Origin of the sequence: Acinetobacter pittii ATCC 19004 = CIP 70.29 (assembly GCF_000369045.1) — a bacterium.
In the GTDB taxonomy this organism is placed as follows: Bacteria; Pseudomonadota; Gammaproteobacteria; order Pseudomonadales; family Moraxellaceae; genus Acinetobacter; species Acinetobacter pittii.
In genome coordinates this window covers 817,277-1,047,962 of sequence record NZ_KB849786.1, presented here as the reverse complement: position 1 = coordinate 1,047,962, position 230,686 = coordinate 817,277, and the positions used below count along the sequence as shown (strand labels likewise).

Annotated in this window: 210 protein-coding genes, 1 other RNA gene, 3 pseudogenes and 1 riboswitch (2 of these 215 cut by a window edge); of the genes and pseudogenes, 81 read left to right on the top strand and 133 right to left on the bottom strand. The window is 37.8% G+C overall.

Translation table 11 applies throughout. The features are described from left to right. Window positions 1-13: signal recognition particle sRNA small type (gene ffs / locus F928_RS21920), an RNA gene on the bottom strand; it reaches 84 nt to the left of the window's first position. A 314-nt stretch (window positions 14-327) separates the two neighbouring features. Here ffs and F928_RS09050 point away from each other — a divergent pair. Beyond that, on the top strand, window positions 328-1,203 hold the full coding sequence (locus F928_RS09050; RefSeq protein ID WP_002115714.1) for a YbgF trimerization domain-containing protein: 876 nt from the start codon (window positions 328-330) through the stop codon (window positions 1,201-1,203). 58 nt (window positions 1,204-1,261) lie between these two features. Here F928_RS09050 and lpxA read toward each other — a convergent pair whose 3' ends face one another. The 13 genes from lpxA to F928_RS22755 all read right to left on the bottom strand — a co-directional run bounded on the left by lpxA (window position 1,262) and on the right by F928_RS22755 (window position 13,867). After that, window positions 1,262-2,050, bottom strand: coding sequence for an acyl-ACP--UDP-N-acetylglucosamine O-acyltransferase (lpxA, locus tag F928_RS09045; protein ID WP_005068909.1), 789 nt, complete (start codon window positions 2,048-2,050; stop codon window positions 1,262-1,264). Next, entirely contained in the window at window positions 2,047-2,532 is a 486-nt protein-coding gene (gene fabZ, locus F928_RS09040; protein ID WP_002115603.1) for a 3-hydroxyacyl-ACP dehydratase FabZ, read from the bottom strand. The genes lpxA and fabZ overlap by 4 nt, the downstream gene beginning before the upstream one ends. A 6-nt stretch (window positions 2,533-2,538) precedes the next feature. Further along, window positions 2,539-3,609 carry a UDP-3-O-(3-hydroxymyristoyl)glucosamine N-acyltransferase gene (gene lpxD, locus F928_RS09035; RefSeq protein WP_002115634.1) on the bottom strand — a complete coding sequence of 357 codons (1,071 nt, stop codon included), beginning with the start codon at window positions 3,607-3,609 and terminating at the stop codon, window positions 2,539-2,541. Window positions 3,610-3,613: 4 nt separating this feature from the next. Then, entirely contained in the window at window positions 3,614-4,114 is a 501-nt protein-coding gene (gene ompH, locus F928_RS09030; RefSeq protein ID WP_002115728.1) for an OmpH/Skp family outer membrane protein, read from the bottom strand. Window positions 4,115-4,155: 41 nt separating this feature from the next. Continuing rightward, window positions 4,156-6,663 carry an outer membrane protein assembly factor BamA gene (bamA, locus tag F928_RS09025; RefSeq protein WP_005068904.1) on the bottom strand — a complete coding sequence of 836 codons (2,508 nt, stop codon included), beginning with the start codon at window positions 6,661-6,663 and terminating at the stop codon, window positions 4,156-4,158. A 36-nt stretch (window positions 6,664-6,699) separates the two neighbouring features. Beyond that, entirely contained in the window at window positions 6,700-8,055 is a 1,356-nt protein-coding gene (gene rseP, locus F928_RS09020) for an RIP metalloprotease RseP (RefSeq protein WP_005073904.1), read from the bottom strand. A 1-nt stretch (window position 8,056) separates the two neighbouring features. Further along, a complete protein-coding gene (gene ispC, locus F928_RS09015) occupies window positions 8,057-9,253 on the bottom strand; it encodes a 1-deoxy-D-xylulose-5-phosphate reductoisomerase (protein WP_002115723.1) in 1,197 nt (398 codons plus the stop codon). Further along, window positions 9,254-10,078 carry a phosphatidate cytidylyltransferase gene (gene cdsA / locus F928_RS09010; protein WP_002115701.1) on the bottom strand — a complete coding sequence of 275 codons (825 nt, stop codon included), beginning with the start codon at window positions 10,076-10,078 and terminating at the stop codon, window positions 9,254-9,256. It lies immediately after the preceding gene. After that, complete coding sequence (gene uppS, locus F928_RS09005; protein ID WP_002115643.1) at window positions 10,078-10,830, bottom strand: polyprenyl diphosphate synthase; 753 nt, start codon at window positions 10,828-10,830, stop codon at window positions 10,078-10,080. The genes cdsA and uppS overlap by 1 nt, the downstream gene beginning before the upstream one ends. A gap of 5 nt (window positions 10,831-10,835) precedes the next feature. Further along, window positions 10,836-11,390 (bottom strand): ribosome recycling factor, encoded by a 555-nt coding sequence (frr, locus tag F928_RS09000; RefSeq protein WP_002115638.1) that lies wholly within the window; start codon window positions 11,388-11,390, stop codon window positions 10,836-10,838. Window positions 11,391-11,474: 84 nt separating this feature from the next. Continuing rightward, window positions 11,475-12,203: a UMP kinase gene (gene pyrH / locus F928_RS08995; RefSeq protein WP_000852257.1), complete on the bottom strand. Its 729-nt coding sequence runs from the start codon at window positions 12,201-12,203 to the stop codon at window positions 11,475-11,477. A gap of 51 nt (window positions 12,204-12,254) precedes the next feature. Further along, window positions 12,255-13,598: a 30S ribosomal protein S12 methylthiotransferase RimO gene (gene rimO / locus F928_RS08990; RefSeq protein WP_002115588.1), complete on the bottom strand. Its 1,344-nt coding sequence runs from the start codon at window positions 13,596-13,598 to the stop codon at window positions 12,255-12,257. A 47-nt stretch (window positions 13,599-13,645) separates the two neighbouring features. Then, the gene (locus F928_RS22755) at window positions 13,646-13,867 is read right to left on the bottom strand and encodes a hypothetical protein (protein WP_005803464.1); all 222 of its coding nucleotides are present in this window, start codon (window positions 13,865-13,867) and stop codon (window positions 13,646-13,648) included. A gap of 73 nt (window positions 13,868-13,940) precedes the next feature. Here F928_RS22755 and glnL point away from each other — a divergent pair, with 73 nt between their 5' ends. The 5 genes from glnL (at window position 13,941) to F928_RS08965 (ending at window position 19,199) form a co-directional block, all read left to right on the top strand. Further along, window positions 13,941-15,050, top strand: coding sequence for a nitrogen regulation protein NR(II) (gene glnL / locus F928_RS08985; protein ID WP_002115631.1), 1,110 nt, complete (start codon window positions 13,941-13,943; stop codon window positions 15,048-15,050). Further along, window positions 15,037-16,530 carry a nitrogen regulation protein NR(I) gene (gene glnG / locus F928_RS08980; protein ID WP_002115702.1) on the top strand — a complete coding sequence of 498 codons (1,494 nt, stop codon included), beginning with the start codon at window positions 15,037-15,039 and terminating at the stop codon, window positions 16,528-16,530. Before glnL ends, glnG begins: the two co-directional genes overlap by 14 nt. Before the next feature lie 264 nt (window positions 16,531-16,794). After that, window positions 16,795-17,448, top strand: coding sequence for a TetR/AcrR family transcriptional regulator (gene mtrR / locus F928_RS08975; protein WP_005803466.1), 654 nt, complete (start codon window positions 16,795-16,797; stop codon window positions 17,446-17,448). A 112-nt stretch (window positions 17,449-17,560) separates the two neighbouring features. Beyond that, complete coding sequence (gene argF, locus F928_RS08970) at window positions 17,561-18,481, top strand: ornithine carbamoyltransferase (RefSeq protein ID WP_002115690.1); 921 nt, start codon at window positions 17,561-17,563, stop codon at window positions 18,479-18,481. Window positions 18,482-18,674: 193 nt separating this feature from the next. Then, on the top strand, window positions 18,675-19,199 hold the full coding sequence (locus tag F928_RS08965; protein WP_002115619.1) for a protein tyrosine phosphatase family protein: 525 nt from the start codon (window positions 18,675-18,677) through the stop codon (window positions 19,197-19,199). On the opposite strand, the gene ispF is transcribed toward F928_RS08965, so the two are convergent. Next, window positions 19,187-19,678 carry a 2-C-methyl-D-erythritol 2,4-cyclodiphosphate synthase gene (ispF, locus tag F928_RS08960; RefSeq protein ID WP_002115651.1) on the bottom strand — a complete coding sequence of 164 codons (492 nt, stop codon included), beginning with the start codon at window positions 19,676-19,678 and terminating at the stop codon, window positions 19,187-19,189. The genes F928_RS08965 and ispF overlap by 13 nt on opposite strands. Before the next feature lie 100 nt (window positions 19,679-19,778). Between ispF and F928_RS08955 the strand changes: the two genes are divergently transcribed. Further along, a complete protein-coding gene (locus F928_RS08955) occupies window positions 19,779-20,423 on the top strand; it encodes an A1S_1983 family putative colistin resistance protein (RefSeq protein ID WP_002115734.1) in 645 nt (214 codons plus the stop codon). A 45-nt stretch (window positions 20,424-20,468) separates the two neighbouring features. Here F928_RS08955 and F928_RS08950 read toward each other — a convergent pair whose 3' ends face one another. The 3 genes from F928_RS08950 to F928_RS08940 form a co-directional block, all read right to left on the bottom strand. Then, window positions 20,469-21,713: a D-amino acid dehydrogenase gene (locus F928_RS08950; protein ID WP_002115716.1), complete on the bottom strand. Its 1,245-nt coding sequence runs from the start codon at window positions 21,711-21,713 to the stop codon at window positions 20,469-20,471. A gap of 175 nt (window positions 21,714-21,888) precedes the next feature. Next, window positions 21,889-21,977: riboswitch (glycine riboswitch) on the bottom strand. 149 nt (window positions 21,978-22,126) lie between these two features. Further along, window positions 22,127-22,618 (bottom strand): hypothetical protein, encoded by a 492-nt coding sequence (locus tag F928_RS08945; protein WP_002115670.1) that lies wholly within the window; start codon window positions 22,616-22,618, stop codon window positions 22,127-22,129. A 242-nt stretch (window positions 22,619-22,860) separates the two neighbouring features. Continuing rightward, a complete protein-coding gene (locus F928_RS08940; RefSeq protein WP_005073889.1) occupies window positions 22,861-23,304 on the bottom strand; it encodes a BLUF domain-containing protein in 444 nt (147 codons plus the stop codon). Window positions 23,305-23,532: 228 nt separating this feature from the next. Between F928_RS08940 and F928_RS08935 the strand changes: the two genes are divergently transcribed. Continuing rightward, window positions 23,533-23,796: a hypothetical protein gene (locus F928_RS08935; protein WP_002115584.1), complete on the top strand. Its 264-nt coding sequence runs from the start codon at window positions 23,533-23,535 to the stop codon at window positions 23,794-23,796. Here the strand turns inward: F928_RS08935 and F928_RS08930 are convergent. Further along, the gene (locus F928_RS08930; RefSeq protein ID WP_005073886.1) at window positions 23,791-24,492 is read right to left on the bottom strand and encodes an alpha/beta fold hydrolase; all 702 of its coding nucleotides are present in this window, start codon (window positions 24,490-24,492) and stop codon (window positions 23,791-23,793) included. The two genes, F928_RS08935 and F928_RS08930, sit on opposite strands and share 6 nt — an antisense overlap. 175 nt (window positions 24,493-24,667) lie before the next feature. Here F928_RS08930 and F928_RS08925 point away from each other — a divergent pair, with 175 nt between their 5' ends. After that, complete coding sequence (locus F928_RS08925) at window positions 24,668-24,961, top strand: hypothetical protein (protein ID WP_002115649.1); 294 nt, start codon at window positions 24,668-24,670, stop codon at window positions 24,959-24,961. 165 nt (window positions 24,962-25,126) lie between these two features. On the opposite strand, the gene F928_RS08920 is transcribed toward F928_RS08925, so the two are convergent. The 3 genes from F928_RS08920 to galE all read right to left on the bottom strand — a co-directional run bounded on the left by F928_RS08920 (window position 25,127) and on the right by galE (window position 28,449). Further along, window positions 25,127-25,573 (bottom strand): DUF6097 family protein, encoded by a 447-nt coding sequence (locus tag F928_RS08920; protein ID WP_002115636.1) that lies wholly within the window; start codon window positions 25,571-25,573, stop codon window positions 25,127-25,129. A gap of 357 nt (window positions 25,574-25,930) precedes the next feature. After that, window positions 25,931-27,325 carry a class II fumarate hydratase gene (fumC, locus tag F928_RS08915; RefSeq protein WP_005073882.1) on the bottom strand — a complete coding sequence of 465 codons (1,395 nt, stop codon included), beginning with the start codon at window positions 27,323-27,325 and terminating at the stop codon, window positions 25,931-25,933. 116 nt (window positions 27,326-27,441) lie between these two features. After that, complete coding sequence (gene galE, locus F928_RS08910; RefSeq protein WP_002115594.1) at window positions 27,442-28,449, bottom strand: UDP-glucose 4-epimerase GalE; 1,008 nt, start codon at window positions 28,447-28,449, stop codon at window positions 27,442-27,444. 65 nt (window positions 28,450-28,514) lie between these two features. Here galE and tusD point away from each other — a divergent pair, with 65 nt between their 5' ends. The 4 genes from tusD to tusE are packed head-to-tail and all read left to right on the top strand — an operon-like array spanning window position 28,515 to window position 29,909. Further along, window positions 28,515-28,883, top strand: coding sequence for a sulfurtransferase complex subunit TusD (tusD, locus tag F928_RS08905; protein WP_002115623.1), 369 nt, complete (start codon window positions 28,515-28,517; stop codon window positions 28,881-28,883). 44 nt (window positions 28,884-28,927) lie between these two features. After that, window positions 28,928-29,278, top strand: coding sequence for a hypothetical protein (locus tag F928_RS08900; RefSeq protein WP_002115699.1), 351 nt, complete (start codon window positions 28,928-28,930; stop codon window positions 29,276-29,278). 17 nt (window positions 29,279-29,295) lie between these two features. Then, the gene (locus tag F928_RS08895; protein ID WP_002115665.1) at window positions 29,296-29,580 is read left to right on the top strand and encodes a hypothetical protein; all 285 of its coding nucleotides are present in this window, start codon (window positions 29,296-29,298) and stop codon (window positions 29,578-29,580) included. A 17-nt stretch (window positions 29,581-29,597) separates the two neighbouring features. Next, window positions 29,598-29,909 carry a TusE/DsrC/DsvC family sulfur relay protein gene (tusE, locus tag F928_RS08890; protein WP_002115694.1) on the top strand — a complete coding sequence of 104 codons (312 nt, stop codon included), beginning with the start codon at window positions 29,598-29,600 and terminating at the stop codon, window positions 29,907-29,909. Between the two features lie 2 nt (window positions 29,910-29,911). Here the strand turns inward: tusE and F928_RS08885 are convergent, their stop codons facing one another. Next, a complete protein-coding gene (locus F928_RS08885) occupies window positions 29,912-30,775 on the bottom strand; it encodes a DMT family transporter (RefSeq protein ID WP_002115647.1) in 864 nt (287 codons plus the stop codon). 123 nt (window positions 30,776-30,898) lie between these two features. On the opposite strand from F928_RS08885, the gene F928_RS08880 reads away from it, so the two are divergent. After that, window positions 30,899-32,287: an aminotransferase-like domain-containing protein gene (locus tag F928_RS08880; protein WP_002115639.1), complete on the top strand. Its 1,389-nt coding sequence runs from the start codon at window positions 30,899-30,901 to the stop codon at window positions 32,285-32,287. Window positions 32,288-32,303: 16 nt separating this feature from the next. Here the strand turns inward: F928_RS08880 and F928_RS08875 are convergent, their stop codons facing one another. The 12 genes from F928_RS08875 to F928_RS0103705 all read right to left on the bottom strand — a co-directional run bounded on the left by F928_RS08875 (window position 32,304) and on the right by F928_RS0103705 (window position 47,583). After that, complete coding sequence (locus tag F928_RS08875) at window positions 32,304-32,786, bottom strand: winged helix-turn-helix transcriptional regulator (RefSeq protein ID WP_002115697.1); 483 nt, start codon at window positions 32,784-32,786, stop codon at window positions 32,304-32,306. A gap of 216 nt (window positions 32,787-33,002) precedes the next feature. After that, the gene (gene moeA / locus F928_RS08870; RefSeq protein WP_005073878.1) at window positions 33,003-34,238 is read right to left on the bottom strand and encodes a molybdopterin molybdotransferase MoeA; all 1,236 of its coding nucleotides are present in this window, start codon (window positions 34,236-34,238) and stop codon (window positions 33,003-33,005) included. After that, window positions 34,238-35,161: a bifunctional molybdenum cofactor biosynthesis protein MoaC/MoaB gene (moaCB, locus tag F928_RS08865; RefSeq protein ID WP_002115707.1), complete on the bottom strand. Its 924-nt coding sequence runs from the start codon at window positions 35,159-35,161 to the stop codon at window positions 34,238-34,240. The genes moeA and moaCB overlap by 1 nt, the downstream gene beginning before the upstream one ends. Window positions 35,162-35,184: 23 nt before the next feature. Continuing rightward, window positions 35,185-35,673, bottom strand: a complete 489-nt coding sequence (gene moaE / locus F928_RS08860; protein ID WP_002115677.1) for a molybdenum cofactor biosynthesis protein MoaE — start codon at window positions 35,671-35,673, stop codon at window positions 35,185-35,187. Between the two features lie 3 nt (window positions 35,674-35,676). Then, window positions 35,677-35,931 carry a MoaD/ThiS family protein gene (locus F928_RS08855; RefSeq protein WP_002115720.1) on the bottom strand — a complete coding sequence of 85 codons (255 nt, stop codon included), beginning with the start codon at window positions 35,929-35,931 and terminating at the stop codon, window positions 35,677-35,679. Next, window positions 35,932-36,972, bottom strand: a complete 1,041-nt coding sequence (gene moaA / locus F928_RS08850) for a GTP 3',8-cyclase MoaA (RefSeq protein ID WP_005803484.1) — start codon at window positions 36,970-36,972, stop codon at window positions 35,932-35,934. A 229-nt stretch (window positions 36,973-37,201) separates the two neighbouring features. Further along, window positions 37,202-39,475: a molybdopterin-dependent oxidoreductase gene (gene fdhA, locus F928_RS08845; protein WP_005073875.1), complete on the bottom strand. Its 2,274-nt coding sequence runs from the start codon at window positions 39,473-39,475 to the stop codon at window positions 37,202-37,204. A gap of 148 nt (window positions 39,476-39,623) precedes the next feature. Further along, the gene (gene mobA, locus F928_RS08840) at window positions 39,624-40,253 is read right to left on the bottom strand and encodes a molybdenum cofactor guanylyltransferase (RefSeq protein WP_002115739.1); all 630 of its coding nucleotides are present in this window, start codon (window positions 40,251-40,253) and stop codon (window positions 39,624-39,626) included. Then, entirely contained in the window at window positions 40,250-43,030 is a 2,781-nt protein-coding gene (nasA, locus tag F928_RS08835) for a nitrate reductase (RefSeq protein WP_005073872.1), read from the bottom strand. The genes mobA and nasA overlap by 4 nt, the downstream gene beginning before the upstream one ends. Window positions 43,031-43,048: 18 nt before the next feature. Next, window positions 43,049-44,671, bottom strand: a complete 1,623-nt coding sequence (nirD, locus tag F928_RS08830) for a nitrite reductase small subunit NirD (protein ID WP_005073870.1) — start codon at window positions 44,669-44,671, stop codon at window positions 43,049-43,051. Window positions 44,672-44,683: 12 nt separating this feature from the next. Then, window positions 44,684-47,230, bottom strand: a complete 2,547-nt coding sequence (nirB, locus tag F928_RS08825; protein ID WP_005073869.1) for a nitrite reductase large subunit NirB — start codon at window positions 47,228-47,230, stop codon at window positions 44,684-44,686. An 11-nt stretch (window positions 47,231-47,241) separates the two neighbouring features. After that, window positions 47,242-47,583 (bottom strand): hypothetical protein, encoded by a 342-nt coding sequence (locus tag F928_RS0103705; protein WP_017480941.1) that lies wholly within the window; start codon window positions 47,581-47,583, stop codon window positions 47,242-47,244. Between the two features lie 384 nt (window positions 47,584-47,967). On the opposite strand from F928_RS0103705, the gene nasT reads away from it, so the two are divergent. Then, window positions 47,968-48,558, top strand: coding sequence for an ANTAR domain-containing response regulator (gene nasT / locus F928_RS08820; RefSeq protein ID WP_002115726.1), 591 nt, complete (start codon window positions 47,968-47,970; stop codon window positions 48,556-48,558). Continuing rightward, window positions 48,559-49,581 (top strand): ABC transporter substrate-binding protein, encoded by a 1,023-nt coding sequence (gene nasF / locus F928_RS08815; protein WP_005073863.1) that lies wholly within the window; start codon window positions 48,559-48,561, stop codon window positions 49,579-49,581. A gap of 5 nt (window positions 49,582-49,586) precedes the next feature. Here nasF and F928_RS21910 read toward each other — a convergent pair whose 3' ends face one another. Further along, window positions 49,587-49,703, bottom strand: coding sequence for a hypothetical protein (locus F928_RS21910; protein ID WP_080591647.1), 117 nt, complete (start codon window positions 49,701-49,703; stop codon window positions 49,587-49,589). 507 nt (window positions 49,704-50,210) lie between these two features. Between F928_RS21910 and sbnA the strand changes: the two genes are divergently transcribed. From sbnA to accC, 11 genes are all read left to right on the top strand, one after another. Beyond that, window positions 50,211-51,215, top strand: coding sequence for a 2,3-diaminopropionate biosynthesis protein SbnA (gene sbnA / locus F928_RS08810; protein ID WP_005073860.1), 1,005 nt, complete (start codon window positions 50,211-50,213; stop codon window positions 51,213-51,215). 21 nt (window positions 51,216-51,236) lie between these two features. Next, the gene (gene sbnB / locus F928_RS08805) at window positions 51,237-52,250 is read left to right on the top strand and encodes a 2,3-diaminopropionate biosynthesis protein SbnB (RefSeq protein WP_002115662.1); all 1,014 of its coding nucleotides are present in this window, start codon (window positions 51,237-51,239) and stop codon (window positions 52,248-52,250) included. A gap of 71 nt (window positions 52,251-52,321) precedes the next feature. Continuing rightward, complete coding sequence (locus F928_RS08800; protein ID WP_080632676.1) at window positions 52,322-53,962, top strand: IucA/IucC family protein; 1,641 nt, start codon at window positions 52,322-52,324, stop codon at window positions 53,960-53,962. Window positions 53,963-53,965: 3 nt separating this feature from the next. Then, window positions 53,966-55,171 (top strand): MFS transporter, encoded by a 1,206-nt coding sequence (yuxJ, locus tag F928_RS08795; RefSeq protein WP_005073856.1) that lies wholly within the window; start codon window positions 53,966-53,968, stop codon window positions 55,169-55,171. After that, entirely contained in the window at window positions 55,168-58,695 is a 3,528-nt protein-coding gene (locus tag F928_RS08790; protein ID WP_005073854.1) for an IucA/IucC family protein, read from the top strand. Before yuxJ ends, F928_RS08790 begins: the two co-directional genes overlap by 4 nt. Then, complete coding sequence (locus F928_RS08785) at window positions 58,688-59,461, top strand: HpcH/HpaI aldolase family protein (protein ID WP_005073851.1); 774 nt, start codon at window positions 58,688-58,690, stop codon at window positions 59,459-59,461. Before F928_RS08790 ends, F928_RS08785 begins: the two co-directional genes overlap by 8 nt. A gap of 153 nt (window positions 59,462-59,614) precedes the next feature. Next, the gene (locus tag F928_RS08780) at window positions 59,615-61,864 is read left to right on the top strand and encodes a TonB-dependent receptor (protein ID WP_005073850.1); all 2,250 of its coding nucleotides are present in this window, start codon (window positions 59,615-59,617) and stop codon (window positions 61,862-61,864) included. Window positions 61,865-62,130: 266 nt separating this feature from the next. Further along, the gene (gene impB, locus F928_RS08775; RefSeq protein ID WP_031945753.1) at window positions 62,131-63,456 is read left to right on the top strand and encodes a Y-family DNA polymerase; all 1,326 of its coding nucleotides are present in this window, start codon (window positions 62,131-62,133) and stop codon (window positions 63,454-63,456) included. Window positions 63,457-63,691: 235 nt separating this feature from the next. After that, complete coding sequence (aroQ, locus tag F928_RS08770; RefSeq protein ID WP_002115614.1) at window positions 63,692-64,147, top strand: type II 3-dehydroquinate dehydratase; 456 nt, start codon at window positions 63,692-63,694, stop codon at window positions 64,145-64,147. A 17-nt stretch (window positions 64,148-64,164) separates the two neighbouring features. Then, window positions 64,165-64,584, top strand: a complete 420-nt coding sequence (gene accB / locus F928_RS08765; protein ID WP_000354611.1) for an acetyl-CoA carboxylase biotin carboxyl carrier protein — start codon at window positions 64,165-64,167, stop codon at window positions 64,582-64,584. Window positions 64,585-64,601: 17 nt separating this feature from the next. Beyond that, window positions 64,602-65,969, top strand: a complete 1,368-nt coding sequence (gene accC, locus F928_RS08760) for an acetyl-CoA carboxylase biotin carboxylase subunit (RefSeq protein WP_002115704.1) — start codon at window positions 64,602-64,604, stop codon at window positions 65,967-65,969. A gap of 54 nt (window positions 65,970-66,023) precedes the next feature. Here accC and F928_RS08755 read toward each other — a convergent pair whose 3' ends face one another. The 6 genes and pseudogenes from F928_RS08755 to pru all read right to left on the bottom strand — a co-directional run bounded on the left by F928_RS08755 (window position 66,024) and on the right by pru (window position 73,185). Then, on the bottom strand, window positions 66,024-66,527 hold the full coding sequence (locus F928_RS08755; protein WP_002115710.1) for a hypothetical protein: 504 nt from the start codon (window positions 66,525-66,527) through the stop codon (window positions 66,024-66,026). Window positions 66,528-66,682: 155 nt separating this feature from the next. Continuing rightward, entirely contained in the window at window positions 66,683-67,849 is a 1,167-nt protein-coding gene (gene hcaT, locus F928_RS08750; RefSeq protein WP_174435330.1) for an MFS transporter, read from the bottom strand. A gap of 548 nt (window positions 67,850-68,397) precedes the next feature. Next, complete coding sequence (locus tag F928_RS08745) at window positions 68,398-69,426, bottom strand: Csu type fimbrial protein (RefSeq protein ID WP_002115712.1); 1,029 nt, start codon at window positions 69,424-69,426, stop codon at window positions 68,398-68,400. Then, window positions 69,417-71,824: pseudogene (locus F928_RS0103700) on the bottom strand (fimbria/pilus outer membrane usher protein). The gene F928_RS08745 and the pseudogene F928_RS0103700 overlap by 10 nt, the downstream one beginning before the upstream one ends. A 40-nt stretch (window positions 71,825-71,864) precedes the next feature. Continuing rightward, on the bottom strand, window positions 71,865-72,572 hold the full coding sequence (locus F928_RS08740; protein WP_002115167.1) for a fimbrial biogenesis chaperone: 708 nt from the start codon (window positions 72,570-72,572) through the stop codon (window positions 71,865-71,867). 82 nt (window positions 72,573-72,654) lie between these two features. After that, window positions 72,655-73,185, bottom strand: coding sequence for a Csu type fimbrial protein (gene pru, locus F928_RS08735; RefSeq protein WP_002115184.1), 531 nt, complete (start codon window positions 73,183-73,185; stop codon window positions 72,655-72,657). A 682-nt stretch (window positions 73,186-73,867) separates the two neighbouring features. Between pru and F928_RS08730 the strand changes: the two genes are divergently transcribed. From F928_RS08730 to F928_RS08720, 3 genes are all read left to right on the top strand, one after another. After that, complete coding sequence (locus F928_RS08730) at window positions 73,868-75,541, top strand: FMN-binding glutamate synthase family protein (RefSeq protein ID WP_002115187.1); 1,674 nt, start codon at window positions 73,868-73,870, stop codon at window positions 75,539-75,541. 209 nt (window positions 75,542-75,750) lie between these two features. After that, a complete protein-coding gene (cbh, locus tag F928_RS08725) occupies window positions 75,751-76,806 on the top strand; it encodes a linear amide C-N hydrolase (protein WP_002115231.1) in 1,056 nt (351 codons plus the stop codon). Window positions 76,807-76,868: 62 nt separating this feature from the next. Further along, window positions 76,869-77,363, top strand: coding sequence for a hypothetical protein (locus F928_RS08720; RefSeq protein WP_002115218.1), 495 nt, complete (start codon window positions 76,869-76,871; stop codon window positions 77,361-77,363). A gap of 56 nt (window positions 77,364-77,419) precedes the next feature. Here F928_RS08720 and pldB read toward each other — a convergent pair whose 3' ends face one another. From pldB to F928_RS08695, 5 genes are all read right to left on the bottom strand, one after another. After that, the gene (pldB, locus tag F928_RS08715) at window positions 77,420-78,448 is read right to left on the bottom strand and encodes an alpha/beta hydrolase (protein ID WP_002115207.1); all 1,029 of its coding nucleotides are present in this window, start codon (window positions 78,446-78,448) and stop codon (window positions 77,420-77,422) included. Then, window positions 78,448-79,572 (bottom strand): YdcF family protein, encoded by a 1,125-nt coding sequence (locus tag F928_RS08710; RefSeq protein ID WP_002115205.1) that lies wholly within the window; start codon window positions 79,570-79,572, stop codon window positions 78,448-78,450. Before F928_RS08710 ends, pldB begins: the two co-directional genes overlap by 1 nt. Before the next feature lie 4 nt (window positions 79,573-79,576). Then, a complete protein-coding gene (gene murB, locus F928_RS08705) occupies window positions 79,577-80,611 on the bottom strand; it encodes a UDP-N-acetylmuramate dehydrogenase (RefSeq protein ID WP_005073835.1) in 1,035 nt (344 codons plus the stop codon). 19 nt (window positions 80,612-80,630) lie between these two features. Next, window positions 80,631-81,134: a low molecular weight protein-tyrosine-phosphatase gene (locus F928_RS08700; protein ID WP_002115216.1), complete on the bottom strand. Its 504-nt coding sequence runs from the start codon at window positions 81,132-81,134 to the stop codon at window positions 80,631-80,633. 256 nt (window positions 81,135-81,390) lie between these two features. Continuing rightward, window positions 81,391-81,618 carry a tautomerase family protein gene (locus F928_RS08695; RefSeq protein ID WP_005073831.1) on the bottom strand — a complete coding sequence of 76 codons (228 nt, stop codon included), beginning with the start codon at window positions 81,616-81,618 and terminating at the stop codon, window positions 81,391-81,393. Between the two features lie 62 nt (window positions 81,619-81,680). Between F928_RS08695 and F928_RS08690 the strand changes: the two genes are divergently transcribed. After that, on the top strand, window positions 81,681-82,148 hold the full coding sequence (locus F928_RS08690; RefSeq protein ID WP_002115170.1) for a winged helix-turn-helix transcriptional regulator: 468 nt from the start codon (window positions 81,681-81,683) through the stop codon (window positions 82,146-82,148). 279 nt (window positions 82,149-82,427) lie between these two features. Here the strand turns inward: F928_RS08690 and F928_RS08685 are convergent, their stop codons facing one another. From F928_RS08685 to F928_RS08675, 3 genes are all read right to left on the bottom strand, one after another. Continuing rightward, on the bottom strand, window positions 82,428-82,976 hold the full coding sequence (locus F928_RS08685) for a cysteine hydrolase family protein (protein WP_002115171.1): 549 nt from the start codon (window positions 82,974-82,976) through the stop codon (window positions 82,428-82,430). A 232-nt stretch (window positions 82,977-83,208) separates the two neighbouring features. After that, entirely contained in the window at window positions 83,209-83,439 is a 231-nt protein-coding gene (locus tag F928_RS22510) for a hypothetical protein (protein WP_005068773.1), read from the bottom strand. 289 nt (window positions 83,440-83,728) lie between these two features. After that, window positions 83,729-84,058 carry a YcgJ family protein gene (locus F928_RS08675; RefSeq protein WP_029767006.1) on the bottom strand — a complete coding sequence of 110 codons (330 nt, stop codon included), beginning with the start codon at window positions 84,056-84,058 and terminating at the stop codon, window positions 83,729-83,731. A gap of 341 nt (window positions 84,059-84,399) precedes the next feature. Between F928_RS08675 and gbsB the strand changes: the two genes are divergently transcribed. Both gbsB and F928_RS08665 read left to right on the top strand, forming a co-directional pair. Further along, window positions 84,400-85,557, top strand: a complete 1,158-nt coding sequence (gene gbsB, locus F928_RS08670) for an iron-containing alcohol dehydrogenase (protein ID WP_005073824.1) — start codon at window positions 84,400-84,402, stop codon at window positions 85,555-85,557. After that, entirely contained in the window at window positions 85,557-85,991 is a 435-nt protein-coding gene (locus tag F928_RS08665) for an acyl-CoA thioesterase (RefSeq protein ID WP_005073822.1), read from the top strand. Before gbsB ends, F928_RS08665 begins: the two co-directional genes overlap by 1 nt. A gap of 47 nt (window positions 85,992-86,038) precedes the next feature. On the opposite strand, the gene F928_RS08660 is transcribed toward F928_RS08665, so the two are convergent. The 6 genes from F928_RS08660 to amvA all read right to left on the bottom strand — a co-directional run bounded on the left by F928_RS08660 (window position 86,039) and on the right by amvA (window position 94,976). Continuing rightward, complete coding sequence (locus F928_RS08660; protein ID WP_005073820.1) at window positions 86,039-88,267, bottom strand: phosphocholine-specific phospholipase C; 2,229 nt, start codon at window positions 88,265-88,267, stop codon at window positions 86,039-86,041. 26 nt (window positions 88,268-88,293) lie between these two features. Beyond that, window positions 88,294-88,446 (bottom strand): hypothetical protein, encoded by a 153-nt coding sequence (locus tag F928_RS22350; RefSeq protein WP_153301268.1) that lies wholly within the window; start codon window positions 88,444-88,446, stop codon window positions 88,294-88,296. 145 nt (window positions 88,447-88,591) lie between these two features. Beyond that, window positions 88,592-90,679 carry a DNA polymerase III subunit gamma/tau gene (gene dnaX, locus F928_RS08655; protein ID WP_005073817.1) on the bottom strand — a complete coding sequence of 696 codons (2,088 nt, stop codon included), beginning with the start codon at window positions 90,677-90,679 and terminating at the stop codon, window positions 88,592-88,594. A 123-nt stretch (window positions 90,680-90,802) separates the two neighbouring features. After that, entirely contained in the window at window positions 90,803-91,435 is a 633-nt protein-coding gene (gene cpaB / locus F928_RS08650) for a metalloprotease secretion chaperone CpaB (RefSeq protein WP_005073813.1), read from the bottom strand. A gap of 22 nt (window positions 91,436-91,457) precedes the next feature. Then, the gene (gene cpaA, locus F928_RS08645) at window positions 91,458-93,239 is read right to left on the bottom strand and encodes a metalloendopeptidase CpaA (RefSeq protein WP_005073811.1); all 1,782 of its coding nucleotides are present in this window, start codon (window positions 93,237-93,239) and stop codon (window positions 91,458-91,460) included. A 258-nt stretch (window positions 93,240-93,497) separates the two neighbouring features. Then, window positions 93,498-94,976, bottom strand: coding sequence for a multidrug efflux MFS transporter AmvA (amvA, locus tag F928_RS08640; protein WP_005073809.1), 1,479 nt, complete (start codon window positions 94,974-94,976; stop codon window positions 93,498-93,500). Window positions 94,977-95,101: 125 nt separating this feature from the next. On the opposite strand from amvA, the gene F928_RS08635 reads away from it, so the two are divergent. Then, window positions 95,102-95,680 (top strand): TetR family transcriptional regulator, encoded by a 579-nt coding sequence (locus tag F928_RS08635; RefSeq protein ID WP_002115186.1) that lies wholly within the window; start codon window positions 95,102-95,104, stop codon window positions 95,678-95,680. Window positions 95,681-95,726: 46 nt separating this feature from the next. On the opposite strand, the gene lipL is transcribed toward F928_RS08635, so the two are convergent. From lipL to F928_RS08620, 3 genes are all read right to left on the bottom strand, one after another. After that, on the bottom strand, window positions 95,727-96,986 hold the full coding sequence (gene lipL, locus F928_RS08630) for a serine hydrolase domain-containing protein (RefSeq protein WP_002115210.1): 1,260 nt from the start codon (window positions 96,984-96,986) through the stop codon (window positions 95,727-95,729). Between the two features lie 71 nt (window positions 96,987-97,057). After that, the gene (locus tag F928_RS08625) at window positions 97,058-97,912 is read right to left on the bottom strand and encodes a MaoC family dehydratase (protein ID WP_005073806.1); all 855 of its coding nucleotides are present in this window, start codon (window positions 97,910-97,912) and stop codon (window positions 97,058-97,060) included. A 74-nt stretch (window positions 97,913-97,986) separates the two neighbouring features. Then, complete coding sequence (locus F928_RS08620; RefSeq protein ID WP_002115222.1) at window positions 97,987-99,378, bottom strand: 3-oxoacyl-ACP reductase; 1,392 nt, start codon at window positions 99,376-99,378, stop codon at window positions 97,987-97,989. Between the two features lie 235 nt (window positions 99,379-99,613). On the opposite strand from F928_RS08620, the gene fadI reads away from it, so the two are divergent. Further along, on the top strand, window positions 99,614-101,182 hold the full coding sequence (gene fadI, locus F928_RS08615; protein WP_005073803.1) for an acetyl-CoA C-acetyltransferase: 1,569 nt from the start codon (window positions 99,614-99,616) through the stop codon (window positions 101,180-101,182). Window positions 101,183-101,246: 64 nt separating this feature from the next. On the opposite strand, the gene aceI is transcribed toward fadI, so the two are convergent. Then, window positions 101,247-101,681: a chlorhexidine efflux PACE transporter AceI gene (gene aceI, locus F928_RS08610; RefSeq protein WP_005073799.1), complete on the bottom strand. Its 435-nt coding sequence runs from the start codon at window positions 101,679-101,681 to the stop codon at window positions 101,247-101,249. Window positions 101,682-101,771: 90 nt separating this feature from the next. Here aceI and yahB point away from each other — a divergent pair, with 90 nt between their 5' ends. The 3 genes from yahB to leuE all read left to right on the top strand — a co-directional run bounded on the left by yahB (window position 101,772) and on the right by leuE (window position 104,509). Continuing rightward, complete coding sequence (gene yahB / locus F928_RS08605; protein ID WP_005073797.1) at window positions 101,772-102,665, top strand: HTH-type transcriptional regulator AceR; 894 nt, start codon at window positions 101,772-101,774, stop codon at window positions 102,663-102,665. Between the two features lie 130 nt (window positions 102,666-102,795). Further along, window positions 102,796-103,785, top strand: a complete 990-nt coding sequence (gene tal / locus F928_RS08600; protein ID WP_005073793.1) for a transaldolase — start codon at window positions 102,796-102,798, stop codon at window positions 103,783-103,785. Window positions 103,786-103,858: 73 nt separating this feature from the next. After that, a complete protein-coding gene (leuE, locus tag F928_RS08595) occupies window positions 103,859-104,509 on the top strand; it encodes a leucine efflux protein LeuE (RefSeq protein ID WP_005073791.1) in 651 nt (216 codons plus the stop codon). Window positions 104,510-104,562: 53 nt separating this feature from the next. Here the strand turns inward: leuE and F928_RS08590 are convergent, their stop codons facing one another. Beyond that, window positions 104,563-105,036 carry an Lrp/AsnC family transcriptional regulator gene (locus F928_RS08590; RefSeq protein WP_002115169.1) on the bottom strand — a complete coding sequence of 158 codons (474 nt, stop codon included), beginning with the start codon at window positions 105,034-105,036 and terminating at the stop codon, window positions 104,563-104,565. A gap of 186 nt (window positions 105,037-105,222) precedes the next feature. Here F928_RS08590 and F928_RS08585 point away from each other — a divergent pair, with 186 nt between their 5' ends. Next, window positions 105,223-106,398: a benzoate/H(+) symporter BenE family transporter gene (locus F928_RS08585; RefSeq protein WP_005073788.1), complete on the top strand. Its 1,176-nt coding sequence runs from the start codon at window positions 105,223-105,225 to the stop codon at window positions 106,396-106,398. 60 nt (window positions 106,399-106,458) lie between these two features. Here F928_RS08585 and F928_RS08580 read toward each other — a convergent pair whose 3' ends face one another. The 3 genes from F928_RS08580 to F928_RS08570 all read right to left on the bottom strand — a co-directional run bounded on the left by F928_RS08580 (window position 106,459) and on the right by F928_RS08570 (window position 107,746). Next, window positions 106,459-106,902: an RDD family protein gene (locus F928_RS08580; RefSeq protein WP_005073782.1), complete on the bottom strand. Its 444-nt coding sequence runs from the start codon at window positions 106,900-106,902 to the stop codon at window positions 106,459-106,461. Window positions 106,903-107,169: 267 nt separating this feature from the next. After that, on the bottom strand, window positions 107,170-107,343 hold the full coding sequence (locus F928_RS08575; RefSeq protein ID WP_005068723.1) for a hypothetical protein: 174 nt from the start codon (window positions 107,341-107,343) through the stop codon (window positions 107,170-107,172). A gap of 175 nt (window positions 107,344-107,518) precedes the next feature. Next, complete coding sequence (locus F928_RS08570) at window positions 107,519-107,746, bottom strand: hypothetical protein (RefSeq protein WP_002115208.1); 228 nt, start codon at window positions 107,744-107,746, stop codon at window positions 107,519-107,521. Between the two features lie 290 nt (window positions 107,747-108,036). Here F928_RS08570 and F928_RS08565 point away from each other — a divergent pair, with 290 nt between their 5' ends. Both F928_RS08565 and ydiF read left to right on the top strand, forming a co-directional pair. Further along, entirely contained in the window at window positions 108,037-108,480 is a 444-nt protein-coding gene (locus tag F928_RS08565; protein ID WP_005073779.1) for a universal stress protein, read from the top strand. A 262-nt stretch (window positions 108,481-108,742) separates the two neighbouring features. Next, complete coding sequence (ydiF, locus tag F928_RS08560; RefSeq protein ID WP_005073775.1) at window positions 108,743-110,326, top strand: ATP-binding cassette domain-containing protein; 1,584 nt, start codon at window positions 108,743-108,745, stop codon at window positions 110,324-110,326. Window positions 110,327-110,387: 61 nt separating this feature from the next. Here the strand turns inward: ydiF and F928_RS08555 are convergent, their stop codons facing one another. Continuing rightward, window positions 110,388-110,822: a hypothetical protein gene (locus tag F928_RS08555; RefSeq protein ID WP_005073772.1), complete on the bottom strand. Its 435-nt coding sequence runs from the start codon at window positions 110,820-110,822 to the stop codon at window positions 110,388-110,390. 37 nt (window positions 110,823-110,859) lie between these two features. Beyond that, window positions 110,860-110,976: pseudogene (locus tag F928_RS22345) on the bottom strand (hypothetical protein). A gap of 54 nt (window positions 110,977-111,030) precedes the next feature. On the opposite strand from F928_RS22345, the gene yhbS reads away from it, so the two are divergent. Next, window positions 111,031-111,537, top strand: a complete 507-nt coding sequence (yhbS, locus tag F928_RS08550; protein WP_005073769.1) for a GNAT family N-acetyltransferase — start codon at window positions 111,031-111,033, stop codon at window positions 111,535-111,537. A gap of 91 nt (window positions 111,538-111,628) precedes the next feature. Here the strand turns inward: yhbS and F928_RS08545 are convergent, their stop codons facing one another. The 4 genes from F928_RS08545 to dgdR all read right to left on the bottom strand — a co-directional run bounded on the left by F928_RS08545 (window position 111,629) and on the right by dgdR (window position 113,992). After that, complete coding sequence (locus tag F928_RS08545; protein WP_005073765.1) at window positions 111,629-111,991, bottom strand: NirD/YgiW/YdeI family stress tolerance protein; 363 nt, start codon at window positions 111,989-111,991, stop codon at window positions 111,629-111,631. Between the two features lie 248 nt (window positions 111,992-112,239). Then, window positions 112,240-112,527: a hypothetical protein gene (locus F928_RS08540; protein WP_002114606.1), complete on the bottom strand. Its 288-nt coding sequence runs from the start codon at window positions 112,525-112,527 to the stop codon at window positions 112,240-112,242. A 274-nt stretch (window positions 112,528-112,801) separates the two neighbouring features. Next, a complete protein-coding gene (locus F928_RS08535) occupies window positions 112,802-112,933 on the bottom strand; it encodes a hypothetical protein (protein ID WP_002114618.1) in 132 nt (43 codons plus the stop codon). Between the two features lie 189 nt (window positions 112,934-113,122). Beyond that, complete coding sequence (gene dgdR / locus F928_RS08530) at window positions 113,123-113,992, bottom strand: LysR family transcriptional regulator (protein WP_005073761.1); 870 nt, start codon at window positions 113,990-113,992, stop codon at window positions 113,123-113,125. A 222-nt stretch (window positions 113,993-114,214) separates the two neighbouring features. On the opposite strand from dgdR, the gene F928_RS08525 reads away from it, so the two are divergent. Next, a complete protein-coding gene (locus tag F928_RS08525) occupies window positions 114,215-115,069 on the top strand; it encodes a DMT family transporter (RefSeq protein WP_005073759.1) in 855 nt (284 codons plus the stop codon). 56 nt (window positions 115,070-115,125) lie between these two features. Here F928_RS08525 and F928_RS08520 read toward each other — a convergent pair whose 3' ends face one another. The 9 genes from F928_RS08520 to F928_RS08480 form a co-directional block, all read right to left on the bottom strand. After that, a complete protein-coding gene (locus tag F928_RS08520) occupies window positions 115,126-115,389 on the bottom strand; it encodes a hypothetical protein (protein WP_005073756.1) in 264 nt (87 codons plus the stop codon). Between the two features lie 160 nt (window positions 115,390-115,549). Then, entirely contained in the window at window positions 115,550-116,656 is a 1,107-nt protein-coding gene (locus F928_RS08515; protein WP_005073753.1) for a minor capsid protein, read from the bottom strand. A 183-nt stretch (window positions 116,657-116,839) separates the two neighbouring features. Then, window positions 116,840-117,082 carry a hypothetical protein gene (locus F928_RS08510; protein WP_005073752.1) on the bottom strand — a complete coding sequence of 81 codons (243 nt, stop codon included), beginning with the start codon at window positions 117,080-117,082 and terminating at the stop codon, window positions 116,840-116,842. A 566-nt stretch (window positions 117,083-117,648) separates the two neighbouring features. After that, window positions 117,649-118,221 carry a lysozyme gene (locus tag F928_RS08505; protein ID WP_005073750.1) on the bottom strand — a complete coding sequence of 191 codons (573 nt, stop codon included), beginning with the start codon at window positions 118,219-118,221 and terminating at the stop codon, window positions 117,649-117,651. A gap of 177 nt (window positions 118,222-118,398) precedes the next feature. Continuing rightward, complete coding sequence (locus F928_RS08500) at window positions 118,399-118,599, bottom strand: hypothetical protein (RefSeq protein ID WP_005073749.1); 201 nt, start codon at window positions 118,597-118,599, stop codon at window positions 118,399-118,401. Window positions 118,600-118,776: 177 nt separating this feature from the next. After that, window positions 118,777-119,235: a hypothetical protein gene (locus tag F928_RS08495; protein ID WP_005073746.1), complete on the bottom strand. Its 459-nt coding sequence runs from the start codon at window positions 119,233-119,235 to the stop codon at window positions 118,777-118,779. A 290-nt stretch (window positions 119,236-119,525) separates the two neighbouring features. Continuing rightward, complete coding sequence (locus tag F928_RS08490) at window positions 119,526-119,795, bottom strand: hypothetical protein (protein WP_005073744.1); 270 nt, start codon at window positions 119,793-119,795, stop codon at window positions 119,526-119,528. Window positions 119,796-120,095: 300 nt separating this feature from the next. Then, the gene (tolA, locus tag F928_RS08485) at window positions 120,096-120,470 is read right to left on the bottom strand and encodes a TonB C-terminal domain-containing protein (RefSeq protein ID WP_005073742.1); all 375 of its coding nucleotides are present in this window, start codon (window positions 120,468-120,470) and stop codon (window positions 120,096-120,098) included. A gap of 150 nt (window positions 120,471-120,620) precedes the next feature. Next, window positions 120,621-120,851: a hypothetical protein gene (locus F928_RS08480; protein WP_005073739.1), complete on the bottom strand. Its 231-nt coding sequence runs from the start codon at window positions 120,849-120,851 to the stop codon at window positions 120,621-120,623. Between the two features lie 265 nt (window positions 120,852-121,116). On the opposite strand from F928_RS08480, the gene F928_RS08475 reads away from it, so the two are divergent. The 3 genes from F928_RS08475 (at window position 121,117) to F928_RS08465 (ending at window position 123,259) form a co-directional block, all read left to right on the top strand. Next, complete coding sequence (locus tag F928_RS08475) at window positions 121,117-121,839, top strand: type 1 glutamine amidotransferase (protein ID WP_005073737.1); 723 nt, start codon at window positions 121,117-121,119, stop codon at window positions 121,837-121,839. Window positions 121,840-121,952: 113 nt separating this feature from the next. Continuing rightward, window positions 121,953-122,468, top strand: coding sequence for a hypothetical protein (locus tag F928_RS08470; protein ID WP_031945752.1), 516 nt, complete (start codon window positions 121,953-121,955; stop codon window positions 122,466-122,468). A gap of 395 nt (window positions 122,469-122,863) precedes the next feature. Then, window positions 122,864-123,259, top strand: coding sequence for a Fur family transcriptional regulator (locus tag F928_RS08465; protein ID WP_005073733.1), 396 nt, complete (start codon window positions 122,864-122,866; stop codon window positions 123,257-123,259). A 41-nt stretch (window positions 123,260-123,300) separates the two neighbouring features. Here F928_RS08465 and F928_RS08460 read toward each other — a convergent pair whose 3' ends face one another. Further along, the gene (locus F928_RS08460) at window positions 123,301-123,984 is read right to left on the bottom strand and encodes a Fe2+-dependent dioxygenase (RefSeq protein ID WP_005073730.1); all 684 of its coding nucleotides are present in this window, start codon (window positions 123,982-123,984) and stop codon (window positions 123,301-123,303) included. A 94-nt stretch (window positions 123,985-124,078) separates the two neighbouring features. Then, window positions 124,079-126,313: a TonB-dependent receptor gene (locus F928_RS08455; RefSeq protein WP_005073729.1), complete on the bottom strand. Its 2,235-nt coding sequence runs from the start codon at window positions 126,311-126,313 to the stop codon at window positions 124,079-124,081. 496 nt (window positions 126,314-126,809) lie between these two features. On the opposite strand from F928_RS08455, the gene F928_RS08450 reads away from it, so the two are divergent. Further along, window positions 126,810-128,999, top strand: a complete 2,190-nt coding sequence (locus tag F928_RS08450; protein WP_005073727.1) for a TonB-dependent receptor family protein — start codon at window positions 126,810-126,812, stop codon at window positions 128,997-128,999. 76 nt (window positions 129,000-129,075) lie between these two features. Here F928_RS08450 and F928_RS08445 read toward each other — a convergent pair whose 3' ends face one another. The 11 genes from F928_RS08445 to pepN form a co-directional block, all read right to left on the bottom strand. Continuing rightward, entirely contained in the window at window positions 129,076-129,627 is a 552-nt protein-coding gene (locus F928_RS08445) for a TetR/AcrR family transcriptional regulator (RefSeq protein WP_002163153.1), read from the bottom strand. A 607-nt stretch (window positions 129,628-130,234) separates the two neighbouring features. Continuing rightward, window positions 130,235-131,254, bottom strand: a complete 1,020-nt coding sequence (locus F928_RS08440; RefSeq protein ID WP_002163148.1) for a hypothetical protein — start codon at window positions 131,252-131,254, stop codon at window positions 130,235-130,237. A gap of 49 nt (window positions 131,255-131,303) precedes the next feature. Further along, window positions 131,304-131,861 (bottom strand): chorismate mutase, encoded by a 558-nt coding sequence (locus F928_RS08435; protein WP_005073725.1) that lies wholly within the window; start codon window positions 131,859-131,861, stop codon window positions 131,304-131,306. 77 nt (window positions 131,862-131,938) lie between these two features. Beyond that, the gene (locus tag F928_RS08430) at window positions 131,939-132,622 is read right to left on the bottom strand and encodes an SDR family NAD(P)-dependent oxidoreductase (RefSeq protein WP_005073724.1); all 684 of its coding nucleotides are present in this window, start codon (window positions 132,620-132,622) and stop codon (window positions 131,939-131,941) included. Window positions 132,623-132,631: 9 nt separating this feature from the next. Further along, entirely contained in the window at window positions 132,632-133,393 is a 762-nt protein-coding gene (locus F928_RS08425) for an SDR family NAD(P)-dependent oxidoreductase (RefSeq protein WP_002163150.1), read from the bottom strand. A 7-nt stretch (window positions 133,394-133,400) separates the two neighbouring features. Further along, entirely contained in the window at window positions 133,401-134,087 is a 687-nt protein-coding gene (locus F928_RS08420) for a glutathione S-transferase (protein ID WP_002163145.1), read from the bottom strand. Window positions 134,088-134,313: 226 nt separating this feature from the next. Beyond that, a complete protein-coding gene (locus tag F928_RS08415) occupies window positions 134,314-135,333 on the bottom strand; it encodes a Csu type fimbrial protein (RefSeq protein ID WP_005073719.1) in 1,020 nt (339 codons plus the stop codon). After that, window positions 135,324-137,783 carry a fimbria/pilus outer membrane usher protein gene (locus F928_RS08410; RefSeq protein ID WP_005073716.1) on the bottom strand — a complete coding sequence of 820 codons (2,460 nt, stop codon included), beginning with the start codon at window positions 137,781-137,783 and terminating at the stop codon, window positions 135,324-135,326. Before F928_RS08410 ends, F928_RS08415 begins: the two co-directional genes overlap by 10 nt. 9 nt (window positions 137,784-137,792) lie before the next feature. After that, window positions 137,793-138,497 (bottom strand): fimbrial biogenesis chaperone, encoded by a 705-nt coding sequence (locus F928_RS08405; RefSeq protein ID WP_002119329.1) that lies wholly within the window; start codon window positions 138,495-138,497, stop codon window positions 137,793-137,795. A 72-nt stretch (window positions 138,498-138,569) separates the two neighbouring features. Next, window positions 138,570-139,106, bottom strand: coding sequence for a Csu type fimbrial protein (locus F928_RS08400; protein ID WP_197697247.1), 537 nt, complete (start codon window positions 139,104-139,106; stop codon window positions 138,570-138,572). Window positions 139,107-139,684: 578 nt separating this feature from the next. Next, the gene (gene pepN / locus F928_RS08395) at window positions 139,685-142,291 is read right to left on the bottom strand and encodes an aminopeptidase N (protein ID WP_005073713.1); all 2,607 of its coding nucleotides are present in this window, start codon (window positions 142,289-142,291) and stop codon (window positions 139,685-139,687) included. Window positions 142,292-142,609: 318 nt separating this feature from the next. Between pepN and F928_RS08390 the strand changes: the two genes are divergently transcribed. The 3 genes from F928_RS08390 (at window position 142,610) to thiM (ending at window position 145,039) form a co-directional block, all read left to right on the top strand. Further along, window positions 142,610-142,867, top strand: coding sequence for a hypothetical protein (locus F928_RS08390; protein ID WP_005073711.1), 258 nt, complete (start codon window positions 142,610-142,612; stop codon window positions 142,865-142,867). A 151-nt stretch (window positions 142,868-143,018) separates the two neighbouring features. Continuing rightward, on the top strand, window positions 143,019-144,176 hold the full coding sequence (locus tag F928_RS08385) for a hypothetical protein (protein ID WP_005073708.1): 1,158 nt from the start codon (window positions 143,019-143,021) through the stop codon (window positions 144,174-144,176). 35 nt (window positions 144,177-144,211) lie between these two features. Next, on the top strand, window positions 144,212-145,039 hold the full coding sequence (thiM, locus tag F928_RS08380) for a hydroxyethylthiazole kinase (protein WP_005073703.1): 828 nt from the start codon (window positions 144,212-144,214) through the stop codon (window positions 145,037-145,039). Window positions 145,040-145,162: 123 nt separating this feature from the next. On the opposite strand, the gene F928_RS08375 is transcribed toward thiM, so the two are convergent. Together F928_RS08375 and F928_RS08370 are read right to left on the bottom strand one after the other, a co-directional pair. Next, window positions 145,163-145,522 carry a 5-carboxymethyl-2-hydroxymuconate Delta-isomerase gene (locus F928_RS08375; protein WP_005073700.1) on the bottom strand — a complete coding sequence of 120 codons (360 nt, stop codon included), beginning with the start codon at window positions 145,520-145,522 and terminating at the stop codon, window positions 145,163-145,165. Between the two features lie 43 nt (window positions 145,523-145,565). Next, window positions 145,566-147,278 carry an AAA family ATPase gene (locus F928_RS08370; protein WP_005073697.1) on the bottom strand — a complete coding sequence of 571 codons (1,713 nt, stop codon included), beginning with the start codon at window positions 147,276-147,278 and terminating at the stop codon, window positions 145,566-145,568. 230 nt (window positions 147,279-147,508) lie between these two features. Here F928_RS08370 and mdh point away from each other — a divergent pair, with 230 nt between their 5' ends. Together mdh and F928_RS08360 are read left to right on the top strand one after the other, a co-directional pair. Then, entirely contained in the window at window positions 147,509-148,681 is a 1,173-nt protein-coding gene (gene mdh, locus F928_RS08365) for an iron-dependent methanol dehydrogenase (RefSeq protein WP_005073694.1), read from the top strand. A gap of 195 nt (window positions 148,682-148,876) precedes the next feature. Further along, window positions 148,877-149,845, top strand: a complete 969-nt coding sequence (locus F928_RS08360) for an alpha/beta hydrolase (protein WP_005073692.1) — start codon at window positions 148,877-148,879, stop codon at window positions 149,843-149,845. Here F928_RS08360 and F928_RS08355 read toward each other — a convergent pair. After that, entirely contained in the window at window positions 149,842-151,032 is a 1,191-nt protein-coding gene (locus F928_RS08355) for a helix-turn-helix domain-containing protein (RefSeq protein ID WP_005073689.1), read from the bottom strand. The genes F928_RS08360 and F928_RS08355 overlap by 4 nt on opposite strands. Window positions 151,033-151,174: 142 nt before the next feature. Here F928_RS08355 and aldA point away from each other — a divergent pair, with 142 nt between their 5' ends. The 5 genes from aldA to F928_RS08330 all read left to right on the top strand — a co-directional run bounded on the left by aldA (window position 151,175) and on the right by F928_RS08330 (window position 157,459). Further along, complete coding sequence (gene aldA, locus F928_RS08350; RefSeq protein ID WP_002119354.1) at window positions 151,175-152,686, top strand: acetaldehyde dehydrogenase ExaC; 1,512 nt, start codon at window positions 151,175-151,177, stop codon at window positions 152,684-152,686. A gap of 221 nt (window positions 152,687-152,907) precedes the next feature. Continuing rightward, entirely contained in the window at window positions 152,908-154,344 is a 1,437-nt protein-coding gene (gene eat, locus F928_RS08345) for an ethanolamine permease (RefSeq protein WP_005073684.1), read from the top strand. A gap of 14 nt (window positions 154,345-154,358) precedes the next feature. Beyond that, window positions 154,359-155,744 carry an ethanolamine ammonia-lyase subunit EutB gene (gene eutB, locus F928_RS08340; protein WP_005073681.1) on the top strand — a complete coding sequence of 462 codons (1,386 nt, stop codon included), beginning with the start codon at window positions 154,359-154,361 and terminating at the stop codon, window positions 155,742-155,744. 10 nt (window positions 155,745-155,754) lie between these two features. Beyond that, on the top strand, window positions 155,755-156,570 hold the full coding sequence (gene eutC / locus F928_RS08335; protein ID WP_005073679.1) for an ethanolamine ammonia-lyase subunit EutC: 816 nt from the start codon (window positions 155,755-155,757) through the stop codon (window positions 156,568-156,570). A gap of 166 nt (window positions 156,571-156,736) precedes the next feature. Continuing rightward, window positions 156,737-157,459: a glutamine amidotransferase gene (locus tag F928_RS08330; RefSeq protein WP_005073676.1), complete on the top strand. Its 723-nt coding sequence runs from the start codon at window positions 156,737-156,739 to the stop codon at window positions 157,457-157,459. 484 nt (window positions 157,460-157,943) lie between these two features. On the opposite strand, the gene F928_RS08325 is transcribed toward F928_RS08330, so the two are convergent. Then, window positions 157,944-159,671, bottom strand: coding sequence for a glutamine--tRNA ligase/YqeY domain fusion protein (locus tag F928_RS08325; RefSeq protein ID WP_005073674.1), 1,728 nt, complete (start codon window positions 159,669-159,671; stop codon window positions 157,944-157,946). A 168-nt stretch (window positions 159,672-159,839) separates the two neighbouring features. On the opposite strand from F928_RS08325, the gene ppiB reads away from it, so the two are divergent. Beyond that, entirely contained in the window at window positions 159,840-160,349 is a 510-nt protein-coding gene (ppiB, locus tag F928_RS08320; protein ID WP_000009660.1) for a peptidylprolyl isomerase, read from the top strand. A 15-nt stretch (window positions 160,350-160,364) separates the two neighbouring features. Then, window positions 160,365-161,084, top strand: coding sequence for a UDP-2,3-diacylglucosamine diphosphatase (lpxH, locus tag F928_RS08315; protein ID WP_005073671.1), 720 nt, complete (start codon window positions 160,365-160,367; stop codon window positions 161,082-161,084). A 7-nt stretch (window positions 161,085-161,091) separates the two neighbouring features. Here the strand turns inward: lpxH and F928_RS22730 are convergent. Continuing rightward, window positions 161,092-161,321 (bottom strand): annotated as a pseudogene (locus F928_RS22730) (hypothetical protein). A 134-nt stretch (window positions 161,322-161,455) separates the two neighbouring features. Here F928_RS22730 and nfsB point away from each other — a divergent pair. After that, entirely contained in the window at window positions 161,456-162,109 is a 654-nt protein-coding gene (gene nfsB / locus F928_RS08310; RefSeq protein ID WP_005073668.1) for an oxygen-insensitive NAD(P)H nitroreductase, read from the top strand. A gap of 39 nt (window positions 162,110-162,148) precedes the next feature. Here nfsB and F928_RS08305 read toward each other — a convergent pair whose 3' ends face one another. The 5 genes from F928_RS08305 to tsaE form a co-directional block, all read right to left on the bottom strand. Further along, window positions 162,149-163,006, bottom strand: a complete 858-nt coding sequence (locus tag F928_RS08305; protein ID WP_005073664.1) for a DMT family transporter — start codon at window positions 163,004-163,006, stop codon at window positions 162,149-162,151. A gap of 140 nt (window positions 163,007-163,146) precedes the next feature. Continuing rightward, window positions 163,147-163,659, bottom strand: a complete 513-nt coding sequence (gene hfq, locus F928_RS08300; protein WP_002122267.1) for an RNA chaperone Hfq — start codon at window positions 163,657-163,659, stop codon at window positions 163,147-163,149. A gap of 93 nt (window positions 163,660-163,752) precedes the next feature. After that, window positions 163,753-164,697: a tRNA (adenosine(37)-N6)-dimethylallyltransferase MiaA gene (gene miaA, locus F928_RS08295; protein WP_005073661.1), complete on the bottom strand. Its 945-nt coding sequence runs from the start codon at window positions 164,695-164,697 to the stop codon at window positions 163,753-163,755. 6 nt (window positions 164,698-164,703) lie between these two features. Beyond that, window positions 164,704-166,653 (bottom strand): DNA mismatch repair endonuclease MutL, encoded by a 1,950-nt coding sequence (gene mutL, locus F928_RS08290; protein WP_005073657.1) that lies wholly within the window; start codon window positions 166,651-166,653, stop codon window positions 164,704-164,706. After that, the gene (tsaE, locus tag F928_RS08285; protein ID WP_005073654.1) at window positions 166,646-167,119 is read right to left on the bottom strand and encodes a tRNA (adenosine(37)-N6)-threonylcarbamoyltransferase complex ATPase subunit type 1 TsaE; all 474 of its coding nucleotides are present in this window, start codon (window positions 167,117-167,119) and stop codon (window positions 166,646-166,648) included. Before tsaE ends, mutL begins: the two co-directional genes overlap by 8 nt. Window positions 167,120-167,239: 120 nt before the next feature. Between tsaE and F928_RS08280 the strand changes: the two genes are divergently transcribed. The 3 genes from F928_RS08280 to F928_RS08270 all read left to right on the top strand — a co-directional run bounded on the left by F928_RS08280 (window position 167,240) and on the right by F928_RS08270 (window position 169,109). Beyond that, on the top strand, window positions 167,240-168,148 hold the full coding sequence (locus F928_RS08280) for a pseudouridine synthase (protein ID WP_005073652.1): 909 nt from the start codon (window positions 167,240-167,242) through the stop codon (window positions 168,146-168,148). A 110-nt stretch (window positions 168,149-168,258) separates the two neighbouring features. Next, window positions 168,259-168,567 (top strand): type II toxin-antitoxin system RelB/DinJ family antitoxin, encoded by a 309-nt coding sequence (locus tag F928_RS08275; protein WP_002122138.1) that lies wholly within the window; start codon window positions 168,259-168,261, stop codon window positions 168,565-168,567. Between the two features lie 98 nt (window positions 168,568-168,665). Then, a complete protein-coding gene (locus tag F928_RS08270; RefSeq protein WP_002122286.1) occupies window positions 168,666-169,109 on the top strand; it encodes a GNAT family N-acetyltransferase in 444 nt (147 codons plus the stop codon). Here the strand turns inward: F928_RS08270 and rsuA are convergent. Both rsuA and F928_RS08260 read right to left on the bottom strand, forming a co-directional pair. After that, window positions 169,102-169,806, bottom strand: a complete 705-nt coding sequence (gene rsuA, locus F928_RS08265) for a pseudouridine synthase (protein ID WP_002122183.1) — start codon at window positions 169,804-169,806, stop codon at window positions 169,102-169,104. The two genes, F928_RS08270 and rsuA, sit on opposite strands and share 8 nt — an antisense overlap. A 101-nt stretch (window positions 169,807-169,907) precedes the next feature. After that, window positions 169,908-170,126, bottom strand: coding sequence for a hypothetical protein (locus tag F928_RS08260; RefSeq protein ID WP_002122273.1), 219 nt, complete (start codon window positions 170,124-170,126; stop codon window positions 169,908-169,910). A gap of 250 nt (window positions 170,127-170,376) precedes the next feature. Between F928_RS08260 and F928_RS08255 the strand changes: the two genes are divergently transcribed. Beyond that, a complete protein-coding gene (locus F928_RS08255) occupies window positions 170,377-170,829 on the top strand; it encodes a DUF441 domain-containing protein (RefSeq protein ID WP_002122149.1) in 453 nt (150 codons plus the stop codon). A 60-nt stretch (window positions 170,830-170,889) separates the two neighbouring features. Here F928_RS08255 and metR read toward each other — a convergent pair whose 3' ends face one another. Then, window positions 170,890-171,810, bottom strand: a complete 921-nt coding sequence (metR, locus tag F928_RS08250; RefSeq protein WP_002122195.1) for a LysR family transcriptional regulator — start codon at window positions 171,808-171,810, stop codon at window positions 170,890-170,892. Between the two features lie 286 nt (window positions 171,811-172,096). Next, a complete protein-coding gene (locus tag F928_RS08245) occupies window positions 172,097-172,894 on the bottom strand; it encodes a DUF4198 domain-containing protein (RefSeq protein WP_005073646.1) in 798 nt (265 codons plus the stop codon). A 214-nt stretch (window positions 172,895-173,108) separates the two neighbouring features. On the opposite strand from F928_RS08245, the gene F928_RS08240 reads away from it, so the two are divergent. Then, a complete protein-coding gene (locus F928_RS08240) occupies window positions 173,109-174,308 on the top strand; it encodes an MFS transporter (protein ID WP_005073644.1) in 1,200 nt (399 codons plus the stop codon). 26 nt (window positions 174,309-174,334) lie between these two features. On the opposite strand, the gene F928_RS08235 is transcribed toward F928_RS08240, so the two are convergent. The 7 genes from F928_RS08235 to ytfM all read right to left on the bottom strand — a co-directional run bounded on the left by F928_RS08235 (window position 174,335) and on the right by ytfM (window position 188,264). Then, window positions 174,335-175,318, bottom strand: a complete 984-nt coding sequence (locus tag F928_RS08235) for an ion transporter (RefSeq protein ID WP_005073642.1) — start codon at window positions 175,316-175,318, stop codon at window positions 174,335-174,337. Window positions 175,319-175,434: 116 nt separating this feature from the next. Beyond that, window positions 175,435-175,869 (bottom strand): hypothetical protein, encoded by a 435-nt coding sequence (locus F928_RS08230; RefSeq protein ID WP_002119709.1) that lies wholly within the window; start codon window positions 175,867-175,869, stop codon window positions 175,435-175,437. A gap of 227 nt (window positions 175,870-176,096) precedes the next feature. Beyond that, window positions 176,097-178,736 (bottom strand): bifunctional aconitate hydratase 2/2-methylisocitrate dehydratase, encoded by a 2,640-nt coding sequence (gene acnB / locus F928_RS08225; protein WP_002119674.1) that lies wholly within the window; start codon window positions 178,734-178,736, stop codon window positions 176,097-176,099. A 253-nt stretch (window positions 178,737-178,989) separates the two neighbouring features. Beyond that, entirely contained in the window at window positions 178,990-179,352 is a 363-nt protein-coding gene (locus F928_RS08220) for a hypothetical protein (protein WP_005073636.1), read from the bottom strand. A gap of 134 nt (window positions 179,353-179,486) precedes the next feature. Then, entirely contained in the window at window positions 179,487-180,722 is a 1,236-nt protein-coding gene (gene ykgB / locus F928_RS08215; RefSeq protein ID WP_005073631.1) for a lactonase family protein, read from the bottom strand. A gap of 271 nt (window positions 180,723-180,993) precedes the next feature. Beyond that, on the bottom strand, window positions 180,994-185,502 hold the full coding sequence (locus tag F928_RS08210) for a translocation/assembly module TamB domain-containing protein (protein WP_005073626.1): 4,509 nt from the start codon (window positions 185,500-185,502) through the stop codon (window positions 180,994-180,996). A 26-nt stretch (window positions 185,503-185,528) separates the two neighbouring features. Then, window positions 185,529-188,264 (bottom strand): autotransporter assembly complex protein TamA, encoded by a 2,736-nt coding sequence (ytfM, locus tag F928_RS08205; protein ID WP_002119628.1) that lies wholly within the window; start codon window positions 188,262-188,264, stop codon window positions 185,529-185,531. A gap of 166 nt (window positions 188,265-188,430) precedes the next feature. Between ytfM and lplT the strand changes: the two genes are divergently transcribed. After that, window positions 188,431-189,753 carry an MFS transporter gene (gene lplT, locus F928_RS08200; protein ID WP_025469663.1) on the top strand — a complete coding sequence of 441 codons (1,323 nt, stop codon included), beginning with the start codon at window positions 188,431-188,433 and terminating at the stop codon, window positions 189,751-189,753. Between the two features lie 3 nt (window positions 189,754-189,756). Beyond that, entirely contained in the window at window positions 189,757-190,392 is a 636-nt protein-coding gene (gene coq7, locus F928_RS08195; RefSeq protein ID WP_005073619.1) for a 2-polyprenyl-3-methyl-6-methoxy-1,4-benzoquinone monooxygenase, read from the top strand. A gap of 44 nt (window positions 190,393-190,436) precedes the next feature. On the opposite strand, the gene F928_RS08190 is transcribed toward coq7, so the two are convergent. After that, window positions 190,437-190,985, bottom strand: coding sequence for a DUF2799 domain-containing protein (locus tag F928_RS08190; protein ID WP_005073618.1), 549 nt, complete (start codon window positions 190,983-190,985; stop codon window positions 190,437-190,439). Window positions 190,986-191,390: 405 nt separating this feature from the next. Here F928_RS08190 and puuA point away from each other — a divergent pair, with 405 nt between their 5' ends. Beyond that, window positions 191,391-192,815 carry a glutamine synthetase family protein gene (gene puuA, locus F928_RS08185; protein WP_005073617.1) on the top strand — a complete coding sequence of 475 codons (1,425 nt, stop codon included), beginning with the start codon at window positions 191,391-191,393 and terminating at the stop codon, window positions 192,813-192,815. A 77-nt stretch (window positions 192,816-192,892) separates the two neighbouring features. Here the strand turns inward: puuA and kdpE are convergent, their stop codons facing one another. From kdpE to moeB, 9 genes are all read right to left on the bottom strand, one after another. Continuing rightward, a complete protein-coding gene (gene kdpE / locus F928_RS08180) occupies window positions 192,893-193,609 on the bottom strand; it encodes a response regulator (protein WP_000625746.1) in 717 nt (238 codons plus the stop codon). Between the two features lie 11 nt (window positions 193,610-193,620). Continuing rightward, window positions 193,621-196,275: a sensor histidine kinase gene (gene kdpD / locus F928_RS08175; RefSeq protein WP_005073616.1), complete on the bottom strand. Its 2,655-nt coding sequence runs from the start codon at window positions 196,273-196,275 to the stop codon at window positions 193,621-193,623. Window positions 196,276-196,313: 38 nt separating this feature from the next. After that, a complete protein-coding gene (gene kdpC, locus F928_RS08170) occupies window positions 196,314-196,919 on the bottom strand; it encodes a potassium-transporting ATPase subunit KdpC (RefSeq protein ID WP_005073614.1) in 606 nt (201 codons plus the stop codon). Between the two features lie 13 nt (window positions 196,920-196,932). Further along, window positions 196,933-198,972 carry a potassium-transporting ATPase subunit KdpB gene (gene kdpB, locus F928_RS08165; RefSeq protein WP_078210461.1) on the bottom strand — a complete coding sequence of 680 codons (2,040 nt, stop codon included), beginning with the start codon at window positions 198,970-198,972 and terminating at the stop codon, window positions 196,933-196,935. An 8-nt stretch (window positions 198,973-198,980) separates the two neighbouring features. Beyond that, complete coding sequence (kdpA, locus tag F928_RS08160) at window positions 198,981-200,690, bottom strand: potassium-transporting ATPase subunit KdpA (protein WP_005073613.1); 1,710 nt, start codon at window positions 200,688-200,690, stop codon at window positions 198,981-198,983. A gap of 258 nt (window positions 200,691-200,948) precedes the next feature. Then, window positions 200,949-201,386: a 2-amino-4-hydroxy-6-hydroxymethyldihydropteridine diphosphokinase gene (locus F928_RS08155; RefSeq protein WP_000993399.1), complete on the bottom strand. Its 438-nt coding sequence runs from the start codon at window positions 201,384-201,386 to the stop codon at window positions 200,949-200,951. Then, window positions 201,343-201,723, bottom strand: coding sequence for a dihydroneopterin aldolase (gene folB, locus F928_RS08150; protein WP_000338783.1), 381 nt, complete (start codon window positions 201,721-201,723; stop codon window positions 201,343-201,345). The genes F928_RS08155 and folB overlap by 44 nt, the downstream gene beginning before the upstream one ends. A gap of 15 nt (window positions 201,724-201,738) precedes the next feature. Then, window positions 201,739-203,037 (bottom strand): ABC1 kinase family protein, encoded by a 1,299-nt coding sequence (locus tag F928_RS08145; RefSeq protein ID WP_002119658.1) that lies wholly within the window; start codon window positions 203,035-203,037, stop codon window positions 201,739-201,741. A gap of 58 nt (window positions 203,038-203,095) precedes the next feature. Beyond that, a complete protein-coding gene (moeB, locus tag F928_RS08140) occupies window positions 203,096-203,872 on the bottom strand; it encodes a HesA/MoeB/ThiF family protein (RefSeq protein ID WP_002119624.1) in 777 nt (258 codons plus the stop codon). Window positions 203,873-204,041: 169 nt separating this feature from the next. Here moeB and F928_RS08135 point away from each other — a divergent pair, with 169 nt between their 5' ends. Continuing rightward, complete coding sequence (locus F928_RS08135) at window positions 204,042-204,620, top strand: flavin reductase family protein (RefSeq protein ID WP_005073612.1); 579 nt, start codon at window positions 204,042-204,044, stop codon at window positions 204,618-204,620. An 89-nt stretch (window positions 204,621-204,709) separates the two neighbouring features. On the opposite strand, the gene acads is transcribed toward F928_RS08135, so the two are convergent. Beyond that, window positions 204,710-205,846 (bottom strand): acyl-CoA dehydrogenase family protein, encoded by a 1,137-nt coding sequence (acads, locus tag F928_RS08130; RefSeq protein WP_005073611.1) that lies wholly within the window; start codon window positions 205,844-205,846, stop codon window positions 204,710-204,712. A 19-nt stretch (window positions 205,847-205,865) separates the two neighbouring features. Beyond that, entirely contained in the window at window positions 205,866-206,636 is a 771-nt protein-coding gene (locus F928_RS08125) for a 3-hydroxyacyl-CoA dehydrogenase (RefSeq protein WP_002119591.1), read from the bottom strand. Between the two features lie 169 nt (window positions 206,637-206,805). On the opposite strand from F928_RS08125, the gene F928_RS08120 reads away from it, so the two are divergent. From F928_RS08120 to F928_RS08110, 3 genes are all read left to right on the top strand, one after another. Next, window positions 206,806-207,834 (top strand): AraC family transcriptional regulator, encoded by a 1,029-nt coding sequence (locus tag F928_RS08120; RefSeq protein WP_002119595.1) that lies wholly within the window; start codon window positions 206,806-206,808, stop codon window positions 207,832-207,834. 242 nt (window positions 207,835-208,076) lie between these two features. Next, the gene (locus tag F928_RS08115; RefSeq protein WP_002119732.1) at window positions 208,077-209,051 is read left to right on the top strand and encodes an aliphatic sulfonate ABC transporter substrate-binding protein; all 975 of its coding nucleotides are present in this window, start codon (window positions 208,077-208,079) and stop codon (window positions 209,049-209,051) included. A 3-nt stretch (window positions 209,052-209,054) separates the two neighbouring features. After that, window positions 209,055-209,894: an ABC transporter permease gene (locus F928_RS08110; RefSeq protein WP_002119681.1), complete on the top strand. Its 840-nt coding sequence runs from the start codon at window positions 209,055-209,057 to the stop codon at window positions 209,892-209,894. 2 nt (window positions 209,895-209,896) lie between these two features. Here F928_RS08110 and prmC read toward each other — a convergent pair whose 3' ends face one another. The 3 genes from prmC to F928_RS08095 form a co-directional block, all read right to left on the bottom strand. Beyond that, window positions 209,897-210,712, bottom strand: coding sequence for a peptide chain release factor N(5)-glutamine methyltransferase (gene prmC / locus F928_RS08105; RefSeq protein WP_005073610.1), 816 nt, complete (start codon window positions 210,710-210,712; stop codon window positions 209,897-209,899). Further along, window positions 210,712-211,800 carry a peptide chain release factor 1 gene (prfA, locus tag F928_RS08100; protein ID WP_005073609.1) on the bottom strand — a complete coding sequence of 363 codons (1,089 nt, stop codon included), beginning with the start codon at window positions 211,798-211,800 and terminating at the stop codon, window positions 210,712-210,714. The genes prmC and prfA overlap by 1 nt, the downstream gene beginning before the upstream one ends. A gap of 291 nt (window positions 211,801-212,091) precedes the next feature. Then, on the bottom strand, window positions 212,092-212,931 hold the full coding sequence (locus F928_RS08095; RefSeq protein WP_005073608.1) for a type 1 glutamine amidotransferase domain-containing protein: 840 nt from the start codon (window positions 212,929-212,931) through the stop codon (window positions 212,092-212,094). A 119-nt stretch (window positions 212,932-213,050) separates the two neighbouring features. Between F928_RS08095 and F928_RS08090 the strand changes: the two genes are divergently transcribed. The 5 genes from F928_RS08090 to F928_RS08070 all read left to right on the top strand — a co-directional run bounded on the left by F928_RS08090 (window position 213,051) and on the right by F928_RS08070 (window position 217,158). After that, the gene (locus F928_RS08090; RefSeq protein ID WP_005073606.1) at window positions 213,051-213,953 is read left to right on the top strand and encodes a LysR family transcriptional regulator; all 903 of its coding nucleotides are present in this window, start codon (window positions 213,051-213,053) and stop codon (window positions 213,951-213,953) included. 192 nt (window positions 213,954-214,145) lie between these two features. Further along, window positions 214,146-214,565 carry a glycine zipper domain-containing protein gene (locus F928_RS08085; RefSeq protein WP_005073603.1) on the top strand — a complete coding sequence of 140 codons (420 nt, stop codon included), beginning with the start codon at window positions 214,146-214,148 and terminating at the stop codon, window positions 214,563-214,565. A 236-nt stretch (window positions 214,566-214,801) separates the two neighbouring features. Continuing rightward, complete coding sequence (locus tag F928_RS08080) at window positions 214,802-215,308, top strand: hypothetical protein (protein WP_002119687.1); 507 nt, start codon at window positions 214,802-214,804, stop codon at window positions 215,306-215,308. Window positions 215,309-215,441: 133 nt separating this feature from the next. Beyond that, window positions 215,442-216,446: an LLM class flavin-dependent oxidoreductase gene (gene yhbW, locus F928_RS08075; RefSeq protein WP_005073602.1), complete on the top strand. Its 1,005-nt coding sequence runs from the start codon at window positions 215,442-215,444 to the stop codon at window positions 216,444-216,446. Window positions 216,447-216,594: 148 nt separating this feature from the next. Continuing rightward, window positions 216,595-217,158, top strand: coding sequence for an NAD(P)/FAD-dependent oxidoreductase (locus F928_RS08070; RefSeq protein ID WP_005073599.1), 564 nt, complete (start codon window positions 216,595-216,597; stop codon window positions 217,156-217,158). Window positions 217,159-217,195: 37 nt separating this feature from the next. Here F928_RS08070 and pgaD read toward each other — a convergent pair whose 3' ends face one another. From pgaD to F928_RS08045, 5 genes are all read right to left on the bottom strand, one after another. Continuing rightward, complete coding sequence (gene pgaD, locus F928_RS08065; RefSeq protein ID WP_005073598.1) at window positions 217,196-217,654, bottom strand: poly-beta-1,6-N-acetyl-D-glucosamine biosynthesis protein PgaD; 459 nt, start codon at window positions 217,652-217,654, stop codon at window positions 217,196-217,198. Beyond that, a complete protein-coding gene (pgaC, locus tag F928_RS08060) occupies window positions 217,651-218,898 on the bottom strand; it encodes a poly-beta-1,6-N-acetyl-D-glucosamine synthase (protein ID WP_005073596.1) in 1,248 nt (415 codons plus the stop codon). The genes pgaD and pgaC overlap by 4 nt, the downstream gene beginning before the upstream one ends. Further along, complete coding sequence (gene pgaB, locus F928_RS08055; protein ID WP_005073594.1) at window positions 218,898-220,721, bottom strand: poly-beta-1,6-N-acetyl-D-glucosamine N-deacetylase PgaB; 1,824 nt, start codon at window positions 220,719-220,721, stop codon at window positions 218,898-218,900. The genes pgaC and pgaB overlap by 1 nt, the downstream gene beginning before the upstream one ends. Next, window positions 220,721-223,159: a poly-beta-1,6 N-acetyl-D-glucosamine export porin PgaA gene (pgaA, locus tag F928_RS08050; RefSeq protein WP_005073592.1), complete on the bottom strand. Its 2,439-nt coding sequence runs from the start codon at window positions 223,157-223,159 to the stop codon at window positions 220,721-220,723. Before pgaA ends, pgaB begins: the two co-directional genes overlap by 1 nt. Window positions 223,160-223,547: 388 nt before the next feature. Then, the gene (locus tag F928_RS08045; protein WP_002119749.1) at window positions 223,548-224,384 is read right to left on the bottom strand and encodes a posphoenolpyruvate synthetase regulatory kinase/phosphorylase PpsR; all 837 of its coding nucleotides are present in this window, start codon (window positions 224,382-224,384) and stop codon (window positions 223,548-223,550) included. A gap of 147 nt (window positions 224,385-224,531) precedes the next feature. On the opposite strand from F928_RS08045, the gene ppsA reads away from it, so the two are divergent. The 4 genes from ppsA to cyoB form a co-directional block, all read left to right on the top strand. Next, entirely contained in the window at window positions 224,532-226,919 is a 2,388-nt protein-coding gene (ppsA, locus tag F928_RS08040; protein WP_005803576.1) for a phosphoenolpyruvate synthase, read from the top strand. A gap of 64 nt (window positions 226,920-226,983) precedes the next feature. Continuing rightward, complete coding sequence (locus F928_RS08035) at window positions 226,984-227,739, top strand: RDD family protein (RefSeq protein WP_002119677.1); 756 nt, start codon at window positions 226,984-226,986, stop codon at window positions 227,737-227,739. Window positions 227,740-228,055: 316 nt separating this feature from the next. After that, complete coding sequence (gene cyoA, locus F928_RS08030; RefSeq protein ID WP_002119579.1) at window positions 228,056-229,108, top strand: ubiquinol oxidase subunit II; 1,053 nt, start codon at window positions 228,056-228,058, stop codon at window positions 229,106-229,108. Window positions 229,109-229,111: 3 nt separating this feature from the next. Then, window positions 229,112-230,686: the 5' portion of a cytochrome o ubiquinol oxidase subunit I gene (gene cyoB / locus F928_RS08025; protein WP_005068497.1), read on the top strand. Its footprint extends 417 nt past the window's final position; only the first 1,575 of its 1,992 coding nucleotides appear in the window; its start codon is at window positions 229,112-229,114; the stop codon falls past the right edge of the window.

Sequence of the window (230,686 nt, the reverse complement as noted above, 5' to 3'; positions counted from 1 at the left end):
GAAGCCACCAGCGGGGCTACCATTGCAAAACAGAGTATAGAGATTTTTAAAAGAGTTGCAAGCCTTCTTCTCAATTTTAAGCAAGTTTATGTTTCAATTGATTAATTCATCGTCAAAAACATATAAATTCCTAGAATCTCTTATCTTATATTCTTTCTTGATACTTATTTTGAATAAAATATGCTTGAAGATTGTAAACTATTCTTGCATTTATATTGTTAGCTGTTTTAATTGCAATGATCAATTAAAACCTTAGATAGCTAATGTGAATAGTTTACATATTCCCTTCTCAAGTTAGCTTTTACATAAAATTATGGACCTATACTCATGCGATTGATGAAGCATTCTTTATTATTTATTGCCTTAATGAGCACTACTTCTCTCTATGCCAATATTCCAATTGAATCGCGCGGTTTAAGTCAAAGTGGTGGTAGTTCAACTAACACTTCATCGAATAACGCTTCAGTCCCTAGTAATTTAAATTGGGAATTGATGCAAAAAAACCAACAATTAGAAAATGATATACGTACCTTACGCGGACAGTTAGAAGAACAATCGAATGATATTGAACAACTGAAAAAAGATTTATCTAATCGCTATACTGATTTAGACCAGCGTTTGGAATTACTAAATCAAAAAGTAGATCCAGAAAGTGCAGCACCAGACAATACAGCAAATAGTGATGCTACAGCTACCGGAAGCTCAGAAGCTCCTCCTACCGACAATAAAGCAGCTAGTACTACTACAACTGCTGCAAGTCAAGTTACTTTCCCTTCACAAACGCAAGTAACACAACCAGCTTCATCGCCTGCTACGCAAAATCAATCGAACCCTGTAGAACTTGAAAAAGCAGCTTATACTGTCGCTTTAGATGCCTACAAACAAGGTGGAGCGAAAAAAGCGATTGCTCCAATGCAAAACTTTATCAAAAATCATCCTAATAGCGTTTATACAGGCAATGCCTATTTTTGGTTAGCCGAGTTTAATTTAGCAACTGATCCGGTAAATTATAATGAAGCTAAAAAGAACTATAATGTAGTCGCTACGCAATACCCAAATTCTAGTAAAGCTCCTCGCGCGCTTTATCAACTCTACAGTATTGCCAAAGATGTTGATAAAAACACTGTATCAGCAAACCAATATAAAGCTAAAATTTTAAGTCAGTATCCAAAATCTGAAGAAGCCAAATTTTTTAACAAATAAAAGTTTTTAAGAAAAAAAGACACCGCAGATTGCGGTGTCTTTTTTTGAATATCTCGGCTTAACGCACAATACCACGTTCTGATTGCTCAACAGAGTCAATTAATAATTGAGCTTCTGGAACATTCGGAAGAATATCATTTTTAATCTGCTCAACAGCTTGAACAGAAGTCAGGCCTGATTTAAAAATCAATTTATAAGCTTCTCTAAGGCCTTGAATTGTATCCTTAGACCAACCCTTTCGGCGCATACCTTCTATATTAATACCAAACGCATGTGCTGGATTACCAGATGCCATAACATACGCTGGCACATCTTTTAAAATTAAAGATGCTCCACCAACCATACTGTAAGAATCGATTTTACAGAATTGATGAATTCCCGAATTACCACCAATAATGACATGATCACCAATATGAACGTGTCCAGCAACACCAACATTATTTGCGAAAATATTATGATCACCAACAATACAGTCATGTGCAATATGCGTATTAACCATCAATAAGTTATGACTACCTATTTTAGTTAAAGCATTATCTTGTACAGTTCCTCTATGTAAACTGCAATGCTCACGAATTAAATTATGATCTCCAATCTCTAACCAAGTTTCTTCACCTTGATATTTCAAGTCTTGGCAAATTTCACCAACACTTGCAAACTGGAAAATCTCATTATTTTGACCAATTTTGGTAAAACCACCAACTACAACATGTGAATGTAATTTAGTACCAGCGCCAATTGTCACATTTGGACCAATAATACAATAAGGTCCTATCTGGACATCCGGGGCAATCACTGCAGATGGATCAATAATGGCCGTAGAATGAATTAAATCGTGATTGCTCATGCCTGCTCTGTTTTTTGGTGTGAAATCATAATTTCAGCGGTTGTTGCTACAATACCGTCAACGGTAGCCGTACAGTTATATTTGTAGATACCGCGTTTTTGCATTACTAATTCAGATTTTAATACAAGTTGGTCGCCAGCAACTACTTGTTTTTTAAATCTTACCTTTTCTGCACCAGCAAAGAGGAATAAAGAACCTGGTTTTGGCGTCTCATTGTTCATAATAAAACCTAGAACGCCCGAAACTTGAGCTAATGCTTCTACAATTAGAACACCCGGCATAATTGGATATTCTGGGAAATGTCCTTGTAGGAACTCTTCATTGATAGAAACATTTTTATAACCAACAATACTATTGTCAGTAACTTCAGTCACACGATCAACCAATAAGAAAGGATAACGATGCGGCAAATATTGACGAATCGTTTGAATCTGCATTGGTAATTCAGGGATGGCAAATTTAGGTGTAGTTGACTCGGTCATAATATTCTATTTACGCAAATTAAAAGTTGATTCAAGAGACTCTATTTGAGCTTGTATATGATCAAGTCGTTTAGTGATTTGGGTCAATGGCACATCTGCTAATTGTCGCAAGCGTACAATTGTCTTTTTCCAATGACTATTTTCAAATAATCCAATTCCTGAAGAATAGGTACCAGCTTCAGAAATATTTTTTGTGACCATTGACATTCCAGTTAAAGTCACATTATCAGTGATTGAAAGGTGACCAGACACACCACAGGCTCCTGCAAGAATACAGTTTTTGCCAATTTTAGTGCTTCCAGCAATTCCACATTTAGCAGCAATAGCTGTATTGGAACCAATATGAACGTTATGTGCGATTTGCACAAGATTATCAATAATTACCCCATCTTCCAAAATCGTATTATCTAGTGCCCCTCGATCAATACTACAATTTGATCCAATACGGACATCATTACCAATAATAACTGAACCTAATTGTGCGATACGATGCCATTTACCTTGATATGGTGCAAATCCAAAGCCTTCACTACCAATCACAGTACTTGCATGAACTCGAACACGATCAAGTAATTTAGAACCGCCAGTAATAGTGACATGAGAATCGATAAAACAATCCTTGCCAATTTCTACATTATCATCCAGACGAGTATGAGACTGAATAATCGTGTTCTCACCTACTACACAATTTTCACCAATTACAACGTAATGGCCAATATATGCTTTTTCAGAAATAATTGCAGAAGGATGAATTTGAGCAGTACTTTCAATACCTATTGATGTGATCTTTTTATCAAAAGCATGGGTAAGGATGGCAAAAGCCAAATATGGATTATCAACAATAATAAAATTTTGTTTATCAGTAAGCTGTTCTTTAATAGAGCTTGTAACAATGTACGCACCCGCACGGCTAGTCTTTGCTTGATCGATATACTTTTCGCCATTTACGAAAGTAATATGAGAAGGTTCAGCATTTTCTAAACTTGCCAGATTTATAAATTGAAGACTACCCGCACCGACTAACTCACCATTAACTAGGTGAGCTAGTTCATCTAAACGATAATGTTGCACTTTCATTAATTTATTTCATTGAATTAACCTTTTGTATCATTTTATCAGTTAAATCATATTTAGCGTCATAGGCAACGGTCGAATTTTTATTCAAAATGAAGTCAAGATTATTTTCTTTTCGTAATTGTTCAGCTGCTTGCTTCACACGAGTCTCAAAAGTTGAGTTCATTCCTTGCAAACTAGTTTGAACTTTAGACTGCAAACCTTGTTGAGTCGAATTAAATTCATTTAATTTTGACTGATATTGAGTTTGAAGCTTCTTAATATCATCTTCTTTCATTTTTTGCCCTTGAGTTTGGGCTTGACGCTGAAGGCCTTCTAACTCTTTACCCAACTGCTCAAGACGAGTTGTTGTTGGTTTAACAGATTGATTTAAACTTGCATTTTGTTGTTTTAAATAAGTACTACTTTCAACAACTTTAGCAAGATCAATAACACCATAACCAGCAGCATTAGTCATAGCAGAAATTGTAAGGCCTAACCCTAACATTAATATATTTAATTTTTTCATCTTAATTTGTGTCCTTATTTCATTGTTTAGTCAAGTCGTACTTAGAAAGTACGACCGATTTCAAACTGAATCTCTTTAGTTTCGTCACCAGGCTTATCATTTAACGGGAATGCATAGCTAAGAGATAATGGCCCAATCATAGTGATCCATGTAAAACCAACACCTACGCTATAACGCATATTACCTAAATCAAAACCGTAGTTATCTTCACAGTATTTTTTAGCATCTGCTATTTGCTGCCCATTCATAATCATAGAATAAGAGCCAACATCACACTTAGTATCAAATACTTGACCACCTTCAGCAAAAATGACTGGTCGTACTTGGCGAGTCCAGTCCCCTTTGAAAGGTAACGGTAAAGCTAATTCAGTACCAAATTGTACTAAAGCATTACCCCCAACCTCTTCTGGAGAACCGTCATTTTGCTTGGTTTCTTGTAAGTTTACACTTGCATACTTAGGACCCAAGGTACTGTTATCATAACCCCGAACAGAACCATAACCACCTGCATAGAAGTTTTTATAGAATGGTAAATCATTACCATAGCCAAGTTTACCGTAACCACGCAATACGAAACCAGTATTACTAATTGGCCAAAATGCCTGTGCATCATAAGTTGCTTTTTGATAGTCAACATCACTACCTGGCAAACCAATTTCAAGACCTACACGATGTGACATACCTGAAGTAGGGAAAATAGGACGGTTTAAAGTATTGTATGACCAACCTAAATTTAAGTTATATGTAAAGAACTCACCATCAAACGCATTATCATATTGTTCTTCTGGGACCTTACATTCCCCCTTCTCAGTATCATACTGCGACTCACCATTTAAGGTTGGACAATATGAACCCTTACTTGTTGCTTTACCACCATTTGCTAACAAATAATCACGCACATAAGTAGAGACATAAGGACCAGTCGTTACTTTAGTATTATCAATACCTAAAGAGGCACTTAGGCTTTGGTTTTCATCAATTGGGTAACCAAAACTTAAACTACCACCGAAACTATCGGTAACGTAATTATTAACGTTATAGTCATCATTTAACTTTGTTTTACGGTAATAAACATTATAACCGCGGCTTACACCATCAATAGTGAAGTAAGGGTCAGTAACACTTAAGTTATAGTAGTCTTGAGTTTCAGAGCGAGATAAATCGATCGAAACACGATTACCCGTTCCCATAAAGTTAGTTTGACTCAAACCTGCCTGGAATGTGATACCACCACTTTGTGAGTAACCTACCGCTAATGTTGTAGTTCCCGAGTGTTGCTCTTCAACATTTACGTTTAAATCCACCTGATCTGGTGAATTTGGAATACGAGCCGGTTTAATATCAACTGTTTTGAAGAATCCAGTACGCTCTAAACGAACCTTGGACAAATCAATTTTTTCATTACTCGCTAAAGCGCCTTCCATTTGACGCATTTCACGACGCAATACTTCATCGGCAGTTTTACTATTACCTGTAAAGTTAATACGACGTACGGTTACTTGCTGACCTGGGTTTACATAATAGTTCAAGTCAACAACACCCGTTTCATTATTAATTTGCGGAACGACATTTACATCTGCAAAGTAATAACCAGCATTACCATATTTACGCAATAACAATTGCTTAACAGCATTTACTTTTTCTTGAGAATAGGTATCGCCATCTTTATAAATTTTCAAAGCTTGCAGTTCTTCAGGTTTATAAAGTGCGTCACCTAAAAACTTGGTTTGACCAAATTTGAACTGGCTACCTTCCTCAACAGCAACTTCAATAAAGATATTCTTTTTATCTTCACTAATATTGAGCTGTGAGTTATTGATATGAAAATTGATATAACCTTTATTCAGATACATCGCGCGCAAAGCTTCAAGGCTCGCTGCCATTTTCTCTCTAGCATAACGGTCATTACGAGTTACAACTGAAGCCCAACCACTTTCCTTAACTGCGAAAGCTTGTTTAATTTCACTGTCTTTAAAAACAGTATTACCAATAATATTGATATTAAAAACTTTAGCTGCCGTACCTTCATTAAAATTTAATTTAAGTTCAACACGGTTATTTGGGCGAGCTATAGTATCAACAGTTACATCAGCATCATAACGGCCTTGCTGAGTATATTGCTGCTCTAATTCAGTTTCAATTGTTTGTAAAGCTGACTTCTTAAAAACTTCGCCTTCAGCAATGCCCATTTTTTTGAGGCCTTGCTCTAAAGCCTCTTTAGGAATAAGTTTATTACCCTTAAATTCAAGCTTTGAAATAATTGGGCGCTCTACGACATTAAAAACTAAAGTATCGTTATCTCTTGATGCTTTAATATCGTCAAAAAGTCCAGTGGCATACAATGTTCGAATTGCTTCTGCGATCATCGGTTCATTAACGCGATCGCCACTGTTGATTGGCAACATGGTAGAAACATTTGCAGGAGTAAGACGGACCAAACCATCTATACGAATATCTCGAACAACGAAATCATCAGCTGCATATGCTTGTTGTACCGCTGCCATAGCGCTAACAAGTGCCAAAGGCATTAAAAAATGTGTGTGCCGCATGCCAGTTTTTCCAGTAAGTTATAAATCCATATACGTTTACAAACGCATAAAATCGTTAAATAAAGCTAAAAGCATCATACTACCGAGCAGTACCATACCAATTTTTACACCAAACATTTGTATTTGTTCAGAAACAGGCTTCCCACGAATAGCTTCAATAATGTAATAAACGAGGTGTCCACCATCAAGCATTGGAATTGGCAATAAATTTAAAATTCCAAGACTTACACTCATTAAAGCCATAAATGAGATAAAAGTCTGCCATCCCATTTCTGCACTTTGTCCCGCTACCTTCGCGATTGTAATTGGTCCAGAAAGATTCTCTAAGCCAATTAAACCCTTAACCATTTTTACTATCGAACTCAATATCATGCTGGAGATTTGGCCAGTCTTATCTAGCGACATCTGGAAAGCTTGTAATGGAGTATATTGAATTGTTTGCTTATATTCGTCAGGAATTGTAATTTTTCCTGCATCGCTTTTTACGCCTAAAACCCCACTCACTTGCCCCATATTGTCACGCTTTCCTTGAGGCATGACTTGCAAATGAACGAGTTGACCATTACGCAACACATCAATACTGAGCAATTTTTCTGGTGAATGTTGCACAACTTCCACAACATCAAACCAGTCTTTCATCGCTTGACCATTAATGGATACAATACGATCACCGACTTTTATTCCTTGTCGAATTGCTGCTCCATCTGCAGTCAACTCAGTTACAACAGCGGGAATAACAGGACGATAAGGTGAAAAGCCTAATATATCTAAAGCTGATTCATTTTGGTTTTTTAAAAAATCTTTAATGGGTAAAACAATATTTTTCTCAGTACCTGCACGATCTACATCGATATTCAAGCTACCAGTTTCACCTACACGATCAATCAAAGCAAAGTTAAGTTTTTCCCAAGTTTGCGTTTCCTTTCCATCAACAGCAATAATCTTGTCACCTACTTGTAGTTGAGCTGTAGCAGCTGGCGAGTTGGGTACAACCTTACCCACTCTTGTATTTAGTTGTTCCTGTGCTGGTAAAAGTAAAATCCAAAAAAGTAAAACAGCAAAAATCAAGTTAATTAAAGGCCCAGCCGCAACAATTGCTATACGCTTCCATGGTTTTTGACGGTTAAATGCATAAGGTAAATCTTGCTCTGCAACATTACCTTCGCGCTCATCGAGCATTTTTACATAACCGCCTAGAGGCAAAGCTGAAAGTTGGTACTTAATTCCAGATTTTTTTGAGGTCCATTTAAGTAATGTCGGACCAAAACCAATAGAATAAACTAGAACCTTAACACCAAGTTTTCGTGCCACCCAATAGTGACCGAACTCATGAATTGCAATTAATGGACCGAGCAAGAGAGCTGCTGCTGCAATCATAAATAATGCGCTCATTTCAGCCTCCTATACTTGATATATACTGCTGTGCTACATGTCGTGCTACTTCATCTTTATTCAAAATAGACTCGATATTATCAGCAACTGAGTTTTCCAATTTTTGCAAAGTATGCTCTACCACTTGTGGGATATTTGTAAATCCAATCTGTTGGTTTAAAAATGCAGCAACGGCAACCTCATTTGCAGCATTTAAAATAGTAGGTGCCAGCCCTCCTGAACGCATTGCCTGACGGGCTAAATCCAGTGCTGGAAATTTCTGGATATCCGGTGCTTGAAAATTAAGCTGAGAATACTCAAATAAATCTAAAGCAGGAACATTAGTCTGTAAACGTTCTGGCCATGCTAATGCATGGGCAATCGGTGTACACATGTCTGGATTACCCATTTGAGCCAATGTTGAACCGTCAACATATTGCACCATAGAATGAATAATACTTTGTGGATGAACAACAACTGTAACAAAATGTTCAGATATTGAAAACAAATGACACGCCTCGATCAACTCTAACCCTTTATTCATAAGAGTAGCTGAGTCAACTGAGATTTTCTGTCCCATAGACCAGTTGGGATGCTTACAAGCCTGCGCAGGAGTAACTTTTTCTAACTGTTCTAACGAATGGTTTAAAAATGGTCCACCTGAAGCGGTCAATAAGATTCTTGATACGCCCTGTTGCGGTTGTCCATTTCTTTCAGCCTCTAAATAATTATGAGGTAATGACTGAAAAATAGCGTTGTGTTCTGAATCTACCGGTAATAATAATGCCTGATGATCACGTGCTGCTTGCATCATGATTTCACCAGACATGACCAAAGCTTCTTTATTAGCAAGCAATACGCGTTTACCAGCTTTTACAGCCGCTAATGTTGGTAATAAACCAGCTGCTCCAACAATTGCAGCCATAACTACATCAACATCTGGATGAGATGCGATACTTACCAGTCCTTCCTGATCAGCCAAAATTTCAATATTTTGTAATTCACTCTTTACAAATAAAGCTGCTAATTCGTCAACTTTTTGCTTTGGAACAACTGCAACTTTTGGTTGGAATTGTTTACATATGTCAACCAATTCAGAAATTCGACTATGAGCTGAAATTGCAAATACTGAATACTTATCAGGATGTTGATTTAAAATTTTTAAGGTACTTTGCCCAATGGAACCGGTTACACCCAATATGCAAACAGATTGTGTCATTTATAAATCTACACCAATAAGTTTTAATATATACATTCCCGTTGCAAAGATCGGGGCTGCAGCAAGTAAAGAATCAATACGATCTAAAACACCACCATGACCAGGTAGTACACGTCCAGAATCTTTAATACCAGCACGACGTTTAATCATTGACTCAAATAAATCACCCAACACTGAACCGAATACTGTAATCAGTGACAAGATAAGAAACAGAATTTGCTGAATTAAAGTTAAATTTAGATACTGATATTGCACAACCAACATTACCAGTATGGTCGTGACAATACCACCATACAAGCCTTCTACTGATTTGTTCGGACTAACGGTTGGAGCTAATTTTCTTTTACCAAATTTACGACCAACAAAGTAAGCACCACTATCTGCACCCCACACGAGTAAGAACAGATACATTAACCACCATGGCGAACTTTGCCAAACAACAAAAATTGAAGTTACCGCAGCACAAACTAAAATAATGCCAATTACATATAGAGTAGCGTTATACCACCCATCAAATTCAGGAAAAGATTTGACCCAATAAACGCTTACAAGCCAAGTCAAAATTGAAGCTGACCACAAAAGTAATGCAATATCATGGAAAAATAGAGCAACGCCCGAAACGAATGCAACAAGCAGACCGTAGCACCAAGCTTTTGGCTTTACAGCATTTACAGTTTCATGGGGCATTAATTTATACCATTCATACCCCGCAACCCCTGCTGCTACAATCATAAGAACCAACATTGGATAATGTGATTGCGTAGCAAACATACAGCCTAAAACAACTGCGACAAGTACCAATGCGGTAACAATCCGCTCTAACATTATAAGTTCTCTATTTTCTCTTGCTGAATTTGTTCAGATGTTTTGCCAAAACGACGCTCACGCCCTGAAAAAACATTCAATGCATGATCGAATTCTTGTACTGTAAATTCTGGCCATAAAGTATCAGTAAAATACAGTTCAGCATATGCTGCTTGCCATAACAAGAAATTAGATATGCGATAATCTCCACCTGTACGGATCAATAAGTCCACAGCTGGCAGATCGTTTAGACTGACATATTTTTCGAACAAATCAACATTTATTTGATCAGCACCAAATTCACCACGGGAAACCGCTTCAGCAACTTGTTTTGCTGCATTTGCAATATCCCACATCCCGCCATAGCTCACAGCAATAGTTAAGGTCATAGTGTTATGGTGTGCTGTCTGTTGCTCTGCATCTTCCATTAAGGCAACTAGGTGTGACGGTAATCTGGAACGATCACCGATGAAACGCAAAGCAATATTAAATTTCTTCATGCGAGGTATTTGCTCATGAATAGTTTCTTCAAGAAGCTTCATAAGCAGATCGACTTCAAATTGTGGTCGATTCCAGTTTTCGCTTGAAAATGCAAACACCGTTAAAGCACGAATACCTGTTTTTTTACAATGTTCAACGATAGGATCAAGAACATTTTTACCCTCTCGATGCCCATCACCTTTTTGCATTTGATTTTTTTTTGCAAAGCGGTTGTTGCCATCCATGATGATGGCAACATGCTTAGGAAGATGATACTCTTCTGAATCGGTCATAAAATTTAGACCTTCATCAATTCTGCTTCTTTCGCTGCAAGACGCTTGTCTACTTCTGCAACATATTTGTCAGTGATTTTCTGGATATCATCACCTGCACGGCGCTCATCATCTTCAGAGATTTCTTTCTCTTTTAATAATGCTTTGATATCACCTAATACATCACGACGAATATTACGAATTGCAACTTTTGCATTTTCAGCTTCGCTACGCGCAATTTTTTGCATATCACGACGTGTTTCTTCAGTTAATGCAGGTAAAGGTACACGAATTGCATCCGCAGTAATCGGGTTTAAACCAAGATCACTCTCACGAATTGCCTTATCAATAGCTGAAACCATTGTACGTTCAAATGGCTGAACAAGAAGTGTACGAGAATCTTCAACACCAACGTTTGCCACTTGATTTAAAGGCACATCAGAACCGTAGTAAGGAACCATTACCCCATTTAAGATTGATGGGTGTGCACGGCCGGTACGAACTTTAGCAAACCCTAGTTCCAAAGACTCAAGAGTTTTCAACATACGCTGTTCGCTGTCTTTTTTCAGATCGTTAATCATATGATCTACCTTACTTATTTATTCAAGGATGTTTTAACAAATTTAATTTAGCGCTAGTATAAAGAGCTTTCGTCAACACGTACATTATTTAGTAACGCGTGTACCTTCTTTTTCGCCCATGACTACTGACAATAGCGCGCCTGATTTATTCATATCAAAAACTTGTAATGGCACATTATGGTCACGACATAAACAAATAGCTGTCAAATCCATAACACCAAGTTTTTCGTCCAATACCTGATCAAAGGTTAAATGATCATATTTAACCGCATCTTCGTATTTACTTGGATCTTTATTATATACGCCATCTACTTTGGTCGCTTTTAGAATTAAATTTGCTTCAATTTCAATTCCGCGTAAGCAAGCTGCCGTATCAGTCGTAAAGAATGGATTTCCTGTACCAGCAACAAAAACACAAACTTCACCCTGACTCAAGTGACGGATAGCATCACGACTTGAATAAGACTCTACTACTGTACCAATTGGTAATGCAGACATAAGGCGAGTTCTGATATTACGGCGAACCAATGCATCACGCATAGCCAAACCATTCATTACAGTTGCAAGCATACCCATTTGATCGCCTGTTACACGACCAACCAAGCCATCCTTTTGCAACTGACTACCACGATACAAGTTACCGCCACCAACAACGATACCCACTTGCACGCCTAAGCCAACTAAGTGAGCAATTGAAAGGGACATTTGATCAAGAACTTGGGCATCAATACCCATGTCTTTGTTACCTGATAATGCTTCACCAGATAGTTTTAATAAAATGCGTGAATAACGGGGGCTAATTGTTTCCGCCATGAGTTTGCTCCAAAACCTCTTAAACTGAATGCTTTTTTGAATCGTTATCGATTAAACCGACTTAATTTTAATTAACTTTGCAAATAAGTCGTATTCATCCGCATCGGTGATTTCGACTTCCAACATATCGCCTGGTTGAATAGTGCTCTTATCGATATCTTCTACAAAGACATTACCGTCAATTTCCGGAGCATCGGCATAAGAACGTGCAACAGCAACAGGATATTCATCTTCCAAACTATCGACTAATACAGTCATCGTTTGACCAATACGTTTTTGCAACTTAGCAGCAGAAATTTGTTGCTGCACTTGCATAAAGCGCTCGTAACGCTCTTGCTTAATTTCTTCAGGCACATGATCGGGTAAATCATTTGCCGTAGCGCCTTCTACTGGTGAGTAGGTAAAGCAGCCAACACGATCAAGTTCAGCTTCAACTAACCAATCGAGCAATATTTGAAAATCTTCTTCAGTTTCGCCTGGGAAACCCACTACAAATGTAGAGCGAATCACAAGATCTGGGCATTTTTCACGCCACAATTTAATTTTTTCGAGTGTATTTTCACTGTGAGCCGGACGCTTCATTAACTTAAGAATACGCGGGCTTGCATGTTGGAATGGAATATCAAGATATGGCAGAATTTTACCTTGTGCCATTAAGTCAATAACCGCATCAACATGTGGGTATGGATAAACATAATGTAAGCGCACCCAGATACCAAGTTGGCCTAGTGCTTCACACATATCAAAGAATTTTGTTTTAACAGGCTGGCCATTCCAGAAATCAAGTTTGTACTTGGTATCTACACCATAAGCTGATGTATCTTGGGAAATAACCAAGATTTCTTTAACACCTGCTCTTTTAAGCGCAGCGGCTTCTTCCAGTACACTTCCAACTGGACGCGATACTAGATCGCCACGCATACTTGGGATAATACAGAAGGTACAACGGTGGTTACATCCTTCAGATATTTTTAAATAGGCATAATGTTTTGGTGTTAAGCGAATTCCTTGTTCAGGAACCAAATCAACAAACGGGTTGTGTTTAGGTGGTGCTGGGACATATTCATGTACAGCTTCCATTACATCTTGATAAGCTGCTGCACCAGTAACCTTTAAAACATTTGGATGCATTTGACGAATTTTGTCTTCGTCTTTACCTAAGCATCCAGTAACGATTACTCGACCATTTTCACTCATGGCCTCGCCAATTGCATCTAGCGACTCTTGTACCGCAGATTCGATAAAACCACAGGTATTAACAACAACTAAATCAGCACCATCATAATCTGATGCAACTTGATAACCTTCAGTCTTTAACTGAGTTAAAATTCGTTCAGAATCTACCAATGCCTTAGGACAACCTAAAGAAACAAAACCGACTTTGGGGGTCTTCATGAATCTGCGCTCCACTTGAATGCGCGTATTGTATGTCTTTTCTTGTCTCAAGCATAGGTGGAAAGCCCACTCTTTGTGTAATGCACCAAAATACGACCAACATTTGCACCAAAACTCATCTTTGCACCAAGTTGGATCATGTTATTATCTCTATTTAAGCCATCAGTTTTGATCAACCGATATAAAGACCGATTTAAGCGCGTTTTTAAATACTTTAAAACTTTAAAATAACCCATAAACAAAGTTGGCGTACATTTTGCATCGTTCATGTTCTATAACGGTGAAAATCCGATAACCAATGAAGATGCCATTGCGCTATTTTAAGACAGGAACGATTCGCTAATGGATCAACACAACCCTATCGACTATCGCCTATTGGTAGACAACTTAACTACTGCGATTTTATTGATCGATAGTAACTTGAATATTTTTTACTTAAATTCTGCCTGCGAAGCACTATTTGATATTAGTTTGCTTCGAGCTTCAGGACAGCCCGTTTTAAACTTACTTCATGCGCCTGATGATACTTTTAATACACATGAAGCTTTATTAAACACCATAAAAACGGGGCAACCTTATACTCGACGAGAAGCGGTTATTAATGTCAACTTTAAAGACCTTCATGTCGATTACACAGTTTCTCAATTAAATGCTGGTAAAAGTTATCACCCATTACTCTTAATTGAGCTCAACCCGATTGATCGTATGTTAAAGATTTCTAAAGAAGAAAATCTGGTACAACAACATCAGGTCGCTAGGCAGCTTGTACGTGGCGTAGCGCACGAAATTAAGAATCCACTTGCAGGTATTCGTGGCGCAACTCAATTACTCGCTCGCAGTTTAAACGACAAGAGTTATGCTGAATTTACAGATGTCATTATTAATGAAGTAGATCGCTTAACTAACTTGGCAGATACTATGTTGGGTTCTAGACAACTCCCAAGTTATGAAAATGTTAACGTACACGAGCCTTTGGAGCGAGTGCGTTCACTTATCGCCAACCAGACAAAGAAGAAAATTAAAATTATACGGGATTATGATTTGTCTTTACCCGATGTTAATGCCGATCGTGATCAGTTAATACAAGTCATGCTCAACATTAGTGTAAATGCAATTCAAGCCATAACAGAAAACAAAGCATTTTTTATAGATCACGAACCGGAGTTAATTCTACGTACACGTATACAACGTCTTGTCACGATTAACGGTGTACTAAATCGATCTACAGTGCGAGTCGATATAGAGGACAATGGACCAGGCATTCCTGAAAGTATTTTGGAGTCAGTATTCTATCCATTGGTTACTGGACGAGCAAAAGGTACTGGGCTTGGCCTGAGTATTGCACAGAATATTATGCATCAACATAACGGAATGATTGAATGCCAATCTGTTCCTGGAAAAACAATTTTTAGCTTATATTTACCTTGGGAGTCAGACCGTGTCGCGAAATAAAATATGGGTTATTGATGATGATCGCGCCATGCGATGGGTATTGGAAAAGACCTTTAAAGAAGAGGGTTTTGATGTTACCAATTTTGAAGAAGCTCAAACTGCGCTTGAACGTTTGCACCATGATGCTCCCGATGTCATCTTAACTGACATCCGCATGCCTGGAATTGATGGTTTAACTTTTTTATCTAAAGTCAAAAACACTCATCCAGATTTACCTGTCATTATTATGACAGCACATTCTGACTTAGAGTCTGCTGTATCAAGCTATCAAACAGGCGCGTTTGAATATTTACCAAAGCCTTTTGATATTGATGAAGCTTTAGCTTTAGTCAATCGTGCGATCTTGCATATTAATAAACTACAACAGCAAGAAGCTACAAAAACAGCCTCACCTCTTCAATCAACAGAAATTATTGGTGAATCTCCAGCAATGCAGGAGGTTTTCCGTGCTATCGGCCGTTTATCTCAATCTCATATTACTGTTTTAATTAATGGTGAGTCGGGTACAGGTAAAGAATTAGTTGCTCATGCTTTACACAAGCACTCCCCACGCCGTGCCAAGCCTTTTATTGCTTTAAATATGGCGGCAATTCCAAAAGACTTAATTGAAACCGAGTTATTTGGTCATGAGAAAGGAGCATTTACAGGCGCGAATACTCAACATCAAGGCCGCTTTGAACAGGCAAATGGCGGAACATTATTCCTTGATGAAATTGGTGATATGCCATTTGAAACTCAGACTCGATTGCTTCGCGTACTCGCTGACGGTGAGTTCTATCGTGTAGGCGGACACATTCCCGTTAAAGTAGATGTTCGAATTGTTGCGGCAACGCATCAGGATCTAGAGAAACTGGTAAATGAAGGTCGCTTCCGTGAAGACTTATATCACCGCTTAAATGTGATTCGTATTCACATTCCTAAGCTTGCCCACCGTAGTGAAGATATTCCAATGCTTGCGCAGCATTTCCTTGCGCGTGCAGGTAAAGAGCTTGGCGTAAGTCCAAAAATCTTACGTACCGAGACGACAGACTATATGCAACAGTTACCATGGCCAGGTAACGTACGACAACTTGAGAATACGTGCCGCTGGCTAACTGTAATGATTACTGGTCGTGAAGTTTATCCGGAAGATTTACCTTCTGAGCTCAAACAAGTTCCATTGCAAAAGAATAGTGATTCTAGTCAACCGGCACCTTCTTTTGAGCGTATTTCTCTACACCATTGGGATGAACTACTAAATCAATGGGCTATTCAAAAGCTTAAAAATGGTGAAATGAAAATTTTGGATATTGCCACACCAATGTTTGAACGCACATTGATTAACGCAGCCTTGCAACAAACACGTGGACGCAAACGTCATGCAGCTGAATTATTGGGTTGGGGTCGCAATACTTTAACACGCAAGTTAAAAGAACTAGGAATGGATTCTGCAGATGATGACGAAGAAGATGAGCACAAGGTTACTCAAACTGAAGCCTAGAAGTCTCATTATTTAACTTGAGAGCGGTTAAGTCATTCTTAGCCGCTTTTTATCAATCAGATTTTTGATTAAAATATAATGTAAACATAAGGTTACATCACTAAATCTTTCCACAATTAACTCTAAGCTTATATTTTCTATTAGTTTATTTTTTTAATTAGCCACTTACTGTTCAGCATATGATCTAAAAAAATGGTTATGACCATCACTAAAGATAGTTTTGCTATACTAGATAAGCAAAGTCAGTTGTTGTTATTAAATTTTATGCATGATTCAGTCCTGGATTCACATCACCTTGCATGTGAGAAACCTCAAACACGCCGCGGTATTGAACGTCGTTTAGCTCTATTATTAAGCGCGACCGAGCTGTTCCTAGAGAAAGGATATGATGCTGTATCTCTCGATGATATTGTTAATCATGCAGGTGGCTCCAAGGCTTCTATTTATAAATATTTTGGCAATAAGGAAGGACTTTTTACGGCTATATGTGATCATAAACGTGAAATGTTTTTTAAAGATATTTGCATTCCATTCCAACCAGAGAAAAGCACTTTAAGAGAATATCTGATTCAAACACTTAATCGTGTGTATATTCATATTATTCAGCCCGAACATGTTGCATTTTTAAGACTTATTATTGAACAGACGGAATGTAACACTGTCCTCATACAATACTTATATGACAAATGGGTACATAATTTACAAAATACACTTACTCAAGCATTAGAGTTTGCGGATAAATCAGGCGAAATTACATGTAATTCTCCGTATTATTCTTCACTCATGTATTTTGGGATTTTACGAGATATTGAATGGCGTATGATTATGGGTATGCCAGCTCTTCCAGATGAGAAAGAAGCTTTTGATTACATTGAATATTGTGTAGATATTTTCTTAAAAGGCCATCATAAAGTCTAATTCTTTTGCATTTTAAAATGCTTATAGTATAGTAGACTTCTTTTTTCCCACATCCACCCAGCCAACAACAGATAATTGTTGTATTTCAAAACAATTATTATGGAGTAGCTACATGGCTCTAAGACATTTCCTGACTTTACGTGATCTATCCACTCTAGAACTTAATCGCATTTTAGAACGCGCAAGCGAGCTTAAAAAAATGCAACATGACAATAAGGTCTACCAGCCTTTTGTCGGTAAAGTATTGGGAATGATTTTTGAGAAATCAAGTACGCGTACACGTATCTCTTTTGAAGCAGGTATTAACCAATTTGGCGGTAGTGCGATTTTTTTATCGCCTCGTGACACACAATTAGGCCGTGGTGAACCAATCGAAGATTCTGCACGTGTAATTTCAAGTATGCTTGATATTGTGATGATTCGTACTTTTGGTCATGACATTGTTGAACGCTTTGCATCTTATTCAAAAGTTCCTGTAATTAACGGCTTAACTGATGATCATCATCCATGCCAGTTACTTGCTGACTTACAAACTTATATTGAACATCGCGACAGCATTGAAGGCAAAACCGTTGCTTGGATTGGTGATGGCAATAATATGTGTAATTCATATATTGAAGCTGCACACATGATGGGTTTCAAACTCAAAATTGCATCGCCAAAAGGATATGAACCTAAACCTGAATTTTTAGCGGAGTTTGGTCATTGCGTTGAGCTTTATGATAATGCGGAAGATGCAGCAGTAAATGCTGACCTTATTGTGACTGATGTATGGGCAAGTATGGGCCAAGAAGAAGAGCAAAAACTTCGTGAAAAAGCCTTTGCTGATTTCCAGGTTAACGAAAAATTAATGAGCCTTGCTCACCCAGACTGTTTATTCATGCACTGCTTACCTGCTCATCGCGGCGAAGAAATTTCTGAAACCATGCTCGATTATAAAAATGCAGTCGTATGGGATGAAGCAGAAAACCGTCTCCATGCTCAAAAAGCTTTAGTCGAATTTTTATTAAATGAAAATTTAAAGAAAGCTTAAATTTTGAGTTTAAAAAAACAGCATCTTTATGATGCTGTTTTTTATTTTATAAGACTTGTACTCTTCCAGTTAATTATTTTTAAAAATTTGATAACGTTGCCGAATATATAAGCAGGCTGTATTTCAACTATTCTCTAGAATCGTGTATAACATTCTACACAATAAGCTAAGCCTACTCTTGTAGAGTGCGATCATGACAACCCTTGAACAATCATTATCTCAAATTCCCGCATTTTCGATTATTCATGAACATTTATTTAGCTCGGCCCAGCCTTCTGCTGAACAACTAAAATTGATTAAAGAGTTTGGTTGTAGCACAGTCATTAACCTTGCTTTAACTAATGCTTCAAATCATCTTGAAAATGAAGACCGCATTTGTTTAGACCTAGGTTTAAATTATATTCATATTCCAATTGATTGGGAGATGCCTTCTGCTGAGCAGTGCTTATTAGTTTTAGATTTGATTGATCATTTAGTGCAAAATGAAATTATCTGGATACATTGCGCCAAAAATAAACGCGTAAGTTGCCTGATGTATGTCTATAGACAGTTTTATATGAATATGGATATGCTGACTTCTCAGGATTTATTGCACGAAATTTGGGAACCTAATGAGACTTGGACTGGACTCATTCATAGTATTACCTTACAGCTACAAGGCCGTAAGGCAACTTTAGAACTTCAACAGTCTTTGCAGCAGGCCGATCACTTGGTGTGATGAGAGACTAAAACAGTCGCTGTAGCCAAAATTCCTTCTTGACGACCGGTAAACCCAAGTTTTTCGGTTGTCGTTGCTTTAATACTAATTTGATTAATATCTACATTTAGAACGTCAGCAATGCTTTGACGCATTTCAAGATTATGCTTAGCTAATTTTGGACGCTCGCAAGCCACCGTAATATCGGCATTATTTAACTGATAACCACGGTCTAAGATCAATTGATAAACATGCTTTAACAATACTCGGCTATCTGCGCCTTTGTATTCTGGGTCAGTATCAGGAAAATGTTGTCCAATATCACCAAGCGCTAAAGCACCTAATAAAGCATCACATAGCGCATGAAGTACAACGTCACCGTCAGAGTGCGCTTTCAAACCATGTGTATGTGGAATTTGAATACCCGCCAATGTAACGAAGTTCCCCTCTTCAAAGGCATGTACATCCATTCCTTGTCCAATACGAATCTGAGCAACCATATAAATTATTACCTTCCATAAAAACTTAAGAAATCTTGTATTCAGCCGTTCTGTTTCGCTATAGTACACCTAGCAAAGTAGACTGAAAGTATAAGCGATCATGCTGTCTAATACTGATATGAATCAATTGAAAAGATTAAGTTTTGTCGTGACACTGAGTTGTTTATGTTCACCTCTTGTCTTTGCAGAATCAATAGACTGTTCCAATACTGGAGCTGAGCTTAAAATCTGTTCAAAAACATTTAGTGAATCAAGAAAAGAACTCAATAATAAATATCTTTCTGCATATTTAGTTACTGATGCCCCCTTACAGCTTTTACAGGATACACAAAAGTTATGGTCTAAACATACTCAGCAATGCAAGAGTAATACATGTATTCAACAACAGTTTGATTTACGTACTGATGACCTAAATTTTTATGCATCGCTTAAGCAAACGCTTACCCAGCATTATCTTAAGTTTGAGAATGGACATCTAGCAGCACAGCCTGTACACATTCAAGTCCATCAGCTCGCGAAAGATAAAATTAAGATTGAAGGGATAGCATACCGCAATCCAAATAACCGCAAAGAAACTCAAACGATCTCATTGATGGCCTATAGTTCACCTGAACAAAAAAGTGAAATTTTAGACAATGAGCACAACTGTAAATATCAGTTTAATTTTCAAAAAGCTTTACTTAACGTGAAAACCCAGCAAAAAGGCTGTGAACGTTTTAGCGGAATCTACCGCTTATATGACTAACGCTTAAAAATAAAAGCCAGTGTTTGAACACTGGCTTTTTACTTTCTACGCTGGATATTTTTGCGCTATATCCTGACCGACTAAAACTGCGGTTGCCGCAGACAAAGTCCAACCTAAATGCCCATGCCCTGTATTATAAAAAACACGAGGTTGTTTAGATTGCTTAACAACAGGCAGCATATTCGGCATCATAGGTCTTAACCCTGCCCAAGGCACCACATGCTCAGTTGAAATATCAAAGTTACGATTAACCCAATTCACTAATGGTTGAATACGATCAGCCCGTATGTCGCGGTTATAGCCATTAAACTCAGCAGTCCCTGCCACACGCAGTCGATCTTTACCTAAACGAGAAGTCACAATTTTTGCACTTTCATCTAACAAGCTCACCCAAGGAGCATTCTTTACACTGTGCTCATCTTTTAATTGTACGGTAATTGAATAACCTTTTACTGGATACACATTTACTCGCTCACCAATCATATCGGCAAGTTGATAACTCCCTACACCACCACAAACTACAAGTACATCACCTTCTAGCTGAATGTTGTCGGACTCAACCAAATAAGGATGCTCAGCACTTGGCTGACAAGTTACGACTACTTTGTCTGCGCTGCACTTAATATCCATAACTTCTAGACCGAACTTATATTGAACGCCATATTGTTTAGTCTTCTCAGCTAAAGAGGTTGAATATTTATGAATATCACCCGTCGCATCACTTGGTGTGTAATAGCCACCGAAATAGTCACCCGTCAAAGATGGTTCTATTGTTTTCATTTCATCAGGTGAAACCGAATAGCGCTCCAATGTACCTTTGTTCAATACATTATTAACTTGTTTAGCAATTTCGTAGTCAGCCTTACTGTGATACATATGGAGAATTCCACGTTTCTCCAAATCAAACTCAAGCTGCTCTTTTTCAGCTACTTCAAATAAACGCTTACGAGCGAGCAATGCCAAACGGACCGTCTCAATCGTATTCGCCTCATAGTTTTTAATATGTGATAGAAATTCAACTAGCCAACTATACTTATGCAAACTAAATGAAGGATTCAACAATAGAGGAGCATCTTTTTGTCTCATCCATTTAAAGCCTTTAATCACGGTAGCTTTTTGGTTCCATACTTCGGCGTTACAAGCCGATAATTGCCCTCCATTGGCAAATGATGTTTCCATTGCAGGATATAAATGTCGATCAATCACTGTGACTTGATAACCCAGTTGCGATAACTCATAAGCAGAGGTAACCCCTGTGATTCCCGCACCTATCACAATAACATGTGGCATAACAGACTCCTCAGAAATGCAAAACATTTCATCAGTACAGCCCATCTGTCATTGGTACCTGAGAGTTTCGACCCCAACGTTACCTTTTAACGTTTAGATCTTCCCCTTCGGTGAGTTTATAATTTATAAGTTATTGTTTTCCATTCTTATAAATCTAAGCTTCTCTCCAGATTTTTTAATTATTACAGTCCTTTTGCCTGAGAGTTTCCGGGCTTGTTGCTCCTTCGGCGGGTTCTTAATGAACCTCTCTCCCGCAATAATTTTGTATTTATATAAGCAATGTATCTGCCACATTAGAAAAAACGCATTCTTTTCTTGTAAACTTTTGTATAAGCAATCTTAAAAATATAAGCTATTGATTTAATTAATAATAAAAAAGGTGAATTTTTATAAATTCACCTTTTGCACTAAAATTAGAGTTTTCCGTTGAGCACTTGGTCTGAAACCGTACCCTTCCATTGCTCACGCAAGGTTGGTAAGTAGAATTTTTCACCAATAGTGACCAGCTCAGCATCAATCAATGCATGAACTTCGTGCATAAAAATATAATCCAAAGCAACTAAAGAAAGCTGATGATTTTTTTGCGCTGTTTTCTTACGTTTTACCTGTGCTTGTTTCACTAGCTCATTTGCAAAGTTTTTATCTTTATAAGCAGTGATTGCATTTAAACGAAGCTCAATCACACCCCATCCCGCTAATAGCTTTTTAAAGACTTCAAAATCTTTTGAGGTTGATTCCCACGTTACGTTTTCTAAATCATTATCTTCAGGTAAAACTGGTAATAATAAATCCGCTGTACTTGGGAAAATCTTTTTAAGATTTAACAGAAACTTAACCGGCTGATCACTAGGATAATCATTAAATTGCACGTGTTGTTGGGTATCTGTCAAATAAATAGAGAGCATTCAAAAATCCTTAACTAAGCAGCTGTTTTTAATAATTTTATCTCTAACTTTGCGAAATAAATGCAAAACAAAAAACAATATAAAAACAGGACAAGGTGGGCATTTTAACAATTATGACGGCTTATTCAACGCCAATTCGCCATTAATTAGTGAAAGTTTCAACCTTCTTGATAAAAAGCTCTCCGAAGAGAGCTTAATTTTACATAGGATAATTAAAAATCTACTGCAATTCCTGATTTTGACTAACCTTGATATTGATCAACTTTATGGTTTGGTTGATCTACAAGCAATTCAATAAAAGATGGAATAGATGTAGTGTTAAGCAGATAAGGATTAAACTCATCAACATGATGATGATGAAAGAATTCTTTTATTTTCGTGTTAATGGGAGCAAATTTCATACTCCAATGTTTAAATAGACGTTGTTCGGATGGTTCTGAAAAGATGATTTCACAGTTCTGATGTCTCGAATCTTTCAAAATTAATTTATAAAATAGCGATTCGACTTGTTCTTTCTCACCTTCTAAATACTGTAAGAAGTATCCATTACCATAGTAAAGTACTCCTGTAATATCATTATGTGAGTTGAATTTGACTGCTTCAGTGAGAATATCAATTAAATCTTGTTTTATTTGACTATGTTCACTATTGGTTTTACTTGCATACATAAAGCCTATTAAACTCATAGCGATACTCGAAGATAGATTTCACTGTACATTCTGACATTTGCACACATTTCTTACAATGTAACCTAATTAAAACCTTGTATTTCAAAAGTAAAGATTATTTTCTTTTTGAAAATGACAAACTTTAACAACCCGAAATCTTTTGTAAATTAATGCCAACTTAACAAGTTAATCAGACGCTATTAATTTTAGTACAATTGAAAATTGTTTTTAATGCGTGGATGTCTAATGGAGAATCATGAAGTTATTCTTCAAGATGAACATCATAAACAGTTTAAAATTGTCAAAGTTCAAGATGTTCGTTTTGATAAGAATACCCTTAACAATAGCTATCAATGGTTATGGATATTTGATCATAGTTCGGAGTTTTTCCCATTTGAGTTATGGGATGAGCTTGATCATGCAACTGTTCATCAAAAAATCAAACTTGGCAATCAAGTTTTCAAGATTATCAAGATTCTGACGAAGAAAACGAAAGTTAGGCCCTCATGAAAGATAAGTACTTAACCAAGTTAAAATCACTAAAACCAATGCTTTCGGCTGTTCAATCGGAATCATATGGCCCGTATTTTTAATTATCTCAAGCTTTGCATGTGGCAATTGATCTAATAATTCTATGGCTTCTTCCTTGGAGCGGAGCTGGTCCTCAGCACCAGAAATAATTAAAGTTGGACATGCGATCTTACTCATATCATAAGAGCTTCTATCTAACATCGATTGTTTTACGAACTCTTTATAACCCAAAGCTTTCCCCATCTCCTGGATTCTTTTTACAAGAGTACGATTCTGCACATTTAATGGATGAAGTGTTTTTTCAATTGATATTGAGCTTAGCCCATGGAAAGTTTTCTCAGAATTAAGTTTAATTGCGGTTAACTTTTGATTTTTCTGCTCTTCTGTATCTGAACGTAATGAAGAGGCTATTAAAACAAGCGCCTTAACTTTTTCAGGAAATTGCTCCACTATAGATCTCGCAATGTATCCTCCAAGTGAGAATCCAATTAGTACAAAACTCTCAGGCGCATTTTTAACAATATTCTGAGCAATTTCTTTGATTGTTTGCCCTTGTTTTAAAGTAGCTCGAGATATATTCCACTCTTTAGGCATTTCATCTATGAGTTCATTCCAGAGAGATTCATCAAGCATATAACCAGGAATTAAAACAACTGAAATTGGCTTTTGATTCATAAGTTTTTTAATACCTTACTTGTAAATTATAGCTAACAGCATTTTATGCTAATAAAAAATCTATAATTAGAATATTGAAGTAAAAAATAAAATCACTATATAAATTAAACAGAAATAACTGTGGAAGCACGCCAGACTAAAACATTCCCTTTTTATGCTTGAGAAGGAGGTACATATGAAAGTTAGAGCATCACGTACGTATTCCGCTTCAGCAAATAATTATTTTATTTCTAAGGAATATGATTGTACTGTTATACCTGTAAAAGGAATGTGTTTTATAGACTCTGGTTTAACTGAAAGTGGAGTGATTGAACCAGTAGAGATTATTGAAGTGACTATAGAACCAGAATCTAACTCGTATCATGTTCTTTTAGCACGCGATATACATGAGTACGAAAAAGAAGAGCTAAAAAAGAAGTTTGAAGCTATGAAATCTCATGGTTGGGAATACATAGACGGCTTACTTTGATATTTTCAAATTTTAAGATACAAGCTAAATCCTCCCCCCCCAAAAGAGCCCTCCTTTGAGGGCTTTTATATAAATATTAGCGCGTACACTTTTATTAATGATTTATCTGTACAAACAGATAACCGAGTGCACAGCATATTGTATTCTTAAAGATTTTAAATATATTTAGCTAAGAAGTTTATTCACATTCTTTTCAATTAATTTTTTGCTGTGGTTATTAAGTATATAAAAGTATCCAATCAATCCAAAGAATATGACTGCATAAATTATGACAATCCATATATATTTAAATATGTTATCGAATAACATATGATTTATGACATCTACATCAATATTGATACCAAAGTTATGTACATATCGACTTAAGAATAATGCAATACAATAAATCAATATTGGAACCGCAAGAACTCCTGTCCATATATTAATTTTATTTTTCTTAATTTCTAGTTTTTCAAAATCATCTTCTCCAAAATATTTTTCAACTTCAATAACTTGCTTATTCAAATCATCTTTTAATGATATAGGTAATCTGTTGTCTTTAATATGATATTGAATGTTTTTCAAGATTTCTGCACTTTCTAGTGCTTCACCTAAAATTGTTAAATTTCCCATAGAAAAACCAGAATATAATCAGTAAAACTATGGATTTTAAGGTAAATTTTGTGATTAAAAGCACTTTTTAACACAAAAGTAATAAATTGAGCTGAATTACAAAACATTCAAAAGAAATACGAGAAGCCGAAAATGTTCCAAAGATTACTAAACATAGCTTCCTCTCACTATATTTCTCAATTTTTTAAACACTATGAGAACGACTGAACTTTTATCCTGAACTATAAGATTATCAAAAGCCAAGTTTTCATAGGAGTTAAGTATTCGAATTATTAAAATAAAAAGGCACTTTCGCAATAGCTCCAAAGTGCCTTTCTATTGATTGAGATTCTAAAAATATCTTTATTTTTAGATAGATTACTTACTATTTGGTGAAACCATCTTTTCAGGTTTAACTACTTCGTCAAATTGTTCCGCTGTAACCAAACCAAGCTCAACAGCGACCTGCTTCAACGTTTTATTTTCTTTATAAGCAGTCTTTGCAACTTTTGCAGAATTTTCATAGCCGATTACTGGATTTAAAGCTGTAACTAGAATCAGAGAATTATGCAAGAAGTGATCAATCTTATCGCGATTAGGCTCAATTCCCACCGCGCAGTGATCATTAAAGCTATTACATGCATCACCAAGTAACTGAATAGATTGCAATAAGTTATAAGCAATCACTGGCATAAAGACGTTTAATTCAAAGTTACCTGAAGCACCTGCTACGTTAATGGTCGTATCATTTCCAAGCACTTGCGCAACAACCATGGTCATTGCTTCACTTTGTGTTGGGTTTACTTTCCCAGGCATAATGCTTGAACCAGGCTCATTTTCTGGAATACGGATTTCACCAAAACCGCAACGAGGTCCACTTGCCAACCACCGAATATCATTCGCGATTTTGTTTAAGCTTACAGCCAAAGTTTTTAATGCACCTGATGCAAAAACAGCGGCGTCCCGTCCTGCTAGAGCTTCAAATTTATTGGGTGCAGTTACAAAAGGTAAACCTGTAAGTAGTGCAAGCTGAGCTGCTGCTTTTATTGCATAGTCAGGATGTGCATTTAATCCTGTACCTACCGCTGTGCCACCTAATGGCAACTCATATAAGCCACTCAAAGCTTGTTGTAGTCGAACCAATCCATGCTCAAGCTGTGATACGTAACCACTAAATTCTTGACCTAAGGTTAATGGAGTAGCATCTTGCAAATGGGTACGGCCAATTTTAACAATATCCTGAAACTCATCTGACTTTTTTTGCAAAGTCGCTTTAAGCTGCTCTACAGCAGGAATGAGCAACTCGTTAATTTGCAAACTTGCTGCCACGTGAATGGCCGTTGGAAAGGAGTCGTTTGTTGATTGAGCACGATTAACGTGATCATTTGGATGTACTGGTTTTTGGGCACCTAAGGCTTGCCCTAATTTCTGGTTTGCAATATTGGCAATCACTTCATTGCAGTTCATGTTACTTTGCGTACCAGAACCTGTTTGCCAGACAACTAAAGGAAATTGGGAATCCCACTTGCCATCAATTACCTCTTCAGCAGCACCCACAATATATTGACTCAAATCTTGTGGTAGTTGTTCAAGTTCAGCATTGGTTATTGCAGCAGCCTTTTTTACCAAACCCATCGCTCGAATCATGGCACGGGGTAATCGTTCCTGCCCGATTTTAAAGTTCTGTAAGCTGCGTTGAGTCTGTGCCCCCCACAATGCTTCATTTGGAACTTCAATCTCACCCATAGTGTCATGTTCAATTCGTGTTTGCATAGAAACCTCGGTTATCTCAATAAAGAACTCACGGGCTGAAGCAAGTGTTTGCTCTGGCTAGTTAATTTTGAATATCGTACTCAAGCATACCAGTATTGTAAATAAGAATCATTATCTCATCTTCCATTTAAAGTATTTTGATAAAAGCGCCATTCATCTTCGATCATTTGTTTTAATGGGCGCTTCGGTGTCCATTGCAATAAGGTTTTTGCTTTCTCAATATTAGCGCCAACTTGATCTAACTCGACATGTTTATAAATTGCTGATTGTGTAGGAACTTCAGCTTTAGTAACTTGTGAAATTTCATCGAGTAATTGACGAATTGAATAAACTTGGTCATGTGCAATATTAAATGCTTCACAACAATGCGTTTGTTCACGCAGCCAATGTAAGCTCGCAATGACGGCTTCACATAAATCTAAAACATGTAAAAAACTACGTTCAGTCGTATGATCTGACGTTTCAGCTTGATCTTGTAATTCAATTAAATCACGTTGCATTGCTGCGACTTGCATCGCAAGCGGAACAATATTTTTAGGGAGCTGAGCGACATACTCTCCGAGTACCCCATGTTCAAATGCACCTACGATATTAGACAATCGTAAAATCGCAATTTTCCACTCATGGTCAATTTTATAAGTATCACGGATAATTTCTTCAATCATCTGTTGAGACTTAATGTAGGGATTAGGATAAGCATAATTAAATTCTTCTGTTTCGCTCAATTGCAAACCAGATTTCCCATAAGCTGCAAGGCTAGACAGATGAATGAAGTGACGAACACCCGTACGTTGCATAGCACGTAGTAAACTCATGATGCAGCTAACATTATCATTATAATATTCAAGAGGTTTAAGGTTAGATTCTTCAATTGATTTAAATCCGGCAGTATGAATAACTGCATCAATTGAATATTGCTCAAACACCTTATTCAGCGCTGGTGTATTGCGTACATCAAGTTTGACAAATGGAACGTACATACCAGAAATAAATTCTAGCCGCTCCAAAGTTTGCAAGGTTGAATTAGCCAAATTATCGACGATTACCACCTCTTGCCCTTGAGCCATTAGACTCAACGCAATGTGTGAACCGATAAAGCCTAAACCACCTGTCACTAAAATCATTGTATACTTACCTTTCTCTTAATGTATCTACGCCCATTTAGACGTATGACCATAGTGAATTCTCAATGAGTACATTACTACTAATTACCTCTGCTCCTACTTCCATTCATGCTTGGCATGCGTTAGGACTTGCTCAGGCACTCAAAAGTAAAAATGAAGACTTCCGTGTATTCTTTTACCAAGATGGCGTGCAGGTTGCTAATGATTTTCAATGGGTTCCTGACGACCAGCGTAATTTAACGCATGAATGGCAAAAGCTTGCGATTCGTCTTCCTGTTTGTGTGAGTGCTGCCCTCGCTCGTGGTATTACAGATGCAGAAAATGCCAGTCGTCATCACCTTACTCATCACAACCTTGCCAAAGACTTTGAACTTGTCGGGTTAGGTGAACTTGCTGATGCAGTACAGTCAGCATCTCGTCTTATTCAATTTTAAGTTACTTTGTTTGCTTAGATTGTTGCTTTTAAAAGGTATATTGTGTGAAATCTGTACTCGTCATTTTAAGCCAAGCCAATTTAACCAGTCTTCAAATCAATGAAAGCCTTTCTGCTACTATGGTTTTAGCAACCTTTGGCTCACCAGTCAAAGTATTATTGAAAGATGCTGCTCTTAGTCTTTTGCAAAATGATTTGAGCTTTGATCAGTTTCGTCAGGCTTTCAAAGTGGCCTCAAATATGGTCGAAAGTTTTGAGTTCTACGACTTGAGCCCTATTCTGATTGAATGTAAAAATCAGCAGCATCCTCTTGTACAAAAAACCGAACAAGAAATTGAATTCGTTCAGTTGAATGCTGAGTTTATTCAATCTTTTGATCATGTTCTATATTGGTAGATAAAGGTGTAAGTTTAATGAATCCGTCAACACTTTATCTTGTGCAATCTTCTTACCATGCTACACCTAAGATTATTGATGAATTACGCAATCTTTTTCAGGTAGGTGACCAAATTGTTTTTATGGGTGATGCAACTGCACACCTTTCTGCTGAAATGATTCAACCATTTGAATCTGTTTCATGTTTAAGCATCGAAAAAGAGTTAATCGATACGGATACTTTAGCTCAGGTGAAGGTATTAGATTATGATCAATTTGCTGATCTAGTTTTAACGTTTAATCGCTGTATTTCTCTTAAATAATTATTTAGGCTGGTTTCATGAATTTAGAATTAGACCAAGATGGTCATTTGGTTGATTACACAATCTGGAATCCTGAAGTTGCGCAAGAACTTGCCAAATCGCTTGATCTTGAACTCACCGATTGGCATTTTGAAGTTTTAGCAGCTGTACGTCAGTTTTATCAGCAATTTGGACACTCTCCAGCAACTCGCCCGCTGATTAAATTTTTAATGAAAACGGTCAGTCCAGAGATTAATAATGCAGTTTTACAGCAACAATTTAATACTGGTTTAGTGGCGCGTCATTTAAGTCGTTTAGCAGGGATTCCTAAACCAGCAAATTGTTTATAAGATTAAGTAAATTTCTTGGCAGCAGCGACGCATAAAATTGTTGCTGCTGTAACCACCAACATTGACCAACTTACTTGTTCGTGTAACAAGACCGCAGCAATACCTAATCCCATTAAAGGTTGCAAGAGTTGTAGTTGGCTAATCGCAGCAATTCCTCCTTGCGCAAGCCCTTTGTACCAAAAGAAGAAACCAATCAGCATACTAAATAAAGACACATAAATAAGACCTACTAAAGCTGATGTAGATATGTTCTGAAATGAAGCTGGCATATAGAAAATAGTCAGAAATAGCATAAAAGGTAGTGACAAAATAAGCGCCCAACAAATGACCTGCCATCCACCAATTTTTTTTGAAAGTACACCGCCTTCTGCATAGCCAAAGCCACAAAAAATGATCGCCATCAACATATAAAAGTCTCCTATCCCAAGTGAGGTATCACCAGAAATCAAAAACATATAAGTGAAGACAACCGCACTCCCTAAGACTGCAAATATCCAGAAAAATTGATTCGGTTTTTCACCGCCTCTCAACACAGCAAATATTGCAGTTGCGAGAGGTAAAAGGCTAACAAAAACGATTGAATGAGCTGCATTCATGTATTGTAGAGCAAGCGCTGTAAATAGAGGAAAACCTATCACCACGCCTAAAGAAACGATGGCAAGAGGCAACCAATCTTGCTTGGCTGGTTTTTTTTGTTTTAAAACCAAAATAAGAATAAGGCCTAAAATACCTGCAATTGCCGCACGTGCCGCAGTTAGAAAACCAGGATCGAAACCCATTACGGCTACACGTGTTGCTGGTAGTGATCCCGCAAAAATAGCCACGCCAATAAAACCATTCACCCAGCCATTCATAAACCTAGTCATAATTTACTCCGTTACTATACGAATAATTTAAGCTGTGCTAAGGTGAATAAACCAGATACAAAGCAGTACAATTTAAAAGAACTGTAATGTATTAATAACCAATACAGTTCGGATTGTAAGTCAGTGAACCAGAACAAAACCAAAATTGAAATTGTCATTTCAGAGATTGAGCGACAAATAAAAAATCGGTCTTTATTGCCGGGAGCACGCTTGCCTTCTGTTCGTAAGTTAGCAAATAACCTTGGATTTTCTGTATCAACAGTTGTAGAAGCCTATGAAAGATTAATTGCTCTAGGCAAAATCGAATCAAGAACTGGATCTGGTTTTTATATTGTTGGTCCGCTTGCCCCTCTTTCTTTAAGCGAATTAGGCCCTAAATTAGATCGCTCAGTCGATCCATTATGGATTTCACGTCAATCTTTAGAAGCAAAAGCAGATGTTTTTAAACCCGGCTGCGGTTGGTTACCTGATGACTGGATGCCATTAGATAGTATTCGTAAAGCATTAAGGTCGGCTGCAAGAAGCCCAGATGATTGTTTGATGGGTTATTCAACGCCATTAGGATTACCAGCTCTACGTGATTTACTGGCAAGACGCGCTCAAGCAAAAGGTATCAATGCAAATCTTAATCAAGTGCTTTTAACAGACTCTGGAACTCAAGCAATTGATTTAGTAGGCCGATTTTTACTAAAGCCCGATGATGTCGTTTTGATTGATGATCCTTGTTATTTTAACTTTCATGCATTACTTAAGGTTCACCAAGTCAAGGTTATTGGTGTTCCCTACACACCAACAGGTCCTGACTTAGAAGCATTTAAAGAAGCAATTGAAACTTATAATCCACGTCTTTATATCACCAACTCAGGAATTCATAATCCAACTGGCGCAGTACTTTCTCTTTCTACGGCGCATCAATTATTAAAACTTATTGAACAATCAAATTTGATTGTTGTTGAGGATGATATTTTCTCTGATTTTGAATATAGCCCTGCTCCTCGGCTTGCTGCTTTGGATAATCTTTCTCGTGTAATCTTTATTGGAAGTTTTTCTAAAACGTTATCCGCATCTATTCGTTGTGGCTATATTATCGCTAAACCAGAATGGATTGATCAGCTCACTGACCTGAAAATTGCCACAAGCTTTTCTCACAATGGCGTATCAGCTGAAGTTTTATTAAGTGCTTTAACAGATGGGTCTTATCGTAAACATATAGAATTATTAAAGGTCCGATTAGCAAAAGCAATGCACGATACCATTACTCAGTTAGAACCTTTGGGTATAAAACCATGGATTAAGCCTCAAGCGGGAATTTTTGTTTGGTGTCATTTGCCAAAGGGAGTTGAAGCTTCAGAAATTGCAAAATATTGTATTAATCATCAGGTTATTCTTGCACCAGGAAACGCGTTTAGCCAAGCTTCCAATGCTGGCCAATTCATCCGCTTTAATGTAACACAGTCAAATCATGACCATATCTATAAGACTCTAGCTGATGCAATTCAACAAGAGTCTTAGTTGGCAATAAGAGAAATTAAGCTTGTTTCTGTTTTTGCTGCATATATGCAAAATAACCCGGCCCAGCTGAAACCTGAACTTGTTTTGCATGTAAAGGTTCACGGCAAACCGAACATACCATGACTGGTTCAAATTTATGGCCACATGTTTTATGACGATATTCTAAAGGTTTGCCTAAGCCTTGATCCATCCATTTGTCTGCCCAATTCGCCATAGACAAAATAATTGGATAAAGTTCAAAACCTTTATCAGTCAATTTATATTCAAAGCGTTCCTGACGATCAAAATAAGGAGATTTGACTAAAATTTCATATTCAACCAACCGCTTTAAACGATCCGAAAGGACATGACGAGTGACACCTAATGACTTTTGAAAATCGTCAAAACGGCGTATTCCCATAAAAGCATTACGTAATATTAGCATCGTCCATCGATCGCCAATCACTGATAGCATACGAGCAACCGAACAAGGTTGATCACCGATGTCGTCCCATTTCATCTTTATGCATTCCTCGATATTTCCTAGCCTAATGGCCCTATTGTTTATACCCTAAACCACTTAGCACGATTTATGCAAGATTCATTATTAAAATAACTTCTTATCAAGCTTATGAAAGAATTTTCATTATAAAAAATTAAAAGTTATTATTTAAAATTGCTTAATAAATATAACTCACTCAATTATATAGTGAGTTATATTTATCATTACTGGTTATTAATTTGAAATAAATACGCCCTTCAAAATATGACCTGCTTCTAATTTCACACTTGCCGGAATTCGCACCAGACAATTGGCCTGCATTAAATTACTGAGCATGTGTGATTGCTGTTTTGCCAGACTTTTAACTTTAAGTTGTCCATTGTCAAAATAAGCATGCATTCTTAGAAAACGTTCACGCGCATCTTCTTTTAAATCATGATCTAAAATTGCACTAAACCATTCTGGCCCTGCTTGATTTCCCTGCAAAGTGTCAAGCAATGCTTTACCGTAAACCTGCATAGAGACATAGACCGCAGCCGGATTACCCGGTAACCCAAGCAAATAACAACGATGATCTTTTTCCGTGTGAGAATATTCAGCAAAAAAGAGTGGCTTACCCGGCTTTTGTTTAACTTTCCAAAAGATTTGTTCAAAGCCAGCCTCAAAAGCGCATGGCCGAACAAAGTCATAATCACCTACTGACACTCCGCCTGTGGTTATAATGACATCATGACTATCTTTTAACTTATTAAAGTAATGCGTGACTTGCACCGCCTCATCTGCCACATGAATGAGTTCAACCTCTAAGCCGTAATCTTCAAACCAAGCTTTTAGTAATGGACCATTTGCATCAAAGATTTTACCTTCTGCAAGATCTTCAGCATTTTCGGCAACTTCATCACCAGTGACTAAAACAGCAACTTTCGGCGCACGGTAAACGTCAACCGTTTGTACACCCGCCATACTTAAGGCAGCCAAGCTTCCAATATTTAAGAACTGTCCTACTTGAGCAAGTAACTGCCCTTGTTGGATTTCTTCTCCGGTAAAACGGATATCGGCTTTAGGGCGAATATGTTCAGTTAACAAAATTTCTTGTGCTGACACGACCTCTACTATTTCTTGCCTCGCAACATGCGTTGTGCCTTCAGGAATTTTGCCACCAGTAAATATACGAATTGCCTGTCCTTCACTCAGAATGTCATGACTTTCGCTTCCAGCACGAATCTCGCCAGTAACCTGAAACTTTTGGTTATTTAAATCATCTACATGGCTACAAAGTGCATAGCCATCCACAGCACTTTGAGAAAAGCTTGGTAGGTTAATTTCTGAATAAATTTCTTTAGCAAGACACCTACTTAGGCTATTTTGAAGAGGTTGCTGAATTGAACCTAATTTTTTAGGTCGGTTACTAATCAGCTCAATTGCTTCATCTACGCTAATCAATCCATGTTCTGCACCACAACCAGTCATTACTCATAGCCTCCCGGATGTGGTAGATCACGGCAAACATCAAAAATATGCACTAAGGCAGGTAAAATAGCAGCCATTGATTCGCTTGCTCCACCACGGCTTCCCGGTAAAGTCACCACTAAAGAGCGATCAATAAAACCAGCTACTCCACGCGACATTGCAGCATATGGCGTGCGTTTTTGTCCAAATGAACGCGCAGCTTCCATTAAGCCATCTAGCTTACGCTCAAGAAGTGGTTCTAGCGTATCAACTGTAATGTCACGCTTACCAATTCCTGTTCCACCAACCGTCATAATGCAAGCATATGATTTGCTCAACTCAAGCACTAAGTTTTTTAAAGTATCCGCTTCATCTGGCAAAATTTGGTAATGAATTGGATCGAATCCTGCTTCGGTTAAAGTTTCAACCACAGATTTTCCGGCAGTATCGGGCTTTCTACCCGCTGCGACGGTGTCGGACAACACAATAACCGCAGCCGAAACGGGTTGACGAAGAACTCGCTTAAAGTGTGATTTCCCACCTTTTTTCTTAAGCAATTTACATTGATCCATCCAGAGCTCTTCTGGTTCACAATGTGGTTTTAACATGTCGTAAATGGTTAAGCCGGCAAGACTTGCAGCCGTTAAAGCTTCCATTTCTACGCCAGTTGGACCAATGGTTTCAACTACGGCAATGATCTTTACAAAATCATGTTCTAGTTCATATTCAATATCTGCCCGATAAATCGGCAGTGGATGACATAAAGGAATCAGCTCATCAGTACGTTTTGCTGCCAAAATTCCTGCAACACGTGCGGTTTTTAATGCATCCCCTTTTTCGGTATTCCCTTGTCTTAATAATTCAATACAGTGCGATGGTGCATATAAAATTGCTTGTGCTTCAGCAACACGATAACTCTCTGGCTTCATTCCTACGTTTTTCATTATTTATCCTAGTCTTGCTTATTTCAGTGTGAGTGCTCATGGCCGGCATGATGATGGTGATGTTTGTGGTCGTGCGGTGCATCCTTACGAATACAACAGCCCTCTACATAATGACTTGTGCCATCTGTAAAAAACTCTTCTTTAAAGACAGGTACTTCATGCTTTACCCGTTCGACCGCTTCCTCACATGCCTGAAAAGCTTCACGGCGATGGGCTGCATACGCAATTGCAATAATGGCTGTTTCACCGACATCCAGATATCCAATTCGATGAACCACTCGCACATAAGATACCTGATACTTTTTCTCAATTTCCAGTTCAATTTCACGTATCATTTTTTCAGAAAGCGGTTTATACGAGGTATATTTTAGTGCTTTAACAGCTTTACCTTCATGATGGTTACGAACCGTACCCATAAAAATATCGATACCACCACATTCTGGAAAAGATTGAATCGGATCAAAGATATCTAGGCTTAAAGCCTGCTCTTGAATACGTGCAAAATCTCGCATGACTTACCCTCCTGCAACTGGTGATAATAAAACCAAAGTACATGGCTGATTTAAGGCAGATTGCCTGGTTATGACATTATCGCCAATAGCGCATGCACATTTTTCCATGGCCTGTGTACATTCTGGATGCAATGAAACAATTTCATCTAAGACATCTTTAACTAAAATATCGGTGGGGAAAACTAACGAAAGATTTTGTGGAAGCAATTTTTCAATTGCACCAAATGATTCGATTTTAATTTGGATAGATTGCTGCATTTATCCCCCAAGCATATGCATACTGATTTTACGGGTTTGTTGATGTTGTAAGGCATGAAAGCCTTTAGCTTTATGCCAAATATAAGGATGGACCAAATTCTTTAAATTTTGGATATACATGTCGTATTCCGGTGTACGTTGTTTACTTACCAGCGTTTGAAGCTGTGGCTTAATATTTAAACCCTGCGGGGCAAAGAGACAGTTATAGAGTTCACCTTGTGCCGTTAGTCGTATACGGTCACATTGATGGCAAAATGAATGAGTAATGGTAGAAATGATGCCTAGCGCGTAGCTATTGTTAAGTAAATATTGGCGTGCTGGCTCATGTTGCTGCTCAATCACTTGTACTGAATAATGTGGTTGCAACGCTTGTAAAATTTCAGCTTCACTCACCACATCTCTATTTGACCAAAGTGCATCACCATCAAGTGGCATAAATTCAATAAAACGTAGCGGAATATGATTGGCGATAGACCATTTCACCATCGGTAGGATTTGATCGTCATTTTTATCTTTCATTAACACGCAGTTAATTTTAAAAGGTAGCCCTGCATCTTTTGCAGCTTGAATACCCTCAAGAACTGGTTCTAACTTTTTCTTAGTGAGCTCTTTAAATTGAATCGGATCTAGGCTATCTAGACTAATATTTAAATCATCTAGACCAGCATCTTTTAATTGCTGAGCGTATTTTGCAAGATAATGTCCATTGGTGGTCATTGAAATGCGTTTTAGACCTAATGCTTTTAAAGCTTGTAAATCGCGAACGAAATGAACAATACCTTGACGCATTAATGGTTCACCACCCGTAATACGGATGCTTTCAATACCTTGTTGCACCATAAAACTGCAAAATTGAATGAGCGCCTCAAAACTAAGCAAATCTTGTTTATTTAGCCATTCAGGATGTTCAGGCATGCAATACACACACTTAAAATTACAGCGATCAGTTACTGAAATACGTAACTTTCGCTTGATGCGCCCATATTGATCTTGCAAAAGCATTGGCGCAGTTTCAGAGTGATATTGTTTCATTATTTGCACTCATATCGAGAACAGTTCAAATATTGCAAGCACTGATTATGAGCAATTAAACTTTTAAAATTGCGCCTTAGTAGTGCTTTGATCTTTATTGCAAAATTTGTTCCAATTCTATTTATCATCCATAACTTTTTGGGCTGTATTTGAAATTTCGACCGTACCGTTTTAGCTCAAACTTTAAAGCTTTATAAAATCAGTGCGGCGTCAACCTTTTATATGCCCTACTTTATTTCTAGCACTTTTCTAAACGGATGGGTACATATTTATGGTACGGTGTTTTAGATAAAGGGTCACAATGCTCACCAGAAATGAGCATGTTTAATTGTGGTCCAATAGGTCCTCCACCTTGAAAGCGCATGCCATAACCATGTGGAAGCGAAACAACTCCTTTTCGCATTCCCTCATCAAAATCTACAGTAACCTGAATTTCTCCATGTTGTGAGATACATTTGATTTGATCACCCACAGCCACACTTAAGGCTTCTGCATCTTCAGGATGAATTCGTAAAGCTCCTTCAGCATCTACTTTTCGCCAAGCTGGATCACGGTAAATTTGATTGGCGTTATAGCTACGTCGCTCACCTGATAAAAGTATGAATGGAAATTCTTCAACATTAACTTTATGGCTTTTCAATCTTGCGAGCTCATTTAACATCTCTGGAATAGCTAGACGTATTTTCTTATCTTTATAAGCTACCAGTTTCCAGACTTCATCATATTCATGTTGCGATAACACCATACCTGACCGCTGCTTTAAAATTTGTTCAAATAAATGAACACCTAAAGTTAAAGGGTTACCTTTGTAACCTGCACGGCGTACCGCTTTTGTGTGTAAAACAGCATATTGAATCGACAGTGGTAATAAAAAAGCAACTGAACCAGCTGATTTTTCTAAGTGTTTACCTAAAGTGCGATAGAGAATTGAGGCTGCAAAAGGAATGTATTTTTTATTTCGTGCAAAAGTAAGTCCCAATGCCAACAAGTAAGGTAAATAGGCTGTTTTTTTCGAGTCGACCGCAGCTATTTTTTCTAAAATTGGAAAGCGTTTTGGAATCACCTGCATGGCTTCAAGTAATCGTGTATAAATTTCTGCCTCTGGCAAAGTATTCGTTTGAGCGGCCAATACAGGATGACGTAGGTGAAAACCATTTTTAGGAAATTCCAAATTAAAACCAGTAAATTCCCATTTTTCAAACTGGGTATGCGCTGGCAAAATGTAGTCCGCAAGCCTAGCGGTTTCTGTCATCGCAACATCCACCACAACCAACAAATCTAATGCTTTAAATGCTTCCTCATAAGCTGGTGTATCAGGATAAGTTAATAGTTGATTACAACTATCTACAAACACAGCACGAACTCGCTTTTCCCCTGCTTTTAAGATTTCATCGGGTAAAATATTAGGCGGGAAAAACCCAGAAATGGGGAACATTTTATGGTAAACACTCCGTCTATATTTCGGCTTTCTTTCATCTGTATCACTTAAGATTGGAATAAACATGGTATGTAAATTATTGGTACCCTGCTTTCCAAAGTTTCCAGTCAGTAAGTACAGTAGTTTTTCTAAATACCCGTTTAAGGTAGTATTTAAAGTATGTTGAATACCTAAATCGATACGTACACAGCCTCTTTTTGCCTTGGCAAAATCTCGAACTACCTGGTAAATCAAATCGACTGGAACATCTGCTTTGGCAATATAGTCTTCAATCGGCACACGACTAAATGCTGTTTTTACGTCTTCAAAACCTTGTGTGTGCTGCTCAATGAATGCTGCATCATAAAGCTTTTCTTTAATAATGATCGCAATCATGGCCGACATTAAAAAAGCATCTGTCCCCGGTTTTAATTGCACATGGATATCTGCTTGTTTGGCCGTTTCGGTAACACGCGGGTCAAACACCACCATGGTTCGGTTCGGATCTTTCTTAATATGTTTTAGCGTGTCTCGGGCGTTAGGGATACCATGTGCCTGAAAAGGATTTGTTCCAATGAAAAGTACATAATCTGCATATTCAACATCTTCTGTGGTATGGCAAGCCTGACTACCAAACAAACGTCCATTGAGCCAAAAATCACCCGTTTTTTCTTGGGCAAGTGAGTTGTAAGCATAATAACTTTTCATGGCCAGCAAAAGCTGTCGGCCATACGCTGCGCCGAGGTGGTTACCCTGACCGCCGCCCCCAACCGAAGCAAAAGCAGTCCCACCAAAATCATCTCTAATCTGCACTAATCGATCAGCAATTTCTTGTATGGCAACATCCCAACTTACTTCTTGAAATGATCCATCAGGTTGACGTTTCAAAGGTGTGGTCAAACGGTCTGCGTGTTGCTGGTAATGCTGTAATCTGGCAGCTTTTTGACAAATGTAACCTTGAGAAAAAGGATGTTCGGAATCACCTTTAATTTTGACAAACTGGTTATCTTTAATTTCGACACTCAAACCGCAGTTTCTAGAACATAAGATACATGCGGTCACATCTGTTTTACTTTGCTGAGCTGCGTCCATCATTTTTCTGGCTCCGTTTATTTTTATACATCTAGCTAGAATTAAAACAACAGGTTCCAAAATAGAACTTATATATTAGATAGTCAAGAACGCATCATTTTAAATTTGTTTATAACATCACTTTAGTTTGTAAATTGATAGAATCTAATGTTTAACTCGCGGTAAATATCTCTTTAAAAGCATTGATTTGTTTATATTGTTGAAGCTCATCCAAAGAGTTAATGCTATGAAAAAATAAGTTTTGTTTTTGAAATACGGCGACTTGTGCATGTAAAAGCTTAAAGCACTCTTTTAAACTTAATCGTTGTTTGTCAATTTGCTCTCTTATCGTAAGCAGGCTTTCACGCTTTAATAAGCAAAATGGGTATAAAGCATCCCCATTAATTGAAACATAGGCTGCCTGAGCTTGTTTATTTTTGCGTAGTGCGCTGTGTAATTTCGCAACGACTTGCGTAGGTATATACGTCACATCACAGGGAATACACAAAACATAATCTGCTTTTACATGTGACCATGCGCTTTTCATGCCCATAAGTGGGCCGAAAAAACCGGAAGCATCATCTTGAAAACACTTAATATCAGGCACAATACTTTGATAAATCGAATAATCACGATGACTATTTACCCAAATTTCAGATACAGATGACTTTAGTTTTTGATGAATTTTGAGTAGTTGCGTATCGCCATCAAATTGCTGCAACAGCTTATTTAAACCATTCATACGGCGGGCTTGTCCACCCGCCAAAATGACCAAATCAGTTACGGGATATCCCTTATTCACACTTCCACCTCTTGCTGGCAAGCTTTAATCAAGCCACGAATCTCAGGTAAACATGAACCACAGTTCCCACCTGCTTTTAAACATGCAGTAACCTGTTTTTCATGGGTAATGTTTTGTGTTTTTATCACGTCGATAATTTTATTCTTACCTACTTTAAAACAACTACACACTAAAGGCCCATCATTATTAGTAGCCGACATTGGCATACCCGCTAGTAAAGCTTTTCGGTGCAAGGCGCTCAAACGTTCTCGTTTAAACAGACTCGCTACCCAATCACGGTCTGGCAATAAATCTGGCGGTGCAATATATAGACTTGCAATTACAATGCCATCTTTCAAAATAACGCTATGGCTCAGTTGTGAAGAGATATCTTCTATGCTTAACCATTCAAAGGTTTCATCGGCAAATGGTAAAAAGCTTTTCAGATTCTTTTGAGTATCGTGAAAAGTTTGGCGGTCTGCAAGTTCATAACGGTTGGTTTTAACCATTTTGACCTTGGTCCACCATGCACAGTGATGTAGCGATTCTTGAATATGCGAATCGTATCCTTCACGAATATAGAGCACGCCCTGCAAAGTGGTATAGAACGGCTGAATGATTACAGGCGTATGTTTGAACTCAGGTTCACCTGAAATTGCATCAACTTCTGGATTAACGACTTTACCAATGCGGGCGTCGGATGCAACCTGTTCAGTCCAGTGAATCGGTGCAAAAATTTGCCCACGACGTACCCCCGATGAGAAGGTCACACGTAGTACACAACTGCCCCATTTCGAACGAACTTCTACTAAGCCTTGGTCGCGTACACCAAATTTCAAGGCATCACTTGGATGAATCTCACAGAATGGTTCAGCGCGGTGACTGCTCAAATTTGGTGACAAACCAGTACGAGTCATGGTGTGCCATTGATCACGAATACGTCCCGTGTTCAAAATGAGCGGATAATCTTCTGAAACTGCATGTACCGGATCAATTGCAACAGTCGGAATTAGTTTTGCCTTGGCATTTTTATGACTAAACTGGCCCTTGCCAAACAGTTGTTGAACGGCTTTAGCGTCTTGGGTTTTATTCCATACTGGCCATTGCACTGGTTGTAGAGCATCGTACTCAGCATTACTTAGGTTCATTAAACCTTTCAAGTTGAAATAACGAAAATTATTACTCTCTTCTCGCATATCCATGTCTGCATTGTCTTGTGCAGATAGCGCTGCATGCTCATTAAAGATGTCACTTGCACTCGCAAAGTCAAAACCATTAAAGCCTAATTTTTTCGCGACTTGACTAACAGACCACCAATCTGCTTTTGCTTCACCCGGCGCAGGTAAGAATGCGCGCTGACGTGAAATACGACGCTCAGAGTTAGTAACGGTTCCATCTTTTTCGCCCCAACCTAAAGCTGGAAGCAAAATATCGGCGTAAGCTGTAGTATCCGTATCGGTACAGATATCTGACACAACGACCAATTCACATTTCTCTAATGCACGTTTCACCTGATCGGCATCTGGCAAACTCACCACTGGATTAGTTGCCATAATCCAGATGGCTTTAATTTTTCCAGCTTCAACCGCATTAAATAAATCAACTGCTTTCAAACCAGCTTGAGTTGCAATAAATGGGCTGTCCCAAAAAGTTTGCACTACTTTTTGATGTAGTGTGTTATCTAAATCCATGTGTGCCGCTAGCATGTTGGCTAAGCCACCTACTTCACGGCCACCCATTGCATTGGGCTGGCCTGTCATTGAGAATGGTGCAGCGCCGAGCTTACCAATTTTGCCTGTTAGTAAATGGCAGTTAATAATGCTGTTGGCTTTATTTACACCCTGACTTGATTGATTCACACCCATTGAAAATAGCGTGATTACTTTTTCAGTCTGCGCAAATTTCTCAAAGAACTGCTGTAATTTGTCTAAAGAAATACCACTACGTTTGGCAACATATTCAATATCACTTTCTGGCTGACTACTTACCAAAACATCTTGCAAACCTTCAGTATAGGTATTTACAAAGGCCTGATCGGCATGACCATTTTGATATAGATATTGGAATAGACCGTTGAACAATGCGACATCTTGGCCCGGTAAAATCGGTAAATGTAAATCCGCTTGTTCACAAGTACTGGTAAAACGTGGATCAATCACCACAACAAACATATCTGGATTGTGGCTTTTAGCCTGCATAATCCGCTGATACAGCACAGGATGGCACCATGCGGTATTGGAACCAACCAAAACCACCATGTCTGCATGTTCAAAATCTTCATAACTTGCTGGCACAAGGTCTTCACCAAAGCTGCGTTTGTGACCTGCCACCGCAGATGACATACAAAGGCGTGAGTTGGTGTCGATATTTGCAGTACCCAAATAGCCTTTTACAAACTTATTCACCACATAATAGTCTTCAGTCAAAAGCTGACCTGAAACATAAAATGCAATGCTGTCACGACCATATTGATCGATACAAGATTGGAATTTATCGGCAATTTTATTGATTGCCGCATCCCAAGTGGTTACAGTCCGATGTGGCTTACGACCAAACATCGGTTGAAGTAGACGTGTTTCTAACCCCAAAGTATCCGCAAGACGGCTACCTTTAATACATAAGCGTCCAAAGTTGGAAGGATGCTCAGCATCCCCCTCAACTTGTACCAGAGGTCCTTGAGGTTTTTGTTGGACGTTTACGCTAACACCGCAACCCACCCCACAATATGGACATGTTGTTTTGATTGTTTTTGCAACATGATCGGAGCTATCGACTTCAACGCTTGGAATACTATTCATAACTGCTCCTTTCCCTATTTAGCCTGCATTTTTTAATGCAAAATCTCGACCAAATAGCAGTTTATTTCTAAATGAAGAAACAGGGGTTTGGTCTGCAATTAACTCTGCATACCACATGCCATCTTCAGTATCACCAAACAATACTGCACCGATTACCCGATCGCTTTGAATGATAATACGCTTATAAATCTGGCGTTTTTCATCGTTCAGGATAATGTCTTCATAATCATCTTTCGGCTCAAAATTACCAGCCGAGAATACATCGACACCACTGACTTTTAACTGAGTCGGCACAGTGGGTGCTTTAAAAGTTAAGCTGCCGTGCTCTGCTAAATGGGTCGCGCAAATAAAAGCTTGGCCCCATAATGGCTCAACTAAACCAAAAGTTTGACCACGGTGTTCAATACACTCACCCACCGCGTAAATACTTGGGTCAAATGTTTGCATGGTGTCATTCACCAATACACCGCGATTGCAACGTAAACCAGCACTTTGTGCCAAAGCAATATTTGGACGAATGCCCACGGCGAACACCACAAGGTCTGCATCTAACACTGTGCCATCTTTCAAACGGATTTGCTTCACATGTCCGTTTTCATCACCAATTAACGCTTCTGTATTGGCTTCGGTAATGATTTGAATACCTTTTTGTTCAATGCTATGACGTAATAACTGGCTCGCACGACCATCAAGTTGACGTTCCATAATACGGTCCATCAAATGCAATACTGTGACATTCATACCGCGTTGTTTTAAACCATACGCCGCTTCTAAACCGAGTAAACCGCCACCAATCACCACTGCATTGGTTTTTGAATCGCAGTACTCAATCATGGTGTTGACGTCATAAATATCGCGGAAAGTTAACACACCCTTTAAGTCAACACCTTGAACTGGTGGAATAAATGGTGCCGAGCCTGTTGCCAGAATCAAACGATCATAATCAACTGTCTGACCTTTTTCGGTGTAAACCACTTTACGTGGACGATCAATTTTTACGGCTTTATCACCGGCAATAAATTTAATGCCTTTATCGTCATACCACTTTGGTGGATGCAACATAATGTCTTCAATGGTTTTTTCACCCGATAAAACCGGAGACAACATAATACGGTTATAGTTCCCCCATGGTTCTTCACCAATCACCGTAACTTCATAACGGTCTGGTGCCATATCCAGTAAATCTTCTAGACAACGCATCCCTGCCAAACCATTCCCGATCAGCACCAGTTTAAGTTTGTCTTGTGATACACCTGTATTGGTAATATAAGTTTTTTGCGGCACCGCATTGACCCAAACACGGCCATCAACAATTTTGCTCGGATAAACTGCCAATTTTTGGTCTTTATCTTCTAAACAACGGCCCGTTGCCAAACTAAAATGTTGTTTATAGATTGGCGATGCAATGACACGCTCACCTTGTAAATCACCAATAATGCCGCGGCTCATCACATTCGCTTGGCTAAACGGATCTTTATTACTCAGCACGTAAACACGTTTTTCATGTCCTACACGAAAAATTGCTACCGCTTGGCCACCCACTAGTGCACCCGCACCAGTGTTTGGGGTTAAATCATCGAGTGCACAAACGTCAATCCATTGATCATCAGGAAGCATATTTTTGTCTTGTACAATATTCATAGAAACTCTCCTTTATGCTTCAACCATTGGAATACGGTCTTCTGAACGTTCAGCTTCAGTTAAGGGGCGGATTTGACCACGTTCAGTTGTAAATTGAATGTGTGGATCGGCCTGTTCACTCGCTCCTGCGTTGATATACGTTTGGAAGCGTTTACGAACTTCAGGATTTTCCACCGCAGTACGCCATTCGTCTTGATATGTGCCAATAATGTGTTCCATACGGCGCTCAAGCTCGGCAGCCAAACCAAGTGAATCATCCACAACTACAGATTTAAGGTAATCTAAGCCGCCTTCCATGTTGTCGCGCCATACACTGGTACGTTGTAAGCGGTCTGCGGTTTGAATGTAGAACATATAGAAACGGTCGATGTAACGGATGAGCGTTGCTTTATCAAGGTCAGATGCAAGTAACTCGGCATGACGTGGTTTCATACCACCGTTACCACATACATAAAGGTTCCAACCTTTTTCGGTCGCGATAATACCCACATCTTTACCTTGCGCTTCCGCACACTCACGCGTACAGCCAGACACCGCCATTTTCAACTTATGTGGTGAACGCAAACCTTTGTAGCGGTTTTCAAGCTCAATCGCTAAACCAACCGAGTTGTCTACCCCGTAACGGCACCATGTGCTACCCACACATGATTTCACGGTACGCAATGATTTACCGTAAGCATGACCAGACTCGAAACCAGCAGCATTTAACTCTTCCCAAATGAATGGAAGCTCGTGAACTTGCGCACCAAACATGTCAACGCGTTGACCGCCAGTAATTTTGGTGTACAGGTTATATTTCTTTGCAATTTGACCAATCGCGATTAAACCATCTGGAGTCACCTCACCACCTGCCATACGCGGTACAACCGAGTAAGAACCGTCTTTTTGGATGTTCCCCAAATAGTAGTCATTACTGTCTTGTAAGCCTGCATGACTTGGCTCAAGTACGAAATCGTTCCAGCAAGATGCCAAAATATTTGCGGCAGCAGGTTTACAGATATCACAACCTAAACCATGACCATGTTGATGAATCAAATCATCGAATGTCTTAATTTCATTGACACGAACCAAGTGATACAACTCTTGACGCGAGTACGGGAAGTGTTCGCAAATGTGGTTATTTACAGTCACACCTTGACGTTGTAACTCTGACTTCAACACTTGTGTCACTAATGGTGCACAGCCACCACAGGCTGTTGCTGCTTTGGTGCATTTCTTTAATGCACCTAAAGAGGTCGAACCATCGCTAATTGCTTGGCAGATGTCCGCTTTTGATACGTTGTTACATGAACAAATGGTCGCGCTGTCTGGAAGTAAATCTACACCGCTACCACCAGACTTACCTGCTGATTGTTCAAAGCCAGGCATAATCAAGCTTTCAGGAACTTCAGGTAAAGCCAGACCGTTTAACATCATTTGTAAAAGGTCGTTGTACTCTTTCGCATCGCCCACCAAAACCGCACCCAGCAATTTGGTTTTATCTGCATTTACAACTATCTTTTTATAAACCAGTGCATGCTCATCTGCATAGAAATAGCTTAATGCACCCGGAGTCATGGCATGAGCATCACCTACAGAAGCAACGTCTACACCCATCAACTTCAACTTAGTGCTCATGTCTGCACCAGCGAAGCAATGACACTCTTCATCTAAAATATGTTTTGCTGCAATACGCGCCATGTCATAGCCCGGTGCAACTAGGCCATAAATTTTATTTTGCCAAAGCGCACACTCACCAATGGCATAAATGTTGTTATCTGAAGTTTGGCAGTAATCATTAATGACAATACCGCCACGCTCACCAATCGCGAGACCACTGTTACGTGCAAGTTCATCACGTGGACGGATCCCCGCAGAGAATAAAATGACATCTGCTTCAAGCTCGCTACCATCTGCAAATTTCATTACATGTGTAGTGCTGTTGCCACATTCGATAGATTGTGTCGCTTTTTGTGTATGAACTTTTACACCAAGGTCTTCAATTTTACGACGTAAAACTTTACCGCCCAAATCATCAATTTGAACTGCCATTAAACGTGGCGCAAACTCAACAACGTGCGTTTCTAGATCTAAATCACGTAAAGCTTTTGCAGCTTCAAGTCCAAGTAAACCACCACCAATCACTACACCTGTTTTTGCATTAAGACTCGCTGCACGAATCGCGTCTAAATCTTCAATCGTACGGTAAACAAAGCAGTTTTCGCGGTCATTCCCCGGAATTGGTGGAACGAATGCATACGAACCTGTTGCCAATACCAATTTGTCATAGCTGATGACATCACCATGATTGGTTGTAACTGTTTGCGCAGCTGTATTAATTGCTGTGGCTTTGGTGTTTAAACGTAAGTCAATGCCATGTGCATCAGCAAAGTCAAAACGAGCTAAAGATAAATCTTTTGCCGATTTCCCTGAGAAATATTCGGTTAAATGTACACGGTCATACGCGATACGAGGTTCTTCCGCGAGAATCGTGATTTCCAGTTCATCATCTGCTTTTTCTAAAATGGCTTCGATGAATTTGTGGCCCACCATACCATGACCAATCATTACCAATTTCATAGTGTTTCTCCTCAAATCACGTTGCTTTTAAGCTGCGTTATTGCGTTCTCAAATAGACGTTGTTTTTTTGCCTTGTGTTCTACCGAGAAGCGAATCAATCTCACAAAGCATGTAGCTGCTTGGAATCCATTTTTCCCACTCGTTAATGACACCCAATGCACAGCAAAGTCATAAAAAGAAATAAAAAAAGCGAGCCCCCCCATAGAGAAGGCTCGCATCGCTGGAACTGAAAAATTAGATAATTCAGATGTAACTTTTTTATGCAATAAAAATAAAGACATGGCCTTCACTCCGACTGAACGTAAATTCTTTGTGTGCACAGTTGCACTCACAAATTCGATCAGAACGGACATCGTTGGCCGTCTTTAAAACTTATGGTCGTCTTCGACCTGTAATTAAGTAAGCATTTTGCATGCCAATCCTTATATAAATTTAATTTAAAAATTTTTTATTTTTAATTTCATATAGATATAATTTCGCCAGCTATCTTATAAAAATAATGTCTTATTCTATTTGCCCCATCGCGGTACACTTAAATGGTTAAGATAAAAATATGTCTTGCCACAAAATGAATCGTATTTTTGCACCAAGACTGACCACATTCATTCTTTAGCTTGCTGAAATGCCACTTAAACTGGATTTTTTGTTTAGTTTTGGATGGCACTAATCTTGCTTAAAACCTCATAACAAAAAACGCGTCGAATTGGCGCATTTTCTTAGCCTGATTTTCTGAACTTATGCCAAAACTCAAAATAGCCCTTATTGATGATGATCATGCGCGAGCAGACTATATAAGAAAAAGTCTGCTTGAAAATGATTTTGAAGTGGTCGCTTGCCTTACTTTGGACCATTTAAATATTTTTCGTCTCGAGCATTTACAAGCCGATGTGATCTTGCTCGATATGGATCATCCTCATCGTGACATTATTGAAAGTTGTGTGAGTAGCTATGACCTACCGACTGTCCTGTTCACTAAAAATTCAGATAAAGACACCATCAAACAAGCCATCGATGCGGGAGTAACGGCTTATATTGTAGATGGCATAGACCCTGCCCGTTTACATACCATTTTAGAAATCTCGATTGAGCAATATAAAAAGCACAAAAAACTCGAAGGTGATTTAAAAGAGGCTCAAACAAAACTGGCTGATCGTAAAGATGTTGAAAAGGCCAAAGTATTACTCATGCAACTGCATGGCTTACCTGAAGATACAGCTTTCCAACTTCTTAGAAAAAATGCCATGAGTCACCGTATAACGATTGGAGAAATGGCACGGCGGTTACTTGATGCCCAAAAATTACTCAACAATCAACTAAAGGATGAATAAATGAGCACATTAGAAAAGACTCAATTACAACTCGGCTATATTCCTTTGCTTGATTGTCTTGCATTGCTTTGGGCAAAACAAAGAGGCTTCTTTGAGGAAGTCGGTTTAGACGTCACTTTAGTTAAAGAACCATCTTGGGCAAGTCTTCGAGACCGTCTTGCTTTTGGTCTATTAGATGCAGCGCATTGCTTATCTGCAATGTTACCTGCAGCGGCTGTAGGCACAGATCAAATTGGCACGCCACTGCAAACATCACTGGTTTTAAGTGAAAATCGTGCTTTCATTAGCTTAAGTCAAAAACTTACTCATCAACTTGCAATTCAAAAAAATGATACGGCCCAAGTAACAGCGCAAAAAGTGGCAAGCTATCTTGAACAAGGACATTCTCTTTCCTTAGCACATGTATTTAAGCATTCTATTCACCATTATTGTTTAAGAGAATGGCTCGCTTTAGCAAATCCTGAACTTGCACAATCTATCCAGCTTAAAATATTACCACCACCTTATATGGTCGAAGCATTAGACAAACATGTGATTGATGGTTTTTGTGTCGGAGAACCTTGGAATACTCAAGGCGAGCTTTTAGGCTTAAGTAAAATGATTTGCTCAAGTCAAAACATTATTCCACCTGTGGCTGATAAGGTTCTAGCCGTAACTCAAGAATGGGCTGAACAGCATCCACAAACACTGGTTGCACTCACCACGGCAATTATGAAAGCCCAACAAGAATTGAGTGAGTTAGACGATTTTGCTCCAATTTTAAAATTATTAGTTGAGTTTGGAATTGTGCGCTTCCATTGTTCAGAAGAAGTACATGTCGACAAATACTATATGATTCAGGATATTGTCCGTCATTTAGTAAAAGAAAGTGCACTTCCAAAAGTTGAAGACTTTTATTGGCTGCTCGAGCAAATGCAAAAATGGGATGAACTTCAACTCGACCAAGCACAAATCACAAGCTTGGGTGCTCAATGCATTAATCTTGAGGCTTATGAACAAGCTAAACAACACTATCGTTCATAACTTTTCTACTTATTAAATCGCCATAAAAAAAAGCTGTCTTTTATGACAAAGACAGCTTGAAAGACCCATAAGACAAAATGCGAAACACGCATTCCTATATTTTCTAGGCTCAACTGATCCATTGAAAATATAGCGCTTATGGAAATGATCATATCTATCTAAGCGTATCATTTTCAGACATTTTCATATCAATAACTGCCACTTGATCAATTTCAGTTCATTATTCAAAGCATCTTAAGTCAGTCTTTAAATACCTCTCTCTTTTTCAAGCCTTAAATTTACCCATACTCACTACAGAATAGTGATGCATCAATTACGCGGGTGAGGTCATAAATTTCATTTTATTTCTTCAAAATAATTTCTCGCATCTGTCTTAATTAAATTAATTTTTTTAGCTCTAAAGTAATTTATTGCCTATGTCATTATATTTAAAAAGATTTATTTATTAATCCTTTTGTAAAACTTAAATATTACGATTCAAATAATTAGATAAAAAAAATTAGTGAAAAATCCTCTAAGTCCATCCTGTTTTCAGTTACAAACCGCAACAATCATGGCACAAATGGTAATAATAATTAAATTAATAATCATTATCATTCACACCACATAAAAACCTGAGAAGATCTACCATGATCCATGAAAATATTCTCGACTGCATAGGTAAAACGCCACTACTACAATTATCAAGGCTATTCACGCATCAATCGATCTCAGTGATTGCGAAAATGGAATTGTTAAACCCAGGAGGAAGTATTAAAGACCGTCCGGCATTATTCATGCTACAGGAAGGCCTGAAATCTGGAGTGATTAATAAAGATAGTCACATTGTTGAAAGCTCATCAGGGAACTTAGCGATTGCGCTTGCAATGGCTTGCAAAATATATGGATTAAAATTTACTGCCGTTATTGACCCAAAAATTGCCTCAGCAAACTTACAAATGTTGAAGCTCTACAAGGCCAATATCGAAATGGTCTCTGAAAAAGACCAAAACGGCGGTTATTTAAAAACCAGAATTGACACTGTAAAACGACTCTGCCAACAGCTTCCAAATGCTGTTTGGATTAATCAGTATGCAAACCCAAATAACTGGAAAAGCCATTATTTTGGAGAAGCAGAAGAAATCCTAAATCAAATTGATCGCAAGATTGATTACCTCGTGATTGGGGCAAGTACCTCTGGCACGATTATGGGCGTATCTCGTCGCCTTAAAGAAAGATTTCCAGAATTAAAAGTGATCGCAGTCGATATCGTCGGCTCTGTGTTGTTCGGTGGTACATCTGGTCCACGCGAAATTCCTGGAATTGGTGCAAGTACAGTCCCACCGCTACTCTCCCCCGATGAAATCGATGATGTCATTTATGTAGATGACTATGAGTCAGCACTCGGTTGCAGAGAGCTTCTTGAACATGAAGGAATTTTTGCAGGTGGTTCAAGTGGCTCATCAATTTCAGCCATCAAGAAACTGATTCCAACCATTCCTGATGGATCGTGCGTCTTAACACTGTTGCCCGATCGCGGTGACCGTTATCTCGATCTGGTTTATGAAGATGAATGGTTCGAAATGATCAAGAAGCGCCACTTCAATCGAAACGTACGACGCCAAGAAAACCTTACTTTACAAAATGTTGTTTAACCTTCTCCTTAGGAAATATTCATGAGCAATTTGGCTACCCTTCGCTACTTAAGTCAATCAGATTTATTAAATCTTGGCGCAAATCATAGTAATTCATTTATTGAAGCGATTACTGAAGGTTTAACCCTGCATGCAAATAAACAGTTTGTTCAACCTTTAAAACCTTATCTTCGCTGGCAAGGTGCAGACCATATTGCTGACCGTATTATTGCCATGCCTTGCTATTTAGGTGGCAATGACCCGATTGCCGGAATTAAATGGATTGGTTCAAGACAACATAACCCTAAAAAATTCAATATTCCGCGTGCTAGCGCACTGATTGTTTTAAATGACTCAGAAACAAACTATCCGGTCGCGGTGATGGAAGGCAGCTTAATTAGTGCCATGCGAACTGCGGCAATTACTGGTGTTTCGATTAAATATCTAGCGAAAAAAGACTTTTCAGACATTACCGTGATTGGCTGCGGACCAATTGCTCAAATGCAGATTAAAACTGTGCTTGAACAATATGCTCAAGTGAAAAAAATCCATTTATTTGATGTGAACCCTGAAGCAGCTGAAAAACTCAAAGCATTGTTTTTATCAGAATATCCGAATTTAGAAATTGAAATTCATGACAGTGCTAAGTCTGCGATTCAACAAGCCGATGTCCTCATTACCTGCACAGTTTCAGATAAACCTTACATTCCATTTGAGTGGCTTAAAAAAGGCTGCTTTGTTTCAAATATTTCAATTATGGATATCGAGCCTGAAGTCTTCTTAAAAGTGGACAAAGTCATTGTGGATGACTGGGACCAATCAAACCGAGAAAAGAAAGTTATCAATGTGCTGGTTGAAGATGGCTTATTCAGCCGTGAAAAACTACATGCTGAACTTGGCGACATCATTATTGGTCATAAAAACGGCCGCGAACACGAAGATGAAATCATTTTGCTCAACCCAATGGGCATGGCGATTGATGACATTGTCTGCGCTAAATGGTTCTTCAATGCTGCACAAGAACAAAACGTTGGCACGGTTCTACCGCTTTTATAAGAATAGGAATAACTAAAATGTTAGATCGGATTTACACAGCACAACTACAAAAAACGATAGACGCACTCTACATGGAGAATTATGGAGATTTTAAAGATTATATTTCCTATAAAAAGCCTTATCTGGCAATTACTCTCAATGATGAGTTGGAACTCTATTTCAGCTGTTTAAAAGTAGATGGTGTAAATCCTTTCTATGTTACCCAACCCGAAGTTTTGCTTCATAAGCTCTTGAGCAATACAACTTCTAAAATTTCTATTTCTGAAGTTTTTAACTATTTAACTAAAGCAACTTGGTGGCCATCTCCACACCATCAAAAAGTGATTGATTATTGGCTAGATAACTTAGTAACGGCTGAAAAAATTCCTCAACTTTTACAGTCAGCCCTTTCATTTTCTTCGCCTTTGATTACTAGTGAATTGCTATCACTAGTAGCTGATCGTCCATTTCATCCGTTCGCTCACTCAAAAGGTGAACTTGCCCCACTCACAACTCAAAAAGAAATTGAGGTGTATTGGTGGGCATTTAAGAAAGATGACGTGATCAATAATATGGAGTCGATTCCTCATAAAGAGCTTCTGTTATCAGAAGTTGAGGAACGTCTTATTGCTGACAAAATGGCTCAGCTTTCAGATGATTACTTAGCCCTACCTTTGTTAGAGACTCAACATCGCTATTTAAAGTTTGATGAAAATAAGTACGACGGTATTAACCTAAACCATGTCACGACAATTGGTTTACCGACTTCTTCATTAAGAACGCTTATTCACAACGCAAACCCGAATCTACATTTAAAACTCTCAACCAATGCCAAAACATTAGGCGCAATCCGCTCTATGCCAGGCCGTTATTTAATGAATGGACATACGGCTTATGATTTTTTAAATGACGTCATTAATGAAACTGCTTTATTAAAAAATCGCCTCTTTTTGAGTAATGAAACACATTGGTGGGTGCTCGGTAAACAAGAGCCTATTGTAAAGAATTTAGGTGTAATCGGCTGCCAAGTCAGACATTTACCCGACTTTTGCCAAGATAAAAACGTCACGCCAATCACTATGTCAGCTTTAAGCTGTACGTATGTCGACCCTTGGGAAGCTTTAGGCGTTGAAGGTGACAAATGGTCATTACTAAAAGACTTAAGTGTTCATTTTATTCAAACATTCTTAACGCTTTGGGCGAAAGGCATCATGCCTGAATGCCACGGGCAAAACACCATGGTGTGTTATGAAAATAATAAGTTTAAATGCTTTGTTTTGCGTGACCACGATACCTTAAGAATATGTACCACAGCCATTGAAGAAAATGGTTTTACACCTCCGATTTATACCATCGATACGAGCACACCGAACAATCTTATCTTTACTAAAAATGAAGACTTATTTAATTACTTCATTACCTTAGGGATTCAAATTAACCTCTACCCGATTGCTTTAGCTACCTTGAAATATACGGATCGAACGGAAAACGATTTCTGGGAGATGGTTCAAGACATTATTCAAAATTTTGTAGAAACCCAACCTATTTCAGAACAAACAAAATCGCAAATTCAAACTTATCTTTTTGACAATAAGACTTGGCCGTTCAAACAGCTACTTACGCCTTTACTTGCGCAAGAAAGCGACTCAACGGGCATGCCAAGTAAAATCGGAAGTACGCCAAACCCTTATCACAGCTTATCTGTTTCTAGCTATGAGACCATGGACATCTAAATCATGCGCTCATCTCGCCTAGATCATTTCATTATTTTGCTCTGTCAGTTTTTTTCCACTTTCGGGCTCATGGTGCTGATTCCAATCATGCCGCTCTATATGGAAAAACTGACTGCGCATATGAGTGCTCCCACTATCTGGGCAGGTTTGGCACTCGCAGCTCCAGCTATTGGCAGCTTATTTACAGCACCAATTGTGGGTCATCTATCCGACACATTCGGCCATAAAAAAGCCTTGTTACTTTCTCTGGCTGGTTTCTGTATTTCAATACTGCTCATGGCGAGCGCCCAGCATTTATACCTGTTTATTTTCGCGCGAATTTTACTGGGTTTTTGCGGTCTTTCCGTGATTTTAAATGCCTATGTTTCATATCTTTCTAATGAACAACAACGTGGTGCCGCTTTTGGGCAACTACAAAGTAGTGTTGCGCTAGCTTGCCTATGTGGTCCCGTGCTCGGCGGGATATTTATGGATCAATGGCGGGTTGAAGTATTACTCAACGCGACAGCATTTGTTGTGATGACACTCATTGTGATTGCGTCATTTGTATTAACCAATCCCGTTAAAACCGAAACCACAAAAACCAAAGAGAAATCTAAGCTTCCAGCTTTCTTTGATAGAACGATTTTTTCATGGTTAAGCGCCGGCATTTTGGTTCAAGCGGGCGGCTTTGGTTTGGTGTCATGCTTTGTTTTATACATTAGTGAAATAAGCCAAAGCACTCACTCATCGTTATCTGCTGCGAGTTTAACGGGAACAATTCATGCGCTTTCATGGGGAGCAGCATTTATTGCTGCAACCTATTGGGGAAAAAGAAATGATGATAAAGGAGATTCTTTTAATAACTTCATTTACGCATCCTTAATTTGCGGCATCACGATTTTCGCATTGATCTGGGTTTCTAATCTCTGGCTGATTCTTGTATTACGACTCATACAAGGCTTCTGCTTTGCAGCCCTTATTCCTTCGATCTTGCACACAATTTCTCTAAAAGCCGGCGCTCAAAGCCAAGGAAAAGTGATTGGTATTTCTAACAGTGCCTTTGTCTTAGGACAACTTATTGGCCCAATCACGATCACGCTCACCTACTCATTTTTCAATATTACTGCTGCATTAATCTGCACCTCACTATTTTTTATCGGTGCGGGATTAGTGGTGATTTTGAACAGATTCTTAATGGATACAATTTTAGAAGAGGCACAAGAATGAACTCAATTATTACAACCGATGCATGGTCTTATAAACTTTTCGAACAGTACCTGAATACTTTCTTTCGTGAACTCAAAGTAAATCTTGAAAAGCATATTATCCCAGCTCAAGATTCTCCTTTATTCACACTGTATGCAGAGCGCCCAGACACCCTGTATTTTGCTTATACTTTTAATGCATCTAACACGATTGTTTATGGTGCAGTTCAGCATCTATCCACCACTGGTTATCATAGATATCAACGTGGTTTTACCCTGCAAAATTTAAGCGAAAATACTTTTGACTCACTCACCGACCCTAAAAAATTAGTGAAGCTGATTACAGATGAATTGAATAGCTTATTTAAAGATAAAAACCAAAATAAGAATCTATATTCTGATATTGCCAATAGTATCGAGAACACAAAATTCTTTTTAGAAAATAAGCCTTCCCAAACAGTAACTAAAGCGTTAAGTGGTTTTCAGGCAACCGAACAAGGCATGTTATATGGGCACCCTTTTCATGTGACTTCTAAAGCCAATTTAGGTTTCTCTAAAGAAGACATGAAGAAGTATAGCCCTGAGTTAGGCGCAAGTTTCCAACTTCATTACTTTGCAATTCATTCTTCTTTAATCCAAAAGCTTGTAAGTGAAGAACAGTCTTCTCATCGTGTTGAAGATGAAGTTTTAGAAACAGCAAAAGAACGTTTACAAGAAAACTTAGCAAATTACGAGCTAATGCCAACCCATCCGTGGCAAGCTAACTTCTTACGTCAACATCCATCTTTGAAGAAATATTTAGATAACCAAGACGTGATCTATCTGGGAGCTTTAGGTCAAACCGTATGGCCGACCTCATCCGTTCGTACAGTATGGTTGCCTCAATCGAATCTATTCTTAAAGCTATCAATTGATGTACGAATTACCAGTTTCATTCGTAATAACCCAATGGATGAAATGGAACGCGCGATTGATGCGAGCAAAATTATTATCAATCACAAGATTAATGAGCAATATCCTGATCTTTTGATTCTGCCGGAGTTAGAGGCAAAAACAGTCAAAATTCCAGAGCTTGAAAGTTCATTTGGTATTCTTTATAGAGCAGGACTCACGCCAGAGACATTAGAAAATACCAGAATGCTCGGTGGCTTGGTTGAAGAAAATGAAAACCATCAAATCCCGCTTTTAAGCATTATTCAGCAAGCGGCACCCAACCAAAATCTACAATTGAAAGATGCCAAAGACTTCATTACTTTCTGGTGGAAACAGTACGTTAAAGTTTCACTCATTCCATTAATTGAGTTGTTTGCAAACAAAGGCATTAGTGTAGAAGCGCACATGCAAAATAGTTTAATGGAATTTAAAAATGGCTATCCACATCGCCTTATTCTTCGAGACATGGAAGGCATTAGCATTGTTCCAGAAATGATAGAAGACGACTCATCTATTTCTGAAGATAGTACCGCTTGGTTCTCTCAGAAAGATGCGTGGACCTTTTTAAAATATTACCTTGTGATCAATCACATTGCTCATCTCATCAGTGCAATTGCACGAGTTACCGTGATTGAAGAATCTGAACTTTGGCAAGCCACACGCCTTACGCTCACGCAAGAAAATTTTAGCGCCAAAGGCCAGCAATATCGCGATTTATTAATTAATTCACTCACATTACCAATTAAGGCAAATATGTTAAATACGCTCTATCACAGTGGTGGCAATCCAATCTGGATTGAAGTTGAAAACCCTATTTATAAATATCGCGGTGCAGAAGCGCTTTACCCTCTTCAAGCAACACAACAAACCGATTATAAAACCTTCGCGGAAAATCGCGTGATGGGCCAATTATTAGAAGCACTCATTTTTGAAAATACTTTTAAATACGAGTTTTCTAAAGGTCAGATCAAATTTTATGTTTCCGATACCGTTTTTTATACTTGCACGGCTAAACGACATTTCAGTTTTAAACGAATTAAGTTAAATCCTTCGAGTTTAGTCCGTTCTGATATTAGTTTAGATGCTGAAACTCGTCCTAGCTTAAAAACGCTACTTGCCGATTTAAAAAACATTATTGAAGCTGACCCAGTTAAATGGCAAAACTTTAATGATGAACTCAATTTAACTTACGTTAAACATGCGCAGACTTTGAGCCAAGTACCTGCCCAACCTTTAAGAACTTTGCCTTATTTAGAACAAGAAGCGCGGATTACCAACGCCCATTTATATCACCCGAGTTTTAAGTCTCGTATCGGCTTCGATTTAAAAGAAAATCAAAAATATGCACCAGAGCTTTCTGAAGGTTTTACGGTTCAATGGGTGGCAACTCATAACAGTTTATGCAAACTGGTTTTAAGTGAAACCATTAACTTAGAGCAGCTTTATAAACAGCATTTTTCAGAAAAAGATCTACAAGCCATTAACGATCAATTGAAAGAGCAAAATATAGATTTTAAAGATTATATCCTCACTCCAATTCACCCGTGGCAGTGGGATAAAATTATTGAATTATATTATCAAGATGCAATCAGCAACCAACTGATCATCCCGTTAGATATTGAAGGTCCGACTTATTTACCACAGCAATCGATTCGAACCCTATCAAATATTAGTGATATGTCGGCGCTTTCTCTTAAATTGGCAATGAACTTGGTCAATACTTCTACCTCTCGTGTATTGGCGCCACATACCGTTCAAAATGCGGCAAAAATGAGTGATTGGCTTTATAACATTGTTGAACAAGACCATATTTTAGAAAAACAGCGTAAGCCTGTTATTTTAAGAGAGATCGGCGGTCTTTCAGTTAACCAGCAAATTGCGCTACCTGTTCAATACGGTGCACTCGCCTGCATTTGGCGCGAAAGTATTTACAGCTACTTAAAAGAAGGCGAATCAGCAACGCCTGTAACGGGTCTAATGCAAGTTGATACGGACCAAATACCACTAATCGATGAGTGGATTCAAGAGTATGGTATTGAATTCTGGTTAGAAAAATTACTTACCAACGCTTATTTACCTATCATGCATATTTTATGGTGCCACGGTCTGGCTTTAGAGTCACATGCACAAAACATGGTACTGATTCATAAAAATGGCCTACCAATTAAGGCAGCCTTGAAAGATTTCCACGATGGTATCCGTTTTAGTCGTCATCTTTTACGTGAGCCCGAGCTTTTACCTAACTTACAAGATGCACCAAAAGAACATGCCAAGATTAACCCAAACTCGTTCTTGGAAACCCATTCTCCAAATGAGTTAAGAGACTTTACCCAAGATGCGCTTTGGTTTGTGAATCTGGCTGAGTTAGCGATTTTCTTAAATGAACATTATGACTTCGATGAAATCAAATTCTGGACCATGTTAAGAACCATTATTAATCAGCATAAAGAAGCTCACCCAGAGTTTACCGAACGATATGAGTTGTTTAACTTTACAGATGACACTATTGATATTGAACAGCTCGCAAGCCGCCGTTTCCTTCCGGAAATTCGCTTAAGAGTACAAACCACGCCGAACCCGCTCAGTCTCATTAAGGAAATTGAATATGAATAAGCTTTCGATTTCTTTTAAGAAACGAATAGCACACGGCGAGACACTCTACGGAATATTTTGTTCCGTAGCCTCTCCCATTAATGTCGAGCAACTGGCACTTGCGGGCTACAACTTTATTATTATCGACTTGGAACATACTTTATTTAGTACGTCTCAAGTCGAGACCATGATTTTAGCTGCTAGAGCCATGAGTCTTGATGTCTTTGTGAGGGTGTCGTTAAACACCAACCATTTAGTTCTACCTCTGCTCGATGCAGGGGTAACGGGTATTGTTTTTCCGCGTATAGAAAATGCTCAGCAAGCACAAGAAGCCGTGAACAATTGTCACTATATGCCTCTTGGGCAAAGAGGTCTCAACTCGACAAGGTTAAATCGATATGGCATGGATGATTTAGCTAGTTTTGTTCAATACGCAGCAAACGAAACTGTTGTCGTTGCCATGATTGAAAGCTTGGAAGGACTAGAACAACTAGATGAAATATTAAAAGTTGAAGGTATTGATATTATTCTAGAAGGTGCTGCCGACCTTTCTCAATCTATGGGAATGCCATGGCAATCTAGCCATCCAAAAGTGAAAGAAAAAGTTCAAGAGATGTATGCAAAGACTAAAAATAGTCAAAAGCATTTCTGTGCTATTCCCCGACAACCTGAAGATATTGCGGCATGGAAACAACAATCCGTTCAGCTGTTTGTACTGGGCGATGACCGAAGCATTATTCGCCGTGCCCATCAAAATCATTTGAATTCTTATAAAGAAATCTCATAAATTTTCAGTTGTGTAGAGCGATGGATGCACCTTTCTCTACACAACAATTAATAAAAATAAATTTTATTATTTTTTGTCCAACAACGATATTGTGAATTACAATCATTCTCACTTATAATTCGACAAATTTAAAATCACTCTCAGGGCGAGACAATGGGAAATAAGATAAAAAGTCACAAACTTTTTACGAGGAAGTCTGAAGTAAAAAATATCATTCCACTCCTTTCACTTGGTGGGGCCATCTTTCTCTCAAACTCGGCCTTTGCAGCCTCAACCTCTGAGACAACAGATGTTGAAAAAAAGCCTGAGGCACTTCCTACAATTACAATTACCGCTTCACGTGCAGATGAACTTTCTACTTCTGCCAAGCAAGTGACCAAGCTAGATGAAAAACAAATTGAACTTTTAAGAAATGGTTCATCTGGCAGTATTGCAACCGTTTTAGCAAAAGCCGTACCGGGCCTATCAGACTCAAGCCGCACCATTACCGATTATGGTCAAACTTTACGTGGTCGTAATGCTCTCATCTTGGTGGATGGCGTTCCAATGAACCTGACACGAGACACATCAAGAGGACTTTCAGCAATTGACCCTGAAAGCATTGCCAACATTGAAGTGATTCGAGGCAGCAACGCAATTTATGGTGGCGGTGCTTCTGGCGGTATTATTTCAATTACCACAAAAGCTGCGGGTGGCGAACCTACAGCAAAAACAGTCGTTGGGCTTCAAACACCTTTAACAAATTTCCGTTCTAATGCTTTTAGTGGCGATATTCATCAATATTTCACAGGCAGCTTTAACGCTTTTGACTATGCACTCGACTTTGGTTACCAACGTATTGGTAGCCCGTACGATGCAAGTGGTGACCGTGTTGCACCTGAACCTAGTCAGGGCGATTTATATGATGCCGATGCTTACAGCGTAGGTGGTAAACTTGGTTATCATATTGATGACAATCAATACTTACAATTTGCTGCAAACTACTATAATGCCGAGCAAGACTCAGATTATGCATCTGACACAAGTGTTAAGAATACCCCTGCCGGAACTGTACCAGCCAAAGCCATTAAAGGCTTAAAGCTTAAAGACCAGACTAAAAACGAAAACCAAATCTACAATTTAACCTATAACCATAAAGACTTTTTTGGCAATAAAGTTGATGCTCAAATTTATTACCGTGACTTCTTTACCCGTTTTTCACCATTTGACGCACGTGTTGCTCCAGGTAAAGTCAGCCCACGTGGTGGACAAGTGGATCAGGTTTATCAAGAAAATAACGTACTCGGTAGCCGCTTAACTGTGACCACACCGCTTGAGTTTTTAGGTGATACATCCCTAGTTTGGGGTGGTGACTTTAGCCGCGAAAAAAGCGAAATGCCTTTAGATATTTTCGATCCTGATATTTATGATCAATCTGGTGGCTTAGAGTTTGTAAAAATTGGCAAACTTATTTATTTACCTGAACTTACCACGCAAAGTTTGGGTGGCTTTGTACAGTTAAAACACCGCTTTAATGACCAATGGTCAGCAGAAGCTGGTACGCGTTATGAAGACAGCTATGCCCAAATTGATAGCTTTGTTCCATTATCACAATTAGGTAAGCCTAACCCTTACACCGTTGAGGGCGGAAAAGTAAAAGCTGATGCATGGTTATACAATGCTAATGTGACTTTCTCTCCAAATGATCAACACTCGATTTATGCATCATTCAACCAAGGTTTCCAGTTGCCTGATGTCGGTGTAGTTATTCGCAATGCCAGCACAGGTTTTAACCTTGGTTCGTCATTCTTAGAACCTGTAAAAGTTGATAACTATGAGTTAGGCTGGAAAGGAAACTTCAATAACTTCTCTTCAAGTTTAGCTGTATTCCACTCTACTTCTGACCTTGGCGCTGTGCAACCAGTAAGTAATAGTTTGGATATGACTAGAACGAAAGAGAAAGTCACTGGTGTTGAAGCAACTTTTGACTATCTTGACGATTCCAATGTTTGGGGAACTGGTGGTAGCGTTACTTGGATGAAAGGCCGTGAAAAACCGCAAAACGGTACAGAACAAGACATGACAGGCTTCCGTATTCCACCATTAAAACTCACAGCTTACGTTTCTTATAGTCCAACTGAAACTTGGACGAATCGTCTACAAGCTACTTACTTCGGTTCAGAAGACTACCGCTTAAACGGTGTAAATAGTTTTGGTCGCTATGATGTAAAATCTTATACAACAGCAGATTTAATCAGTAGCTTTGCGCTTAACAAAAAAGACACTGTGACGATTGGTTTAGAGAACATGTTTAACCGCAAGTACTACCCTCTCTATAGCCAATTATTAAGATCTGGTAATAACACTAGCCATTTAGTAGCAAATGGTGCAACGCTGAAAGTTTCTTATAGCCATAAATGGTAATCAAAAACTGACATTGAATGTGTCACAAAAAGGAGATCCATGCGATCTCCTTTTTTATTAAAAATATTAATTCCTTATCTATTTTTTCCATTATTAACCTGAGGTAAACCCACAGAACCACCCTAGCATTCTGCTAAAAATTTTGTTAACTTGATTTTGTTACATATTCAAGATGCAACTTTTTCATCCAACACCCCTCATCGCTGTGTTTATGAAAACAATATCAATATGTAGTTTTACCAATATTTTTCATGGGGCAAATCATAATGGAAATCTCACACCGCGAAATTTACGCCCTCGTAGACATTAATAATTGTTATGTGAGTTGTGAGCGACTATTTAATCCCAAACTTATTGGCCTACCAGTCGTAGTACTTTCTAATAACGACGGATGTGTTGTATCACGTAGTGAAGAAGCAAAAAATATGGGTATCAAAATGGGTATTCCATGGTATCAAATCGAACAAGAAGCTCTTCAAGCAGGTGTACACGTCTATTCAAGCAACTACACTTTGTATGCTGAAATGTCACGTCGCTTTTTTTCAGTTCTTGGTGAGTTTTTCTCGCCCGATGATTTAGAAGCTTATTCTATAGATGAATGTTTTATTCGCCTTACCCCTTACCTTCAATCTCTAGATATTCATTCTTATTGTGTCAAAGTCGTAGAAACCTTAGAAGAATGGCTAAGCTTACCCTGTTGTATTGGCATCGGATATTCAAAAACTCAAGCAAAATTAGCCAATCACTATGCTAAAAAAATTAGAAGCTTTAATAGAATTTGTAATTTCACTACTTTAGATCCTCTGCTTCTTGAAGACCTCATGCAACACACTCCAGTCAAAGAAGTCTGGGGAATTGGCTATCAATTAGTCAAACAATTAGGTAGCTATGAGATTTATTCATGCTTAGACTTAACTTTTGCCAATGAGCATCATCTAGCAAAAGCTTTTTCTGTGGTTATGGCACGTACCATTCGTGAGCTAAAAGGCCAATCCTGTATTCAACTCGACGATCCTGCAATTGTCACCAAACGAATTTTAGCATCACGTAGTTTCGCTCAAGCTTTATCCAGTATTGAAATTATTAAGCAAGCACTTATTTTTCATCTTAACCGAGCTCATCGCCGTTTAATGAAACAAGAACAGCTCTGTGCCTGCGTTCAAGTCATGCTTTATGAAAAAATAGATAAACCACCTTATAAAAAAGCATCTTCTCAAGCGATAGGCTTAAATTATGCAACAGATGATTTATGCATATTAACAAAAGCAGCCATGCAGCAAATAGATGTTTTATATAAAGAAAATAAAAAATATATAAAGATTGGAGTTTTATTTTGTGGTTTGCATCCTCGTCAACATCATATTGATGATTTATGGCAACCTCTTGAGTTGATTCAGCAAAGACAACAATTAATGCAAACCCTCAGCACAGTTCGTAACCGATTTGGCAGTCACTATTTACAAGTCGGTTATCATTCCCGTAATCCATCTTGGCACATGAAACAATCCCACCGTTCAAAAAATTATCTAACTCGATGGAATGAGTTATTGGTGATTGGAGAGAACTCTATAGCCGTTACACAAAATACATGAACTGTTTTTGTCAATTCAGTTTAAAATAAGCTCCATTAAATTACTTGAAATTTTGTCATTTTTTAACATTGCTAAATCATCGCAAAATTTACAATATATAAGCCGAATTTGGTATACCCTTTCTGCGACGATGAAAACAAATTATAAAAAAATTGTAGAAACATATGCCATAATAAGCAAACTTTGCAGACATCTTGCAAAGAATATTTGCAACTTTAGAGCTGGAGCAATCTGAATGAGTTCGACCATTTTGGTGATTCATGGACCGAATTTGAATTTGCTGGGAAAACGCGAACCAGAAGTATATGGTCATCTTACCTTAGATGATATTAACCAACAACTTATTAGCCAAGCTCAACAAGCTTCAATCACATTAGATACTTTTCAAAGCAACTGGGAAGGTGCCATTGTTGATCGTATTCATCAGGCACAAACTGAAGGCGTAAAACTTATTATTATTAACCCTGCTGCCCTCACCCACACTTCAGTTGCTCTACGTGATGCCCTACTTGGCGTTGCGATTCCATTCATTGAAGTTCATTTGTCTAATGTCCATGCAAGAGAGGCATTCAGACATCATTCTTATTTATCTGATAAAGCAATTGGCGTGATTTGTGGTCTAGGTGCAAAAGGCTATCGTTTTGCGCTCGATTACGCTATTGAAAAAATTCAACCATCTAACCCAAACTAGTTTAGGAATAGTCGCCCATGGATATCCGCAAAATTAAGAAACTCATCGATTTAATGATTGAGTCTGACTTGCAAGCGATCGAAGTTAAAGAAGGTGATCAATCAATCGCTTTAACTCGTCGCAATCCTGTCGTTGCTGCGGCTGGTGTAGCACTTCCGGCTGCTCCTGTTGCAGAAGCACCAGTTGCAAAAACACCGCGTGGAGCAGTTGAAACTTCTCCAATGGTTGGCGTGTTCTACGCTGCTCCAAGCCCAGGTGAAGCACCATTTGTTAAAGTAGGCCAAACAGTATCTGCTGGTGAAACTTTGGGTATTATTGAAGCAATGAAAATCATGAACCCAATTGAAGCAACTCAAAGTGGCGTGATTGAAGAAATTTTAGTGAAAAATGGTGAAGTTATCCAATTCGGTCAACCTTTATTCCGTTATCGCGCGTAATTACCCCGGGGACGTCTATGTTGCAAAAAGTTTTAATTGCAAACCGTGGTGAAATCGCTTTACGTATTACCCGGGCTTGTAAAACATTAGGAATCAAGACTGTTGGTATCTATTCAGATGCCGACAAGGATTTGATGCATTTACGTTTTGTTGATGAAGCAGTATGTATTGGTCCGGGCGCAAGTAGTGATAGCTATTTAAATATCCCGGCAATTATTACTGCTGCAGAAATTACCGGTGCTGATGCTATTCACCCGGGTTATGGTTTCCTTTCAGAAAATGCTGAGTTTGCTGAAATTGTAGAAAGCTCAGGCTTTACTTTTATTGGTCCACGTCCAGAACATATCCGCCTTATGGGGAATAAAGTTTCTGCGATTGTTGCCATGAAAAAAGCTGGCGTACCTACTGTACCAGGTTGCGACCATGCAGTAACCATCCACAATGCCTTGGCAGAAGCGAAAGAAATCGGCTTCCCGCTTATTGTTAAAGCGGCTTCTGGTGGTGGTGGTCGTGGTATGCGTATTGTTGAGCGTGTAGATACACTACTTGAATCAGTTCAAGCAGCGCAGCGCGATGCAGAAATGTGGTTCGGTGATGATACCGTTTACATGGAACGCTTCTTACAAAAACCTCGCCATGTCGAAGTTCAAGTTCTTGGTGATGGTAATGGTCATGCAATTCATTTATATGACCGCGACTGTTCATTACAACGTCGCCATCAAAAAGTACTAGAAGAAGCACCTGCACCAAACCTACCAGAGCAAGCTCGAGCTGATATTTTAGAAGCTTGTGTTCATGCATGTCAGTTGATGCAGTATCGTGGTGCTGGTACGTTTGAATTCTTATTTGAAGACGGTGAATTCTTCTTTATTGAAATGAATACTCGTGTTCAGGTTGAGCACCCTGTAACTGAAATGGTTACCGGTGTCGATATTATTGAACAACAGTTACGCATTGCTGGTGGCCTAGGACTAGAGCTTCAACAAGAAGATATCAAAGTTCAAGGACATGCAATTGAATGCCGTATCAATGCAGAAGATCCTACAACCTTCTTACCTTCACCAGGTAAAATTGAAAGTTTCTATGCGCCAGGCGGCGCTGGTATTCGTTTAGATTCTCATATCTACCCAGAATACAGCATTCCACCTTACTATGACTCTATGATTGCTAAATTGATTTCTCATGGTAAAGACCGTGAAACTTCAATTGCTCGTATGCGTCAAGCGCTAGATGAAATGATCCTTACGGGAATTAAAACAAATATTCCTCTACATAAAGATCTTATTTTGCAAGATAAGAGTTTCTGCTCTCAAGCAATGGATATCCATTACCTTGAAAAACACTTGTTAAAGCAAGTCGAAGAAAAGAAAGCTGAAACTGCATAATATACTTCATAGAAAAAAGCCTCTTAAATAAGAGGCTTTTTTATATCTATAATTTTATGGTAATACCCGACGTAAAGTCGCAAAGCACTGCTCACCCTTAGCCGTTGAACAGAAATTGATTGTATGGTCGTTTTTCCATTGTACAAAATATTGTGAGACATCACCTGTTTGGTCTTGCTTCTGACCAGAGCAATCTACTTTATTATTATCAAATTTAATTTGCATTACTAAAGCGGCTAGCTGCTCTTTAGGGTCATCAGATGGTTGATATTCATAAATACCATAAGACCATTCCTGACCGCTTTTGATCACTACATCATTACTACTACGAAAGTTATAATATTCCACACATTTCTTATTATTTGGAATTTCCATTCCCCACAATCCCATAATTTCAGGGCGCGTAACAATACGTATAGCATTAGGATTACTTGCAGTCCGAACGGGTTGTTCAGCTGGCTGTTGAGTAGCCGTTTCTGCCACAGCTAAACCAGAACAAGCCCACAATAATCCAATAATATAAATATTTTTCATAGATTTATTAATCATTAAACGCATGAAGTTAAGTTAGCATATTTTTTGACAAAATCACTGCTCCATAACCATATAAAAACAATATTTTTCAACTGTAACGTGTCACAACAAGTCATCAAACAATTTTATATTTACTTGCTTTTTTCAATATAAATTCTTTGTTTTGCATGATCTCAGGCTTAGGTAGTTGAAGAATCGACTTGTTTCGGAAGCCACTTTACAAAGCACAAACCTAAGAGCACAACCACGCTGGCACACATAAAGATGAGTTCACCAGAAAGAATTTTCCAGAAATGCCCAGCCAGAACACTACCGAAAGCTACACCTAACCCCCACATGGTACTATAAAGTGCTTGTCCACGCCCTTGCTGTCCAGCAGAAAAGTTTTGAAAAATAACTCTCATTGCGATCAAGTGAAATAAACCAAAACTAAAGGCATGTAAGCACTGCGCAAAAAGTTGACCAATAAAATAATGTGAAAATACTGCAACTAGCATCCAACGTATGCTCGTCACTAGCAGACACACTATCACTAAACTGCGCCACGAAAAACGTTGAAAAATCTTTGAGGCAATTGAAAACATAAAAATTTCAGCAAAAACGCCCATGGCCCATAAAAATCCAATTTCAGTCGTACTGAAATTCAAAGATTTCAGAAAATTACTATAAAAACTATAAAAAGGCGCATGTGAAAAAAGTAGAATAAATTCAATTGCAAAAAATGCAGCCACTGTTGGGCGCTTAAGAACAGGAAATAAAGGTTCTAAATATTTTTGGGAAGTAGGCGCGCTATCAGGTTCGCGGATTGTGAAAGACCAAATAAACGCTAGAGACGAGATAATTAATAGTAAAATTGGGAGCATTGAAATATGCACTATTTCTAAAATAGCCCCAATAGTGAATACCCCAACAATAAACCCAACCGATCCCCACTTACGAATTTTGCCGTAGAGTTTAGCTTTTTGATCACCCAACCAAAATAAAGTCACTCCCTCAAATTGAGCTAAAATCGCATTTTGAAAGAAACTAAAAATAAGCATAAGCAAAGCAACTGATTGAAAAGTATTTGGCACTATAAAAATAGCCAACCATATACATGACTCCATCCAAGTTGCTATCCGAACAAGCAACATCCGCTTACCAGATTTATCAGCAATCCAACCCCAAACTAAAGGCGCAAAAAAACGAGTTACAATCGCAATTGATGATAAAACACCAATTTCTTGATAATTAAATCCCTGATCTTGAAGATATAAATTCCAATACGGCATGAATGTACCTACAATGGAATAGTAGAAAAAGTAGAATCCACCGAGTCGAGTTTGGATAGTAAGTGGTTGAAACAATTTATAAACCTTTGTATTTTCATGAGGTTAAAATTCGGGATAGCTGTCACGCATGTAGCCATTTGTCTTTAGTACTACTAAGCATCCACAAATTTCGATTCGTAGATTCACCGAATAAAATACAATTAAACATATCAGAGCATCTCAGCCTTTCAATTTTAACACTTTGTTTTCCAATACAAATCATTAAATTATTGAGAACCGACTTATCTCTATAAGTATTTTTTATTGATAAGAAAGAATAAATAAAGAAAAGAGAACTGTAATTTAATTTGTACAATCTGTTAACTTGTGTAAAAATACATTTAATATTCATAAGGTATATATTTATCAGATGTTTTTTCTTATTTTTTTAATTTGTCTTTTTCTGTTTTTACTCATCCTAAAACAACATTACCGCTAACCACTTATCACCCCTACTTTTTAAAAACCTAGCTGCTTCTTTTAAATTAGAACAATTAAACACCAAATTTATAGACCACTTTTTAAATGCTAAGTGTTCAACTCAAATCCTAAAAATATACTCAACATAAAATTCCAATAAATTCTTAATAAGTTACTGTAACAACTATCGCATCTGAGTAATTACCCGGAGCTGTTGAAATAGTGGTACCTTGCGGAATTTTTCCATAGACATTTGTACCCTGAGAATTACCCGAACCTGTTTTAGAAACACCTCCAGAACCTCCAACTGCGCTTACACCACCAGTAGTATCCCATACCGCACTATAATTCGAGTTCTGATATAACTGATACTGAATGTACTGACCACCACCATTTGTCATCTGCCTAAAGCCACCGGCAATACGGTTATTCCCATCCCCCAAATAAATACTATATGGCAGTCCATTATTACAGGTCGTATTTACCACCCCTTGAGCTGTGTAATCACGAGTAGTCTTACCAATATCATTAATATTTCCAAAATCGACATTTGATGTTGAATCTATTTGACACAAACTTGGCACAACATAATTAGCAGTTATAGTGGTATTACCCGAGTCCCAACCTCCACCACTATCCCCCTCACACACAGTGCTAGAGCTTGCTTGCATGTCCCAAAATAGCTGAACCGTACCAGTATAAGTTCCTTTAGGGTATGCCATGAGCGACCCTGTTCGGGCAGGTACTTTTATATTTACAGAGTAACTAATAACATTATTTGAAGCGACTGTTCTTACTGGACCATACCAGATATTCGAATTTTGATTAGTGGTAGAAGACCCTGCTCCACCTACAGTTGCTGTGACGGTGTAAGGTAATGAAAAATTATTATTACTACTCGTTGTTCCAGTAAAGACGGTTTTCATACACATATAACCTGAAATTTCTGGTGTTGTACGTCCCCCATAACAACGTATTGTTCCCGTGTATGTCAGAACTGCATCATTGTTAATTGTTGCGGCAGTGTATGTGTATGTACCAGAAGTTGTCCCTGTAGGTGTGCAAGTTGCATAGGCAGAGTTAAAAAATGTAAAGATCAGGCATAGCAAGCTCATTCCCAAAAAATATTTCAGGATAAATGAAAGACCTTTAAAAGTTGTCGGCTGGTTAAAGCTAGCAATATTTATCGACATACATAAGGCCCCAATTTTTTAGTACTGTACTGCGTATTTTTATAGGCAAAATCAACTTGGCATGAACCATGGTCTAGAAGATCAACTTCAAGTTTGTTTTGCTTTAATAGATTTGGAATAAACACTTCACCGTCATACCCAACCATCCCATCTTGCTGACCATTAATTCGAACGGTATAACCTGGCATTAATGGTGAGTTGTTTTGATCAACCAGTTTCACTAATCCTGAAATGACCTGATGAGCACCAAAGTCAACCAAAGTTCCTTGACGATAACCCACAAACGCTGTCTGATTCGTAGAGCTAACTTCCCACTCTAAAGGTAAATATGATGGGTCTAGGTAGATGTGATGAGACATGTAGGGTCTTAAATTTGCAATTAAGAATCGGCCAGACTTATCGGTCGTACCTAAATTAACACCACCATTTAAAATTTGGCTTTGTGGCCCAGCATTGGTCACAACTGCGTAGCCATCTCCAATTTCATTGGCCGCAAAGATACGTCCCGCCGCCGCAACCAATGATCCCGTCGCCGAAACTGCAACCTGATCGTTGTCTCCAAATCGGTTATAGCGTCCCGTCAGGTAAGCCGCTCGTGCTCGGTAAGATGCATAGACCGATGCATTGTTTTCATTGGCATCCTGATCTCTTTCAACATAGCCCCCCCAGCCAAATGAACCAATTTGTGGTTCTGACAAACCGAATATTTCTTGGCGATACCGTAGGCTACCGCTGTCACTAGATACACTCGTGATCGCATTCACTTTACTGGACGGGGTATATCTCAGCGCAAAGTAAACTCCATAGTCCTTGTGATTTTCATAATCTTTATACGCTGATGCATAAAAGCCCCAGTTCTTGTCCAGACTTCCACTTAAATTGGTAGACAGTAATTTATAGGAGTTGTCACTATATTTGATCTGGTTATAGCCCAGATAAATCCCATAGCCTGCATAAAAGTTATAGTTAATCCCCGCCCTAAAAATCTCATCGGCCAGTGCGCTGTAGTTCAGGTAGTTCTGTGACTCGGCATTGATCTGGTTATCTTTTAAATATCTCACTTGAGATACACGGGCTAGGTCAAAATAGTTATCGAATACTTTGCGGTAACTGGTGTTAAATGAAATGTTCTTACTGATGCGCCCTTCTAAACCCAGCAAGGTAGAGTAACCGTTTTCATCTTTATACTGGCTCGCTGCAATGTCGGCATTGATCACCCCAATCCCCAAAATATTCTTGGCAAATCCTGTGCCGAGATTGGACAGGCCATCTGTCGAAGCCTCTGCACCGCCGCTTAAAGTCAGTGAGTTGCTATAACCATATCGAATTGCACCTGAGGCAAGGTGGCATCATCATAATCATTTGAATAGAGTCCATAGTTATAACGCGGAATACCAACATCTACTGAAAACTCATTAATGCCTTTTGCCAGAATCTTCGATGAAAAATAGTACGGCTTTTTGGTAATGCTCTGCTGACCCGTTGCATCGGTAGTCACAAGGGTGACTTCATTTCCTGAAATAAATGGAAGCTGTTTAATATCAAATGGACCAGATGGGACTAGTCCTGAATAAATCTTTTGCTGGTTGACGTATAAGTCTAGGGTTGAAGGCAGTGCTGCCGAGCCAGAGAATTGCGGGAGTGCCGAGGTGACAATATCCCCGCGTTGGCTATAAGCACTCGACCACTGAAAACCGGCAAGACGGACACTACTGCCCCAATCTGGGCTATTGGAAATAAAGTCCCCTAGGGTATATATCCTGATCTTCTCAGGGTCGACATATTGCCACTTACTTTCTAGGCGCACCCATTTTTCATGGCTATAACTATTTTCATTACTACCGTTATATAAAACGCCTGAAAAAAAGTTACCGATTGCGCTGTTAAAGATCCCCTCTGCCGTACCTGAGAAAACGTTCTCGTCATTGGTCATAGTCTGATACAGACTGTAGTTCAGAATGGCTGCATTTAAGGGTTTCATCTTTAGCAATTGTGGGCTAGTGATCTGCTGGCCATTTAAGTCAACTGAGTAACCCGTTAACATGTTCGACGGAACTTTTAAGTTTAGAGATTGCTCATTTTCCAGATATTTAAACTGGATTCCGTTTAGATCATTAATACACACCCACTGGTTATCTAGGATATGTTCACCCATTTTTAGTCTTAAAGTTTTTAAATCACGAGAGCGGATATATAATTTTCTATCTTGATCCTGCCGTACCGATATTAAATCTTTAGAAACATTTGAATTAACAGAAATATTTAAAAATAGCTGTACATATCCCTGATCAGAACCAAATGCCTGATGAGCAGAATTCGGAACTTCGGGAATACTTGGTAAGACAGCATTGGTACTATCTTGTAATGATTCAGCAGCGGCATGAATCGGCAAGTACATAACACATAAGGCACTTACGATATATTTCATATGTGCCTCTTTAAAGAGATGTTTGCTTACCGTTAATATTTAATAAAATATTATATTTATGACCTGCTTGAAATTTAAAATCAGGACTAATATTAAAATTTCTCGCTTTCCCAGCAAGAATATAACCATTCACGGTATTTACTTTAATGGTATAGCTTTTATTTGCTGTTGTATCCACAAGTATTAAGTTATTTAAAAGCGCATGTCGATTACCAACATTACTTATGGTGAGATAAGCGTTATTTTGTTCTTGTTGTATTGACCAATTCAGTTTAGTAATCGCATCTTTATTCACTACAAATACAGGTAATGACGAACGTAGTAGTACGTTAACCCCTTGATCAGCTTTACGACTATCAATTGGTTTTGGTAACTCATCAATAATAATACGATAAGTTTTTTCACCAGAAATAAGTTCTGGGTTAATTCTAACTACACGTAAGTTATAAGAGTCACTAGGCTGTAGTTTTAAAAATGGTGGACTAATTACAATCTCATCCGTAGGGATTAACTGATCTTGACCAGCATTTTGTCTCCATTCAAATACACGCACCTGCAAATCAGCGCTTTCATTTGACTGATTATATAAACTAATGGAAGAGGCAGCCTGATCACTCAATATTTCAACACTAACAGGTGAAAGGCGGATTGATGCTGCATTTAGCATACTAGGCAAAAATAATAATAAACTTGTCACAACAAAGATATTTTTTTTCATGATTTGCCCAGAACTACTTTTCTCAAATTGAGCTAGCTCCTTTAAAAAGAGCTAGCGATGACGCAATAAAACTTATTAAAAATTAATAAGTCACTGTTACAGTCACAGTGTCAACATAGCTACCTGCACTTGGTAAAGTTGAGCCAGCAGGAATACGACCATAGACGTTAACTGTTTGTGCTACACCAGTACCAGTACCGCTATATGCAGTTGTTGCAATACCAATTGCTGTTGCACGGTTAGTATCTGAGAAAAGGTTGTAAGGAATGTATTCGTTGCTAGCCGCCCCACCAATCATACGACGTTGTGTCGATTGAGCATTTTTCCCTGCGTCAAAAGCCAAAGTCCATGGCACAGTGTTGTTACATAACACTTTAATTGCAGTACCACCTGTTGTTGTGGTGTCTGCATCTACGTTGCTTGCAAGCGAACTTAACGTACCAAAGTCTAAAATTGCATTTGACGTAGTACCTGTTGCAGAAGTGTTGAGAACACAACTGTTTGTAATCGTTGCTTTAACAGTTAGTGTACCGGTTGCGTTAGCTGCATTTGCAACATTGATAGACGTTAAACCCATAGCAATTGCTGATAAACAAATGAGAGACTTATTCATGGTTAAAAACCTTTTTACATTACGCCAATAAAATTAATAGATGTAAAAATTAGCCTTCCCCATCACAATCACTAGTTCTTCTGACTGTTTTTTCAAAGCGTTATTTTTTTACTCTACTAGTTGCGCATAATACAAAAAAACAACAAAAACACTAATATTTGTTTCATTCCAAATATCAATTAATAATCAAAATTTTGATTGATTTCTCAATTATAAAAATTTTTATGGTTGGCCCCACTCTTTTTATTAAGTTTCGATAATTTCATTTATATTTTTATTAGTTTTTCTAAAAAATTTTAATTTTTCATTAGTTAAAATTTACCATCAACATTCATATTTTATATTTTTTTAAAGTTTGGTCAAAAAAATAAGAATAAAAAGTAAGCACCTGATTATTCTATATATTTTAAATGAATAAGAAAATAATACTTTATGAATAAGAAATCTAAGTGTTTTATCACATCTTTATAATTTTTTTGAGATTTCAATGACTAGTGGCAGGTCTTCACTACTAAAAAGTATGTATTGCTAGCTCAACTATTTCTAAAAATTAAATGAAAAATCAAACCCAATAATCTTTGGATTTTGTTATACCGTCCTTAAGCTAACAATTCCATACTTGTGGTTTTAGTTCCTTCTTGGCAAGGTATGTATCAGTAAAACATTAGGAATTTGTTCCAATATGGCGAGTCCAGCACAAATCATTCGACATAAATTTCTCAATACATTCTTTTCACGCCATTCTCTCTGGTTTTTATGTATTTTTACTGCGCTCAGCATCACATGGTTTCGAACCGTCTATACCCCTCATAGTATCTATTATTTTATTTCTGATACTCTCCTTAATGGTTTATGGGTAGTTACAGGCGCTTTAAGCCTATTAGGCCTCTATGATGTTTTACAAAATAAACATTCTATTTTAAGAAACTACCCAATTATGGGACATTTTCGTTTTTTGTTTGAAGATATACGCCCCGAAATTCGTCAATACTTTATTGAAGCGGATCAAGATGCTCTACCTTTTTCTCGCATGCAACGAAGCTTAGTTTATCAACGTGCTAAAAACGAAAATGCAGATAAACCTTTTGGCTCAATTATTGATGTCTATCAAGAGAATTACCGCTTTATTGTCCACTCAATAAGCCCTTGCCCACCAGCTGATCCAAAAAGCTTCCGCATTCAGGTGGGTAATGCGCAATGCCTTCAACCCTATAGCGCATCCATTATGAATATCTCTGCCATGAGCTTTGGTAGTTTAAGTGCCAATGCAATTCGAGCACTCAATAAAGGAGCGCAATTAGGTGGGTTTTATCACGATACTGGTGAAGGTAGCTTAAGCCCTTATCATCTCGAAAATGGTGGAGATATTGTTTGGCAAATTGCCAGTGGTTATTTTGGTTGCCGTACCCTAGATGGAAAATTTGACGAGCAAAAATTTGCTAAACAATCTCAATTGCCACAGATCAAAATGATCGAATTAAAGCTTTCACAAGGTGCAAAACCGGGCCATGGCGGTATCTTACCTAAGCATAAAATTACCGAAGAAATTGCTCAAATCCGTGGCGTTTCACGCGATCATGATTGTATTTCTCCTGCTAAGCATTCTAGTTTTTCTACCCCAATTGAAATGATGCATTTCTTACAGAAGCTGCGAACATTATCTAGCGGCAAGCCAGTTGGTTTTAAACTGTGTATTGGCCAACCTTGGCAATTCATGAGTATTGTTAAAGCAATGCTTGAAACAAAAATTGTTCCTGACTTTATTGTTGTAGATGGTTCCGAAGGTGGTACTGGTGCAGCACCAATTGAGTTTAGTGACAATATTGGTACCCCATTACGAGAGGGCTTACGCTTTGTCCATAATACTCTTGTCGGTGCAGGACTAAGAGATCAAGTTAAAATTGGCGCAAGTGGTAAAATCATTAGTGCTTTTGATATCGCTAGCACTTTTGCACTCGGTGCAGACTGGGTTAATTCAGCACGTGGTTTCATGTTTGCAGTTGGGTGTATTCAGGCACAAAGCTGCCACACCAACCAATGCCCTGTGGGTGTAGCGACTCAAGACAAAGATCGTCAAAAAGCAATTGATGTACCAACCAAAGCAGAACGAGTATTTAATTTTCATAAAAATACCTTGCATGCATTATCAGAAATGATTGCTGCAGCAGGTTTACGTCATCCTTCTGATATTAAAGCTCATCATTTGGCTCAGCGAGTAAATGACCGTGAAATTAAGAACTATGCTCAGTTGCATTTTTTCTTGAAAGAAGGTGAACTTTTACAATCTGAACTTAATAATGACGATGATAATTTCTACTATCGAATGTGGAATATGGCTGATGCCAATCATTTTTAATTTATATTAATTTTTATAAGTTGAGCATCACCTTTATAGTGTGATGCTCTTCCAGATTTAAACCTAATATGTGATTTTTGCTTAAATTTTACGCCTCTTTTAATTTGTATTTAATAGATTTTTCACCTAATATAAAAGTATAAATAACGTACACATTTTAATTTTATTTAATAAAAATTTTTATGCTTATAACAAGAAGGTACCTCATCATGTTGAAAAAAACATTCATCTCTTCTTTTGTTGCAATCGCTGTAGGCTTAAGTAGCTATGCTGTTGCTTGTACACGTGCCGTATATTTAGGTAATAACCAACATATTATTACCGCTCGCTCAATGGACTGGAAGGTTGATACAGGTACCAACTTATGGATTATGCCAAGCGGAGTTAGCCGTGACGGTAGTGCTGGTCCCAACTCAATAAAATGGACGTCAAAATATGGAAGTGTAATTGCTACAGGTTATGAAGTTTCAACAACAGATGGGATGAATGAAGCAGGTTTAGTTGCTAATATTTTATGGCTAGTAGAGTCTGAATACCCAAATGCAAAAAAGACAGATAAGCCTTTATTAAGTATTGCAGCATGGGCTCAATATATACTCGATAATTTTGCAACTGTAGATGAAGCCGTTAAGGCCTTAGAAAAAGAACCCTACACTATTATTACCGACAATGTTCCCGGTGAAACACGGCTCACCACTTTACATTTATCTATTTCTGATAAAACAGGTGATAGTGCAATTATTGAATATATTGGTGGAAAACAAGTGATTCACCATAGCCGAAGCTATCAAGTCATGACCAATTCACCTACTTTCGACAAACAACTTGCACTTGTTGAATATTGGAAGCAAATTGGCGGAACAATTATGCTTCCCGGTACTAACAGAGCATCTGATCGCTTTGCACGTGCATCATTTTACATTAATGCTATTCCTAAAAATGATAATACAAAACAAGCACAAGCTTCTGTATTTAGTGTGATTCGCAATGCATCTGTTCCCTATGGGTTAAATACTCAAGAAGAACCTAATATTTCCTCGACTCGTTGGCGAACTGTTGCCGACCACAAACAAATGCTCTACTTTTTTGAATCTGCCCTCTCACCAAATGTATTTTGGGTCGACTTGAAAAAGATTAACTTTAAAGATGGTAAAACACGTAGACTTGATTTAGGACCCGATCAAAGCCATATCTATGCAGGTGATGCCACCTCTTCCTTTAAAATTGCAAAACCATTTGTATTTTTAGGTCCAACTACGCGTTAATTTATGTCAAAATTTATTACTCTTAGTATAAATAATATTAAACATACGATCTTGGAATTTATATGATGAAGAAATCTCTACTCTTATTAGGTTCATGTCTACTTACTGCAGCGTGTAGCACCACACAGGTTAGTACACCAGCTCCTAAAGAGGTAAAGACAGCTGGTCAACTAAACTGCTCACCAACTGAACTATGCCCAAGCTTATTGGTTAAATGGAACGAAAATCAAAAAAATCAGCTTCGAGTAGATGTTCATTTAAGTAGTAGTTATAACTTTTATGATATTAACGCTTTGACTTTTGATATTGATGGCAAACGATTCAATTACGAACCAGCTCAAGCCACTGAAAAGACAAATGTGAGCCGATTAGTACCTAAACATTCAACCACTTACTTTGTTATTCCAAGTCAATTCCTACAAGAATTTAAAAATGCTCAAAATGTGAATGTTTTAATCAAAACAGATAAAGGAACAATCGAGCGCAATATGTATAGTCCACAAAAGCAGTCTTCGGTTTATAAAAACTTTATGCAGCTTTATCAAAATTCAAAATAAACTACAAAGATTAAATAATGCATCTATCTAGAATTTTGGATAGATGCATTATTTTTCTAATAATAAAAATGTTTTGGCTTTGCATGCAAAAAGGCTGGAATCAATCCTGTTAATGCCGCACGTATATCTGCACGTTCATTAATTAATTGATGAGAGCCTTCTTCAAGCATTAACAACGTCTGGAGTCTAAATTTACGACGAATAAATTCAATGTTGTAACGCCAATCAACCGTCTGATCGAGAGCACCTTGTGCAAGCCAGACTGGGATACGGCAAGCAGGTCGCTCTTCCATTTCTTGCATCCATTTTGACATTGCCAAAATCCAGTCCATGCCCATCATTCGAGGTTGCAGAGGATCTTTTAAACGAATAAAACGCAAAAATTCAGGATTATGATTATTACGTCTAAAATGCCTTGGTACCTGACGCTTAATACGGCGAATAATGCCTAATCCAACGGGGTTATGCCACCACGCGGTTTTTGCAGGGCGAATTAATGGAGAAAGTAAAAGTACTCGATCTACAATCGGATCTTGGCGTTTTTCAGCATATTCTAATAAGTGATGCATCCAAATTGCTCCACCCGTACTTTGACCAATACCGACCCATGGTTTAGGTAACTGATCTGCATGTTTCACATATTGATAAACAGCCATCAAAACTTGCTGGTAATGATCAAAGTTTTTAATGCTGGCTGGTGAACCATCACTTAATCCATGCCCCGGCAAATCATAAGTAATGATACTAAAGCCCTGCTCAAGAATTTCACGAATAATTGGCTGGTAAATACCGCTATGCTCAAGATAGCCATGTAATAAACAAACAGTACCTTGTATTTTTTCTACTTTGGGTTTGAAAACTTGCACATGCAAACGGAATAAAGGCATTTGGACATAGCCTTGCCAATGGTCACATTCAAGTAAATGTAAACCATACAATTTGCGATAGGCCAGCAAATCACGAGAAGGTTCTTCTAATGTGTTTAAATTAAGTGGACTCAAAACTTGCGGCGTAAGATCACGATTAGGAACAGGTAAATCTAATTGTTTTAATACGGCAGGATTGAGAAATGGAATATCTGACATTAAGGAACCTCTCGACAATCACTTGAGCCAAACAACATGTCACGAATTGTCGCAAGTAATTCATAATTTGCACGGCGGCTATGATCGTAATTTTGCACACTTGGTTGCCAACGTGTCAGTGGAGTTGGCATTGGAGCTACAACAGGAATAGTTTCTATACCATTTAAAGCAAAAAGTCGGCGTGTACGCGGCATATGATATTCATCTGTAACCAACATGACTGTTGGTGCCCCGCCTTTTTTCTGAAGCAATAAAGAGCTAAAACGAGTATTTTCACATGTATTCATACTGCGCTTTTCTAATAGCTTTGCATCAACACCGCGTTCTTTTAACCAAGCTTGCATATAAGGCGCTTCTACACCGCTAAGCACAATAGGTAAATGATTTTGTTTTTCAACTTCTAAAGTTTTTTCTAATCGCAAACGCGTATAGCCATTAACAACAATATCCTTACCATTTTTATCTAAGGTTAATCCGCCACCCAACACAACAATTGCATAAGGCTCTGATAACTTTTTAGGTTGTACTGGTAATGGATTTTTACGCACATACTCGACTTTTTGTTCAGGTTCACTGACAGCTTTTTGATGCTCTGGTACCACAGGTTTTCTTGCTAAAAACTCTGTATATTGTTCAGTAAGCGCTTTATTTTCAGAACTATTAATAAAAAGTGCTTCGTCAACAGGACTACTCGCCTCATCTGCGGCATCAATTTCTGAGTTTTTAGCGACTAAAGGAACCGTTACAGATGCTGCTTGTTCTTCTGAATCCTGTTCCTTTTCTTCTAAAAGAATAATTTGCTGCAAGGCTTTATAATTCTCTTGAATATAGGTCAGATCAGATGTTCTTTTTTCACGTAACGCTTGCTCTGTCAGTTTTAAATAGGCCTGACGAGCGATCCATAAATTTGAACCCGGCTCTAAATTATCATGCTCACTTAATGCAGCCTGTCTTTGGCTCTCAGCAGCGACTTGATTAACATCAACAGGTACAAAATAGTTAAGCCCAGCTACAATAAGTTTTGAATAAAATGGCGAATATAAAAAAACCACGAAACAGCCTAATAGTACAAATAGCACGGTGACTACTTGTACTAAACGTACCATTAAGTGTACTTTTGGCATAAAACTATTCCGTATGATTTTCAATTAAACCTAAACTGTTATAAAGCACAGGTTCTGGTTCTAACATAATATGGAAAAGCTGATCAACATCATGTTGTACAGCCTGATAAGTTTTCCTTACATCAGCTAGAGATGCATTGGCATAATTCACCAGAACTAATGCCTGTTTATGGAACATCCCTACCATATCGAGTTGCTTCCCTTTCCAACCCGCCTGATCAATTAACCATCCTGCTGCAATTTTAACGTTTCCGTTAGCTTGAGGATAATGTGGAATTGTTGAGAATTGTGTGACTAAGCGTTCAAACTCTTGAGGTTTAACAATCGGATTTTTAAAGAAACTCCCGACATTTGGATACTCTTTTGGATCAGGAAGTTTACTTTGACGAATATGGATGACCTGATTTTGTAAATTTTCGGCAGTCTGATTGTCTCCAACTGCTTGTTTCAAGTCGCCGTAGTTAAGTTTCAAATGCGGCTGTTTAAGCAATTTAAAAGTAACATGCGTGATAATGTAACGGTTTGGATCATCTTTAAAAATACTATGGCGGTAGGCGAAATGGCAGTCGGCCGCTAAAATTGTCTGAGTTTGCTTCAATTTACGGTCATACACTTGTACTGACTCAATAAACTCACCTACCTCTACCCCATATGCACCAATGTTTTGTACGGGTGAAGCACCGACTAATCCTGGAATAAGGGCTAAATTTTGCAAACCAAACCAGTTCTGTTCAGTGCTGTATAAAACAAAATCATGCCAGACTTGGCCTGCGCCTACTTTAACCCGCACAAAATCATCATCGTTTGATAAAACTTCAATTCCCTGAATATCAAGATGAATCACTAAAGCATTGATCTGCTGCGGTAATAACATATTACTACCGCCCGATAATACAAGTACATTTAACTGATGCTGCTCAGCAAACTCTAAAGCTGCTTCAATATCTTGAATATTGCCAACTTTAGTATAGTGAGAAACAGTTGCATCTAAACTTAGAGTATTGAATGGCTTAAGCTGTACTTGATTCTGAATTTGCATTGTATTGAAAAACCTATTCTTAAACATTCAATTGTTTTTTTAAAATATTGACCCACGCCAAACTACTGGACTCACATTGATTGAGTACACGTTCAAAACCATCAGCACCGCCATAATAAGGATCAGGCAACGCTTGTTGTGGGTATTCAGGATCATGCTCACTCATTAAAGCTACTTTTGCACGAATTTGATGTGCGCCAAATTGGGAAACGGCTCTTTGCAACACGTCATGAATATCTTCAAAATTTTGATGATCCATTGCCAAAATCAAATCAAACTCTAAAAAGTCTTGAGTTGAAAGTTGTCTTGCACGTAAAGATGATAGGTCATAACCCCTTTTTTTGGCATGCAACTGACTACGCTGATCAGGCGATTTATTTGGATGATAATTACTCGTTCCAGCTGAATCGACAATAACATTGAGTTGATGCGCGTCACAATAATGTCTAAAAACCACTTCAGCCGTGGGAGAACGGCAAATATTTCCTAAACAGACACATAACACCTTATATTGTGTTTCCATTAGAAATTACTTCCAAACATTTGAATTACATAAAAATAAACGGGATCATGCACAATCTTAACAGACTATAAGTTTATAAGAACCAAATTGACCATTGTGACTTGTTGCATTTTGTCAAAACTCCCTTGGGTTGAAAAGGAAAATAATGTTTATCAATAGATTAAAAGTTGATAAATCAGACGATAAATTAGCTAATCTTGTATTTTTGTAGTAATTAAATAAAAATAAAGCCCTAATTTATAGGGCTTTACAAACATCACTTTGATGCAGTGATTAATTCAATCATTTCTTTCGTAGGCCTGAAGCTGCCTAACTGCCAATGTTCAGGAGGATGCTCATCAATTCTTATCCAAACATGTTCACGAAAAGCAGGATTTCCCTTTCCTTCTATTTCTACAAATAAATCCGTAATTCGCTTGAAAAGCTCAGCCTTACTATCTTTATCTAGTAAACCTTCTATAGTTTGTATATTTATAAATGGCATAATGCTACCTGAATTAATGCTAGGTCTAAATTATAGACCCATACTAATTGGAGCTCCCACTGATGTCAAATCAAATTATTCCAGATCATAAATTTCCAGTAGATGTATGTGGGATCTTCAAAATTACAGAAATATTGAATGACAGATGGACGATCCTCTTGCTAAGAGAAGCCTTCTATGGGGTAACAAAATTTAATGATTTTTTAGAAAATACAGGCATATCAAAGCAAATTTTATCTAATCGTCTAAAGCATCTCATCCAATTAGAAATATTTGAATTATCAATTTATAAAGAAGTTGGTGAGCGAGAACGTAAAGAATACTTACTCACTAAAAAAGGCAAAAGTCTAAATATTGTCTTACTCGCCATGCTTGAGTCTGGCGGTAATTTCATTGAATCTGGTAAAGATGTGGTGAAAGTTTTTAATAAGAGTACTGATGATGAACTTAAATTAAAACTTGTTGATCCTTCTAATCAAGTTATAGATTTTAAGAATTTGGAACTTAAGCTCATTCATTGCAAAAAATAAATTTTTATAAATTAGCTACTCTGATCATAAAGTCCTCAGTATGCTTTTATAAAGAAATAAAAAAAGCCTACTCTTTCAAGTAGGCTTTCCCCTTATGACTTTTGCGCTGATCATTCAGGTTTATTGTTGTTTAAAGCAACGGAAGGATCTTACAGAAATACTTAAGAATAAAAAAGCCCTTCCAATAACAGTATTTAACAAAGCCTCCTGTACCGCGCCCTTCTAAGGCTACACAGCCTCTCCAAAACAAGCACTTGGCTTTACTGTTTTGTTTCTAAATTAAAACTCATCTATAAACTCTTCTGTAGTTATTACCTTAGCAAAAGCATTGTTAAAAATTTGGTTGTGGTGATCAATTATACGCTGAGCACTTAAATGCATAGAATCAAATGTAGTATGTGCATCAGAGATTAAAGTTACTTTATATCCCACTTCTGAAGCGGCTCTAATAGTAGAGTCAATACAATATTCAGTTTTCATGCCAGTAACTATGATTTGATCAACATCAAGTTTTTCTAACCAATCTTTTAGAACAGTACCCTTGAAACTACTAGGGTATATTTTCTCAATGACAGTATCTATATCTGGATTAAAAGATAATTCTGCTATCAATTGCGTATTAGCACCGTCTGGATCTAATGGAGTACCTTTTGCTCCAACGTGACGGATAAAAATAACTGGTCTCTTATTTAAGCGCTGATACTCAATAAGCTCACGAATATTTAAAAGTACACTTTGATGGTTATACGGCTTTAGCTCTCCTTTGAATAGGCCATTTTGCATATCAATAACGAGTAAAGCTGATTTTGAGTTATGACTTTTATCCATAATCTTTCTCTGTAAAAAAACCAATAATGTGCAGAGAAAAATAAACCCAGCCATTATTGGCTGGGTTTGGTTATCTTATTAAGTCGCTCTAATAAAAAATCACACGCAGCCTTTTCTGTAGGTCGTGGTGGTTGTATTGATTTTCTTTAGTAAACAGTTCATGAATTAAACTTGCTCATCATTAAAGCGCAAATAAACATACCATAGTTTTTTCTCAAAAAACAAAGCTTATTTACTTAACTGAATGTAAGTACTCATAGGCTCCTTTTTCGTTACTCTCAAGTTTAATGACTGCATCCGTTTCATCATTTAGTGTCAGATTAAATACTTTTTCACCATCATATGAAATTTGGTGGCCCATACGAAACTCTGAATCAAGTGACTCAAGAATAATAAAATTTCCTTCGTTGTTCGAAGCGATATAGTAAGTGTTGTTCCGATGAACATATCTAATTGTGTACATCACTATTTAAATTCCACCTAAAAATTATGTTTTTTCTTAATAATAAAAAGATCCTTTTTTCCTTCCCAATCAGAAAAGATCCTACCAAAAACTAAACCCTCCCTTATTAATTATTACCCCTTATCATTTAGTATTTTTTCACCCTATACTATTAAATTGATATTACAGAAATACTTAATAATAAAAAACCCCGCTATTAGTCGATAGTTAGCGGGGTCTTTTGCGATTTAATTTTACTTTTATAGACTCATCTATCAGAGATATTTACCTCATTTCTGCAATAGAAAAATTATTTATTTTTAAAAAGCTTATCTGTCATTTTTCTATCAATTTTACTGCGATGCCCATTCTCAAAGTATCGATCGACATGGCATAGTTTTGTTTTAGTATCACAGAACACACCATTTGAGAGCGTAAACGCTGAAGTATCAAAATCACCTTGAGAGAAGGCTTTATTCGCTTTATAAGTGCCTAAGTATTTAGCTGTAAGCTTTTTAGAAACACCTTTTTTGTCAGCACAAATATATTTGTCACAAATTACACCTTTTGTAGGCGAATATACGCTAGAGCTGGTTTTCGCGATTGCTGCAGAGCTAAGCATCAAACACGTACATCCCATAATACTGAGTAAAGTTTTAGAAATTTTCACTTTTTAGAACCGATAAAATTATAAATTGTTAAGGCATTATATAAATTAGAAGCTTGCCAGAAAATCTACAGAACCCTATAAATAACAAAAAGCCCACTTTTCGACGAGCCTTTAAATATCTTGGTAATCCTCACTTACATGTCGGACCCAACATTGCAAAAAAGTATTTATCTATGGTTGGCACAAGGCTTAAGAAAAGCATAGTCACTTCAGAACTACTTTATTTTAAAGTTTCTTATGCTAACTTATTCGGAGATAGAATCTTATAGAACCATTCAACAATAATGTTCAAAAATAAGGAAATAATGTATATGAGCCATTTTCAATTTCAAACTGTTCCAAATATCATCTCTGGCTTAGGCTCTATACAAGAATTACAGAATGTTTTGTCGTCAAATGCTTACCGTAAGTTATTGCTAGTCACCGATGCAGGCATGGTTAAAAATCAATTACACCGTCCCATCCTGCAAATTTTAGATAACCTCAACATTGAATATGTCATCTATGCTGATGTGCAAGCTGATCCACCTGAACAAGTAGTACTAGATGCAGCCAATTACGCTAAACAGCAAAATGTTGATGTCATTATTGGTTTTGGTGGTGGTAGTTCTCTAGATGTTGCAAAAGTTATTGCTTTACTCGCCCACCCTAACCAGACTCAAAGTTTGCAAGAGATGTACGGCGTAAACCAAGTCACCACAACTCGCCTACCCCTTATTTTAATTCCTACTACAGCCGGTACAGGCTCAGAAGTAACGCCAATCTCAATTGTCACTACAGGTGAGACGACAAAGATGGGGATTGTCTCTCCAGTACTCTACGCCGACACTGCGATTCTTGATGCTACTTTTACTCAAAACCTTCCAGCACATATTACCGCTGCAACAGGTATTGATGCGATGGTACATGCCATTGAGGCATATACTTCTAAATACAAGAAGAATATATACACCGATATTTTAGCTAAGAATGCTTTGAAGCTACTAAACCATAACTTACCGAAAGTTCTTAAAGATGGTAATGATTTAGAAGCACGTCAAAACATGCTGTTCGGTTCAATGCTCGCGGGTCAAGCCTTTGCAAACTCGCCCGTTGCTGCGGTACATGCTTTAGCTTATCCACTGGGTGGACATTTTCATTTGTCGCATGGTCATACCAACGCCTTAGTGTTGGTCGAAGTATTAAAGTTTAATGCCCCAAATGCAAAAAAATATTATGCAGAGCTTATACAATGGCTCGACCCATACAGTAATGGCAGCACCGATGGTTTATGTGATCTGTTTATTGACCATATGCAGAACCATTTAGACCGTAGTGGTTTGACTTTAAGACTTAGTGATTTGGGTATTGATGAGTCCAGTTTACCTCGACTTGCTCAAGATGCCATGTTGCAAACCCGTTTACTACAAAATAACCCACGTGACATGACAGAAGCCGCTGCTTTGGCAATTTATCAGGCGATTCATTGATGACTAAACCAGTTTTAAAAACCCGTGATCAATTTAAGTTCTTTTTAGACATTCAAACGCGTTGGGCAGATAACGACATCTATGGTCATGTAAATAATGTGACCTACTATAGCTATTTTGATACAGCAGCCAATGCTTTACTGATTCAAAAAACAGGTTTTGATATTCATGAAGCAAAATCAATTGGTTTAGTCGTCGACTCAGCTTGTAGCTTTTTTCAAGAGTTATCATTTCCTGAGATTATTCAAGTAGGTGTTGCGATTGGCAAAATCGGCACGACTTCTCTACGCTATGAGTTAGCAATCTTTAAACAAGGTCAAGATCAAGCCTCAGCTCAAGGACATTTTGTGCATGTGTTTGTTGATCGCGAAACACGCAAGACTGTTCCAATATCCGAGTCAGTCCGTAAGGTTTTAGAGAATTTCTTATTATAAAAAAGTGAGGCAAAAAGAAATAAGCTCCTCTTTTTGCCTCATCCTTCTTAGATCATTGCAGGATCACTAAAGGAGTCCTCACCTGTTTCGACTCGGCCAGCAAAACGTCGGTAATAATACTGATCACTCTGGCTCGTAACTTCAAAATCATACCAATGCCCAACATCAGCCAACGGCCAATGTTGCTTAACAACTTGTCCCGCTTTTATGGTCAGTTGTAATGGAGCATCTTGTCGATATGCACAAGGTTTTACTGTCAATATTGTATCCTTGGTTCCCTCATTCATGAGTTCGACATAAACATCACCATTAGCAATGTCATAGCACACTCGAATTTCAGGTTTAACGCCACTATCAATAATACGTTGAGTATCCCCTTTAAAATGACGATGGTAGCCATTTGGACCGAGTACCCATAAATCATAACGACCTAAATTATCTTTTAAAGCGTCCCATTCATCATCTAAAGTTTTATTCGATTCGACAATATAACGCTTTGGAATAAGGTCTAAATTAAGTTTGTCATATACATGGAAAACTGCTGCCTGTTTACCCGTATTAGAGAATATCAATTGCACTTTACCATCGGCTTTACAGCGTGCGCTGGTGTGCAATTCGTAAGGTAACGCACGTGAAAGACGTATACCACTTTGCTGAATCGGTAACTTAATATCCGTTGGTACAGGCACAGCTGGTAGAGCTTCCTGATTTTCTCTTAACTCATCTGCTTGCACACGTGTTTGTTTACCATTCAGCTGCGGTAAAACATCTGCATTTGGTGTTTTAAAGTTAAATGCACTAGTTAAATCGCCACACACCGCACGGCGGTATGGACTAATATTCGGCTCTTTCACACCGAAACGTTTTTCTAAAAACATGAGCACAGAAGTATGGTCAAACACTTGCGAGTTTACCCAACCACCACGACTCCATGGAGAAATCACATATAATGGAACACGAGGACCTGGACCATAAACGCGTCCATCAGGTGTAGGCTGTGAATGGCTTCCCTCAGGCGCAGCATGGTCAAAATATTCATCCTGCATATCGGCACTGCTTAATGTCGATTTGCCAGCATACTGACCATTTTTAAGTCGAGATGGCGCTGATGGCGATGGCATATGGTCAAAGTAACCATCATTTTCATCAAAGTTAATAAGTAGTGCTGTTTTACTCCAAACCTCTGGTACAGCAGTTAATGCATCAATAATTTCTTGAATAAACCATGCCCCTTGAACTGGGCTTGAAGGGTCTGGATGTTCGCAATAAATCGATGGCGCGTTAATCCAAGAGACTTGAGGTAATTTACCCTCACGAATGTCGCGTTTAAAAGCGTCGAGATATTCTTCTGGTTTATTGCCCGGCAACGTATTTGCAATACCCTTATAAAGTGGATTTTTGGCATTATCAGTAGCCGCATCATAGGCTTTATACGGTAGCTTTTGTCCCGTATCTGCATACGGTTTATTCGGTTCGCCGCCACTTGCAACAGGATAGCCAGATGCAATGTTGGCCTTTCTAAACGAACGAAATGCACCAAGCATATTGTCGCCCCATTCATCTGGCATATTTTGATAACAAATCCAACTTACCCCTGCTTCTTCTAAGCGTTCGGCATAAGTTTTCCATGTATAACCACGGTCTGCCGTCGCTGGGTTACCATCAATCCAGTCCCACTCATTGTTTACAAATGAACGCTTGGTCGGTGTTGCACCATTTGTACCCGTTAAATGATAAGAACGGTTTGCATCTGTTCCAGTGTGCATAGAGCAATGGTAGGCATCACAAATCGTAAAAGCATTCGCAAGCGCAAACTGATATGGAATTTCTTTCTCTTTAAAATAACCCATTGAGATATCAGTTTTATGAGTTGGCCAGTTTGCCATGCGCCCATTGTCCCAAGCCAATTGACTGTCGTTCCAAGTATGTGGCGTACCATCTGCACGCTGTGCATTATTGGCTGTACCATCTAAGTGAAAAGGCGTTAAAACTTGCCCATTACTTCTAAGCTGCTCCCAAACACGGCGGCCACTTGGCAAAGGAATCGTAAAACGATCGGCAAACCCTCGGACGCCTTTTAATGTTCCGAAGTAATGGTCAAAAGATCGGTTTTCCTGCATTAAAATAATAACGTGCTCGACATCCTGAATGGTTCCAGTTTTATTATTTGCAGGAATTGCTAAAGCTTTTTGAATACTAGATGGGAAAGTTGCCAATGCCGCAGCACCAAAACCCATATTTAAAGAGTAATTTAAAAATTTACGACGTGTAATCATGATCAGGTTCTTTTTATTATTTAAGTTTATGGAGCACAGCGCATTACAGGCTTTTTACCTGTATCTGGTGTATTTGAATTATCATTTGCCGAGTCGTTACAACCACTCAGCAGAATCGCGCCGATTAATAAAAAATATGAATATTTAAAACTATTTATTCCAGTGCATTGCCTTTTCATGACGATATATAGTCCATTTAAAATCTAAAATGGCTAACATAGAAAAGTACAATGACAGTGACATGACCCAAATATTTCAATCCAGTGAAAAATATGAAAAGTCTATTATTTTCATATTCTGCACCAGATCAAAAATCAGATGAATTTAAGGCTTTAATTGAATATTTTGTAGTTCGCCATCAAAAGTTTCTATGAGACTCTTAATAACTGGCTGTTGCTGTAATAGCTCAACTGCTCTATGAAAGGCTTTTTCTTTACGTGCACTTTGAATGGTATAGGGGGTAGATGTATTCAAAGCACCATATTCAACTGTAAATTGAGTATTCGGCCATTGCTCATTTAATGCATCAATAAGGCCTTGTTGTAATTGGGTCAGCATATTTTCATATTCTTGAGGAATATGGAAAATAGTATTGCCACCAATTTCACCAGTCATCACACCATGTTGAGCAAGTTCTTGAACGGCTGGAGAAAGCTGACTATTTCTAAACCAATATTCCCACTTTTCGAGTGTCCACTCACCTTCCAAAACTTGAGGAGAAAGCTTCAAGATATCTTGAGGCATCAACTGACCGTTATCAGTTGCACTAGGCTCTTTTACAACGGCAACTGTTTCTGTTTGAACCATTACTTCGGCTTGTACAAATGACTGTTGTTCAATAACAGGTTCAGAAGACAAATCAGGAGTTATAGGCACATCTTGACCAAGGGAAAATTCAGCGCTAGATGTCTCAAACAAACCTTGAGGTTCAGCAGTGAAAGCTGGTTCAGGTTCAATATTTTTAGTTTGTGTTTCTGCCTGCACTTGTACTAACTTTTGTTCTGGTACAGGAATGAAATCTTCCTCTAGAACACTAACAGTCTCTTGAACAACTGCTGAATCAAGCCCAATCAACTCATGATGATTTGGGTCAAATACCATTAAATCCTGATTAGACTGAGGTTCAGGTTCAGGTTCAGGTTCAGGTTCAGGTTCAGGTTCAGGTTCAGGTTCAGGTTCAACCATAGCGGGCTGCTTAATAACTTCAACAGGTTGAACCGTATTTACTGGAGTAATCTCTTGGACTGTTGGCTGAGCTTGTTGACTCAAACCCACTAGTGCTTGTCCATTTTGTTGAACAGGCTCTGACACCACAATTTCATTTGGTGCTAAAGGACGGAATGCCAACAAGCGTAAAACACACATTTCAAAACCTTGCTCTTGCGTCACGGCAAGTTGCAAGTCTGAACGTCCTTTACATGCGATTTGGTAATATAGCTGTAAATCTTGAGCAGAAATCAACTTAGACAATTGCATGATTTTGCGATTGATTTCATCGCTATATTTCAAACTCAAATCAGGTAGATATTGCAAAATTGCCAATTCATGCAATGTCGAAATGAGCTGGTCAAGCACAAGTGACACGTCTAACGCCTGATGTCTAAATTGCAATAAAAGCTGACTAACTTTCTCACGTTGATTTTGATGAATCGCCAAAATCAAATCATAAATGATCGTACGGTCGATTAGACCCAGCATTTCTTTAACATCTTGGTGATGTACAGAACCTTGACCATAAGCAATGGCTTGGTCAGTTAAAGATAATGCATCACGCAGTGAACCTTGAGCAGATTCAGCAATTTGCCAAATTGCATCTTGGTCAGCAGTAATCTGTTCTTTTTCGAGAATAGCGCCAAGGTGCTTGGTAATTTCATCGACAGCCAAAGGCCGTAAAGTAAATTGCAAACAACGTGAAATAACTGTAATCGGTAGCTTTTGTGGGTCAGTCGTAGCAAATAGGAACTTAACGTGTTCTGGTGGTTCTTCTAGTGTTTTTAATAACGCATTAAAAGAATGCGTCGATAGCATATGTACTTCGTCAATCAGGTAAACCTTAAAACGTCCTTGCGTTGGCGCATACGGAACGTTGTCTAAAAGTTCACGTGTATCTTCTACTTTTGTTCTTGAAGCAGCATCAATTTCGATCAGGTCAATAAAACGGCCTTCGTTTACCGCTTTACAGGTTGCGCAGACTTCACATGGTGTAGAAGTTACACCCGTTTCACAGTTCAAACACTTGGCTAAAATACGTGCAATTGTAGTTTTACCTACACCACGCGTTCCTGTAAATAAATAAGCATGGTGAAGACGACCGCGTTCCAATGCACTACTTAATGCACGGGAAACGTGGTTTTGCCCCACTAACTCATTGAAATTACGTGGACGGTATTTTCTAGCAAGTACTTGATACATGTATGCTCCTTGTTACAGGCATAAGCATACTTTGTTTTTAAAAGAGTGTGAACGCATAAAGCTCATATCCGTACAGATAAACCGCGAACTGGCTTCTTTTCTCTACCAGAACCGTTTATTTGTCTAAGGATGATCATGGTGTAACTCCTGATCTGTAACACCCTCATCCATCGTTTGCAGGAGTCCCACACCATCCTTAATTTCAGCCGAATAATTTCCCTTCTCGGTAAAAATTTGCATGATCGTATAGTGGTCTTTTTGACTTTGAGTAATGGTAAAGAAATTTTGATTCGGATCGCCCTGATCAAATTTACCGGTCCACCGAACAATATCTTGGTCAACAGGTTCGATCTCTACAATTTTGCCAGTGCGATTAATGCCATATTCCAACATTTGAAACTTAACAGTGTCACCCACTTTTTTAAGCTCAATCACATTTGGATCATATTTAATGACCATACCTTCTGCATTTTTAATTAGTGGAAAATTAACATTAGAAGGTAGTTGATCCTTTTCTATTTCATTAAAAACAATCTGTTGCTGAGACAATCTTTCTTTTTCGGACGCACTCAAATTCAGTATATTTTGACGAGCAAATTCATTCTGATTATCTGCCAGTTTTTGCCCAGTCCCTTGCCCCTTTTCTAAAGAAGACGTTAAAGCAGAAGAGCTTTGCTGTGAGAAGGCAAACCAGATTAAAACTGCTAACGCCACACAAGCGATAGCAGTTCCTATTAACAATTTATTTTTCTTCATTATTTACAGCTAGAAATAGAAATTAGTTATATAGAGAAATTTTCTGTACATTCAGATTAATGACACTGACAGCATCAATTTTTCCTTCTACACCTAAACGTACACCATATTTAGGGTTGTATAGGTATGGACTCGAATAAAAATTAATATTATTACCACCCATTGCTGTACTTCCTAACGGATGAGCAAAGCCTGAACCAATATTGGTTGAACCATTATGGTATAGGCCAAGATTATGCCCAACTTCATGACGCATAGCAGCGAAAGAACAACCTGCAATATCATTTGCACCAATCATGTTATATGCAGAAGCATTAATCCAAGCCCAACCACAACCACCGTCACCCGGTTCATTACCTTGATAATAAACACCGTCTGCCAATACACGTTTCCGCTCATTTTGTACCGTGGTGTCATCTCGTCCAGTAGAAATTGCTTCTTTTAAAGTGGCAGCAGGAATTTTATAAGTTAGATAACCTACATCTCTTAAATAAAAACGTGCATTCGAATTGTCAGCAGTTAAATTCGTTAAGTTCACACCTTCAATCATTCTAAGTTTTGCAGCGCTCTCTCCTAAAATTGAGTTTACCTCTGGGCTAGAAACCAACAACATATCAATTGTATAACTATCTACTGTCCAGCCTTGAGCGGTGTATATAAAACGGCGATTTTCACCATTTTTAATTGCGGTAGACAAGCCATTAGCAGCATTAATATAGGTGTCTGCCGATGCATTTGACACAATAACAACTTTATCGCCGACTTGAGCTTTAGCAGGTAGTTGTAAGGTTGGCTGCCAATTTGAGGTAGAAAGTTTTACCTTTAAAGTAGGCTGAGTCATATTCGGTAAAGTTGCAGGGATTGTTGCGGCTGAATCAATCACCTTTGTAGGTGAAGAGATCAATTGCCAATATCCTTTGTCGCTTACATACATAAACTCATATTGATCGCCTGTTTTAAGCGTTAAAGTCGCTTGGCTATTAATATTAGTATTATTAATTTTTGCAGACCAAGTCGCTGTAGACTTGATAATAATTCTATCCCGATCACTTGCAGTGGTAGGCAAAGTGAAATTGGAAACCCAGTTTCCATCTCCAAATGAAATTTCTGTAAGTGGACTATTAACTGTCGCTAATGACGTTCCAATTTGCTGAACATTTAGCTTCTGTGGTTTTATATATTCTGGAACCCATTTTCCTAAAGCAGAATAATATTTAAACCAATATTCAGATCCATTTTTTAATATAAAACTGCTCGGGAATAGTAAATTTGTTTTATCAATGTCCGAACTTGCACTTGCTGTAGAAACAACTTGTACGGTTGTTCCATCACGTACATCACTCGGTAATGCTATGGTTTGTGCCCATTTGTCATTTTGAATAAGTACTTTTTGCATTGATGCAGTTGTTAATGGAACGACTTCATAGGTCGCACCATTAGTAGGACTCACTGTCGCTAACTGAGCGATCCATTTATTTTGACTACTATTAAAGATGAATTGGTAAACATCACCACTATTTATCTTTAAAACCTCTAACGGAATATTGGTATTAGAAGTATCTAGATAACTACTATAGGCAGCACTAGAACGAATTGTAATTTTGTCCAAATTATTAGCACTTGTGGGTAAAGTGAGGTTTTTGACCCAATTCCCATTTGCTAGATTAAATTCTAAATCTGAATAACCGGATGGAATTGATCCACTATTATTATTCTGATTTGGTGAAAGTACAGTTGCGGCATATACAAGTGAAGACGCAACAATTGCTCCAATAATGAGTGATGTTTTTAATTTAAAATTCACAGCAGCCTCTTTTATTTGTTTTTAGATTTTTCGAATAGCAGGTTAGCAAACTATTTTTACACAGTCAATTTCACAACAATTAATTTTTCATTAAATTTCAATTACATGACTACTGAATCATTTTGAAATAAAAATATGAACCTTTTTAAAGAATAGTTTATTTATGAGAATTAAATAACCAATTTTTAATATGTAGAAAATATTAAAAAGATATTTAAGGATAAAAAGAAAGGTAGCCTCTCTTTTTATCCTTTAGTTTTAATTTACTTTCTTTGGAAAGCTCAGCCAGACAAATACAGTTAAAAGGAAGAAACAAATAGCTGAAATGGTAAGTACCCAACTATGGGCATAGCTAAAAGCTTGCTGCGCAACTGCAATTAATTGTCCTCCCAAAGGATTTTCAAGGTTAGACGCTAATTGCATGGTTTCTCCAATCGAGATACTCGCTTTTTCAATTAAGTCCGTTGGGAGCTGTTCTGGCAAAATAATTGAACGACTATAAAACCAAGATAACATTAACCCAAATATAGCAACGCCCAAACCAGCCCCAAGCTCGTAAGCCATCCCTTCAATGGCACCTGCTGCACTCGCCTTTTGCGGAGGTACAGATGACATAATTGCAGCAGTTGAAGCAAGTAAGGCAATCTCAATGCTAAAGCCTAAAAAGACCATACACGTCCATGCTAAAAAGTGATCGGTAGAAAAGTTAAGCTGGGCGAGTCCCCATAGACTAAATCCACTTATTAAAATACCAACAGTAGATACAAGTCTAAGTCCCCACTTATTCAAGCAAATTCCAGCTAATGGACCACCTAAACTAATCGCAATCATAAATGGGATAATAAACATGGCTGCCTGTAATGGAGAAAAACCATGTACAAACTGCAACTCTTGAGACAAGAGTAATTCAAAACCAACCAAAGCAATCATAGAAACAACAGCCATGACAATGCTGGTAGAAATCACTGGATGTTTAAACAATTCCAGATCAATCATTGGCGTCGTAGCTCTTTTTTGGCTTCGAATGAAGTGGATTAAAGTACTTATACCAATTACAAACATCACGACTGTAAGTACCGAGAAGTTGTACATCGCCGATTTGATTGAATAGATCAGGCTTAAAATGGCTACAACCAAAATTAAAGCTTGCCCTAAATTAATTGGCTGATCAGTCTTCTCTTGTTGTTTAGGGATAATCATCACAATCATGACCAGAACCACTAAAATAATCGGGATATTGATAAGAAATACAGCTCCCCAATGGAAGTGTTCTAGTACAAAACCACCGACTAATGGACCAAAAGCTGCTCCACCACCACCCACTGTAGACCAAAGACCAAGTGCAAAATTTCTCTGCTTTTCTTCGGTAAAAGCATTACGGATGCCGGATAAAGTGGCAGGAATAAGCATAGCTGCCCCTAGCCCTAAGACAGCACGAGAAGCAATTAAGGCATAGGCAGTTGGAGAAAAAGCCGCAGCTAACGAACCCACACCAAAAACTGCGGTTCCAATAAATAATAATTTTTTAAAGCCGATACGATCACCGAGTGCACCCATTGACAAAATCAAACCCGCCATAATCAGTGAATAAATATCAATAACCCATAAAAGCTGATTGGCAGTTAAATTCAATGCTGCACTTAAAGATGGTGTTGCAACATGCATCACCGTTGCATCAATCGTAACCGGTAAATAAATAAGGACGATAATTGTCAGGATTAACCATTTTTTTTGCATAACGCTCTTCAATATCCAAAACTTGGACATGTGTTCAAATTATGGTTATTATATACACAATTGGACACTTGTCCAACTTTTAGTTTTAATGTAATTTGTGTCGAATTCAGTCAAGTGAAAGAAACATGGCCTATCTTAATCGCGATCAACGCAGAGAAATGATTCTGCAAGCTGCCATGCAAGTTGCTTTGGCTGAAGGTTTTACAGCCATGACGGTACGTAGAATCGCAACAGAAGCACAAACCTCTACCGGACAAGTTCACCACCACTTTTCTTCGGCATCTCATTTAAAAGCTGAAGCTTTTTTAAAGCTGATGGAACAGCTCGATGAAATTGAACAAACTCTCCAAACAACTAGCCAATTTCAAAGACTCTTCATCCTATTGGGTGCAGAAAATATCGACAAACTTCAGCCCTACTTACGTTTATGGAATGAAGCTGAACTATTGATTGAGCAAGATGCAGAAATACAAAAGGCTTATAACCTTGCCATGCAAAGTTGGCATGAAACAATTGTGCAAGCGATTGAGTGTGGCCAAAAAGAAGGTGAATTTAAAAACAGATCAAATTCCACAGACATTGCATGGCGACTCATTGCCTTTGTTTGCGGCTTAGAAGGTATTTATAAACTTGGTTTACAAGGTTTAGCTGAGGAAGATTTCAAGCGCCATACCGAAGCGATTATTCGCCTAGAATTATTATAGGTATTGAGCTGGCATTGATTAGAATGCCAGCTTTAAAATACTAAAATTAGAACCAGCCTTTACGACCTTTTAAAATTTGGTCGGTGCAACGTAAGGCTTCTTGAGTCAGTCCCCACAAACGATAATCACCTGTGATTGAACCAATCTGGAAGTTATGGGTATAGGCAAAGCTGAGGTCACGCTCAGGATCGCACCATGCACCTGAACCATTGTAGCCAATATGCCCAAATCCATTTTTAGCTCGTTTACCCATGGTAATAATACGGTGATAGCCTAAACGCCAATTCATCGGTATTGGCATGACACGATCACGTGCATAACTTTGAATAGTACTAAGTTCTTTAAATACTTCTGGACGAATAAGTTGCTGTCCATCCCATTCACCGTGATTTGCCAGCATCGCATAAATTTTAGCAAGACTATTTGCAGTAAACGTACCGTTTGCCGCCGGAATGACTGCTTGCAACCCCTCGTCACTAAAGAAACTAAGATGTTTCATTCCTTTTGGAATCATAGCATCTTGAAAATCTTGAGGGTCTTGTCCAGTCCAAGTAATCATTTTTTCAGAGAGTGAGCTCTTGCGCGTCTGCGGCTTTTTAGGTTTTTCAATTTGAGTAGATGCTGGTTTTTCTGGTTTTGGTTGAATAATTAAACGTGCTACACGATCCAACTCATTTGCAGGCGTCCCAAAATAAGTGCCGTCTAACTGCAACGGTTCAACAAGATATTTTTGTATGAGCTGATCTAAAGATTGACCAGTTGCTTTTTCAAGTACACCACCCACAAGCCAACCAAATGTTAAAGCTTGATAAGCATTACCCTCTCCTGCAAGGAATCTTGGCTTAGTCGCCGCGACCACATCTAACATGTGTGACCAGTCGAGCATTTCTCTTGCACTTTCGATGATATTACGAACATCAAACATGCCACTTTGATGGCTTAGCACATGACGCAATGTCATTTGCTCTTTTCCATTTTGAGCAAACTCAGGCCAATAAGTCGCAATCGGTTTGTCGTATTCTAAAAAACCTTCACTTACTAAAATATGCGCTAAAGTTGCAAGTATGCCCTTACCTGTAGAATAACAAACTGCCAATGTGTCAGGTTGCCAAGCTTCGGTTTGTGATTTTAGACCCGTGTAGATATCTACAACTTTCTGACCTCTAAAATAAACCGCTAAAGCAGCCCCACCTTGTCCTGTTCTAGCATCTTGAAGACGACTAAATTGGTGGGCTAAATCAATAAAACGTTCATCTAAAATACCGTGATAGTTATGGGTATCGGCCAGTAAAATCTCTTTAATCACATGAAGTTCCTTGCATTTTTTGTTATTTTGCTCAAAAGCAGCCCAAACCTCTGTTCAGGCTGCTGATATTTTTATAATGCTTTTACTGTTCCTGCAACATGCGGTTTTTGGGATTTCGCATTACGAATTAAGAAATCAGTCTTTTTATCTGTATTGGCAGTTAAAAACTCAACTTTTGACGGTAAGAACATTGGCAGCTTAAACCATACATCTGCTTCATAAGCATTTGGTAATTCAAGATTTGCTAATGCTTTAGCTTTGCTCCACATACCATGCGCAATGGCTTGCTTAAAGCCAAATGCTTTTGCAGTAATGGCATGAATATGAATTAAGTTAAAATCTCCAGACACTTTCGCATAACGGCGACCTGTGTTTTCTAAAATATCCCACTCTGCCTTAGGAACATAAACTGGTGCTTGTTCTTCTTTGGCTTTATCACCTACTCTTTTCTCGACTTTTTGACGAGATAAATAAGTCGTTAAGCCTTCCATCACTACTTCATTACCAACTTTTGCTGTGGTAATAAAGTCAAACTGAACACCTTTATCATGCGGTTTTAGTTCCCCAAATTTGCATGACAGAGTGAGTTTTTCAGTTACACCAATTGGTCTGGTTTGTTTAATCTGGTTACGAATATGGACTAAACCTAAAATTGGAAATGGAAAGGCTTCTGCCGTCATCATGTGCATTTGCAAACTTTGAGAAAGCACCGCCAAATAAATTGCTGGTACAAAGCCATTATTTTGAAAACCACATACTTCGTTATAAGCTTTGAGGTGGTTCTGATCAATTTCTAAAGTATCTACCACATATTCAACTTGCGGTAATATTTTTGGACCTTTCGGCTTTTTAAAAATTAAACCTTGCACTACTTTTGGATAAGCCAATGCCGCTTTGGGTAGCTGGCTAAAATGACGAGTATTCATACCTAACCTTTTATAATTTATAGATTCTTGAATAAAAAAGGGATGCACAAGCACCCCTATTTTGCTAAAAGTGCTTAAGCGCCCAACAAGCTTTGACCACACACTCGTACAACGTTGCCGTTTACGCCTGTAGAAGCAGTTGATGCAAACCATGCAATTGTTTCTGCTACATCAACAGGTAAACCGCCTTGTTGCATTGAGTTCATACGGCGACCAGCTTCACGAATTGCAAATGGAATTGCCGCGGTCATTTGAGTTTCGATAAAGCCAGGTGCTACTGCGTTAATGGTAATACCATTTTTTAAGATAGGCGCAGTAAATTTCACTAGACCAATTACACCTGCTTTCGACGCAGCATAGTTAGTTTGACCAAGGTTACCAGCAATACCGCTAATTGATGATACACAAACAATACGGCCATTTGCATTTAGACCATCGTTTTCTAACAAGTAGTCATTTACGCGTTCAGCAGCAGACAAGTTAATATTAATTACCAAATCCCAAAGCTCTGGCTTCATGTTTGCCAAAGTTTTGTCACGTGTAATACCTGCGTTATGAACAATAATATCTAAACCGCCTTGTTTTGCAGCAGCAGTTTTAATTTTTTCGCCCGCATCAGTAGCCGTAATGTCAATTGCCAATGTAGAACCGCCAATGTCAGCAGCTACACGGTCAAGGTCAGCCTGTTGTTGTGGTACATCTAGACAAATAACATGCGCACCGTCACGCGCCAGCACATGTGCAATCGCCTCACCAATACCACGGCTTGCACCAGTTACTAACGCAGTTTTTCCAGCAAGTGGTTTTGCCCAATCAACATCAACCACATCTGCTTTAGATACACGAATCACTTGACCAGATACATAAGCCGAACGCGGAGAAAGCAAGAAACGTAATGTTGATTCAAGATTTGCAGCAGCACCATCATCAACATAGACAACTTGAGCAGTAATACCCTTTTTAAATTCTTTACCTACAGATTTGATAAAGCCTTCAAGTGCGCGCTGAGCGATTGCTTGTTTTACAGTTTTTGCAGTTTCAGGAGTTGTACCAATCACAATCACTCGACCAGAAGTCGCAACTTGACGTGCAATCGGGTTAAAGAATTTATAAAGTTCGTTCAACTGTTCTGAGTTTTGAATACCAGATGCATCAAATACAACTGCTTTGAATTTTGATTCTTTATCGCCTGCATTGAATGGACGTAAATTTAAACCAACTTTTGCAGCTTCTTGTTGTAATGCAACATTATTGCCTACATAGCTGTCAGCATGAACATTGCTAAGTACTTGTGCAATCGCACCAGATAATACACTTGACGGCGCTGCGCCAACCAATACTGCACCATTCACTACTGGCTGAGCACTTTCAAAACGCTCTAATACAACTGGCGATGGTAAACCCAGATTTTTAACAACGAATTTACCAATAGGAGATTGTGTAAATGCTTGGTATTGATCAGTCATGATTATTATCTCTCAAAGAAATGAATTTTCTAAGACGGGCTTCATTATGTTATGAGATGGATAGAAACAATATGAAAGCAGTCGTTCATTAGAGTTACTCCAAATCATACTTGACTTCATCTTTGGATGTCTTGACCTGAATGCTATCTACAATGTCATTCTAGTCAATACAGGTCTATTTGAATTGTGTTAAGGTAGCTTACAAGAATATCGTTATTATGCTTGGAAAAGCCTTATGAGCAAAACAACTCAAGAAAATCCAGCAGTCGAGAATTCTGCTCAGGAAAAAGTGTCAAATACATCAAAGTCGGCTTCTAACACGGCTAAGCGTAACAGCACTACTCCTAAAGCAGCAACTAATACATCAAAAACGACACGTACTCGTTCAACGACTGCACCTGCACGTAGCCCTCGTACCAAGAGCGCTGCTTCAGAAACCTCGTCTACATCTTCAAATGTAGCTGCAGCACCAAAAGCAACAAAAACCAAAACTTCTGTTCAACAGGATAAAACCATGAGCCAAAACACTGTTCGCCGCGTTGCAATTATTGGTGGCAACCGTATTCCATTTGCACGTTCAAATACTGCTTATTTCAAAGCGTCAAATTCTGACATGCTGACAGCAGCATTGAATGGTTTGGTTGAACGCTTTAACTTACAGGGTAAGCGTATTGGTGAAGTCGTTGCTGGTGCTGTTTTAAAACACAGCCGTGACTTTAATATGACTCGCGAAGTTGTATTGAGCACAGATCTTGCTCCTGAAACTCCTGCTTATGACATTCAAATTGCTTGTGGTACAGGTTTACAAGCAGCGTTTGTAGTTGCAAACAAAATTGCGCTTGGTCAAATCGATGTGGGTATTGCAGGTGGTGTAGACACAACTTCTGACGCTCCGATCGCTGTGGGTGATGGTTTACGTAAAGTTTTACTTGAGCTCAATGTAGCTAAAACGGGTAAAGACCGTCTTAAAGCATTAACAAAAATTGATTTTAAAAAGCTTCTTGATGCACCAAGCAACGGTGAGCCACGTACTGGCCTTTCAATGGGTGAGCACCAAGCAATCACTGCATTAGAATGGGGTATTACTCGCGAAGCGCAAGACGAATTAGCTGCAAGCAGCCATCAAAAACTTGCTGCTGCTTATGAGCGTGGTTTCTTTGATGACTTAATGACTCCTTTCTTAGGTCTTAACCGTGACAACAACTTACGTGCAGACAGCACAGTTGAAAAATTAGCTAAATTAAAACCAGTTTTCGGTAAAGGCGAAACTGCAACAATGACAGCTGGTAACTCAACTCCTTTAACTGACGGTGCATCTGTTGTATTGCTTGCTTCTGAAGAATGGGCAAAAGAAAACGGTCATGAAGTTTTAGCATACCTTTCTTTCTCTGAAACAGCAGCTGTTGACTTTATTGGTAAGAACGGTCCTAAAGAAGGTTTGTTAATGGCCCCTGCTTATGCGGTGCCTCGCATGCTTAAGCGTGCAAACCTTAAACTTCAAGACTTCGATTTCTACGAAATCCATGAAGCATTCGCATCTCAAGTGTTGTCTACATTGAAAGCTTGGGAAGATGAAAAATTCTGTAAAGAGCGTCTTGGTTTAGATGCACCTTTGGGTTCAATTGACCGTTCTAAACTGAACGTAAATGGTTCATCTTTAGGTGCAGGCCATCCATTTGCTGCAACTGGTGGTCGTATCTTAGCAACTGCTGCTAAATTGATTAATGAAAAAGGTTCAGGCCGTGCATTAATCTCGATCTGTACAGCAGGTGGTGAAGGTGTAGTTGCGATTGTAGAAAAATAATTTCTATAACGACCTAACGAAATAAGCACCCATTTGGGTGCTTATTTCGTTTCAATATATTAGCTTAATGAAGTGATGCAGCTTTGGCATCTGGGAAAAACTTATCTTCAATATGGTCGTAACACCACTGGAAAATAAAGGTATAAACCAAAATACATAAGGTTAAACCAATATCTAAAATAAGTGCATCAATGACACTCATCTGAAGCATATAGGCAATCATTGGTACAGTTGCAATCAGCAAACCACCTTCAAAACCAATCGCATGTAAAATCCGCACAGGAATCGTTCTTTCCCAATTATATTTATGCTCTACTTTTTCAAAATAGTGGTTAAAAATCATGTTCCAGAAAACTGAAACCACTGCCATAAACACACCGAGTGTACCGGTTACATCCATTGGCATATCAAAAATAAAACTTAATGCAATCGCAATGATGACCAATAAAATTCCTTCATAACTGATTGCATGAATGAGTCTTCTCTTGGAAATCAACATTTTTAAATACTCAATAATAACTTGGATAATGTGCATTTTATTTTTATAATATTGATTAATCTAATCAGGTTCTTTCAGTTTTTTTGACAGATGAATATTAATCAAGAACAACTACTCATGTTTCAAGCCGTGATTGAGACCGGCTCTTTTTCTGCAGCAGCCCGTAAACTTGGCAAAGTTCCTTCGGCTGTAAGCATGTCTATTGCCAACTTAGAGATTGATCTAGACTTAACTTTATTTGACCGTAAAGGCCGCGAACCCGTCCCTACTGACGAAGCACGGGTTTTATATGAAAAGACCTCTCAGCTTTTGATTGAGATGAATCAATGGAAACAGCATGCCCACGCCTTAAGTACAGGTTTGGAAGCTAATTTAACTATTGTGATTGTGTCTGAACTTTTACACACCAATTGGACAGACTATATTTGTCTTCTAGAGAGCCGTTTTCCAGACCTACAAATTAATATTGTCTCTGCCCCTCAAGAAGATGCTCTGCAAATGTTATTAGACGGGTCTGCCCAACTTGCACTGATGTTTGAACGCGAGCACCTAGATAACAGAGAACAATTCGTAGAGCTCAAGCAGGAAGCTCTAATTCCAGTTATTTCAAACAGCCATCCTCTAGCAAGCCAAAATCAGGTTTCTTATGAGCAGATCCTCACTACACGACAAATTGTAGTTGCAAGCCGAGATGAGACGTTAAAACCAGAATTACTTTTTTCGAAACATTATTGGCGCACCGATAACCACCACTCCGCTTGTTTAATGATCTTGCGCAATTTGGGTTGGGGTGTACTTCCTCAAGAAATGTTTAAAGAAAATCCTGAATTAAAAAATAAACTTAAAGTATTGGATTTATTAGATTTCACTCCCCGATTTGAATATTATGTCGACTTGGTATGGAGTCGAGAAAGTGAGCTTGGTGCCGCTGCTAGATTTTTGATTGAACATATCCGTAAGCAACGAATGCAACCACTGCCTTAAAAATATTTCAAATTAGATGCAGAATCTAAACGTTTTTCTTTGAAATATAACAATTGATATATCGACAGCATGAATAGACTTTGTGCTATAAAGAAAACATAAGATTTATTACTGAAGATGTTGAATATCAATGACTCATACAGCACTTGACCAATTAAAAACATTAACAAACGTTGTTGCCGACAGTAGTGACCTTGATGCAATTCGTAAATTCCGTCCATTAGACGCAACGACTAATCCTTCATTGATTACGGCAGCAGCAGAACAACCAGAAAGCAAAGAGCTCATTGAAGATGCTTATTATCAAGCCAAAGAAGAAGGCTATAAAAGTGATGAGCTGATTGAAAGAACCATTGATATTTTAACCGTAAAATTTGGCGTAGAAATTTTAAAACTGATTGAAGGTCGTGTTTCGACAGAAGTTGATGCTGCACTTTCATATGACACTGAAGCGACCATTAAAAAAGCGCATGAATTATGTGAACTTTACAAAGGTTACGGTATTGATCAGTCACGTATTCTTATTAAAATTGCATCGACTTGGGAAGGTATTCAAGCTGCTAAAGTGTTAGAAGCTGAAGGAATTGCTTGTAACCTCACTCTCCTTTTCGGTTTGCATCAAGCCCAAGCGTGTGCAGATGCAAAAGTCACTTTAATCTCACCATTTGTAGGCCGTATCTTAGACTGGTACAAAAAAGCTGAAGGTGTAGATGCTTACCCAATCGAAAAAGATCCAGGTGTCGTTTCAGTTAAGAAAATCTACACTTACTACAAGCAGCAAAACATTCCAACTCAAGTGATGGGTGCGAGCTTCCGTAGTATTGATCAAGTGCTTGGTCTAGCTGGATGTGATTTACTGACGATCTCGCCAAGCTTACTTACCCAGCTTGAGCAAGATACCCGTACAGTTGATGCGGCACTTGATGCATCTCAAGCAAAACAAGCAGAAGCGATTGTTAGACCAGCTCAAGATGAGCAAAGTTTTAAAGATGAACTTAACCATGACTTAATGGCATTCCAGCTTTTACAAGGTGGTGTCGATGGCTTTATTAAAGCACGTGACCAATTAAGCCTTTTGTTACGTCAGTCTTTTGGAATTGATGCGGAAATAAAATCTTAAAAAACTGCACTTTTCATACAAAATTGCCGATTTTTGTTATCATGACAAAAATCGGTTTTTTATTGGGTTTCTCGTGTTCGGCATAACAGATTTAACAACATATATTATTGGTACATTCCTAATTGTGTTATTGCCCGGACCCAATTCTCTTTATGTGATGTCAATCGCTTCGCGCTACGGGATTAAAACCGGATATATGGGTGCATTCGGTATTTTCACCGGTGACCTTATTTTAATGCTATGTACAGTACTCGGAGCTGCTTCTCTACTTAAGGCATTCCCATGGGTATTTGTCATTCTTAAATTAACAGGTGCACTTTATTTATCTTATTTAGGCTTTAAACTGTTACAAGGCAGTATTCAACGCTGGAAACAACGTAATCAAACTCAACCAGAAATGGCTGATTTACCTGCTTTAGATAAAGTTCATCCTTATAAAACAGCACTCAGTATTAGTTTACTCAATCCTAAAGCGATTTTATTTTTCCTCTCTTTCTTTGTTCAATTTGTTGAACCAGACTACGCTTATCCTGCTCTGAGCTTTTTAATTTTAGCGATTATTTTACAGATCATTAGTTTTAGTTATTTAACTGCATTAATCTTCTCTGGAATTAAACTCTCGGCATTTTTTAAAGAAAACCATAAAATTGCAGCGAGTAGTATTTTTTTAGTCGGAATTCTATTTTTCGGATTTGGTTTAAAACTAGCAACCTCAACGATTTAATTATTTTTACTCTAATAAGCTTTTGCATTAGAAAGTTAAAACATCATGAACTGCTAAAAGTCCAGCATGCCATCTGTTTTAACTTCATTAAGTACAAAAAAAGTTCTGACTTGTCTTACTCCGGGTAAGGCAATAATCTTTTCACTATGAAATCGGTTAAACGCTGCTAAATCTTTAACACGAATTTTTAGAAAATAATCGACTTCTCCCGCCACCAGATAACACTCTAAAACATTTTCCAAATCACCCGACGCTTGTTCAAATGCTTGAAAGCTATCAGGGGTTGAACGATCCAAAACTACACCGACTAACACCACAGTACCACGTTGAACCGTATTGGGATTGATCCGAGCACGGACATCCAAGATTGCTCCAATCTTAAAAAGGCGCTGAGTATGATTCCAACAAGATGATGTACTAATACCTACTAGTTTTGCCAATTCAGCATTACTTAAACGCCCATTTTCCTGTAAGGCACGCATAATTTTCAGTTCTAGTGGAGTTAAATTTTCAGCTTTCTCGTCCATAAAATAATATCCTTGATTCATTGTTATTTATGGAACGAATAATAGCATTATTTAAGAATTTAAAAATATTATTTATTTTTTAACCTAAAAATAGAAAGCACCTTCTTAAAAAAAATTGTTAAATTCACCCCAACTGGAAGCAATGGCAGAAGCCTATTAATTTTTCTTGGATTTAGAACACGTATCATGCAAAAAATTCTTCAAGATTTTTCAATTCCAGCAGTATTTGCTGGTTTTATTACCTTTCTCATTGGTATTAGTGTTTCGGCCGTTTTAGTGATTCAGGCGGCTCAAGCTTTAGGTGCTTCACCTGAACAAATCACTTCATGGTTTTGGGCTTTGGGTTTGGGTATTGGCTTATCAGGACTCATTCTTTCTTGGAAATTTAAATATCCTGTAGCGACGGCGTGGTCAACCGCAGGTCTTGCTTTAATTATGGCAACAGGTAGTGGATATAGTTTAAATGAAGCGATTGGTGCTTTTTTAGTTGGTGGTTTACTCACTGCGATTTTAGGCTTTTCAGGTATTTTTCAAAAAGCGCTGTCATACATTCCTCAAAGTTTAACAAGTGCCATGCTGGCAGGCGTCCTACTCAAATTTGGTATTACACTTTTCGCAAGTTTACAAAATGATTGGGTATTTGTTTTGTCCTTACTTAGCATTTATGTCATTACAAAAAGATTATGGCCACGTTATAGCATTGTATTTACCGTAATTGCAGGTATTGCCCTGTGTCCTGTCTTTTTAGAATTTCATATGCCTACAATTCAGTGGTCTTTAGCAAAACCTGTTTGGATTAGTCCTGACTTTAGCTGGTCAGCACTTTTGGGCTTAGCACTGCCACTGTTTGTGATTAGTATGGCTTCTCAATATTTACCGGGCATTGCCATGATCAAAAGTTATGGCTACAAACCACAGGTGAATCAACTCATTGGCTGGACAGGTTTAACCCAAGTTGTGCTTGCACCGTTTGGCTGTTATAGCGTAAATATTGCTGCGATTAGTGCTGCCGTAAGCTTAGACGACCAAGTTCATCCTGACCCAAGCAAACGCTATATTGCAGGTATAAGCTGCGGTTTTTTCTACATCTTAATGGGTTTGTTTGCTGCAACACTCACAAGTTTATTGATGTCTTTCCCTCATATTTTTATTGTAGCTTTAGCGGGTATTGCATTACTTGGTACGATCAGCCACAACATTGCGATTGCTTTTGCTCAAATTGAAGAGCGTGAAGCTGCATTATTTACCTTTTTATGTAGCGCTTCGGGTATTCAATTCTTCGGAATCGGCTCAGCATTTTGGGGATTGGTGGTCGGAATTATTGTATTTGTTGTTCTCAAATTTAAAGCCAAAAAAAGCTAATAAAAAAAGCGTTCATAGCTCCCTATTTTCAATGCTATGAACGCTTTTTAGTATAGTTTCTTATAACTCTCTTACTACGACTGTTTTTGCCATTTTGTCGTGCCAGCCTTGTTTTTTAGCGTCAAATGCCACCCAAAAAAGACCAATACCAAATACTAAAATTGATGGAATATAGCCAATATATCGAATAATGCTCTGCATGACTGTGAGCTTATTACCTGTTTTTTCATCTAAAACTTTTAAGCGCATCAAACGTTTGCCAGGTGTACCTGCAAAATACAACCAACATAAAACTGAATATAAAAAAGGAAATGCGTAGTTCACAATCAGGTCAAACCAATAATTTTGTGGCTGACTACTTAAGCCTGTAGCAAATACTAAGTCGTAATCTCCCCGATAAAAAATCCATGCGGCTGGAATAATTGCTAAACAAAGAATAAGACTATCAATAATCATTGCGCCAAATCTTAACCAGAACCCTGCATACTCATACTTATAAGTCATGCCTACCTCACTTTGTTATTGTTTAATAGCTAAAATGGTCTTACTACTTTACTTTTATCCTAATTGAAACTTTTTTATTTTTAAATACTTAAATAAATTTTAAATTTCTTACTTTTATATTTTATTGTAATTATTTTGATCAAAAAACATCATTAACCACATATCTCTACAAAAATTTAATTTAATCTTTTAAAAACTGACATTTTTTTATGTCAGTTATATCGAAATACGTTTATAAATAAATTAACTTACAAATAAATATTACATTTATTGCCAAAATAAAATATCTATTTTAAATTCTTTTTTTAATAAAAGTGCTGCAAATAATAGAGCCAATCCGATTGTAATTAAAAAAACACTTAAACTGATTAATCCATAAACAATTGTTATACCGCCTAATATAGCTAAAATATAAAAAATAATTACACTGATTGTTGGCATTTCAATTTATTCCACTACTTAAAATAAAAGCAATTTATTCTATCGAGTTTATAAACGATTGCCGTTTTTAAATGTTGATTACACTATTATTTTGTATCATCATACATTAATAATGTTATTAAACTTATTTAATGTTAATTTAGTTTAATAGAGAGTGATGAAGTTCACATAAGTTTTATTTAATTTCAAAATAATGTTTTTCAGTCACAAGTTTAATTTTTAAGTTTTTATATAAGCGTTCTTTTGAGTCTTCTAGTGAAGGAACAACTTTTTCTGCAAATTTATCTTCAGTCATCAGTCTTGCATAAGTTTTGTAGCCAATGATTAACTTTTGAGGTTCTTTACCTGTTTGACTAAACTCTTCAATGAGTTTATTGACTTTCTTTGCTGTTAAATCTGCCATCTTTCTTAGCCCCCCTTTAATTTACTATTTTGTTATACGGCTTCTTTATGACAGAAATATGAACCGTAATTTTTTGTAATTTTCATGTAAATATTAACAATTATTGGTCTACAGCTTACTTATCAGTTCAAAATCAGCAAAGCAATCAATTCAATTATTTGATTTATATATAATTTATTTAATTTCAATTACTTTTAATTGAATAGATTTCTCCACAGAATGAAATATGTTAATCTTTAATTAATAAAAGCTTCATACATATAACAATTGTTAATAAGAGGAATAACATTATGAATTACCAACATATTATTGTACCAGTAGATGGTTCTGACATTTCTTTAGCAGCAGCTCGACAAGCAGCTCACATTGCAAAAGCATTTGGTAGTAAATTGACCGCCATTAGTTTGGTTGCGGTAGATCCTTTTAGTGGCGTAGATTTTTATTACATCTCACCTGTTGTAAAAGATTATTTTGTTGAAGCACGTGCCAATGCAGAAAAAACTCTCGCAAAAGTTAAAGCTTTATGTGCTGAAGAAGGCATTGATGCAGAAACTCAAATCATCCAAGGTGAAATTTCTTCAGATGGTATTTTGAAAGCCGTAGAAGACTTAGGTTCTGATTTGATTGTGATTGGTTCACATGGCCGTAAAGGTTTCCAAAAACTAATTTTGGGAAGTTTTGCTCAAGATGTTTTAAATAGCACCAAGATTCAAGTTTTAGTTGTAAAAGAGTAAAATTCTTGAAAGACAAAAACCCAATCCAATGATTGGGTTTTTTAATAAAATAACTTATAGAAATTTTACACCCACTAAAAAACTCTATAGAATAGTTCACTATTCCATCAATTTCATGAGTCACGCCAATGAAGTAAGTCTTTTTTCTCATCAATTTTTTCTTTTTTTGATGTGCAAAATAGACTATTTTTTGTGATTTACTGTCTCTATTAAAAATTATCATTCTCCTATTTTGTACATCCTGTATTTATGAGGTTTTTTTATGACTCAGCAGGCATGTGTAATATCGCAACTTACCTTAGAGTTCCCTTCAAAGGTAATGTTTAAGCATCTAAATTTTAGTCTTGAATCGAATCAGGTATCTGCCCTAATTGGTCGTAATGGCCAAGGCAAATCTTTGCTTATGCAATTTTTAAATGAGACGCTTGCATTAGATTCAGTTGTTAAATCAGGGCAAATATCCTGGCATGTAAAACATGCGTATTTACCTCAATTGCATCGTTTGACAGCACTGACGATTGCTGAAGCCTTAGATATCTTAGATATTTACGATGCTTTTAAAAGAGTTGAACAAGGTAATGCCGACTTCGATGATTATGATTTATTGGAAGGTAAATGGGACCTGCCCACTTTATGGAACAACCTCTTAGAATCTGCTGGTCTACCAACAGATTTAGATTTCCCAGTTAAAAATTTAAGTGAAGGTCAAAAAACCAAATTGGCTCTAAGCTGTTTATTTTTAAAATCAGATCACTATCTATTACTTGATGAGCCTAGTAATCATCTAGATCAGGAATCTAGAGAATGGTTAATCGATCATTTAAAAAAACACCCGGCAGGTAGTCTTATCATTAGCCATGATCGGACTTTATTAAATGAAGTCGACTATATTTATCATTTAAATGAACATGGTCTACATCACACCACCGGAAATTATGAAAAATTTTATGGGCAGTATCAAACCAATATTGCAGCTCTAGAGCAATCTATTCAACAGAGCCAACGTGAAGTTAAGCACATGAAGCAAAAGCAACATGATGTATTAATGAAAGCTCAAAAACGAGAGCGTGCTGGCAATAAATTAAGAGAATCAAATTCTCAAGCCAAGATTTTGCTCGACTTTAAAAAGGAACAAGCAGGCCAAAGCATTGCTGCTATACAGTCTCAACACCAACGTCAGATTTCGAACAGTCAAAATGATTTAAAAGATAAGAAATTGCTTCTCGAAACGGTTAAACCTCAACAGTTTTTCTTCCCGTCTTTTCATAAGAAATCTGGTGAAATTCTGCGGATTAAAAAATTGAAACTGAAACATGGTACTCAAAAACCCATCGATCTAGCTGTACAAGCAGCTCAAAAAATTCACATAACAGGACAAAATGGTATTGGAAAATCAACTTTACTTAAGGTAATTCATGCACAAAGCAATCAACCCTGTGACAGCATTCACTTATCTGTAGAGTGTTTCTATCTCGACCAGAACTTTAGCTTTTTGTGTGATGAAATGACTGTTATTGAAAATTTATCTCACATGAATAATGAACTTTCAGAACTCGAATGGAGAAATTTGCTAGGTCAACTTCGAATTCGTGGGGATAAAGGTACCCAACTATTGTCTCATTTAAGTGGTGGTGAAAAATTAAAAGTAGCTTTATTAGCTCTTAGCCAGTTAAACCCTGCACCTGAACTTCTGTTATTAGATGAACCAGAAAATCACTTGGATATAGAATCTAGAGAGTTACTTGCTAATGCTCTTCAAAGTTATGAAGGTGCGATATTGCTCGTTTCACACGATCAACTGTTTGTTGAAAACTCGGGCATTCATGAGTCATTTTCCTTAACGTAATCGTTAGTAATATACCAATTTTCAAATTTACTAGTTCTCATTTGAGAGCTAGTAAATTCCATCAGTTATTATTTTTTACGTTATTTAATAATTTGAGATCTAGATTATATTTGACAGTTTTATTTTTACGAGCACTATTACGCATTTGATAAACCTGAATAATATAATCACCATCGGTTGGTAAAGTAAGCTCTCCTTTAAAACCTATGGTTGAGCCAATCAATAATGCATTATCTTTACCTGGTTTTTTACCAGGTGCAAAAATATTAATGTAGGCTAAATTCCCCAGACTATTGATATCAAATTTTAATATTTGGCCTTTTTTTGCATAAATTCTATATCTTACATCATCGTAGCCCTGAAATTTTCCAGTTAAAGTGGTATGTGGTGAACTTTGTAAAAAATTAACTTTTTGCTCAGTATTTTTGGCATAGATAGTGAACGAAGTAGCTGAAATAAGCGTAGATAGTAATAATGTTTTAATGATTTTTCTCAATTTATTGACCCTCGAAATTATTTTTAAAGTGATTATATTAAAAATGATTTTTATAAAATTTTACTTTATGTATGAGTTTGATGAGTAGTAGTTGCTTTTTATAACCAGTAACAAATAAAGTATCTTAGAAATCTAAATTATCTTTCTTTTCAATAATTATTTAAAAGTTAAAGTATATGGATAATCTATAAGTCTGGAAGAATTTTTAATGAATATTATTATTCGTGATGAGCAAGCCGAAGATATTGAAGCCATTGAAGAATTGACAAAAGCAGCTTTTCAAAATGCTGAGCACACAAGTCATACCGAGCATTTTATTGTTAATAGTCTAAGAGATCACGGACAACTTACTATTTCTCTAGTTGCAATTGAAGATGAGTCTATTATTGGACATATTGCTATTTCTCCGGTTGAGATTAGCTCAGGCAAAATAGGTTGGTATGGTTTAGGTCCTCTCTCGGTTCATCCAAATAAACAAGGATGTGGTGTTGGTTCCCTTCTGATGAAGGAATCACTAGAAAAATTAAAACAACTTGGCGCTCAAGGATGTGTTTTATTAGGTGATCCAAATTATTACAGCCGATTTGGTTTTAAAAATTATCCTGAGCTAATTTTGCCTGATGTACCAAGTGAATATTTTCAGGCTCTAACTTTCTCGGGCAATATTCCAAAAGCAAATGTCAAATACCATGAGGCTTTTAATGCGACGCAATAATAAAAACTTACTATCTCCAAAAGAAAACTCCTAAAAATAGGAGTTTTCTTTTTCATTGGTTTTGAACAATATTTACTTAAAATATTAGCTTTTATTTAACACGCTCAATTTGGAAAACTTCAATATCGGTAGGCTTAACTCTATGCTTATCTACCTCACCAACGACACGTACTTTATCCCCTGCTTTTAGTTCAAGAGGTTTCCATAAGTCATCATCGATATCAATTATGATTGAACCCGTAGCGTCTTTTAACTCAAAATGATCCCCAGCAATATGCTTTACGATCGTACCAGTTAAAGTTACTCCAGATTCATCAGCCAAAGTTTTTACTTTGGACACTGTGACTACATTTTTTGTTGCTTCGTTTAATAAAGCAGCATCTGGTTTAGCTATCACAGCACTACTTCCTAATAAAGCAAATCCAGCCAATGCTGTTAAAAGTATTTTTTTCATGACGATTACCTACTTTTTAATATTCTTAGTTATATAAACAAATTCTTTTAAAGTTATAGATTTAGCTTTTGTGGCTTTTTGTATCTTATTAAGTTCTTTGTTTAATGAGAATAAATAGTAACATTAAAAAATTTCTTTAAGTTCTCTTTTCCAACAACTATTTTATGGCCTTTATTTTTTTCGTGAATTTACTTAAGAAAGCTTTTTCTTAAGTAAATTAAACTCAGCATTTAAATATCATTTCATTGTTAGGCAACAAGTTGTCCTAAACTCAATAAAATATTTATGGCTTCTGTCTCGTCCTCGGTTTGCATAACAATCATTCTGTCATAAGAAATTCCACCAACCTCAATATAAATTTTTGGATGTGGAAGCTGAGGAATATAGACTTTTAGTGGTTGATAAAGAGCAAGAAGATAACCAAATGAATCATAAGGATAATGATCATCTTTTAATGTCTTCTTTATAACAACATAGTTGTTCAATATATTTAAAATAAAACCATATTCATTTTCAGAATGAAATTTAGCGTCCATACTTACCTCCTTGATTAGTTAATATTTTTATAATCAAACTTAAAGGTTAAATTTCTGATCTGAGGATATTTGAACCAATTTATTTTAAATATAGAGTTCTATTTAAAATAATGAGTTTCTAATTTAAATATATTTAAAACCAAGTGTATTAGTCAACATATTTTGAACAGCACCATTAAAAATAAATATTTTGTGTTACAAATCACGCTTTAAGACAAAAATAAAAAGATATAAAAAAACCCATCTTACGATGGGCTTTGAGCATTCAACTAGATTATGAATCTTTATCCATTGAATGAGGAGTTGTGGTTTTATCTTGCTGTTTTGTGTCGTTTTCACCTTGGCAAGCACTCACACTCAAAGAAATAAAGGCGGCTAAACCCAAGGTCGCTATAATTTTTGTCATGTTTCACCTCATGAATTGTTTAGATTGATGAGTTAATAAATACTTTTTATTAGTTTTACGATCAGCATAGGTTTCTAGGCTTTTTTGTAGATTTAGCGCAAAAATGTAAAGCTATTTAGTTTTGACTTTAAGCGCTCATTTAAATTTAACTCAACAAGTTCAAAGCCGAGCACCTAACATAAACTTAAATTAAATATTAACTGAATGCCTGAGCGTTTTGAGGAGTAAGTCATATAAGTGATCTACAGCTTTAGACTCCAAAGATGCCCGACTCCGATAAACAGCGACCTCCATAGGTTCTAAAGGTCCTAGGCCATGATCAGCACTTAAAATAGTTAAATGCTCAGGCGCACTACACTGTGTGAACACAGCAATTGCTAAACCACTTTCCACCGCTGCAATTTGACCAGCTAAACTTGAACTGTTGTATACCACCCGATAACGGCGTCCCTGTAAGGCCAATGAATTAATAGCGCTCTTTTTGGCTTGACTAGTACTTTCATAAACTGCAATTGGGAGTGGATCTTCTCGCCAGAGTTCAAACTGTGGAGAGCCTACCCACACCATTGGTTCATGAAATAAAAGTGTTCCTTGACGAGCGTTATCTCTCGAAATTAATGCCAAGTCTATATCCCCAGTTTCTACCCGTGGTATTAACGAAGTAGACTGCTCGCAAATTAATTCAATTTCAACACCTCCATAACGTGGAGCAAAACGCTTAAGTACAGGCGTTAAATATTTTGCAGCATAATCATCGGGCACCCCAAGGCGTATACGCCCCTTCAGCTCATCTCCGTGAAATGCCATTTGGGCTTCTGCATGTAAGTCAAGAATACGGCGCGCATAACCTAAAAGTAGCTGTCCTTGAGACGTTAATTCAATTTGTCGGTGCGTTCGTATTAAAAGTTGGCAATGTAGTGCTTCTTCAAGTTTTTTTAATTGCATGCTAACCGCTGACTGTGATCGATATAACTCCGGTGCTGCGTTTGATAACGAGCCCGTATCTACTACGGTGACAAAACACTTTAGCCAATCAATCTGTAAATTTTTTAAAGTCATTAGAATTTATCTATTCGATTTTCAAATAGTATATAAAAGAATTATGCGCTTTTCTTTAGTTATTGTCTCTTTCATACTGAGCTTATAAGAAGTTAAAAAAATTTATTTTTAACGTCCCTAACGATGAATTGATTAACAACTGAATAACTCGTTAATCACTGTCCTTAATAACCATTTTATCACTTCGTATTTCTTAGGTATTACGCACTAGGAGGAGGTTTTATGCGCCTAAATAAACAGTTGCTTGCGTCACAAAGTGCGACATCCACTTTCGTTTTACTGTGGGGAAGTGCTGCGATTTTTACTCGATGGGGGCTCGACAGTGCCTCACCTATAGCATTATTAATTCTGCGTTTTGCCACAGCTTTGTTTATTCTGTTGTTAATTGCTATTTTTAGAAAAAGACTTTTACCTAAGTATGGAACTCGAAAGCAAGTTTTATTAACTGGACTACTGATTATTGCAGGTTATTCAATTTGTTATTTTAAAGCCATGGCTCACGGAGTCACCCCTGGTTTAATGGCCACAATCATGGGAATACAGCCAATCTTGACGCTTTGTCTTTTAGAAAAGAATTTACAAAAAGAGAGATTATTAGGTCTATTGATTGCTTTAGCCGGACTCATACTTTTAGTGTGGAAAAGCTTAACTATGTCTTTTATCGCTCCAATCGGAATATTCTTTGCCTTAGCAGCACTGATCTGTATCACTTTTGGTGCCATCATGCAAAAAAACATTCAACAAGCCCCTACAGATGTTTTACCGCTCCAATATGTAGTTAGCCTTGTAGTTTGTTTATTTATAGTTCCATTTGAACATTTTGAAATAACGTGGAATTCACAACTCATTATTTCGGTGTTATTTCTTGGAATTTTAATTTCTGTGGTTGCTCAACTTTTACTTTACCGTCTTCTAAATCAGGACAATCTTGTAAATGTAACAAGCCTATTTTATTTAGTCCCTGTTGTTACTGCACTTTTAGATTTTTTAATTTTAAAAAACAAGTTGCCGCTTGCAGGCTTAATAGGAATGATTGCAATTTTAATAGGCTTAACGCTTGTATTTAAAAAGAAATAACTCATTTAAGGTACATTATAAAACCCTCGACTGAGGGCTTTATGCTGAGTTAAAGACTAGTCTAAACTTTTCCAATCTTTACCAATTTGAGCTAATGCTGGCAGTTCATCGCTATTAAAAACATTAGAATTACGATCAATAGCAAATCGATAGATGGGCACAGAATCAGCTTGAGTTTTTTTATAGAAGCTGAAATTTTCAGTAATATGGTAATTGCCGGCTTCTGTAGATTTTACAGCCGTTCCTGATGGAATATGGATATAACTTTCACATTCCACTTCAACATTATTTCCAGCAAGATCTTGGTAGGAAAATTTCATATTCTCATCCTTTTTAAATTTTTATGATTGAGAAAAACTTAACATGCTATCTGACAAGATTAGGGAAACTTTTTTCAACTAATTGTTTAAGTGTGTATATTTAGTTAAAACTAAAAAAGTTATTTAAGCTAAAAATCCTATTTCTAGTACTTCTACTCTCTCACAATCCCAATACTTTAAAAGCTCGTTCGTCAAGTTCTTTAAGCTCCTCAAGTGTATACAACCGTCCTTCTGGATCAAAAAACTTATCAAAATCAAATTCCCCTTCTTTATATAGTTGATATCTTTTAGGCCCTAACCACTCTTTTTGAAAGAAATCATCTGTTAGTTTAAAAAATTCTTTAAATGACATATTTGCATCTAATTGGCCAATTAACTGTTCACGTTCATTTTTAGGAATATCCCTAAATTTTCTTTCATCCATAATGAAGGCTCGGCTACCAACTAGCTGACCATCTTCATGAGTTGGAACTAGAATACTGCGGCAATGAGGATGCAAAGGCGGAACTTTTTTTGTAGGATCATTGATATCCCACACACGACTATCAAGGGCTGCACATATTTTTGAGGTTCTGCCATCAAGAACACTTACAAATCTGACATATTCAAACTTTAAATGTTTATAGCTGTTTAAATAGGCCTGATTGGATATATGACTTCGAATCGTACGCACAGTTCGTTCAATATCAATCTTAGAGCTATTTAGTAGTCCATCTTCATATTTAAGGCGTTTAGTCCCTAGAATCCTTTGAATAATTTGTTGATTCGTCGCTCCAGTATTGAGGCCATCCCGAATTGCATACTCCACTCTTTGACGGGCGACCTCTGCAATTGTAGAAAGTAACTCATCCACCAATGCTCCACCTGCTAAAGGAACACGTTTAGCAGCTTTATAGAGCTGTTCACCTTTTAATTCTTTATGTTTGCCACCAAAAATTTTTGACATATATCTGACTTCATAGACAGCCAATGCCACAGCAGAGATGGTAAAAGTTTCAATGAGCATATCGTTAGTAGTATTAAACCACTGAGAAATCAGTGCACGTATCTCTTTTAATGTGGCTGTTGAGTAAAGCCCACCCGCCAATGCGGTTTTTTCCTTTTCACTTAGCTCATCTAACAAGTTACTTAGTTTAGTAAGCATGTTAACTGTTTCGGAATTAAACAAATTAAGAAGTTCATTAACCGATCTTGAAGATGCTCGGTATAGATAAGCTTGATGTTGAGTCAGAACATCAAAAAGTGATTTCTGATGAAGATTAACCATAAAAATTACCTCTACAGAATTGCCCTTTTTATTATTTTCTATTTGTTTGTCTTACTTTATCTAATTTGCTTATTATTAATATCTCTAGAATAAGTTATGACTAACAAGTGTACCTACGTAAAGTTATTTAGCTAACAGCTTATCCTTGTAATTTATATCTTTATAAACTTGTCTCGTATCTAACTACACAATCTCTTTAATGCTGAGTAAAACAGCATTACTCGGAATATTTTTAAGTATTTTCTTTTGTTGTTTTCGCCATTCTTTATGAAATTTTTTATCAGATTGTTCGGAAAAACTATCTCTATGCTTCTGACAATCAGTATCTTCTAAATTTGGTGATTGTATACATGGCCAATTGTTTAATTGAGGTGTTAAAACCGCATTACTCATCAATGATAATTCTTCTAATCTAATTAAATTCATATTTACTTCCTTGCTTATATCTGGCTCCTGATGTCTTCAATATGTTCAAAACTTTATATTGAACCTTTAAAAGATAGCTATTGTTTTATTTCCTAAGCCAATCAGAACCTACACAAATACCACATCCATAAAAATGCAAAGTGCAAGTTTTGTGTCTTGATTTACCAATGATGTAACTTACTACATGCTTGAATAAATTAAGTTTAGGTAGAATAAGAAAGGTATTTTTACCCTTTCCTTCTCTGTTGCTCCAATTTCAGATATACTGACCTGAGTATGAGATGAGCCTTATATAGTTCATTGGTAGATCAATGAATGACTAAGCCCTTCGCTTTCGAGCAAGGGCTTTTTTAATGCGTATGATTTGGAAAAATTACTTTTATCTGACTCAGCAATTCAGCCCTCGGTTTGCCTTTACTGAGCAGGTCTGTTAGATTGGTCTTGTTCACCAACTCCTATTGTTGATGAATACTGAAGCCTGATTCGTAGCATCAGGCTTTTTTATGCCTAGATTTTATAAAGATCGGAATAGCTTTTCTGATAAAACCCTATAAAAATTAAAAAGACTATGATCCTAAAAACAATTTCTTTTCAATAGCACGGCGTCTAACCAATCCAGCCAAACGCTTACCGCCTGCGTTTATCCATACATCAAATTGGTTTGCGGCCCCTTTGTAATCACCTGAATTTAATTTTTTTAATAAGGTCGACTTTTTAAAGGCTCCTGCCCCGATGTTATAACTTAGTGAGACTAATGCGTCGAATTGATTTTGCGTTAAAGGAACTTTTACAGCGCCATTGACTGCACGCTCAAATATTTTCAAATCATGCTGCATATATACTTTGGCCTGCTCAAGAGTACATGTGTCACCTTTTTGAACGTTCAAACCATTTGGGTATCTGGTTGTGCCATAACCAATGCTCCAGACACCTACGCCATCATCATAAGCACTGAGTCTTAATCCTTCAAAATTACAAATATGGTTTACCCCTTCCTGACTCAGAGACATCTCATCTACCGCAAAACCAATTTCCTGATCGCCATTGTCTGTTGCTGTAGCAATCGAGCTATTTGTAGCGGCACGTGACCGAGACTGAGTAGTAAAAAGCTTGCAAAGATAATCCAATATTTTTTGCATCTAATCCTCTGTCATATTACTTGTTCTAGAAACATACAACCTCATATCTCTAAACTTCTTGCCTAGCTCTCATTTTTTAATTCATTAATGATAATTTTTGAATAATATCTAGAGTTTGTTGTTGTTCAACCAAATACGCTAGAAATTAAAATGCCCAATATAAAATTGGGCTATAGATTATTCTTCGACTTCTATAGGATCGCCATCTTCAGGTCGAATATGCCGCTCACCATCATCTGCTGGATCGACACTAGAGCCATCTTTGGTAATAGTGTTATACAACTCATCCTCTTTTTTATCATCGATGAATTCTTCATCTGCAAAATCAAGAGGCTCTTCATCATCATCAAAATTTAAGGGTTTTTCTTCATCTATCATGAGATTTATCCTTTACTTCATTTGTGTCATTTCATGCTCAAATAATTAACTGATACATTCAACATGAAACAATCATCATTTATGTAACAGACACTTTAAGATACATATAACAAAGAAAACCGCCCTCGAAGGCGGTTACTAAGCTATAAATTGTTACGGATAATTGGCTTATATATTTTAAGAAGGTAGTTTATTATTTTTAATATAATCATCTGATTTAAAATAATTAACAATCATTTCTGCATTTTCTTCTTTTACAGGTAAAGTAGTTACTGGAATATTTTCGTTTACCATACTAAAGCCTTGAGGGACCAACTGAGAAATAGGAGGAAATTTAGCTTTACCTCCATCAGTGATTCTTTCAATAAAACCTGCAAGCCATAAAATAAACTCACCTTCATTATCAAACTTAGGTATAAGACTAAAATCAATTTTTACCGAGCATTGCTCGATAGGCTTGGTTAAGCAGTCTTCAAAATTAATAAAATTATACTTTAATTTGAATTCAGTACCTTTTATCGCATTACGAATAAGCCCAACCAAACAATTTAAATTTTCTATTACATCATCAGAAAACAAGTTGTCATTTTTAATTTTTTTATAAACCTTATCTGCTATTGCTAGATATTTTGGCATCTTAACCTCCTATCTTCTCATGCGTATATTTATATACTTCTTTAAACTATTATTTTTTTTTGTAAGATAGGGTAAAACTCATAAACTAAATGTAAGAAATACAAGGTTTTTGAAATTTAATCGTCAATTAAACATCAAAAACATTTAAAAATGTGAAGTAATTAACACAAATAATCTATATACAAGAAGATTTTGAAAAATTTTCTTTCAATTTTTCATATCATTGAGAAGTGCTTTAAATAAAATCTTAGCTCTATTTAATATTTGAACTGAATTTATTCAAAGAATTTCTAGCTTTTATTATTTTCAAGGTGGTTCAAAATACTACTAATTTTTAAAAGTAAATAACCGAACAGCAAACCATTAAATATAATAAAAAGACCAACTGTGATCATTTGTGTAGACCACACTCGAATAATATCTAAATTATCATTTCTAGTTTCAACTTGCCCATATGACAAAATAAAGGCTATTCCTAAAACAATTCCAAATATAATTAGACACCACGCTACAACTTTCGTTGCTTTACTTTCAGTATGAGGCTTTTTTACTTCACTCATATTTTTACTTACAACTCTTATGAAATTATTTATTTTCTATAATAATTTTTCATTCTTTTAAAGTTCTGTTTATGTTACCTTTTGATATTAATGTAACAAATTTTTATATTTTTTTAATTTATCATAGAATTTATTATTTCTATATAAAATGAATTTTTTCTCTTTCAAATAAGAATTTTTTTCTATCAAGGCTTTTTGTTCTACATTAATTCACTATTTCAATATTAAAATCAATAAAGAACAAATTTAATTTTCCTCAAGAAATTCTAAATTTGTTCTTAGTATTTAAAAAGAACTGATTTATTTTACCTGAAACTTAATATTGAATTTTCTTGCTTGCTTTCTTACCTCCGGATTAGAGGGTAAAACAAATGGACTAGAACGCCAGATAGCTTTTTCAATACTTGTTTTAAATTTTTGCTCTTCTTTATCTAAAAAGATAATTTGCTCAATTTCGCCAGTGTCCGTTAAAAAGACTTTAACACTTGCACTCATACCTGTAGAAGACTTGGGAATATCCCAGGTTTTATAAATTTTCTTTTGGTATTGTTTTTTATATTTTTCAGCCTCTGAAATAATTTTATTATCAGCCACTTGCGTAGGAGTGACTTGTTTGTGACCTGTAGCACACCCAACTAATAAAAATAAAGAAGCAACAATAGTGAAGTTTTTCATTTAAAATACCTTGTTTTCAATAACTAAAATTTAACAGTTTAAAATTTAAAAAACCACCCAAAAGGTTGTATTAATCATTGATTATTATGAGTTAGCAAAGGTGTTAAGCCACCTTTGCTCCGTCCTTTTTAGTTAATATTTTATTTTTCTTTAAAAAGGAACTTCATAACGAAAATTTAGATTCGAATTTTCTGATATATTTATATTATAGACATCTCGATCAGTGAAAATCCCATGTTCAGGTGTTTTAAAACTATTAAAAGCTTTATTCTCTGGAACTATTAGAGGTTTATTCAAATAATTTTCTTGAGAATTATATGGAGATGAAGCACAGCCAATCAGCCCAAAACCCAATAAAGATATAACTAAAAATGTCTTCATAAATTTTGTCCACTTTGATAAAAGCTACACAATTTAACAAATTGAACTGCCATTGTCACATCAGAATAATTTAGTTTAACTTAACAATAAATATATCGTATGTATTTTAAAAACAAATATTAATTTTAACTTCGATAAAAACAAATAAAGCTGGCCCATATACGTTTTCAAAACTGGATGTATTAAAGGCCCTATTCTACTTTTAATATTTCCTTGATTTTTAACCAATGATCGACCTATTAATGTTTAGATTTTAAGGATTGTTATGCGGTTACATTTTATTGTTCATGAAGATTTTGAAGCGCCTGGCGCATATGAAATTTGGGGCAAAATGAATAACTTCAAAATTACCTATTCAAGAGTGTATTTAAATGAAGTTTTGCCAAGTTCTGTTGAAGATATCGACTTTCTTATTGTAATGGGTGGCCCACAAAGTCCTGATACTACATTAGATATGTGCCCTCACTTTAATTCATTAGCCGAACAAGTAATCATTAAAAAAGCAATTGAAGCAAATAAAGTGGTTATTGGGGTATGCCTAGGTTCTCAATTGATCGGTGAAGCTTTAGGTGCCAAATTTGAACATAGTCCAGAGCGAGAAATTGGTAAGTTTCCAATTATGCTTACAGAATACGGAATAATACATTCTAAGCTTTCTCACTTAGGAAAAATGACTGAAGTTGGCCATTGGCATAACGACATGCCAGGTTTAACTCCCAACGCAAAAATTATTGCTTTTAGCGCAGGCTGTCCAAGACAGATTATTGAATATTCCAAATTAGTTTATGGCCTACAATGTCATATGGAGTTAACTTCAGAAGTAGTTGAATTACTGATTCAACATTCAGAAGTCGAGTTAAATCAGGCTCACCATTATAAATTCGTGAATACTCGTGAAGAATTACGGGCGCATGACTATCAAGAAATGAATCAAAACCTCTTTATTTTTCTGGATAAATTGAAAGAAGAATATTCAAAACGATCTTAAAAAAATGAGTGTAAAAAGCCTTTTTAAATTGGCTTTTACGCTCCGCTACAGATCTTATTATTTACCAGTTGATCAAGCACTCTTGAAGTCAAACCTTCAAAAATTAAATTTTAATGTTACAATACAGTGATTTACTCAATTTCAATTGGACTCCCAAAGAAATGAATAGATTTTTATTAACTTTTTTATCTTTAAATATTGGGCTTTTTTCTTCTTCCACTTTTGCTGAAACAAACACATTTCAAACGAAACAAGAATATAACCGCCCTAGATTTAATCAGCATAAAAGTATGCTTGAAATAAATGCTAACACTCAGAACCATCAGCTGACTGAACAACAAAATTCATTTAATTCTCCTCATTCTCAAAACGTAGATTTTTTTGAAATTGCAAAACAATATCAAGAAAATGAAGCAAAGCCTTCTTCGTTTACTGATGAAACAGTGAATATGAGCGATCATGAGCGTAGTCTTTACTACATTAGACATCATGATAATGTGGGTATTCAAAGAGAAATTCGTGGCCAACAGTTTAAATCGCTAAAACAACAGCGAGATAAAGGTATTATTTCTAATGATGTATATAAAGAAAAGGTCTACAAAATCTTAAATCAACCTAACTTTAAATAAAGTTGAAGCCCTCCTCGGAGGGCTTTTTAAATGTTACTTTTAGGAATGCCACTTCCTTCATCTTTACAACTCTCAATTCATAGGTATTGCATTACCTATAACAAAAGTAAATCAATCATGTGAAAAGCTAACAGAGATCATTGAGCAAAATAGAACTCAGGTCATGAGAGTCTAAAAATTTAATGGTATGGTAAATATGAGCTTCTAAAAAAGAATAGACTGCTAACTTTTGTTATTTCTATTAGTATTTTTACTTTTTATCATAATACTTTTTATACCAAATGGTTTACAATTAAGACTAATATCATTGGTTTTCAAATAGATTTTTTTACCTACGTCTAAAAAAGCCTTAGTAATCAATTTAAATGTAAAGAAGCCATTAGCAGAGGAACTAAATGGATTATCATCAAGCGTTAATGGAAACGGGTTTATCAGCTACACCTTCGCGAGTTGCTATTTTTCGTTTTTTACATGAGAACGATAAGGGAATAACTGCAGAAGAAATATACCTACTATCTCAAAAGAAAAATTTAAAAATTAGTCTAGCCACGACATATCGTACTTTAGCGGAACTCGAACATAGAAAATTAATTAAAAGAGTTGTTTTGGGTAAAAGTAATAGAGGGATTTATAGACCAGCCTCTAATAAAATTAGTTTAAATCTTATTAATACCAAAACTGGAAAATCTCATCCTTTTGAATATGATGAAAAAGTAGAAGAACTACTAGAATGCTTGTTGAAAAAAATTGATGAAAAAGCGTTAAATATTGAAGTAAATATTTATAAGTAGCCTACAAATAATCTACGCTACTTAATTACTCACCTTGTTATTTAAACCTCAGCCCACTTACGAATTAAGTTGTGATAAGTATTGGTTAAGTTCAAAACTTCTTTATGATCATCACCTAGTTGCATACGTAAGTTTTGAATAGTTTGGTCTAGATTAAATAACATATGTCGCTCTGCATCATCACGAATCATGCTCTGAACCCAGAAAAAAGACGCTATACGACAGCCTGAAGTAATAGCGGTGACTTCGTGTAGACTAGTAGATGGATACAAAATCATATCACCAGCAGGTAATTTAATCTCATGATATCCATACGTATCTTCAATTACGAGTTCCCCACCTTCATACTCTTCTGGCTCACTTAAAAAAACCGTACACGATAAATCTGTTCTTAAACGCTGATTACTGCCACGTATTAGGCGTATTGAATTATCTACATGAAAACCAAAAGACTCATGATTTTCATAGCGATTAAATAATGGTGGGATTATATCTAGGGGAATTGCGGCAGATAGAAATAATGGATGTTTTCCTAAAGCATCAAGAATGATATTGCTCAGTTGATGAGTTAGAGGATGTTCTTCAGGCAATTGCTGATTATGTTTTACTGTAGCTGAAAGTGTACCAGCAGTGACCTTTCCATTAACCCATTCTGCTTTGTCCATTTCTTGACGGAAAAACTGGACTTGGTCTTTATTAAGTACATTAGGAATATGGTGAATCACGGCGATACCTTTAAAAATAGCTTTAATTAATAAAATAGCCTCATATTGAGGCTATTTTAGATTACTTATTCAAACTAATAAATTTTTAAACTTATTAGTATTTAAAGTTAACTGATAATACTGCGCTACGGCCTTCTGCTTCAGTTGCATAGTGTGAAGCATATGCTTTAGTAAAGTAACGCTTATCAGAAAGGTTATTTAAGTTAAGTTGCAAGTTAACATTCTTGTTAACGTCATAACGAGCCATTGCATCATATCGAACATATGAAGGAACCCATTTTGTATTAGCTGCATCACCATATACTTTGTCAGCATAGAAAGCGCCAGCACCCACAGTAACTTGAGGCAATACTTTATATGTAGTCCATAAAGTTGCAGAGTTTTTAGGTACGTTTGGAAGTTGCTTACCTTTAGCTGCATTTTCTGGATTACATACACCAGCACGACTACAACTTGGCCCTGGATCAGTATTTTCACTATCTAAGTAGGTGTAACCTGCGCTCACAGCCCATTTATCAGTGATATTTCCGTTTGCTGAAAGTTCAATACCGTCAACTTTACTATCGCCGCCATTCGTATAATGGCTTGAGTCAACTTGAATACGTGTATTTTGTTTCTCTGTACGGAAAATGGCAGCAGTTAAATTAAGTTTTTCGTTTAGAACGTTCCACTTTGTACCCAATTCAATGGTTTGGCTTTCTTCTGGTTTAAGGTCCATATAAGCTTGACCGATTGACTCAGATCCATCACCGCCATCAACACCTACAGGGTTAGCAGAAGTTGCATAACTTGCATAAATACTACCATTTTCAGTAGGTTTGAAAGTTACACCTGCATTATAAGTAACAAAATCTTTATTACTCTCGATTTTAGCGCCAGTGGCATTTGTCACCTGTTCGGTATCAAACTTGTCCCAACGAACACCTAAATCAAGTAACCATTGAGGATTAAACTCAATATTATCTAATAAATAGACAGAAGTATTTTTTGTAGTCGTTGTCGTAGTTGCTTTATTGGCAATACGACCACCTAACCACGCATCTTTAGAATTAGGATTAGTTAATGAAGTACACCATGCATCATTAATAGCACAGTCACTATTAAAACCGCCCGTTGTAGAACCTGCATACCCCGGATATGTTGTCGTGTAGCTACCTTTATCTGACTCTTGATCACTGTATTCTGCACCGACATTAAAGCTATGCTTGATAGCTCCAGTATTGAACTTACCTCTTAAAGATAATTGATCGGTGAAAATATCAGTGTCAGTAATTCGAGAGTTAATACGGCGCCAAACTTTACCGTTTGCTACATTACCTTTTGAATCATCTGGCTGAGTCCAAAGGTAATCATTTTTTGATTTGCTGTAGAGTACGGTGTTAGCAAGAGTAAGATTTTCATTTAAATCATGCTCTACTTTAAAAGTACCAATATGATTTTCTTGTTTTTGGAAATCACGACCTTTTAAACCATAGTAAATACCTTGTTTAACATCAACAGGCTTACCAACAGTTGCCTTTTTAGCCGTATCGTAATTATATGGAACACCTGAATCTGGAGTGTCATCAGATCTTAAGTAGTAATAACTTAAAGTTGCACGTGTTGGTGTATCCAATCCAAATGTAATACTAGGTGCGATACCTACACGCTTGTATTCAGCGCCATCGCTTTGACCCGCTTTTTCATTTTTATGCCCCATAAGAACAACGCGACCAGCAGTACCATTACCGAAGTCTTTATTACCATCTAATGTGATACGTTGATAATTATCGGTACCTGCTTGTACAGAGCCTTCTAAAAAGTCACCTTTTTTAGCAACTTTAGAAATCATATTGATGCTACCGCCAACAGAACCTGCACCACCCATAGAAGAAGCAGACCCCTTAGTCACTTCAACTTGCTCGATAGCAAACATTTCACGGTTTTGTGATGATGAGTTACGAATACCATCAACGTACATCGAACTTTCTGAATTGTAACCACGAATAAATGGTCGATCCCCATTCGGGTTACCGCCTTCTCCAGCACCTAAGGTAATGCCTGGTACAGTACGAAGTGCGTCGCTTAATGTATTTACTTTGGTATCTTCAATAAGTTGTTTTGAAATTACTGAAACTGATTTTGGTGTATTTAACAGAGGTGCGACAAATTTAGAGTTAGCCGATTTATCAACTTTAAGGCTCTGTGCAACTTCTGCATCTGCTTGAACATGAATTAATGGAAGCGCTACAGAATTTTCCTGAGCAGCCATTGCAGTTGTAGCTACAATTGATAATGAAGAAGCTATTGCTGATTTAGCAATCTTCTTGCGAGACTTAATAAATTCCATATATATTTTGTGTGTTCATGTAAATATTAGCGCGAATAATAATGATTATTGATTATTAAAACAATAATTTAATATAAAAATCCTATAACAAATGTTCAATAAAAATTAATAATTCTTTGATTTTAATTAAAAATATTTATGAAATTATTTTCAATTTCACACAAATAGCCTTTAAACTCAACTTATTACCTGATTATCTACTGTAAGTTTGTAATAGTGTACTTTTGAGCCCTCTACCACTTTTATACTTACTGTGTCTTTAAATAGAAATTATACGTGGCTGCACATAAGAGGGCTTCAATCTTTTAACAGCCAATGTCTAGCTAGAATCTTATTATTTATATCTAAATCATAGTCAGCTATTTGAAATTATTATCAAAAGTAATCTTTTAGAAAAAGTTTAAAATTCTTAAAAAAACATAAACCATTTTATAAAATTTTGTTACTTTTTCGCTATAATGATTATAATTATCGTTTAGGATTTCGATACATCAACATGGACCGCTCAACCCCTCTTTCACTACCAAATTTTAAGTTCAAAGTTTCTACGCTTAGCTATGCAATCGGAATTGCATGTACTTATCTCGCACTTCCTGCACATGCTGAAGATACAACTACTAGTGCTTTACCGACTATTACCATTAAGGCGCAAGGTAACTGGCTAGAAGAAGCTAATGCTGAAACCGTTCACAAACATGCTGGCGCTCGAACTATTGTTGACCGCAAACGTTTGGATGAAACAGCTGCAACTTCAATTCGAGAAGCATTAAAACAAATTCCTGGAGTTCAAGCTCAAGATAGCAGCGGAACAGGTGGTAGTGATGTTTCACTCAATATTGGTGTCCGTGGTCTAGCATCTCGCCTATCACCTCGTTCAACAGTTTTAGTTGACGGCGTTCCGCTTTCATTTGCACCATATGGTCAGCCACAGTTATCTTTAGCACCTGTTTCAATTGGAAATATTGAATCAGTAGACGTTGTGCGTGGTGCGGGATCGGTTCGTTTTGGGCCTCAAAACGTAGGCGGAATTATTAACTTTGCTACTCGATCAATTCCTCAAGATTTTAGCGGAACCGTTAGCCTAACTTCAGAATATGCCTCTGGTACTGACCAAGTAAAACTGAGCCCTAATCTATTTGTGGGTGGAACTTTAGATAATGGTTTAGGCCTTGCCCTTTTATATTCAGGGACTAAAGGAAACGGTTATCGAGAAGCTAACAACAAAATTGATATCGATGACGTAATGCTAAAGTCTGCTTATCAATTTAATGATAAAGACTCAGTTGCTTTAAATCTGCATCACTATGAAGGTCGCGGCGAAATGCCAGAGGGTTTAACTCAGGCGCAATATGCTGAAAACCCGTATCAATCTTCTGGTGAAAAAAACTATTTTGCAGGTCGACGTACAGATGTCTCTTTACGTTATAACCATAAAGATGAAAAAAATAACTTCGAGGTTTTGAGTTACTACATCGACTCTTTCCGTACTAGTAATCTTGAGACTACACTAGCGAATGGGCAAAAACGCCTCGATTCTGCTCCACGCGATTATAAAGTCTATGCAATTGAACCGCGTTACTCTCGCATTTATGAACTTGGTAATACTCAAAATGAAGTAACGGTTGGCTATCGCTATTTGAAAGAAGAAAGTTCTGAATTTGCAGGACGTACTGCATCTTATGCAGCAGGTTCATCAGTGCCAGATTTTGCTCCACGTAGTAGTAGTGAAGGCGGTACTAAAGCACATGCTGTATATATCGACAACCGTATGGAACTCGGCCGTTGGACCATCACACCGGGTGTTCGTTTCGAATCAATTGAAACCCATAATAACTTCACAGGTTATAACAAAGGACAACCTAATACTGTTTATCCAAAAATTGATTCAGACGAATTTTTACCAAGTTTATCCGTGATGTACTCAGCAAATGAAAACTGGAATATATTTGCAAACGCAGGCGTATCGTTCGGTCCACAGCAATACAGTCAATTAGCTCGTCTTGAAGGAACAACCGCAACGGCTACAACCGAAGGCTTACATCCTGAAAAGTCGAACAACTATGAAATTGGCACCAAATATTTGGGCAATGGTTTAAATGCCGAATTTACCGTGTTCTATTTAGACTTTGATAAAGAGCTTTCATTGGTTCGTGATGCTGCTAATAACGGAATCTGGACAGATTTAGGGGCAACCAGCCACAAAGGTGTCGAAACAGGTATTAGCTATGATTTCGGACAATTGTCTGATGCACTGGAAGGCTTAAAAGTATATGGAAACTATACTTTCACCAAAGCAGTCGCTGAAGCAGGTCAATTTAAAGATAAAGACCTACCGTTTTACTCACGTCATGTCGGTAATGTTGGGTTAGGTTACACAGTAGATAAATGGTCTTTAAATGCGGATATGTTTGCGCAGTCTAAGCAGCATTCACCAGATCTTCCAGATAGTAATGTCTATCAAACAGAAGAAACTGCTGATGGTAAATATGGAGATATTCCGGGTTATACCACTTTTGCGCTACGTACCTCTTATGACTTAAGTTCACAAGTTAAAGGTTTAAAAATCGCGGGTGGAATCAAAAACGTCTTTGATAAGCAATATTTTACTCGCTCAACAGACTCTACTGGCGGTAAGTATGTAGGACTACCACGTACGTTCTATCTACAAACCTCTTTTGATTTTTAAAGCTAAACCAAATTGAATAAAAAGCCCTCCTCGGAGGGCTTTTTTATAAGAATTAAACCTTAGAGTACTAACCAATCTAAGCGAGCGTCGACATAAAATATTCTAATAATTTATCTCTTTCATCGATCTTATTTGCACTTAAAAGCTGGACCATTGCCCCATCAATCACAAACAAAAACATGTAGGCATCTTCAACTGTAGCGGTAACTTTTACGGTTAAAAGCAACTTATAAATTTCATTTATGAACCATTTTCGATAGTCGCTGACGACCTCATAAGCTACTGGATAAAGCTTTTCAATTTCAAAAATGGCTTTAAATGGCAAACGATAAAAGCCATCTAAGTTTGCATGTAAAAAGTAAACTTTCTTGAGCTTATCAAACATCATAAGTTCGCGGTACGAATGAATAATTGAAAACACCTCATGTTTTAATGAATCTGTTTGAAAAGTTAAGCTCATCTGAATGAGCCTTTCTTTGGAGTGAAAGTAGTTATAGAAAGTGGCTTTGGGAATTTTGGCATCCGTAATAATTCGGTCAATCCCGATGTAAAACCCATATTGATTAAACAAATCTCTTGCCGCGTGTAGTACGCGAAGTGCTCTAAATGATGCTTCTAAATTTGGCATTTTTATACCGTATAAAATAATTTTTTGTTGTAAGTGAAAGAGATAGAATTGCCGTCACTCTTAAAATGAGCGCTAAAAACAGGCATGCAAAAGCCGCACAAATAATGGTGTGCTCGCCTATCTCAGATTTATTGTTGCTATGATTTTTTAGTCGTAACGATTCTTTAGGTGCAAAACCTAGAGTCGATTAAACCGTTTTAAAGATTGTTTAAATGGAATGAATAGAGAGATTTTGGCAAAGACCAGTAAAGAAGAAATAGTACGCATAGCGGACTCCTAGATGAAATAGAAGTTCTACCAAATCACTGCTAAATGATTATGGTGGCAGAACGAAGAAGGGTTAGCAGACCAGTCATCTAGGAACCGGCACGCCCGAAGGCGTCCCTCCTCCGTCCTACCGCTACGAAGGGAGACGAACGAGTTCGACACCAAAAAATTGCTCTTTTGATGATCTAGATGAAAACGGTCTGCTAAAACCGACTGGCAATGTGGCCAGCAGGCAAAGGATAATCGGAGAGGTTTTGGGTGTCAATGTTCTAAACTTAAGAAGTAAGAGTATTGAATATAAAAAAGCTCTTTAAATAACAAGAGCTTTAAATATTGAAACTTACTTAGTCTCTTTTACATGAAATGACTGTATAAGCCGAGTTAAATTATTTTCTATATTCTGCCAATCAGCTAAATGTATATCACTGTAATGTGCGGTAATACTCATCGGCAGTCCCTTCACATTAAAAGTATGTCTACAATAGTATTGCTGATTTGGTCTAGCATAGTCTTCTAGAATAGCCTGTTCAGGATCTGGTTTACTTAATAAATAAGTACGAGCAAAAGTACTACAACTAATATAAGAAACTATATTTCCACCAGCGTCTTTTTTAAAATAAATCTTATAATGATTATAATCCTCTGTTACATCCTCAGGATATTTCTTTTGCCAATCCTTATAAACAAGAACTTTATAGAACCCGCCTGGTAAATTAGGATCTAGTGATACCACTTCTGTTAAGCCTAATTCTGGAGCTGGTTTAGTTTGTATATATTTAATTAATTTTGGCGTTTCAAAATACTCTTTCGGATGAAACACTGAACTTAAATTTATACCCATTGTAATTTCTGCATCACTAGCATTCACTTTATGATTCTTAGGTATCCAGCTATTTAAGGAAAACCAAATTACATACTTATGAAACTCTTGCCAGTCTTTAGGTATTTCATAATCAGCTCTTACTGATTCAGGATTAAAAATATGTAAATTTTCTAATGTTTTTCCTTTGTACTCAGGTAAAAGAACTTGAAAAAGTTCAGTACATTGAAATCTATCACATAAGGCTTTGCTGCTCTCATACCTTTGCTTTTCTCTGAATTCTAGATCTTTCTTTCGTGAAGATTCAGAAATAGCAGTTGCATCCATAAGATAGTTTGCTGGAATATCTAATATGACTCCATTAGGGTCAAATTCAGATGGCCAAATCTCTCTATACAATGGTGGATGTAAATAATATTCTCTAAATAAAATCTTTTCTTTGTAATTTTGATATTTGCCATAACTAAAGATTGCAACTAACAAAAGTATCAGTAAATATCTCTTCTTAAGAAGAAAAGATATTGAGGAAGCTTTTTTCATAAAACCTCTCCTGATAACAAATTTAGTGCTTTAATTATCTTAAATAGATTCAGTCTTTTAACTGAATTTTATTTAATGCCACACATAAAGCTTTTTTGTCAGCTTCTTTAAGTTGAGGATGTTGAACAGACCACATATAGCTACAACCATGAGGTGCTTTGTTATGATTTTTCTTAAGTTCATAAGCGATATTTTTTAGAAGCTCAGTGTTTAGAGAACTAATTTTTAAACGTACTTCAGCTAGATCTTGGGGCTTCCAATTGCTTTCAGGACTCGACAACCAATCTGCGCGATATCGATATTGAATGGCCTTGGCAACATTCATTTGGGTCACAATAAATGGCTTTACTGTTTCGCTATTTAAACCAAAAGATTCAGCTTCAGAAAGCGATTGATTGAGAACTTTCTTTTCTTGAGTTAAATCTTCAATCGGCAAATGCTGCTCTGCTTTATAACCCGCTACATCTTTCATATAGGATAAACGCTCGTTAACTAAACGAACAGTTTGATCATATTGATATGCTTGGGCGAGTGAAGAAATACACATAAAAGCTGCCAAGGTCGACACGATCTGAACAGTTCGCTGAAAACTCGTTATATCCACCATTTAAAACCTACCGAAATTATTGTTCTATGATCATTTCAACTCAGTACTGTATTTCAAGAACATGCGAAAGTAAAACTTTAAGATAGGCTGAGTTCTTGGCTCCATGCCGAATCAGGTTGCTGATAGATGTGTTGGCATACTTGCTTGAGAGATGAGGTAAAGTGCTGGTTTTGCCCTTCCCATTTTTCAATCATGCAATAACTAACATGAATGCCTTTAGGTTGAAACTCTCTGGCTAGTGACTGTGCTAAAGCACGGATGCTTGCAAACATGCTTTGGCTTATCACATCGTAATGGATAGAGTGATTAGAGGGTGCGCCAAGAAAAATAACCGTGCCTCGCTGTTGTTTAAGCATAGGCTTAATCACAGCTTGAGCAACACTTACTGCACTTAAACCTGTGGTCTGCCAACTGTGTTCAATCTCTTCTAAAGATAAAGCTTCGATATTGGGCGAAGATGAAAAACTCGGCTGAAATACACAGAGTTCAATGGTATGCCCATGTTTTGAAAAATAACGCAATAAGCATTTTAAGTGATCTGCATTCACTAAATTTAATTGAACTGCTGTCACGCCATCATTTATAGAATGTATTTTCATCTTTTGCGCAGTTGAATCATGCACAACTTGATAAAGATGTAATGGACAATGTGCGTTTTTATCTAGAATTACAAAATCACGCTCAATCAGTTGAAGGTCATGACCAGCCACTACAACACAGCCCTGCTTTTTTTGAAATTTTTGAAATATTTTTTTTAGCATTTTAGTTTCTCAAAATTTTTCTTGATAAGGGCGTAAATCCAACTCATGTGTCCAGAGCTGAGGTGTTTGTTGGTAAAGCATCCAATAATTTTCTGCAATTGCATCAATATTAAGTCCGCCAGTGCCACGCGTAAGACGAGCTAACCGCCCCAGACCAAATAATGCTTTATTCACTCTATCGCCATCGACCATGCCATCAATAATCACATGAGCAATATGGATGCCTTGTGATTTATAGATTTGGGCTAGATTTAAGGCATAAGCTCTTAAGGCAGATTTTCCCATCGTAAAAGCTGCGAAAAAAGGTTTGCCGCGTAGAGACGCACTCGCTCCAGTAAAAATAAGCGTACCGTGATTTTGATCTTTAAAGATTTTTAGACAGCTTTGAGAAACTAAATAGGCCGATAAAAAAGTGGATTGCCACATTTGAGTAAAAAACGACAATGGGCTGCGTAAAAAGATGGAAGGAATATTCCCCCCCACATTATGAATGACAGCAGTAATACGCTCATTTTGACTTGTAATGGTGTCAAACAGGGCTTGTACTTGGTGTATATCTTCTGCATCTAAACGAAACGCTACAGCTTCCCCTGCATTTGCATGGATTTGGGCAGCCACTGCTTCAATTTTCTGGAAAGTACGTCCAGCAACATAGACTTTTAAGCCTTCTTTGGCGAACAGACGACACACCGCTGCACCAATCCCCTGTGATGCCCCGACGCCAATAACAACTGCACAATCTTGTGTTTTATCTGGTGTTGCTGATGTCATAGACGTTTCATCCTGTTTGTTTTTTATACCATAATGCAATAAACGGACGATTCAAAATTTCTTTACTAAATTTTTTACTGGTACGAATCACTTCGCCGAGTTGAGCAACCACCGCAATATCTGCAATCGTTTGGCTGTTTCCAACTAACCATTCACTTTGTGATAAAACCTGCTCAATACGGTCGAGATGTCGGATAAATTCTTCTTCAACATTTTCAGCTTTCATACGTCCTAAGCCTTGAAAGAATAGCTGCGTTTTTAACTCGGCTAAAATAAAACCTTTTACCATGGGCTTTTCATAGGCCGGACGACCAATGCTACTAATGCGAATCGCTTCTTCTAAAGCTTCAGGATCATTGACGCGTAAATAGACTTCATAAAAATAAAGAGATTCATCTGCCCAATCTTCCCAAAGTTCAGCAAGGGCTTTTTGATTTGGATCTTCAGGGTAAAGCCGAGGTGTGTCTGGAAAGGCTTCATCTAGATACCGAGCAATTCGAGTGCTGTCTTGAATCCTCTGACCGTTATGGTCAATGACAGGTACTTTGCCGACCTTACTTAACAGAGGAACTTTCGCTCCAAGAATGCCGTTGTAGTTAACTGTGTCAAATGGAATTCCCTTGAATCTTAAAGCCCTTGAAATTTTTTGACAGAATGGAGAAATTTCCCATTGATGCAAAATAATATTCGACATTTATTCACCTTTATTTTTAATTGCCTTTTATCTAGTTCTTTTTTAGAACTAATCAATAAATATACAGAATGCTTTTTTAAGTCAAACTATTTTTGATGACGGCCAAGTTCCGAAAGCTAATAATTATTTGATTTTTATGATTTATATCTTAACAATTTTTAAGCTATATACTTTGAACTATAGGGAGCTCTGCTATAAAAAGAGCTCCACATATAAATTTGAAAGCTTAATAAGTCACCGTAACGACAACACTATCAGAATAGACACCAGGTCTACTTGCGATGGCAGTGCCTTGCGGAATCTTTCCATACACAGTAGTCGTTTGAGCACTTCCTGTACCTGTTTTTGAGACTCCTCCTGTTCCCCCAACATTGGTTACGCCTCCCGTGGCATCCCATACCGTACTATAGTTAGAATCTTTATATAGCTGATAGGAAATAAATTCATTATTACTATTGATCATACGCCTAAAGCCTCCAGCAATACGGTTGTTTCCATCCCCTAAATAAATACTATATGGCGTTCCAAAATTACAGGTTGTATTCACGGCTCCTTGCGCTGTGTAATCACGCTTAGTCATGCCAATATCATTAATATTGCCGAAATCTACAGTTGAGGTTGAGTTTAATTGGCACAGGCTTGGGACCACAAAGTTTGCTGTTAGCAATGTATCGCCTGAATCCCAGCCACCAAGTAAATCACCACATGACAAACCCAAAAGATCCATATCCCAATACAACCGAACCGAAGCTGTATATGTTCCTTGAGGGTATGCAATAAGAGACCCCGTTCGAGCTGGTACTTTTATATTTACCGAGTAGCTCACAATATTATTTGATGCGACTGTTGGTACTGGACCATACCACACATTGGAGGTTTGGTTTGTGGTAGAAGACCCAGCTCCGCCTACAGTTGCAGTAACTGTATAGGGTAATGAAACACTGTTAATTGCATTTGTGGTTCCCGTAAATACGGTTTTCATACACATGAAATTAGAAATCTGGGGAAGTCCTAAATTCGTGCAAGTAATTGTTCCTGAAAGGTTTACAGTTGCATCACTATTAATATTTGCTGCTGTGTAGATAAAAGTGTTATTTGTGGTCCCACTTACCGTACAAGCTGCGTGTGCCGGACTAAAAAATGCATAAACAAGATAAAATAAGCAAATGCCTACAAAGTATTTTAAAAACAATGGAAAAAACTTATAGCTCTCTATTTGAGCCTTATTCATACTATTTAATGACATACATAAGGTCCCAATTTTTTGGTTGAGTACTGATTACTGTTATATGTGAAGTCAACTTGGCATGAACCATGATCTAGAAGATCGACTTCAAGTTTGTTTTGCTTCAATAGGTTTGGAATAAATACTTCACCGTCATACCCAACCATCCCATTTTGCTGACCATTAATTCGAACGGTATAACCTGGCATTAATGGTGAGTTGTTTTGATCAACCAGTTTCACTAATCCTGAAATGACCTGATGAGCACCAAAGTCAACCAAAGTTCCTTGACGATAACCCACAAACGCTGTCTGATTCGTAGAGCTAACTTCCCACTCTAAAGGTAAATATGATGGGTCTAGGTAGATGTGATGAGACATGTAGGGTCTTAAATTTGCAATTAAGAATCGGCCAGACTTATCGGTCGTACCTAAATTAACACCACCATTTAAAATTTGGCTTTGTGGCCCAGCATTGGTCACAACTGCGTAGCCCTCTCCAATTTCATTGGCCGCAAAGATACGTCCCGCCGCCGCAACCAATGATCCCGTCGCCGAAAGTGCAACCTGATCGTTGTCTCCAAATCGGTTATAGCGTCCTGTCAGGTAAGCTGCTCGTGCTCGGTAAGATGCATAGACCGATGCATTGTTTTCATTTGCATCCTGATCTCTTTCAACATAGCCCCCCCAGCCAAATGAACCAATTTGGGGTTCTGACAAACCGAATATTTCTTGGCGGTACCGTAGGCTACCGCTGTCACTAGATACACTTGTGATCGCATTCACTTTACTGGACGGTGTATATCTCAGCGCAAAGTAAATTCCATAGTCCTTGTGGTTTTCATAATCTTTATACGCTGATGCATAAAAGCCCCAGTTCTTGTCCAGACTTCCACTTAAATTGGTAGACAGTAATTTATAGGAGTTGTCACTATATTTGATCTGGTTATAGCCCAGATAAACCCCATAGCCTGCATAAAAGTTATAATTAATCCCTGCCCTAAAAATCTCATCTGCCAGTGCGCTGTAGTTCAGGTAGTTCTGTGACTCGGGATTAATCTGGTTATCTTTTAAATATCTAACTTGAGACACACGGGCTAGGTCAAAATAGTTATCAAATACTTTGCGGTAACTGGTGTTAAATGAAATGTTCTTACTGATGCGGCCTTCTAAACCCAGCAAGGCAGAATAACCGTTTTCTTCTTTATACTGGCTCGCTGCAATGTCGGCATTGATCACGCCAATACCCAAAATATTCTTGGCAAATCCTGTGCCTAGGTTCGATAACCCATCTGTTGAAGCTTCTGCGCCACCGCTTAAGGTCAGTGAGTTGCTATAACCATATCGAATCGCACCCGAGGCAAAAGTGGCATCGTCATAATCGTTTGAATATAGCCCATAGTTGTAGCGCGGAACCCCCACATCTACTGAAAACTCATTTATGCCTTTTGCCAGAATCTTGGATGAAAAATAGTACGGCTTTTTGGTAATGCTCTGCTGACCCGTTGCATCGGTAGTCACAAGGGTGACTTCATTTCCTGAAATAAATGGAAGCTGTTTAATATCAAATGGACCAGATGGGACTAGTCCTGAATAAATCTTTTGCTGGTTGACGTATAAGTCTAGGGTTGAAGGCAGTGCTGCCGAGCCGGAGAATTGCGGGAGTGCCGAGGTGACAATATCCCCGCGTTGACTATAAGCACTCGACCACTGAAAACCGGCAAGACGGACACTACTGCCCCAATCTGGGCTATTGGAAATAAAGTCCCCTAGGGTATATATCCTGATCTTTTCAGGGTCGACATATTGCCACTTACTTTCTAGGCGCACCCACTTTTCATGACTATAACTATTTTCATTACTACCGTTATATAAAACGCCTGAAGAAAAGTTACCGATTGCGCTATTAAAGATCCCTTCTGCCGTACCAGAGAAAACATTCTCATCATTGGTTATGGTGTTATACAGACTGTAGTTCAGAATGGCTGCATTTAAGGGTTTCATCTTTAGCAATTGTGGGCTAGTGATCTGCTGGCCATTTAAGTCAACTGAGTAACCCGTTAACATGTTCGACGGAACTTTTAAGTTTAGAGATTGCTCATTTTCCAGATATTTAAACTGGATTCCGTTTAGATCATTAATACACACCCACTGGTTATCTAGGATATCTTCATCCATTTTTAGTCTTAAAGTTTTTAAAGTGCTAGATCGAATATATAGTTTTCCATCCTTAGATTGCTTTACTGCAACCAAATCTTCATTAGCATTTGAGTTAATCGAAACATTTAAAAATAGATGAATGAAATTAAGATCTTGCTCCTGCTCATTCGCTCCTACTTGTGTATATTCACCATTGCTACCTACAGATTTAGGAACACTGGGAACTGCAGTATTCGTATGATCTAGTAACTGTTCGGCAAAAGAATATGCAGGAAAATACGCAACACATAAGACACCTATAATGTATTTCATATAAGCCTCTTAAAGTGTGGTTTTCTTACCATTAACTGTTAGAGATACGCTGTATTTATGATTTGGTTGGTAGGTAAAGTTACTAATCGAGTAACTTTTCGACTTCTCCGCAAGAATATAACCATTCACAGTATTTACTTTAATGGGATAACTTTTATTTGCTGTTGTATCAATAAGCATTAGACTATTTAACAGCGCATGTCGGTTACCTATATTGCTAATATTTAAAGAAGGTGTGTTCTGGTTAACATCAATTTTCCAACTCAGTTTGGTAATCGCATCTTTATTTACTACAAATACAGGTAATGATGAGCGAAGTAATACATTTACTCCCTGAGCTGCTTTACGGCTATCAATTGGTTTGGGTAACTCATCAATAATAATACGATAGGTTTTTTCACCAGAAATAGGTTCTGGGTTAATTCTAACTACACGTAAGTTATAAGAGTCACTAGGTTGTAGTTTTAAAAATGGTGGACTAACTACAATTTCATCCGTAGGGATTAACTGATCTTGCCCAGCATTTTGTCTCCACTCAAATACACGCACCTGCAAATCAGCACTTTCATTTGACTGGTTATATAAACTAATTGAAGCAGCATTTTGATTACTTAATATTTCTACATTTACAGGTGAAAGACGGATTGTTGCGGCGTTAATAGAGCTAGATAAAGATAAGAATAATCCCATAATAATAAAAATATTTTTTTTCATGATTTGCTCAAATATAACTTTTTAATGTATTAGCCCTTTCAAAAGGGCTAACGTAATTCTAATTTATGCAAATTAATAAGTTACCGTGACAGTCACACTGTCAACATAGCTACCTGCACTTGGTAAAGTTGTTCCTGCAGGAATACGACCATATACATTTATAGTTTGAACATTACCCGTTCCGGTTCCACTGTAGGCAGTCGTTGCAATACCAATTGCTGTGGCACGTCCTGTGTCAGAGAAAAGGTTGTAAGGAATATATTCATTGCTAGTCGCCCCACCGATCATGCGACGTTGTGTTGATAAAACATTCTGACCACCATCAAATGACAAAGTCCATGGCACAGTATTATTACAAAGGACTTTAATTGAGGTACCACCAGTCGTTGTGGTATCTGCATCAACATTGCCAGCAAGTGAACTTAAAGTACCAAAGTCTAAAACGGCATTTGTTGTCGTGCCAGTTGCAGAGGTATTCAATACACAACTATTCGTTACTGTTGCTCTAACAGTTAATGTACCTGTTGCTGTAGCTGCATTTGCCGCATTGAGAGAAAATACTCCTGCAACAACTGCTGATAAATAAATAAAAGTCTTTTTCATGGCCAAAACCTTTTAAACTAAATTGTCGAATTAATAGATATAAAAAATTTAACCCTTATTCTTACAATCATTTTTATTTGACTGCTCTTTTAAAGCTTATTTTTTTATCCTACTTTCCAACATAATACATAAAAATAAATAAAATGCATGTTCACGTTATTATTTTAATTTCTAATCAATAAAACAAATTTACCTAAACCTATCTTACGGATACAAAAAAACAATATTTACAAAATATAAATATTTGATTTAAATAATTTTAATAAAAACACTAGAAAAAATATTAAGATAAATTTAAATAAATATTTCAAAATTTAGCTAACTTTAAAAAATTAAATAATTTTCTAGAGCCAATTTATTTTTTATATTATTTATCCCTTTAATTTTTATTTTATATTATTTCTTAAAAGTGCATCTTCAAAAAACTATTAAAGATTATATTTTATATAAAAATAAAATGATAAAGCTTGATCTACAGATGAACTATGACAAAGATAGTTTTGTTTATTTTAAATATTGAATAGCTATGAGATATAAAAAAATAAAGGCCTCTTTAGAGACCTTTATTTAGTAATTTTAAATAATTAAACGCTCAGCATGCTATTTAAAGTTTCAGAAACATTTTTCGATTTCACTTTAGGCTGCAATGCTTGTAAAGCTTGTTGTAGTTGAGTACGCTGAGGCTCTGCAAGCGTATACCAGCGAGATAAAACCTGTAATAGGCGTGAACCTAAAATTGGGTTTTTCTCGTCAAGATATTCTGCAAGGTTAATAAAGTGAGCTACACCAAAGCCCCAAGTATTTTCTGGATTATTTGACAAGCCACCACTTACCGCACGAATACGATTTGGAGTTGTTAAATCATAGTCTGGATGTTGAGTAAGGTACTCAATTGTTTCTGTTGTCGCATTTGGGTTTGCAGCTTGAATCATAAACCACTGATCTAAAGACAAGGCTTCATCTTTAAAACGGTCATAGAAATCAGCAAGTGCCTCTTGAGCTTGAGGTGCATTTTGCCAAACTAATACACGTAACGCACCTAAACGTTCAGACATATTGCCAGTGTTTTGATATTGGACATGTGCTAATTCAAATGCAGTTTGATCGCCCTGACGAGCCATCATCATGAGCATGATATTTTTTAATGCACGAACACCCATGGCTAACGAGAATTCTTTTTGCAAGTCTGGGTCAAGGGTAAGATAAGTATCTTTCCAGAATGAACCCAACTCTTGTGCCAAACGATTCAGTAAGGCTTCACGTTTTACATGAATATCTGCTGGTGCATAGTTCTGATCAATACGACTACCCAAATAACCTTCACTTGGTACATCAAACAAACGTGATGCTAAAAGCGGGTCACGACCAACCAACTCTGGCAAAGTGCTCTGAATAGCTTGAATGTACGCATCTGCAGAATGGTCTTCTAGCAAAATACGCTCAAGCAAGGTTTGCGTTGCTTGCCATTGGTTAAAGCCGTTGGTTTCGTGTTGAATTAAGAATGCTAATTCAGCATCGGTATAGTCAAAAACAAGATTTACAGGCGCAGAGAAATTACGGAGCAACGACACAACTGGCTGTTCAGTAACACCTGTGAATTCAATGGTTGCTTCGTCTTGATCAAACAAGTACACACCATCTTTAACATCATTTACGAATAAGCTGTCACTGTGCAATGTATATTGTTCACCTGTTTTAGCGTTAAAAAGCGCTAAAGCAACAGGAATTGGAACAGCTTTTAAATTTGGATATTTAGGATGTGCTTTTAGGCTTTGTTTAAAGCTTAAACGGTAAGTTTGTGTCGCTACATCGTACTCACCTTTTGCTTCAAGCTTTGGTGTACCCGGTTGGTTGTACCAAGTTAAGAATGCAGATAAATCGACACCGGAACCCGCAGATAATGCAGCAACCCAATCTTCTACAGTCACGGCTTGGCCATCATGACGGCGGAAATATTCATCCGTACCCTTACGGTATTTTTCTTTACCCAACAAAGTCGACATCATGCGGTTAATTTCCGCACCTTTTTCATAGACTGTCGCTGTATAGAAGTTATTAATTTCGACAAAATGGTCTGGACGCGGTGGATGCGACAATGGACCCGCATCTTCAGGGAATTGATGCGATTTAAGTACAGCGACGTCATCAATACGTTGAACCGCAGCAGATTGTAAATCTTCAGAGAAAGACTGGTCACGGAAAACCGTTAAGCCTTCTTTTAAGCATAGCTGGAACCAGTCACGGCAAGTAATACGGTTCCCTGTCCAGTTATGGAAATATTCATGGGCAATCACAGACTGCACACGCATAATTGCTGCGTCAGTTGTGTATTCTTCATCGGCAAGTACGCATGAAGTATTAAAGATGTTTAAACCTTTATTTTCCATTGCACCCATGTTGAACTGACTCACCGCAACAATCATATAGTTGTCGAGGTCATAAGCACGACCGTAGTGTTCTTCATCCCAACGCATTGAATGCTTTAAGGCTTCCATCGCGATATGGCATTTTGGAATGTCTTTCTCGATTGCATAGATTTCTAGAGCAACATCACGCCCTTCCGAAGTCGTATAACGATCTTTAAGAACAGCTAGATCACCAATAACACAAGCAAACAAATAGCTTGGTTTTTTAGTCGGGTCTTGCCAGATCGCAAAGTGGCGGTTTTCACCTACCTCACCTGTTTCAAGCAAGTTACCATTGGCAAGTAACACTGGATATTTTTTGTCGGCTTCTACACGTGTCGTAAAGACTGAAAGTACATCTGGACGGTCTGGATAGAACGTGATTTTGCGGAAGCCTTCAGGTTCATTCTGGGTTACAAACAACTCATCTGCTTTATATAAACCTTCAAGCTGAGTGTTGGTTTCAGGATGAATAATCACTTGAGTTTGTAAAATGACTTCATCTGGTGCATCAGTGATCACCAGTTGTTCACTATCGAGCGAATATTGTGCAGGAGTAAGATCTTGACCATTGAGCTGAATAGACTGCAACTCAAGATCACGGCCCAATAACACCAAATCTCCAGCAGTTTGACGCTTCATGACTAATATTGAATCAACAATTGTTTTGTCGTCATATACTTGAATATCAAGATTAATGGATTCAACCAAGAATGAAGGTTTTTGATAATCTTTTAAATAAATTGTTTGATCTGCCTGAACTGGAGGCTGTGCCGCAATATTCATCTTTATTCCTTATATACTTTTCGGAAACCGTAGTACGAATTTTATGAACTTGATCATACACATTCATACATACCGTGTTTGTTTACCTTTATAAAATTAATGGGACTTCATTTATACATTTCAAATTAGAATCGTCTTTTATTAGCACAGATTAGACCAAATTTACGATAATCGTTGCTTATATAATCAATCTATACAATAAAAATAAAACAACTTCAGCTTTTAACATTTTTTAGAGTCAGCTTACATTTTGGGCATGGTTCTTGCCTTCATTAATACACCAATATAAATATTTCAATCAGAACAAGAGGTGTCAGTATGGAATTAAAAGCACATTTTCATCGTTTAGAAAATATTAAAGCGATTCATGATCTAAACGCAGCAGGTCTCGATCACCATGTGATTGCAGTATTTTTATCTGCGGAAGGTATTTCTATTACAGCTCAGGAGGTAACTTCTATCGTTAATACTTACGACGCTTTAGGTAAAGTAAAATTACCAAGTAAAAAAGTGCAGGCACTTATCAATGCCAAAAAGCTTGGACAGAATGATGAGAGCTTGCCGTGCCCTGTTTAATTTTAAATTTTAACCTCTTATGAAAACCTAAAGTTAAAACAAAGACTTTAGGTTTTCTATTTTTGCACCAAACAAAAAGACAATCTCAGCTATCGGCAATGTGGCTGTGTATAATAAGTCAGTCATGATAGATTTAAGCGTTCGGAGCAAAATGGTCTTACAAATTCTACAGAAACAGCTAGATGAAAGTAGCCATTGTCCTCTCTGCCAAGCGTCAATGTATTGGGTAGATGCCGAGCAATTTGAACAAGACATTCAGTTTCATGAATGCAGTCATTGTCAGCACCGTGTTTTTAAAGACACAAAAATGACTTGCCATTGTGAAACATGCACAAAACAACGAAAAAAGCTTTTACAACAAACACGCCTACAAGAACAACGCCAGTTTAAGTCAAAAGAGCAACCACAACGTAGTCTGGAACAGCTCAGTTTTTTGCATAAACTTTTTTTACTTAGCCTGCTCGACGACTATGCACGAGACGATATTGCTCATGACGAATACATTCACTGGGACAAAATTAAATATCAGTCCATTACACCAAACTGGATGTTTCAAAACTATCTGATTAAGCAACTCCATAAAGATGGAATTTTAAACGCTCAAGACCAAGCTGATGAACCTCAGTGCTTTTATTTAAACATTCGCTTGGATGGTTATAGTGACCCAAGTTTATTTAGTGTAGCCCAGCAACTACGCCACTGGTTTTATGAAAATTTAAGTCTTGGTATTCCATTTCGTAGTGCCGATGAAGTAAAAGACGTACTTTTTCAGGTGCTCTATCAAGAGATTATTCAGTTTATGCAGTTCTATTGCCGAACTTGGGGCATTCAAATTGCAGGAAGCTCTAATTTTCAAACTTTTTGCTATCGTTTAATGGATTCATTGGCAATTGGTCAGATTTATTATTTAATTCAAACCGCGCTCGAATATCTTTATAAACAGAAAGCCCTACAGCCGCGTAATGAAAAATTTATTAACACCAATTTGTTAAAGAAAACCTTAGAGCAATATCGCGAGAGAGCTTTAGCTGAAAAGTGGGAAACCTCAATGTTGCCTCGCCCTCACAATATTCCCTACAGTAAAATGAGTTATATTTTACTTAACCGCTTCTTAGGCTACGACGAACAAATCTTTGTCCAACCTGTCTGGAAAGCATGGCGAAAAATTGAACCTCGATTAAACTTTTATTCAGTTAAACGCTGTATGCATTGTGGTTCAAATGATTTAAGTGTTGATTATGATGCGGCAGATTATGTTTCTTTGATTTGCCAAAGATGTAAGCATCAAGATCATTATTTTACTCACTAAATCTACAATCACTTTGGCTTAATAAGGATAATAACATGACATCAGCATCGACTTTGATTGAGCAGGTAATTGACGCTTGGCAAAACATGCAGGCAAAAACGCCTCTTGTGCAATGCATTACCAATAGCGTTGCAGCCAACTATACAGCCAATGTCTTACTTGCTTCTGGTGCTTCACCTGCCATGATTGATAATCCTTATGAAGCAGAAAGTTTTACCAAAATTTCATCGGCTTTAAGCATTAATTTGGGCACACCTACTTCAGAGCAAATGCAAGCCATGCAAATATCTGCCAAGACTGCACAGCTCAATGGCATTCCATGGGTGCTTGATCCAGTAGGTTATGGACCAATTTTAGCTTGGCGTAGTCAAATGACAGACGAGCTTTTACAGTTCAAGCCAAGCATTATTCGTGGTAATGCTTCAGAAATTAGTACACTTGCAGGCAACCAAGTTCAATCTAAAGGTGTCGATAGTACTCTAAGTAGTGATCAAGCCTATCAACAGGCTTATACACTATTAGCACATGCGGACTGTATCGCTATTTCAGGTGAGTCAGATTATATTTTATCTAAAGAATTAGACGTCGTTATTCAAGTGAACGGCGGAAGTCCTTTACAACCAAAAATCACAGCAACAGGCTGCGCTTTGGGTGCGTTAATCGCAGCATATAGTGCTGTAACGACGCCAACCATTGCTGCTCTTTCAGCTCATGTTCATTTTGCGATTGCGGGTAAACTCGCTGCAAATCAAGCTCAAACTATGGGAAGTTTTAGCACCATCTTTATGGATTACATCCACATGCTAGATGACAACTTGATTGAGCAATATGCAGATATTAAGCTTTTAGAGATACTGGCATAATCTAGGTTATGCCAGTATCACGCTAGACCCACTTTAAAAGTAAGTAGATGTCTGTTCATTCGAAAGCACTACTTTTACATAGTGCGAATCTCTATTCTTGATCGAAATTGCGCTTTTTTAGAATTATACAACTTGCTTAAAGTAATCTTCTCTTGGCATATCGATAAGCTCAACGCACAATTGAATTTCTTTATTAAACTCTGGCTGTAGATATTTTTTGTTGCTGAGTGCCGCTAATAACTGCTCACCCATAAGTTGTTTTTGTTCAGCTGTTCTTCCTGACAAAATGTAGGCTTTTACATGAATATAGGCTTGATCAGCCCCTAAGCCAATGAGAAAAACATCATCTTTACGCGCACGGCTTTTAATGTCTTCTGGACTAAATAGCTCTGTATCAATCAATGTGGTATTAATTTCTTCAAGTAATTGTTTTGCGTTTAATCCAGTTAAATTTTCTGAATAATCAACTATAACGTGCGGCATAGCCACCTCAATTTATATAATAAGTCATTAAGCTAATTAAACTTTACTCAATAAATAATAAAGCTAATCTGACCTGATCATATCCCATTCGAGGGCTGGTTGCTTCAACAATTGGTCTTAGTTTGATCGAACCATCATCAGAAAAATGATCTGGATTTTGGCGCTTTTTCAGCTTCTTATAAATTTTACGAATTTCTTCGACCACCTCTTCACCCGGATGGGCAACCGAAATATCTAACTTTTGCTCTTTATGCAGTCGAGCCAAGTGATTAATAATTGTCGCTGGGGTTAAACCACGTTCATGCGCGATGTCTTCAATCTCATAGCCTTCTTCAAACAAAACACGTGTCTCATCTAAAGTTGCCGTAGCATAATTTTGCTTGCCACCTTTTGCGAGTTTCTTCTCATTACGAGAGATCTCGGTTTCATTCAAGGTACCGCCACAATGACGAATAAATGCTTTATGCTGAGCCGTTAAATCTACATCTGCAAAGTTGTCTTCGGCTTCTTTTGAAAGCTCTTGGAAACGGCGATCGGCTTTGACAGCTAAACTGTCTAACTCTAAAGCTTGCTCGTTAATACCTAATAATTTTAGACCAGTTAAAGATTTTAAGCGCGACAATGCGACATAACCCTGACCTTTCTCGAAGGTATTCATCAGGTTAATTTCAGCCGCTTCTAAAGTCATACCTTGGCTTTTATGAATAGTAATCGCCCATGCTAAACGAAGTGGAATTTGCTGAAAACTTGCAATCACTTTGCCTGCTTCATTTTCAACGGACCACGTTTCAGGAGCAACCAGCAAAGTCGTGCCATCAGTCAGTTTTACTTTCGGCAGTAAGCCATTTTCATCATCTTCTTCAAAGCCGATGACTTCACCCAAACTTCCGTTGATATAGCCCATATCAAAGTTATTTTTTACAAACATGACTTTGGCATGCTTTTTAAGTGTGAGTTCTTCTGGCGCACGCACTGAAGATTTTAAAGTTTCTAATAATTTTTCATTACCATCTAAAACAGCATTGAATTGATGTCCTTCATTATCAATTTCATTTAAGTGCTGATAATTGATATTGTCGACATCCATATTGTGCGTATAAAGACGAGTAAAGGTCTCACCAATATCATGCGCGCGTGATTGACGAAGTGCTTGCAAATGATCTGCTTGAATATTTTGCGCACGAATGGCATTTAAAATCTGGTTCAGAATTTCATCATCTTGGCGGTGTTGTTCTGTTAAATAACATACGCGGAATTTGGCTTCGACCCATGCATCTGACATAAAGCAGAACTTGTCACGATTGGCTTCACCATTACGTCCTACAGGCGGTAACTGGAAGAAATCTCCAGCTACAATGACTTGAATACCACCGAAGGCTTCATCGCTTTCTTTAAAATATTTTAGAACTTGATTGACCAGATTAAGCTGTTTCGCGTGTAACATTGAGATTTCATCAATTACAAGAACTTGCGCATTTTCAAGATGTTCCTTGAGATATTTACGCTCTTTCATGCGTTTTAGATCGTCGTCAGTTAACAGATCTTTAATGCCAATGCCAGCCCATGTATGAATGGTCATACCGTTCATATGTGTTGCTGCAATACCTGTAGACGCCGTAATTGCCACAGGCACTTTACGTGCTTTGAGGTATTGGATGTACTGATTAAGTGTATAGGTTTTCCCTGCACCAGCCGAACCGGTTAAAAAGACATTTTCACCTGCTTTAAGCAGTTTAAGCGCAGTTTCCTGTTTCATAATCTCATATGTACATCTTCAACAGCCCATAGCTTAACGATTTTCCCGAAAAAATTAAATGAATGTGCCAAACTTTCTAAAAAGCACATATAAATCAATAATTAAAAACAAAATAATATTTGGTAGGTTTTTGGTAGGTAGGAAAATAAACTTCACATCACAATACTAAGGCCATGGTGAGGCTCACCTGTAATAACAAACAATGGATTTATGGAAGAAGGAATCACTCCATGGCTTTTAAAAATATTGCAGATCAAACAAACGGTTTTTATATTCCATGCGTATCACTCTTTGGACCAGGATGTGCTAAAGAAATTGGTACAAAGGCACAAAACCTCGGCGCAAAAAAAGCATTAATTGTGACCGATGAAGGCTTATTTAAATTTGGTGTTGCAGATCTTATCGCAAACTATTTAACTGAAGCAGGCGTTGCAAGCCATATATTCCCAGGCGCAGAACCTAACCCAACCGATATTAATGTTCATAATGGCGTAAATGCCTATAACGACAATGGCTGTGACTTTATTGTATCTTTAGGTGGCGGTTCATCTCACGACTGTGCAAAAGGGATTGGTTTAGTCACTGCGGGTGGTGGTCATATTCGTGACTACGAAGGCATCGATAAAAGTAAAGTCCCAATGACACCACTCATTGCAGTGAATACAACGGCTGGTACTGCATCGGAAATGACTCGTTTCTGTATTATTACCAATACCGATACTCACGTAAAAATGGCGATTGTTGACTGGCGTTGTACCCCACTTATTGCCATTGATGACCCGAAACTTATGATTGCAAAACCGGCTGGTTTAACCGCTGCAACAGGTATGGATGCGCTAACTCATGCAGTTGAAGCATATGTTTCTACGGCGGCAAACCCAATTACTGATGCGTGTGCAGAAAAAGCGATTACGATGATTAGCCAGTGGTTACAACCTGCTGTCGCAAATGGTGAAAACATCGAAGCGCGTGATGCGATGAGCTATGCACAATATTTGGCTGGCATGGCATTTAACAATGCATCTTTAGGTTATGTTCACGCAATGGCGCACCAGTTAGGCGGTTTCTACAACCTACCGCACGGTGTATGTAATGCAATCTTGTTACCACACGTTTGTGAATTTAACTTAATTGCTTGCCCAGATCGTTACGCAAAAATCGCAGAGTTAATGGGTGTAAGAACTCACGGATTAACAGTGATGGAAGCTGCGTATGCTGCTATTGATGCCATTCGTAAACTGTCTTCATCAATTGGTATTCCATCTGGTTTAACCGAGCTTGGTGTAAAAACTGAAGACCTTGCGGTGATGGCAGATAATGCTCAAAAAGATGCATGTATGCTCACCAACCCTCGTAAAGCAAATCATGCGCAAGTTGTGGAGATTTTCAAAGCAGCACTTTAATACTGATGTAATGGCATATCCCTCTAGTAAGTCAAATCCCTCCGACCGTTGACTTACTTTTTTGGGGAATACTTAGCTCCAGCGGTATTCCCTTTTTTTAGAATCTATACTCCAACCTTTTCCAAACCTAATTGACAATTCGCCCATTTCATTGAAGGATACTCTGCATGTCTTAATTACAATAGCTCGATAAAAATGAATACATCTTTAGCTAATCAAACTTATGTTCCAGATATTTTAGGCACGGGTTACGAACAGCTCACACTTAGTTTTCCTAATGATTATGAAGGGAAAGTTGTAGCCACCTTAGTGCGTAAAAAAGCCGCTCAATCTACTCAAAAAGCCGTGCTGTATATTCATGGTTTTTTAGATTATTTCTTTCAAACCGAAATGGCTGAGCAATTCAATGCTCATGGTTATGACTTCTATGCACTTGATTTAAGAAAATATGGCCGCTCAAAGCTACCTCATCAAATTTTCTATAATGTGCTTGATTTAAATGAATACGATGCTGAAATTACACAAGCATTAGAGATTATTGGCAAAGAACAGCACACACAAGTCTTGCTTGCAGGGCATTCGACCGGCGGTTTGACAGCGACGCTTTATGCTGCCCATAACCCAAACCACCCTCTGATTAAAGGACTTTGGGCAAACAGCCCGTTTTACGATTTTAATTTAAGCTTGGTCGAGAAAAAATTTGGTATTCCAGTACTCAGTCGAGTAGGAAAATATCTGCCAAAAGTTAAATTCCCAAGTCAATTAAACAAATGGTACACCGCGAGCCTTCACAAACAGCTCAAGGGCGAATGGGACTTTAATCTGGACTGGAAACCTACCTCCGCCCCTACGGTTCAACTCAGCTTTCTACATGCGATTCATACGGCACAAAAAGAAATACATCGCGGGGTTAAACTCAATATTCCCGCCCTGATTATGCATTCTCATCAGACTAAAAACCCTAAAAAATGGGGAGCAGATGCGACTCAAAGCGATGTAATTTTAGACGTTAAAGACATTGAAAAATTTGGTAAAAAAATCAAAGGCGATGTCTCTGTTGTCTCTATTCACAATGGGTTGCATGATTTAGTCCTTTCGGCCCAGCCAGTACGAGAACAAGTCTATCAACAATTGTTTCAGTGGCTGGATCAAAAAATCACTTAACTGAGCTTAGGTGAGTCAAGGTATTTCATCAGCAATTGATGCGCGGGATGTTCACTCGGTACTAACTCCATAAGACGTTCTACCGCATCGATTGCTTCAGGGAAATGAGCTAAATGCTTGAGTAATAAATCCGTTTCTTGGGTTTTAAAAATCGCATCGCTCAAGCGTGATTCGAGGCAGTCGCGCCATGCACATAAAAATGGACTTTCCGTTTTTGCTAGAAATACACCTGTGTAAAGCTGCAAAGCTGAGGCTGCATATCCTGCATCGAGTGCTTGTTCCGCTTGTAAAAAATCGGCTTCAACATGTACAAGTAAACGATATGGACGTGAACCAAGTAAACCACCCAAAATATCTCGAAGTTGAGACATTTCAGCTTTAAGCGTACCCATACTGACTTTACGTTCGCCATAGAGTGCCTGATAAAGATGCTCTAAAGTTAAACCATGCGGACATAGAGCCAATATGGTTAAAATCTCAATTTGACGCGGTGTTAATAATAAACTTTTGCCATTAAATTTAACTTGCGGTGTCGAAAAAGCACGGATATGTAATTGCTGGCGCTGCTGCTCTAGCAAAGCAGACTGAATAATGGATGCACAACGTTCAGCAGCCAATATTCCTAAACTATTATGGTTCTTCCACGTGGTTGATAAATCAACGACACCGAGGGTTTGTTTTGAGTATGGATCGATAATCGGTGCGGCATAGCATACCCACTCGTGGATCGATTCCATGTAATGTTCATTTGAAAAAACACAGCTTGATTGTTGAGTTTTTAAAGATAAAGCTAAGGCATTTGTGCCCACAAATTCTTCACGCCACTGACCACCCTTCACAAAATGTACACGTTCAGCAGCACTTTGCATTTGAGGACTTGGTGCCGTCCAGATAATGGTACTACCGATATCACCGACAGCAATCACCATTGAAGATTGCTCTGCAATATGACGTAAGTCGTCGGCACATTGGCTTAAAGCCATATCTAAAGCATTTTGTGAAGCAGTTTTTTTCTCGACTAATGGAGCAGCAAAACGCTCTTTAGGAATCGCGGCAGAAGCCGATCGTTCCCACGAGCTTGCAATACTTTGGCCGAGTTTGGCAGCGTTCTGAGGAGAGAGACTATTTTGCGTGCGCAGTTGATCAATCAACGTCCGTTGCTGCAATAAATCCTTTTTTGTGAACATTTGTAAATTCCTTATATATCCACATTTCTATTCCAACCTTTCTCCAACCTTCTTCTTTATATCCTAATTATACAAAGTACGAAAGTACCTACTGACAGGGTTCTTGTTAGTCTTTAGTCCTAAAAAGCAAAGGAATATTTATATGCGCTATATCGATCCAAATCAACCAGGCTCAAAAGTTCAATTTAAATCACAATACGAAAATTTTATTGGCGGTGAATGGGTGGCACCTATAAAGGGTGCATATTTTGATAATGTATCTCCTGTTGATGGAAAAGCTTTCACACGTATTCCACGCTCTAGTGCCGAAGATATTGAACTCGCTCTAGATGCAGCACATAAAGCGAAAGCAACATGGAATAAAGCATCACCAACAGTACGCTCAAATATACTTTTAAAAATTGCTGATCGTTTAGAAGCAAATCTTGAAATGCTTGCTGTTGCCGAAACTTGGGATAATGGTAAAGCGGTACGTGAAACTTTAGCAGCTGACCTTCCGCTCGCGATCGACCATTTCCGTTATTTCGCTGGATGTATACGTGCTCAAGAAGGCGGAATCTCTGAAATTGATGAAGATACCATTGCTTATCATTTCCACGAACCGCTAGGTGTAGTTGGTCAAATTATTCCATGGAACTTCCCGATTTTAATGGCTGCATGGAAACTTGCACCTGCTTTAGCAGCTGGTAACTGTGTCGTGATTAAACCGGCTGAACAAACGCCAGTGGGTATTTTGTTGGTGGCTGAACTCATCCAAGATATCTTACCGCCGGGCGTCCTTAATATTGTCAATGGTTTCGGTTCAGAAGTTGGCCGTCCGTTAGCGACAAACCCACGTATTGCAAAAATCGCATTCACAGGTTCAACTCAAACTGGACAAATGGTGATGCAATATGCGACCGAAAATATTATTCCAGTCACCTTAGAACTTGGCGGTAAGTCACCAAACCTTTTCTTTGAAGATATCATGGATAAAGAAGATGACTTCTTAGAAAAAACACTTGAAGGTTTTGCCATGTTTGCCTTAAACCAAGGTGAAGTATGTACTTGCCCTTCTCGTGCTTTAGTACAAGAAAGCATTGCTGATCAGTTCTTAGAGATGGCTGTCGAACGTGTAAAACGTATTAAAACTGGTCATCCACTTGATACTGAAACGATGATTGGCGCACAAGCATCTTTGCAACAACAAGAGAAAATCTTACGTTGTATTAACACTGGTCGTGAAGAAGGTGCAGAGCTCTTACTTGGCGGTAGCGGCCGTAAAGAAGTAGGCGATGGTTACTATGTTGATCCGACTATTTTTAAAGGTCACAATGGCATGCAAGTTTTCCAAGAAGAAATTTTTGGACCTGTACTTGCTGTGACAACATTCAAAGACTTTGACGATGCAATTAAAATTGCCAATGACACCATGTATGGTTTAGGTGCAGGTGTATGGTCACGTTCAGCTCACATTTCTTATCGTGCGGGTCGTGCTATTGAAGCTGGCCGTGTTTGGACAAACTGCTATAACATCTACCCTGCACATGCTGCATTTGGTGGTTACAAGAAGTCTGGTATTGGTCGTGAAAACCATAAGATGATGCTTGATCACTATCAACAAACTAAAAACTTGTTGGTAAGTTACTCAACTAAACCAATGGGCTTCTTCTAAGTTTCGCACCAAGTTGATACCAAACTATCAACACTAGAAAGAAGTAAGGTCATTCATGATACAAGAAGCCAGTAATTTAGATTACTGGCTTCTTTATTTTGTACTGTTAGTTCTCAAGTTTTTACTATGTGGAATAAAAAACCGTCACCTAATATTTAAAGCAATTTATTTAGGCATTGCTTTTGCATTAATTCATACAAACTAACTCGCAGGAGTATTGTATGAATCAACCAGAAACAGCTTCCCTTATTTCCTCAAAGACAGAAGTCTCGTCAGCAGAATATTTTGCTCAGCGTCAACTTAAACAAGGTACCGTTGGTTGGTTACTCCTGATTGGTTTAGGCGTAGCGTATGTGATATCAGGTGATTTTGCTGGCTGGAACTTCGGCATAGCCCAAGGTGGCTGGGGCGGGATGTTTATTGCCACTGCCCTTGCTGCAATCATGTATCTGTGCCTGTGTCTTTCTATGTCAGAAATGTCCACCATGATGCCAACAGCAGGTGGCGGTTATAGTTTTGCACGTGCTGCCTTTGGCCCTTTTGGGGGCTATTTAACAGGAACAGCTATTTTAATTGAATACGCAATTGCACCAGCGGCGATTGCTGTGTTTATTGGTGGTTATTGCGAATCTCTATTTGGTATTAATGGCTGGGTGATTTACCTCGCCTGCTATGCCATTTTTATGGGCATACATCTAAAAGGTGCCGGCGAAGCCTTAAAAATCATGTTCGCAATTACACTTGTCGCTGCTGTTGCCCTTGTCGTGTTTATTGGGGCAATGATTCCACACTTTAATGCACAAAATTTATTTGATATTCCAGTTGGTACAGGTGTTGGTGCAAGTCGTTTTCTACCTCATGGCTATTTAGGCATTTGGGCCGCTGTTCCTTTTGCAATCTGGTTTTTCCTTGCAGTTGAAGGTGTGCCATTAGCAGCTGAAGAAGCAAAAGATCCAGCCAAATCCCTGCCACGCGGTTTAATCGGAGCAATGCTCATCTTAACGGCCTTTGCCATGCTCATTTTATTCTTAGGTGCAGGTGCAGCGGGTGCAAGTACTTTACAAAACTCTGGCGCTCCCCTCGTCGATGCTCTGGTTAAAGTGTATGGCACCAATACTTGGCTTGCGACTTTTGTTAACTTTGTTGGTTTAGCAGGTTTAATCGCGAGTTTCTTTTCAATTATCTATGCCTATTCGCGTCAAATTTTTTCACTCTCTCGTGCTGGTTACTTACCTACTTCACTCTCTTTAACCAATAAAAATAAAGCCCCTTATCTCGCAATTATTATTCCGGGCATTATCGGGTTCTTGCTTTCACTCACCAAAGAAGGTGATTCACTCATTTTAATCGCTGTTTTTGGTGCCACCATTTCGTATGTGTTGATTCTTTTATCCCACATCAAGCTACGCCTATCTAAACCCGACATGCCTCGCCCTTATAAAACTTCTGGAGGAATCTTCACTTCAAGCATTGCACTGGTTCTAGCAGTCGCTGCTGTGGTCGCAGGCTTTGTTGTTAATCCGAAAGTTTGGTTTATTGCTGCCGCTATTTATGTCGTATTTATTGCTTACTTTTTATTCTATAGCCGTTATCATTTAGTGAAAGGTACACCAGAAGAAGAGTTTGCAAATATTAAAGCAGCAGAACAAGAACTATAAAAAAGGATGCAACTATGAGTTATCGCAATATTGTCGCCAATCAAAAGTATCACTTTGCTGACTTGAAGACCTTGATGGCGAAAGCTACACCGCTACGTTCAGGTGATGAATTAGCAGGTGTAGCCGCCAGAGACGCAACTGAACATGTTGCGGCACAAATGACTTTGGCCGATGTACCGCTTAAAACCTTTTTAAATGAAGTTGTGGTCGATTACGAAACTGATGAAATTACACGACTAATTATTGATGAACATGATCTGGTAGCCTTTGCCCCTATTTCACACTTTACAGTAGGTGATTTTCGAAATTGGTTACTTGGTGAAGAAGCCACTGCTCAAAGTTTAAAAGCCTTAGCATCAGGTTTAACTCCAGAAATGGTAGCTGCTGTCAGCAAAATTATGCGCAATCAAGATTTAATTTATGTCGCCAGCAAATGTGAAGTGATCACCCAGTTTCGCAACACGATTGGTTTAAAAGGCCATCTTTCTACCCGTTTACAACCGAACCACCCTACAGATGATGTGCTCGGTATTTCTGCCAGTATTTTAGATGGTTTGATGTATGGCAATGGTGATGCGGTGATTGGCATCAATCCAGCGACAGATAACTTACATAATTTATCAGAGCTACTAAAATTGCTTGATCATGTCATTCAGGAATATCAAATTCCGACACAATCTTGTGTACTCACCCATATCAGCTCAGGTATTCAACTGGCTGAAAAAAATGTGCCGATTGATTTAATGTTTCAATCAATCGCTGGTACCCAGCTAGCAAACGAAGGATTTGGAATTTCACTCGATTTACTACAAGAGGGATATGAAGCCACACTCGCACTCAAGCGCGGAACCATTGGACAAAATGTTATGTACTTTGAAACGGGTCAAGGCAGTGCCTTATCCAGCAATGCACATCACGGCGTTGACCAGCAAACATTAGAAACACGTGCTTATGCAGTGGCCCGTAAATACAATCCGCTTTTAGTAAATACAGTCGTTGGTTTTATTGGTCCCGAATATCTTTTTAACGGCAAACAAATTATACGTGCAGGTCTAGAAGACCACTTCTGCGGTAAGTTGCTTGGTGTGCCAATGGGCTGCGACATTTGCTATACCAACCATGCCGATGCTGACCAAAATGATATGGATGTTCTCCTTACTCTGTTTGGTGCCGCGGGCATTAACTTTATTATGGGGATTCCGGGTTCAGACGATGTCATGCTCAACTATCAAACCACTTCATTCCATGATGCCCTCTATTTAAGACAACTCCTCGGTTTAAAACCCGCTCCTGAGTTTTCAGCATGGCTTGAACAGCAAGGTATTTTTAAACAACAAAACTCCCAAATATGTTGGGCAGACCACATGCCCGACCAATTCTCTCGTCTGCTCATGAACTAGGGAGAACACCATGAAACTGAACCATGATATTCACTATCCATCCTCTACCCATCAAGATCAGTGGGAAAAACTTAAACAATTTACTGATGCCCGCATTGCATTAGGACGCGCTGGTTGTAGTATCCCAACACGCGCCTTACTTGAGTTTCAGTTGTCTCATGCGCAAGCAAAAGATGCAGTTTATCAAGAGATGGATGTTTCCTACCTCTCGGAGCAATTAGCACAGCAGCAGCTGCAAAATTTTCATATACAAAGTAATGCACCTAATAAAGAAATTTATCTTAAACGCCCGGATTTAGGTCGTCAGCTTTCAAACCCATCAAAAGATACCTTAATTAAGAAGTATGCAGAAAACCCTCAACAGTATGATGTTTGTATTGTGGTAGGTGACGGTCTCTCTGCAAGAGCGATTGAAGCAAATGCTATCTCATTCATTACAATGCTGAATGAACAAATTCAGCAAGAAAATTGGAGCCTTGCCCCGATTGTACTTGCAACAGGAAGCAGAGTTGCTTTAGGCGATGAAGTTGCAGAAATTTTTAAAGCATCCATGCTTGTGATGCTCATTGGTGAGCGCCCTGGTTTAAGCTCTCCTGACAGTATGGGAATTTACTACACATGGAATGCATATTCAGGCTGCCTCGATGCCAAACGTAATTGTATTTCTAATATTCGCTCAGCAGGTTTAAGTATTCCAGTTGCAGTACAACGTTTAATCGCTTTAATGAAAAAATCCAAACAACTTGGTTTCTCAGGAGTTAATCTAAAAGATGAGCATCAACTTTCAAATATAGATTTTGCAGAAACTCAAAAGCTATTATTTTAAGCAATGGAATATGCAAAGAGATTTATTGAAAAATAGATAATCCTTTGCATAACAATATTATCTTAACGAAAAATATCAATTTTCAGGTATTGACGATTTATACAGATATTTTCTTCTTTATATTTATCGCTATACTCCACCTATTGATCTTCTATGAATCATTTGTATGAACACAACAAACGCCTTCCCTAAAACTATTTATGCCATTCAGCATCTTGCTTTCGAAGACTTAGGTTCATTAGAAGATGTCTTTTATCAACTTGGATTTCGCGTCCGTTATTTTGAAGCGGGTGTTGACGATTTAACTGCTGCTTTTGCACACGATGGATTAACTATTATTTTAGGTGGCCCAATCGGAGTTTATGAAACTGAAGATTATCCATTTTTAAAAGACGAAATTGCTTTACTTAAACAACGTCTAGCAGCAGATAAACCTACACTTGGTATTTGTTTAGGTGCACAGCTTATTGCCCATGCGCTTGGCGCAAAAGTATATGCGGGGCATCAGAAAGAAATTGGTTGGGGACCACTGAGCTTAAGCCTACGTGCCAATCAGGTGTTATCTCCTTTGCTTAATAATGTCCATGTTCTACATTGGCATGGCGATACTTTCGACCTCCCTGAAAACGCGGTGTTATTAGCTAGTTCAGAGATTTATACCAATCAAGCATTTGAAGTTGGAAATAATATTCTCGCGTTGCAGTTTCATATTGAAACAACAGAAGAAAATTTTGAGAAATGGTTAATTGGCCATACATGTGAACTTCGTAATGCCAAGATTTCGATTCAGAAACTTCGCGAAGAAAACTTGCAATATGCCCAAGCACTCGAACATGCTGCATTTGAGGTTATTCAAAAATTCTTAAAAAGAATTGGTTATAGTGGATAAACTATAAAGACTCTAATATGCGCGAATATTAAATTTTACCATTTGGTATGATTGCTTGCTTATTTTTCAAACAAAGAGAATGCTATATTCGCCTTTAACAAACATTTAATAAAATTTTCAGTGTATTATTAATTTGTAACACAAAATATACGTTGATTTACTATGGATATCTGGAAATTTCTTAAAAGCTTTAATACGGTCAATACTTATTTATTGCTTTCATGTATTCTCCTTATAATCTTGGTTCTTTATTTTTATGTGATTAATCCAACCTAAGCTAATTTGCCAAGGATATTAATCATAAAGAAAAAGAAAATATGAGAAGACATCTAAATAAAAAGCCCAACTGAGTTGGGCTTTTTTATATCTGTTGTTTACTCACAACATGTTGTTCGTCTTGCGAAAAAGTAAGAGATAATCAATCTCTACTGTCTACTCACAATATATTGTTCGTCTTGCGAAAAAGTAAGAGATAATCAATCTCTTACTTTTTCTCAGGCTTGAAGCTATCTTTTAAATCGAGAATACGGTTAAACACTGGTTTTTCAGGTGAATGATCATATTGATCAGCGACAAAATAGCCTTCACGCTCAAATTGGAAACGATCTTCAGGATTCGCTTGTGCTAAAGCTGGCTCAATAACAGCTTGTACCACTTTTAATGATTCAGGATTAAGATTTGCCAAGAAGTCATCATCTGCATCAGGTGCGGCTTCAGTAAACAAACGATCGTAAATACGCACTTCAGCAGAAATCCCTTTAGTTGCAGATACCCAGTGAATCACGCCTTTAACTTTACGGCCTTCCGGATTCTTTCCTAGAGTTTCAGGGTCAATTGAACATTTCAATTCAATCACTTCACCATTTGCATCTTTAATAACTTCATCACATTTAATCACGTAAGCATGGCGTAAACGCACTTCACCATCAGGAATTAAACGTTTAAAGCCTTTTGGCGGTACTTCTTCAAAATCTTTACGATCAATATAGATTTCCTTGGTTAAAGGAATAACACGATCACCCATATCAACATTAGGATGGCGAGCATGCGTAAGATCCATATCTTCAGGTAAATTAGTTAAAGTCACTTTAAGTGGACTTAAAACAGCCATACCACGCGCAGCAGTATTTTCTAAAGATTGACGAATACAGAACTCAAGCATTGCAACATCAACAATACCGTCAGTTTTTGACACGCCTACACGCTTACAAAAATCACGTAAGCCTTCAGGAGTAAAACCACGACGGCGCATACCGACTACGGTTGGCATACGTGGGTCATCCCAACCATTTACATACGCACCTTCCACCAATTTACGTAATTTACGTTTAGACGTAATGGTGTAATCTACGTTTAAACGAGAAGATTCGTACTGATGCGGCACAGCTTTAGACTTAACTTTTTCAACAATCCAGTCATAAAACGGACGGTGGTCTTGGAACTCTAATGTACAAAGTGAATGTGTGATTCCTTCGATCGCATCAGACAATGGATGAGCATAGTCATACATTGGGTAGATTTTCCACTTATCGCCTGTTTGGTGATGCTCTGAATGTAAAACACGATACAAAATTGGGTCACGCATATGTACATTCGGGCTTGCCATATCAATTTTGGCACGTAAAACAGCTTCACCTTCTTTAAGTTCACCATTGCGCATTTTTTCAAAACGAGCAAGGTTTTCTTCAACAGAAGCATCACGATATGGCGAATTTTTACCTGGTTCAACAAAGCTACCACGATTTAATTTGATTTCTTCTGGAGACTGCAAATCAACATATGCATCGCCTTGTTCAATCAACTGAATTGCCCAAGCATAAAGCTGATCAAAATAACCGGAAGCATAACGTGGTTCGCCATTCCAGCTAAATCCAAGCCACTTCACATCATTGGCGATCCCATCAACATACTCTTGTTCTTCCGCATCCGGGTTGGTATCGTCAAAACGTAAATTACAAAGACCATTAAACTCTTCAGCAACGCCAAAGTTGAGGCAAATTGCTTTTACGTGACCAATATGTAAATAACCATTTGGTTCTGGCGGGAAACGCGTTACGATTTGTTTGGCACGTCCGGCAGCTAAATCATCGGTAATGACTTGGCGAACAAAATCTAATCCAGCCTGTTGTTCTTGCTGCGCAGAATCGACAGAGGCATGAGTATTCGGTGTCGGGTTGTTTGGCAGGTTCGAGACAACATCATTAGGCTTCATAGTGTATCAATCACTTCTTTGTAGATAAAATTTCGAAAAAATAAACGCTATCTTCATTTTTCACAAAGATTTTAACGTTTTTTACTTGCCTTGTAGTTTACAGTTTGCTTATGCTTCTCTCAACCAAAAACCCATGGTCAATTTGCCCATGTTTAGGAGATTAATGTAATGAGTTTTCCTCAAGTCGAATTAAACACCAACAAAGGTCGTATTGTTCTTGAGCTTAACACTGAAAAAGCACCGAAAACGGCTGCTAATTTTCTAGAATACGTACGTGACGGTTTCTATGATGGCGTGATTTTCCACCGCGTTATTGACGGTTTCATGATCCAAGGTGGTGGCTTTGACGAAAACTTCAAAGAAAAAGCAACTCGTGATGCGATTGAAAACGAAGCTGACAACGGTTTAAGCAACGATGTAGGTACCATTGCAATGGCACGTACTCAAGCTCCACACTCTGCTTCTGCACAATTCTTCATCAACGTAAAAAATAACTCTTTCTTGAACCATACTTCAAAAACTGCACAAGGTTGGGGTTATGCTGTATTCGGTAAAGTTGTTGAAGGTATGGACGTTGTAGAAGCAATCAAAGGCGTACGTACAGGTAACCGTGGTTATCACGCTGACGTTCCTTTAGAAAACGTTGTTATTGAATCTGCTAAAATTATTTCTGAATAATTTTAGGATAAAGCTGTGACTTATCTGTTTATTTCAGATTTACACTTGTCACCTGAACACCCTCGACTCGTTCGAGGGTTTTTAGATTTGTTGGTACATTATCAAAATAAACAAACACAGCTTTATATTTTAGGTGATTGGTTTAATGCTTGGATTGGTGATGACTATTCAGCGCCTTGGCTCGACGAAATTGTCGAGGCTTTAAAAGTATTTAACCAAAAAGGGAATCGCGTTTATTTCCAAGTGGGTAACCGAGACTTTGCTTTAAATCAGATTTTCCTCAATAAATTTAACGGTGTATTACTACCTGACATTTATTATCTTAATATTGCTGGACATCAGTACCGCTTAGAACACGGTGATGCACTATGTACAGATGACGTTTCCTATCAAAGATTTAGAAAAATTATTCGAAATCCACTTTTAGTGGCTTTTTTACGCCGTACACCCCTGAGTTTTCGCACCAAACTGGTTAATGGCTTTCGAAAAAGAAGCTCCGCAGATAAACAGCAAAAAAGCTATGAAATTATGGATGTGAATGAACAAGCTGTTATTTCTGCTTTAGAAGATGCAGATATACTGATTCATGGGCATACCCATCGCCCTGCAATTCACCAAGTACAAGCTAAACAACGAATTGTTCTTGGCGATTGGCGTGAAGATCAAGCTTATATTTTAGAAATTGATCCGTCTTCAAATATGCAACAGCTTGAATTGGTTACCTGGAATTATTAGTTAGAAATTAGTCACTTTTTATTTGAATTTTCAATTCTTTAATTTTTTTATTTAAATCAAAATCGTAAATCACACAGATACTGGCAATAAATACAAATTTCCAGCTTATATGTCCATACTTTTGATACTCGATGTATAAAATCAAAAGACTCAAAACCAATGCAAAAATGATAAAGGCTTTAACGATTCTAAATTCTCGCAGCTTACTTTTGCATCTGTTGGCATTAAATCAATCATTTTCAATAGATTACTAAAACTTTATATGAAATTATATTTCTTTATCAAACTACACAGGAAATGTTTTTGAATAAAATAGCGTATGATGGCAAAGATTAAATTCTCTCAATTGCTATACTGATATGGAGTAAAGTATGGATTTATTAAATACGGTTAAAAGTCGCTATACAACAAAAGCGTATGATTCTGAAAAGAAAATTCCTCAAGAAAAAATTAAGAAATTATTAGAAATTTTACGTTTTACCCCATCTTCAGTAAATATTCAGCCTTGGCACTTTGTAGTTGCAGATAATCTTGCAGCGAAAGAACGAATCGCAAAAGCATTAACAGGAAAGTATGCTTACAATGCTCCTAAAGTGCTTGAGTCATCACATACACTTGTATTCTGTACAAAAACGGATATTACATCTGAGTACTTAAATCAACTACTTGAGCAAGATGATTTAAGTGGCCGTTTTAAAGATGAAAAAGCAAAATTAGGTCAAAAAGATACTCGCCATGGCTACGTCGACTTCTACCGAAATGAACAGAAAAATTTATTTGGGTGGATGGAAAATCAAACATTCATTGCTTTAGGACAGCTACTCTTTGCTGCTGGCTTAGAAGGCATTGATGCAACTCCAATGGGTGGCTTTGATGAAGAAGTTCTAAATACTGAGCTCGGGTTAACTGAAAAAGGCTTACGAAGCTCTGTGATTGTTTCTCTAGGCTATCGCAGTGAAAATGACTTTAATGCTAAGCTTCCTAAATCACGTCTGCCAGATGAAGTGATTTTCACATATTTATAAAAATCTCTATAGTTCAAGAGATCCTATTCTCTTGAACTATCAAGCCATTGCGCTAGCTAAACAAACTACCCCACTTATTCCTAAAAGAATCCCCAAAATAGTAGGCCATTTTAATTTTTCTTTATATAAAATCACTCCGCTTAAAATTCCCAATAACACAACAAGAATATTCATACTTGCAAAAACAATGGCAGGAGAATCTTTTAAAAGAATATGAGCTTTTACATATAAAGCAATATTTGAAAAATTAAGTATTCCTAATATTAACCCAGCTATCATACTTTTAAACTGCCACTTTTGAGTCTTCTGTAGCAATAAATATGAAATCGACAATATAAAAGCAGTAATAAAAATAAGATTTAAAGTGAGTGTAAACTGCAGACCTAAACTACTTGTATATTTCAAGAGAATATCTACTGCTGCATAACCACACCATACACTTAAAAGAGCAAAGATCGCCTTTCGAGATTGGTGATTTGCTGAAGAATTGATTTGCCCAAATAATACGAGTAAGACCGCACAAATCCCTAGGCCTACACCCCACAGTTTTAAGGTATTAAATTGTTCATGAAAAAAGAAATATGCCGCAAGTAAGGAAAGAACAACTGAAAGACGCTGTGCAAGTTCGGTTCTCACAATCCCTGCATACTCTAATGATTTAGCAAGACATAAAAAAATACTAGGTAAAATTATTCCTAAAGCAAAGATTAACCACCAAGGCGTATGTTGTATTGAAACATGTTGAATATCAGGCTGAAACCACCAAAAACAAAGAAGACTTGCGCTTGCATAGTTCCATGCAATCATTTGTAGTGGTTGATAACCTTTTCTCTTTAAATTTTTTAATAGGATAGATACCAAGACGCTGCTAAAAGCAGCAGCTAATATTAATAGCATTCATTAAAGCCCTATTTATTTAAATAAAATTAGTCATCATGACAAATCATTCTCCATGACCAGTTAAATATTTTGAATCAACTTTTAAATACACATAAAAAAACCAGTCATTGTCTGACTGGTTTCTTTTAAGATTTCAATTAACGATTATTTTCGTCGTCTTGACCATCTTCAAATTTAGAATCGTTGTCAAAACCACCTTGATGACCACCGAAACCACCTTGACCACCGAAACCGCCTTGACCACCGAAGCCGCCTTGGCCACCGAAACCGCCTTGACCACCGAAGCCGCCTTGGCCACCGAAGCCACCTTGAGCGCCACCGAAGCCGCCTTGAGCGCCACCGAAGCCACCGCCTTGACCGCCGCCAAAGCCGCTACCTTGACCACCAAAACCGCCTTGAGTGCCGCCTTGTGCTGGGAAGCCTGTACCTTGTGCGCCTGCTGGACGAGGGTTACGTGCTGGAACAACAGTTGAAATCGCATGTTTGTAAACCATTTGACTTACAGTATTTTTTAATAAAACAACATATTGGTCAAAAGATTCAATATGACCCTGTAATTTAATACCGTTCACAAGGAAAATAGAAACAGGGATACGTTCTTTACGGAGAGAATTTAAGAACGGATCTTGTAAAGTTTGACCTTTAGACATTTTTAACTCCAAAAAAAATTTTTAAATCAGCGCAAAAAAACTATCTTTATTTTTCAACTAAAAATTATAAAAAGACAGTGTGCAAATTTTGCTTTATCCATAAGAGTTTCGCAAGTCTTCTTTCGCCTGCTTTATCGTCAAGTAAGTTTTAAAATCGTGTATTTCTTGCAAAGAACGTAACCACGTATATTGACGTTTGGCAAGTTGTCGTGTTGCAAATAAAGCTTTATCCTCCATTTCACGTTTACTTTTGAGACTTAGATCACTTTTTAATAGAAATTCTAGTGCTTGTCGATAACCCACCGAACGCATTGAGGGTAAATTTTCATCTAAATCGTATTTTTCAATTAGAGATTCAACTTCACTCAAAAAACCGATATCCCACATTTTGCTTAATCTTTGCTCAATGCGTTGATGTAATTCTACCCGATCCGGAAGTAAAGCGTAGTTATGAAATATGTATCGATATGGTACGTTTTTTGGTTGTTCTGCCTGCAATTTAGTAATTGGTTCACCCGTAATTTTATAAACTTCCAGTGCCCGAATAATTCTTTGCTTATCAGTTACATTAAACTTTATAGCGGCAGCAGGATCTACAGAAACCAACTCATCATAAACTGCCTGCCATCCTTCGTTTAGAGCTTTTTCTTCAATTGCAGCTCGAACTTCAGCATTAGCACTTGGTAAATTACCAGATAACCCTTCTAACAGTGCCTTGAAATATAACATTGTCCCTCCTACTAAAATAGGAGTTTTGCCACGTGAATGCATTTCATCAATCAATTTACATGCCTCTTCAACAAACTGAGCAGCTGAATAGACTTCCAGAGGAGTAATAATATCAATAAGATGATGAGGATAGAGTTCTTGCTCTTCACGAGTTGGTTTAGCCGTACCAATATCCATATCTTTATAGACAAGAGCGGAATCAACAGAAATTAGCTCAAAATTTCCATGCTCGTATAATTCACATGCCAAAGCGGTTTTTCCGCTCGCAGTTGGTCCCATTAAATTGATGACGGGCAATTGATTTGACATGTAAAACTACTCTCCTCGAGCAAATAATTTATCTAATTGAGATAATGGAAATGCACGCCAAGTTGGCCGCCCATGGTTACATTGGCTCGCAAATTCGGTTTGTTCCATTTGACGAAGTAAAGCATTCATTTCTGAAAGACTGAGTTGTCGATGTGCACGTACGGCTCCATGACATGCCATTCCCGCTAACAACTCATCTCTTTTTTGAAGTAATCCTTGTGCTTCATCATTTGGATCTAAATCATTTAAAAGCTCTGGAATAAGATTTTCAAAATCAGCTTTTTGTAATATGGCGGGCACACCACGAACAATAACTTGCTCATCACCATATAAATCAATTTCCAAGCCTAAACGCTCAAGCTGAGGTTTTAATTCTTCGACCCTAACGGCTTGCATACGGCTAATGGAAATTACCTTAGGTATAAGCAACTGCTGAGATGTCCAAAATTCAGGTTTATCCCAAGCATTTTTCATTTGCTGTAATAAAATACGTTCATGTGCCGCATGCATATCAACAATAATAAGCCCTTCGGTATTTTGGGCTAAAATATAAATTCCATGCAGTTGAGCAATTGCGATACCTAATGGGAATTCATCTACTTTAGCAACTGGCTCAACATCCTCATTTACCGAAAAACTAGTAGGTTGGTCGCGAAGTGGGGCTAAATAAGTTTTTAGAGCATTATTTAATTGAGCAGAACCATTATATTTTGGTGTTTGATCTGCATAGTGAACAGCTTGCGGACGACTAGCGTTAAAATCGGTTAATAATTCAGTCGGTGCATGCTGAGTTCGTGCTTCACTGTCTGAATTTAAATTTTCATTTGCACGGTGCAATGAAAATTGTTCTTGATATTTGGGCTGAGGTTGTACTAAATAATCTGAGCTTTCATCCGCTTTCATCGCTTGAGCTAGATCAGCACTCGCTGTCTGAAATTGTGCGAGAGTTTCTTTTGCATAATGTCTTACAAACTCATGCACTTCTCTTTGATTTAAAAATCGAATCTCATGTTTAGTCGGATGAACATTGACATCAATATTTTCGGGGTCAACTTCTAAAAAAAGTAAATAAGATGAATGTTGATGACCATGTAAAATACCGTCATACGCCATACGTAGCGCATGCGAAATCGTTTTATCTTTGACAATACGACCATTTACATAGACATATTGCATATCAGCCTGTGCACGTGCATCTGAAGGATGACCAAGCCAACCTGATAAACGCATACTAATACTTTCAGCATCGATCCAATATGCATTTTGAACAAATTGTGAGCCTAATAATTGCTGAACTCGCTGAAAACGTAGCTCTCCGCTATCCGCTATAGGTAAATTAATTCTTATATTATCATTATGTTCAAGCACAAAACGTATATCGAAATGCGTTAGAGCCAGACGGCGAACAATCTCTTCGATATGCCCAAATTCAGTGGTTGGTTTTTTTAAGAATTTACGGCGTGCAGGAACATTAAAAAATAAGTCCTGAACACGTATATGGGTTCCCTTTTGAGCAGCAACTGCTTGTACTTCTTGATGATCAAATGCTGTACCGTTTACTTCAACTTGATGACCAATACCACTTTCATCTTGGCTACTGGTCAAAGTCAATCTTGAAACCGCAGCAATCGAAGCTAAGGCTTCCCCACGGAACCCCAAACTCACAATCGCATGTAAATCTTCAGCGGTTTTAATCTTACTTGTGGCATGACGCATGACAGCAAGTGCTAAATCATCTGGATGAATACCATGCCCATTATCAATGATTTCGATTAAAGTCGAACCACCTTGAGCAATCCGTACAATCAGCTCAGTTGCACCTGCATCAATTGAGTTTTCTAATAATTCTTTGACCACAGAAGAAGGACGCTCAATCACCTCACCTGCTGCAATCTGGTTCGCTAACGCTGCGTCTAATGTATGAATACGACGTTGTGTTAGCTTTTCATCAGTCATGAAGCTGTTCCTGCAAAGTCTGATACAAATTTTCTGTTGATAAAGTTAACGTTACTAAACGAGCCAACTCATCATCTGACTTTTGAATGTCAATGATGATATCCGCTTGTGGAATTTCATCACCACCTTTAGAAGGCCATTCAAATAGAAATAACGCATCTGTGATATCCAAATAATCACGGATTCCCATTAATTCAAGTTCGTAGGGGTCATTCAAACGATATAAATCAAAATGAAAAATTTCTTTATCATTAATTTTATACGGCTCAACAAGCGTATAAGTTGGACTTTTAACAGAACCTTTATGACCCAAAGCCTGTAAGAAATAGCGCGTAAGTGTGGTTTTACCCGCACCTAGGTCCCCGATTAAATAAATTACACCCGACTGAACATGCTGCGCCAAAGCTCGAGCTAAACGCTCAGTATCTTCTTCATGATTTAAGACCAATTTCAATGAATACGACATAGCACACATAACATGATTCAAAATAATCGATATGATAACATTGCCCTGCCTTAAAAGCCTACTTAAGCCCTAGAAGTTGGCTTTTTTTATATCAATTTTCTTAAATATTCACACTTTCTTATGTCTAGTCCGAACGATTTTTTGCCACCTATGATTGATGGTGTAAGCGCAAGCCAAGTTTATCTTCCTCAACAAAAAGACACTCAAACGATTTATGAGTATCTCTGTGGTCACTTTGCACATATTAGAACAGATGAGTGGAAACAAAGATTTCAAGACGGACTTATTTATGGGGCAAATGGACAAAAACTAACATTAGATAGTCCATACCAAAGTAATAGTCATATTTTTTATTATCGATTTCTTGCTTATGAAGTCCACGTTCCATTTGAACATCGGATTTTATTTGAGAATGATGATCTACTGGTGGTCGATAAACCACATTTTTTAACAATTAGCCCGACAGGACAATATGTTCAAGAAACTCTTTTAGTGCGGCTAAAAAAACAAACTGGCAATGAATTTTTAACACCTATTCATCGCTTAGACCGCGAAACCGCGGGTGTTGTTCTATTTTGCAAGCGGGTTGAGTCGCGTGGTATTTATCAACAATTATTTGCAGAGCGCCGAGTCAATAAAATTTATCACGCTATTGCACCTTATAAAAAAGATTTAAATTTTCCTCAAACATTATATTTGCATTTAGATAAAGGCCATCCTTTTTATACGATGCAGGTTATAGAAAATGTGAAAGCCAATACCCAGACTGATATTGAGCTTATAGAGCACAACCAGATTTGGGCAAAATATCGTTTAACTCCTACAACGGGCAAACAGCACCAACTTCGTGTGCATCTTAATTACTTAGAAATTCCGATTAAAAATGATCCATTTTATCCCGTAGTTCAGCACAAATCTGAGGATGACTTCTCAGAACCATTACAGCTTCTAGCTAAGCATATTTCATTTACAGACCCCGTCACAAAAGAGGGAATGTCTTTTAATTCCAAGTTTGAATTGACATTGTAATGTAACCGTAATGACAAAAAGATTATTTTTTATGCCAAAAAGCATTGAAATTACATTGCGATGGTTTAAAATAAATTCCTAAAAATTAAAATCATTTGGTTTTATTATTCATGCGAAAAACAGAAGTTTATCAGGTTCGACTTGACTCCCAAGAAAAAAAGCAGGCTTTTGCTGTTTTTAAACAACTGGGAATTACCCCTGCCCAAGCAGTACGACTTTTTTTTAAACAGGTCGTATTAACTAAATCTATTCCTTTTGCTATCGAAAATCAGAATATTAATATGGAACAATTATTAAAACTGAGAAAAGCAAAAGCATCTTCATTAAACCAAAATTCATCAACTTTAGCTGAAGATGATGACCATGAAGATTTATTTGAAGAGTTGAATGCACTTCTTGGTGAAAGCGACAAAACTTAACACTGTTGCATTTATAAACAAGTTTTAACGTCAAAAAGCTCTTTTTTTCGTTATGCTCTCTTTGTAAAAACATAATGATAAGTTACAAGGAGTGCCAAATGATCGTTAGACGAGCGACTTTTGAAGATTTAGAGCAACTCGCCGTTTTATTTGATGAATATCGCCAATTTTATGGGGCCTCTTCTAATTTTAATGAATCACTTCACTTCCTAAAACAACGTTTTGAGAATAGAGAAAGTGTGTTCTTCATTCATATTAAAGACGATAAAATTACGGGTTTTATTTTACTCTATTTAGGTTTTTCTTCAGTTGCTTGTTCCACTTACTATATCCTAGATGATGTCTATGTTACGCCTGTTTTTCGTCGTCAAGGTTCTGCTAAACAGCTAATCGATACAGCAATCTTATTTGCAAAGCAAGAGAATGCTTTGCGGATTAGTTTAGAAACTCAAAGCAACAATCATGAATCTCATCGCTTATATGAACAAATGGGATTTATTCGAGATAGCGAGTTCCAAACCTTCCATTGTTTTCTCAAATGATATTTTGAGCGAGTTGTTTTTGTTCTTCAGATAAATAAACCCATTCTCCATCTTCAAGTTCAGGTAAAACCAATTGCCCGACTTGATGGCGATGTAATGCTTCTACCTTATTTCCCACGGCTGCAATCATTCTTTTTACTTGATGATAAACACCTTGATGAATCGTCATGGTTAATTGATGCATTTCTAATATCGCTACATCCGTTGCAGCGAAAATACCTTTTTCTTGATGTAGGCTCACACCTTGGCTCAGCATTTCAATTTGCTCAGGTGTAACTGGATCTATAGTCGTAACATGATAAACCTTTGGAACATGCTTACGGGGATGAGTTAAAGCTTGAAGATATTTACCGTCATCAGTAAGTAAAAGTAAGCCCGTTGTATCTTGATCTAGACGGCCAATGGCTTGCACACCACGTTGAATCATGATTTCCGGTAAAAGGCTAAATACACTTTGATGATGGTGAGGTTGGTGTGAACACTCAAAACCTTTTGGTTTTTTTAGCGCAAGATAAACTTTTTCTCGATATTGATAAGTTTCCCCAAAAAGAGAAAATTCTAAATTTTCTGGAGAGAATTGCTTTTTGAGATCATCTGCAACCTCTCCATCAACACTTACAGATCCGTTTTTTATTAACTGCTGGCAATATTTACGAGAACCAAACCCTTGTGATTGTAAAATTTTTTCCAGCAGCATGAAGTTTTCTCATTAGAACTAAGCTGTTATTTTAACGTAGTTCCATTTTTTACTAAACACTACTCGCTACTGTTTTCATCTACTTGAACTAGCTCGCAACCTTACTCTTCAACGACTCGATAAATATTTTCGTTCTGTTCGCTTTCAAATAATAATTCTGTAGTAGGCAAAATAATTTCATTATCAACAATAATATGCTCAATTCGTTGGCTTAGTTTTAAAGATTCATTTTCATGTTCCACTAAATTTTTCTTTAGTTGTGCTTTTGCATCATGAATCTTATCAAACTGATCTTTGATCTTGATATCTATAATGTCCATAAAAATATCCCGTACTCATGAGTAATGACTATTTTTATATCATAATTTTTAAACACTATAATTTTTAACTTGTTAATTTATATAACATTGTGTCCAAGCGTAACCAAAAATTAAAACTCCTTATCATTGAGAGATATACACTCAATTTTTAATTAAGAAGAGCTGAAATCAGCTGTATCTTTTAAAGCTTTCACATTCCAACTCTTAAATATTATACAATTCCATTTATTTATAATGCCCTCCGCTCGCCATGCTTGCCCAATTTGATGTTAATTTAGTTGTTCTACTCGTTCTGCTTGTCTGCGGCTTATTAAGTCAAAATGCAGCTGTAACTATTGCAGCAGGTGTGTTGATTGTCGTTAAAATCACACCATTAAATGAGTTTTTCCCTTATATTCAAGCTCATGGTCTTAATTTAGGAATTCTTATTTTAACCATTGGCGTACTCACTCCAATTGCCAGTGGGAAACTCAGTGGAGAGAGTATTTTAAAATCCTTTATTAGTGTTAAGTCTCTTATGGCTATCGCAATTGGCCTGTTAGTCGCCTGGCTAGGTGGTCGCGGAGTAAAACTAATGTCAAGCCAACCTGACGTGGTTGCAGGTTTACTCATTGGTACAGTTGCTGGCGTCGCCTTACTCCGTGGTGTACCAGTCGGTCCTCTAATTGCAGCAGGCTTACTCTCTTTATTTATTGGCAAATAAAAAATCAACATGAAAAAGGTGCAATAAAGCACCTTTTTAAGACTTAGGCTAAATTATTTTTTAGCCAGAATAATAAGCGTTTCGCTTTAAAGAGAACTTTTCTAACTGCTTTAAAAAGCCTTCAAAATAACTTTTCTCTTTTTCTTCAGTTCGGTAGCCTGCATATAAAGTTCGTCTTAAACCTGTAGGAGAAACACAATCTAAACGACGACTAGTAACCCATCCCTTTTGTTCATATTCATTGACTACCCAATCAGGTAAAGCAGCAATACCTCGTCCACTTGCAACAAGTTGAATAAGCATTTGAGTTAAATCTGTTGTCCGTATTTGTTTAGGCTGAATATTCGCGGGGATGAAAAGTTTAGACATAATATCTAAACGGTGCTTATCAACCGGATAAGTAATTAAAACTTCTTCGGCCAACTCTTGAACTGTAATATTTTCAGCCCGCACCAAAGGGTGAGTATTTGATAAGACTAACCGTGACTCATATTCAAAAATCGGAAAATACTCAATTCCTTTTAACGCAATTGGATCAGCTGTAATCAGTAAATCAAATTCTGCATTTTGTAAGAGTTCATGTGGATTAGCTTCAAACCCCGAAGCAAAGTCTAAATCGACGTCAGGATATTGCTGGCGATACTGATTTAATAAAGGCATTAACCAGTCAAAGCAACTATGGCATTCCGATGAAAAAATAATTCTACCTGTCTGTCCATGCACAATACGTGTGATATCACTATGTGTAATCTGGATTTGTGGTAAAACATCATCAGCCAATTTTAATAAGCGCTGTCCAACATTAGAAAAACTAACAGGTCTACTTCGACGATTAACTACTTCTACTCCATACCAATGATCTAATTCTTTTAATTGATGAGAAATAGCAGATGGCGTTAAACAAAGATCATTTGCTGCCGAAACTAATGAACCATGCTCGCGTAAAGCAACTAGAGTTTTAAGGTGGCGTATTTCTAACATGGGCCCAAGCCTAAAAAACAGATTTATCTATAAATGGTTAAAGCTCATCTTTGCTTTTCCATAAAAATTTCGACAAATCCTTATTAATGAATTTTATTCAGTTTAACATAAAATTGATTAGTTTGTCTCAACATGAATTTTATTTCATTATCTTTTACTTGCAATGAATTTTTGTTTCCTCTGAAACTAAAGTGAAATTAAACGTTTTAATGAAGTTTTTTAATGAGTAAGAATATAAAAACTAAAAATAGGCCTAATAAAGACCTATTTTTTAAAACACTAAAAACTATTGCGCTAAAACATTTAAGCTAATAATCGTATAGCTCTGATCTTTAGGTTTTAATTTCAAATTTAGAGGAGCTGTTACTTCTACTAGGTACTCTCCAACTTTTGGAAACGTAAGTTCGACTTGACCGTTGCCTCCCGCGTTAAACTGCTGCGCTTGCTTGTCAGTTGCACCCTTTTCTCTTAAATTCACTTCAGCATAAGCTAAAGGTTGTCCTTTTTCAGTTATGGTTAATTTAACAGGTTGAGCAGTTTTAATCTGGTTTGGATGTACAGAGAAACTAACTTTAATCGGTATATTCGGAAGCTGAATATCTGAAACTTTTCCTTTAGAAAGATAACTCTGCAATATCCACTCACGTGTTACTTGTTCTGTTTTAATTGTTTTTGTTTTAAGGTCAGTCGGAATCAAATATTCACGTTCTGCTTTCGGCGGAGCTTTATCAGCTGGCATATCAAAAAATAAATGCCATGCTTTTTGGTCATATACATATTTCAAAGGATAATTTGCCTGAGTTTGAACAATGTATGTGCCTTCTTCAGGTAGATCTACATCAAAAACAGTAGCAGACTTATTCAGGGCTTCTGAATTGACGGTTTTAAGCTCATTTTTAGGTGTAATTACAGTAAGCTTAGCATCCTTTAAAGCATATTCACTATTTAATGCTTCTTCCGCATAACCAGCAATTACGGGTACTTGAGTCTGTTCAGTTTTATAAGCTACAGGAGCTACATAAGGTTCATGAGCAAAGCCTGTTGTACATATCAATGCAAGTGACGTCATTAGAAATCTATTCATTATTACAAAATCCTGTTATACGCAAAGTTAAAAATTTCAGACAAAATATAAGCGGATACAGTATACACAAATAAAAATAATTCTTATTATCATTAATAAATTTAATTTTACTTTAAAAAGAAATACGTAATCTTTCCCTCAATATTTTAGTTTTTTATTATTCTGTTCTGTTTTCCCTTATACTTCTCTTTTTTGTGTCTTCCCTTAACTTATTATGGCGTCCCCGCAATCTCCTCTTTCCACACCTCAACATTACTCTCTCTTTTTAGCAATTTTCTCACTCGCTGTAGGTGGTTTTTGTATTGGAACCACTGAATTCGTCGCAATGGGACTGATTCAGGAAATTGCAAATAATTTAAATATTACAGTACCTGAAGCTGGTCACTTTATTAGTGCTTATGCATTGGGTGTAGTTATTGGTGCTCCTATCATCGCTATTCTCGGAGCCAAAGTACCTAGAAAAACTTTATTGCTCGGCTTAATGCTGTTTTATGGTGTTGCGAATGCCTGTACTGCTTTAGCTCATACACCTGAAACTGTTCTAGTCTCACGTTTCATTGCAGGTTTACCACACGGAGCATATTTTGGAGTCGGTGCGTTAGTTGCAGCTGAACTAGCGGGTCCGTCAAGAAGAGCTTCTGCAGTTGCCCAAATGATGATGGGGCTTACAGTCGCAACAGTAATTGGAGTTCCTCTAGCAACTTGGTTAGGCCAAAACTTTGGTTGGAGAGCAGGTTTTGAGTTTTCAGCAACTATTGCTTTCGTCACTTTAATTGCTGTTGGCTTCTTTGTACCCAATATCCCAGTTCAAGCTACTGCCAGTATAAAAACTGAAATAGCTGGCCTTAAAAATATCAACATGTGGTTAACACTAGCAGTGGGTGCAATCGGTTTTGGAGGCATGTTTTCAGTTTATAGCTATGTCTCTCCAATTTTGACCGAATACACAGAAGTTAATATCCAAATCGTTCCTATCGCTTTAGCTATCTGGGGTATAGGTATGGTTATTGGTGGTTTAGCGGCAGGATGGCTTGCAGATAAGAACCTCAACAAAACTATAGTGGGTGTATTAATTAGCTCAGCTATCGCTTTTGTTGTCACTAGTTTTTTAATGAGTAATATCTATACTGCCATCGCATCTTTATTTTTAATTGGCCTCACGGTAATGGGGTTAGGCGGAGCATTACAAACTCGTCTAATGGATGTTGCAGGTGATGCCCAAACTTTAGCTGCCTCACTCAACCACTCTGCCTTTAATATGGCCAATGCATTAGGTGCATTTTTAGGGGGCTGGGTACTCAGCCACCAAATGGGTTGGATCGCTCCAATCTGGGTAGGTTTTGTTTTAAGCCTTGGCGGTCTGATTATCTTACTTATCGCATTTGCAGTAGAAAAAGCCAGCAAAAAAGCTTAATTAAACAAAAGGCTAACTTATTATTTCTAATCAGTTAGCTTTCCACCACAGTGCGGGCAATAACATTTTTTCTCTCGAACCGTCTCTTCTTCCTCTAATACTTTTTCACGCATAATTTGAATAATCAGGTTATGCGCTTGCTCTTTTGGCAATCCTACTTTTTGACGGACCCGCTCTATTTCAATTTCATCATGTAAAATATCAATACCTCGTGCTTGAAGTAGCTCACGAAACTCTTGCTCTAGTCTCTGATTCCGTTGATTAAGCTCATTTGCAAGTCCAGACGCCAAAATACCAGCAGGCAATGCTGCAATACCCACACCTAAAATAGTAATAAGCGCCCCTAATAACTTTCCTAGGCTAGTTACAGGAGTGACATCGCCATACCCCACTGTAGTTAAGGTAACCACTGCCCACCACATAGATTTAGGTATTGAGCTAAAAGCTTCTGGCTGAGCTTTGTTTTCAACCACATAAATTCCAGAAGCAGTCATAATAATCATGATAATTAAAATAAAGATAACTGCTTGAAAAGATCCCTTCTCGCGTTTAATCACACATAACAATATCTGTAGTGAGATAAAATAGCGTGTTAATTTTAATAAACGAAGTAGACGTAAAATCCGAAGCATACGAAGATCGATTCGTACAAAGAAATTCAGGTAAGCTGGCAAAATTGCCATCAAATCAATAATTGCTTCCCCACTTTTCATCCAATTCAAGCGAGTTTTCCATGCGGATTGTGTCGTATCTCGATCTGCAACACTCCACAACCTTAATAAATACTCAATACTAAAAATTGCGATTGAAATATTCTCAAAGTAGTCAAACCAAATACGATAATTTGAGTACAAATCATTTACTGTTTCTAATAAAACAGCAGCGACGTTACCAATAATTAAAATAACTAAAAAATAGTTAATGCATTTACTTACCGTCGTTTCATAGTCATGGTTATGAAGATTATTATAAAAAAACTTACGTAATCCCTTCCAAGCTGAATTATGCATATTGATCTGACCACTTAATATTGTAGATATAGTAAGCTCATCGCCTCTATTCACCAATATAGTCTTTAACAATTTTTGTTTTACTTACCCCAATATTTGAGCCTTAAATTTTTTCATCAATTCGTGGCTACACATCGAAATTCATTCTCTTCCCACCACATCACATCATAGATGCCTGGATGCGATTTTAAGATAATATTTATATAATTTTGCAACATCATAATATGATGAGTAATATCAATTTTTCTAAATAGAAATTTTCTTAAAATCGGAGTATTTGGAGAAATAAAAATTGCGAATCCATTACTATATTCTTCATAGACACTTATTCCAAGATACATCGTTATTTCAGCTAAGGGAATCTCAATTTCCCACCCCCAGGTTTCACTATATAACTCTACATTTAAATGATATCTATTCTTTAATATACTAAAAATATATTGTGCAATATCTTCAGTTTTTTGAACTAAAATACCACCTTCATCAGCATAAGTTTTTTGGTCATATAATTGATAATCATCAAATTTAAATTCAACAATTGTCTTTAGCATTCTTAAGTTCCCTATATAAAATACTCATATTTTTTTAATTATTTTCAAGTTCGTTCGAATATTTTAAAACAAAAATCAATTTAATATCTAGAGTAATATTTATTTTTACATTTTCATTAAATAAAATTTGATCTATTTATTATTTTCTAAGTCTAATAATGTACAAAGTCTCATTTAAAATAAAAAGGAGCTGAATAATCAGCTCCTTTTTTTACTAAATTGACGTATTAAGTCAATTGAGCAGCTTGGATTTTCTTAGTATCAACTTGATCAGCTTCTTTAGTATATTCGCTCATCTTGTCGAAGTTTAAGTATTTGTAGATGTCAGCAGAAGCGCTGTCGATTTGCGACGCGTACTGTTGATATTCTTCTGGGCTTGGTAATTTACCAAGAACCGCAGCTACAGATGCAAGCTCAGCAGACGCTAAGTAAACGTTAGCACCTTGACCTAAACGGTTCGGGAAGTTACGAGTAGAAGTCGATACACATGTTGTGTTCGGCGCTACACGTGCTTGGTTACCCATACATAATGAACAGCCAGGCATCTCTGTACGTGCACCAGCACGACCATAGATGTTATACAAGCCTTCTTCCATTAATTGGTGCTCGTCCATACGAGTTGGTGGAGCCAACCATAAACGAGTAGACAATGAACCACCAGGTACTTTATCTAGTAACTGACCAGCTGCACGGAAGTGACCGATATTCGTCATACAAGAACCGATGAATACTTCATCAATTTTGTCGCCTTGAACGTCAGAAAGAAGTTTCGCGTCATCTGGATCGTTCGGGCAACAAAGAATTGGTTCTTTGATGTCAGCAAGATCGATTTCGTAAACTTTTAGGTATTCTGCATCAGCATCAGCTTTTAACAAGCTTGGGTTATCTAACCACTTCTGCATGTTTTCAGCACGACGAGCAAGTGTACGTGCATCGCCATAACCTTCTGCGATCATCCACTTCAACATCGTGATGTTAGAACGTAGGTATTCAGCAACTTTCTCTTCAGAAAGTGTGATTGAACAGCCAGCAGCAGAACGTTCAGCTGACGCATCAGAAAGTTCGAATGCTTGCTCAACAGTCAAGTCATTTTCCATTTCTGATAAATCGATCTCAAGGATACGACCAGAGAAGATATTTTTCTTACCTTTCTTCTCTACAGTTAAATCACCCGCTTGAATTGCGTAGTAAGGAATTGCATGTACAAGGTCACGTAAAGTGATACCAGGTTGCATTTTACCTTTAAACTTAACAAGTACAGATTCAGGCATATCAAGTGGCATAACACCAGTTGCTGCTGCGAACGCAACAAGACCAGAACCCGCTGGGAATGAAATACCGATTGGGAAACGAGTATGTGAGTCACCACCAGTACCTACTGTATCTGGAAGTAACATACGGTTTAACCAAGAGTGGATAATACCGTCACCTGGACGTAAAGATACACCACCACGGTTCATGATGAAGTCAGGTAATGTATGGTGAGTTGTTACGTCAACTGGTTTTGGATACGCAGCAGTGTGACAGAAAGACTGCATCACTAAGTCAGATGAGAAGCCCAAGCATGCTAAGTCTTTTAACTCGTCACGAGTCATTGGACCTGTTGTATCTTGAGAACCAACTGTAGTCATTTTAGGTTCACAGTAAGTTCCTGGACGGATACCTTGACCTTCTGGTAAACCACATGCGCGGCCAACCATTTTTTGAGCTTGTGTGAAGCCTTTGCCAGTGTCAGCAGGTTGTACTGGAGTACGGAATAATGTAGAAGGTGCAAGACCTAATTCTTCACGTGCTTTAGCAGTTAAACCACGACCAATGATCAAGTTAATACGACCACCAGCACGTACTTCGTCTAAAAGTACTGGAGTTTTAAGATCTGCTTCAGAGATTTGCACGCCATCTTTAAAAGCAGTTACTTTTGCAGCAGCATGGTCAATTTTCAATACTACTTCGTCGCCCATGTTCATATTAGCAACGTCGATTTCTACAGGTAATGCACCTGCATCTTCCATAGTATTGAAGAAAATTGGAGCGATCTTAGAACCTAAGCACACACCACCGTCTTTTTTGTTTGGAATGTGTGGAAGTTCATCACCAAAGAACCAAAGAACAGAGTTAGTTGCAGACTTACGGCTTGAACCTGTACCAACAACGTCACCAACGTAAGCAACTTGATTGCCTTTAGCGATAAGTTCTTTAATTTGGCTTAATGGACCAACTTCACCTGGTTTTTCAGGGTTGATACCATCACGCTCGTTTTTCAACATTGCATTTGCGTGTAATGGAATGTCTGGACGGCTCCAAGCATCTTGAGCTGGAGACAAGTCATCAGTATTTGTTTCACCAGTTACTTTAAACACAGTGATTTTGATTTCTTCTGGAACGTCAGGACGGCTAGTGAACCATTCTGCTTCAGCCCAAGATTGTAAAACAGCTTTAGCAGCTGCATTACCAGCTTTTGCTTTATCTGCTACATCATGGAATGCATCAAATACAAGAAGAGTTTTCTTTAATGCTTCAGCAGCTAAGCCTGCAAGTTCAGCATTGTCAAGAAGTTCAACAAGTGGTGCTACGTTATAACCACCTAGCATAGTGCCAAGTAAGTAAACTGCACGTTCTTTAGAAACGAGTGGTGAAGTTGCTTCGCCTTTTGCAATCGCTGCCAAGAATGCTGCCTTTACGTAAGCTGCTTGGTCAACACCTGCAGGAACACGGTTTTCAAGCAAATCTACCAAGAACGCTTCTTCGCCTGCTGGTGGATTTTTTAATAGTTCAACAAGCTGAGCTGTTTGAGCGTCATCAAGTGGCTTCGGTGGGACTCCGAGTGCGGCACGTTCTTCAACGTGTTGGCGGTAAGCTTCTAGCACGGTGTTCATTCCTCTTTTTTTGAAAAATTACTTGCAAATTCCAGCTTTCTTAAAAGCTTCACAAGTAATATGGACTACAAAAGTTTACTAGAGTTCAAGGTAAAAGTTAATGAGCGCGGGGTGTTTCTCCGTGATGCCCATTATTTTGTATCTAAATACCTATGTTCAAATAATGAGCATATTGGGTAAAATTGAGCTATTTTTAAGCAAAAAGAGCTTCAGCCAGATGAAAATTCAATAACCTCATCCACAATTAGAATGATTTATATTTTGGCATTTTGTCATGAGGGGTTGCCAAACATTCATTCATCATTTGCTTTCTAACTTTTTCTTGGATTGCTTGAGGATCTTTTGTCAGTTCTTCTTTTGGAATTGCATAAACTTTTTCAATAACATTAAGAATGAATTTTTTAGTTATCTCATCTTCAATCTTATTTGCATGCTCAACTGCCTGCGTTTTTTCAATTGCTTGCTGACGATCAAAAACAATACTTCTTGCAGCATTTCCTACGCTAGTACAAAAGCCATGCCACTGCTCTTCTGGTGTTAATGGTTTCTTTTCTGAACAACCCACAAAGAGCAAACTCATTGCAATCAATAAAATCTTTTTCATCATTTCACTACACTAATTATTGCTGTCCATATCATACGGAAAATCATCGTTTTTGCCAAAACTGCTATAAAAAACCGAGATCAAAAAATCTCGGTCTTTTGTATTAAGCATTAGACATGCCTGTTTCATGTTTTGGATTAATTAAAGAATTTAATATCCGTAGGTGTTGATATTTTTGCTGCATCGCCAGCTGGTTTTAAGGTGCCATTTTTTGCATCAAAACGGAATAAACTAATATTGTTACTATAAACATTGGTTACATATAGATATTTACCAGATGCATCAAATGAGAAGGCACGTGGTTCAATACCATTCGCTTTATAAGCAACTGGCTTAGCTAGCAATCCATTCTGTTGGATTTTAAATACTAAAAGTTTGTTGTCTGCACCTCGATTGGCAGCAATCACATATTTACCATTTGGGCTAAGGATAATTCCACTCGCACTCTTAAATTCAGGTGTTTTATCCTCGTGGATTAGTTTTAGCTCAGCCACTTTTTTCAAATGACCATCTTGCACGTTAAATGTCACAATTTCACTTCGCATTTCTGCGGTAACATACGCATGTTTACCATTTGGTGAAAAGACCATATGACGCGGGCCAGAACCATGCGTAAAAGTTACATCGCGGTTAGTATCCGCTTCAAGTGGCTGAGCCTTGTTCGGGTTATAATGAAATGTATAGACTTTGTCATTTCCAAGATCGCTAGCATATAAATACTTACCATCTGGACTGAAAGTTGTCGAATGAGCATGACCACTTTCTAGGCGACCTTTAACGTGGCCAGAACCTTCCTCAAAAACTATATTTTGTACTTTTTCACCCAAATGGCCATTTGGTAAAATTGGCAAAACAGCCACACCACCACGGCCTTTATCGAATGCAGAATAGTTCGATACAAACAGGAACTTACCATCTAAACTGATTGTTGCATGTGTTGGATGTCCACCATGACTATCCACAGTGTTCAACACTTCCACCTTTCCGTTTTGAATAGATAATGCAGTCACCGCACCTTCGTTTTCTTCATTAGTGGTATATGCAAAACGACCATCTTTCGATTTCACAATCCAAGAAGGACTTTTCATTTTCAGCACTTTAACAGGAGTTAAAGTTCCATCCTTATTCACTTGAAGCTGGTACAAACCTTCACTGGCTTGTTTTGGTTTTTGCGCAAGCGGTGCATTAGGAATTGATGTCCATGTTCCTACTAAAGCAATTTGTTGTTGTGCAGCATTTACGGTGGAGCACCATCCAAATGACAAGAGCGTCAATGACAATGTTGCTGTTAATTTTTGAATTAGGCCACGATATTTAACGTTGATATCGTTTTCCTTGCCATTTTTAATTTCAACATAAGTATCTATATTCACTACTATATCCTTGAAAAAAACCACCTTATTTGCATTTATCAACAAGGTATATCAATCTAATTTCATTTAATGTTTCTGAAAACTAATTTATAAAACAGCAATTTTCAAGTGAATTTTCTTTAACCAATACCTATCCAAGGCTTCTTTACTCTTAAGAGAAGCGATACTTTAGATGATAAACACTCAACTTTTTTAAATGTTATGAAGACGTTATTAAATTAAAAGCCCACAATAGTGAGCTCTTAATTCATTCATTATTAGTTTCAACTAACTAAAAGCGCCAGTTGTAGAAAAGATCGATTGCTCTTTCTAGAGATTGACTTGCTTCTAAATATAAACGTCGATTCATTTGATAACGTAAAGTGAGTTTGTTTACAGGAGTAAACACTCCAACACCATAGCGAATAAACAGATCTGGTGTGATATAACCCGTTAAACTCACTTGCGTATCATCACCTGTACCTTGTGCATCTAAAGCTAAACCGCTCAAACCAAACGTACGTCCAATCTGGTTAGTTAAAGCACGTGTACCACCCAAGCCCATACTAATACCCGCAGCAGCAATGGTGTTGTTTACATCAGATTTAAAACCTTCTGCATTACTCAAGCCACTCGAACCTTCATTAATACGACCCGTAACGAGCGCGTTCAATGCTTCTTGCTCAGATAGACCTGCATCGTTATAAACCTGAATGTTTGGTGATGTCGCAGTACCCGTAACACGTACGCCAACCATGCTTCCCTGAACATTTTTGTTCGCATCGATATCTAAAGTCGGGTTAGCCAATGGTCCATTAAAACGGGCAATTGCTCGGTTCAAGTCTAGACTTTGTCCATAAGCTTCAATTTTCACTTTTTGGCTGACACCAATCGCTCCATTAGCTCTCATTGCAGTTTCATAACCACGTTGGCTTAAGTTTAGACGACCAACTAATGGAATATTACTGTTAAAGCCTTGGAAGATAACTTGTTTTCCAATATTAACAGAAATATCAGCTCGAATATCCCAAGGTTTAGCGGCCCGTAAAATTGCAAGTGGATCTTGACCTTGGCGCACAATGCGAACATCTGATGAAGTATTAATAATTGGAACAGTCGTTTCTGGCATTGAAATACGTGCACGAGGAACATCTACTGATCCTTTTAAGCTTAAACGCTTATCAAAAGGATACATATCAAGTGTCAGATTCGGGTTGGCAATTGCTGTAATTAATGGCGCTTGACGTACCAGTAAATTATCACCTTTCAGATTTAATTGAAGGCGCGGCGCATCTTTCCACTCAAAACTACCTTTAAGCAAGCCTACACCTTGCCCACTATTAAACGCTCCATCAATTGTTGCCATATCCTGACGAATTGATGAATACACCTGCACATTGGTTAGATTCACTGGCAGAGAAATCATGCTGATCGCACCATTCTTCAGGCGCATTTCACCAGTAAATTGAGGTTGAGTTAATGTACCGTTGACTTTACCAGCCAAGGCTAACGTCCCACTCATTGAGCGAACATCTTGAATAAATGGTTTCAAGACTTTTAATTGAACATCATTAAAGGCCACTTCACCATGCATTGGCATTGATGACTGGAATGGGTTGATAATAACGTTCGCGTAACCCGTACCAATATCTGGTGTTTTCACATCAACACGAAATAACAGACCCTCTGATACACTTTTTGCAATTACCCCTAACTCATCATAAGCCAAAGTCGTTGCAGGATCTTGTGGATCTTCAGCAGCTAAACCGATTTCACCTTTACGCGTAATTAAACGCGCATCAAGTTTTGGATTACCGCCATTTACCCACGATGCCTTAGCGTAACCATTTAATTGTCCAGTCATCGCTAAGCCTTCTGGCATAAATGCCGCGAAATCACTTAAGTCCATGTTCTGAGTTACAAAGGAAATATTCCCTCGTGCTTTACTCACTCTTACAGGCTGATCAAAACAGAGCTGACTATTGGTACTTTGCCAGCAATGTTGGCCCACATATAGCTCAGATTTCGCAGAAGAAAAAATTACTGGAGCATTTTGATTTTGTGCCAGACGAATTCGTCGTGAATCAAAACTTCCTTTCTGAATTTGACCTAACCAATCATTCTTTTGGTTAAACCCGCCTGCCAGCTGAACATAGAACTTGGAAACACTATTATTGCCAAGTACTTTTAATAAATGTGCTTTTCTTGTTCCTGTCAAATTCACTTCAGCGGACTGGATTTCTCTATTTCCGCTACGCAGATTATTTAATTTTGCGGTTAATTGAGTCGGTGTTGTTTCCGATGTTGGAAGCTCACCCTGAATACTCAATCTCTTCACACTTACGAGTGTATTAAAAGCAAAATTATCTACGGCAATATTGGCTGTTGCTTTTAAACGTGGTTGTGATTGAACATTCAAATCACCATAAGCTCGACCACGCAGTCCCGGATATAACTCGTAGAGTGCTGGCGCATTCAGCTTAATTTTTAGATTTTGTGCATTGCCAGTAGCTTGTAGCTGGTTCTGTCCATACACTAAAAATAAGTTATTTGCTTCAAATTGCTGAGGTAAAAAGCCATTTTGATTGGAATCCATCAATAGAGATAGATTACCCTTACCCCGAACAGGTTTATTATTTAAAAAGCCTGCAAGATTCAATTGCTGAATATTAATTCGCTTCAAGTGATCAGACCAAACCCCTTGAGTTTTCAGATTTCCTGAAATTTCACCTTTAACAGTTGAGGCAAAATATTGAGGCTTAAAGCGTACTAATGAACTATTAATATCCCATGCAATGCGGTCTTTTAAATTGACAGAACCAGTAGCATAGATTTTTCCAGCCACACCATCATGTTGTAACTGGCTAATTCGAATAAAATCTGGCGTGCCCGCTATAGAAAACTTCAACAAACCATTTGCCTGTTTTAAGGCTTTTAAAGACCCGTCATAATTAACCGCAAAGCCTTTAAAGCCGCCACCAGCTTTAACATCATGAAATAATAATGCTGCTGTACTTTTTCCACCTAAACTTACAGTTTCTTGACCTGCTTGAGCCAATCGACCAGTTAAATCAATTTTCTCAAACTGAATAATTTGCTGGTTTGGTTTAGCGAAACCATTTGCCTTAATCGAACCGTTTAACAGATTAACTGGCGCTGCTGCTTGAATACTTTGCGGATTAAAATCGTTTGCATTTAATAAAGCATTCCAAGCCAGCTGACGTTTTTCAGTAGGTAATAAAACTTTAGCCTGACCTGTTAAGCTACCTTTTTCAGCAGCAAAACTAAAATTAGGCACATTTAAGATATTATCTTTAACATTCAGGTTGGCTAGATATTGTCCTGCTGGCAATAAAGTTTTTTCATGCTGATATACTTTTGTAGCAACCTTAATATCTTGTTGACCGTCACGTAATGTTAAATCGACTTGACCATTATCACTACTTAACCATCCAATATAAGGCATTGCACGGTCTATATTCGCCCACGCCACATTCATGAGCATTGGTTGAGGTTTATTATTTTTTTCAGGCGCCTGATTAAGCTTGAGTTTCCAAGACTCATAACGGTCAAAATCAACGTTAGCAAATACTTCTGTGCCTTTTTCCAAAGAACCAGTTGAAGCAATAGCAGCATCTAAACTTGGCGGTAAGAAGTCTTGAACCACCTGAGGAATCGCTTTGTCTTTAGGATTAATGCGATCTAAACGACCTTTGATGTCCCAAGTCACATGATCTTTCCAATTCACCAGACCTTTAAGATTAACGGCACCTTTCATAACTTGGCCATTAAAATCGGTAATATTAAGCTGATGAACTAAATCAGTATTCATTAAAGCGTTGTACTGACCTTCAGGTAAATTCTCACCCTTTAAATCTGTATCAAGTGCCAAATTAAGCTGTTTAATATCACCTTGAAACTTAATCACACCATTTTTTGCAAATAGTTTTTGTTCTTGTAGCAAAGGTAAATGATAGTTTTTTAATAATAGTTCACCTTGCATTGGAACTTCATCGCGAACAGGATGCAATATTACCCAACCTGTTAATAGATCGGGAGTGGTTGTTGCAACCCCAGCTTTTATAGTATCTAAACTTCCCCGAGCAGCCACTTTAATATTTTGAATATTTAGACTTTTTAAAGATGGGATTCTTAAATCTGCTGTGGCATCTAATGGATATTTACCACTGAAATCCATTTTACCTGTTGCGTTATGGACTGAAAGATAGCCCATATCCATACTAGATTTTTCAAATTCCAGTTTGGTCTCTGACCAAAGTGCATCCTGCAAATGAACGTCATGAAAACTTACATCTGAGGTTGCCAACTTAATTTCTAAATGATCAACATCACCTTCATCTACGCGTAAAACAAAGGGTAACTTGATTGGTTTAAATTCAAACGGTTTACCAGAGGGCGGAGTTTTATTAATAATACGTAAGTTGCGTACATCTGCATGGCTTAAATGCACTTCTTTTTCTAATAATAAAGAACGCCATCCTAAGCCTACATCAGCTCGATCTAATGAAACATCGACATCTTTTAATTGCACCAACACATTTTTGAGAATAATGCCTCGCAATAAGTTGCCGCCTTCATATTCATATTTAATTATTTTCTGAGCTTCTAAAACTCGATCTAATAAAAAACGGCTTCCGCGATCCGTTGACATCATGATGACTAACGAAGAAGCCAATAATAACAATATGATCAATATCGTCAGCAAGAAGCTACGCAAAATGCGACGCTTCTTCTTAGGAGAGCTTGGTGCCGAAGTGGGCTGCTGTTCTACTTCCGCCATAAAATAAACCTAATAAAATTTTATTTTTAAAGTTGTGGGCCTATAAAGAAATGTAAACGAATCGGATGGTTCTCATCTGAAATACCCGAAGCGACATCTAAACGGATTGGCCCAATTGGAGACTTCCAGCGAATTCCGACCCCAACACTATAAGCTGCTGGATTACTGAAATCTTTATCGTAAGCATTACCAAAGTCAGAGAAAACAGCTGCTCGCCATCCATCTTTGAACTGATAGTTATATTCTAAAGAACCTACAGCTAAAGCTTGGCCCCCAATTTTATATCCATCTACTTCTGGAGAAAGACTTTTATAGTCAAATCCACGAATCGTTTGGTCACCACCCGTAAAGAATCTAAGATTGTATGGAACTTTGTCAAAGTCATCTGTAAAAATATAACTAAGGTCAGATCTTCCAACAAATTGGTGATCATCATTTTTACCTAGAGAATAAATAAATCTCCAGCCTGCACTCGCAATCGCCATATTGGCATCTGAGAGTAAACTCTCACTGCCTAATTCTAATTTATAAGTTTGTTTAAAAGCTTTTGTTGGGTTTAAACGTGTATTACTTGAGGTTTTAGATGTTTCATAACTAAACAATAATGCTTCTTGCTCAGATGCAGCTGTTTTAAAAGCATCTGGTAATTCAGAAATATCAACATTACCTTTTTGGGTCAAACGATCTAAACGATAACGAACACCAATAGTATGCTGCCAATTACCTAATGGACGTTTGATTATACGCTCACCGCCCACAACAGCAGATTCGGTTAACAGGCTTACATCCGGACCAATATCATCCCGTGTTTCACGCTCATAACCGCCAACGATATTGAAATAGTCATTTAACGGATGTTTATAGGGAATACTATATCGACCATCAATCGATTGACGAATTTCAGAAACTTCTAAGTTGGCATCAAAAGAATGACCATATTTATTTACGATAGAACGGCGATATTGACTACGTAAACGCGCCCCCGTATCGGTTCCATAACCAATACCAGTTTCCAAACTATTTAGCTTGTCAGCATTTAAAGTCACAATAACTGGAATTCTTTTTGTTTCACGTGCTTGAGCTTGTAAACGATCCTGTTCAGTTTCCTGTTCATCATGCTGAGCTGCGGCGCTTTGCAACATTGCAGTTTGAGGCTCTGCCTGTTTCGCATTTTGTGTTCCGGCAAACTGTTTTTCATCGACTACGTTCTGCGTAACTTCTTTATTGGATGTCGCTAATTGACGTGCTTTCGCAAGTTGTCGTTGTTCTGGTGAAAGTAAATTAGACTCATCAACATCAATATTTTGTTCATCCACCAAAGCTTGTAAATCTGGTGGTAGCTCAAGTGGCTTTTCAATTGGGTCTGGTTTAATACTATCAACCAAGGTGTAATTGAAATAACGTGAGTTGGTTAGGTTATTTGCGAGCACATTTACACGCCAGAAGGCATAGTCATCACCCTCTTTCCAAGGCGCCATACTTTCTAAGATATTTTGGTTTAATGGCAAAGGTTTCGAAGGATCACTCATACGAAACTCGACCTTGTCTAATTTATAGCGCTCACCAGTCTCGTAGCGTAAATTGATATCGGCCTTATTTTCTGGCTGACTTACTTTTACATCATGCAATCGCCAATAAGCATCAAAATAACCATTATTAGATGCGGCATCAACAATACGGCTTTTAGTGGTTTCATATAAACCGTGGTTAAAGATATCACCCACATCTTGATCGGGAACTAAACGAATAACCTGAAATTGCGGCTGCTTTTCGCCTGGACCGGTAAACTCAATATTTTGCTCATTAATTCGTACTGGTTCATTTGGTGTCACTCTGACACGAACACGACTCGGACTTAATTTTTCAAATCGGAACTCAGCATTATAGTAGCCAACAGCTTGAGCAGCCTGATTACTTAATGTTCTAAGCTGAGGTAAAGCAGCATTGAAGTCTTCAAATGACTCTTGGGTAAATGTTGAAAGCTTACCTTTAATATTTTTAGCCAACACATCTGAAGCACCTTCTACCTCTGCGCTAATACGCGGTACTTGTTCCATCGGAATTGCACGTGGCGGACGTACTTTATTTAAAATACGCTTAAAGAAACCAACTTGCTCAGGCGGTTCTTCGGCCTCTGGTGTCAATTCAGGTAGTGTTTTTCCAGTCTCATTGGCTTCCACTACAATCTTACTATCAGACTTAATCTCTTGCATAAGCTGATCAATATTTACTGGCGCCTGATTAATTTGATTTAATTCAGATTGAGTTGCATCGCTTACAGTAACTTCGGGGAGTTTCTGAGTCCCATTTTGAAAGTTCTGTGCTTCATTCTTTGCTTCTTCCGCTACCCTATAAATTTCATTTGCCATATTTTGATCAACAGGCATATCGGGTAAATCTTCAAGGTTATCAAGAGTAATTGGCTTAAATTCATCAATTTGATTTGGAAATTGTTCTTGTTGTTGCAATATAGCCAAGCTATCTTGTTGCTGCTGAGCTTGGGTTACAAGTGTAGCGATATCTGTAACTGGAGCAGTATATTGCTCATTAACCTGAGCTGACTGTTCAGTTGACTCCTCAGATACTGTCTGGTTTAAAGTTGTTGATGAACTATTCTCAACAGAAGTTTGAGCAAAACTTGGCGTTACGCAAACGCTTAACAACAAGCTGCTACAAATAAGTTTAGGAATGCCCTGCATTTTTAAAATTAAATGCATAGAATGTGAGAGAGTTGACTGTTTAAACTTAATTTTAGAAGGCATAGAAAACTCTAGACTTATTTTTTAATAAAACGCACCAATGTGAGTGTAAAACTCACTCAAAACCATTGATTTTTCATTTAATCAAGCGTTAAAAATATCATACATGGTTTTCGATGCAAATTAACACTCGGTCACATTTTTTTATAAAACACAATGAAGTTTGCACATGATGAAACAAGATGAGCACCTGATGACCTCACGTCGGTTTGTACCGATGTTTTTTACCCAGTTTTTTGGCGCATTAAATGATAATGTTTTTAAGCAAGCTTTATTATTAGTGATTACTTATGGATGGATTCAGCAACAATCTGCCCCTGTAAGCACTCTTAATAATTTGGCAGCTCTCTTATTTATTCTGCCATATTTCTTTTTTTCAGCCACAGCTGGACAAATCGCCGACAAATACGAACGATCTCAACTCGTCCGTGGTATTAAAATTTTAGAAATCATCATTATGCTCATCGGTACTGCGGGTTTCCTGTTAGGAAACTTATGGCTACTTCTTTTTGCTTTATTTTTGATGGGTACGCATTCGACGTTCTTCGGCCCGATTAAATACGCAATTTTGCCTGAAATCTTAAAACCGAACGAGTTAATGTCGGGTAATGCGCTATTTCAATCCGGTACATCCATGGCGATCTTATTCGGAATGATCTTAGGTGGTGCCGTAATTGCCTCATCAGATGGTAATTTATTGTGGATTAGTATCACCGTAGTGGCTATTGCTTGCATAGGCTATTTATTTAGTCGCTTCATTTTGCCGCAAAAAGTTGCTGCACCTGACTTAAAGATTGACTGGAATTTCATCCGTACCAGCTTTCAAACCATTAAATATGCCAAAAGCTTACCGTTAGTATTCACAATTTTGCTAGGCAACTCTTGGTACTGGTTTTATGGTGCGACCTATTTAACTCAAATTCCACAGCTTACCCAGCAAAACCTTCATGCATCAGAAAATGTCGTTAGCTTGTTACTGACTTTCTTTTCAGTCGGTATTGGTGTGGGTTCTCTTCTTTGCCGTAAAATTGGTGGTTCAGAAATTAATATTAAAATGGTGCCGATTGGTGCAGTTGGCCTTACTGTTTTTGCGATCTACCTTGCTGCCAGTTTAGCTTTTGTACCAGAAAGAACTGGGGCATTACTTACCTTAAAAGACGTTTTCACCCAAGGCTGGGTTTACTACCATGTCATGATTGCTGTGACTTTATTGGGTATTAGTGGCGGTTTTTATATTGTTCCCCTATATGCCATGATGCAGGCTTATTCACCACGTTCACATCGTGCACGTGTTGTTGCAGCGAATAACATTTTAAATGCTGTATTCATGGTTTCTTCTGCAATTTTTTCAATCTTAATCTTAAGTGTTTTAAAAATTGATATTAAAATACTATTTATTATTACAGCTGTACTTAGTGCAATCTTTAGTATCTGGCTTCTCGCTAGACTAAAACCAATGCTTGCCACAGCCCACCTTTCTTTAGAGGACTAATTTATGCGCCACTATACTGGAATTGATCAACTTATTAACTCATTTGATCAGGCATTGCGTAGTCTTGTTCCGGGTGCAACAGCAGCACAGCGTCAAAATCCAGCTGAAACAGTAGAAACAAAACTTGGTGTAGAAGATGCTCGCCATGTCGCAGGTTTAATGCGTGTTAACCACAGTGGTGAAGTATGTGCTCAAGCACTTTACCATGGGCAAGCATTAACGGCGAAATTGCCAAATGTACGTCAAGAAATGCAACAAGCAGCGATTGAAGAACAAGATCATTTAGCTTGGTGTGAAGATCGTTTAAAAGAATTAAACAGTCATACAAGTTTGTTAAACCCAATCTGGTACGGGTTGTCATATGGCATGGGTGCCCTTGCTGGTATTGCAGGTGATAAATATAGCTTAGGTTTTGTTGCTGAAACTGAGCGTCAGGTTAGTCTGCATTTGCAAGATCATTTAAACCAGTTACCCGCTCAAGATGAACGTTCTCGTAAAATTTTAGAGCAAATGAATGAAGATGAATTGCATCACCGTCATACTGCACTTGAAGCAGGCGGTGTTGAATTACCGCATGCAGTAAAAATTACGATGACTGCTATTTCAAAGTTAATGACAAAAACGAGTTATTATCTTTAAAAACCAAAGGATTGATCTCATTCGGATCAATCCTGTTTTAAATATTATTTTAAGCCGTGATCATATTTGAAACGTTCGATATCTCGAATTGAATTCCAATAGTTTCTGTTAATACGGTCACGATCAATTTGTAATTCTCTTAAAAGCTTACGATAACGCTCACGCTCTTCTGGCTTTAATTTTTCGTTATAAGCACTATCAGAATATTGCTTAAACTTTTCATCATAACGGTCATATTCATTTTTTGCATTGTAGTAATCTGAGGCAGCTCGATAATAAGGTCTTAAACGATTACGCTGCTCGATTGGGCATACATTAATATTGCCGTTACCCTCTAAAGCGTTATAAAAAATATTTGATGGCTGGCAATAATACCCTAAGCCCTCTTTATACCCACGTTCATATGACTTTTGATCTGGAACAATATTGGCTTTTCCACACGCTTTATAATATTGATCTAAACGTGGCGAAGACCCCTTTGAACCATCTTTCTCACCCACTAATGACCAATTCGCAGTCTTACATTCTTCTACGCTCATTGCAGCACAACCTGAAAGGCTGATTGCTAAAATGGCTAAACCGATATTTTTCATATTAAGAAAACTCAAAAATAAAATTTAAAAACGCAAAAAATAAAATTCCAGTACATGTGCTATATAAGCCTTGCTCAATTCAAGATTTATAAATAAATGTTTAACTGGATAAGCATTTAAGTTTAAAGCAGTTTGACCATCTCACCAAATGAGAAGCTTAAATTTTTAGCTTTGTTTAATTTTAAAAAGAGAAATCAGTAGAATTTTATAATGCGCTGACTGCTCTTATACGCTAATTTTACTTTAAAAATTGATAATAAGAATTAGATTCAATGCATTGATTATTAACAAATAAAAACAATAAAACCCATAAAAAAATCTTTCATCATTTTACTCTTTTTTTACGAGATTAAAGTCAAAGGCTACGTTAGGATTTTAGCTAAATAACCACCAAGGTTTTTTATAATGAGTACGCTTATTTACCCAAATTTAAACTTAAAAGATCCTCACTTTAAGGCATTTAAAATATCAGATAATTTTATTCCTCCGACACAATCTGATACTTTCCAATCAGATCTTTTTTTAAAAGAAGTTGATGAATATTTAAATTTATATCCTCACACTCAGCACATTGATATTTGTCTACATGACTTAAACGGGCATATTCGTGGCAAACGTATTGATGTTAAGAGTCTGAAAAATCTATCTAATGGATGTTATTTTCCTCTTTCTGTTTATGCCATGAGCCTTGATGGGAAAGTGATTGAAGAAACAGGCTTGGGAAAATATATTGGTGAACCAGATAGACTTTGCCTGCCCATTTTAGGCAGCTTGCAACCAAGTGCCTTATCCCCAGAATTAAATGCTCAGCTTTACCTATCCATGCAAGAAGAAGATGGTACAGACTGCCGCTATGAACCACGTAATATATTAAAAAAATTATTAAATCAGTTACATACTAATAATTATTTTCCTGTCATGGCTGCCGAGCTAGAGTTTTACCTTTTCTCACCTCAGCATCAGTCTGAAACCTGCATAGAAAACCAATGTTTCGATATAGATGCACCGAATAGCTATCAGCAAGTCCTAGATGAGGTTGAGAAAGCAGCCTTACTACAATCAATTGAAATTACCGCAATTGTTGCGGAATCATCCCCTGGACAATACGAATTAAATCTTCAACACAGCCATGACATTTTAAAACTCTGCGATCAAATTAATGCTTTAAAAAGAATTGTAAAGCAAGTCGCAAGAAAACATGACTTAACTGCTTGTTTCATGGCGAAACCGAACTTGGCAAAAGCTGGTAGTGGTATGCATTTTCATATGAGTATGCTTAATCAATACCATGAAAATATATTTAGCTCAGAAGTACAAAAAGATGAGCTTTCAGCCAAATTATTGAGCGCGATTAGTGGCCTAATTGAGTTAATGCCTGCATCTATGGCGATTTTAGCGCCTAATATTAATTCTTATAGACGTTTTAAAATTGGTCATCACGTGCCATTAGAAGCCAATTGGGATACTAACAACCGAAATGTTGCAATCCGAATTCCATGCTCAGATGTACAAAATCAACGCTTAGAATATCGTGTTGCTGGAGCTGACTGTAACCCCTATCTGGTTACAGCGACTATTTTAGCGGGCGCGTCTTACGGCTTATCTCATAAGTTACCGCTGCCAAAACCTGCACATCTTTTAAAATTTCAAGATGAGCACATTTTATTAGCCAACAATCAGCCGGAAGCCTTAAAAATATTTAAAGGAAGTCTTATTTTAAAAGGGTATTTAGGGGCAGACTTTGTAGAACATTGGTACACGGTTAAACAGGCTGAATATCAAAATATTTACAGTCAAATGACTGAAGCAGAACAACATTGGGATATATAAATAAAAAGAGCAAAAAAACTATAAACCACTTTGCAAACCCTTAGGGAGAAATACCCTAAGGTTTTTTTTATATCTAATTAATGATTTTTCTGTTTAGCTAAAAAACGTAACCCAACACCTGGTTCAGTAGCAATATAACGTGGCTGAATCGCGTTATCCCCCAGTTTACTGCGTAACTTGCCCACTAAAATACGTAAATAGTGCGTATCTTCCTGATGGGTGGGTCCCCATAGCTCTTTTAAGAGCTGAGGCTGTGTTAAAAGCTGCCCTTGATAGCGCATTAATAACGTCAAAAGCTGAAACTCTTTTCGAGTTAAAGTAATTGGTTGTTGCTCGATCCAAACTAAACGTTGCATGACATCAACCTTGAGATAACCATCGTCATACACATGTGCTTCTTGTTGAATCGGTTGATTTCTTAAAATGACACGTATGCGCGCCAAAAGCTCTTGCACACTAAAAGGCTTGGTCATGTAGTCATTTGCGCCTGCGTCTAGCAAGGCAACTTTTTCATATTCATCAGCACGTACAGATAACACAATAACGGGAACATTCGACCAGCTACGTAATTCTTGAAGGACTTCTTTTCCATCTAAATCAGGTAAGCCTAAGTCTAAAATAACCAAATCGGCCCCTTGGGTTGCCAAAGCCTCTAGACCTTTGTAACCTGTTTCGCAAAGCGTGGTTTTGTATTTTTGAGTTCTTAAAGCAATGTCTAAAAATTTACGGATTTGAGGCTCATCATCAATAATCACAATACGTGTTTCTACAGGTGAGGTTTCGGAACTTATCATGAATTTACAACTTATTCTTTTACTGGGTGAATGGGTAATCTGATTTGAATTAAAGTACCTTTATTTTGGCGCCCTGAAAATGCTTCTATTGTACCCATATGAGCACCAATAATCGCTTTTACGATTGTAAGCCCTAAACCTGTACCAAATTTTCCACGGTCTCCACGCTCCATAGTATAAAACATATCAAAAATGCGGTGTCTTTCGTCTTCGGGGATTCCAGCACCTTTATCTTCAATTTCTATTTTCACCTCATCTTCTGACACAAGATGAGTACGAATCATGACTGGTTCATCTGGAGGTGAAAAGTTTGCCGCATTTTCTAAAACATTAAAAATAGCCTGTTCTACCAGTGCTGGGTGAACATACAAACTAATCGGTTGCTCAGGTAACTGAACTACTACTTGTGTATCTGGTTTATAGCGCTTTAAACGGCGAGTTGCCGAACCAATTAATTCATCTACGCCAATCCAGTCTCTCTTTAAAGTTAGACCTTCATGTCCCAAACGGGTCATATCAAGCAAGTTTTGAATATAACGGTCTAAGCGTTCACCTTCTAAATGAATTGTTTCAAGCAGATCTTGTTGGTCTTGTTCTGTCATTTCAGCTTTAAAATTGGCAAGTGTGTCTGCTGCCCCAATAATAGAAGCGAGTGGCGAGCGTAAATCATGCGATACCGAAGATAATAAAGCAGAACGTAAGCGCTCTGTTTCACTGGTGACTTTTGCTTGTTCAAGCTCATTCACCAATTGGGTTCGAAGTACTGCCTGTGCAATATACTCAATTACACTTTCAGTCAGTTTCTTTTGCTCAAAATTTAAGGAAACCACTTCATCCTTAAAGTAAATTCCCACAATACCTAGGCTATTTTTTTGTTCTAAAAGAGGTAAAAACCACCAGTTTGATTGACTCAGCGTATCAGTAAAACGCCCACATGGCTGCTTGTGTTTCAAACACCATTCTGCGGCTACTTTTTCTTTATCATTTAGCTCAATATCAGATGAAATTACCTTATCTCGAATAGAAATCCACACTTTAGTTTGAAGTTGTGTTTCTAAAGTCATACGTCCTGTTTGCATGACTTCTTCAAGATTTACTGCACTAGAAAGCTTACGTGCCAAGTCTTGCATTACCCTAGTGTAGGCATTGGCAGCTTTTAAAGATAAAACTTGCTGGCGTAACTGAGAAGCCAAACGCCCGGCAATTAAAGCTGCTGCAAAAAAAGCCACAACGGTGACTACCCCTTGGTGTGCTGAAATCTGAAAGGTATAACGCGGGGCAATAAAGAAAAAATTATAGGCTAAGAAACAAATAAGAGCAGCCACTACTGCAGCTAACATTCGGGTTTTCGTTGCAACAATTAAAACAGAAATAATAAAAATGACAGAGAAGTCTTCAATACCAAATAGAACTTCGGCGAAGTGAGCTAGAAAAATGCTACCGCACGTCACAGCTAAAACAAAAATACTTTCTTTTAATGATAAAAATGAAGGTTTTTCGAGCTGATTAATCTTTTTAGTGCCCTGTTCTGGGTGCAAAATGGTTAAAGCAATCGAGTTTTCTTGATTTAATAATTGCTGAGCTAAATTTTTCTTAAATAACTTTAACCACCACGGTGAAATACTTTTCCCAATGACAAGATTGGAAATACCTCGATCAACGGCGGCATCCATTAACACTGATGCAACTCGCGGCCCATATAAAACTTCAGTTCGACCACCTAGTTGTCGAGCTAGCTCAAATGCACGGTCAATCTCGATGTATTCTTTTTTATAAGAACTCACTGAACTCTGCCCAAAGTCCAAACTTCTATCAACATTTACTACAGTCCATGTAGCCCCATTACGTTCTGCTAAGCGGCAGCCTGCTCGCACTAAATATTCAGAAGAGCCTTGCCCATCTATCGCAATCATCAATTCATTTTGTAACGATATAGATTTCAAACCCTTTGAGGCATAACTCTCTTTTAAATCTGAATCGACATGCTCAGCAACGCATTGCATTGCCAGTTCACGTAATGCCGTTAAATTTGAAATGCTAAAAAAGCCTTGTAATGCCAGATTTGCTTGCTCTGGCACATAGACTTTTCCTTGATGGAGCCTTTCAATAAGCTCACTGACGGGTAAATCTATTAAGCGAATGTCTCGAATACGATCCAATACCCGATCTGGTACTGTTTCATTTACTCGAATGCCCGTAATTTGGTAGACCACATCATTCAGGCTTTCTAAATGTTGAATATTTATAGTGGTAAATACATCAATACCAGCGTCTAGCAACTCATTAACATCTTGCCACCGTCGTTCATGACGACTATTTGGGACGTTGCGATGAGCCAATTCATCAACCAAAACAATTTTTGGATGCCTAAGTAAAATAGCATCCAAGTCCATTTCTTCTAAAATATGCCCCTGATATTGCATTTCTTTTCTAGCAATCTGAGGCAACCCTTCCAAAATTTTTAGAGTTTCGATTCTTCCATGGGTTTCAACAATACCAACAACAACATCTGTGCCCTGTTGAAATAATTCTTTGGCGCGGGCAAGCATGGCATAAGTTTTTCCTACACCAGGTGCCGCACCAAGAAAGACCGTTAGTCGACCGGCTTGATATCTGTTGACATGATTTAATAAGGCCTCAGCCTGATTTTCGCGATTGCTTTGCACTTGATATCATCCGGTAAACTAACAACTTTATTTTTAAGTTAATGTGTAGATTGTAATTGATCTAAAGCAATATTGAGCTGTAATACATTAACACGAGCTTGCCCTAGTACACCAAACTGCTTCGGTTCAACATACTTTTGCAAAAGCTCTTCCACAACCTTAGGATCTAAATGACGAGCTTGAGCCACTCGAGCAACCTGTAACTGAGCAGATTCAGGACTAATATGCGAATCAATACCACTACCAGATTTAGTCACCAAATCACTTGGTATAGGTGTATTGCCCGTGTGATCTTGTTTTTTCACAGCAAGAATCTGAGCATCAATTTGTTGCTGTAGTTCAGGATTAGTACGCGCTAAGTTTGTACCTGCCATCGCCATCGGGTCATAAGCAATTGCTGAAGGACGCGGATGAAAATAAGCCTCTCCAACAAATGGCTGAGCAACTAATTTTGACCCTAAAACTCTATGATCTATTTCAATCAAACTACCATTCGCTTGATTGTTAAATAACACCTGTCCCGCACCTGTAGCGATAGCACTATAAGCAGCGCCACAGCCAACTAAGGTAAAAATTAATAATCCCAAAGATGCTCTTAAGGTCTGACCTAAATTTGCTTCTGAATTTTGTACATAAATTTTCATTTCAAACTCCAGATTACAAACCAAATAATTGAACAATCACTACATCAATTGCTTTAATGGCAAGGAATGGCAGAACCACACCGCCCACACCATAAATCAACATATTTCGACGTAATAACTGAGTTGCCGTTGAAGGTTTAAATTTGACGCCTCGGAGTGCGATTGGAATTAATAGCGGAATAATAATCGCGTTAAAAATTAATGCAGATAAAATCGCGCTGTTTGGACTTGCCAAGTGCATTACATTCAATACTTGCATTTGTGGAATCGCAGCAGCGAACAATGCAGGCAAAATGGCAAAGTATTTAGAGACGTCGTTTGCCAACGAAAATGTTGTTAAAGCGCCACGGGTAATCAGCTGCTGTTTCCCAATCTCGACCACAGCAAGTAGTTTGGTTGGGTCTGAGTCTAAATCGACCATATTGCCAGCTTCTTTTGCAGCTTGTGTACCTGAATTCATGGCTAAGCCAATATCGGCTTGAGCTAATGCTGGTGCATCGTTGGTTCCGTCACCGACCATTGCAACTAAACGACCTTGTTGTTGTTCGGTGCGAATACAAGCTAATTTGTCTTCTGGTTTTGCTTCGGCAATATAATCATCTACACCAGCTTCAGCAGCAATCGCGGCCGCAGTTAATGGGTTATCACCTGTAACCATGACAGTTTTAATACCCATTTCTCTTAAACGAGCAAAACGTTCTTTAATACCGTGTTTAATCACATCTGAGAGTTCAATCACACCCAACACATGATGTTGATTAGCGACGGCTAAAGGTGTTGCTCCTTTTTTGGCAACTTGTTCAACACGCGCTTTTAATTCTAAATCTTGAGAATAATCTTCATCTACAAATTTCAAGATTGCATCTAATGCACCTTTACGAATTTGGTCACCATTCGGTAAATTCACACCAGAAATTCGGGTAGAAGCACTAAAAGAGATAAATTCGGCTTGCTCAGGTTCTTGCTGTTTTAGCCCTTGCTCTTTTGCTAACTTAACAATCGATTTCCCTTCTGGTGTTGGGTCGGCAAGTGAACTTACCCAAGCAGCAGCTCTCAACTCAGACTCGGTTACCGAAGTTAAAGGATAAAAAGAGGTCGCTTGACGGTCACCATAAGTAATGGTTCCTGTTTTATCGAGTAAAAGCACATCAATGTCACCCGCAACTTCTACTGCTTTACCTGATTTCGCCAAAACATTGGCTTTAAGTGCACGGTTCATACCCGCAATCCCAATCGCAGGTAACAAGCCACCAATGGTTGTAGGAATCAAGCAGACCAATAACGCCACGAGCACGACTGGATCAAGTTCAATATGCAAATACTTGGCAATAAATGGCAAGCTAATCACGACAATTAAAAATGTGATTGTCATTACCATTAACAAGAAGCCAAGCGCAATCTCATTCGGAGTTTTCTGGCGATTTGAGCCTTCGACCAAAGCAATCATACGGTCTAAGAAACTTTGACCAGATTCAGCAGTCACTTGCACAACAATACGATCTGTAAGTACTTTGGTTCCGCCAATAACACCTGAACGGTCTGTTCCAGCTTCACGTAGCACGGGTGCTGACTCACCTGTAACAGCCGATTCATTAATAGTGGCAAAGCCTTCTACAATCTCACCATCAGCTGGAACAAGCTCACCTGCATGTACTTCAATGAAATCATTTAAATGAAGTTCAGTCGCTGCAACTTGAGTAGCTTGACGGTCTGTCAAAGAGTTGAGTCTTCGAGCCATTAAATTTTCTCTTGCTGCACGTAGTGAAGATGCCTGCCCACGGCCTCTAGCCTCTGCAACTGCTTCGGCATAGTTAGCAAATAAAATGGTAATAAACAGAATTGCTGTAACCACTAAACCAAATAACAGCGTGGTGTAACCTAAGATTGTACTAATGCCTGTAACCACTGTTCCAAGCCATACAATTGCCATCACAGGGTTTTTAATTGCATGCTGCGGTAGCAGTTTCACAAATGCATTTTTCCAAACTTCAAAATTTGGCACTGCCATGGTTTGTTTATGGCTATTTACATGAGTTTGTGTATTCATTTTCACTCGCCTCCTTAGCCTTTAACCAACAAAAGTTGATCGGCAATAGGCCCAAGGACAAGAACTGGCATAAATTGTAATAAGGTAAGCAACACAACAATCGTAATCAGCGTTAAAGCAAAGGTTGGAGTTTCAACCTGAAGACTACCTGCTGTTTCGGGTGCTTTTCTTTTTGCTGCTAAATGTGTTGCAATCATTAATGGCAAAATTAATGTCGGGAAACGTCCTAACAGTAGAGCAATACTACAAGTAACATTCCACCATACAGTGTTGTCTCCAAGACCTTCAAAACCTGAACCATTGTTGGCAAATGCAGAGACATATTCGTAGAACACTTGGCTAATGCCATGTGGTCCCGGATTACTAATTCCAGATATGCCTGGAACGCTGAGGCTTAATGCGGTAAAGGCAAGAATGACTAAAGGTTGAATCAAAATAATAATCGCGAGCAACTTAATTTCTGCGGCTTCAATCTTGCGCCCAAACAATTCAGGGGTACGACCTGTCATTAAACCTGCAATAAATACTGCGAGTAACAGATAAATCATAAACTGTTGCAGACCACAGCCCACACCACCCCAAATGGCATTAATCAGCATGTTAATGAGTTCGACTAAACCGGTAAGCGGTGCAGAAGAATCATGCATCATATTGACCGAGCCGTTATTTACCTGTGTAGTAAGCGCTGCCCAAACTGCTGATGCTGCTGGTCCAAAACGTTGTTCTTTACCTTCCATTACGGCAAATTGAGATGCTGTCGATGACATACTCTCAGACCAGACAGCCGCTGCACCTGAAATAATTGACATGAAAAGCATGCTGCCAAAGACAAAGTAAGCAAACTTTTTACGCTGAGTAAAATGCCCGACCATAAAAATGACTGTAATTGGAATAAGTAAGATCGCAATCATTTCTAGTAAATTAGAAAATGGTGTAGGATTTTCTAAAGGCACAGAACTATTTGGACCGTACCAACCACCACCGTTACTACCTAATTGCTTAATCGCCACCATTGGCGCAACTGGTCCTAAAGGAATTTTTTGAATTTCAACGCTATTGGCTTTATCAATAAGTTGTACTTCTGGCCCACCTTGGAAAGTTGCTGGCACGCCTTGGCTGTTAAGCAACAATGACCAGACAAAACAGAGTGGAAGCAAGAATCGGACTGTAGGGCGAATTACATCTGCCCAATAGTTACCAATTAAAATTTGATCTGGCTGCTCAGCAACATCTGCCGTAATATGGCTTGGACGCTGATAAAAGAAAGCTCTTAATGTCGCAACAACCAAAGCCAGCCCCATCATTGGAGTAATGACTTGCAAACCTACAATACCTGTCATTTGCGACAAATAAGATAACTGAGCCTGACCAGAATAATGCTGTTGGTTGGTGTTTGTTAAAAATGAAATAACAGTGTGTAGTGCTAAATCCCAACTCATATTTGGTGCATGATTTGGGTTTAATGGTAGCCACGCTTGCGTCATAAAAATAGCAAGAATAGCCACAGCAAGAAAAATACAGCTCACAACAAATGCTAAAGAATATTGTTTCCAGTTCATTTGTTGTTGTGGAGATACACCTAACAAGCGGTATACAGGATTTTCAATCCAACGAAATAATCCATCACACCACATCGGCTGATTTGCCATCACTTTGGATAGATATTTACTGAGGCACCATGCTAGAAAAATAGCAATAAATAAAACAAGTATAAGTTCTAACATGGTTATTCTCCTCTATACCCCTTGGCTTGATTTGCCAAACTGGAAATAAGGAGAGATGGAGAAATATCATTTGTTTTAAGTCCGCATAAGACAATGCCAGACTGATGCAAGATGCGCATTTGAGAATTTATAAGCATCTTTATTTTCCTGAAATAACACTAATTTAGTGAATTTCAGTATCGATAAAATGCCCGTAAATTCTCTATTGAGGAAGTCAAAGCCCGCGTAAAGTTTGCGTAAAATTTAGTTTGAAGGGTATTAAACTTTAAAATTAACGACTGGATAAATCATGCTATCAGCCTTTAAGGTTTCACAATGCCAAAGTTCATATAAAGGAATTTTTACATCGAGTGCCAAAGGTAGCTTTTTAGAATTAAATTGCATATGATCCAGATCACTTCCCCATGCAATCAAATCTACATCTAAAGAAATATGATGCGACGGACGAACACGCCCCGAATCTGACTCAAGTTTCTTTAGAAAAGATTCAATTTGTTCACACGATAAATTGCTTTTTAATAGACATGCCGAATTCCAATAATCATCTCCAATACCATCTCGGCATGGAATTTGATAAACAGATGAAAACTGCACTTTCCCCAAAGTTGCCAATTGCGTATAAGCAAAAGTAAAGTGCTGATCTGCGTCTAAATTACTCGCTAGGGCGAGCGCAAAAATTGTTTCTGGTGCGTTCAAGACGAATTCCTACAGCATTTGCTTCTGCAATGATGGCTGGCTTACGGATGGTTATGGTAATTTTTTCAATTGATGGAAAGGTTTCAAACAAACATTGTAAAACCAAATGTGCTGCATGCTCGATTAATTCAGGTTTAGCTTGTTGAATGGTTTGAGCCGATAACTCACAAATCTGGGCATAGTTGAGTGTGTCCTCAAGCTTGTCAGACTCTGCTGCTCGGCTCAAATCATTATGGATGGTTAAATCCAACATTAAAGGTTGAATGATTTGTCTTTCCCAGTTGAAACAGCCAATCACTGTCTCAACTTTCAAGCCTTCAATAATAATGGCATCCATAAATTTAAACTGACCTTAGTGCTTTAACAACGAAGCAGGTTCCATATTTTGAACCATTTTCAAACGCTGGTCTGCATAAATATCAGTATATGGTGCGAGTACGCGCATAAAACGATCGAAATAAAGCATTTGCTTAAATAATAAAGCAAAATCACGTGGGAATTTAATCCCATGACGCTCACCTACACCGACCATATCCATCATAATGTCATTTAAATCGGCTGGATTTGAAGACAATATCTGTTGCGGATCGGCCATTAATACGCCATTAAACAAACGCTCTAGATCTTGAGCCAACACCTGAACGTCAATTTTGTTATGGGTCATACCCATTTTCAGCATATTTTCAGCCATTGCCTGATAATCAGTTTTTTGTAAGGCATCCATAAATGCAATACATGCAGTCCAAACTTCAGGTTTTAACTGGCCGACGATACCAAAATCAATAAAACCAATACGCCCATCTTCAAGCAACATTAGGTTCCCAGCATGTAAGTCAGCATGGAAACTCTTACATAGCATGAGACTACCAAACCATGTATTCATGGCAGTAATCAGTACTTGCGATGGATCTTTAGCATATTGTTTTACGACACTAAAGTCAGTCAAAGACACACCGTATAGGCGTTGCATGGTCAAAACACGGCGTGTAGAAAACTGATGATAAACTTTAGGCGCTGTCGCTGCTTTATTTTGTGAAATATTAAGATATTCCACAAAATCATCTAGGTTTTGTGCTTCTTCAATGAAATCGACTTCACGGACCATACGGCTTTTAATTTCATCTACAATTTCAGAAAGAGCTGCGAATTTGATCTTTGGTACAGCACGTTCGAGCAGCTTGGCAGCCCAATGTACTACACTTAAGTCTGTATATAAAATGGTTTCAACACCAGGCTTTTGTACTTTGATAACGACATCTTCACCTGTGGTCAGCTTAGCTGCATGAACCTGAGCAATTGACGCAGAAGCTAATGGCTTTTCATCGATATAGCTAAAAATTTGGCTTAAATCACGCCCTTCAAATTCAGACGCAAGCACACCTTGAATATAACTAAATGGGAGTGTTGGTGTCTGGTCTAAACAACCTTGAAATTCTTCTACATATTCACGTGGGAAAAGCGATGGCGTACTCGCAATAAACTGACCAAGCTTAATATAAGTTGAGCCAAGTGACTCAAAAGTCTCTCGCATGAGTTTGGCATTACTTGGTTTTTCAGTTGCGTATTTAATTCCAGCTTTGGCCGCAACCACTGCTGTTTCACCAATGCGGGCGACTGAACGCAGCCCATCAAACAAAATATTTTTTTTCATATTTCTTCAAAACCAAATCATTCAGGTTGAGTGTAGCAAATTTTGTTTAATTTACTGATTAGCTTGCCTGACAAAGTGGGCAATTTACATCTTTATCAAAACTAACAATACGTTGTGTCATATTTAAACCATCCCACAATAATAGTTTCTGCTTTAAAGGTACACGATTTAGACCTAAATACAGCAAAGTGTGATGTGCTTGTAATGACGCGATCATTACAGGAGTAGTTGCAAGTACCCCTGACTCTGCACAGCGCAGCCCTTCATTGCTATGCTGTTCTTTCGGAAAAAGACATTCATAACAAGCTGAATCACCTTCAACCATAAACATTTGCGCCTGAAAACCAATTGCTGAAGCGCTAATTAATGCGACTTGATGTTTCTTACAAGCTGCGTTTACCAAATAGCGAGTTGTAAAATTATCACAGCCATCTAAAACCACATCTTGGTGTTCAACAAGTCTATCAATGTTATGTTCGTCTAAACGTTCGTTATAGTATTCAACACAGATATAAGGGTTAATTTTCTGTAAACGTTTAGCCAAAATTTCTGCTTTGTAACGACCAATATCTTCATGACCAAATGCGATTTGTCGTTGTAAATTACTTATCTCGATCGTATCTGCATCAATCAGTGTAATTTTCCCAACCCCTGCTCGCGCTAGTAACTCCGCACTGCTACATCCTATTCCACCAGCACCAACAATCAGCACATTAGCAAGTTTGAGTTTTTCCTGAGCTTCAATATCCCATCCATCAAGTAAAATCTGACGGCTATAGAGATGCATTTCTTCATCACTTAACTCTACAAAATCGATATCTTGAAGCTCGGTCACGCGTTAATCCTTTCACTTAGAAGCCAAGTGATTTTATGACTAAGTTAATCATTATGAAAGCTATAAAATGGAAACAAGTTTTTTATTCGGTTAATACCCTATCACATTACTTCTCTCACACTTTCTGCAACAATAAGACTATCTATTTTCTGTATTACTTAGGCTAAATATGTCTCAATCATATATTGCACCTGTAGAGTTAGAAAAAGCTTATCGTTTGTTAAATCATGGTCCGACTGTCCTTGTTTCCGCGCAACATGGTGACGACCGCAATGTAATGGCTGCCGCATGGGCATGTGCCTTAGAATTCAAGCCAGCCAAAGTGTCCGTTGTTCTCGACAAAAGTACTAAAACACGCCAGCTCGTTGAGCAAAGTGGTTATTTCACCTTACAAGTTCCTTGCTATGCACAGCTCGATCTGACTCATCAACTTGGAACCATTAGTAAATTGGATGATCCAGAAAAACTTGAGCATTGCGGTGTTGAGCTATTCTATCAAGAAGGTCTTACGAGCCCACTTGTAGCAGATTGCGTCGCATGGCTTGTATGTAAACTTATTCCTGAACCGCATAATCAATCAGCTCATGATTTATTTATTGGTTCTGTTGTAGGTGCATGGGCAGATAGCCGCGTTTTTAGAGATGGGCACTGGCACTTTCAAGATGCGCCGAAAGAACTTCGCAGCCTGCACTATATTGCAGGTGGAACTTTTTATTTGATTGGTGAGGAAGTCAAAGCTCAAATTTAATCATTAAAAAGCGAGATTCATTTAATTGCAAAAAACCGCATAACAATTGCGGTTTTTTGCAGTCAACGACATTTTTTAAAATCTAATACTTAAACTTGAGCCACTTCACGAGCAATCACCAAGCGTTGAATATCAGAAGCACCTTCATAAATCTGGCTTACACGAACATCACGATAAATTCTCTCTACAGGGAAATCACTCACGTAGCCATAACCACCATGAATCTGGATTGCATCCGAACATACTCGCTCAGCCATAGTAGACGCAAATAGCTTTGCCATTGAGGCCTCTTTTAAACAAGGCAGCCCAGCATCTTTTAAAGTTGCAGCATGCAAAACCAACTGATGCGCAGCTTCGATCTGGGTCGCCATATCGGCTAAACGGAAACCAACCGCCTGATGCTGAACTAATTCGACTCCAAAGGCTTTACGCTCATTTGCATATTGCACCGCTGCATCAAAAGCCGCTCTTGCCATACCTACCGATTGAGCTGCAATACCAATACGTCCAGCTGCCAAATTAGATAATGCAATTTTATAACCTTCACCCTCTTGCCCCACTAAATTTTCTAAAGGAATTCGGCAGTCCTCAAAATTAATAGTGGCTGTATCTGAAGCATGTTGGCCCATTTTATCTTCAATACGAGTGACCAAGTAACCTTGTGTATTGGTAGGTACAAGAAAACACGAAATCCCTTTTTTACCAGCTTGTTTATCTGTGACCGCAAACACCAAAGCCACTTGGGCATTTTTACCACTAGTGATAAATTGTTTGACGCCATTGAGCACCCAATGGTCGCCATCGCGTTCAGCTTTACATAAAATCGCGCTTGCATCTGAACCGACATGTGGTTCAGTTAAACAAAAGCATCCTAGCCATTCGCCAGATGCAAATTTTGGTAAATATGTTTGTTTTTGCTGCTCTGAACCGTATGCCAGTGTAATACCGCAAATCAAAGAATTTTGTACACTGACGATAGTCGAAATAGCACCATCGCCTGCGGCAATTTCCTCAATTGCGAGTACCAAAGATACATAGTCCATTCCGGCACCGCCCCATTCATCGGGCACAGTCATCCCCATAGCGCCTAGTGCACCTAAATCTTTGAGTTCCTGAGCTGGAAATTCATGAGTTTTATCGCGATGTGCGGCTGTTGGTTTTAACTGATTTTGCGCATAGTTACGCATCATCTCCTGAACCATACTTTGTTCAGCATTTAAGATCATTTCAGCATCCTTATTTTTATTATTTTGCTGCCATACGAATTGCACCATCTAGACGGATGACTTCACCATTTAAGTAAGAGTTTTCAGCAATATGTGCCACCAAACGGGCAAATTCTTCTGGTTTTCCTAAACGAGATGGGTACGGCACCATTTGCCCTAAAGCATCTTGTACATTTTGTGGCATCCCCTTAAGCATTGGGGTTTCCATAATTCCCGGTGCAATGGTCATAATACGAATGGCATGTCGCGCAAGCTCACGAGCAATCGGCAAAGTCATCGCCACGATAGCGCCTTTTGATGCAGAATACGCAGCCTGACCAATTTGACCATCAAATGCTGCCACAGACGCAGTGTTAACAATTACACCACGGTCTTCTTCACCTTCTTCAACCGTGTTTTTACTCATTGCATCTGCTGCAAAACGCAGCATGTTAAATGTACCTGTAACATTAATATTTAAAGTCTTTGAAAATAATGCCAAATCATGTACGCCTTCACGACCAACTACTTTTGCAGAAGGGCCAATACCGGCACAGTTAACCAAACCATGTAAACGACCATGTTTTACTAACACATCTTTAAAGAACTGTTCAGCAGCCGCTTCATCGGTTACATCAAGTTTTACAAAGTCAGCTTTTGGCCCCAACTGTTTCGCTTGTTGCTCGCCTGCTTCTATATTCATGTCTACCAAGGTAACTGAAGCACCTTGCTGGACTAAATACTCAGCTGTTGCAGCACCCAAACCAGAGCCACCACCTGTAATTACGAAATGTTTCCCTTGAATTTTCATTATGTAATGTCCTATAGAAATGTTCTTTAAACTTAGTAGTGAGAGTAAAAGTTGTTGTTTTCCGATACAATTTCAAAAAGCCTCAAAATGTTTGCAGCTTTTGATCAATCCAAATTTTAAATATGCAGTATTTCACTTGAAATATATGAAGAAAATATGAGTCTTTGACATGGTTGTCCAATCTTCTTTAAGTAAAGGCACAATTTCGATTGCACTAGTACATGAAGCACTGAGTGCGGCTTATGCCAAAGGCCTAAATACACAAATAATTCTAAATAAAGCAGGCATCCCCGCTGAATTGCTTATGTCTCCAAAGGCACGTGTGCCTGTTACGACGTATGCCCAATTGTGGATAGAGCTTGCCAATGCCATGAACGATGAATTTTTTGGGATGGATAGCCACCCCATGCGTCGTGGAAGCTATAAATTACTGACTAAACTCGTCAGTACAGCTGAAACTTTAGAAAAAGCACTCTACGATATTTTGAAGTTTTTTAACTTTGTTTTAGATGATATGCACGGAGAACTCATTCGAGAACAAGACAAAGCTTATTTAGTGATTCATGATCATGGACAACCTAAACGTATGTTTACCTACGCAACCTTTTTAATATTAGTACACGGACTTATGTGCTGGTTGATAGACCAGCGAATTGGTTTAAATACTATTATGGTACGTTGTCCTAAACCTCAAGATATTCAGGACTATTTAGTTCGTTTTGGTGAAGATATTCAATTTAATGCTGAAGTAAATCGAGTTGAGTTCGATGCCCACTATTTAGATATTAAAATTAAAAAAGATAAAAAAGCGCTTTATGATTTTTTAGAGCAAACTCCGCAAAATCTTTTAGTTCGCTTTAAAAATGAAAATGCCTTAAGTGTACTTATTCGTCGCCATTTATTGAAACTCCACCCTGCACAATGGCCCGAACTTAAAGATGTAGCTCACCAACTCAATATTTCAGAAGCCACCGTTCAACGTAGACTGAAACATGAAGGTGTAAGCTATCAACAAATTAAAAATGAAATCCGCTGTGATATTGCTGTTCAACGCTTAAGCAAAACGAATGACTCAATTCAAGATATTAGTGAAGATTTAAGCTTCCATGACCCAAGTGCATTTCACCGTGCTTTTAAAAAATGGACAGGTGTCAGCCCAGGTGCGTATCGAGATAATTTAACTGCACACAAGCAATAACATATACATCGAATAAAGCTTAAGGCATTAGAGCTTAAGCTTATGATATTTATGTATTTTAAATTCAATATTTCAGATAAACGCTTTATTTAAAACTTAATAATATTCATAAAAACAGTGTTTTATAGTTTTATTCAAACTTTTATCTTTCAAACTGATTTATAAATCAAAATAACTAAGTTCATAAGCCTCTAAACACGTGAAAGGATGATCTCTTATTTCATTTCGGTTTTATTTTTATCATGTCTTTAAAATCAAAATTTTCTCTACCAAAGACTTTGTTGGCATCAACATTGGGGTTTGTATTTACTTCATCTGCTTTTGCAGCAATTCCGACTACGCTTAAGCTTGATTATGCTTACTATGCACCAACTAGTTTAGTCGTTAAAGATCAAAAACTTCTCGAAAAAGCACTGCCAAATACCCAAATTAAATGGGTTTTTAGTCAAGGTAGTAACCGCTCATTAGAATATCTCAACAGTAACAGCATCGATTTTGCTTCTACCGCTGGATTAGCTGCTGTATTAAGTCGAGCGAATGGTAGTCCAATTAAAACTGTTTATGTACAAAGCCAACCGGAATGGACCGCGCTTGTTATCGCAAAAAATTCACCAATTAAAAGCCTAAAAGATTTAAAAGGTAAAAAAATTGCAGCTACCAAAGGAACCGATCCTTTCTTATTTACACTACAAGCACTAGATACTGTCGGTTTGAGTAAACGTGATGTACAACTGGTTCATCTACAACACCCAGACGGCAAAACTGCATTAGAGCGTGGCCAAGTAGATGCTTGGGCTGGACTTGATCCATTAATGGCTTCTGCTCAAATTCAATCGGGTGCCAAATTGCTTTATCGTAATGTTGGATTTAATAGCTATAGTGTACTGAGCGTTAAAGAAGATTTTGCAAAGCAAAGCCCTGAAGCGGTAGAGGCCGTTATTAAAGCCTATGAACAAGCCCGAAAATGGGCAAAAGCCAATCCAGATAAAGTGGCAGCACTTTTAGCTCAAGAATCAAAACTTCCTCTACCTGTGGCTAAACTACAACTGAGCCGAACCAACTTCGATCAAAGCATTCCATCAGCAACTCAAGCACAAGCGCTAAAACGTTCTGGGAAAATTTTGACTGAAGAAGATTTGGTTAGAAAAGGTACTAACGTCAATCAAGTGGTTGATCAGTTGCTAGACCCACGTTTTGCTCAAAAAGTCGTGAAATAGTATATGAGTGATTCACTTAACAAAGCTGAGCTAAATCACTTCTTAGCTCAGCAGGCTTTAAAATCTGAGAAAAAGCATCTAAACCATAAATTTACACTGTGGTTTAAAGCGCTACTCATTCCACTTATCTTTTTAACGGCTTGCGAGTTTTTAGTCAGAAATGGCTATATCGATGCTTATCTACTGCCTGCACCTTCTAGTTTATGGCAATCTTTTTTAGATTTAGCTCATAGCGACCTGTTTGCTCATATTTATATTAGTACATGGCGTGTTCTGTTGGGCTTTATTATAGGAAGCGGTTTAGGTTTAATTTTTGCGATTTGGGTTGGATTAAGTAAAGAAGCAGAAGCTTATTTAGAACCAACTTTTTCAGCAATTAAATCAATTCCAAGTCTTGCTTGGATTCCCCTGTTATTGCTTTGGTTAGGAATTGATGAAGGTTCTAAAATTACATTGATTGCAATCGGAGCATTCTTTCCAACCTATACCAATACAGTTGCAGCAATTCATAATGTAGATAAAAAGCTCATTGAAGTTGGAAAAGTTTATCGGCTTAATGCTTTTCAGCGGATTATATCTATTATTTTACCGGCAGCCTCTCCAGGCATTTTAACGGGTTTACGCAACAGCTTAAGTTTGTCTTGGATGTTTATGATTGCAGCTGAACTGATTGCAGCCACTCAAGGGATTGGCTATTTACTCAGTGATGGCCGAGAAACGTCTCGACCTGATATTGTTATCATTGCAATTATTTTATTGGCGCTATTGGGTAAAGTAACCGATACCTTAATGAAACTTATCGAAAACTGGTTATTACGTTGGCGAGATACACTACAAAAGTAATTTTAAATCCAGCATGCCAAAGTGACTCGATCATTTTGGCCATAGTCTTGAATGGTTTTAATCTCACTAAAACCATGCTCTGTGAAAATATCTCGAACTGCTTGTCCCTGATCATAACCATGCTCTAGTGCAATCCAGCCTTGCGGTTTTAACCAGTTTTTCCCTTGAGCAATAATAATTTCAATATCAGCCAGTCCCTGATGATCTGCAACCAATGCACGGCGTGGTTCTGTAGCCAAAGCTTGCATGTGTTCATCTTCAGGGTCAATGTACGGCGGATTAGAAACAATTAAATCAAACTTTTGTGGTTCAAGTGCGTCAAACCAAGCGCCGCAGGCAAATTTCACACGTTGCAAATCATGTGCTTGTGCATTTACTTTTGCGACTTCTAAAGTAGGCGCATAAATATCAGTTGCCGTGACTTGCCAATCTGGACGTTCACTTGCTAATGCAAGCGCAATTGCACCTGTTCCCGTTCCCAAATCAACAATATTTGCAGTATTTGGCAAATTTAGATTTAAAACGGTTTCAACTAAAACTTCAGTATCTGGACGTGGCACTAAAGTATCAGACGTTACTTTTAAATCGAGCGTCCAAAATGGCTGTGAACCCGTCACATAAGCTAAAGGCTCACCATTTTGGATACGTTCTAGACCAGCCAAGTAATCTTGCTCTTGTTTGGCAGTTAACTCTTGCTCAAGTCTAAACTTTAATTCAAGCGAATTGATTTTTAGAAAATGCTCAAGTAACCAAGCATTTTCTTGCCGTTCATAACTGTCAGGCTCACCACGAATTGCAAGCGCTTGAGCAATATTCATTAGCCGCCATTTTCCTGTGCAAGCATCGCAAGCTGATCTGCCTGATATTCACGATGTAAGCTATCGAGCAATTCAGTTAAATCACCTTCCATAATCGCGTCTAACTTATATAAAGTTAGGTTAATACGATGGTCCGTCATACGACCTTGTGGGTAGTTATAGGTACGGATACGTTCAGAACGATCACCAGAACCAACCAAATCACGGCGCATCTCAGAAGTTGCTGCGTCGGCTGCTGCACGTTTAGCATTTTCTAAACGCGATACTAACAATGCCATCGCCTTAGCTTTGTTTTTATGCTGTGAACGCTCTTCTTGACACTCAACGACTGTCCCGGTTGGAATGTGAGTGATACGCACCGCTGAATCGGTTTTGTTAATGTGCTGACCACCCGCACCTGATGCACGGTAAGTATCGATACGTAAATCTGCCGGATTAATTTCAACGTTGGTATCAACATCAATTTCAGGCAAGATCGCAACTGTACACGCTGATGTATGCACACGACCTTGTGATTCAGTGGCTGGAACACGTTGCACACGGTGAGCACCACTTTCAAACTTTAAGCGACCGTAAACGCCATCACCATCTACACGGCAAATAACTTCTTTAAAGCCACCATGCTCGCCTTCATTTTCAGAAAGGACTTCAATACGCCAGCCTTGTGTCTCGGCATATTTGCTGTACATACGGAACAAATCACCAGAGAAAATCGCAGCTTCATCACCACCTGTTCCAGCACGGATTTCTAAATAAGCCGCATTAGAGTCATTTGGATCTTTTGGAATCATCAAAATGTTGAGCTGGCTTTCTAATTCTTCAAGCAATGTTTTATTGGCTTGAATTTCTTCTTCTGCCATATCTTTAAAGTCTGGTTCAGACTTCATCATTTCAGCAGTTTCAATATCTTCTTCTGCTTGACGGTATTTGCCCCAAACTTCGGTAATTTCAGATAAATCACTATGTTCACGAGACAATTTACGGAAACGTTTGTTATCGGAGATCACTTCAGCATCTGCAAGCAATGCAGTAAGTTCTTCATGTCGATCACAGAGTTGATCAAGTCGTAAACGGAGTGACGCTTTCATAAGAGGAAATATCTCAAAAGTCCAAAAAGCTTATCGAAGGCTATGTAAGTATAGAAGATAAGCAAAATCGTAAAAATAGCGCATAGTTTACAGATTATGCTGCTTAAATGACATATATAATCAGCCAATTCATCAACTTTCCCAATAAGTAGAGGCGTATAAATATAATGATTTCGAATAAGTTTTATTTACTTGCCTATAATTTGGCTGTTCTGTAAGAAATAATAAGTCATCTTTTTCCTCTATATGACAATAGAGGCTTTGTTTAAAAACCTCTTTTGCCCCGCCTACTTATTTTAATTTTTCTAATAAGGCTTTGCCCACCAAAACAGCTGACGCTGGATTTTGTCCTGTAATAAGTTCACGGTCCACCACTACGTTTGGAGTCCACGCAGTGGTATTACTTTGATACTTAGCGCCAAGTGACTGTAAAGCCGTTTGTGGATAAAATTTCATTTCTCCACCTTTTAATAAAGCTTTAGCCTGCTCTTCTTCCTGATTACTAATCACCGTCATTCGATAATTTTTATAAATCCATTCGCCAGTTTTCACTGTTTTACCTTGTTCGAGTTGACCAACTACTTCCGAGGCATTAGGTAAAGTAGACATCAATGCAATAGGACCATGACAGACCAACGCAGTAGGTTTACCAGCTTTATGGAAAGCTGTAAGTACTTTTCCAAGTTGTTTATCTTTTAATAGATCTTGCATAGGTGCATGCCCACCTGGAATATAAATAGCATCAAACTGACCCACACCAATTTGTTCAATACGAGATAGGCTTACAACTGGAGAATCTTGAGCAGATGTTAATTTTAGATCATGCAATAAATCTGCATATTGCTTTAATGCTTTTTCATCTTGGTTAAAATACATCGCATTATTTGATGATTCATCTAAGGTTGGAGCTTTCCCTTTTGGTGTAGCGAAAGTTACTGTATGACCTGCATCTAAAAGCATTTTTGTAGGTTGCATCAACTCATTTAAGTAAAAGCCTGTTTTAAAAATATGACCTTTTTTTAGCTCTAAATGCGCCTCATCAGACAATACAATCAACACATGAGCAGCATTTGCACTGAATGCTGCTGAAACGGCAACTACTGCAAGCATTATTTTATTTAGAGATTTCATCATTCGACCTTCATTCCAACCATTTGCTGGATTTATATTTTGGATGGATATATTCTATTTTTACCAATCAGGTAGATAAACAACCACCTTTGCAAATCTTTTTTGCGTTTGAAGACTAAATGTCACGTCAATTTGACCATCTTGCCGATATTGAAGTGTTTTTAATTGTGGCTGAGAAGCTTTCTATTAGTGCAGCTGCAATTTATTTAGCAACAACTCCTTCAGTCATTAGTAGAACAATTACGCGGCTAGAGAAAAAACTTGGCATTCAGTTTTTTAGAAGAACAACTCGTCATTTGAGCCTGACTGAAGCTGGTCAACTTTATTATGAAAAGATGCAACATGCATTTCAGTTAATTGACCATGCAGAGCGTGCTATTCAAGGTAAGCAACTGCAAATTTCCGGCAAAATTAAATTAAGCGTACCCACTACCTATGGACACTATCGCCTTCCAGAATTACTACAAAAATTTCTTTTGCAATATCCAGATATTCAAATTGAAGTCAGTATTTCAAATCGAAACGTCGATTTAATTGCGGAAGGATTTGATTTAGCTATTCGTCAAGGTCAGCTTCCTAGTAGCACTCTCATTGCCAGACCTTTGGAGCTTGCCCCTCTTCAACTTGTTGCTTCACCCGATTATTTAAAACATATGGGTGTTCCTCAAACTTTGGAAGACTTAAACCATCACCAATGTATTGCCTTTGAATTACCGAGCACAGGTAAGGTCACTCCATGGTTTTTTAAAAATGGTGATAATGAAATTCAATGGATACCATCAAATCGGATTTTAGTAAAAGAAGATATTTTGGGAGTAGTTTCTCTTGCTGAAAGTGGATTAGGAATATGTCAGAGTTATAGCTTTATTGTTAATGAAAAGATCCGGCAAGGAAAATTGCAGCCCCTACTTGAGGGTTATGCAGGTCACACACGGCCCTTTTCTTTACTGTACGCACAACATAAACATATGTCGTCTGCGACAAGAGCTTTAATAAATTTTCTATGTTCTGATCGTGACTAACCCCGTCAAAACTAAATAAAGCTTAATTTATCTATATGAGTATTAAATATTCTATTTTAATAGAAAACATACAAACCAGACACTAAACTGCAATAATCAAAAGATGGTTCTCCATATTTGGGGAGAAGTGTTTTGTTACATTTGCCGTAACAAAAGATATAGGGTCCTGCAACTAGGGACACGGAGTCAAAAATGAAATTAAATGCTTGGTTATGTAGCGCTGTTCTAGCAACTTCAATGGTTACTGTGGCACATGCTGACAATACAACACATGTAGCAGCCGCTTCTGCTTTAGGTAGCGTAGCAGGTACTGCAATTGGTAAAAGCATGGGCGGTACATCAGGCGCAACAATTGGTGCTGCTTTAGGCGGTGCTGGTGGTGCAGCTGTTGCAAGTGACCGTCGTCACCGTACTGAATCTGCGATTGGCGGTGCTTTAGGTGGTGGTGCTGGTTATACCGTTGGTAAAAGCATGGGTGGTACAAACGGTGGTTATGTCGGCGCTGCTTTAGGTGCTGCGGGTGGTTCTGCTTTAGGTAATAAAATCTCTAAAGACCGTTATACAGAAAAATCTTCTAAACACTGGAAGAAAAAACACCGTCGTCATCACTAATCAAATTTGACGAACAGATATTTAAGCACCTTCGGGTGCTTTTTTATTATGAGTGATTAAAAGCTAATTTGTCGTATGCTCATGGTTTATCCACAAATTAATACAAACACTACAAACAGACACAAAACACTTGTATCACCCTTGGGGTTCTCCATAATTATCACGAAATTTTTTATTACATTTACCCCAAGATAAAGATAACTGTCCTTCCAGTAAAAAGGACATGGAGTTCTACGATGAAAATGAATATTTGGTTGGCTAGTGCATTAATTGCAACATCTTCTATGGTAACAGTTGCACATGCTGACAATGGTACACGTGTTGCTGCAACCTCTGCTTTAGGTAGTGTAGTGGGTACTGCAATTGGTAAAAGTATTGGTGGTACCTCAGGTGCAACAATCGGTGCTGCTTTAGGTGGTGCTGGTGGTGCAGCTGCAGCAAGTGATCGTCGTAATCGTACAGAAGCTGCAATTGGTGGTGCTTTAGGTGGTGGTGCTGGTTATACAGTCGGCAAAAATATGGGCGGCACCAACGGTGGATACATCGGTGCAGCAGTAGGTGCAGCTGGTGGTTCTGCATTAGGTCGTAAAGTTGCTGAAGATCGTAACTACGATGACCGTTATGACCGTGATCGTTACGATCGTGATGACCGCAGATATTACGATGGTGACCGTCGTTATTATAAAGGTGGTAGCCGTCGCCATGACAATGGCTTACACCGTGGTTGGTATAAAAACCGCTAATTCACAGATAAATCAAAAGAGCACCTTCGGGTGCTTTTTTATTTATAGCTAAAAATTAATATCGAAAAAAAACGATATACATCACACCCTATATATCGTATTATTTCGATATATCCTTATTCGAGAATATCGCATGCGATCACTTCAAGATACCAAGTTCTCCATTTTGGAACTTGCTCCTATTCGTAATGATAAAACCATCGAATTCTCATTACGTCACGCATTAGAATTGGCACAACATGCAGAAAAACTAGGTTATGAACGTTTCTGGCTTGCGGAACATCACAACATGGATGGAATCGCAAGTTCAGCTACCGCTGTCTTACTCGGTTTTATTGCAGCACATACACAGCATATTCGCTTAGGTTCAGGGGGAATTATGCTTCCTAACCATGCCCCTTTAGTTGTCGCAGAACAGTTCGGGACGCTTGCTACTTTATATCCAAATCGTATTGAACTTGGTTTAGGCCGTGCTCCCGGTACAGATCAACTCACCATGCGAGCTTTACGTCGTGGCCATCAAGAAACAGAAGATCAGTTTCCTCGAGATGTTGCCGAAATCTTAAAATATTTCGATGTACCTCAAGCAGAACAAAAAATTATTGCAACACCAGGGCAAAGCACCCATGTTCCTGTTTGGTTACTTGGATCTAGCCTATTTAGTGCACAACTCGCGGCAAAACTTGGACTTCCCTACTCATTTGCATCCCATTTTGCCCCACGTATGTTAGGTCAAGCGATTCAACTTTATCGGGAGAACTTTGAACCTTCTGAGTATCTAGATAAGCCATATGTTTCAATGGGTGTGCCTGTTGTTGTAGCAGATACAGATGAAGAAGCACAGTTTCTAGCAACAAGTGCCTACCAACGCGTATTAGGTTTAATTCGTGGAGAAAGCTTAAAGCTGAAACCACCAGTTGAATCAATGCAGGGATTATGGAATACAGCAGAACAACTTTCTGTCGAAAACTTCTATGCAATGGCGCAAATTGGTTCTGTAGATACTGTTCGCTCTGGCTTACAAAAGTTATTAGCGACGTATGATGTTGATGAATTTATTTTTACATGTGATGTATACGATACAGCTAAACGTTTAGAAAGCTTTACACAGCTCATGAATGTAAAAACAGAACATTAAACTCTACTTCAAGCTCCCATACTTGAATTGATTTCGAGTATGGGATGACCATCTATCTGAAAAGACTTTACCCCAACTTCCTGCTTGGTTATTTATATTAAAACGATAAAAACATCATGATTTAAAAAACCAAAAGGACTTTTGGAAAATGAGTATTAATATTAAAAATAACACTTCAAAATCAGTAATTTTTCAGAATATCTCTCAAGATTTCGAAGATTTTACTGGTCAAGTGATTTCCTCAACGTCAATTAAAGATTTTGACTTTTCACATTCATCTGTCGCGATTATTGGTACAAATCAAGATAGCGTGACTCATCTTGAAAAAATCTGTCAGCAAGCAAAATTTGTGACTGTCTTCCAAATCACTCCTCATTTTATTTTGCCCCATAGTCAGATGGGTACGCATAAGTTAATTACCCACCCACTTATTATCAAAAACCGCAGGTTATTTAATAATCGTGTTAAAAGCATTCTGGCACTACGTTTTCTAGAAACTCAAGTAAACGAACCATGGCTTAAGCGTCTTTTGACTCCCAATACTGCAACCACCAAAAAAGTATTTTTTAAATCCGACAGTTATTATGCAGCACTTCAGAAACCCAACTGTAAATTGCAAACATGGCCAATTGTTAAAATTACCAATAGATCTGTTCACAGCATGGATGGTATAGAACAACCTGTTGATATTATTATCAGAGCAATCCCATAAAAGTAAAAAAGCATGGTTTTAGGCCATGCTTTTTTATTTACTCATATTTTTGCAAATTACCATGATCATCGTAATGCAAAATGATGCGCTGTTTTTCTTGCAAATCATTTAGCATGTCGGAAGTAACTGAAAATTGGGCCGCTAATAATTCTACAGAACTATTAGGTGCCTTAGCACGTCGGTCCTCACCACTAAACCTAATCCAGTTATAACTTGCCCATAAAATTAAAATAAGCGCGCTAATTCCGATCATTAATGCTAAATGTAATAAGGTCTTAACTTCTGATAAGTGGTCTACCCAGACGTAATCATAAATTAAGTGACCTTCAAAAACCCATAAAAACAGTGAAACCAATGGGAAAAGCAGCCACATTAAACAAATCCAGCCAATGGTTTGTAATGTATAGTTTGCTGTTTTATTTTTGACATATTCCGGCTGATCAATATATTCAGGGATATCTAAAGTCTCTATATCCTTATTTTCCTCAAGTTTCATGGGTTATCTCCACGGAAGCCTCGGTCTGGACTTACCCAACGAGCACGTTTTTTTGTGTTAAATAAAGTTTTTGGTACCGCAACAACACTTGTAAACAAAGTCAGTAGCCAGAAAAATAACGGATACCAAATCACCCAAAAGTAATTTCTAAAAAAACGCCCTCGGTCATAACGATGATCAATCCACAAACTCACTAAAAACTGGATCAAACATGTTCCGCCTAATATTATACCGTACCACTGTGGCATAAGCGTTTTGATCTGCCATTGCTGAGGCAGTTCAACAAATAATCCAACAAAAAATAGCGTGAAGATCATGATCATCACATAAGACCAGATAATACTGACTAGCGCCTCAATCATGACCGGCCACATTCTTCGAACACGCAGTTTGAACATTTGTGGAATATATTCTATAAGAACCTCTACCCCACCTTGCGCCCAGCGAAGACGCTGTTTCCATAGACCTTTAAATGTCTCAGGCATATAGATATAACAAAGTGCTTGCGGAATATACTGAATATCCCAATGGTCGAGCTGTAACTTCCATGAAATATCAATATCTTCGGTAATTTTATCGTCAGACCAAAACCCGACTCGAACCAGTGCGGTTTTACGAAATGCTGCAATCACACCAGATACAGTAAAAATACGACCATATGTACGTTGTGCACGTTTGATCAAACCAATAATCGAAGAAAACTCACCAACTTGTAATTTTCCTAAAATACTAGATCGGTTTAAAATTCGCGGATTACCTGTTACAGCACCAATTCGCGGGAAGTTAATAAATGGTTGCATTAACCAAAGTACCGCATGCGGATGCAACAACGCATCTCCATCGATACAAACAAGATATTCGTATTTACTAACCAGTACTCCCGATCTTAAAGCTACGGCCTTACCCTGATTTTCTGCTAAGTGTACAACCCGAAGTCGTGAATCTTGCGCTGACAATTCATCTAGAATTTCGGCGGTCCTATCACTACTTCCGTCATTAACAGCAATGACTTCAAAATTAGGATATTTGGTTTGTAGCGCATAACGAATTGTTTGGCGTACTTGCGCTTCTTCGTTAAAACACGGAATGATGATACTGCATCCTTCACCTGTAGGTTCAGGAAGCGCTTGTTCGCGGTATTCTCTTTTAAAGAAAAACCAAAGTCCCCCTACCATCCATGTCCAAGCCATCAGTAAGGGATATAAAAAGGCAAAAGCAAACAGAATATCGAGTAATACCCTCATTACTTTTTCCCCTCTACCAATCCAGCAAAAGGCTGATACATCACAGGGCTAGCATTCAGACTAAGCGGATTATATAAATATTGATGAACATCTTTTGATTTTTCAAAGTCATAGCCATCAATACCGAATTTCTGGATTCCTACTCGCTGAATAGAAAATAGTCCTTGCTGAACCTCTTCCCAAGCATTTTTTTGCGAATTTTCTGGTAATACTAAAGTCAGCATTATTCTTTGCTTATCATTTTCATCAAGTGTATTTAATAGCGTTAACAACTGATTAAATTGTTTTTTCTTACCAATCACATCAAACTTCAAATTGACTAAGTCATGTTGCATTAAAAGTGTTTTTATAAGCTCAGGTAGATTTTCCACATGATCTAAATCAGGTGTAAGCAATAAACTAAACTGCGCCTGATTACTCATATTTAAATAAGGTTTTACCGCTTTTTTAGTCAGTTGACTCAGTTGTTCGAGCTGTTTTGATTGCTCAATACAACTTTCTTGCACTGTTATTTTTTGCATTGCGCAATTTAAAGATGATCCTGCATTAAGCTGAATACCACTTAAATTACTGTTAAAACGCGCAATATCTTTAGCTAAATCTACAGTTAAAAATGGTTTATTTTTTTGCGGATAAGCAGGCAACTCTAATATTACCGATTGGCCTGCGCGAGTTTGAGCCTGCCATAAACTACGGTTTAAAATATCTTGTTGAACAGACATTTTATTTGTAGGGAAATAAGCTACATCATATTGCCCATCTCCATCTTTGTCTTCCAAAGGCTTAAAGATTAAAGCGTTGTTTTTCAAACTATACAGTTTTGATAGCAACTGCCCTAATTTTTCATCAGTCTGAGAGTTTTGTTGCGCTGCTAAGTGCTTTAAATCCATACTCACAAAATGACGTGGCTGCTTAAATAAATCTGCCTCTTCGAAGTTCAGGATATTTAACATACCCTCTGTCAGTTGTTCGGCTGTTGGGTTATCAATGACTAAGCTACGTTTAAAAGTTGAGTCACTTACGCGATTCATTCCATCACGTCCCAAACTGAATGAAAACTGGAAACCCGCCTGTTGTGCTAGCTTTTCTAACTGTTCATTCACGGCGCCATAAGGCCAAATAATTGCTTTAGGATTAACCCCTACTTCTTTTTTTAAAACTGCATAAGATTTTTTTAAATCCTGCAAAATGCGCTGTTGATATTCCGCATCGGTTTCATAACGTGATTGCGATTTTAAATAGGCATAAGAAGTAGCAGCAGGTTGCTCATTGCCTTGAGGATTGGCTAATACACCATGATGTAAATCATCGCTATGGCTTGCAAACTCGGCTAAGCCAGATGCTTGCATTTCACGAACTTGAGCCCAGTTCACCAAATTACCTTGACCATAGGCTTCATAACCCGCTTTTATATTACCATTTAACCAACTGGTTGGAAGTGCAAAAACTGCTGGGATTTTATATTGCTTAAGCAAAGGAAATACTCGGCTATAACTACTTAAAGCACCATCATCAAAGGTCAGTAGAATAGAGTTATGAGGTAATTCTTTACCTTGCTTGCGCGCCTCTTCAATGTCTTTTAGTCGAATCGGTTTCCAGTCCGACTGACTAAGCCAATCGAGAAACTGCGCCAGATTATTGGTCTGAATCGCATAAATATCACGATCACCTTCCTTGAGTACGTCATCTCGTACATCATGAAAAGTTAACGAAACCGTATGATTTTTTGGTAGTTCAGTTTCAATGCGGGCATAGGCAAATTGTACGGGTAATAATGTTGAGGCAAACACACAGCTCAACATTTTTGACATCATGTTATTCATTAAAAACGCCCTTCAAATCCGAAAATACCGTAGGTATGTTGTTCATCATGACCATCGTATGGATGGTATTGCCAACCAATTCCATAATTAAGTTGCCAAGTCCGTGAGAGCTGCCATTGATGTTGATATTGCAAAGAGTATGTTGGTCGAGCTGAGTAATCTGCTTGTTTATAAAGCCCGACTCCAGCTTCAAAATGCTGTTTAAATGAGCGTTCGTATTCTCGCCAAGTGACCCAGTCATGACTTAAATTCAACTCAGCACTGTAATGATTACTTGGGCTAAAGTAAGCGGTCTCATCTTGGCTATTGCTGCCATAAAATCCACGTACCGTTCCATAGGTAATATGATGAGGCGCATCAAATAATCGCTCACGCCAAAAGGTCGAAAATTCTTGTTGTTTATTACCGTCGCTTATATCGGTTAAGCCATAACTTGCCCCAATTTGGCGTGACTCATCTTTTTGCCATGTCAAAGCGGCGCGGTAAGCTTGTCCATCCTCACCCGCATCAATTGCTTGTAATGGAATATTAGCCTGACTGTCATATTGCAATTGATATTGCCAGTGGTCGTTTAGCCATTGTGACCAATCAAGACGAACACCTGCTTGTCCACCATCAGTACTTTGCGACAAAATTGCCGACAATGCCTTACGGTTTTCTTGCCACTCAGCACCGACACCATAACGTTGATCATGCACATCACCAAAACGGTATTCTCCGTAACGATCTTGATGCCAAGCAAATAGGCGATAATTATCTTTAATCCAAGGGCTATTAATACGCGTTTCTATTTCGCGGTCTTTCAAACCATTTTGCCCACTCACAGAATCACTCTTCTCTGCTTTACTTTGGCCCCAAGTTGTTGAATGAGAGATGGTTGCTCTATCACGATCATCTAATTCTTTTCGACTTTTAACTACGCCACTATCTTCAGGATAATATTGCAAAAGACTTTCTGTGCTTTTGCGCCACTCAGGAATATTCCCTAAAGCCTGGGCATTTTGCATTTGGTTAATACGCGTATCTTTAGCAACTGGCGTTAAGCCATTTAAACGATCAATTGTTTGCTTCGCCTGTAATGGCTTATCTCTCCAGCGCTCAACACGAGCAAGGTTATTAATTAAACCTTGATTAGCAGGTGCAAGATCTACTTGTTTCTGAAAATGCTTTTCTGATTTATCCAAATGATTTGCATAAGCTAAATGCATGCCTTGTAAAGCGATATAATCATCACGATCAGGATGACTTGATTTATCCACCCCTTTGGCTTGACTGTATTTATACGTAGGGATCAACCGATCAACATCATTCAAAAGTTGCTCAGCTTGTTTATATTTTTCTTGTTCAATATAAGAATAATAAAGCCCCGTATATACCGTCATATCTGAATAGTTTTTTTCGGTAAGTAAGGTTTTAAAAGCGAGTTCAGCCTGCTGCGGTTGTCTTTCTGCTAAATAACTATCCGCAATCGCATGACGTACATAAGCCGGTAGCTTTTCTAACGGTACATTTAATTTAGTAAATTCATCTAATACCGTACGGCTACGCCCACGAAAGTCCAAAGCATATAAATAGTCATAATGAAATCTTAAATAATTGGAGTCTGACGGTTGAATCAAAGGCTGTATTTGCTCACCTTGTTTCAATACAGCATCAAGCTCAGCAAAGCCTTCACTATCCGACATCCCTTCTCGATTGAGATATTTATAGCGAGTAATTGCATTATTTACACGTTGAGAAAACTCACTGACTTTTAACCAGTGCTGTAGCGCTTCTGTTTGTGCATTTTTATCGCTGGCAAGCAATAACTGCTGAGCTTTTTTATAGGAACCTACAGCCGCTAAGTCATAACTATATTCTTGTAAAACCGCAAAAGAGTTTGGTTGCTGTTGATAAGCTTGCTCAATTACAGATAAAGCATCTACTGGTGAATTAATGAGTCGATATGCATAAGCAATTTGAACAAATTGCTCAGCTGTAAGATTTTTATTCTTAATACTTGTTAAATGTACCTTAGCATTTACAGGATCTTGAGCTTCAGCATATAAAACTGCTAATAAAATCTGCCCATCAGATGTCTTGTGAATATTAAATTTGTTCGACCACTCAATTGCATCTTTAAAGTGTTTAAAATCACGCAAATTACGTATTAATGGTAATTGGCCATATTCTGGAAAAGTCACATAATTAATATTTGCTAAATGCTGAGAAAAAGTCAGTAGATCTTTTTTTTCACTTGACATTACAACTAAATAATCAGCTAGCAATTTTTGGTCATGTGGGTATTTATTTAGCAATTGATCTAATTTCAATATTGCTTGTTGAGTTTGTCCAGTTTTGTAAGTATGAATAGCTTGCTCTCGCAATTCATCCACTTGAGCGGCATATAAATTAAGTGGCAAGATATATACCAATGAAAAAACACATTTTTTTAGCATTTTGATAATCAGATAGTCCCATATCGAGGTGGGAAAGTATAATTAAAATAAAAAACTAATCACACAACACCAAAAAAGTGTGAACCATTTAACATTTTATAAATTATGGATTTTTTATGGATGATTTTCTAAAATATTTAGAAAAATTAAATAATTACTATTTTTTAACACAATAAAAAATATACACTTCTTTTCAATAGAGTTATTTAAATTTACAAATGAGTTTCAAAATATCCACGGGTTTATAACCAATAAGAACCTTTTAATAACATTTTGTTTTATATTTAAAACTTTTATTTTTCACTAAGATATATGTATAAAAAAACCATTCAACTTATCTATAACTAATATACAAAAATTGAATGGTCAAAATAAGCATTTGATTAAATTAACCAATACGACGTTTTAATCCCGTCATTTGTAAAATACGTGTTGAAATCTCTTCAATCGACATTTCGGTCACGTTTAAATATTTAATGCCTTCTGAAATATAAATCCCTTCAATTGCTCTTAGCTCCATTTGGCATTGGCTAAAACTTGCATAACGGCTATTCGCTTTACGTTCACTACGAATTGCGACCAAACGCTCAGCATCAATCATCAAACCAAATAACTTACTACGATGAGCTCTTAATACTGCTGGTAACCGGTTATCATCTAAATCTTCTTCAGTTAATGGATAGTTTGCAACACGAATACCGAATTGAAGAGATAAGTAAATAGAAGTCGGTGTTTTACCCGAACGGGAAACTCCAATTAATATTAAATCGGCTTTGTCATAATGACGAGTACGTGCTCCATCATCATTATCAAGCGCAAAATGAACAGCATCAATACGGGCTTTATAATATTCAGAATCGGTTACCGCGTGGGTCTGCCCGACCAATGTTGTTGGTGGTGTCCCAAGCTCTTGCTCAAGTTTACTAATTAAGCCTTCAAAGACATCAAGATTAACTGCTTTAGCCGTATTAATAATCTCCCGCACATGCGGATCGACTAAAGTATCAAATACTAAAGGTAGGCAACCGTCTTTGGTTTGGCATCGATTAATCTCAACCACCACATCCATTGCCGCCTCTTCAGTTGTAATATACGGCATGATGTGAATATCAAAATCTACATTGGGAAATTGTGCTAATAACGAATGTCCAAGAGTCTCGGCAGTAATTGCAGTTCCATCAGAAATAAAAAAAACACTCCGCTTAAATTGTTTACTTTCTGACATTAAAATTCTCCTTAAACATTTGTCTTAGTGCTATATAATCTTTATAGTAAACTGATCTTACATGACTGTCGCTTAGTATAATTCTCAACTAAGCACTTTATTTTTATAATTTCATGCCAAGATAGACATTAATACTGCAAAAGTGGAGTGAAAACTTTGGAAGCGCGCGTAATCGGTCTAGAAAAATTAGGGAAACACGATGTCGAACTCGTAGGTGGGAAAAACTCATCTTTGGGTGAAATGATCAGCCATTTATCAAATGCTGGTGTATCGGTACCTGGTGGCTTTGCAACTACTGCTGCTGCCTATCGTGAGTTCTTAGACCAAAGTGGTCTTAACGCTCGAATTCAAGCAGAACTTGCTCAACTCAACGTCGATGATGTAAATGCTCTTGCAGAAACAGGTGCAAAAATTCGTCAATGGATTGTAGAGACTCCACTCACTGCAACCTTAGAACAAGAAATTCGCGCCGCTTTTACAGCACTTTCTAACGGCAACCCTGACATCGCGGTTGCCGTTCGTTCATCTGCAACTGCTGAAGATTTACCAGATGCTTCTTTCGCGGGTCAGCAAGAAACTTTCTTGAATATTCGCGGTATTGATAACGTACTTATTGCGATTAAAGAAGTGTTTGCTTCTTTATATAATGACCGTGCAATTTCTTACCGTGTGCACCAGGGTTTTGATCATGACATCGTTGCACTTTCTGCGGGTGTTCAGCGTATGGTTCGTTCTGAAACTGGCGCTGCGGGTGTAATGTTTACACTTGATACAGAATCTGGTTTCCGTGATGTTGTATTTATCACTGCATCTTACGGTTTAGGTGAAATGGTTGTACAAGGTGCCGTTAACCCAGATGAGTTTTACCTATCTAAACCATTATTAAATGCAGGAAGACATTCTGTTTTACGTCGTAACCTTGGCTCTAAACACCAAAAAATGATTTATGGTGAAGAAGGTTCTGCGGGTAAATCTGTTGTTGTTGTTGATGTTGAAAAACAAGACCGTCAACAATTCGCTTTAAATGACCATGAGTTACAAGAGTTAGCTAAACAAGCGCTTATCATTGAGCAGCATTACGGTGCTCCAATGGATATCGAATGGGCAAAAGACGGTGATGACGGTCAAATTTATATTGTTCAAGCCCGTCCTGAAACTGTAAAAAGCCGCCAAAATGTAGGCACTATGGAACGCTACCTTCTCAAACAAAGAGGTACTGTTCTTTGTGAAGGTCGTTCAATTGGTCAACGTATTGGTTCTGGTAAAGTCCGTATTGTTAACTCAATTAAAGAAATGGACAAAGTTCAAGAAGGCGACGTTCTTGTATCAGATATGACCGATCCTGACTGGGAACCGGTAATGAAACGTGCTGCTGCAATTATCACTAACCGTGGTGGTCGTACATGTCACGCAGCAATTATTGCACGTGAACTTGGTGTACCAGCGATTGTTGGTTGTGGTAACGCAACAGAAGTATTAACTGATGGCCAGGAAGTAACTGTTTCTTGTGCTGAAGGTGATACAGGTTTCATTTACGAAGGTGCTTTAGATTTCGAAGTTCAACGCAACTCAATCGAATCTATGCCTAAGCTTTCGTTTAAAATTATGATGAATGTAGGTAACCCTGACCGTGCATTTGACTTTGCTCAAATTCCAAACGAAGGTATTGGCCTTGCTCGTCTTGAGTTCATCATTAACCGCATGATCGGTGTGCACCCTAAAGCCTTACTCAATATTGATAGCCTACCTCGTGAAACTCGTGCTGCGGTTTTAACTCGTACCGCAGGTTATGCATCACCTGTAGATTTCTATGTTGAAAAATTGGTTGAAGGTATTGCAACTCTTGCTGCTGCATTTGGTGACAAGCCAGTTATCGTTCGTATGTCTGACTTCAAGTCAAACGAATACGCAAACTTAATTGGTGGTAAGTTATACGAGCCTGAAGAAGAAAACCCGATGCTCGGTTTCCGTGGTGCAAGCCGTTATGTATCTGATAACTTCCGTGATTGTTTCGAATTAGAATGTCGCGCACTTAAGAAAGTTCGTGATGAAATGGGTCTAACCAATATTCAAATCATGATTCCTTTTGTACGCACAGTATCTGAAGCAAAACGTGTTATTGAATTACTTGCACAAAATGGCTTAAAACGTGGTGAGAACGGATTAAAAGTAATCATGATGTGCGAATTACCAACTAACGCTCTGTTAGCTGAACAATTCTTAGAGCACTTCGATGGTTTCTCTATTGGTTCTAATGACTTAACTCAGTTAACGTTAGGCCTTGACCGTGACTCAGGTATTGTTTCACACTTATTTGATGAACGTGATGCAGCTGTTAAAGCTCTTCTTTCAATGGCAATCCATGCCTGCCGTAAAGCAGGTAAATATGTAGGTATCTGTGGTCAAGGTCCTTCAGACCATCCAGATCTTGCAAAATGGTTAATGGAACAAGGTATTGAATCTGTCTCTCTTAACCCAGACTCAGTTTTAGATACATGGTTCTTCCTTGCTGAAGAAAAAATCAAGCAAATCTAATATGTTATAAAAAAAGGCCCATCCGTGGGTCTTTTTTCATCTTTAGAATAGAGAATTTTTATTTATGCAAATTTACTTGGCACGTAATAATCAACAAGCTGGGCCTTATACTTTAGAACAAGTAAATCAAATGTTGGCTAGCCAACAAATTTTGTTAACTGATTTAGCTTGGCATGAAGGCATGACAGAATGGAAAGCTTTAGGAGAATTAACCCAAGGTAAACTTGTATATCAACCTATCGGTTATTCTGTACCTACAATAAATACGAATACATCAACTAATGAAACTATTCGTCAAATTCGTGTAGAACCTAAAGTTCATGAACTTGCATCTATTCCAGCTCGGGCTTTAGCAAAAATTATTGATTTATTGCTTTGGTTACCAATCGCTGCAATTCCTTCTTTTTTCTTTAATGAAGCTCAATATAAGCAATTATTCGAGCTGCAAAAACAGATGCAATCTGCCGAAGTCGCATCGACTAAAGCTGCAGAATTGCAACAGCAACTTTTTACTTTAATTCCAATAGAAGCTTGGCATTCAATGCTTCTTTACGTCGTAATTATGCTTGCAATTCAAGCCGTTCTTTTAACAAAGTTTGGTCAGAGTATAGGTAAGAAAATTGTTGGAATTAAAATTGTAGATGCTGAGGACAATAGCAAGGTTAATTTAACTCGCATCTTCTTATTAAGAAGTATTGTTTTTATCATATTAAACTTATTGTTTATGCCGATCAGTACAATTATTGACTACGCTTTTGCATTAGGACAAAAGCGACAAGCTTTACATGACAAAATTGCAAGAACAAAAGTGATCAAATGATAGTGAATGACTCATTCATTTAATGTCTAAAAAAAGAGGAGGCACCCCGCCTCCTTTTTTCTATAGTGAGTTGATATTTAAATAAAAGCTCTATTGCGATTCGATACCCTACAAAAAAAATCGGGTTTTAAAACAATTATTTCAGCCTACTTTATGTATAGCTTAGTTTGTCGATATGAGGCATAATGCCCTACAACGTAGCGGTGTCATATAATTGAGAAGTCTAAATTTAAGGATTAGCGTTCTCAATCATGCGACACTTTAATCGCTATCCCATATTTAATTAGGGAATGGGACTCTTCACCGAGGTTGTAAAATGAGACAAACGATTTTAGCTGTATTGTCTTTATCAACGCTTGCCGCACTTTTGACTGGGTGTGGTGGTGATATGGTACTTCTAAACTCTAAAGGTCCAGTTGGTCAAGGTCAAAGTGACCTTATGATGACTGCGATCTATTTAATGTTACTTGTGGTGATTCCTTCAATCATCATGGCATTATGGTTTGGTTGGAAATATCGCGCGTCAAATAAAGATGCAGACTATAAACCTACATGGGCACACTCAACTGCAATTGAAGTTGTAGTATGGGGTATCCCTGTCATTATTATTGGTATTTTAGCTTGGTTAACTTGGTGGGGTTCCCACAAGTATGACCCATACCGTCCTTTAGAATCAGATAAAGCACCTTTAACTATTCAAGTTATTGCTGAACAGTTTAAGTGGATCTTTATTTATCCTGAACAAAACATTGCAACAGTTAACGAAGTACGTTTCCCTGAAAAAACTCCGTTAAGCTTTAAAATCACTTCTAACTTTACAATGAACTCATTCTTCATTCCACAGTTAGGCGGCCAGATTTATGCAATGGCAGGTATGCAAACTCACCTTCATTTGTTAGCAAATGAAACTGGTGTATATCGTGGTTTCTCTTCTAACTACTCAGGTTACGGTTTCTCTCAAATGCGTTTCAAGGCGCATAGTGTTACAGAGCAACAATTCAACGAATGGGTAGCAGCGGTTAAAGCAGGTAATGGTTCAACCATTAACCCAGAAGCAGTTCAAAAAACTACGCTTGACCAAGCTGAATTGGCAACCTTACGTGATGGTAACCGTTCTAAGCATCAGATCGAGCATTTAGTAAATCGTGCTAAAGCTGCTGGTGATGAAAAAGCAGTTGCTGAAGCTGAAGCTATGAAACCGTTCCCGACTAAGCCACACCCTGTGACTTATTACTCTACTGTTGAGCCTAAATTGTTTGAAACAATTATCAACCACTATATGAGTAACTATCATGGTGTTGACCACTCTGCTGAACACGCAACAGCTGACACTCATGCTGCAGCTGAACACGCTGCTCAAGGGGAATAAGACATGGATATGATTTTTGGTAAACTGGGTTGGGACTCTATCCCGACAGAGCCAATCGTACTTGTCACCATGGTCCTTATGGCAATTGGTGCAATTGCAGTGCTTGGCGGTATCACCTATTTCAAAAAATGGGGATATTTGTGGAATGAGTGGTTTATTACGGTAGACCATAAAAAGATTGGTATCATGTATATCATCGTATCTGTTGTCATGCTTCTGCGTGGTTTCGCCGATGCGATCATGATGCGTTTACAACTTTTCCTCGCTAAAGGCGGCGGCGAAGGTTATCTACATCCTGACCACTATGACCAGATCTTCACCGCACACGGTGTAATCATGATCTTCTTCGTAGCAATGGGTCTCGTTGTAGGTATGATGAACATCTCTGTACCTTTACAGATTGGTGCTCGCGACGTTGCTTTCCCATTATTGAACTCTTTAAGCTTCTGGTTATTCGCTGGTGCTGCTGGTTTGATGATGCTTTCACTTGTGTTAGGTGAATTTGCTGCGACTGGTTGGATGGCTTACCCTCCTCTATCTGGCATTCAATATTCTCCTGGTGTAGGTGTCGACTACTATATCTGGGCACTTCAGGTTTCTGGTCTAGGTACGCTTTTATCTGGTGTTAACTTCTTCGTTACCATCATCAAAATGCGTGCACCGGGCATGAAATTAATGGATATGCCTATTTTCACGTGGACTTCACTTTGTACGGCTGTATTAATCATTGCATCATTCCCTGTATTAACAGGTACACTTGCAATGCTTACTCTAGACCGTTACTTCGGCTTCCATTTCTTCACAAATGAGCTTGGCGGTAGCCCAATGCTTTATGTGAACTTGATCTGGACATGGGGTCACCCTGAAGTATATATCTTGGTATTACCAGCATTTGGTCTATACTCAGAAATCGTTGCAACCTTCTCTCGTAAAGCGTTGTTCGGTTACAAGTCTATGGTGTATGCAACTATCGCGATTACTGTTCTTGCGTTTGTTGTATGGCTTCACCACTTCTTCACCATGGGTGCTGGTGCGAACGTTAACGCGTTCTTCGGTATCATGACCATGGTTATTGCGATTCCTACTGGTGTTAAAATCTTCTCTTGGTTATTCACCATGTATAAAGGTCGCATCACCTTTACTACTCCAATGTTATGGACGCTTGGCTTCCTTGTAACATTCGGTATCGGTGGTTTAACTGGTGTACTTATGGCTGTTCCACCTGCGGACTTCTTGGTACACAACTCATTATTCTTGATCGCTCACTTCCATAACGTAATTATCGGTGGTGTGGTGTTTGGTATGTTTGCCGGCATCATTTACTACTGGCCAAAAATGTTTGGTTGGAAGCTCAACGAAGCATGGGGTAAAGCTGCGTTCTGGTTCTGGTTCTTTGGTTTCTATTTTGCATTCATGCCACTTTATATCCTTGGTTTCATGGGTATGACTCGTCGTTTGAATACATATGACAACCCTGAATGGGATCCGTACCTTGCGATTGCATTATTTGGTGCTGTTCTTGTTGCGATTGGTATTGCATGTTTCTTAATGCAAATCATCGTTGGTTTCTTACAACGC

Bases quoted from the DNA above. Each gene is read 5' to 3' on its own strand.
- F928_RS09050 (WP_002115714.1), top strand. From the start codon at position 328: ATGCGATTGATGAAGCATTCTTTATTATTTATTGCCTTAATGAGCACT.
- lpxA (WP_005068909.1), bottom strand. From the start codon at position 2,050: ATGAGCAATCACGATTTAATTCATTCTACGGCCATTATTGATCCATCT.
- fabZ (WP_002115603.1), bottom strand. From the start codon at position 2,532: ATGACCGAGTCAACTACACCTAAATTTGCCATCCCTGAATTACCAATG.
- lpxD (WP_002115634.1), bottom strand. From the start codon at position 3,609: ATGAAAGTGCAACATTATCGTTTAGATGAACTAGCTCACCTAGTTAAT.
- ompH (WP_002115728.1), bottom strand. From the start codon at position 4,114: ATGAAAAAATTAAATATATTAATGTTAGGGTTAGGCCTTACAATTTCT.
- bamA (WP_005068904.1), bottom strand. From the start codon at position 6,663: ATGCGGCACACACATTTTTTAATGCCTTTGGCACTTGTTAGCGCTATG.
- rseP (WP_005073904.1), bottom strand. From the start codon at position 8,055: ATGAGCGCATTATTTATGATTGCAGCAGCAGCTCTCTTGCTCGGTCCA.
- ispC (WP_002115723.1), bottom strand. From the start codon at position 9,253: ATGACACAATCTGTTTGCATATTGGGTGTAACCGGTTCCATTGGGCAA.
- cdsA (WP_002115701.1), bottom strand. From the start codon at position 10,078: ATGTTAGAGCGGATTGTTACCGCATTGGTACTTGTCGCAGTTGTTTTA.
- uppS (WP_002115643.1), bottom strand. From the start codon at position 10,830: ATGACCGATTCAGAAGAGTATCATCTTCCTAAGCATGTTGCCATCATC.
- frr (WP_002115638.1), bottom strand. From the start codon at position 11,390: ATGATTAACGATCTGAAAAAAGACAGCGAACAGCGTATGTTGAAAACT.
- pyrH (WP_000852257.1), bottom strand. From the start codon at position 12,203: ATGGCGGAAACAATTAGCCCCCGTTATTCACGCATTTTATTAAAACTA.
- rimO (WP_002115588.1), bottom strand. From the start codon at position 13,598: ATGAAGACCCCCAAAGTCGGTTTTGTTTCTTTAGGTTGTCCTAAGGCA.
- F928_RS22755 (WP_005803464.1), bottom strand. From the start codon at position 13,867: ATGAACGATGCAAAATGTACGCCAACTTTGTTTATGGGTTATTTTAAA.
- glnL (WP_002115631.1), top strand. From the start codon at position 13,941: ATGGATCAACACAACCCTATCGACTATCGCCTATTGGTAGACAACTTA.
- mtrR (WP_005803466.1), top strand. From the start codon at position 16,795: ATGCATGATTCAGTCCTGGATTCACATCACCTTGCATGTGAGAAACCT.
- argF (WP_002115690.1), top strand. From the start codon at position 17,561: ATGGCTCTAAGACATTTCCTGACTTTACGTGATCTATCCACTCTAGAA.
- F928_RS08965 (WP_002115619.1), top strand. From the start codon at position 18,675: ATGACAACCCTTGAACAATCATTATCTCAAATTCCCGCATTTTCGATT.
- ispF (WP_002115651.1), bottom strand. From the start codon at position 19,678: ATGGTTGCTCAGATTCGTATTGGACAAGGAATGGATGTACATGCCTTT.
- F928_RS08955 (WP_002115734.1), top strand. From the start codon at position 19,779: ATGCTGTCTAATACTGATATGAATCAATTGAAAAGATTAAGTTTTGTC.
- F928_RS08950 (WP_002115716.1), bottom strand. From the start codon at position 21,713: ATGCCACATGTTATTGTGATAGGTGCGGGAATCACAGGGGTTACCTCT.
- F928_RS08945 (WP_002115670.1), bottom strand. From the start codon at position 22,618: ATGCTCTCTATTTATTTGACAGATACCCAACAACACGTGCAATTTAAT.
- F928_RS08940 (WP_005073889.1), bottom strand. From the start codon at position 23,304: ATGAGTTTAATAGGCTTTATGTATGCAAGTAAAACCAATAGTGAACAT.
- F928_RS08935 (WP_002115584.1), top strand. From the start codon at position 23,533: ATGGAGAATCATGAAGTTATTCTTCAAGATGAACATCATAAACAGTTT.
- F928_RS08930 (WP_005073886.1), bottom strand. From the start codon at position 24,492: ATGAATCAAAAGCCAATTTCAGTTGTTTTAATTCCTGGTTATATGCTT.
- F928_RS08925 (WP_002115649.1), top strand. From the start codon at position 24,668: ATGAAAGTTAGAGCATCACGTACGTATTCCGCTTCAGCAAATAATTAT.
- F928_RS08920 (WP_002115636.1), bottom strand. From the start codon at position 25,573: ATGGGAAATTTAACAATTTTAGGTGAAGCACTAGAAAGTGCAGAAATC.
- fumC (WP_005073882.1), bottom strand. From the start codon at position 27,325: ATGCAAACACGAATTGAACATGACACTATGGGTGAGATTGAAGTTCCA.
- galE (WP_002115594.1), bottom strand. From the start codon at position 28,449: ATGATTTTAGTGACAGGTGGTTTAGGCTTTATCGGTTCACACATTGCG.
- tusD (WP_002115623.1), top strand. From the start codon at position 28,515: ATGAGTACATTACTACTAATTACCTCTGCTCCTACTTCCATTCATGCT.
- F928_RS08895 (WP_002115665.1), top strand. From the start codon at position 29,296: ATGAATCCGTCAACACTTTATCTTGTGCAATCTTCTTACCATGCTACA.
- tusE (WP_002115694.1), top strand. From the start codon at position 29,598: ATGAATTTAGAATTAGACCAAGATGGTCATTTGGTTGATTACACAATC.
- F928_RS08885 (WP_002115647.1), bottom strand. From the start codon at position 30,775: ATGACTAGGTTTATGAATGGCTGGGTGAATGGTTTTATTGGCGTGGCT.
- F928_RS08875 (WP_002115697.1), bottom strand. From the start codon at position 32,786: ATGAAATGGGACGACATCGGTGATCAACCTTGTTCGGTTGCTCGTATG.
- moeA (WP_005073878.1), bottom strand. From the start codon at position 34,238: ATGACTGGTTGTGGTGCAGAACATGGATTGATTAGCGTAGATGAAGCA.
- moaCB (WP_002115707.1), bottom strand. From the start codon at position 35,161: ATGAAAAACGTAGGAATGAAGCCAGAGAGTTATCGTGTTGCTGAAGCA.
- moaE (WP_002115677.1), bottom strand. From the start codon at position 35,673: ATGCGAGATTTTGCACGTATTCAAGAGCAGGCTTTAAGCCTAGATATC.
- F928_RS08855 (WP_002115720.1), bottom strand. From the start codon at position 35,931: ATGCAGCAATCTATCCAAATTAAAATCGAATCATTTGGTGCAATTGAA.
- fdhA (WP_005073875.1), bottom strand. From the start codon at position 39,475: ATGATGGACGCAGCTCAGCAAAGTAAAACAGATGTGACCGCATGTATC.
- nasA (WP_005073872.1), bottom strand. From the start codon at position 43,030: ATGAATAGTATTCCAAGCGTTGAAGTCGATAGCTCCGATCATGTTGCA.
- nirD (WP_005073870.1), bottom strand. From the start codon at position 44,671: ATGAATATTGTACAAGACAAAAATATGCTTCCTGATGATCAATGGATT.
- nirB (WP_005073869.1), bottom strand. From the start codon at position 47,230: ATGAAATTGGTAATGATTGGTCATGGTATGGTGGGCCACAAATTCATC.
- F928_RS0103705 (WP_017480941.1), bottom strand. From the start codon at position 47,583: ATGTCCGTTCTGATCGAATTTGTGAGTGCAACTGTGCACACAAAGAAT.
- nasT (WP_002115726.1), top strand. From the start codon at position 47,968: ATGCCAAAACTCAAAATAGCCCTTATTGATGATGATCATGCGCGAGCA.
- nasF (WP_005073863.1), top strand. From the start codon at position 48,559: ATGAGCACATTAGAAAAGACTCAATTACAACTCGGCTATATTCCTTTG.
- F928_RS21910 (WP_080591647.1), bottom strand. From the start codon at position 49,703: ATGGATCAGTTGAGCCTAGAAAATATAGGAATGCGTGTTTCGCATTTT.
- sbnA (WP_005073860.1), top strand. From the start codon at position 50,211: ATGATCCATGAAAATATTCTCGACTGCATAGGTAAAACGCCACTACTA.
- sbnB (WP_002115662.1), top strand. From the start codon at position 51,237: ATGAGCAATTTGGCTACCCTTCGCTACTTAAGTCAATCAGATTTATTA.
- F928_RS08800 (WP_080632676.1), top strand. From the start codon at position 52,322: ATGGAGAATTATGGAGATTTTAAAGATTATATTTCCTATAAAAAGCCT.
- yuxJ (WP_005073856.1), top strand. From the start codon at position 53,966: ATGCGCTCATCTCGCCTAGATCATTTCATTATTTTGCTCTGTCAGTTT.
- F928_RS08790 (WP_005073854.1), top strand. From the start codon at position 55,168: ATGAACTCAATTATTACAACCGATGCATGGTCTTATAAACTTTTCGAA.
- F928_RS08785 (WP_005073851.1), top strand. From the start codon at position 58,688: ATGAATAAGCTTTCGATTTCTTTTAAGAAACGAATAGCACACGGCGAG.
- F928_RS08780 (WP_005073850.1), top strand. From the start codon at position 59,615: ATGGGAAATAAGATAAAAAGTCACAAACTTTTTACGAGGAAGTCTGAA.
- impB (WP_031945753.1), top strand. From the start codon at position 62,131: ATGGAAATCTCACACCGCGAAATTTACGCCCTCGTAGACATTAATAAT.
- aroQ (WP_002115614.1), top strand. From the start codon at position 63,692: ATGAGTTCGACCATTTTGGTGATTCATGGACCGAATTTGAATTTGCTG.
- accB (WP_000354611.1), top strand. From the start codon at position 64,165: ATGGATATCCGCAAAATTAAGAAACTCATCGATTTAATGATTGAGTCT.
- accC (WP_002115704.1), top strand. From the start codon at position 64,602: ATGTTGCAAAAAGTTTTAATTGCAAACCGTGGTGAAATCGCTTTACGT.
- F928_RS08755 (WP_002115710.1), bottom strand. From the start codon at position 66,527: ATGCGTTTAATGATTAATAAATCTATGAAAAATATTTATATTATTGGA.
- F928_RS08745 (WP_002115712.1), bottom strand. From the start codon at position 69,426: ATGTCGATAAATATTGCTAGCTTTAACCAGCCGACAACTTTTAAAGGT.
- F928_RS08740 (WP_002115167.1), bottom strand. From the start codon at position 72,572: ATGAAAAAAAATATCTTTGTTGTGACAAGTTTATTATTATTTTTGCCT.
- pru (WP_002115184.1), bottom strand. From the start codon at position 73,185: ATGAATAAGTCTCTCATTTGTTTATCAGCAATTGCTATGGGTTTAACG.
- F928_RS08730 (WP_002115187.1), top strand. From the start codon at position 73,868: ATGGCGAGTCCAGCACAAATCATTCGACATAAATTTCTCAATACATTC.
- cbh (WP_002115231.1), top strand. From the start codon at position 75,751: ATGTTGAAAAAAACATTCATCTCTTCTTTTGTTGCAATCGCTGTAGGC.
- F928_RS08720 (WP_002115218.1), top strand. From the start codon at position 76,869: ATGATGAAGAAATCTCTACTCTTATTAGGTTCATGTCTACTTACTGCA.
- pldB (WP_002115207.1), bottom strand. From the start codon at position 78,448: ATGTCAGATATTCCATTTCTCAATCCTGCCGTATTAAAACAATTAGAT.
- F928_RS08710 (WP_002115205.1), bottom strand. From the start codon at position 79,572: ATGCCAAAAGTACACTTAATGGTACGTTTAGTACAAGTAGTCACCGTG.
- murB (WP_005073835.1), bottom strand. From the start codon at position 80,611: ATGCAAATTCAGAATCAAGTACAGCTTAAGCCATTCAATACTCTAAGT.
- F928_RS08700 (WP_002115216.1), bottom strand. From the start codon at position 81,134: ATGGAAACACAATATAAGGTGTTATGTGTCTGTTTAGGAAATATTTGC.
- F928_RS08695 (WP_005073831.1), bottom strand. From the start codon at position 81,618: ATGCCATTTATAAATATACAAACTATAGAAGGTTTACTAGATAAAGAT.
- F928_RS08690 (WP_002115170.1), top strand. From the start codon at position 81,681: ATGTCAAATCAAATTATTCCAGATCATAAATTTCCAGTAGATGTATGT.
- F928_RS08685 (WP_002115171.1), bottom strand. From the start codon at position 82,976: ATGGATAAAAGTCATAACTCAAAATCAGCTTTACTCGTTATTGATATG.
- F928_RS22510 (WP_005068773.1), bottom strand. From the start codon at position 83,439: ATGTACACAATTAGATATGTTCATCGGAACAACACTTACTATATCGCT.
- F928_RS08675 (WP_029767006.1), bottom strand. From the start codon at position 84,058: ATGGGATGTACGTGTTTGATGCTTAGCTCTGCAGCAATCGCGAAAACC.
- gbsB (WP_005073824.1), top strand. From the start codon at position 84,400: ATGAGCCATTTTCAATTTCAAACTGTTCCAAATATCATCTCTGGCTTA.
- F928_RS08665 (WP_005073822.1), top strand. From the start codon at position 85,557: ATGACTAAACCAGTTTTAAAAACCCGTGATCAATTTAAGTTCTTTTTA.
- F928_RS08660 (WP_005073820.1), bottom strand. From the start codon at position 88,267: ATGATTACACGTCGTAAATTTTTAAATTACTCTTTAAATATGGGTTTT.
- F928_RS22350 (WP_153301268.1), bottom strand. From the start codon at position 88,446: ATGAAAAGGCAATGCACTGGAATAAATAGTTTTAAATATTCATATTTT.
- dnaX (WP_005073817.1), bottom strand. From the start codon at position 90,679: ATGTATCAAGTACTTGCTAGAAAATACCGTCCACGTAATTTCAATGAG.
- cpaB (WP_005073813.1), bottom strand. From the start codon at position 91,435: ATGAAGAAAAATAAATTGTTAATAGGAACTGCTATCGCTTGTGTGGCG.
- amvA (WP_005073809.1), bottom strand. From the start codon at position 94,976: ATGCAAAAAAAATGGTTAATCCTGACAATTATCGTCCTTATTTATTTA.
- F928_RS08635 (WP_002115186.1), top strand. From the start codon at position 95,102: ATGGCCTATCTTAATCGCGATCAACGCAGAGAAATGATTCTGCAAGCT.
- F928_RS08625 (WP_005073806.1), bottom strand. From the start codon at position 97,912: ATGAATACTCGTCATTTTAGCCAGCTACCCAAAGCGGCATTGGCTTAT.
- F928_RS08620 (WP_002115222.1), bottom strand. From the start codon at position 99,378: ATGACTGATCAATACCAAGCATTTACACAATCTCCTATTGGTAAATTC.
- fadI (WP_005073803.1), top strand. From the start codon at position 99,614: ATGAGCAAAACAACTCAAGAAAATCCAGCAGTCGAGAATTCTGCTCAG.
- aceI (WP_005073799.1), bottom strand. From the start codon at position 101,681: ATGTTGATTTCCAAGAGAAGACTCATTCATGCAATCAGTTATGAAGGA.
- yahB (WP_005073797.1), top strand. From the start codon at position 101,772: ATGAATATTAATCAAGAACAACTACTCATGTTTCAAGCCGTGATTGAG.
- tal (WP_005073793.1), top strand. From the start codon at position 102,796: ATGACTCATACAGCACTTGACCAATTAAAAACATTAACAAACGTTGTT.
- F928_RS08590 (WP_002115169.1), bottom strand. From the start codon at position 105,036: ATGGACGAGAAAGCTGAAAATTTAACTCCACTAGAACTGAAAATTATG.
- F928_RS08585 (WP_005073788.1), top strand. From the start codon at position 105,223: ATGCAAAAAATTCTTCAAGATTTTTCAATTCCAGCAGTATTTGCTGGT.
- F928_RS08580 (WP_005073782.1), bottom strand. From the start codon at position 106,902: ATGACTTATAAGTATGAGTATGCAGGGTTCTGGTTAAGATTTGGCGCA.
- F928_RS08575 (WP_005068723.1), bottom strand. From the start codon at position 107,343: ATGCCAACAATCAGTGTAATTATTTTTTATATTTTAGCTATATTAGGC.
- F928_RS08570 (WP_002115208.1), bottom strand. From the start codon at position 107,746: ATGGCAGATTTAACAGCAAAGAAAGTCAATAAACTCATTGAAGAGTTT.
- F928_RS08565 (WP_005073779.1), top strand. From the start codon at position 108,037: ATGAATTACCAACATATTATTGTACCAGTAGATGGTTCTGACATTTCT.
- ydiF (WP_005073775.1), top strand. From the start codon at position 108,743: ATGACTCAGCAGGCATGTGTAATATCGCAACTTACCTTAGAGTTCCCT.
- yhbS (WP_005073769.1), top strand. From the start codon at position 111,031: ATGAATATTATTATTCGTGATGAGCAAGCCGAAGATATTGAAGCCATT.
- F928_RS08545 (WP_005073765.1), bottom strand. From the start codon at position 111,991: ATGAAAAAAATACTTTTAACAGCATTGGCTGGATTTGCTTTATTAGGA.
- F928_RS08540 (WP_002114606.1), bottom strand. From the start codon at position 112,527: ATGGACGCTAAATTTCATTCTGAAAATGAATATGGTTTTATTTTAAAT.
- F928_RS08535 (WP_002114618.1), bottom strand. From the start codon at position 112,933: ATGACAAAAATTATAGCGACCTTGGGTTTAGCCGCCTTTATTTCTTTG.
- dgdR (WP_005073761.1), bottom strand. From the start codon at position 113,992: ATGACTTTAAAAAATTTACAGATTGATTGGCTAAAGTGTTTTGTCACC.
- F928_RS08525 (WP_005073759.1), top strand. From the start codon at position 114,215: ATGCGCCTAAATAAACAGTTGCTTGCGTCACAAAGTGCGACATCCACT.
- F928_RS08520 (WP_005073756.1), bottom strand. From the start codon at position 115,389: ATGAAATTTTCCTACCAAGATCTTGCTGGAAATAATGTTGAAGTGGAA.
- F928_RS08515 (WP_005073753.1), bottom strand. From the start codon at position 116,656: ATGGTTAATCTTCATCAGAAATCACTTTTTGATGTTCTGACTCAACAT.
- F928_RS08510 (WP_005073752.1), bottom strand. From the start codon at position 117,082: ATGAATTTAATTAGATTAGAAGAATTATCATTGATGAGTAATGCGGTT.
- F928_RS08505 (WP_005073750.1), bottom strand. From the start codon at position 118,221: ATGCAAAAAATATTGGATTATCTTTGCAAGCTTTTTACTACTCAGTCT.
- F928_RS08500 (WP_005073749.1), bottom strand. From the start codon at position 118,599: ATGATAGATGAAGAAAAACCCTTAAATTTTGATGATGATGAAGAGCCT.
- F928_RS08495 (WP_005073746.1), bottom strand. From the start codon at position 119,235: ATGCCAAAATATCTAGCAATAGCAGATAAGGTTTATAAAAAAATTAAA.
- F928_RS08490 (WP_005073744.1), bottom strand. From the start codon at position 119,795: ATGAGTGAAGTAAAAAAGCCTCATACTGAAAGTAAAGCAACGAAAGTT.
- tolA (WP_005073742.1), bottom strand. From the start codon at position 120,470: ATGAAAAACTTCACTATTGTTGCTTCTTTATTTTTATTAGTTGGGTGT.
- F928_RS08480 (WP_005073739.1), bottom strand. From the start codon at position 120,851: ATGAAGACATTTTTAGTTATATCTTTATTGGGTTTTGGGCTGATTGGC.
- F928_RS08475 (WP_005073737.1), top strand. From the start codon at position 121,117: ATGCGGTTACATTTTATTGTTCATGAAGATTTTGAAGCGCCTGGCGCA.
- F928_RS08470 (WP_031945752.1), top strand. From the start codon at position 121,953: ATGTTACAATACAGTGATTTACTCAATTTCAATTGGACTCCCAAAGAA.
- F928_RS08465 (WP_005073733.1), top strand. From the start codon at position 122,864: ATGGATTATCATCAAGCGTTAATGGAAACGGGTTTATCAGCTACACCT.
- F928_RS08455 (WP_005073729.1), bottom strand. From the start codon at position 126,313: ATGGAATTTATTAAGTCTCGCAAGAAGATTGCTAAATCAGCAATAGCT.
- F928_RS08450 (WP_005073727.1), top strand. From the start codon at position 126,810: ATGGACCGCTCAACCCCTCTTTCACTACCAAATTTTAAGTTCAAAGTT.
- F928_RS08445 (WP_002163153.1), bottom strand. From the start codon at position 129,627: ATGCCAAATTTAGAAGCATCATTTAGAGCACTTCGCGTACTACACGCG.
- F928_RS08440 (WP_002163148.1), bottom strand. From the start codon at position 131,254: ATGAAAAAAGCTTCCTCAATATCTTTTCTTCTTAAGAAGAGATATTTA.
- F928_RS08435 (WP_005073725.1), bottom strand. From the start codon at position 131,861: ATGGTGGATATAACGAGTTTTCAGCGAACTGTTCAGATCGTGTCGACC.
- F928_RS08430 (WP_005073724.1), bottom strand. From the start codon at position 132,622: ATGCTAAAAAAAATATTTCAAAAATTTCAAAAAAAGCAGGGCTGTGTT.
- F928_RS08425 (WP_002163150.1), bottom strand. From the start codon at position 133,393: ATGACATCAGCAACACCAGATAAAACACAAGATTGTGCAGTTGTTATT.
- F928_RS08420 (WP_002163145.1), bottom strand. From the start codon at position 134,087: ATGTCGAATATTATTTTGCATCAATGGGAAATTTCTCCATTCTGTCAA.
- F928_RS08415 (WP_005073719.1), bottom strand. From the start codon at position 135,333: ATGTCATTAAATAGTATGAATAAGGCTCAAATAGAGAGCTATAAGTTT.
- F928_RS08410 (WP_005073716.1), bottom strand. From the start codon at position 137,783: ATGAAATACATTATAGGTGTCTTATGTGTTGCGTATTTTCCTGCATAT.
- F928_RS08405 (WP_002119329.1), bottom strand. From the start codon at position 138,497: ATGAAAAAAAATATTTTTATTATTATGGGATTATTCTTATCTTTATCT.
- pepN (WP_005073713.1), bottom strand. From the start codon at position 142,291: ATGAATATTGCGGCACAGCCTCCAGTTCAGGCAGATCAAACAATTTAT.
- F928_RS08390 (WP_005073711.1), top strand. From the start codon at position 142,610: ATGGAATTAAAAGCACATTTTCATCGTTTAGAAAATATTAAAGCGATT.
- F928_RS08385 (WP_005073708.1), top strand. From the start codon at position 143,019: ATGGTCTTACAAATTCTACAGAAACAGCTAGATGAAAGTAGCCATTGT.
- thiM (WP_005073703.1), top strand. From the start codon at position 144,212: ATGACATCAGCATCGACTTTGATTGAGCAGGTAATTGACGCTTGGCAA.
- F928_RS08375 (WP_005073700.1), bottom strand. From the start codon at position 145,522: ATGCCGCACGTTATAGTTGATTATTCAGAAAATTTAACTGGATTAAAC.
- F928_RS08370 (WP_005073697.1), bottom strand. From the start codon at position 147,278: ATGAAACAGGAAACTGCGCTTAAACTGCTTAAAGCAGGTGAAAATGTC.
- mdh (WP_005073694.1), top strand. From the start codon at position 147,509: ATGGCTTTTAAAAATATTGCAGATCAAACAAACGGTTTTTATATTCCA.
- F928_RS08360 (WP_005073692.1), top strand. From the start codon at position 148,877: ATGAATACATCTTTAGCTAATCAAACTTATGTTCCAGATATTTTAGGC.
- F928_RS08355 (WP_005073689.1), bottom strand. From the start codon at position 151,032: ATGTTCACAAAAAAGGATTTATTGCAGCAACGGACGTTGATTGATCAA.
- aldA (WP_002119354.1), top strand. From the start codon at position 151,175: ATGCGCTATATCGATCCAAATCAACCAGGCTCAAAAGTTCAATTTAAA.
- eat (WP_005073684.1), top strand. From the start codon at position 152,908: ATGAATCAACCAGAAACAGCTTCCCTTATTTCCTCAAAGACAGAAGTC.
- eutB (WP_005073681.1), top strand. From the start codon at position 154,359: ATGAGTTATCGCAATATTGTCGCCAATCAAAAGTATCACTTTGCTGAC.
- eutC (WP_005073679.1), top strand. From the start codon at position 155,755: ATGAAACTGAACCATGATATTCACTATCCATCCTCTACCCATCAAGAT.
- F928_RS08330 (WP_005073676.1), top strand. From the start codon at position 156,737: ATGAACACAACAAACGCCTTCCCTAAAACTATTTATGCCATTCAGCAT.
- F928_RS08325 (WP_005073674.1), bottom strand. From the start codon at position 159,671: ATGAAGCCTAATGATGTTGTCTCGAACCTGCCAAACAACCCGACACCG.
- ppiB (WP_000009660.1), top strand. From the start codon at position 159,840: ATGAGTTTTCCTCAAGTCGAATTAAACACCAACAAAGGTCGTATTGTT.
- nfsB (WP_005073668.1), top strand. From the start codon at position 161,456: ATGGATTTATTAAATACGGTTAAAAGTCGCTATACAACAAAAGCGTAT.
- F928_RS08305 (WP_005073664.1), bottom strand. From the start codon at position 163,006: ATGCTATTAATATTAGCTGCTGCTTTTAGCAGCGTCTTGGTATCTATC.
- hfq (WP_002122267.1), bottom strand. From the start codon at position 163,659: ATGTCTAAAGGTCAAACTTTACAAGATCCGTTCTTAAATTCTCTCCGT.
- miaA (WP_005073661.1), bottom strand. From the start codon at position 164,697: ATGTCAAATCAATTGCCCGTCATCAATTTAATGGGACCAACTGCGAGC.
- mutL (WP_005073657.1), bottom strand. From the start codon at position 166,653: ATGACTGATGAAAAGCTAACACAACGTCGTATTCATACATTAGACGCA.
- tsaE (WP_005073654.1), bottom strand. From the start codon at position 167,119: ATGTCGTATTCATTGAAATTGGTCTTAAATCATGAAGAAGATACTGAG.
- F928_RS08280 (WP_005073652.1), top strand. From the start codon at position 167,240: ATGTCTAGTCCGAACGATTTTTTGCCACCTATGATTGATGGTGTAAGC.
- F928_RS08275 (WP_002122138.1), top strand. From the start codon at position 168,259: ATGCGAAAAACAGAAGTTTATCAGGTTCGACTTGACTCCCAAGAAAAA.
- F928_RS08270 (WP_002122286.1), top strand. From the start codon at position 168,666: ATGATCGTTAGACGAGCGACTTTTGAAGATTTAGAGCAACTCGCCGTT.
- rsuA (WP_002122183.1), bottom strand. From the start codon at position 169,806: ATGCTGCTGGAAAAAATTTTACAATCACAAGGGTTTGGTTCTCGTAAA.
- F928_RS08260 (WP_002122273.1), bottom strand. From the start codon at position 170,126: ATGGACATTATAGATATCAAGATCAAAGATCAGTTTGATAAGATTCAT.
- F928_RS08255 (WP_002122149.1), top strand. From the start codon at position 170,377: ATGCTTGCCCAATTTGATGTTAATTTAGTTGTTCTACTCGTTCTGCTT.
- metR (WP_002122195.1), bottom strand. From the start codon at position 171,810: ATGTTAGAAATACGCCACCTTAAAACTCTAGTTGCTTTACGCGAGCAT.
- F928_RS08245 (WP_005073646.1), bottom strand. From the start codon at position 172,894: ATGAATAGATTTCTAATGACGTCACTTGCATTGATATGTACAACAGGC.
- F928_RS08240 (WP_005073644.1), top strand. From the start codon at position 173,109: ATGGCGTCCCCGCAATCTCCTCTTTCCACACCTCAACATTACTCTCTC.
- F928_RS08235 (WP_005073642.1), bottom strand. From the start codon at position 175,318: ATGCATAATTCAGCTTGGAAGGGATTACGTAAGTTTTTTTATAATAAT.
- F928_RS08230 (WP_002119709.1), bottom strand. From the start codon at position 175,869: ATGCTAAAGACAATTGTTGAATTTAAATTTGATGATTATCAATTATAT.
- F928_RS08220 (WP_005073636.1), bottom strand. From the start codon at position 179,352: ATGATGAAAAAGATTTTATTGATTGCAATGAGTTTGCTCTTTGTGGGT.
- F928_RS08210 (WP_005073626.1), bottom strand. From the start codon at position 185,502: ATGGCGGAAGTAGAACAGCAGCCCACTTCGGCACCAAGCTCTCCTAAG.
- ytfM (WP_002119628.1), bottom strand. From the start codon at position 188,264: ATGCCTTCTAAAATTAAGTTTAAACAGTCAACTCTCTCACATTCTATG.
- lplT (WP_025469663.1), top strand. From the start codon at position 188,431: ATGATGAAACAAGATGAGCACCTGATGACCTCACGTCGGTTTGTACCG.
- coq7 (WP_005073619.1), top strand. From the start codon at position 189,757: ATGCGCCACTATACTGGAATTGATCAACTTATTAACTCATTTGATCAG.
- F928_RS08190 (WP_005073618.1), bottom strand. From the start codon at position 190,985: ATGAAAAATATCGGTTTAGCCATTTTAGCAATCAGCCTTTCAGGTTGT.
- puuA (WP_005073617.1), top strand. From the start codon at position 191,391: ATGAGTACGCTTATTTACCCAAATTTAAACTTAAAAGATCCTCACTTT.
- kdpE (WP_000625746.1), bottom strand. From the start codon at position 193,609: ATGATAAGTTCCGAAACCTCACCTGTAGAAACACGTATTGTGATTATT.
- kdpC (WP_005073614.1), bottom strand. From the start codon at position 196,919: ATGAAAATTTATGTACAAAATTCAGAAGCAAATTTAGGTCAGACCTTA.
- kdpA (WP_005073613.1), bottom strand. From the start codon at position 200,690: ATGTTAGAACTTATACTTGTTTTATTTATTGCTATTTTTCTAGCATGG.
- folB (WP_000338783.1), bottom strand. From the start codon at position 201,723: ATGGATGCCATTATTATTGAAGGCTTGAAAGTTGAGACAGTGATTGGC.
- F928_RS08145 (WP_002119658.1), bottom strand. From the start codon at position 203,037: ATGAAAAAAAATATTTTGTTTGATGGGCTGCGTTCAGTCGCCCGCATT.
- F928_RS08135 (WP_005073612.1), top strand. From the start codon at position 204,042: ATGTCTCAATCATATATTGCACCTGTAGAGTTAGAAAAAGCTTATCGT.
- acads (WP_005073611.1), bottom strand. From the start codon at position 205,846: ATGATCTTAAATGCTGAACAAAGTATGGTTCAGGAGATGATGCGTAAC.
- F928_RS08125 (WP_002119591.1), bottom strand. From the start codon at position 206,636: ATGAAAATTCAAGGGAAACATTTCGTAATTACAGGTGGTGGCTCTGGT.
- F928_RS08120 (WP_002119595.1), top strand. From the start codon at position 206,806: ATGGTTGTCCAATCTTCTTTAAGTAAAGGCACAATTTCGATTGCACTA.
- F928_RS08115 (WP_002119732.1), top strand. From the start codon at position 208,077: ATGTCTTTAAAATCAAAATTTTCTCTACCAAAGACTTTGTTGGCATCA.
- F928_RS08110 (WP_002119681.1), top strand. From the start codon at position 209,055: ATGAGTGATTCACTTAACAAAGCTGAGCTAAATCACTTCTTAGCTCAG.
- prmC (WP_005073610.1), bottom strand. From the start codon at position 210,712: ATGAATATTGCTCAAGCGCTTGCAATTCGTGGTGAGCCTGACAGTTAT.
- prfA (WP_005073609.1), bottom strand. From the start codon at position 211,800: ATGAAAGCGTCACTCCGTTTACGACTTGATCAACTCTGTGATCGACAT.
- F928_RS08095 (WP_005073608.1), bottom strand. From the start codon at position 212,931: ATGAAATCTCTAAATAAAATAATGCTTGCAGTAGTTGCCGTTTCAGCA.
- F928_RS08090 (WP_005073606.1), top strand. From the start codon at position 213,051: ATGTCACGTCAATTTGACCATCTTGCCGATATTGAAGTGTTTTTAATT.
- F928_RS08085 (WP_005073603.1), top strand. From the start codon at position 214,146: ATGAAATTAAATGCTTGGTTATGTAGCGCTGTTCTAGCAACTTCAATG.
- F928_RS08080 (WP_002119687.1), top strand. From the start codon at position 214,802: ATGAAAATGAATATTTGGTTGGCTAGTGCATTAATTGCAACATCTTCT.
- yhbW (WP_005073602.1), top strand. From the start codon at position 215,442: ATGCGATCACTTCAAGATACCAAGTTCTCCATTTTGGAACTTGCTCCT.
- F928_RS08070 (WP_005073599.1), top strand. From the start codon at position 216,595: ATGAGTATTAATATTAAAAATAACACTTCAAAATCAGTAATTTTTCAG.
- pgaD (WP_005073598.1), bottom strand. From the start codon at position 217,654: ATGAAACTTGAGGAAAATAAGGATATAGAGACTTTAGATATCCCTGAA.
- pgaC (WP_005073596.1), bottom strand. From the start codon at position 218,898: ATGAGGGTATTACTCGATATTCTGTTTGCTTTTGCCTTTTTATATCCC.
- pgaB (WP_005073594.1), bottom strand. From the start codon at position 220,721: ATGAATAACATGATGTCAAAAATGTTGAGCTGTGTGTTTGCCTCAACA.
- pgaA (WP_005073592.1), bottom strand. From the start codon at position 223,159: ATGCTAAAAAAATGTGTTTTTTCATTGGTATATATCTTGCCACTTAAT.
- F928_RS08045 (WP_002119749.1), bottom strand. From the start codon at position 224,384: ATGTCAGAAAGTAAACAATTTAAGCGGAGTGTTTTTTTTATTTCTGAT.
- F928_RS08035 (WP_002119677.1), top strand. From the start codon at position 226,984: ATGCAAATTTACTTGGCACGTAATAATCAACAAGCTGGGCCTTATACT.
- cyoA (WP_002119579.1), top strand. From the start codon at position 228,056: ATGAGACAAACGATTTTAGCTGTATTGTCTTTATCAACGCTTGCCGCA.